The sequence below is a fragment of the Massilia sp. TS11 genome, assembly GCF_022012445.1.
Classification (GTDB): domain Bacteria; phylum Pseudomonadota; class Gammaproteobacteria; order Burkholderiales; family Burkholderiaceae_D; genus Telluria.
In genome coordinates, this window is record NZ_JAKLTS010000002.1 from 282,933 (window position 1) to 504,407 (window position 221,475).

The following is a 221,475-nucleotide window of genomic DNA, read 5'->3' on the forward strand; positions in this document are numbered from 1 at the left end:
CCGCGGCCGTGCGTGCGGCCCATCTGAGCGAGGTGGTGGCCGGCCTGCCGGACGGCCTCGAGACGCGCATCGGCGAAAACGGCATGCGCCTGTCGGGCGGGCAGCGCCAGCGCGTCGCGATTGCGCGCGCCATCTACAAGGATGCGCCGATCCTGATTCTGGATGAAGCCACGTCGGCGCTCGATAACGAATCCGAGCGCGCCGTGCAGGCCGCGCTCGACGAACTGATGGCCGGGCGCACCACCCTGGTCATCGCGCACCGCCTGTCGACGGTGGAGCGGGCCGACCGCATCGTGGTGCTCGATCAGGGCCGCATCGCCGAAATCGGCCGCCACGAGGAACTGCTGGCGCGCGGCGGCATCTACGCCAAGCTGTATCACCTGCAGTTCGCCGACGAGACCCCATGCGCCGCCTCCTGATCATCTCGCCCAACTGGATCGGCGACGCCGTCATGGCCCAGCCGCTGCTGGCGCGTCTGCGCGCGGCCGATCCGGACTGCCTGATCGACGTGCTGGCCCCGCCCGCCGTGGCCCCGGTCTGGCGCGCCGTGGCCGAAGTGGCCGAGGTGCTGACCACGCCGTTCCGCCACGGTCCGCTGCAGCTGCGCGAACGCTGGCGCTACGGGAAGGTGCTGCGCGCGCGCGGCTACGCGGCCGCCTATGTGCTGCCGAATACCCTCAAATATGCCTTGCTGCCCTGGTTCGCCGGGATCCGCCAGCGCGTTGGCTACAAGGGCGAATCGCGCTATGGCCTGATCAATGTGATGCACCACGATGCGGTGCCGCCGCGCCCGATGGTGCCGTTCTACGCGGCCCTGGCCGAGGCGCCCGATGCGCCGCTGGCCGCCAGCCTGCCGCGCCCGCGCCTGGTGGTCGATCCGGTCGCCCAGGCGGCTGCCAAGGCCAAGGCCGGCCTCGCGCCCGGTCAGCCCTATGTGTGCTTCGCGCCGGGCGCGGAATTCGGCGGCGCCAAGCGCTGGCCGCCCGAACACTTCGCCCGCCTGGCCGCCGAGATCCAGGGCCAGGTGCTGCTGCTCGGTTCCCCCAAGGATGCCGATACCTGCGCCCAGATCCAGGGGCCGAATGTGCGCAGCCTGGCCGGCCAGACCACGCTCGATCAGGCCATCGCCCTGATCGCCGGCGCGCGCGCCATGGTCGCCAACGACTCCGGCCTGCTGCACGTGGCCGCCGCCCTGAACCGCCCGGTGCTCGGCCTGTACGGCCCGACCGATCCCGATCATGCGCCGCCGCTGGCCGAGCATGCGCTGGCGCTGTCGCTGCGCCTCGATTGCGCGCCCTGCCGCCAGCGCGAATGCCCGCTCGGCCACCAGAACTGCATGCGCGCGCTGCAGCCGCAGGCTGTGTGGCAGGCGCTCGACCCCTTGCTGCGGCTGGAGCCGCCGCCGCGCCCGTGAGCCGCAGCGGCCGTCTGTTCCAGCTGATGGACGTGCTGCGCGCGCACCGGCGTCCGGTCACGGCCGCCTATCTGGCCGAGCGCATGGGCGTCTCCGAACGCACCATCTACCGCGATCTGCGTATGCTCGCTGAACTGGGTGCGCCCGTCGATGGCGCCGCCGGTGTCGGCTTCCAGCTGCGCGCCGGTCTGTTCCTGCCGCCGCTGATGTTCAACGCCGACGAACTCGAAGCCCTGGTGCTGGGCGCGCGCTGGGTGCGCAAGCAGGGCGACCCGGAACTGGCGCAGGCGGCCGAACAGGTGCTGGCCAAGGTGGCCACGGCCAGCCCGCGCGACCTGCGCGAGCACCTGGCCCAGACCAGCCTGTGGGTGCCGGTGTTCGAGCAGCCGCACAGCGACCCCTTCGTGGCCCCGGCGCGGCGCGCCATCCGCGAGGAGCGCAAGCTGCGCATCGCCTACCGCGACGAGCAGGGACGCAGCAGCGAGCGCACCTTGTGGCCATTCGCACTCGCCTTCTTCCAGGGCAAGCGCCTGCTGGCCGCCTGGTGCGAGCTGCGCCAGGAGCGGCGCTACTTCCGCATCGACCGCATCGAACGCGCCGAGCTGCTGGACGAGCGCTATCCCGAGCGCCGCCAGGCCCTGCTGGCCGCCTGGCGCCAGCAGGAAGGCATCAGCGAAGACTCCTGACAGAATCTGTCGCGCCCGGCCGCGAGAATGGAAGCCTCAACACCGCAAGGAGACTTCCATGAAACTGTACTACCACCCCGGTTCCGCCAATGCCCGCCGCGTACGTCTGGCCGCCCACGCCCTGGGCCTGCCGCTCGAGCTCGAATTCGTCGATCTGATGGACGCCGATGCGCGCCGCCGCCTGCTGGAACTGAACCCCAACAACAAGGTGCCGGTGCTCGCCGACGACGGTTTTCTGCTGACCGAGTCGCACGCCATCATGCTCTACCTGTGCGAGCGCGCCCCGGTCCAGAGCCTGCTGCCGGCTGGCCTGCAAGCGCGCGCCGACGTCACGCGCTGGCTGTTCTGGTCGGCCCAGCACTGGCAGCCGGCCGTCAGCATCCTGACCTGGGAGAACCTGTGGAAGCAGCGCACCGGCCGTGGCCCGGCCGACCTGAATGAACTGGCGCGCGGCGCCGCCCAGTTCAGCCAGTTCGCCCAGGTGCTCGAGCAGCAGCTGACGCGCCAGACCTGGGTCTGCGGCGACAGCCTCGGCCTGGCCGACTATGCGCTGGCGGCGGCCCTGAATGTCTGGCGCGAGGCGCGCATTCCGCTCGAAGACTATCCGCACATCCTGGCCTGGTTCGGCCGGGTGGAAGCCAGCCCGGCCTGGCAGGCGACCGTCTGAGGCAGCCGTTCAGGCGCTGACCAGCGCCAGTTGCGGGCGCGCTGCGGCCGGCGCTGGCGCCGCCGCGGGGGCGCTCAGGCGGAAGCGCTGGACCATCTGGCTGAGCTGATTGGCCTGGTCCTGCAAGGTCGCGGCCGCGGCGGCCGATTGTTCGACCAGGGCCGCGTTCTGCTGGGTCACGCTATCCATCTCGACGACCGCGTGGTTGATCTGGTCGATGCCGGCTTCCTGCTCGCCGCTCGAGCTGGCGATCTCGGCCATGATGGCGGTGACGCGCTGGATGCTGCTGACCACATCGGCCATCGTCGCGCCGGCCTGGTGGACCAGGGCGCTGCCGTCATCGACCTTGGCGACCGAGTCGTCGATCAGGGCCTTGATCTCTTTGGCGGCGGCGGCCGAGCGCTGCGCCAGCGTGCGCACTTCGCCCGCCACGACCGCGAAGCCGCGCCCCTGCTCGCCGGCGCGTGCGGCTTCCACCGCCGCGTTCAGGGCCAGGATATTCGTTTGAAACGCGATCCCGTCGATGACGCTGATGATGTCGACGATGCGGCGCGCCGAGGCCTCGATCGCCGCCATCGTCGTCACCACCTGCGCCACCACCTGGCCGCCGCGCTCGGCGACCGCGCGCGCCGAGGTGGCCAGCGCATCGGCTTCGCGCGCATGGGCCGCGCTCTGTTTGACGGCGGCGGTCAGCTCCTCCATCGAGGACGCCGTCTCTTCCAGCGAGCCGGCCTGGCGTTCGGTGCGCGCCGACAGGTCCATGCTGCCATTGGCGATCTCGCTGGTGCCGGTCAGGATCGACTCGGTACCGCTGCGCACCTGGCTGACGATGGCCGACAGGCCGCCGTTCATGTCCTTCAATGCGGCCAGCAGCTGCGCCGTTTCGTCCTGGCCAACCACCTCGATCGATGCGCTCAGGTCGCCCTGGGCGACGTTTTCGGCGATGCGCACGGCGGCGCGCAGCGGCGGCACGATCGAGCGCACCACGAGCAGCGCGGTGACGACCGACAGCAGCACGGCCAGCGCGCCCAGGCCGATCATCCAGCCGATGGTGGCCGCGCCCAGGGCCTTGGCTTCCTCGCCGAAGCGCACCAGACCATGGGCCTGGCCGTCGGCGAACTTCTCGATCGCCTGCAGGTAGTCGTTCTGGACTGGAATCAGCTCGCTCAGCAGCAGGGCGCTGGCGCCCGCGCTGTCGCCGGCGCGGATCAGGGCCAGCACGCGTTCTTCCTGCTGCAGGAAGCGGCTGCGCGCCGCCTGCATGGCGCGCAGGGCGGCCTTGCCTTCATCGGTGTGGACGCTGGCGTCGAGCTGCTCGAGTGCGCGGGCGATCTGGGGCACGGAGGCCGCGATCTTGTCCAGTTCGGCGCGCACGACGCCTGGATCGGTGGCGATGATGGCCGTGCGCAGGGCCCGGCTCTGACGGTTGACTTCGTTTTCGATCGTATGCGCCGCCGTGACCTTGACGAAGCGGTCGTGCACGATGATGTCGGTGCTGCCATCGATGCTGTGCATGCCGCGCACGCCGATCAGAATGATGATGAGCAGGAGCGCGACCAGGGCGGCGAAGGCCAGGCTCAGACGGCTGCCGATTTTCAAGTTCAGAAGCAATGGCATGATGACCTCACGGTGAATGCTGGTAATGCGCACTGAACAACAGAGCAGAGCGACGGACGCTCGCGGAAAAATCGGCGTCAGTGTAGGATGCTTGTAATTGATTGTAAAGAATTACAACTAGCGTGTCGGTTTGACATCGTTGCAACAGGGCTTGACGCGCCAACCGGGTTTTTGATTACAATGAGGCGCTGTTGGGGCGGTAGCTCAGCTGGGAGAGCGTCGCGTTCGCAATGCGAAGGTCGGGAGTTCGATCCTCCTCCGCTCCACCAAGCCCGGCTAGGCATGCCGCTGAGGCCCGCGTGGCGGGCTGAGTTGGCCGCGCTCTGGATAATTTTTGTAAATGCATGCCGATGAACGCCCCGCCCCCCATTCAGTACGCCGACCTGGTCGACCTCGACAAGCTGCAGGCGCTGATGCAGAGCTTCCATCGGGTGATCGGGATCGCCAATGCGGTCATCGACACGAATGGCGTGGTGCTGGCGCAGGCGGGCTGGCAGCGCGCATGCCAGGACTTCCATCGCAAAAATCCCGAGACCTGTAGCCGCTGCATCGCCAGCGATACGGCGCTGGCCCAGCGCATGACGCGCGGCGAGCCATATGCCGTCTACAACTGCCTGAATGGCCTGGTCGATACGGCCGCTCCGATCATCGTCGACGGCGTGCACGTGGCGAATGTGTTCACCGGCCAGTTCCTGACCCAGCCGCCCGACATGGAGGCCTTCCGCCAGCGCGCCAAGGCCGCTGGGTTCGATGAGGTCCACTACCTGTCCGCCATCGCTGAAGTGCCGGTGGTGCCGGTCGAGCGTGTCGAAGCCGTGACCAGCCTGTACGCGCAGCTGGCCTCGATGTTGGCCGACAATGGCATGGACCGCCTGCGCCAGCAGCAATCGGCCGATCATCTGCGCCGCCTGAACGCGGAGCTGGAAACCCGCATCGCCGCCCGCACCGAAGAACTGGCCAAGAGCGAGCAGCGCCTGCGCGCCAGCATCGAAGCCTCGCCGGTGCCGACCGCGATGTTCACCTTGAGCCAGCGCGTCACCTATCTGAACGCCGCCTTCGTGCGCACCTTCGGCTACACGCTCGAGGATGTGCCCACGCTCGACGCCTGGTGGGGCCGCGCCTACCCCGATCCGGCCTACCGCGCGCAGGTGCGCCAGACCTGGGAGGCGCGCCTGGCCGAATCGGACCGCCTGCAGCACCCGTTCCAGCCGATGCGGGTAAATATCACCTGCAAGGACGGCAGCGTGCGCGTGATCGAGGGCGAAGCGGCCGTCGTCGGCGAGGACAGCAAGCTGCTGCGCCTGGTCGTGTTCCATGACATCACCGAGCTGCTCAAGGCCACCGAGGCCCAGACGCGTTCGGAGTCCAAGCTGCGCGCGCTGTATGAAAGCTCGACCGACGCCATCATGCTGCTCGACGGCGATAACTTCCTCGATTGCAATGGCGCCACCCTGTCGGTGTTTGGACTGCCATCGAAGGAAGCCTTCTGCCGCCTGCATCCGGAGGACTTGTCGGCGCCGGCGCAGCCGGGCGGGGGCGATCCGCAGGCCTTGTCGCGCCAGTACATCGACGAAGCTTTTACCAAGGGCAGCAGCCATTTTGAATGGACGCTGCAGCGCCTCGACGACGGCCGCCACTTCGTCGCCGATGTGAAGCTCAGCCGCCTGGAACTCGACGGCCGCCCGATGTTGCAGGGTATCGTGCGCGATATCACCGAGAAGAAGCGCGCCGAATGGGAAATGGCCTCGCAGAAGGCGCTGCTGCAGACGATCCTTGACAAGAGCCCCGTCAGTGTCGGCATCAGCGTCAACGACACCATGCGCTTTGTGAACCGCAAGTGCGCCGAAACCTTCGGCATCCAGTCCGGCGATGATGCGCGCCAGCTTTTCGTCGATCTGCAGGCGCGCAGCGCGATTCTGGATGTGCTGGCGCGCGAAGGCATCGCGCAGAACCGCGAAATCCGCATGTACGACAAGCAGCGCCAGGTGCGCGACATGCGCGCCACCTATATGCCGATCACCTATGAGGGCGAGACGGGCGTGCTGAGCTGGATCGAGGACATTACCGAACAGAAGGCCAGCGCGCGCCTGATCGCCCAGCAGCAGGAGGCGACCCAGAAGCTGATCGATTCCAGCCCGGTCGGGATGGCCTTCACGACCAATGGCGTGTTCAGCTACGCGAATCCGGCCTTCCGCGCGATGTTCGACATTGCCCCCGGCGACCAGGCTGAGGCCATCTACCTGCGTCCCGAAGACCGCGCCGGCCTGATGGAGCGCATCCGGCGCGATGGCGTCGTCAGCGGTTGCGAGATGCGCCTGCGCGGCGCCGGCGGCGCCGAGCGCGACATGCTGATGACCTATGTGCCGTTTGTGCACGGCGGGGCCGAAGGCCTGATGGGTTGGGCCATCGACATCAGCGAGCGCAAGCAGGCCGAGCGCGCCATCAGCGAATCGAAGGAGCGGCTGGAAGCGGCCGCCTCGGCCGGCATCGTCGGCGTCTGGGACTGGGACATCGTCAGCAACAAGCTGGTCTGGGACAAGGTGATGTACCGCCTGTACGGCATCAACGAACAGGACTTCAGCGGCGCCTACGAAGCCTGGAGCGCGACCGTCCATCCGGACGACCGGCCCCGTCTGGAGCAAGAAATTCAGGCCGCCCTGCGCGGCGAGCGCGACTACTGCGCCGAATTCCGCGTGATCTGGCCGGACGCTTCGCTGCGCTATCTGAAGGCGGTCTCGCACACCAGCTTTGACGCCCACGGCCGGCCGCTGCGCATGGTCGGCGTGAACTATGACCTGACCGAGCAGAAAACCATCCAGCAGCAGCTCGACCAGATGGCCTATTACGACCGTCTGACCAGCCTGCCCAACCGGCGCCTGCTGGAAGACCGCATGGAGCAGGCCATTGGCCGCGCCCAGCGCGAGGCGCGCCGCCTGGCCCTGCTGTTTATCGACCTCGACAAGTTCAAGCAGGTCAATGATGTGCACGGCCACGATGCCGGCGACTGGCTGTTGCGGGACGTGGCCTCCCGCCTGCTGAGCTGCCTGCGCGGTTCGGATACGGCCGCGCGCATCGGCGGCGACGAATTCATCGTGCTGCTGCCGAATGCCGATCTGGTGACCGACGCGCTCCAGGTGGCCGAGCGCATCCGGCAGGCGCTCGAGCGCCCGTTTGTCATGCCAAACGGCACCGTACTCGATATTTCTTCAAGCATTGGCGTCGCGATCTACCCCGATCACGCCGACAATGCGCGCGATCTGCTCAAATATGGCGACGAGGCCATGTACGATGCCAAGCGCGGCGGGCGCAATGCCGTGGTGCTGTTTGCCGGTGCCCAGCAAGTGCCGGGCCTGGTCGCGATCAAAGGCGATTCCCTGGTGCGTCTGCGCTGGACCACGGCCTTTGCAAGCGGGAATCCGAGCATCGACGAAGAACACCAGGAACTGCTGAGCCAGGCGAATTCCCTGCTGAACCTGGCGGCCCATGTCGAGACCAGCCCGCAGGCCTTCAATGCCGCCTTCGGGGCCTTCGTGGCCTTCCTGTCCAAGCATTTCGCCGACGAGGAGGCGCTGCTGGCCTCGCTAGGCTACCGGGGCCAGGCCGAACACGCGGCCCAGCACCATGCCCTGGTCAGCCGCGCGATTGCCCTGCGCGAGGCCAGCGAGGCCGGTTCACTCTCCGTCAGCGCGCTGATCGAATTCCTCGTCACCGAGGTCGTCAGCCGCCACCTGCTTTCCGAAGACAAGAAATTCTTCGACCTGTTCCGCTGAGATCAGTGTTTGAGTTTCGCGGCGACCGGGGCCAGGTACTGGATCAGACCGCGCGTATAGGCCTCATAGCCGGGCGCGCACAGGGCCGTGGCGGCCTTGCTGCCTTTGTTGCGGTGGGCCTCGAGATCGCGCTCCAGCATTTTCGAGACGCCGCCTGACATCTGGTCCGGATAGGGCGTCTGGTAGATGCGGTGCAGTTCGCGCGTATTCGCTTCCAGCAGGCTCAGCATGTCGGTTTCGATCTTGCCCAGGCGCGCCAGGACCTCGTTCTCGGGCATCGGCGCCGACCAGTGGTAGCGCACCGCCTGCATCATCTCGCTGTCGACCTTCTGGCCGATCATCTTGGCATAGGCCTCAGGACTGGCGTAGTTGGCGCGGTTTTCGACCAGGATGCGGGTCAGGATGCGGTCTTGCTCGGCATTGTTCTCGGCCAGTTGCGGCATGCGCGCGCGGCCTTGCGGAACCAGGTTCAGCGCGCGCTCGCAGCTCTCGAGCGTGTTGTTGTCGACGAAGCTGTTGCTGCGTTTCTGCTCGAATTCCGCGCGCAGCGTGTTCAGCGTCTGGTTCCAGCGCGCGAGCATGCGGTCGTGGGCCTCGGCCACATGGGCGATGTAGGCCTGAACTTTCGGAAAGGCCGCCGCGTAGTCGGCCTCGGCCTTGCCCCATTCGCCGCCGCCGCTGGCCTCGGGCGGCGATTCCTGCTTCTGCGATTCGTTCATCTTGGCCATCATCATGTCGATTTCGGCCTTGCCCAGGCGGCTGACCATGGCTTCGAGCTGCGGGCGGACCATGGCGCGCTGCTCGGCCGGCACCTGGGCCAGCATCTTGTTGAGCGCCGCTTGCTGATAGGGCGTCAGGCTGGCCGCCTGGGCGCTGAGGGCGATGCAGAACAGCGCTGCCGCAGCGCCAGGAGAGAATCGGTATGCCATATGCGTGACCAAAAAGCTCGCAGTGTAAATCGCTCTTTGTCCGCAAATTCAGTGAATTTGTATCGAAACGGGCCGGCGCCTACATCAAAATCACGTCGTACTGCTCCTGGTGGTAGGAGTTCTCGACCTGCAGGGAGATCTGCTTGCCGATGAAGTCGCCGAGCATGGCCAGGTGCTGCGACTCCTCCTCGAGGAACAGGTCGATCACCTCCTGCGAGGCGAGGATGCGGAACTCGCGCGGGTTGAACTGCTTGGCTTCGCGCAGCAGCTCGCGCAGGATCTCGTAGCAGATCGTGCGGCTGGTCTTGACCTGGCCCTTGCCCTCGCAGGCGGGGCAGACTTCGCACAGGATATGGGCGAGCGACTCGCGCGTGCGCTTGCGCGTCATCTCCACCAGGCCCAGGGCCGAGAAGCCCGAGACCGAGACCTTGGTGCGGTCGCGCGCCAGCGCCTTCTTCAGCTCGGCGAGGACGGCGTTGCGGTGCTCGAGGTTCTCCATGTCGATGAAGTCGAGGATGATGATGCCGCCCAGATTGCGCAGGCGCAGCTGGCGCGCAATCGCGTGCGCCGCTTCGAGATTGGTCTTGAAGATGGTGTCGGCGAAATTGCGCCCGCCCACGAAGCCGCCGGTGTTGACGTCGATGGTAGTCATGGCCTCGGTCTGGTCGACGATCAGATAGCCGCCCGACTTGAGCTCGACACGGCGCCCGAGCGCGCGCTGGATTTCCTCCTCGACGCCATACAGATCGAACAGCGGCCGCTCGCCCGTGTAGTGCTGCAGCTTGGGCAGCACGGTGGGCGTGTATTCGGTGCCGAATTCCAGCAGCTTCTGGTAGTTCTCGCGCGAGTCGACCTGGATCGTCGCCGTTTCATCATGCACGAAGTCGCGCAGCACGCGCTGGGCCAGGTTCAGGTCCTGGTACAGTAGGCTGGTGGCCGGACGCGTGCGCGCCCCCTCGGTGATGGCCTTCCAGGTCTTCTTCAGGTACTCGACGTCGCCGAGCAGGTCGGCGTCGCTCGCATCCTCGGCCTGGGTACGCACGATGAAGCCGCCTTTTTCACCCGCGGGCAGCAGGCCCTGCAGACGGGCGCGCAGGGCTTCGCGGTCGGCTTCCTTTTCGATTTTCTGCGAAATGCCGATATGCGAATCCTGCGGCAGAAACACCAGCATGCGGCCGGCGATGGAAATCTGGGTGGACAGGCGCGCGCCCTTGGTGCCGATCGGATCCTTGATCACCTGCACCATCAGCACCTGGCCGTCGAACAGGGTCTTTTCAATCGGGGTAGGGGCGGCGTTGGGCGTATCCGGATTGCGTGCCTCCCAGATGTCGGCCACGTGCAGGAAGGCGGCGCGTTCCAGGCCGATGTCGATGAAGGCCGACTGCATGCCAGGCAGCACGCGCACGACTTTGCCCAGGTAGATGTTGCCCGCCAGCCCGCGCGTCAGCGTGCGTTCGATATGCAGCTCCTGCACGGCGCCTTGCACGATCAGGGCCACGCGCGTTTCTTGAGGCGTAATATTGATGAGAATGTCTTCGTTCATACGGCCATGATACACGGGCCTCCGCGTATGTATGCGATTCCGGGAACTTTCCGTGGCGCTCGCTGGAATAGGCGCTTTGATCACAACGAGAGAGAGTCAACAGCATGCGAATTCAAGTCTGGGCGGCCGTGCTGGCGCTGGCGGTCTGCGCTGCGCCGGTGCAAGCGGCCGATGTGCAAGCCATCCTCAAGGAACGCGTCGATACGGCGCGCCGCGGTGTCGGCCTGGTGGTCGGCGAACTCGATGCCCAGGGCGCGCGCATCACAGCCTATGGCAAGACGGCTGCCGATGGCGTGGCCGTCGATGGCGACACCCTGTTCGAAGTCGGTTCGGTCAGCAAGGTCTTCACCGCCACGCTGCTGGCCGACATGGTCCGGCGCGGCGAAGTGCGGCTGGACGAACCGATCAGCGGCCTGCTGCCGGCCGGCGTCAAGGCGCCGAGCCGCAATGGCAAGGAGATCACCCTGGCCGACCTGGCTAGCCACCGCTCCGGCCTGCCGCGCCTGCCCGACAATATGGCGCCCAAGGACCGGCGTAATCCGTATGCCGACTATGGCCCGGAACAGCTGTACGCGTTTCTGAACTCCCACACGCTGGCGCGCGAGCCGGGTGAGAAGTATGAATATTCGAACCTCGGCGCGGGTCTGCTCGGCCATCTGCTGTCTCTGCGTGCGGGCAAGCCCTACGCCCAGCTGCTGAAGGAGCGCATTTTCGATCCGCTCGGCATGCAGGACACGACCGTGGTTTTGAGCCCGGCGCTGGCCGCGCGCATGGCGCGTGGGCACGACCCGATGCTGCGCCCGACCGCGAACTGGGACATGGACGCGCTGGCCGGCGCCGGCGCCGTGCGCTCGACGGTCAAGGACATGCTGAAATTCCTGGCCGCCGAGATGGGCCTGAAACCGGCGCCGGTGTCCCTGGCCGCGGCCATGCAGGACACGCAGGCGGCGCGCGCGGCGGCTGGCAGCGAGGCTATGCAGATCGGCCTCGGCTGGCACATCCTGCAGCGCAATGGCCTGAGTCATGTGTGGCACAACGGCCAGAGCGGCGGCTTCCACAGTTTCATCGGCTTCGACAAGGCCGCGCAGAAGGGCGTGGTGGTGCTGGGGAATGCGGCGAATGATTACGATGATATCGGGCGCCATCTGCTGAGCGAGACCTTCCCGCTGGCGAAGGCGGAGCCGCCGCCGGTGGCGATCACGCTCACGCCGGCCCAGCTGGACGCGTATGTGGGCCGCTATCAGATTGTCGAGAAGGTGTTCATCGAGGTCACGCGCGAGGGCGAGCGCCTGTTCATGCAGGTGACCAATCAGAGCAAGGTGCCCTTGCAGGCCAAGTCCGATGGCGAGTTCTTCCTCGGTAGCGGCGAGGTGAAGTTGGTGTTCGAGAAGGATGCGGGCGGAAAGATCGTGGCCGCCAGCCTGCGCCAGGGCCCGCGCGAGAACAAGGCCAAGCGGGTGGAGTGAGGCGCATCGGGCACGCGGGTCTGAAGACCCGCCCTACATCCACCATCACGCTCGCGGAGTCGTAGCTCGCGGAGTCGTAGGGCGGGTCTTCAGACCCGCGCACCAACGCCGGACAGAGTCGTAGGGCGGGTCTTCAGACCCGCGCACCAACGCCAGATAAAGCCAACGCGGGATGAACGAGGCGTAGGGCGGGTCTTCAGACCCGCGCACCAAAGCCAGATAAAGCCACCGCGGGATGAACGAGGCGTAGGGCGGGTCTTCAGACCCGCGTGCCGACGCCAGATGAAGCCACCGCAGGATGAGCGAGGCGTAGGGCGGGTCTTCAGACCCGCGCCCCAACGCCAGATGAAGCCAACGCGGGATGAACGAGGCGTAGGGCGGGTCTTCAGACCCGCGCACCAAAGCCAGATAAAGCCACCGCGGGATGAACGAGGCGTAGGGCGGGTCTTCAGACCCGCGCACCAACGCCAAATTAAGGCAACACCAACCCCGCCGTGCGCAGCAGCTGCGCCGTTTCAAACAAGGGCAGCCCCATGATGCCCGAGTGGCTGCCCTCGATGTGTTCAATGAACACGGCCGCCAGCCCCTGAATGCCATACGCCCCCGCCTTGTCATACGGCTCGTTCGAAGCGCAATAGGCGCGGATGGCCTCCGGCGTCAGCGTACAGAAGCGCACATTCGACACCTGCGTCACCTGATGCACGACACCCTCATGCCAGACCGCCACCGAGGTCAGCACCTGATGCTCGCGCCCCGAATAGCGCTCGAGCATGTGCACAGCTTCGGCCGTGTCGGCCGGCTTGCCCAGAATCTCGCCATCGATCGTGACCGTCGTATCGGCTGTCAGCAGCGGCCGCTGCGGCAGATGGCGCATGCGCATCACCTTGGCCGCGAACTCCGCCTTCTCGCGCGCCACCCGCGCCACATACACGGCCGCCGGTTCGCCCGCCAGCACGGCTTCGGTCACATCCGGCCCGCGCGGAGCGGCCTCGCGCAGCAGCAGCAATTCGTAATCGACGCCGATCTGGCGCAGCAGCTCGCGCCGGCGCGGACTTTTCGAGGCCAGATAAATCTTGTGATCGACAGGCTTCATCAGACGCGGTGGTAAGGGTGGTTCTGGGTAATGGTCCAGGCGCGGTAAAGCTGTTCAGCCAGCATCACGCGCACCATGCCATGCGGCAGGGTCATGCTCGAGATGCGGACCATGCCCTCGGCGCGCGCCTTCAGCTCCGGGTCGAGGCCATCGGCCCCGCCGATCAGGAAGGCGGTGTCGCGCCCGTCGCGCTGCCAGCTTTCCAGTTGCTGCGACAGGCCGACGCTGGTCAGGTCCTTGCCGCGCTCGTCGAGGGCGATGATGCGCACGCCCTTGGGCAGCACGGCTTCAATGCGTTCACGCTCCTGGGCCATGGCGGCCGCGGGCGTGGTCTTGCTGCCGCTGCGCTCGACCGGCTTCACCTCTTTGAGCACGATGCGCAGCTCAGGCGGCATGCGCTTGACGTACTCGGCAAAGCCGGTCTCGATCCAGGCCGGCATCTTGTGGCCGACCGCAGCAATGATCAGCTGCACGGATTACTCGTCGGCGGCCGGCTTCTTGACGACGCGCTTGACGACTTTCTTGACCGGGGCGCCAGCGGCCGTGGCGGCCACTTTCTTTTCCTTGGCGGCCTTGGCCGAAGCAGTGGCCGTCTTGGTGGCGGCGACTTTCACCTTCTTGCCTTCCGGGACAGCCGACTTGGCTGCGGTTTTCTTCGGCGCGGCGCGCTTGGCCGGGGCCTTCTTCTCGACCACCGGCTCGGCGATCTCGGCCAGCTTGGAGGCGGCCAGATGCTTGGCGCGCTTGGGCTTGGCGTCGTCCATGGCTTTGGCTTCGGCCGAGGACTTGCGCTTGGCAGCGCCCAGCTTGACCGGCTTGTCGCCCCAGATTTCTTCCAGGCGGTAGTACTGGCGGATGGCCGGCTGCATGATGTGGACGATCATGTCGCCCAGATCGACCAGCACCCATTCACCGGTGTCCTCGCCTTCGACGCCGTTGACGCCGCCGCCATTTTCCTTGACCTTTTCCACCACCGAGGCGGCCAGGGCGCGCGTCTGGCGGTTGGAGGTACCCGAGGCGACGCAGATGCGGTCGAACAGGGAGGTCAGGTGGGTCGTGTCGAACAGGACGATTTCCTGGCCCTTCACATCTTCGAGCGCGTCGACGACGACGGCTTGGAGTTTTTTGATATCCATTTAGCTCTTCTTATACAAGTTTTGTTGTTGAATATAGTCTAGCACCACCGGGGCCAGGTGCCGTTTTTCCACATCGCCGCGTTCCAGCCCGGCCCGCACCGCGCTCGAGGCGATTTCCACCGCCAGGTCGGGCGCAAAATACGTGCCGCCCGCCGGCGCCGTACGCAACTGCGCCAGTGTGGCCTGGCGCCGCATGAATTCCTGGTGCACGGCCGGGGCCAGCGTGGCCGCGAAACCGGGGCGCGCACCGACCACGATATGCCCTTCTTCGAACAGGGCGCGCCAGTCCTTCCAGGTGTCGAGCCGCTGCAGCTGGTCCTCGCCCATGGCAAACACCAGGGGCGCCTCCGGGCCCAGTTCTGCGCGCACACTGCGCAGGGTGTCGATCGTGTAGCTCGGCGCCTGGCGCCGGATTTCACGGCAATCGAGCACCACCGGCAGATGGTGGTAGTCGAAGGCCAGTTGCAGCATTGCGCAGCGCTGCTCCGGCGTGGCCACCAGGCTGCCTTTCTGCCACGGCAGACCGGCCGGAATGATGCGCAGCTCGCGCGGTTGCAGCAGTTCGCTGAACAGGCGGGCGAGGGCGATGTGGCCCTCGTGCACCGGGTCGAAACTGCCGCCCAGCAGGAGGGTCGGGCCGCTCACCTCAGTCCTTGAGCCAGTCGCGGTGCGGCAGGAAGTCGGTGTACAGCTTCGCTTCCGGGCTGCCGTCTTCCGGATGCCACTGATAGCGCCATTTGACGATCGGCGGCATCGACATCAGGATGGCCTCGGTCCGGCCGCCCGACTGCAGGCCGAAATGGGTGCCGCGGTCGAACACCAGGTTGAACTCGACATAGCGCCCGCGCCGGTAGGCCTGGAAGTCGCGCTCGCGCTCGCCATACGGCGTGTCCTTGCGCGCTGTCAGGATCGGCAGGTAGGCGTCGAGGAAGGCGTCGCCGACGCGGCGCGTCATGGCGAAGCTGGCTTCGAAGCCGGGGGCGTTGAAGTCATCGAAGAAGATGCCGCCCACGCCGCGCGCTTCCTGGCGGTGCTTCAGATAAAAATACTCGTCGCACCAGGCCTTGAAACGCGGATGCAGCTCGGGGCCGACGGCATCGTGGCAGACGCGGTGGAAATGGCGCGCGTCGTCCAGATTGCCGTAGTAGGGCGTCAGGTCCATGCCGCCGCCGAACCACCAGACCGCTTCTTCGCCTTCGGCCGTGGTGATGAAAAAGCGCACGTTCATGTGCACGGTCGGCGCATACGGGTTACGCGGGTGCAGTACCAGCGACACGCCCATCGCCTCCCACTGGCGCCCGGCCAGCTCGGGGCGGTTGGCCGCGGCCGAGGGCGGCAGCTTGGCGCCCTTCACGTGCGAGAAATTGACCCCGCCGCGTTCGAGCACATTGCCTTCTTCGACCAGACGCGAAATGCCGCCGCCGCCTTCGGCACGGGTCCAGGCATCGCGCAGGAAGGGCTTGCCGTCCACGCCTTCGAGGCCGGCGACGATGCGCTCCTGCAGATCGAGCAGCCAGGCCTTGACCTGGGCGGAATCGGGCGTCGTCATGATCAGTGCTTCAGGCCGCGCCAGCCGATATCGCGGCGGAACTGCATGCCGTCGAAGTGGATCTTGTCGACCGTTTCATAGGCCTGCTTCTGGGCCATGCGTACCGAGTCGCCCAGGCCGACCACGCACAGCACGCGCCCGCCGGACGTCACCAGCGCGCCATTGGCGTCGATCTTGGTGCCGGCATGGAAGCTCACGCATTCCGGCGTGTCGGCCGGGATGCCGTCGATGCGGTCGCCTTTCTTCGGGTCGTCCGGATAACCGGCCGCAGCCATCACGACGCCGACTGCGGTGCGGCGGTCCCAGTCGAGCTCGACCTGATCGAGGGTGCCGTTGACGGCGTGCTCCATCACCGTCACGAGGTCGCTCTTCAGGCGGCTCATGATCGGCTGGGTTTCCGGGTCGCCCATGCGGCAGTTGAATTCCAGCGTGCGCGGGTTGCCCTGGGCGTCGATCATCAGGCCGGCATACAGAAAGCCGGTGAACACGATGCCGTCCTTGGCCATGCCCTGCACGGTCGGGTTGATGATTTCACGCATCACGCGCGCATGCAGCGAGGGCGTGATGATCGGGGCCGGCGAATAGGCGCCCATGCCGCCCGTGTTGGGGCCCTGGTCCTGGTCCTGCAGGCGCTTGTGGTCCTGGCTGGTGGCCAGCGGCAGCACGTGCTTGCCATCGACCATGACGATGAAGGAGGCTTCTTCGCCGGCGAGAAACTCCTCGATCACGATGCGGGCACCGGCATCGCCGAATTTATTATCGGCCAGCATGTGGTCGACTGCGGCGTGGGCTTCTTCCAGGGTCATCGCCACCACCACGCCCTTGCCGGCGGCCAGGCCGTCGGCCTTGATCACGATCGGCGCGCCGTTCGCGTCCACATAGGCGTGGGCGGCGGCGGCCTCGGTAAAGGTCTGGTACTTGGCGGTGGGGATGCCGTGGCGCTGCATGAAGGCCTTGGCGAAATCCTTCGAGCTTTCCAGCTGGGCCGCCTCGCGCGTGGGGCCGAAGATCTTCAGGCCGCGCGCACGGAACAGGTTGACGATGCCGGCCGCCAGCGGCACTTCGGGCCCGACCACGGTCAGGGCGATGTGCTCTTTCTCGACGAAATCGGCCAGGGCGTCGAGCTCGGTGATGGCCACGTTCTGCAGGCGCACGTCGCGCGCCGTCCCGCCATTGCCCGGCGCGACGTAGACCATCTGGACCTTATCCGATTGGGCCAGTTTCCAGGCCAATGCATGTTCACGGCCACCCGAGCCGACGACCAGGATCTTCATGGATTATTCTTCAATGACGGCGTTGGTATAGACCTCTTGCACGTCGTCGAGGTTCTCGATGGCGTCCAGGAGCTTCTGCATTTTCTGTGCGTCTTCGCCGGTGAACACGGTTTCGGTGGCCGGCTTCATGACCACTTCGGCCACTTCGGCTTTCAGGCCGGCCGCTTCCAGCTTTTCCTTCACATTGCTGAACTCGTAGGGATCGCAGATCACCTCGAAGCCGCCTTCCTCGTCGGCGATGACGTCTTCGGCGCCGGCGTCGAGCGCCACTTCCATCAGCTTGTCTTCATCGGTGCCGGGGGCAAAGAAGAACTGGCCGCAATGCTTGAACAGGAAGGCCACCGAGCCTTCGGTACCCATATTGCCGCCGTATTTGTTGAAGGCGTGGCGCACCTCGGCCACCGTGCGCACGCGGTTGTCCGTCATGCAGTCGACGATGATGGCGGCGCCATTGATGCCATAGCCTTCGTAGCGGATCTCTTCGTAGTTGGCGCCTTCCAGGCCGCCCGAGCCGCGCTGGACGGCGCGGTTGACGTTATCCTTGGGCATATTGGCGTCGGCCGCCTTGTCGATGGCAAGGCGCAGACGGGGATTGGCATTCGGGTCGGCACCACCGAGACGGGCGGCGACCGTGATTTCCTTGATCAGGCGCGTCCAGATTTTGCCGCGCTTGGCGTCGGTGGCGGCTTTCTTATGCTTGATATTGGCCCATTTGCTGTGTCCAGCCATGTTGCAATTCCTTCGACAGGTATACAAAGAGTGGCCGATATTCTAGCACAGGGGGGCGGGCCGAAAAACGGGGACGGCCGGCGCGCCGGCGCGGAAACTGCTACATTGAACGGATGACCCGTTCCTCCTACCTGGCCGGGCTGGCCATCGCGCTCGGCGGCGCCATCCTGTTCTCGACCAAGGCGATTGTCGCCAAGCTGCTCTACCGCTACCAGCTCGACGCCGTCACCGTGCTGGCCTTCCGCATGCTGTTTTCGCTGCCCGTGTTCGCCGCCGTGGCGCTGTGGAAGATGCGGCGCGAGGCGCCCTTGTCCACGGCCGACCGCTGGCGCGTGCTCGGGCTGGGCCTGGTCGGCTACTACCTGTCGAGCTTCTTGGACTTTCTGGGCCTGCAATACATCTCGGTCGGGCTCGAGCGCCTGATCCTGTTCCTGACCCCGAGCTTCGTGCTGCTGATGACGGCCTTCCTGCTCAAGCGCCGGGTCAGCCGCACCGAATGGACGGCCCTGGGCCTGTCGTATGCCGGCATTGTGCTGGTGTTCCAGCATGATGTGCGCGGCGGTGGCTGGGGCGCTGTGCTGGGCGCCAGCCTGGTGCTCGGTTCGGCGTTTGCGTATGCGGTCTACCTGCTGCAGTCGGGAGAGCTGGTCAAGCGGCTCGGTTCGCTGCGCCTGGTCGCGTATGCGATGTGCGTGTCGAGCGCGGCCTGCATCGGCCAGTTTCTGCTGCTGCGTCCGGCCGCGCTGCTGGTCCAGCCCCTGCCCGTGTACGGCCTGTCGCTGATCAACGGCGTGTTCTGCACGATTTTCCCGGTCTGGATGACGATGTACGCCGTGCAGCGCATCGGCGCGCCGAGCGCGTCCCAGGCCGGCATGGTGGGGCCGGTCTCGACCCTGCTGCTCGGCTGGGCCCTGCTGGGCGAAGCCGTGACCACGATTCAGCTCGCCGGCACCGCCCTGGTGCTGGGCGGGATCTATCTCCTATCGACCAGGAAGGCCTGAGATGACGCCAAGGATCGCGCTGATCGCGCACGACAAGAAGAAAGACGACATGGTGGCCCTGGCCGGCGAGTTCCGCGCGTTTCTGCAGGGCTGCTGGCTGGTGGCGACCGGCACCACGGGCGCCCGCCTGATCAATGAGCTGGGCCTGACGGTCGAGCGCAAACAGTCCGGCCCCTGGGGCGGCGACCTGCAGATCGGCACCCTGCTGGTCGAAGGCGGGATCGACGCCGTGGTGTTCCTGCGCGACCCGATGACGCCGCAGCCGCACGAGCCCGATATCAATGCCCTGGTGCGCGCCTGCGACGTGCACAACGTGGCCTGCGCCACCAATGTGGCGAGCGCCCGCCTGCTGCTGGCGCAGTTGCGATCGCAACAAAATGTGTAACTTTTAAAACAGGAGACGGCGATGGCCAAGGCAATCCGCATTGCCCGCACCGGCGGGCCCGAGGTGATGGAACTGGTGGACGTGGCGGTGGGCGAACCCGGCCCGGGCGAGGCGCGCGTGCGCAACCACGCCTGCGGCGTCAACTTCATCGACGTGTATTTCCGCACCGGCCTGTACCCGCAGCCGCTGCCGGCCGGGATCGGCATGGAAGGCGCCGGCGTGGTCGAGGCCGTGGGGCCCGGCGTCACCCATGTGCAGCCGGGCGACCGCGTGGCCTATGCGAGCCGGCCAACGGGCGCGTATGCAGACCTGCGCGTGATGCCGGCCGCGATCCTGGTCAAGCTGCCGGACGCGATCGACTTCGAGACGGCCGCCGCCATGATGCTGAAAGGGATGACGGTCGAATACCTGTTCCACCGCACCTATGCGCTCCAGCGCGGCGACACCATCCTGTTCCATGCGGCGGCCGGTGGCGTGGGCCTGATTGCCTGCCAGTGGGCGCGTGCGCTCGGGGTGAAGCTGATCGGCACGGTCGGTTCCGACGCCAAGGGCGCGCTGGCGCTGGCGCACGGGGCCAGCCACGTGATCAACTACAACACCGAGAATTTCGTCGAGCGCGTGAAGGAGATCACGGGCGGCGACAAGGTGGCCGTGGTGTACGACTCGATCGGGCGCGACACCTTCATGGGTTCGCTCGACTGCCTGCGTCCGCGCGGGCTGATGGTCAGCTTCGGCAATGCCACCGGGCCGGTCGACAACGTCAACCTGGCCGACCTGCAGGCGCGCGGCTCGCTGTATGTGACGCGCCCGACCCTGTTCGCCTACGCCGCTCAGCGCAGCGAGCTGGAGGCGATTGCCCAGGGCCTGTTCGACGTGGTGGCGCGCGGCGAGGTCAAGATCGACATCCACCAGCGCTACGCCCTGGCCGACGCCGCCCAGGCCCACCGCGAGCTGGAAGCGCGCCAGACCACCGGCTCCTCGATCTTGCTCCCAGAATAAATGGGGTCAGACCCCGTTTTCCCTTGGGGCTACTTCTTTTCCTCGACGATGTCGATGTTGCGGGTGCCGCCGTTGGGGCCGGGGAAGCCGGTGAAGGCGCTGTGGATCATGGCCGGCAGGATTTCCAGATTGTCGCTGCTCGGGTCTTCATTGCGCACCGTGGCCTCCCACAGGCGGCGGCCGTCGCGCGCATCGACGATGCTCACGTGCAGTTCGCGCTTGTACAGGTGGCGCACGTCGTCGGCAAACGCGCCCATGTAGAACGGCGAGTAGTAGGGACCATAGCGGTAGAACGGCGAGCGCCAGGCCGGATACCAGGGACCGAAGCGGCCCGGATGGTAGAACGGATCGTAGACCAGCTGATAGGCCTGGTCGTACACCTTGATGCCGAGGCTGACGCGCAGATCGGGCGCGCCCGCCATGGCCTCGCTCAGGCCCAGGTGGGCCAGCTCATTGCGCACCATGTTCTGGTAGCCGCGCCATTCGAGCGAGGGACCGTCCTTGCCCGCGGCTTCAAACTGGTAGGTCTTGCCGGCCGGCGCCGCGCTCCATTCGTTGAACGTGGTGACCTTGCTCGAAATGGTCGAGGCGCAGCCACTCAGGAACAGGGCCGCGACCAGAATCAGGCTTCGCATGATGTTCTCCTGTTGGGATATGCATCTAGTCTACGAAGCCGGCCCCTGGTCTGCCAAGCTTTTACAAGTTGTTACGACTGCGACGCGACTTTTTCTCAGCGCGGAGTCCATGCCGGGTTATGGCATCATTGTTAATGTTTGCAATCCGATACGCGGCGAAATCGGCAGGGCCGCTTGGTAAAATAGGGGGCTTGCCCGTTTTTCTGCTTTTTCTGGAGTAGAGCTTCATGCGTCAGCCGACCATTTACCGCAAGGACTACACCGCGCCCGGCTTCTGGGTCGATACGGTGGAACTGGGTTTCGACCTCGACCCCGATCGCACGATCGTGGCCAGCCGCCTGCACATGCGGCGCAATCCGGACAGCCCGGTCAAGACGCTCGACCTGCTCGGCGGCGACATCACCCTGGTGGCGCTGCGCATGAACGGGCGCACGCTCGGCCCGGGCGACTACGCGATCGACAGCGGCGAGCTGCGCATCGCCAACGCCCCCGACGAGGTCGTGCTGGAGATCGAAACCCTGTGCGCGCCGGTGAAGAACACCACGCTCAACGGCCTGTACGTCTCGAACGGCAATTTCTTCACCCAGTGCGAGGCCGAGGGCTTCCGCAACATCACCTGGTACCCCGACCGTCCCGACGTGATGGCGCGCTACACGGTGATGCTGCGCGCCGACAAGGCCGCCTACCCGGTGCTGCTGTCCAACGGGAATCTGGTCGAGCAGGGCGAGCTCGGCGACGGCCGCCACTACGCCAAATGGGAAGACCCGTTCAAGAAGCCGTCCTATCTGTTCGCCCTGGTGGCGGCGCGCCTGGTCTGCCAGGAAGAGCGCATCACCCTGGCGTCTGGGCGCGAGGCCCTGCTGCAGGTGTGGGTGGAGGAGGGCAACCTCGACAAGACCGACTTCGCCATGCAGTCGCTCAAGCACGCGATTCGCTGGGATGAGCAGCGCTATGGCCTGGAACTCGATCTCGACCGCTTCATGATCGTCGCCGTCGGCGACTTCAACATGGGTGCGATGGAGAACAAGGGCCTGAACATTTTCAACACCAAGTTCGTGCTGGCCAATCCGCGCGTGGCCACCGACATCGACTACCAGGGCATCGAGGCGGTGGTCGGCCACGAGTACTTCCACAACTGGACCGGCAACCGCGTGACCTGCCGCGACTGGTTCCAGCTGTCGCTGAAGGAAGGCCTGACCGTGTTCCGCGATCAGGAATTCTCGGCCGATATGATCGGCACCGACAGCGGCCGCGCCGTCACCCGCATCGACCATGTGCGCACGCTGCGCCAGGCCCAGTTCCCCGAGGACGCGGGCCCGATGGCCCACCCCGTGCGGCCCGATTCCTACCAGGAGATCAACAACTTCTACACGGTGACCGTGTATGAAAAAGGCGCCGAGGTCGTGCGCATGTACCAGACCCTGCTCGGCCGCGAGGGCTTCCGCAAGGGCATGGACCTGTACTTCCAGCGCCACGACGGCGCGGCCGTGACCTGCGACGACTTCCGTGCCGCCATGGCCGACGCCAACGGCGCCGACCTCGATCAGTTCGAGCGCTGGTACAGTCAGGCTGGCACGCCGGTCGTGCGCGCCAGCGGCCGCTACGATGCCGGCGCGCGCCGCTATACGCTGCATCTGGCCCAGTCCTGCCCGCCGACGCCGGGCCAGCGCGACAAGCTGCCCTTCCATATTCCGGTGGCGGTCGGCCTGCTCGATGCCGAAGGGCGCGACCTGATCGGCACGCGCGTGCTCGAGCTGCGCGAAGACGCCCAGGACTTCGTGTTCGATGACATCGCGGCCGCCCCCGTGCCTTCGTTGCTGCGCAATTTCTCGGCCCCGGTGATTCTCGAGTATCCGTACACCGATGCCGAGCTGCTGCACCTGTTTGCCCACGACAGCGACCCCGTCAACCGCTGGGAGGCCGGCCAGCGCCTGGCCATGCAGCGCCTGCTGGACCTGACGGCCGCCGCCATCGCCGGCCGTCCGCTGCAGGTGGACGACACCCTGATCGCGGCCATGGGCAAGATGTTGAACGACAGCCGCCTCGATCCGGCCTTCCGCGAGCAGGCCCTGCTGCTGCCGACCGAAACCATGATCGCCGACCGCCTGGCCGAAGTGCATCCTGGCGCCGTCCACACGGCACGCCAGTTCCTGCGTGCCAGCATTGGCGAGCGCCTGCGCAGCGAGCTGCTGGCGGCTGTGGCGGCCAACCAGACGCCCGGCCCCTACAGCCCCGACGCGGGCGCGGCCGGCAAGCGCGGCTTGAAGAATCTGTGCCTGGCCTATCTGGCCTGCGCCGCCGATGGCGAAGTGCACGCACTGGCCCAGCGCCAGTTCGACACGGCCGGCAATATGACCGACCGCGTGGCCGCGCTGCAGGCTCTGATGCAGTCGAACGCACCAGGGGCCGACGAAGCGCTGGCGCGCTTCTACACAGACTTCCACGACGACGCGCTGGTGGTCGACAAGTGGTTCGCGCTGCAGGCCAGCCATCCGGGCACCCACGTGGCCGATGTGCGCCGCCTGCTTCAGCATCCGGCCATGAACATCAAGAACCCGAACCGCGCGCGCAGCCTGATTTTCAATTTCTGCGCCGGCAATCCGGCCCGCTTCCATGCAGACGATGGCAGCGGCTACGCGCTGTGGGCCGAGCTGCTGCTGACGCTGGATGCGATCAATCCGCAGGTGGCGGCGCGCCTGGCGCGCATGCTCGACCGCTGGCGCCGCTATGCGCCCGCGCTGCAGCAGCGCATGCAACGCGCGCTGGCCGGCGTGGCGCGCCGCAAGCGTCTGTCGCGCGATGTGCGCGAAGTGGTCGACAAGGCCCTGGCCAACTAATTCCCAACCATTGCAACCATTGATAAAAGGACTTTCATGAAACGCATCAGCCTCACCCAGTACCTGGTGGAAGAGCAGCGCCTGCACAATTCGATCCCGGCCGAACTGCGCCTGCTGATCGAAGTGGTGGCGCGCGCCTGCAAGACCATTTCGCATGCGGTTGGCAAGGGCGCGCTCGGCGATGTGCTGGGCACGGCCGGCACCGAAAACATCCAGGGCGAGGTGCAGAAAAAGCTCGACGTGCTGTCGAACGAGATTCTGCTGGAAGCGAATGAATGGGGCGGCCATCTGGCGGCCATGGCCTCGGAGGAGATGGAGCATATCCACCTGATTCCGAACCGCTATCCGAAAGGCGAGTACATGCTGGTGTTCGATCCGCTCGACGGCTCCTCGAATATCGACGTCAACGTCTCGATCGGCACCATTTTCTCGGTGCTGAAGGCGCCCGAGGGCATGCACAATCCGACCGAGCAGGACTTCCTGCAGCCGGGCGCGCAGCAGGTGGCGGCCGGCTATGCCGTGTACGGCCCGCAGACCATGCTGGTGCTCACCACCGGCAATGGCGTGAACGCCTTCACGCTCGACCGCGAGATGGGCTCGTGGGTGCTCACCCAGCGCAATATGATGATCCCGGCCGAGACCAAGGAATTCGCCATCAATATGTCGAACATGCGCCACTGGCATCCGCCGGTGAAGCGCTATGTCGACGAGCTGCTGGCCGGGAAGACCGGCCCGCGCGGCAAGGATTTCAATATGCGCTGGATCGCCTCGATGGTGGCCGATGTGCACCGCATTCTGAACCGTGGCGGCATCTTCATGTATCCGGCCGACCTGCGCGATCCTGGCCAGCCGGGCAAGCTGCGCCTGATGTACGAAGCCAATCCGATGGCCTTCATCGTCGAACAGGCCGGCGGCGCCGCCACCGATGGCAAGGGCCGTATCCTCGACATTCAACCGACCAAGCTGCACCAGCGCGTGCCGGTCTTCCTCGGCTCGCGCCAGGAAGTGGAAGTGGTCACTGGCTACCACCAGTAAAAGCGGCCAACTTGACTTGGCAGTTCCGGAAAGACCGGCTATAATGCTGGTCTTCGTGCCGCTGTAGCTCAGTCGGTAGAGCAGCGCATTCGTAATGCGAAGGTCACCAGTTCGATTCCGGTCAGCGGCACCACGAAGACTCTGCAAAGCCCGATTCCCACAGGTCTCGGGCTTTTGCTTTTTGGGCGATCGGCCGCGGAGCGGCAGCGGTACCAATGCCTCAAATTCAGTTGCATCAGGAAGTGCCAGAAAGCCTCGCTTCTCCTACGAGAACCGAGGCTTTTTTGTTTGCAGAAATTGCGCGACGTCTTGCTTCGTCGCGCGGTCATGTGGGTAGAAGGGCGGTGTTAAATCGATGCCCCAAGGTTTGTACCCGCAGCGGCGTGATCAGTGGCTCTGACAGATGTCTTTGTTCGCAATGTCAGACCGAGTGTGTCCAGAGCGGGCGAGCAGTAGGCCGACCGCGGCAGACTTTATCTGCGCGTTATCAGTGCTTCGAAGTACTGGCGCTTCCGATATCGGTTACCTCGGGATGGAGCGGAGCGGCAGTCCCCCGGCCGCAAGATGAAGATGGGTGTCGATCATGTCGTTCCTATCCAATAGATATAAGTATTTGTTTTTAATGGTTTTTCGGTATAAACTCAAAAACTGCGAATTTAAACCGAAATCCGCCTTATATGCTCGAGTTAAACAATGACCAAATGCGCCAGTACATCGACGCTCGGGCCGCCTTTGAGGCGCGCGAGGAGGCGTTGGCGGAAGCTGAGCAGGTGCGAGGCGGTATGTATTGGCACAAAGGACCGCCCTCGGCACCGGATCAAGTCTACCTGGTGCGTACCAGCGCCGGTGGTGGCGAAAAGAGCCTCGGGCCGAAGTCGCCACAGACCGAAGAGATGTTCGCCCGCTTCACCCAGCGCAAACAGTATGCCATCGAACGCTTGAAGGGATTGGATGAAGCGGTACAGCAGCACGAACGCTTGAATAGGGCATATCGCGTTGGCCGCGTCCCTGCGCTTGTCGTCTCCCTGTTGCAACAACTCGAAAAGACGAAGCTGCAGCAGTACTTCCGTGTCGTCGGAACACACTCGCTCTATGCTTATGAATTTGCCGCCGGCGTGCGCTTCGACTCGGGCGCTGTGGCCACGCGCGACATTGACCTCTTGTGGGATGTGCGCAAGCGGGTCCAGTTCGCGACTGCGCTCGCGCGGGTCGACACTTCCATGATCGGTGTTCTGCGGAAGGTCGATAGATCCTTCAAGGTGCGGAGCGGCCAGCAATATACCGCGGTCAACAAGGACAGCTTCGAGGTTGACATCCTTAGACGGGAACAGCTTGGTAGCGACCCGCACCCGCTACGCCTGAGCGAAGACGAAGACGACTTCTGGGTAACCCAGGCGCCGCGCGCGAACGAGTTGCTCGACTCTCCGGGGTTTTCGAGCATCATCGTGGCCACGAACGGCAAAATGGCCAGGATGCACACGCTCTCGCCGACCGTGTTTGTGCGTTTCAAGCGCTGGATGAGTTCCCTCAGTAACCGCGATCCGCTAAAGCGCAATCGAGACCAGTTGCAGGCTGACGCGGTTCAGCACGTGATCGACCACTACCTGCCGCCACAATAGCGGCACAAGAAAGAGGGCGGGCGGCACATCCTGTCAGATCAAGTCGCGACTACTACAGTTAATCGACCCCGGCGTTTGGGCGCGATTTTACGAAGGCCGGCATTTCGACTTTCGCCATGTTGCGCAACGTTTTTTGAAAGGTTTGAGTTTCAAGGCGGCATCTCCCTTTGGCGTAGCTTTCAGCGTTGCTGCGTGTCAAGGCCGACATGCAAAGTCTCAACAAAATAGGAGAGACTTAACCGGGGGAATCTATGGGCGACCTGAACGTTTCCAAAGCGGGCAAAGCGAGATTTCGTCATACGAAGCGTCAAAGCCGTCCGCCGAAGGCGGGGTGGACAGAACGAGATCCTACCTTAGTGCCAGCGACAGTACAGAGCGCTCTCAAGGAGGCTTTGAAGATTGAAAAAGTGTCGATGGGCGAGTATGACGACTTTCTTTGGATAATCGCGCAGGAGTCCTCCGGTGTTGTTGATGCTCGTAACCCAACGTCCACCGCACGTGGGCTATTTCAGTTGCTGCGTGCACAGTACGGCTTGAATCCCAATGGAGAGAGGTCATTCGGAAAAGCTGTTGAGGAATGCCAGGGTGGCATTCACTATGTGCTTGGCCGATATCATTCGGCTGCTGCGGCAAAGCGCTTTTGGTTGGTACACCATTGGTATTGATGGAAGTGAACATGCGCATTCTGGCGTTGATATTGGCCTTGCTAACGACATCCGTTCAGGCCGAGCCAAAGTTTTCTGATTTCCCGGCAGAGCGATTTTCTGGCGCTACAGCAAAAGTGAAGCTGTCAGATCAAAAGAGTCGCCAATATGCCAGCGCCCTTCGCGCTTCAGCCAAGCGCAGGCCAGACTTTGCGGGACACTTTGTATTGGCCACTTGGGGATGCGGCGCATCGTGCGTCATGGGCGCGGCGATTGACGCCAAGACCGGTGCGGTAACTTGGATTCCATTCACCGTTTGCTGCTGGTCGGCTTCTCATTCGTCACCGATCGATTACCAGCGCAACAGCCGACTTCTCGTGGTGCATGGCATGCGCAACGAGACGGGGCTGGAAACGGATGTCGGCTATTTTGTCTTTGACGGAGAAACGTTTGCGGAGCTGAAGCCGACCCCATAGCGCAATCTCGGAACATATGAGGCGCTTGTGGCTAGTACTAGCGGCAAGTCTTGCATTCTTCTGCCTCCGAGCCGGCTAGAATCGCGATCCGATGTGGCATCCGGTTGTGCAACGTGATCGGGCGTGGAAAACTTCGCACGATCCGCTGTGTCTGGCCCTACAATCACGACCGGCCGAACATGGCCTTGGGCGGCATCACCCCGAAACAGAAACTCGCACTCGCCGCTTAGCCTCTACTTCTGGAGTGCATCAAAAAAGGCGGAATTACCCTGGAAGGCCTCCGACACTAAGCTTTAACCTTGTCCTCCGCACGCACGTCGGCGGGCTCGGTGCACATGGCGCCATTGTTGCTGGGATCGAAGTACTTAAAGCACCCCAGCTCGGCCGGGGCATGTGTGTCCACGGCACTGGAGACTCGTGTCATGTGTCTTCAGTGTGAGGCGATCAAGCGCGCGCCGCAGGCTGTTGTGTCCTGATCATAGGCGTAGGGCTTGCCTTCATGCTTAGCCCCGGCACCTCCCGGCGTGATAGGGAAGGTGCCTTTGCATTTTGGGCAGTACGTCATATCGCCAGCCAAAGCCGCTTCGATGCCCAAGACGACCGTCCCGGACGACACCGAAACAACCTCGCCGCCATGGTCAGTCTTGCCGTTCAAACGGATCACGCTACGGCCTTCGTGTTTCACGGCTTCACTCCATTTGATTCACTTTGACTTCGTTTGAACAGTGCCCGCAGGAGCCGCTTCCATTAAATGCCATTGGAGTTCGCTGCTGTCGATGGGCAGCATCCAATCCCGTTTCGGGTCCGGGAAGGGCTGACCTGCAGTCAGCCAGGCCTGTCGCCACGGTTGATTGATCGCCTGCTCAAGAGCATGGCCCGGCGGCACCCAGGGCTGCCATACACCGGTCTGCTTACAAGGCTTAGAACCGAGGCAATCAACGTATGGTTCGGGACGGGCAAGCGTCGTGGATAGATTCATGGCTGTACGCGGTTCTGCGGCGCCACCGTTGTTTCGGACGGTCAGCACGCGCTTCCAAGCCAGTCCTTTAGGGGAGATCCACGTCCTCAAGGTTTCATCGAACCGTTGCGGGACCTCAAATCTCTCTCCTTTCGAATACAGACCGGGTGGTATGGCGGCCAGGAATTCGCGCATCGTTGCGGTTTCACTATCGGCGACCGGTTGCCAGTAGCTCTCGAAGGGGGCATTGGCTTCGCGCGTGGTCTCATTGGTCAGCATTAAGTCGTAGGCAGCATCGAGAAAGTAGCGGCCTTTTCGTTTTGAGGCTTCTGTCGGTTTTGCTGGAGCGGGCGGCGGGACGACTGCCATGGCGGCGCGAAGCAGGCTATCGCGCTTGCCATCCCAAGGTGGCAAGGGCGCAGGCGGCAAAGGCAAGATCTTGTCGAGGTTGGGGAAACGACGATACGGATTGAATTCTAAAGCTTCCGCAAGGACGCTGTATCGCTCACTTCTCGCTTTGTCGATAAATGGAACAAATGTATCCGATGGGTCGGGAGGGGTCATGAATTCGATCATGAGTAAGGCGGCGCAGCCGTTACAGCCTAGCCTGACTCCCTCGTGCAAAAGATGCAGGACCCTGTCATGCGTCTCAGCCGTTGGATGGCCGATGATCGAACCGTCGGGCCTTCGAGGGACTCTATACATGGTATGTAACTCCTCGGCGGCGGGGCCATACCCTTGCGCAAGCGCACACTCCATCATTTTGGTAGCGACAGGAATATTGCCCCAATAGCCGGACACCAGACCATCTGCACCAGCATCCATCTTCTCGCCTAGAAAACTCATCGATTGGGGGCTTCCCATCTCGGCGGCCTTTTGTAAGACCGCATATGCCCCAGCCACGTCGCCTGGAAGTTGGCCGTTCAAGATGTGCGTCCCGAGCCGGTCATATGCGGCCGGTATTCCCAAATTGATCGCTTCATCAATGATTTTGAGCGCAGCGTCTGTCCCATTGGGCTTGTCATGGCCATCCAGGTATAGGTTCGCCAGATTCAACATCGCTTTCCAATGATGCCGCTCGGCCGCCCTTCTGGTGAGGTCCACGATCTTCTTGTAATCTCGTTTTTCCCTGAATATGCTGGGATCTTCAAGCGACCGGGCTTCAAGGAACCAATCATCAGCCTGCGCGTCGATCGGCGGCACCTTGTTGGCTTCGATTTGACACGAAAAGTTCGCGACATGAGGATTGAAGAGCGGCACCAATGCCGTTCCTGCTAAGACGTATTCTGGTTTCATTTTGCACGATGCTCCCAGCGCGGAAAACGTGAGGATGCTAACGATGAAAAGTGTGTTCCAGCTTGGGTGATGCTGATGCGTAGACATAGTTCACCCCAGTCGAATCAAGGATTTTCCAGAATCATCGAGAGGAACTATGAGCCCTTCCATTTTTCTCTCTCGGGGATCCAATGAATTGGCCTGCTGTTTTCTCCGATTTCTCTTCGCCTGCTTTTCCCAATTGGCTAAAGCGTATTTCACTGCGTCATTTGTCAATTCGCTGCAATTAATCTTATCGCTGGTTAGCTGGCCCCAGATATTGACGCGCAACGTCCTCGCGTGATTAGGCCGGGGAACAACTTGTTCTCGTTCGGGAGCTGGCATCGCAATGAAGATGTGCGGAATGTTCCGGGGGCGTGATCGATGCTCATGACGGCGGTTTCGGAGTACATAGACAACCTTGCCTCCATCGCCGGTCTTATCGTTCAAGCGGATCACGCTACGGCCTTCGTGTTTCATGGCTTCACTCCATTTGATTCACTTTGACTTCGCTTGAACGCTGCCCGCAGGAGCAGCTTCCATTAAATGCCATTTGAGTTCGCTGCTGTCGATGGGCAGCATCCAATCCCGTTTCGGGTCGGGGAAGGGCTGACCTGCAGTCAGCCAGGCCTGTCGCCACGGTTGATTGATCGCCTGCTCGAGAGCATGGCCCGGCGGCACCCAGGGCTGCCATACGCCGGTCTGCTTACAAGGCTTAGAACCGAGACAATCAACGTATGGTTCGGGACGGGCAAGCGTCGTGGATAGATTCATGGCTGTACGCGGTTCTGCGGCGCCACCGTTGTTTCGGACGGTCAGCACGCGCTTCCAAGCCAGTCCTTTAGGGGAGATCCACGTCCTCAAGGTTTCATCGAACCGTTGCGGGACCTCAAATCTCTCTCCTTTCGAATACAGACCGGGTGGTATGGCGGCCAGGAATTCGCGCATCGTTGCGGTTTCACTATCGGCGACCGGTTGCCAGTAGCTCTCGAAGGGGGCATTGGCTTCGCGCGTGGTCTCATTGGTCAGCATTAAGTCGTAGGCAGCATCGAGAAAGTAGCGGCCTTTTCGTTTTGAGGCTTCTGTCGGTTTTGCTGGAACAGGCGGCGGGACGACTGCCATGGCGGCGAGAAGCAGGCTATCGCGCGTACCATCCCAAGGTGGCAAGGGGGCAGGCGGCAAAGGCAAGATCTTATCGAGGTTGGGATAGTGGCGGTCTGGATTCGCGCTTATCAGGTCACTCATCATTGAATATCGCTTGCCTCGCGCCTTGTCGATGATAGGGACGAACACTTCATTCGTGTCGCTTCGCCCACCGAATTGCCTCGATAGACTATTGGCACACATATCGCATCCTTGCTTCACGCCCTCGTGCAAGATGCGGGTTGTGCGATCTTTTGTTTCTGGCGTTGGACCGGCCATGTATGAGCCAGCGGCGTCCATGGGGTAAAAATACAGATATTCAAGCTCTGCCGCGGCGGGACCATAACCTTGGGCGAGCGAGCATTTGAGCATCTTGAGTGCGACGGGATAATTGGCCCAGTAGCCGGGCACGAGGTTGTCCGAGCCCGCATACATTCTTCTGCCCAGATAGGTCATCGATTGCGGATTGCCCATGTTTGCTGCGGTTTGCATTAAGGCATAGGCTTTGTTGAGGCCGCCGGGCAAATCGCCGTTGAGCATATGGGCGCCCATTTGATCGTATGCGGCTGGTATTCCAAGTTTGACTGCCTCCCAAAGCAAATCGGCAGCCTCATTTTGGCCTCTCGGGAGGTCGCGTTTTTCAAGATAGAGACTTGCAAGATTGAGCATTGCTTTCCAGTGCCGTCGCGCCGCAGCTTTGCGCGTCAGTTCGACGACGCGCTTGAAGTCGACTTGATCTAGGTCGGGATTCGAATCTTCCAAGGATCTGGATTCTAGGAACTAATCATCGGCTTGTGCATCGATCGGCGGCACTTTGGTCGCTTCCATTTGGCAACTGAATTGTTTGATATGCGGATCAAATGGCTTTATTTCGAGCACGCCCTGTTCGTGCTCGCGAATTTTCATGATTTGTGAGGAACCCAAGGTGAAAACGGCAAGGATGACGATTGCAGCGGTCTTCGGCTTTCGGATTTTCTTTGCGATGTCGAACATGCTTCACCCCAACCGAATAAAGGTTCGCCTGGAATCGTCGAGTGGGACGATGAATCCGTCTACGTGCTTCAGATATCACACATCGGCCCGTTTGAGGACGAATAGCTGAATGATTTCTTACCTGGTTGCTGTGTTCTGGCCAAATGGAAGTGGGGCTTCCATTGTTCGTGATTGTTGGCGTGTATTACGTCATATCGCTGGCAAAAGCCGCTTCGATACCCATGACAGCAGTCCCGGACGACACCGAGACAACGTCGCCGCCAGGGTCAGTCTTGCCGTTCAAGCGAATCACGCTACGGCCTTCGTGTTTCATGGTTTCACGCTATTTGATTCACTTTGACTTCGCTTGAACGCTGCCCCCATCAGGGCCTTCAGCGGAATGCTGGCGTCGTCCGACAGAAGTTCAATCTCGAAGCGAAAGCAACGCGAGATTTCTTCGCGGGCGAGAAGTCGGTTGGGGAGGAGAATCGCGTTCGGCCCATCCTCGCGCGGAAATTCCAGGCGAAGCAAACGGTTGTCTTGAGAGTCGGCACTGAAAACCGACCATGCGGATACGGCGGCATTTGCTTCGTTTCCACTCATACTCCAATCTCCCTGACAGCGGGCCGTGCATCACGCACGGTTTGGTAAATGTGGAGAGTTAAAGTAACTTCCCTTGGGAAATGAAGGCTTGACAGTTGTCAACTGGCGGGACGGAATATGCGGGCGGCTCAAAATGCCGATGTAACGGAAGGAGCTGCAGCAACTGGCGTGCAATTCCAAATTGAAGATGGAACGGTAGGTCCTGGTAACGAGCCGCGCATGACGTGGGTCGCAATTTTTTAATAAACTGCGGCTGTAGAAACGAGAATCAAGCTGGCGCCGGTTCACAATGTGCTGGTACATTAGCGGGCGTAAAATTTTTGAACAATTAGCAAGAGCCCCGCATTGGAATTTCGATCAGCGCAACGCAGACACTCTGCCAGGCCCGACTTTCACAGGTCTCGGGCTTTTGCTTTTTCGGCGATCCGCCGGGGAGGGTAGTGTGCGCAGGATTCTGGTGATTGGCGCCGGCTTCTCCGGTGCGGTGGTGGCAGCGCGCCTGCTGCGCGAGGCCCAGGGGCCGCTCGAGGTTTGCCTGGTCAATGGCAGCGGTCCGGTGGCACGCGGCATGGCCTACGGTACCCAGAGCGCCGACCATTGCCTGAACGTCCCGGCCGGGAACATGAGCGCCTATGACGAGGATCCCGGCCACTTTCTGCGTTACGCCCAGACGCGCCTGCCGCACACCGGCCCCGGCGATTTCGTGCCGCGTGCGCTCTACGGCGACTATCTCGAACATCTGCTGGCTGAAGCCGAACGCAAGGCGTCTCATGCGCGTCTGGAGCGGCGCCTGCGCCAGGTCGAGCGTATCGAGGGCGGGCAGCGCGCTTATTTCAATGATGGCAGCGTCTTCGTGGCCGATCAGATTGTGTTGGCGCTCGGCCACTTCCCCTCGACCGATCCGGCCATCGCCGATCCATCGTTCTACCGCAGCGCGCGCTACCTGCGCGATCCCTGGGATACCACGCAGCTGTCGGCCATCGGAGCGAACGATCCGGTGCTGCTGCTGGGGACGGGACTGACGGCGGTGGACATGAGCCTGAGCCTGCTGGCGCGCAATCCTGCGCGGCCGATCCTGGCCGTGTCGCGGCGCGGCCTGATTCCGCAGGCGCACCGCAGCGCAGCCCACAGCCCGGCGGCCGGTGACGCCCACAGCATCTGGGGCGAGGCCCAGGGCGTGCGCGCGCAGTTGCGCGGCCTGCGCAATTTCTGCCGCGCGCTGGAAGCGGCGGGGCGCGACTGGCGCGAAGCTTTCGCCATCCTGCGGCAGTGCACGGCGCCCTTGTGGGAGGCCTACGATCTGAAGCAAAGGCGGCGTTTTCTGCGTCACGTGCAGCCGTTCTGGGATACCCACCGGCACCGCATCGCGCCGCAGCTGGCGCAGCGCTTCCAGGCGGCGCTGGACGCGGGCGTGATCCAGATTCACGCTGGCCGCCTGCAGCGCATCGACGAGGTCGATGGCATGGTGACGGCCTGGGTGCGCCCGCGCGGGCAGGACGCGCTGCTGCCGCTGCAGGCGCGCTGGGTCATCAATTGCACAGGGCCGAGCGCCGATCCGCGCCAGGCCAGCGGCGGCCTCGTGCAGCAGCTGCTGGCGGAAGGCCGCTTGTGCGCCGATCCGCTTGGCCTTGGCATCAATGTGGCGCCCGACTATGCGCTGCGTGATGCGCAGGGCAATGCTTCGGACAGCCTGTTCTATATCGGACCCTGGCTCAAGGCCGACTTCTGGGAAGCGACGGCGGTGCCCGATCTGCGCCGCATCGCGCGCGAACTCGCCGCCCGGCTGTTGCGCGCCTAAGTGCGCGGCAGCACGATGACCAGCGGCGGCTGGGGTGCCGCCGGACCGTTGCGCGGTGGGGTCGCGTAGTTGAGCACGAAGGTGAGGATGGTGATGGCGCCGGCCGTGATCGCGAGCGCGGTGCCGACGATCCATTTGATGAGCTCGGCTTTCATATCGGCCAGCTCCTGTTTGGTGGCAAACCCATCCAGGCGCGTGTCGATGACCTCGAGACGCGTTTCAATGCGTGCCAGGCGCGGCGTGGTGTCGGCCACAAAACCCTCGAGTTGTTCGATGCGCTTCTCCATAGGCAGATGGTCGCGCCGCGCGCAGCGCCTGTCAAATGGCGGACGCAAACGTGCGGGCGTGTGTTAGGCAGCGCACGGTGAGGCTCGGCGGTTCGTTCTAAGGTGGGGTTGGCTTCCCCATCCCACCAAGGAGTGAACATGGAAAATTCCACCCAACATGGCAATGGCCACGATACCCATCGTCAGGCCGCTACCCCCAGCGCGACCGAAGTGGCCGATCAGGCCGCCAGCATGGCGGAACAGGCGGGCCACGCCCTCAGCGAAAAATCACGCCAGCTCGGCGACGCCTACCAGCGCTTCGCCGAATCGGGGCGTGAATGCGTGCGTTCCAGCCCTGCCACTTCGGTGCTGGTGGCCCTGCTCACGGGCTGGGCCCTGTCGCGTCTCTTCTTCCGCAAGTGAGGCTGCCATGCAAGCTCATACTCTACCTCTCACAGCCAGTGGCGAGGGCGCCAGCTGGGCCGACAGCGTGCGTTCCGGCGTGGCCTGGGGCGCCATTTTTGCCGGTGCGGCGGCGGCCGGCGCCCTGTCCCTGATTCTGTTCATGCTCGGCATCGGCCTCGGCTTGTCGACCGTGTCGCCATTTGCCATCAGCACCCAGCCGATCGGCTGGTCCAGCATCGGCTGGATCGCCCTGACCGAGCTGCTGGCCTCCGGTGTCGGCGGCTATATGGCCGGGCGCCTGCACACGCGCTGGAACAGCACCAGCCGCGACGAGGCCGGCTTTCGCGACATGGCCCACGGCATGCTGGCCTGGGCGGTGGCCTCGCTGATGATGGCGGCGCTGCTGGCCAGTTCGGTGCGCGCCGTGGCCTCGGGTGCGGTCGATATCGCCAGCAACACGGCCGCGAATGCCGGCGCGCCCAACCTCACCGAGTACTACGCCGACATGATGCTGCGCGGCGGGAACCCGGGCGATGCAGCCGGCGCCGGCCTGCGCAATGAAGTCGGGAAAATTCTGCTGGCCAATGCGCGCAGCAACAGCATGGCAGCCGAGGACCGGGCCTATCTGCTGCGCATGGTGATGGCGCGCAGCGGCGCCAATGAGGCCGATGCCGGCGCCCGCGTTGACGCCGTCTACACGCGTTTTGAACGCGCCACGGCCGAGGCCCAGGCGCAGGCGCGCGAGGCGGCCGACCGGGCGCGCCGGGCGGCCGCGTATTCGGCCTTGTGGATGGTGGCGGCCCTGGTGCTGGGCGCGCTGACGGCCAGCGTGTGCGCTGGCCTGGCCGGGCGCGGGCGCGCGCGTGAGCGCACGCCCGAGGATTCCGGCCTGCCCTGAACGTTCAGGCCTGGCTGGCCGCGGCGGCCGGTTTGCGCAGTGCGCGCCCGCGCTTGAGCAGCCATTGGGCCAGGTCGTCCACGTAGGTGAACACGGCCGGGACCACCAGCAGGCTCAGCAGGGTGGACGTGATCAGGCCGCCGATCACGGCCACCGCCATCGGCGAGCGGAAGCTCGGGTCGGCGCCCATGCCCAGGGCCAGCGGCAGCATGCCGGCGCCCATCGCGATGGTCGTCATCACGATCGGGCGCGAGCGCTTGTGGCAGGCGTCGACCAGGGCGTCGAAGCGGCCCATGCCGGCGCGGCGTGCGAGGATGGCGTAATCGACGAGCAGGATCGAGTTCTTGGTCACGATCCCCATCAGCATGATCAGGCCGATCATCGAGGGCATCGACAGCGCTTTGCCGGTCAACAGCATCAGCACGAAGGCGCCGCCGATCGACAGCGGCAGGGCGGCCAGAATCGTCAGCGGTTGCAGGAAGTCGTGGAACAGCAGCACCAGCACGCCGTAGATGCAGAGCACGCCGATCAGCATGGCAATGCCGAAGCTGTCGAACAGGTTCTCCATCTCCTGGGCGTCGCCGAGCTCGGCCACCTGGACGGCGGCCGGCATGTTCTTGAAGGCCGGCAGATTGCGCGCCTCTTCGTTGACTTCGCCGAGGGCGCGCCCGCCGAGTTCGACCGTCATCAGCACATCGCGGCTGCGGTTCAGACGGTCGATCTGGGCCGGACCGCTGTCGAGGCGGATATCGGCCACCTGGCTCAGCATCACCGGGCCGTTTTTGCCTGGCACCAGCAGGCGGCCGATCGCCTCGAGGTCGGCGCGCACCGGATTGGGCAGCTTGACGCGGATTGGCACCTGGCGCTCGGTCATGTTCATCTTGGTCAGGGCCTGGTCGTAGTCGCCGGCGGTGGCGATGCGGACGGTCTCGCCGATGGCGCTGGCGGTCACGCCGAGGTCGGCGGCGCGCGCGAAGTCGGGGCGCACGATGATTTCCGGACGTACCAGGGCTGCGCTCGAGGCGATATTGCCCACGCCTTTCAGCGTGCGCAGTTCCGTTTCGACGCGCTGGGCCGCCGCGTTCAGGGCCACTGGGTCTTCCGAGCGCAGCACCAGTTCCATCTTGGTGCCGGTGTCGGGCGGGCCGACGTTGAAGCGCGCGCCGGGCAGGTTTTCCAGGGCCTTGCGCAGTTTGCCTTCCAGCTCGGGCATGCTTTCCTTGCGGTCGTTGCGGTGCACGGTCGTCAGGGTCAGCACGGCCCGGCGCGCTTCGGCCGCAGCGCCCGGCGCAAACGCATCGCCGCTGGAGCCGCCGCCGACCGAGGAAAACACATGCAGGACGCCGGGCACGCGCATGGCGGCCAGGCGCGCCTGCTCGGCCAGCGCATGGGTTTCCTTCAGCGTCGAGCCCGGCGGCAGCTCGACCGTGATCTGGGTCTGGCCGCGGTCGGCGGCCGGCACAAAGCCGGTCGGCAGCAGGCCGGTCAGGCCAAGCGAGGCGACGAAGAACAGGCCGGCCGCCAGCACCGTGGCCAGGCGGTGGCGCAGGCACCACTGCATCACGCGCATGTAACGCGCCATGACCGGGCCGTCCGCCCCTTCCGTGTGGGTGACGGGTTTGAGCAGGTAGGCGGCCATCATCGGCGTCAGCAGGCGCGCCACCAGCAGCGAGGCCAGAATCGCCAGCACTGCTGTCCAGCCGAACTGCTTGAAGAACTTGCCGGGGATGCCGCCCATGAAGGCGGTCGGCAGGAACACGGCGACCAGGGCGAAGGTCGTGGCGATCACGGCCATGCCGATCTCGTCGGCCGCCTCCATCGCCGCCTCGTAGGGGCTCTTGCCCATGCGCAGGTGGCGGGCGATGTTCTCGATCTCGACGATGGCGTCATCGACCAGCACGCCGACCACCAGGGCCAGCGACAGCAGGGTCACGGTATTGAGCGTGAAGCCGAACCACAGCATGCCGAGGAAGGCCGGCAGCACCGACAGCGGCAGGGCCGCGGCGGCAACCAGGGTGGCGCGCCAGTCGCGCAGGAACCACCAGACCACCAGCACGGCCAGCAATGCCCCTTCGTACAGCAGTTCCATCGAGCCACGGAAGTTCTCCTCGACTGGAGCGGAATTATCGATCACCTCGCGCAGCACGATCCTCGGATTGTCTTTCTGCAGTGCGGCCATGGCGGCGCGCACCCCCTTGGCGACGGCCACCTCGGACGCGCCCTTGGTGCGGAACACCTCGAAGCCGACCACCTTGTGGCCGTCCTGTTCGGCCAGGGCGCGCGGCTCGGCCACGCCGTCGATCACGCGCGCCACCTGGTCCAGACGCACGTGGCGGCCGTCGGGCAGCGGCAGGTCGAGGCGGGCCAGCTCGGCCGCCGTCTGCACGGTGGCGATCGTGCGCACCGACTGCTCGGCTCCGGACACATCGCCGCGCCCGCCCGGCGCCTCGCGCTGCACTTCGCGCAGGCGGTGCGAGACATCGGCGGCCGAGACCTTGAGCGCGGCCATGCGCTCGCTGTCGAGTTCGACGCGCACTTCGCGGTAGACGCCGCCGACCCGCTTGACGGCGCCCACGCCGGGCACGGCCAGCAGGGCCTTGGTCACCTTGTTGTCGACATACCAGCTGAGGTCGGGATCGTCGATCGGCGCGCCCTTGGCCGCCTCGGCCACGAAGGTCTGGACGACGCGGCCGGCGGTGGCGGCCTTGGTCACGGCCGGCTCGCGCAGATCGGCCGGCAGGTCGGCCCGCACGCGCGAAATGGCGTCGCGCACTTCATTGACGGCGTCCGATACATTCTTTTCGAGAATGAATTCGACCGTGATCGTGGCCGTGCCGTCGAGGATATTCGTGTAGATATTCTTCACCCCCTGCAGGGTGGCCACGGCGTCCTCGATCTTGCGCGCCACTTCCGTCTCCAGCTGGGCCGGGGCGGCCCCGTCCAGATTGGCATTGACGGTCACGATCGGCAATTCGATATCGGGAAAGTCCTGCACCGTATTGCCGACATAGGCCAGCCAGCCCGCCAGCGACAGCAGGGCGAACAGCATGATGGCGGGAATCGGGTGCTTGATCGATAAGGCGGAAAAATTCATGGGCCTTCCTTATTTGGCGTTTGCCACGCGCACCAGGTCGCTATCCTTGAGGAAGCCGGCGCCCTGGGCCACCACCTCGGCCTCGGCAGGCAGACCCGACAGGATCTCGATGCGCTCGCCGTGACGGCGGCCGACCTGCACCTTGAGCTGGCTGACCTTCTTGTCGGCATTCACCCGGAACACATAGCTGAAGCCGTCGCGCAGCACGACCGCCTGCTGCGGCACGGTCAGGCCCTCGCTCTCGCCGAGCAGGAACTGGCCGCTGGCGAACATGCCGGGTTTGAAGGCGGGAAAGGCGCGCGCCGGCAGGTCGACATACACGAGGGCATTGCGGGTCTGGGCGTCGATGGTCGGGCCGATCACGCGCAGTTTGCCGCTCGTCTTGCTGCCGTCGGCGGCCGTCACTTCGGCGCTTGTGCCCGCGCTCAGGCGCGCCAGTTCGGCCGCCGTCACCTCGGCCCGCCATTCGAGGCGGCTCTGGCGCACCATGCGGAACAGTTCGCTGCCGGTGGGCAGCACCGCGCCCACGGTGGCCGGGCGCGCCGAGATTATGCCGTCGTCGGGCGCGCGCACGGTCGCCTGCTTCAGGCGCAGTTCGCTCGACGCGACGGCGGCCTTGGCCGCCTCCACGCGCGCGGCGGCGGTTTGCTCGGCCGTCAGCAGCTGATTGAGCTGCTGGGCCGAGAGCGCGCCCGAGCCTTGCAGCTGGCGCGCGCGGGCGCCATTGGCCGCCGCTTCGGCCGCCAGGGCCTGGGCTTCGAGCAGGCTGGCACGCGCCTGCGCCAGTTCGGCCTTGACCACCTCGTCAGCGAACACGGCCAGCACCTGGCCTTTTTTGACGACGTCGCCGACGTTGACCTTGACCTCGGCCAGGCGCAGGCCATTGGCCTCGCTGCCGACGGCCGCTTCCTGCCAGGCCATCACATTGCCGGTCGCGCTCAGGCGCTGCGGCAGGCGCTCGCGCTGCGGGCGCGCCGTGCTGACCGTCAGGGCCGGCCGCTGGCTGGCGGCGGCGGCGTTATCGGCGGCGTGCGAACCACGGCCGGCCAGCACGGCCACGGCCACGGCCACGGCGGCCGCGGCGGCGCCCAGCTGCCAGCGCCGCATCAGGGGAAGGGTATGCAAAGTCATGATGTCGTCTCAGGGTTGGCGCGACCAGCCGCCGCCGGCCGCGCGATACAGGGAAATCCAGGCAGCGCTGCGTTCACGCTGCAAATTCACGAGGGCCGTCTCCGCGCCCAGCTGGGCGCGGCGCGCCTGTTCCAGTTCGAACAGGCTGGCCATGCCGCTGCGGTAGCGCGCTTCGGTGGCGCGAAACGCCGTCTGATAGCCGTCCAGCGCGCGCTGGGCGTCGGCCGCTCGCGCGGCCGTGCCATCGAGCTGGAGCAGGGCTTCTTCGACTTCGCGCACGGCCTGGCGCACCGTCGCCTGGTAGGCGCTGACGGCGGCCGCGTAGGCGGCGCGCGCGGCCTGTTCATTGGCGTAGCGGGTGCCGCCATCGAATACCGGCAGGCTCAGGGCCAGCGGACCGATGCTCCAGGTGTCGCCACGGGTGTCGACGCCGCCGGCGCGGCTGCGCGTGACCGCCACCATGCCCTGCAGGCCCAGACGCGGATACTGGGCCGCCACGGCGGCGCCGGCGTCGGCGCTGGCGGCGGCCACCGCGCGTTCGGCCGCATACACGTCGGGGCGCTGGGCCAGCACCGCGGCCGGCAGGGCGGCCAGGCCGATGCCCCCGAGCTGGGGGCCGCCGAGCGCGCCCTGGGTCAGGCCGGCTTGCTGCAGGCGGGCGCGCAGGGTGGCCGCCTCGACCGCCGTCAGCGCGGCCAGGGCCTGGACACCAGCCGCGCACTGGGTCTGCTGGGCGCGCGCCTGGCCGGCGCCCTCGGCCGCGCTGGCCTCGGCCATGGCCAGATTCGCGGGCGACTCCAGACCGGCCGCGGCCGCCAGGCGCGTCAGGCGCGCGCTTTCGGCGCGGCTGGCCGCATCGGCCTCGGCCACGCGCTGCAGCTGCCAGCAGCGGCGCAGTTCTTCATAGGCATTGGCGGTTTCGGCCGCCAGCGCCACACGGCTGCCATGCCACTGGGCTTCGGCCAGTTCCAGACGGGCCTGGGCGGCGTCGCGGCTGGCGCGGCCGGCGCCGAACAGATCGATCTCCCAGGCCAGGTTCAGGCCAGCCAGGCCGCTGCTCAGATGCGGCGCGCCATTCTGGCCGCGCGTGCGGGTGGCGCTGGCGTCCAGGCTGGCGCTCGGCGCCAGGGCGGCGCCGGCCGCCACCCGCTCGGCGCGTGCCTGGGCGATGCGGGCGCGCGCGCTGGCCAGGTCGGGACTGGCTTCCTGGGCTGCGCGGATCAGCTCGGGCAGCAGCGGCTCACTTTGCTGCTCCCACCAGCTGGCCAGGGCGCCGGCGCTGGCCGGGGGCAGCGTGCTGTGCCAGGCGGCCGGACTGACGGCGGGCAGGGGCGGTGCGGGCGGCAGGCTGGCGGCGCAGGCCGTCAACAGGCCGGGCAGGGCGAGCGCTGCCAGGGGGCGGAATCGGATCATCATGCAGGTCGTTGTCGTTTGCGGGAAGAACGGGGGGCGGCCGCGCGCAGGCTGCGCTCGGCGGCGATCAGGGCCAGACCATACTCGGCGGCGCGCGCCGCCCAGGCCTCGATGGCGGCCGCATCGGCGATCAGGCTGGGGCGCAGGGCTTCGACCACGTCCTGGGCCATCAAGGGATAGACCACCAGGCTGTCGAGGCAGAAGGCCAGGCGCGCCACGCCATCATCGGGCGCATCGAGCCCCAGTTCGCGCGCGATCAGCTGGGCCAGGGCGGCGTGGGCCGGGCGCACGCTGGTGTCGATCTCTTCCAGCCACAGGCCGGTGGGTTCGAGCATTTCGCGGAACACCAGGCGCACGCACAGGCGCGCCGCACTGTCCTCGGTCAGCGGCGCCAGCATGCCGCGGTAGAGCGCGCGCAGGGCGTCAGCCAGCGGCATCTGGGCCAGCCCGGCCGGCACCTGCAGCTCGGGCGCCGGACAGCAGCTGCGGAAGGCGGCGCGGTACAGCCCGGCCTTGTCGCCGAAGTAGTAGGCGATCGCGGCCACATTGGTGCCGGCTGCGAGCGCAATTTCGCGCGTCGAGGTGCGCGCGAAGCCCTGCTCGGCAAACAGGCGCACGGCCGCCTGCAGCAGGCGCTCGCGCGACTTTTCGCCGTCGGCGCGTGCGCGCCGCGCATCGTGGGATGGGGGACTGGTATTCATCGGGTGTTATTACAGCATAAAGTTCAATCGATTGATATAACTAAATCGATCGTTTGATTGAGTGATACAATATTTTACAATTCCCGGCAAAAGCAAGCTCGTGCAGACATATTCGCGGCGTATAAAGAAAGCTCTCGAACAAGGAGTGAATCATGCGTGTGCGTTTGACCTTCGTGATCCTGTTGCTGTGCAGCCCCTGGTCGCAAGCGGCTCCCGCGCCGGAGCAGCAGGCCGCCCATGTACTCAACCGCATGGCCTTCGGGCCGCGCCCGGGCGACATCGAGCGCGTCGTGCAGATGGGCGTGCCGGCCTGGATCAATGCCCAGCTCAATCCCGACAGCCTGCCCGAATCGCCCGAACTGACGGCCCGTCTGGCCAGTCTGGACGCGGCCAACCGTTCGATGGGCGAGGCCACGGCCGTCTATGTCGAGCTGGTGCGCCAGGTCAAGGATGAAACCGAGGAGGCGCGCCAGCAGAAGCGCGCCGAGGGCGCCCGCTACGCGCTGCAGGTGGCCGAGTCGCGCCTGGCGCGCGCCATCGACAGCCCGCGCCAGCTCGAGGAAGTGCTGGTCGATTTCTGGTACAACCACTTCAATGTGTTCTCCGGCAAGGGCCTCGACCGCGCCCTGGTGGCGGCCTACGAGCGCGATGCCATCCGCCCCTATGTGATGGGCAATTTCCGCGACATGCTCGGGGCCACGGCCAAGCATCCGGCCATGCTGTTCTACCTCGATAATTTCCTGTCGGTCGCGCCCGAAGCCAATCTGCCCGTGCGCGCCGGCGCCCCCAAGGCGCGTGCGCGCGGCCTCAACGAAAACTTCGCGCGCGAGCTGATGGAGCTGCACACGCTCGGCGTCGATGGCGGCTACACCCAGCAGGACGTGACCGAACTGGCGCGCATGCTGACTGGCTGGACCTTCGACCAGCGCATGCTGGTGCGCGCCGGCGTCGGTTTCCAGTTCGATCCGCGCCGCCACGACAATGGACGCAAGCAGTGGCTGGGCCGCACGGTCGAGCCGGCCGGCGTCAGCGAAGGCGAAATGGCCCTCGACGTGCTGGCCATGCATCCGGCCACGGCGCGCCATCTGGCCTACCAGCTGGCCCAGTACTTCGTCAACGACGTGCCGCCGCCGGCCCTGGTCGAGCGCATGGCCAAGGCCTATCTCGACAACAAGGCCGAACTCAAGCCCATGCTGCGCGTGATGTTCACCAGTAAGGAATTCATGGACCCGGCGAATATGGGCGCCAAGTTCAAGACGCCCTACCAGTACGTGGTCTCGAGCGTGCGCGCCACCGGTCTGCCGGTGCGCAATGTCGGCCCGCTGGTGGCCACCCTCAACCAGCTCGGCATGCCCCTGTATGGCTGCCAGACGCCGGACGGCTACAAGAACACCCAGGACGCCTGGCTCAATCCGGATGCGCTGAGCCGCCGCATCGCCTTCGCCACCGCTCTGGGCAGCGGCCGGCTCGGTATCGATACGGCCCCGAGCGCGCCCCCGCGCCAGCTCGTGGCCCTGGCCGGCAAGGCGGCCGAGCGCGCCGCCGCCAATATGGACAAGACCGTCAACCAGGCGGCCGCTGCCCTGGCCGACGCGGCCAGCAAGGAGGCGCCGCCGATGATGGCCATGGCGGCGCCGACGCCCGCCCCCGCAGCGGCCCCGGCCACGCCCCCGGCCGCGCTCGACAGCGCGCGTCTGCAGGCGGCCCTCGCGCCGGTGCTGACCGATAACACCCGTCAGGTGCTGGCCAACCAGCCCGAAGCCCTGCGCGCCGCCCTCGTGCTGGGCAGCCCCGAATTCATGCAGCACTGATCAACCGAGGTTCATCATGCAACGTCGTCATTTTCTCGCTTCCCTGGCCGGCGCCGGCCTGATGCTGCCGCTCGGCGCCAGCGCCTGGGCCGCCACCGGCAGCGCCCCGTCGCGCCAGAAACTCATCGTGGTGCTGCTGCGCGGCGCCGCCGATGGTCTGAACATCGTCGCCCCGGTCGGCGACCCGGCCTATGCGGCCCTGCGCCCCGAGATCGGCCTCAAGCCCGAGGACGGCTTCAAGCTCGACAGCCTGTATGTCATGCATCCGGCCCTGGCCCCGCTGCAATCGTGGTGGCAGGCCGGCAAGCTGGCCTTCGTGCATGCCAGCGGTTCGCCCGACATCACACGCTCGCACTTCGATGCCCAGGACTACATGGAGTCGGGCACGCCGGGCGTGAAGACCACCCAGGATGGCTGGCTCAACCGTCTGGCCACGGCCCTGCCGGGCGCCGACACCCCGAACCGCATTCTGTCGGTCGGTCCGGTGATGCCGCGCATCGTGGCCGGCGGCACGCCGGCGATGAATCTGCCGAATGGCGCGGCCGCCACCCGCCCGACCCCGCTCGACCGCCCGGCCATCGGCAATGCCTTCGACGCCCTGTACGCGCAGAACGCGCGCCTGGGCAAGACCTACCGCGATGGCAAGACCGCGCACCAGGAAGTGCTGGCGGCCGCGGCCGGCATGGCCACGGCCGAGATGCAGGCGGCCGACCGTGGCGCCCCGCTGCCGAACGGCTTCCCGGACGACGCCGCCCGTCTGGCCGGCCTGATGCGCCAGGACGCGCGCATCCAGTTTGGCTTCTTCGCGCTGGGCGGCTGGGATACCCACGCCAACCAGGGCGCCGGCACGGGCCAGCTGGCCCAGCGCCTGGCGCCGCTGGCCCAGGGCCTGGATGTGTTGGCGCGCCGCCTCGGCCCGCTGTTCCAGGACACCGCCATCGTCGTCATGTCCGAGTTCGGCCGCACTGCGCGCCAGAACGGCAATGCCGGCACCGACCACGGCCATGGCAATGTGATGTGGCTGCTTGGCGGCGGCATCCAGGGCGGCAAGGTGCACGGCGAGTTCCCCGGCCTGGACAGCAATGCCCTGTACGAAGGGCGCGACCTGGCCGTCACCACCGACTTCCGGCTCGTGCTGGCCCAGCTGGCCAGCCGCCATCTGCAGCTGCCCGATGCCGCGCTGGCGCGCGTATTCCCGCAACTGCCGAGCGGCAATGTTCCGGAAATCTGGCGCAGCGTGTAACTTGCGGTATGGCAACAGTGTCAAAAACTGACACTCTTGGTTGCGATACGTAAAGAATCTCACTAAAATCCACGGTCAAGACAGGGGGTGATGGCCCCTGGCGCGGCAGCCCTGCCGCGCATGACCGGAAGCGCCAAGCCCATGCGCGCCCGTTCCCAGGCGCCCCCGCCATCCGCGCCGCCCAATAAACTTGGCACGCAGCGCGGAGTTCCTCTCCCCCGTCGCTCCCGGCGTGCCCGCCCGTGGAGAATCCGTATGACTGACCGCCAGCCCCCCGCCGGGCTGCGCCAGCGCGCGCTTGCGCTGGCCATCGCCGCGACCCTGTGTGCGCCCGCCTTTGGGGCGAGCAAAGAGGCGCAGAAAGTGGCTGACCTCGAAAAGAAGCTTGAGGCCAGCATGAAAATGATCGAGCAGCTCAATGCCCGCCTCGCGCAGCTGGAGCAGAGCAAGGCCGACGCCCGCAGCGTCGACAGCGCTAGCGCCACGCTCCAGGCCAGCCTGACCAAGGCCAGCGCCGAGGCCAGCGCCGCCGCCGTCGCCGCGGCCGCCGCCGACAGCCGCGCCACCAGTGTCGAAACCAGCCTGGTCCAGATGCAGGACGCCAGCGCGCGCGCCGCCGCCACAGCCGGGGTGCCGCTGCACGGCTTCATGGATGTCGGCTATGTCCAGTCGAACCGCAAGGCCGCCGACGGCCGCAAGAGCGGCTTCACGCTCGGTTCCTTCGACCTGTATCTGACCCCCGAGCTCGGCGGCCGCGTGAAGAGCCTGATCGAACTGAATTTCGAGCACGCCGAGGACGGCAGCCTCGGCACCGACCTCGAACGCCTGCAGTTCGGCTACACCTTCGACAATGAGATGACCCTGTGGCTGGGCCGCTTCCATACGCCCTATGGCTACTGGAACACGGCCTTCCACCACGGCGCCCAGATCCAGAACGCGATCAGCCGCCCGCGCTTCCTGAATTTCGAGGACAACGGCGGCATCCTGCCGGCCCACTCGGTCGGCCTGTGGGCCAGCGGCCAGGTGCGCAGCGGCGACGGCAAGCTCGCCTACGACGCCTATCTGGCCAATGGCTCCTCGGTCAAGGACGGCGAGCTGCGCTTCAACTCCGTGCGCGACGACAACAGCAACAAACTGCTGGGCGCCACCCTCAAGTACAGCTTCGGCGGCGCCGCCGAGGGCCTGAGCCTGGGTGTGCATGGTTTCCAGCAGCAGGTGCCCCTGAACGGCACTGCCCAGGTCAGCCGTGAGCGCATGCTCGGCGGTTTCGCCCTGTTCGACAACGATGACTGGGAAGTGCTGAGCGAGTACTACCACTTCAATAACGCCAATCCGGGCGGCGCGGCCCACAGCAGCTGGGCCGGCTATGCCCAGGCCGGGCGCAGCCTCGATCCGGCCGTGCTGGCCTTTGTGCGCTGGGAGAAAGCCAGCCTGAACGGGCGCGACGCCCTGTTCAGCGCGCTCGACGCCGGCCGCTCCTACACGCGCAGCGCGTTCGGCCTGCGCTACACCATCAATCCCAAGACCGTGCTGAAGTTCGAGCTGAACCGGACCGACGATGCACGCGAGGGGCGCTACAACGAAGCCGCCGTCCAGGCCGCGCTGCGTTTCTGAGGAGGCCGCATGACATTCCCATTCCAGAAACTGAGCGTTGGCCTGATCGCCCTTGGCCTGAGCCTGTCGGCCTGGGCCGGCGAGCTGTATGTGATCACCCACCCGGGCGTGAAGGTCGAGGCGGCCGACGTGCGCGACATCTTCCTCGGCGATAAGCAGATCGCCGGCGGCACCAAGCTGGTCCCGCTCGACAACGCGGCCGCCCAGAAGGACTTCCTGGCCAAGGTGATGAGCCTGGACGCCGGCAAGTACGGCACCATCTGGGCCAAGAAGGGCTTCCGCGAGGGCCTCAATCCGCCGCCGCTCAAGGGCGGCGACGCCGACGTGCTCAATGCGGTCAAGTCGACCCCGGGCGCGGTCGGCTACGTGACGGCCAAGCCGGCCGGCGGCGTGAACGTGGTCCAGAAGTACTGAGCGCGCGGCCATGACGCGGGCGGCGCAGGTGCTGATCGCCGACGACGACGTGCTGGTGCGCCAGCTGCTGGCCATGCTCGTGCGTTCGCTCGGCGCCCAGCCGGTGCTGGTCGAAGACGGCCAGCAGGCGCTCGACTGCCTGGCGCGCAGCCACTACGCGCTGGTGCTGCTCGACCTGATGATGCCGGTGCTCGACGGCGCCGCCACCCTGGCGCGCATCCGCGCACGCTGGGGGGCGGATGTGCTGCCGGTGGTGATGGTCACCGGGCATGACAGTGAGCTGGTCGCGCAGCGCCTGCGCGCGGCCGGCGCCAGCGCCTGTATCGGCAAACCCATCGATCTGCCCAGCACGCGCGCGCTGCTGCGGCCTTTCCTGTCCTGAAACGGAGTGCACTGGTATGCAACACCAATCGAATAGCCCTGAACTGCGCGCCTTGCTGGCTCCGCCGCCGGCCAGCAAGGACGGCCGCACCCTGTACGAGGCGCATGGCGTGTTCGGGCCGGGCGTGCGCCTGATGCGCAATGTCAGTTTCGTCAGCAAGGCGCTGCTGATTTCCGCCCTGTTCGTGCTGACCATCGTCAGCCTGCTCTACCTGTATGTGACGGCTGCGCTCGAAACCCAGCAGGTAGCCAAGGACGAGCGCAAGGGCGTGGTCTACAACCTGGCCCTGTTCGATCTGCTCGAACAGGCGCAGAACCTGCGCCGCGACGCCATCCTGGGCTTGGCCAGCGCACAGCCGCTGAGCGCGGCGGCTCAGCAGGCGCGCATCCAGCCGGCCCTGGCGCGCCTGGCCGACCTCGACAAACAGATCGGCGCCGACCTCGGCACCGAGAAGCTGCTGCCGGCCCTGAAGGACGGGCTCGGCAAGGCCCTGGCCCAGAGCGATGCGCGCGCCGCCTACCGCGCCTACGGCCAGTGGGAGCAGCAAATCCTCGACGGCATCGATCTGGTCACGCGCACCTCGCAGCTGGCCCTCGATCCGGAGGAGACCTCCTACTACCTGATGCTGGCCGCGGCCGACCGCTTCCCCGACATGATCGAACCGGTGGCGCGCATGCTGACCACCGGCGCCAGCGCCATGGGCGGCCAGAAGACGCTCGATCCGATCCAGATGCAGGAGATGAATGCGGCCGAGACGGTCGTGGTGTTCACCGCCAAAAAGCTCGAGACCGACCTGCAGCAGGTCAATGCGCACGGCCGCGTGCTCGACGCCGACAAGATGATCGCCCCGGCCAATCAGGCCATCAAGGCCTTCCTCGCCCTGGCCGACAAGGACGTGATCGACGCCGACGAGCTGCGCCCCGAGCGCCGCGCCGCCTACCTCGAGGCCGGCAAGCGCGCGATGGACGCCAACTTCGCGCTGGCGCGCCAGATGCTTGCCAGCCTCGACGATCTGCTCAAGGCGCGCCTCGAGTCCTCACAGCGGCGCATGCTGGCGCTGGGCGCCGGCGTCGGCCTGATCATCCTGGTCGCCGCCTACTTCTTTGCCTGCTTCTACCGCGCCACCCTGGGCGGTCTGCGCCTCGTTTCCCAGCATCTGCAGGAGATGGCCGAGGGCGACCTGCGCCGCCCGCCGGCCGACCCGCTCGGCAATGACGAACCGGCCTTCGTGATCCGCGACTTGCAGCGCACCTATACGGCCCTGCATGGGCTGATCCGGGTGGTGCGCCACTCGGCCCACGCGCTGTATGGCACCAGCGGCGAGATCACGCGCGCCAGCATGGACCTGTCGGCCCGCACCGAAGCGGCGGCCTCGGCGCTGGAACAGCAGGCGGCCACGATGGAGGAGATCGGCAGCACGGTCGGGAACAACACCGACCAGGTCGAAACGGCGGCCCGCTTCGCGCTCGACAATGAGCACAGCGCCGAAACGGGCGGCCAGATCATCGCCGAAGTCGTCGATTCGATGCGCACCATCCACACCCATTCGGCCAAGATCAGCGACATCATCGGCGTCATCAATGGCATCGCCTTCCAGACCAATATCCTGGCCCTGAATGCGGCCGTGGAGGCGGCGCGCGCCGGCGAGCAGGGACGCGGCTTTGCCGTCGTCGCCAGCGAGGTGCGCAATCTGGCCCAGCGCAGCGCGGCGGCGGCGGCCGAGATCAAGGAGCTGATCTCGAACAGCGTCAGCCAGGTCGGGCTGGGCACCGAGGTGGCCGAGAAGGCCGGTTCGGCCATGCAGGACATCGTCGCCAATGCGCGCAAGATCAAGGACTACCTGGGCGAAGTGGCGGCCACCTCGCGCGAACAGGCGCATGGGGTGCTGCAGGCCGGCGCCGCGATTCAGGAGCTGGACCGCAACACCCAGGCGAATGCGGCCCTGGTCGAGGAAACCGCTTCCGCCTCGGCCATGCTGACCGAGCAGGCCGAGAAGCTGCAGCAGGAAATCGGCAAATTTAAGGTGGCCTGAGGCCGGTGCCGCTCAGGGCAGGCGCAGCGTGAAGGTGCTGCCCTGGCCGAGCGCGCTGTCGAGCGTGATCTGCCCGCCCAGCAGCTGGGCCAGCTGCTGGCACAGGTAGAGGCCAAGGCCGGCCCCTTCGGCATGCCGCGTGGTCGAGCCGTCGACCTGGGAGAAGGCCTGGAACAGGCGCGCCTGATCGGCCGCGGCGATGCCCTGGCCGGTGTCGCTGATGGCCAGGCACAGGCCCGGGCCGGGCGGCGCGAGCTGCACGCGCACGCGCCCCTGCTCGGTAAATTTGAGGCCGTTGCCGACCAGGTTCAGCACGATCTGTGTCAGGGCGCGGCGGTCGGTCTGCACGGTCACCGGGTCGGGCGGCAGATCGAGTTCGAGCGCCAGGCCCTTTTGCGCGGCCAGCGGGCGCAAACTTTCGACGGCTTCCATCAGCAGTGGCTGGCAATGCACGGGCTCCGGATGCAGGCTCATTTTGCCGGCCTCGATCTTGGCCACGTCGAGAATGTCGTTGATCAGCGAGAGCAGGTGGCGCGCCGAGGCGCGGATCGTGTTCAGCTGCTTCTCCTGCTCGCCCGTCAGCGGACCGGGCAGCTTCATCAGCAGGGCGCCGGTGAAGCCGATGATGGCGTTCAGCGGTGTGCGCAGCTCGTGCGACATATTGGCGATGAAGGCCGACTTCATGCGGCTGGCCTCGGCCAGTTCCATGTTCTTGACGGCGATTTCGCGGTTGGTCGCCTCGAGCTCGGCCGCGTGCTGGGCCAGGCGCATATTCAGATCGAGCACCTGGCGCTCGCGCGTCTGCAGCTCGCTGTTGACCTGCACCGCCTGTTCGTAGGTCGAGATCAGCAGGTCGAGAATCTGCTGCGGGGCCGCCTCGATCCGGTATTCCTGCCCGCCCATGGCCAGCGCAATGCCGCGCCCGGCGCCATCCTGCTCGCGCAGGTCCTGGTTGGCCAGCAGCTGGCGGATGCGCGCCAGCAGATAATCGTCGGCATACGGCTTGCGGATGAAGTTGTCGGCGCCCGACTCCAGGCCCTTGATGATGTCCTGGGCGTCGTTCAGGGCCGTCACCAGGATCACCGGCACCTGGCGCAGGGCCGGGTCGGCCTTGATGGCGCGGCACAGCGCATAGCCATCCATCTCGGGCATCACGATGTCGGACAGCACCAGGCGCGGGCGCTGCTCGGCAATGGCGGCCAGTGCGCGCACGCCATTGCCGGCCACGCGGCCGTGCCAGCACTGGGCGTCGATCAGCCGGCGCAGGCGTTCGGCCTGGGTCGGGCTGTCTTCCACGATCAGGATATCGATCTTGTCGTTCTCAGCCATGCGCGCTTCCATCTTGGGGTGAACCGATTCTACCGCGAAGCCGCCAGCCCAGGTCGTACTGACAGCGTCACGCCGGACCCTGGAAGCCGCCGGCGCGGTAGGTCAGCACCAGGGTATCGCGGTAGCCGTCCGGGCCGGTGGCCTGGATCGGCGTCGATTCATGGATCACGCGGCTGTCGTCGAGCAGCAGCAGGGTCCAGGGTTCGAGCATGGTGAAGCGCTGGCCAGCCGGGCCGTCGGCCGCGAACACGCGCGTCTCGCCGCCCTTGATGTGGTGGCGTCCGACCAGCAGCACGGCGACCAGATCGACACCGTCGCGGTGCGCGCCTTCGGGCGTGGGGCGGCCGATGCCGTCGCGCGTATCGATGCGGAACTGGTGCGCCTCGATATACCAGGGCTGTTCGCCGCGCAGGCGCGAAACCGTGTTTCCGAGGGCCGTGAGCAGGCGCGGCCAGGCCGGCAGGGCCAGCGTGGCCGGCTCGACCGGCGCAAACAGGCGCTGCATGCCGCCGTGCAGGGCGTTGTATTCGACCGACTGCCAGTGCGGCCGGTGCGGCTGCAGGGCCAGCTCGGCGCCGCGCTGGATGAAGCAGGCGTGGCGGCGGTGGCGGTAGCGCCCGCCGTCCTTCAGAAAAGCGTCGGCTTCCAGGTGCTGCCAGCTGGGCAGCAGGGCGTCGAGATCGGCGTGGCGCAGGCCAGCCAGCGTGCACAGGTCGTCCGGGTGGACGATCGCGTAGCCCAGCTCGCGCAGATCATGGTCGATGCGGGCCGGATGGGTGTAAGGGGGGCTCGGAGATTTCATGCCCTAAGGCTAACACCTTTGGCTCAGAAGCGTTGGACCAGGGCCAGCCGCAGACTGCGCGGTTCGAGCGGATGGAAGTGAATCCCGTCCACGGCTTGCGCCTCGTTGCGCAGGCGCGACGTGTACACATAGTCGATCGCGCTGTCGCGCCGGTTGGTCAGATTGAAGACCTCGAGTTCCAGCGTGGGGCCGCTGCGCCAGGCATAGGCGAGGCGGGCGTTCACCGTGCTGCTGGCCTGCGAACGCCAGACCCCGTCTTCGCTGAGGGCGCGCGGCCCGAACCAGCGCAGGCGCAGCGCGCCCGACCACGGCCCGCCCGGGGCCAGACGCAGGGCCAGTGCGCCAACCCCGGCCACGGCGCCCGGCAGCTCGCCCCCGTCGCGATAGCTGGCGCGCGCCAGCGCCAGATCGGCATCGAGCTGGATGCCGCGCGCGAGCAGCAGATAGCTCGAAAGTTCAACGCCGCGCCGGCGGCTGGCGCCGCGCGCCTCGGTGCTGCCCTGGTCGCCGAGCCAGACCAGTTCCGAGGCCAGATCGAGCTGGTACAGGGCCGCGCTCAGGCTCCAGCGCGGGCTGAGCGCGGCGCGCCAGCCCAGTTCCGCCGCGTGCGCGCGCACCAGGCCGGGCGCATCGGCGCCAAGCACGGTGCGCGCATCATTGCTGTGAAAGCCGCCGCCCAGATTCAGATACAGCTCGCTGGCCGGGCCGGGCGCATACACGGCCGACAGCGTGGGGCTGGCGATCTGTTCGGCGCGGCTGCCCTGGCCGCGCACGGCGAAGCGGTAGTGGTCCAGGCGCAGGCCGCCGGCCAGCCGCCACGGCCCGTACCAGCGCAGGCTGGCTTCGGCATAGGCGGCCGCGCTCGATTCGCGCAGATGGTCGGCGCGCAGCACGGCCAGGGTCTGGCGCGCCTCGGTACTGCGCAGGCCATTGAAGACATTGTCGTGCTGGCCCTGCAGGCCCAGCGTCAGGTCGAGCCGCCGTCCCTGGTCGTGGGTGTGCCAGGTGTGGGCCGCATCGATGCCACTGGTGACGCGCTGGTCGGGCTGGGCGAACTGGTCGCCATGCACAGGGTCGTTCAGGTAGTAGCTGAAGTTCGAATACAGATCGAGCGTGGCGCGCACGACATAGGCGCTGACGGCGCTGGCGCTGTCGGCATCGCTGCGGCGCCAGCGCCACGACAGGCTGGCGCGCGTGCTGGCGCCGCCATCGCTCGGATCGACCGCGTCGAAGCGCCCCAGCGTCCCGGCCTGCACGGCGCGCAGCGGGATCTGGTCGGTCGCCATCCAGTGCGCCTGCTGCAGCATGGCGCTGAGCGACCAGCCATTGTTGGCAAAGCCCTCGCTGTAGCGCAGCACGGCATTCAGCTTGCGGTAGCCCTCGGGTGTGGTGAACGGGCCGTCCTTGGCCACTGCCTCCAGCGCCGTCAGCAGACTGCCGCCGGCGGCATCCGGGCTGGCCGCCAGCAGCACGCGCCGGTAGCCCTGCTGGCCGGCGCTGGCGCTGAACACGGCCTGGGGCAGGCGGTCGGCATAGCGGATATCGGCGCCGCCGGCCGCGCTGAAGTCGCCAGCGCGCGCGCTGTACGGGCCTTTGCGGTAATCGATGCGCGCCACCAGTTCCGGGATCAGCACGTTCAGATCGGTCCAGCCCTGGCCATGCGCATGGCTGCGCTGATTGAGCGGCATGTCGTCGAGCGTGGTGCGCAGATCGGTGCCGTGGTCGAGATTAAAGCCGCGCAGGTAGAACTGGTTGGCCTTGCCTTCGCCGCTGTGCTGGCTGACCACCATGCCCGGGATCCCTTCGAGCAGTTCGCCGGGCCGGTAGACCGGGCGCGCGGCCAGCTCCTTCTGGGTCAGGCTGCCGGCGCTGGCGGCGTCCAGCACCCCGAGCTGGCTGGCGCGCGCGCCTTCGACCAGCACGCGCTGGACGATCTCGTCGTCGGCGCTGGCGGCACGCGCGAGCAGCAGCAGGAGCCAGGGCCAGCGCATCTCAGGGCAGGGGCAGGGTGGGGCTCTGGCGCGTGAAGGTCAGGCTGCGCACGGCGGCGCCGCTGCCCAGGTTCACGGTATTGACCTGATCGGCCAGGAAGTCGGTGAGGATGGCATTGCGCACGCTGGCGATCTGCTCGAGCCGGGCGCCCGGCAGTTCGAGGTAGACGCGCAGGGCTTCGGTATCGACCTGGATGCCGAGCCAGCGCAGCGGCAGGGCTTTGCCATCGCGCCCGAGCAGGGCGAAGCGCGGTTCCAGGTAGCGCCGCAGCAGGGCTTCATCCTCCGGCTGCGACCAGTCGACCTCGCGCTGGTAGAGGTTGAGCATCAGCTGCTCGAGGTCGTGGGCCATCAGGGTGTGCACCACTTCCAGGCTCTCGCTCCGCGCATTGAAGCTGATGTCGGTGAGGGCCGCATGGAAGCGGTGCGCATGCGCCTGGCCCACGCCCAGCAGCAGGGCGAGGGCCAGAAAACGGCGCCGTGTCAGTCGCTCGATTTCGCTTTCTCCGTTTTCGTGTCCTTGCGCAGCGGGGTTTTCATGTCCTTCATCAGGTCGGGCATGGTGTTGCGCTCGGTCTTGAACAGTTCGACGCGCGACTGCTGGATTTTACGCGGCCAGGCATTGTTCGAGGGGTCGACGTCGGCCGTCTCCATGAACGGGTCCTGGGTGATGCCGACGATCGGTTCGTCCGTGATCAGGAGTTTGGTGATCTTCTTCGGCGAATAGCGCCAGACTTCGGCCGGAATCCGCTCGATGGTCTTTTTCCCGCTCTTGAATTCGATCTCCAGAATCAGCGGCATGACCAGCCCGCCGAGGTTGGAGAAGTCGACCATGTACAGGTGCTTGCCGGTCTTGAGCAGGGCCTTTTCCCAGTCTTCGAGTTCGGCCAGCTGCTCCTGATAGCGGTTGCGGTCCTTGTTGGTGACGGTGAATTCGTCATGCTCGTTGTAGAAGTCCTTCAGCTCCGGCTGGCTGTCCACGCGGCGTGCCATGCTGGCATTGCGCTGGTCGGCGATGGCGATCGGCTCGCCATTGCGCTGGGCGCGCTTGAGGGCTTTTTCGACTTCCGGGTCCTTGGTCGACACCGTGTATTCGGTGATGCCATCGAGGCTGATGTCGACATTGTCGGTGGTGTAGAACCAGCCGCGCCAGAACCAGTCGAGGTCCGTGCCGGAGGCGTCTTCCATCGTGCGGAAGAAATCGGCCGGGGTCGGGCGCTTGAACTTCCAGCGCTGCGCGTACTCGCGGAAGGCGAAGTCAAACAGCTCGCGCCCGAGCACCGTCTCGCGCAGGATATTCAGCGCGGTGGCCGGCTTGGCATAGGCGTTGTTCCCGAACTGGAGCAGGGACTCCGAGTTGGTCATGATCGGCACCTGGTTTTTCGACTTCATGTAGTCGACGATCATGCGCGGATCGCCGCGCCCGCGCGGCCAGTCTTTTTCCCAGGCCTGTTCCGCCAGGTACTGCACGAAGGTGTTGAGGCCTTCATCCATCCAGGTCCACTGGCGCTCGTCCGAGTTGACCACCATTGGGAAGTAGTTGTGGCCGACTTCGTGGATGATCACGCCGATCAGGCCCATCTTGGTGCGCTTCGGATAGGTGATCTCGCCGGTCTTCTTGTCCTTGACCGGACGCGGGCCGTTAAACGAGATCATCGGGTATTCCATGCCGCCCACCGGGCCGTTGACGGAAATCGCCACCGGATACGGATAGTCGAACGTGTATTTGCTGTACTGCTCCACCGTGTGGATGATGGCGGCCGTCGAGTACTGGCCCCACAGCGGATTGCCTTCTTTCGGGTAGTAGGACATGGCCAGCATATTCGTGCCGCCATTCTTGTAGCCCTGCGCATCCCAGATGAATTTGCGGCTCGAGGCCCAGGCGAAGTCGCGCACGTTCTTGGCCTTGAAGTGCCAGGTCTTGGTGCCGCTGGCCTTCTGCTTCTCGGCCGCTTCCGCTTCCTGCTGGGTGACGATCACCACCGGGCGGCTGGCCGTGCGGGCCTTTTCCAGACGCTCGCGCTGGGCGGCGCTGAGCACCTGCTCGGGGTTCTGCAGTTCGCCGGTGGCGGCCACCACGTGGTCGGCCGGGACGGTCAGCTGCACGTCGTAGTCGCCGAATTCGAGCGTGAATTCGCCCGAGCCGAGGAACTGCTTGTGCTGCCAGCCGTAGGTGTCGTAGTAGGCGGCCATGCGCGGGAACCACTGGGCCACTTCGAACAGGTCGTTCTTGTCTTCGCTGAAGTGCTCATAGCCGGAACGGCCGCCGAGCACCTTCTGCTCGGGGATATTGAAGCGCCAGTCGAGCGAGAAGCTGACGCGCGCGCCCGGCTTGAGCGGCTGCGGCAGGTCGATGCGCATCATCGTGCGGTTGATCGTGTAACGCAGCGGCTGGCCGTCGGCGCCCTTCAGATTGGCGATGCTGAAGCCGCCCTCGAAGCTCTGGGCCGTGAACAGGCTGCGCAGGGTGTCGAACTTGACACCGTCTTCGCCGCGCGCGTTCGCCCACGCTTCGCGCGAGGGCAGGGTGGCGCTCTTGCGCGTGTCCGAATCGGCGCGGAACAGGTTCTGGTCGAGCTGCAGCCACAGGTAGTTCAGCGTGTCCGGCGACTTGTTATGGTAGGTGATGGTCTCGCTGCCGCTGATGGCGCGCTTGCTTTCATCGAGACTGGCGCGGATCACGTAGTCGGCACGCTGCTGCCAGTAGGCGTGGCCCGGCGCGCCCGACGCCGCGCGCACGCTGGTCGGAGTCGGGAGCAGCTCGTCGAGCTGGCGGAATTTGTCGTCGAAAGGTTCGGCCGCAAGGGCCGGCAGGGCAAGGAAAAGAAGGGCGGCGAGGCCGGCGTGCGTGCGGATCATCGGTGTCCTTGAGGGTTTGGCGAAGATATGCATTCTACTCAAAGCGGGTTGAAAACCGCCCGGATTTCTCATGCATATGTTGGGCGGTAGGCACACGGGCGCGCTGGGGGTATCATGGGGAGAACGCCGAGAACCGCACAGACGGGAGGAGTGGATGGAAGGACGGGAACGACCGCGGGTGCTGGTAGCCGACGCCGATACCAGTGAGCTCATGCAGATCAATGCGCTGCTGGAGGCGCGCTACGAGGTCAAGCTCGCCAATGGCGGCGCCCAGGCCCTGCGCATGCTGGAGCAGCAGCCCGACGTGTTGCTGCTGGCGGCCGCCATGCCGGAACCCGATGGTCTGCAGCTGTGCGCCCGCGTGTGCGCCGATCCCGCCACGGCGGCGCTGCCGGTGCTGGTGCTGTGTACTGACGCGGCCCAGCGCAGCGCCGCGCTGCAGGCCGGCGCCGCCGACACCCTCGACCTGCCGCTCGACCCCGACAGCCTGCAGCAGCGTGTGGCCACCCAGCTCGAACTGGCGCAGGCGCGCCGGCTGCTGGCCGAGCGCGCGCTGCAGCTCGAGACCCTGGTCGCCGCCCGCACCGAGGAACTGTCGCGCATGCGCGACGCCACCATTCTGGCGCTGGCCAACCTGGCCGAGAGCCGCAACCACGACACCGTCAACCATCTGCGCCGCACCCAGCACTATGTGGTGGCGCTGGCGCGCCATCTGCAGCAGCACCCGCGTTTTGCGCGCGAACTCGATGAAGACACGATCGGTCTGCTGTTCCGCGCGGCGCCGCTGCACGACATCGGCCAGGTCGGCGTGCCGGACGCGATCCTGCTCAAGCCCGGCGCCCTCACGCCCGAGGAATTCGCCCAGATGAAGATGCACACCGTGTACGGGCGCGACGCGATCCGCGAGGTGGAAAGCTGCATGGGCGGCAGCAATGCCTTCCTGCGCCATGCGGCCGATATCGCCTATTCGCACCAGGAGAAATGGGATGGCAGCGGCTATCCGCAGGGCCTGGCCGGTGAGGCGATTCCCCTGTCGGCGCGCCTGATGGCCGTGGCCGACGTCTACGATGCGCTGGTCTCGCGCCGCATCTACCGCCCCGCCTTCACGCACGAAACCGCGGTGGAGATGGTGCGCCAGGGACGCGGCGAGCATTTCGACCCCGATATCGTCGACGCCATGCTGGCCATCGAGGAGACCTTCATGCAGATCGCCGCGCAGTACCGCGATCCCGAGTAAGGCCATGGCCAGCCTGCGCACCCGCGGCATGCTGGCTTTGTTTCTGGGGTGGTTGCTGACCGCCCTGGCAGCCCTGCTCGTCCTCGACAGCCAGGACAGCAATATCCGCGCGGCCTTCCAGCGCGACTCCGACAAGCTGGCGGCCGACACCCAGGCGCGCCTGCAGACCTATTTCGACAGCCTGCTGAGCCTCAAGGGCCTGTTCGCCTCCAACGAAAACACCAGCCGCGTGCAGTTCGCCCGCTTCGTGCGCGAGCTGCAGCTGGAGTCGCGCTATCCGGGCTTCCAGGCGATCCAGTTCGTGCGTGTGGTCCCGCACGACCATCTGGCCGCATATGCCGACAGCGTGCGGCGCGACACCAGCCTGGAGCCGGCCGGCTATCCGCGCTTTGCTATCCATCCGGAGCAGGTCAACGACGAGCACTTCGTCATCGAGTACACCGAACCGCTGCTGGGCAACGAGTCCGCGCTCGGGCTCGACCTGGGGGCGCTGGCTCCGCACCGGCGCGCTGTGCTGCTGGCGCGCGACAGCGGCCAGGTGGTCAGCACCGAACGCATCACCCTGGTGCAGGACGCCGTTCCCCAGAGCGGCTTCGTGGCGCGCGCCGCCGTCTACCGCAAAGGCCTGCCGCTGGCGACGGTGGCGCAGCGCCGCGCGGCCTTTGTCGGGCTGGTGGCGATCGTGTTCCGCGTGCGCACCCTGATGAGCGAGGTGATCGCCCCCGGCGCCGACCGCCATCTGGCCCTGCGCATCCACGATGCCGGCAATGTCAGCGACGGCGCGCGTGCCAGCGCCACCGCTTCCAACCTCATGTACGAGGCCGGCGCCGGCGGGCGCGCCCTGCCGGGGCTGACGCGCGAGGTGCGCATCGCCGTGGCCCAGCGCCAATGGGTGCTGCGCTTCGAGGCGCAGGCCGGCAGCCGCTACGAGCGCGAATACGTGGGCGTGGTGCTGGTCAGCGTCAGCGGCGTCGTGATCAGCGCCCTGATCGCCGCGCTGATGATGAGCGCTGGCCGCAACCGCGGCCTGGCCGCCCGGCTGCGCGCCACGCTCGACGAGCAGCGCGCGATTCAGGATGCGGCCAGCATCGGCATCGTGCTGGTGGAGCACGGCCGCATCGTGCGCTGCACGCGCGGGCTGGAAGACATCCTCGGCTTCTCGGAGGGCGATCTGATCGGCCGTCCGGCCAATAGCCTGCTGGCGCGCCTGGGCGCGACCCTGGCCAGCGGCAGCGGGCGCTGGGAAGGCGAACTGGAACTGCTGCGCAAGGATGGGCGCAGCGTGTGGTGTCTGGTGGCCGGCAAGCCGATACGCGGGCGCCAGCTCGAAGAAGCCAGCGTCTGGGTGGTGCAGGACATCAGCGCGCGCAAACAGGCCGAGGCCGCGCTGCGCCAGGCCCAGAACAACCTGCTGCAGGCCGAGAAAATGGCCTCGCTCGGGGCGCTGGTGGCCGGCGTCGCACACGAACTGAATACTCCGATCGGCAACAGCCTGCTGACGGCCAGCGCCCTGGCCGACCGCTTCCACGAATTCGAGCAGCTGGTCGAAGGGCCGGGTATCACCCGCTCCGCGCTGATGAAGATGGTGCAGGACACGCGCCAGGGCTGTCTGATCGTGGTCGGCTCGCTGCGCCGCGCGGCCGATCTGATCAACTCGTTCAAGCAGGTGGCGGTGGACCAGACCAATGACGTGCGGCGCAGCTTCAATCTGGCCGAGGTGCTGCATGACACCCTGGCCACCCACCACGTGCAGCTGCGCCGCGCCGGCATCCGCACACTGCTGGAGGTGCCGCCCGCGCTGGCGATGGATTCCTATCCCGGCTCGGTCGGCCAGGTGATCAGCAATCTGATCAACAACGCCCTGCTGCACGGCTTCGAGGGGCGCGGCCAGGGCACGATCCGCATCAGCGCGCGCGAGCTGGGCGAGCAGGAGCTGCTGCTCGAATTCGCCGACGATGGCGTCGGCATGAGCCCCAAGACCCTGAGCCAGATCTTCGACCCCTTCTTCACCACCAAGATGGGGCGCGGCGGCTCCGGTCTGGGCATGAACATCGTCTACAACATCGTCACCGGCATCCTCGGCGGCCGGGTCGAAGTCGATTCTTCACCCGGCCAGGGCACGCGCGTGAAGCTGCAGCTGCCGCGCAGCGCGCCCCAGCACGAAGCCGAGGCGGTGCGCTCCGAAGATCAGGCGTAGCGGGCGCGCAGCAGGTCCTTCATCGCCACATTCAGTTCCCAGGCGTCGCTGACCGGCATCTGCGTGTAGGGCAGGGTGCTGGTGTAGGGCGCCGGGCCGAATTCCGGCGTGAAGCTGGCGTAGCTGGCGCCGGCGGCGCGGCGCAGATCCACGATGCGGTCCCACCAGGCCAGGTGCGCCTCGAGCGCGGCGCGCCACTCGGGTGCGCGGAAGTCCGTCACCTGCGGCCCCTCGCTGTGGCCGACGCGCGCATGTACATGGCGCGCGCAGGGCAGCACGGTGTCGAGCGTGTGCGGTTGGTCTTCCAGCAGGGTCTCGCAGGCGCAGCACCAGTGCGACAGGTCGGCCGTCAGCTGCAGCTGCGGACGCGCCGCCAGATAGGGCAGGGTCAGCATCGGGTGGCCGGAAAAGCGGGCGCGATGGATCTCGTGATAGATCGGCACCCCGGTGTCGGCGCTGATGCTGGCGGCCAGGTCGAGCAGTTCCAGGTTCTGCGCCGGCGTGTAGATGTCGCGCCCCGAGTGCGAATTGACGAACAGCGGGCCTGCCGCGCAGGCATTGCGCAGATAACGCGCATAGGCCTCGCGGTGGGATTCGAACTGCGGATGGAAGACCGTCTCCCACTGCTGCGCGATCAGGCGCAGGCCGGCTTGGTCGATCAGCGCGCACCAGTGCGCACGTTCGGCGTCATCCAGCGGCAGCGACATCTCGACGCCGTCGAAGCCCGCGTCCTTGGCGCGCGCGATGAAGTCCTGCGGCGCCAGGTGATTGCTGCCCCAGTGCGGAGCGAAGAGCAGAATCTCCATCAGAGGAAGCCCCGTACCGGGAAGCTGGCGTCGCGCTGAATCCAGTTCAGCGGCGAGTACGCGGTGCGGCCATCGGTCACGTGCAGGGTGAAGGCGTGGCGCGACACCGGCGAGCGGTTCGGCGCGCTGTAGTGCGGCAGCAGGCCATGGAAGACCACCAGATCGCCGGCGCGCGCTTCCAAAGGCACGGCGGTGGCGTCGCCTGGCCAGGGCAGGTCGCTGAGTTTTTCAACGCGGATTTCGTCACCCATGCGCACGAAGCGCTCGCGCAGGGGCGAGCGGTGGCCGCCCGGTTCCACCCACAGACAGCCGTTGTCGCGATTGGCGTCTTCGAGTGCGAACCAGAAGGTGGTCACGCTGATCGGCGTCGTCTCGAAATAGGTCGCATCCTGGTGCCAGCGCACCTCACCGCCGATGCCCGGCTGCTTGAAGATGTACATCGACTGCCACAGCTGCGGCACGGCCAGGCCCACGTCGGTCGCCAGCGCCGCCAGTTCCGGGCCGTGCGAGAAGGCCGAGAACACCGGATCGAGGTCGTGCATGGCGTGGCCGATCTTATTGATCGACAGCGCCTTGGCCTGGCACAGCTCGCCATCCGGGCCGAAGGCCTCCTCCTCGAAGAAGCAGCGGATCGTGTTATCGGAGCGCAGGAAGTAGTCGTCCGTGTGCTTGGCCTGCTCGCGCGTGGTGAAGATGGCGCGCGAGCTGGCTGGATCGAAATCGTTGACAATCTCGGCGGCGCGCTGGCGCAGGGCCGCGATCTCGTCGGCGCGTTTAAAGCCCGGCAGGACCAGGAAACCGTCGCGCGCGTATTGCTGTTGTTGCTCAGGGCTCAGCATGGGAAGGCACTCCAGCGGAAGAAAGGGAAAGCCGCATTGTAGAGACAGCAGACCCCGCCGAAGCGTGCGCAACAGTTGACACATTGTCGCCAAAATGAAGACAATGCAGCGATGGACCAGCTGCATGCGATGGAGATCTTTATCGAAGTGGCGCGCCAGCGCAGCTTTACGGCGGCCGGGCGCCGCCTTGGGCTGTCGCGCGCCACGGTCAGCAAGGCCATCCTGCAGCTCGAAGCGCGGCTCGATGCGCGCCTGCTGCACCGGTCCACGCGCGAGGTCAGCCTGACCGAGGCCGGCCAGGCCTATCTGGGCCCAGCCAGCGCCACCGTCGAACAGGCGCGCGAAGCGGCGCGCGCGATCAGCCGCGGCGGCAGCGAGCTGCATGGCCCCCTGCGGATCCAGGCGCCGGCCAGCTTCGGCAGCGAATGGCTGGCCGACGCGCTGGCCCGCTTCGTGCAGCGCCACCCGCGCCTGACCCCGACCCTGGTGGTGGACGACGCCCTGCTCGACCCGATCCGGCACGGCTTCGACCTGTCGATCCGCGTGGGCGGCATCCCCGACAGCAGTGCCATCGCACTGCGCCGGCTGGCGCCCTGCCGCGGCCTGCTGTGCGCCAGTCCCGCCTATCTGCGCAGCCACGGCACGCCCCAGCATCCCGATGCCCTGGCCGAGCACAAGCTGCTGCATTTTTCGCACCTGACCGATGGCGAGCAGTGGCATTTCACGCGCGGGGGCGAGCGCCGCAGCGTGCCGGTCAAGCCCGCCTTCACGGCCAACAACGGCCTGGTGCTGCAGCAGGCCGCGCTTCGCGGCCTCGGCATCGTGTACAACACCAGTTTTCTGGCGCAGCGCCATCTGCGCGAGGGCAGCCTGGTGCAGGTGCTGAGCGACTGGGAGCTGCCACTCAACTACCTGAGCGCCCTCTACCCCGCCAGCCGCCGCCTGTCGCCCAAGGTACGCGCCCTGATCGACTTCCTCGTCGCCGAATACCAACCCATCCCCCCTTGGGAAAAGTAAAAGAACGGGGTCAGGTCCGGCAATCGGACATCGACGAACTAATTCATCGCCATGTGGTCGCAGCACTCCATCGACAACGGCGGGGCGCGAAAGTTCTTAAATGTCCGATTGCCGGACCTGACCCCGTTTGGTTTCTTTAGATTTGCCAGGCGCCGTCGGCGTAGACGCGGGTGGCGTCGATGTACACGGCTTCGGTCTGGGCGAAGACGTCGATGTGGTAGCGCGCGTCCTTGCGCTTGAAGCCGGGCTTGCTGTACACGCCGTGCTTGCAGCCCAGCGACAGGTGCACGCCGCACATGCGCTCGTAGGTGCCGATGTCGTCCACCAGGCGGCTGGCGCTGAACGCGCGGTTCATGCCGAGGCCGAGCTCGCGCAGCCAGACTTCGCCTTCGTCGCGCCGGATGATGTGCAGCACTTCGTCGAAGGCCGGCGTGCTGCCGATCGCCTCGACCACGCGCCCGCCTTCGACCTTCAGGGTGATTGGCGTGGCGGGCCGGTTCACGCGGTAGCTGGTGTCGCCGAACACGTGCAGCTTGACGCTGCCATGCACGGCTTCGAGATCGCGCGCTTCGGTGAACACTTCGCCCAGAGGGAACTGGCCGCCCATATTCGCCATGCCGCTGTAGTCGCCGATGTTCATCTTGGCCGCTTCGAAGCCGCCTTCGAACACCAGTTCGGCGCCGCCGCCGATCACGCGCACGGTCTGCGCCGCGTCCAGGCGCACCTTCAGCGCATGGCCCACGCCGCGGTAGTAGGCGGGGTCGTAGGCCAGCGAATCGATGTAGTACTGGCCTTGCTCGCCCGGCATGCGCGCCAGGTGCACATGCTCGATCACCTTCAGGCCCAGTTTGAACAGCTCCACCCGCAGGCGGAAGCCGTCGAGGCGGAAGTTGGTCGACTGGACCAGCACCACCAGCGTGCCCGGGGCCTGCGCGGCAAAGCTGGCGCGCACGGCTTCGGGCGTGCTGGTGTCGAAGTCGATGCAGGCGGCCTGGGGCAGGGCAGCGCGGTAGGCGGCCGCCAGCGTGCGCGCGAGCGCGGTCTGGCCGTCGTACACGAGCAGGGCGGGGGCGCCGGCCGGGTGAACAAAGGCGTAGCGGATCAGATCGCGCACATGGGCGCTGGCCTGGGCAAGGGCCGGGTCGGGCAGGAATTCCATCGCGCCATTATACGTATCCAATTTTTTGGCACATCTTGCTAAAACCTACATATAATCGCGACATTATTTTTTTAATAACGGGGATGTGAACATGGCCTTTGCTCAGATCGCGCAAATTTTCTATGAACCGACGGCGGCGTTTAACGCGCTGAAAGAGAAGCCGCGTGCCTGGCTGCCGCTGCTGCTGCTGATCGTGAGCTCGGCCATCATCGTGGCCTGGTACTTTCAGACGGTCGACATGGCCTGGCTGATCGACCGCTCGCTGCCGCCGGACTTCCCGGCCGAACGGCGCGCCACCGCGGCCCAGTTCATGACGCGCAATGGCATGCTGCTGACCGGCCTGGGCGGGGTCGTGGCCGGCATGCCGATCGTGTTCGCCCTGTTTGGCCTGTACTACACGATCGCCGCCAAATTCACGGGCATGGAGATCAGCTTTGGCAAAGGCTTCGCGCTGGCCGCCTGGTCGGCCCTGCCTGGCCTGATCGGCTTTCCGCTGATGGCCCTGCAGATCGCCACCGGCCACGGCCAGATGGCCATGCAGGACGCGAATATGCTGTCGCTGAACTTCCTGCTGGTGCACGCGCGTCCGTTCACGCCCTGGGCCACCTTCGCCGATTCGATCACCGTGGTGACTTTCTGGACCATCGGCCTGTCGGTGCTGGGCCTGCGCGCCTGGAGCGGCAAGTCGATGGCTACCTGCGTGACGGTGGCCGTGCTACCTTACGCCATCTGGTACGGCTGCTGGGCCGCCAAAATCGCCTTTCTGGGTTAATCGCACATGAAACGTAAATTGATCGCAGCGGCTGCCATCGCGGCCGTGATTGGTGTGCCTATCGCCGTCAAATATTCGGGCGCCAAGCCGAAGACGGAGGCGGAACTGGCCAAGGTCGAGAGCCGCGAAATCCATCCCTCGATTCTCGCCTCCGGCAATCTGGTGTTCCGCCAGGAGGTGCAGCTGTCGCCCGAGGTGATCGGCAAGGTCTCGGAAGTGCTGGTCAAGGAAGGCGACAAGGTCGAAAAGGGCCAGGTGCTGCTGCGCCTGGACCCGAGCACCTACAAGGCCGATGTGGCGCAGCAGGAGGCAGGTCTGCGCAACGCCAGCGTGTCGATCGAGCGCGCCCAGATCAATGTCGAGAACCAGCAGCGCAATCTGGACCGCATGCGCAAGCTGGCGGCCGATAAATTCATCGATGTCTCCAAGCTGGACGAGGCCAAACATCAGGCCGACCTGGCCGGCGTGGAGCTGCGCGCCGCGCGCGAGAGCTTCCAGCAGGTGCAGGCCTTGCTGACCCAGGCGCGCGAGCGGCTGGCCAAGACCGAGGTGCGCGCGCCGATTTCGGGCACCGCCACGAATGTCTCGATCAAGGTCGGTGAGACGGCCGTGGCCAGCGCCACCGGCATCGCCGGTTCCAGCCTCGCCACCATCGCCGATGTCAGTTCGATGATCGCTGAAGTCAATGTGGACGAAGGCGATATCGCCCGCGTCGCGCCCGGCCTGACGGCGCGCATCTTCCCCTCGGCCTTCGTCGACAAGCCCCTGAGCGGCACGGTGGAGTCGGTCTCGCTGGCGCCCAAGGCCGCCCAGCTGGGTGCGGCCTCGGGCCAGGGCCGTTCGTATGTGGTGAAGGTGCGCCTGGCCGACAATCAGCTGGCCCTGCGCACCGGCATGACCTGCCGCGTCGAGATCGTGACCGGCAGCGGCGGCGCCAAACCGGTGGTGCCGGTGCAGGCCGTGATGCTGAGCGAAGCCGTGGGCAAGGAAAAGCGCAGCAACTACGTGTTCGTCGTGGCCGATGGTGTGGCCCGCAAGAAGACGGTGGAACTGGGTATCTCGGACGATGCGAATCAGGAGATCACCAAGGGCCTGAACCTGGGCGAGACTGTGGCCGTGGGCCCGGCGCGCGTGCTGCGCGAACTGCGCGATGGCGACACCGTGGTCGCCAAGGCGGAAGCCAAGCCGGCCGCCAAAGCGGGTAGCAAAACGTGATCACCCTGCAGGGCATCACCAAGCAGTACCAGATGGGCGACCAGACCGTGCACGCGCTGCAGGGGATCGATCTGCATATCGGCCGCAACGAGATGGTCGCCTTCATCGGCGCTTCCGGTTCGGGCAAGTCGACGATGATGAATATCGTCGGCTGCCTCGATCGTCCGAGTGCCGGCACCTATCAGCTCAATGGGCGCGACGTCGCCACCATGAGCAGCGACGAACTGGCCCAGGTGCGCAATCTGGAAATCGGCTTCATCTTCCAGAGCTTTCATCTGCTGCCGCGCCACACGGCGCTGGACAATGTGGCCCAGCCGCTGATCTACCGCGGCATCGCCCCGGCCGAACGTAAGCGCCTGGCTCGCCAGGCGCTCGAACACGTGGGCCTGGGCGAGCGCGTGCACCACCGGCCCAACGAACTCTCGGGCGGGCAGCGCCAGCGCGTGGCGATTGCGCGCGCCCTGGTCGGCAAGCCCTCGATTCTGCTGGCCGACGAACCGACCGGGAATCTCGATTCGGCCACCAGCCGCGAGATTCTCGCCCTGATCAAGGAAGTGCACCGCGCCGGCCAGACGGTGGTGATGGTGACGCACGAACCGGAAATCGCCGAGGAGTGCCAGCGCATCGTCCGTCTGCAGGACGGGCGCGTGCTGTCCGATGTGCGGCGCGAAGGGGACGCCTGACATGTATATTTTTCTGGAAGCCGTGCGTTCGGCCATGGCCGCGATCCGCGCCCACCGTCTGCGCTCGTTTCTGACTTCGCTCGGCATCATCATCGGCGTGGCCTCGGTGATCACGGTGATCTCCCTGATCCAGGGCCTGTCCAAGTCGGTCACCAAGCAGTTCGAAGGCCTGGGCGGGAACGCGCTGACCGTGCATGCCAAGAACGACTTCAAGGACGTCATGCGCGGGAAGTTCAACTATCTGCGCTTCGAGGACGTGGAGCAGCTGCGCGGCCACGTCGACAGCATCCGTGAACTGAGTCCGGTGTTCGCGTTCGGCGCCGGCGACGTCCGCTATGGCACGCAGAGCGCGACCACGCGCCAGCAGGTGGCGGTGACGCCGTCCTACATGGCCGTCAATGGCCGCTATCCGCGCCTGGGCCGCTTCATCAGCGAGTCGGACGACCAGGCGGCGCGGCGTGTCTGCGTGATCGGCGAAAAGCTGATCGAAAACCTGCACCTGCCGGAGAACCCGGTCGGCGAGTTCATTCAGTTCTCGGGCGAGTGGTTCAAAATTATCGGCGTGATGGAAAAGCGCGGCGAAGTGTTCGGCATGAGCCAGGACGAATACGTGCTCGTGCCCTTCAAGACCGGCCAGGCCCTGATCGGCAATGCGCGCCTGCCGCAGCTCTCGATCACGGCGGCGGTGGACGATATCGCCCGGGTCGAGGAGACCAAGGCGCGCATCACCACCGTGATGCGCCAGTCGCACCGGCTGCGCGCCGACGACAAGGACGACTTCGAGATCGAGTCTTCGGACTCCTTCGTGAAAAGCTTCGAGACCCTGTCGTCCACGGTCACTCTGGTGATGGCGGGCGTGGTCGGCATCGCCCTGCTGGTGGGCGGCATCGGCATCATGAATATCATGCTGGTGTCGGTCACCGAGCGCACGCGCGAAATCGGCATCTGCAAGGCGATCGGGGCGCGCAGCCGCGACATCCTCATGCAGTTCCTGATCGAGGCCGTCACCTTGTCCGTGCTGGGCGGCTTGATCGGCCTGGCCATCGGCTATGGTCTGGGCATGGGGATCGCCAAGATGATCCCCGACTTCCCCGACGCCTACGTGCCGTGGTGGGCGATTGCCCTGTCCTTCCTGTTCTCAGCCGGGGTCGGCGTGATCTTCGGCGTGTTGCCGGCACGCAAGGCCGCCAATCTCGATCCGATCGAGGCGCTGCGCTACGAATGAAGCCGGGGGCGGTTTTGGGGGTTGGCTTGCCAATCCTCAAAACATTCGACCCCGGATTTTGCGCCTTCATGGCCTGTATCCCGGTACTCGTCGGAATCTTGCGACCCTGATCAAAGCCTTGTCCTACCATGTGGCCGAACTCGATTCGACCTCGGCAGGAGAACATGGCATACGTATGGGACACGCAGGCGAGCCGCTGGCAGGAGCGCGATGGGCGCTTTCAGCTGATCGCCACGCGCGGCGCCACCCTGGCGGCAGCGCCGCCGCTGGCGCGCCAGCCCGACCTCGTGCGCCTGCTGGGCGGCGCGCTGCCCCAGTGCGGCTGCGCGGCCGTCTACCCTGAGGATTTTGCCTTCTGCCCCGAGTGCGGGCGTGCCCTCGGCGCGCGCGCGCAGCGCCGGCCCATGGCGGCGCCCTTGCCGCTGCATGTGCCGGCCGGCCTCCCCGTCAGCAGCGAGGCGCTGGGCGCGCTGGCCCACAAGGGCCGGCCCGATCTCAGTCTGCCGGCGCCGCCCAACGCCCACAGCGTGCTGCGCGCCGGCCACTATGGCTTTGCCGAGGAGCGCCTGCTGGCGCTGGCCCCGGCCCGCAATGTGCTCCAGTATTGGGACCCGCTGGCCGCGGTCTGGCAGATTCTCAGCCCGCGCGGAGGCGCCGCCCCGCTTGGCTTCAGCGCCGCGCGCCACGCCTGGCTCGGTGGCGGCAGCGCCGCCGGCGACGCTGGCCTGATCCCGACCGATCAGGGTCTGCTGCGCCTGTGGATCGACCCGTTTGACGACGCCTACCATACCGAGACCCTGTGCGCGGCCCGCCTGGCCGCCGCACCCGGCATGCTGCAGCGGCATCTGGCCTGTCTGCTGGCCACCGACAGCGGCCTGGCCCTGTGGTGCGACGGCGCCGCCGAGCCGCTCGGACGGCAGCTGCCCGCCAGTGGCTGGAGCCAGCCCTATGCCTATGACGGCCGCCTGTTCTGGCTGCACGCCGCCGGGCAGCTGGTGTGGCAGCCGCAGGCCCGCGCCCAGTGGCTGCCCTGGCCCGCCGGCTGGCAGCCGCGCCTGGAGTTCGGCGGCCCCGCGCAAAGCCGCGATGGCCGTCTGTGGCTGCACGGGCACGAGGCCGGCGGCTACAGCTTCTGCGAATTGGGCAGCGCCGCGCCCGAGCGCCATCCGGTCGATGGGGCGCGCCTCGGCTTCGCCCAGTTCCTGTTCCGGCGCTCCCACGCCGTCGTCGGCGACCCCTGGGAGAGCGAGCAGGTGGTCGACCCGCAGGCGGCCGACAGTGTCCTGCTGCCGCTGCTGCGCGCCTTCCACAGCGATAGCGGCCAGCCGCAGGGCGTGGTGCTGCGCCTGCATCACCCGGATGCGCGCGCCGAGGACCTGCTGCATCCGGCCGCGCCGTTGCGCGCCAGCGTTGAATGGTTCGGCCGCAGCTGCGCCGTGCTGGAGCAGTTGCCGCGCCTGGAATCGCCGCTCGAACTGCGCCCCTTGCTGTATGCGGGCGGCTTCTGGCTGTTCCACCCGCGCTGGCACCAGCTGCGCGGCTGGCGACTGGAGGAGAGCGCATGAAGCGTCTGCTGTTGATCGTGCTGCTGATGGCGGCGTTGCCAGCCTGGGCCGGCTCGCACGTCATCCTCGTGCAGAACTCGGGCTGGATGGAGCCGTTTTACCGCGACCCCGCTTCGCCCTTCAAGCCGCTGCTGAAACAGTTCACGGCCAGCGTCGTCCAGCCGGGCGATGCGCTGCTGCTGGCCAGCTTCAATCAAAGCCTGCCAACGGCGCCGTCGCCGCGCGCGCTGCTGTCGACCAAGGCCGATGACGCCACTGCCGGCCAGCTGGCGCGCGCCATCGATGCGCTGGATGTGGCGCGTAAGCCGGGCGGCGCGGCCCTGGCCGATACCGATCTGGGCGAGGCCCTGGGCGCGGCCCTGGCGCTCAAGCCGGGCCTGATCTGGCTGGTGACGAATAATCGCAACAGCCCGCACAACGACCAGGCCACGGCGGCGCGCAATCGCGAGTTCTATCAGCTGATTCATGGTGGCGCGCAGATCGACACGGCGCTCGCCTGGCCGCTGGCGATGCCGGTGCAGGGCGAGGTCTATCACGCCAATGGGCTGATGATCTATGTGTTCGCCGTGGGCGAGGCCGGACGGCGCCAGCTCGACACCCTGCTGGCCAGCCAGCGCCTGCAGCGCCTGATCACCGAGCCGCCGGCCCGCCTCAAGCCGCTCGACCGCGACACCGTGCGCCTGGTGCCGCGCCGCGTCAGCGAAGCGCCGGGCGTCAGCGTCGAGAGCACGGCCAACGGCCTGGCCGTCGATGTCGCCGCCGGTGCCGCCACGCCCGTCACGCGCATCACCTGGCAGGTGGAGAACAACGCCTACCCGTACACAATTGTGCAAGCCACGGTGCAGGCGCGCGCCCGCGTCGGCGGGCAGGAGCTGCCGGTGCAGCTGGCCGATGGCCGCCTGCGCGAGCTGGCCCCGGGCGCCCACGCCGATCTGTCGGCGCAGCTGGCGCTGCCGGTCGCGCAGATGCCGGCCGCCTGGTCGGCCGCTGCGCTGGCGGCGGCCGGCTCGGCCCAGGTGCTGCCCGGCGCGCTCGAGTTGCGGCTCGAGCAGCAGCAGCTGGCGCTGGCCCCGGCCTTCCGCGCGCGCATGGCGGCGCTGTTCCCGGGCGATCCGCTGCCCGATGTGTTCATCCCGCCGCGCACCGTGCAGGCCTCGCGCACCCAGCTGCCGCTGGAAGTGCGTGCCCATGCCGGCAGCGCGCCGCTGCTGATGCTGGCCGGCGTGCTCGGTGGCGGTCTGCTGCTGAGCGCAGGCGCCGCCCATCTGGCCCTGCGGCCGCGCCGCCTGCGCCTGCTGGTCAACGGCGAGGCGCGCACCATCCAGGCCCGCGTCGGCAGCGTGCAGACCGTGTTTGACCAGAGCGGCGAGCCGGTCGCCCGCCTGCACACGCGGCTGACGGGCGCGCGCCTGATCGACGTGCAGCCCGGCGCTTCCGTGCGCCTGGCCTGAATTCTGAGGAGAGACCATGAGTAATCCCGCTTCCACGCCCGATCCGGGCTTTCAGCTGCCGGCCGCCAGTGCGGCTGCCGCCAGCGTCCCCGCGGCCAGTGCACCCGCCGCGCTCGAAGTGGCGCCGGCCACGCCGGTTGTGCGCGATACCTCGGCGCGCGACCTGGCCCTCGGCAGCACCGTGTTCGTGGTGCTGCTGGTCGTGTACTTCTTCATCCGTAATGCCTTCGCCAATCACCTGGTGGTGCGGCGCGTATCGCCCGCTTCGGCCGGCAGCGCGGCCTGGCTGCTGTTCACCGGTCTGGCCTTCCTGAGCGCGGCGGCGACGCTGGCCGCAATCAACGCCAGCAAATATCTGAGCCTGGCCGTGACCGGCCCACTGGTGCTGGTCGGCGCGGTGGCCCTGGTGGCGGTGTTCTTCGTCGGCCGTCGCTAAGGAGCCAGCATGAATCTGCAAGACGCCAAGACTGAACTCAAAGTCGACCTGCGCCCGACCCTGTTTATCGGGGCCGGCGGCAGCGGCATGGAAGTGCTGATGCGGATCCGCCGCCGCATCCTGTCGGCCGTATGGAACCGCCACGCGCCCGCGCGCGTAGACAGCATCGCCGACTTTCCGGTCGCGCGCTTCCTGCATATCGACCTCGATCACAACGCCGTCATCGACGACGGCAAGTCGCTGCGCAGCGATCCCTGGTACGAACTGGTGAAGCTGAGCGAGGACGAGCGCGTGGTCGAGACCATCGACCTGCCGCAATATCACGAGTCGGACGATGCGCTGGCGCGCTTTCCCCACATCGAGCACTGGATGCCGCTGCGCCCGCAGCGCCTGCGCACGCTCGGCATCGACCCGGCCAAAGGAGCGGGGCAGATCCGCGCGCTGGCGCGCCTCTACCTGTTCGACAAATACCCGAAGATCAAGGGCCGCATCAAGGCGGCGCTGAATGGCCTGGGCGCGAACGCAGGACAGGACCGCAAGGCGGCCTACCAGCGCCTGGGCCTGCAGGTGGACACCAGCAAATACCGCATCGTGGTGGTGGCCTCGTGCGCGGGCGGCACCGGCGCCGGCTGTCTGCTCGATCTAGGCTGGATGGCCAAGGCCATCGCGCGCCAGGAAGTGGCCGACAGCCAGGTCGATCTGATGCTGCTGTCGCCGACCGGTTTTGCGCGTGCCAACAAGGAGCGCACCGAGGCCAATGCCTACGCCACGCTGATGGAGCTGGAGACAGCCATGCGCGACATGGACGCCCAGGTGCGCTGGGCCGATCCGGATAGCGTGACCGGGCGTGGCGCGCCGTTCGACGACGTTTATCTGATCGACACGGCCAATCTCGCCCAGCGCGCCACCGAGGACATCAAGGACGTCTACCAGATGGTGGCCGACAGCCTGTTCGAGGATTTTGCCAGTGCCGATTTCGCCAATCGCAAGCGCTCGGTGGCGGTGAACCAGCAGCAGCACAAACTCGGCCCGCACAATCCGCGCGTGCCGCAGCAGCAGTTCGGCGATATGCGCCTGTCGTATGCGCGCATGTATTCGGCATTCGGCCACAGCGTGCTCGATACCCAGCAAAGCCTGCGCGCCGACATCCGTGCCTATGAGCTGGCCGGGCTGATGGTCAAGGCCTTCTTCGGCGTGATGGGCAGCGACGGCGTGGCCGCGCGCCGCGCCGCCGACCAGGAGCGCGACATCTTCCTGCGCGAGCAGCTGGCCCTGGCCGAACACGCGGTCGACCATTTCCCGGATTTCAAAAAGGGGACGGTCGACGTCACGCCGTTTCAGGAATATGCGCTGGTCGACCGCCTGCTGCAGGACGAGGACGGACGCTCGCTGCTGGAGCGCGTCGACAGCAAGGTGCAGCTGGAAATGGACCGTATCATGGCCAGCTTTGAACTCAAGGCCTGGCGCGAAAAGGTGACCGAACTGCTGCCGCATCTGGAGCGCGACGCGATCCGCGAAGCCGGGGCCACGGCCGAAACCAGCGAAGACCGCATCAAGCGCCGCACCCAGGTGCTGCAACAGCAGCTGGAGCAGGGCGCGCGCACGCGCCTGTATGCGCTGCTGGACGACCGCAAACAGGGCGGGCTGGAATTCGTTCTCAGCCTGCTGGAACAAGTGAAGGCGCGCCTGGCCCAGCGCGATCTGCCCCAGGCCCAGCGCAACGCCAAGCGCTATCGCGATATCCGCGACGCGCTGCGCACGCGCCAGGTGGAGGAGTCGCTCAATCACCTGTCGCAGGCGGCCGGCAAATTCCTCAACCGCGAGGCGCAGTCGCGCGAGGTGATGGCCCACCTGAAGCGCGACCTGGCCGACTACCTGCGCTATCACCTGCTGGCCGTGGCCGCGGCCCAGGCAACGGAGCTGATGCGCGCCATCTCGGTCTGGCTGGGCGATCCGGTCGCGGTCGACGAGCAGGGGCAGGCCCGCTGGTCGGGCATGGCGGGCGAGTTTCAGGAAGGGCGGCGCTGTGTGCAGGCGATGCTCGGCGCGGTCGACCAGCGCATCGCGCAGCTGCGCGCCGATGCGCTGGCCCAGCATGCGACCTGTTTCAAGCTTGAAGACAGCACCGAATCGGAGCCGGTCAGTCTGCAGGGCGATGTCAGCGCCTGGAGCGAGGAAGTGCTGCTGGAGTTTGGCGGCTCGGCGCGGTTGTTCCCGCAACTGGGCGAGGACAAGCTGCGCGCCGATCTGCTGCTCAAGCTGTTCCGCCGCGCCCAGACCCAGCTCGCCATCGATGGCGTCGGCGCGCCCGACACCGATCCGCTGCTGGACCGCCTGCTGGCCATGAGCCCAGCGCAGCGCCAGCGCGTGTTCGCCGACTGGATCGGCAGCGCCACGCCCTGGCTCAATGCCCAGTTCACGGCCGAATACACGCCGCACGCCGACCAGTTCAAGTGCTTTGTCGGCGTGGGTGACAGCTTGGCCTGGCGCAGGCTCGAGGACGAGATCCGCGCCGCGGCGCCGGCCCATGCCTTTCAGGGCGGGCAGGTCACCCTGGTCAACACCGGTGTGCCGGGGCGCGCGGTCTGTTATGTGGAGCTGTCGGGCTTTCCGCTGACGGTGCTGCGCGGCCTGCGCACCTGGCGCGCCTCCTACCAGATCGAAAATACGCGCATCCCGACCCACCTGCATTTCGATAGCACGCGCTTTCGCCATCCGGTGGTGCCAAGCATGGAGGAACTCAAGCAGCTGGCGGCGGACTTCAGTTTGTACCTGCAGGCGATCGCCCTCGGCCTTGTGCGGCGCAAGGCCGACCCGCCGGGCCTGAGTTTTCAGCCGCGCGGCCAGTATGTGTTTGAAGTGGAGCGCGGCAGCGGCGAGTGGCTGCAGATCGGGAATGAATATGCGATCCGCTCGAACGGCCTGCCGCACTGGTATCGCGAGCGCCTCAGTAATGCGGTGCGCGTGCGCGAGGCGGAACTCGACGCGCCGGCCTGTCTGCGGCTGGCCGCGCTGATGCGCGACTACCAGCAGCGCGTGTACGCGCCCAGACTGGAGGTGGACGAGACCGGGGCCGAGTTGCCAACGCCATCGCTACCGCATGTCTGCGCACGCCAACTGGCCGAACACTGGCTGACGCGCGCACGTGCGCTCGACCCCGCGCTCGGCGCGCCGCAGCTGGAGGCGCTGCTGCGCAGCGTCAGCGAGTGGACTGACAGCGTGCCCGGGTCCAGCCAGGATGCCTATCCGTGGGAAGTGCAGGCCCCGGCCGACAAGCGTGTGCTGCGCACGGGCGTGCGCGCCGCCAGCCGCTACAAGCTGTTCAGCGGCGGCCAGCAGCAAGGGCCATTCGGACTCGATGAACTGGCCCAGCGTGTCGGCGATGGCCGTCTCGGTCCGGACATCAAGGTCTGGGACATGGCCTGGGACCCGCGCCGCGACAGCTGGCAGCCTGCGGCGGCGGTACCGGAACTGGCGCCCTTGTTCGGTCCCGCCATCCCCGACCCGAGCGATGATATCCCCAACCCCGAGTGAGGCTGTGTGGCGCTGCGTCGCCAGCGGCTGCGCGCGCAGCCTGCCACGCCGCGTCAATTACTGCCCGTATTGCGGCCGCGCGCAGCAGAGTGCTGCTGCCCCGCCGCCGCCGGCGTCCTTGCGCGCCGTCCCCAGCCCCGCGCCGGCGCCACCGCCGGCGCAGACAGTACGGCGGGCCTACCAGGCGCCGGCACCAAGGCCGGCGCCGGCAGCGGCGCCGGTGGCGCGCGCACCGGCGCCAGCAAAGCCGCGCCGCCGCTACGGCCTGGTGCTGCTGCTGTTGGTGGGCGTGATCTGGCTGCTGGCGCGGCCACCTGTCAAACGCGCGCCCGAGGCCCAGGTTGAGGCGGCGCTGGCGCTGGTCCGCGGCTGCCAGTTCGATGCGGCGCGCGTGGCGCTGGAAGACTTGAAGACAGCCCACGCGAGCCAGGCACAGTTGGACCGGCTGCAGCAGGCGGTGAACAAGGCGGTTCCCGCCTGCGCCGCACATGCACGCGCCAGCCAGCCGGCGCGCAAGCCCGCCGCGCGCACCCAGAGCGCGCCGCCGCCCGATCCTTCCACCCGCCATTTGCTGGCCGAGGCCGAGCGCCATCTGGAGGCGGCCGACTACCGTGCCGCGATCGACAAAATGGAAGTCTGCATCGGCATGCTGGATCCATCGAGCCGTGCATGCGCGGCCCTGAAGCGCAAGGCGGAGGGCCTGCAGGCCAGCATGGAGCGCTGCCTGGCCGGCGGACGCGAATGGATCGGCGGGCGCTGTCAGTCGTAGTCGCGCTGATACAAACTGAAACTTTTCGGCGGATTGCTTCGGCTATGCTGAGGGCTCACGATCTGAATCCGAGGTGACCCATGCCGCTACTGAGTGTCTTGAGCAGTCTTGCCCTCTCCAGTGCCCTGCAGGCGGCACCTGCCGAGGCCTGTGTGGAACCGGTCTTCCCTGTGCGTTCGGTCTCACCCGAAGGGGTGCGCCGGGTGCAGGCGGCCGTGCAGCGCTGGCAGTCCTGCGTCGCCCTGGCGCATGGCGAGGACGGCGCGACCCCGGCCATGCTGGCGCAGCAGGAGCGGGTGGCGCTGGCGGCCCAGGCCTGGGAGCGTGAAACGGCGCGCTACATGCGTGGTCTGCATCAGAGCCGCAGCCTGCAGGCCTATCAAGACCGCGATCGGGCCAGCTATCAGGCCGGCATCCGCGACCAATACCTCTACGGCGCCAGCAACAACGGCCACTAAGGCAGGGCGCGCAGGCTGACCGCAATCCCCGATAAGACCGCATTGCCGGACAGGGGATCGCGCGCCTGCGGGTCGAGCAGGGCGTTGAGATTGGCGCCCGGCCGTTCGGCCGCCACCTGCATGCGCGTCTCGGGCTGATCGTGGCCCCAGCCGTGCGGCAGGCTCACCACACCCGGCATCATCTCCGCACTGACTTCCACCGGCGCCTGCACGCACCCGTGCGCGCTGCGGATTTCGGCCACGCCGCCATCGCGCAGGCCATGACGGGCCGCGTCGACCGGATGGACCAGCAGGGTGCAGCGCACCGGGCCCTTGGCCAGCACCGGCAGATTGTGCATCCAGCTGTTGTTGGAACGGAGCTGACGGCGGCCGATGATCACCAGCTCGGGGGCGGGCGTGGCCAGGTCGGCCTCGATGCGCGCCAGATCGGCCACCAGCAGGGGCGGCGCCAATTCGATCTTCCCGCTTGGTGTGCGCAGCACTTCGGGCAGGCGCGGTGCCAGCGGGCCGAGGTCGATGCCTGACGGCGCGGCCTGCAGGGCGGCCAGCGTCAGGCCGCCGGGGCGCGCGCCGAACTGGTCGCCATACGGGCCGGTGCGCAGGCCCAGGTCCAGCAGACGCTCTGGCCCCTGCAGCGGGTCGAGCGCGGCCAGCAGCTGCGGGGCGGCGGCGCCGGCGCTGCGCTCGAGTTCTTCGAGCAGCATGGCGCGGTCGAGTGCCGCGATATCGGCGTGGGCACCCAGGCCTTTGACGATGGCCACCAGGCGCATGACGCTTTCCCATTCCTCCGGCTGATCCGGCGCGCGCGCCAGCACAGGCGGGCTGTATCGCGCCACATTGCGGCAGGCGAGCTGGGTGAAGCTGACATCGTAGTGCGCATCCTCGAGCGGCGACAGGCCGGGCAGGATCACGTGGGCGTGGCGCGTCGTCTCGTTCTGGTAGATGTCCAGACTGATCATGCAGTCCAGGTCCGCCAGCGCACGCGCCAGCCGCGCGCCATTCGGCGCGGACAGCACGGGGTTGGCCGCCATGCTGATCAGGCCACGCACCTGGCCCGGCCCCGGCGTATCGATTTCCTCGGCCAGGCAGGTGAGCGGCAGTTCGCCCTGCACTTCGGGTGCACCCGAAACGCGCGCGTGGTAGCGCCCCGTCGTCAAGCCCTTGCCGATGCCTGGCTTGCCGCGCGTGTTGGCGGCGAAGGCGGGCGCCTTCGGAAACAGCATGCCGCCTTGCGCATCGAGCCGGCCGCACAGCACATTGATCACATCGATCAGCCAGGAGCTGAGGGTGCCGAAGGACTGGGTACAGGTGCCGATGCGGCCATACAGGGCGGCGCGAGGGGCGCGGGCGAACTCGCGCGCCAGTGTGCGGATGGTCTCCGCGTCGATCGCGCAGCGCGCCGCCATGCGTTCGGGCGGGTAGGGCGCCAGCGCCGTGCGCAGCGCGTCCAGCCCGGCCACATGATCGGCCAGATGGCGCAGGTCGGCCAGGCCTTCGGCAATCAGGGTATGGGCGAAGCCGAGCAGGAAAAAGGCGTCCGCGCCGGGGCGGATCGGATGCCAGGCATCGGCCGCCTGCGCCGTCTCGCTGCGGCGCGGGTCGATCACCACCAGTTTGCCGCCGCGGGCGCGCAGGGCCTTGGCCTTGCCGCGGAAGTCGGGCACCGTCCACAGGCTGCCGTTGGAGACCATCGGATTGGCGCCGATGACCAGCAGGTAGTCGCTGCGCTCGATGTCTGGCACCGGCACCGACAGCCAGGTGCCGTACATCAGGCCCACGGCCAGCATCTTCGGCATCTGGTCGACGCTCGAAGCGGAGTACATCTGGCGGGTGCCGAGCGCGCGCGCCAGGCGCGGGAAGTAGAGTGTCAGCCCCATCTTGTGCGAGACCGGGTTGCCCAGCACGGTGGCCACGGCCTGCGGACCATGCTTGGCCAGCACCGCGCCGAGGCGCTGCTCGGCTTCGTCCCAGGCCTGCTCCCAGCTGACCGGCACCAGCCGCCCGTCCCGGCGCAGCATCGGCTGGCGCAGGCGGTCAGGGTCGTGGTGCAGATCGCCGAGCGCCACCGCCTTGGGGCACAGGAAGCCGTGCGAGAACAGGTCGGCGTCGTGGCCGCGGATGCGCAGCACGCGGCCGCTGTCATGTTCGATCTCGAGGCCGCAGCAGGCCTCGCACAAGGGACAGATACGCTGGCTCAGCGAGGCCATCGGGCCTTAGCTCTTGCCGCCTGCTTCACTGGCGGCCGGAGCGGCCAGCGGCGCCGGCGCGGGGCGCGGCACCGGCTTCGGCTCGGGCCAGCCGCCCAGCACGATCGACAGGTCGACGAAGCCGGCGCGCCAGGCGCGTTCGAGGTCCTGCTCGATATGTTCGAGCGAGGTCTGCTCGAAATTGGCAAAGCCGCGCACACCGTAGGCGCGGTTGCGGCCGTGCGCCTTGGCCAGGTAGAGGGCCATGTCGACCAGGTTCACGGCGCGCTCCCAGGGCAGCGGATGCTGGCCCGGCACCAGCGGGAAGGGGGCGAAGCCGATCGACACGTTCACCGAGATCTTGGCGTCCTGGTAGTCGATCGTATGGGCCGAAATGCCGGTCAGCAGACGGCGCGCGATGTCTTCCACGCCGCTGCGCGGAATCGCCGGCAGGAAGGCCAGGAATTCCTCGCCGCCCCAGCGCACGATCATGTCGGTCTCGCGCAGGATCACGCGCAGGTTCTCGGCGATCATCTTCAGCACGGCGTCGCCGGCCGCGTGGCCATAGGTGTCGTTGACGTGCTTGAAGTGGTCAACGTCGAGCAGGAACAGGGCGCCGACGATTTCCTCGCCCGAGGTACCCGCGCCGCGCTTTTCCACCTGCACGTGGGTACGCATGAATTCCTGGAAGTGGCGCCGGTTGTACAGGCCCGTGAGCGGATCGCGCGAGGACTGCAGCTTCAGCTCCTGGTTCTTCACTTCGAGCGCGGCATTGGTCTGGCGCACCTTGCGGTACAGGAGGCCGACGATCACCGAGGCCAGGGCGAACACGATGGCCAGCAGCCACCAGACGCGCTGCTGGAGCGAGCGGTTGGCGATTTCGGCCGACTTCACCTGGTTCTCGCGCGACAGCAGTTCGATCTGACGCTGCTTCTTTTCGGTGTCGAACTTCTCCTGCAGTTCGAGCACGGCCTTCTGGCGCTGCTTCTCGAACAGCTCATTCGAGATGGTGCGCTCGCGGTGGTAGGCGGCGACGGCGCCTGCCATGTCGCCCGCGTGTTCGAGCGCCGAGCCGTATTCCATCAGCACCGCCTGCAGCTCCGGCTTGTCGCCCGATTTTTCGTAGTAGGCCATGCCGGCTTCGAAGCTGCGCTTGCCGTCGGCGATGCGGCCCATGCCCAGATAGGCTTCGCCGATATTGATGCGCGCCGTGGCTTCGATGGCGCGGTCGTTCAGGCGCTGGGCCGCTTCGATGGCCTGGGTCGCGTAGTTGATGGTGGTCGGGTAGTCGCGCTGCTTCAGGTAGCTGTCGGACAGATTGACCAGGGTGTTGGCGATCATCGCGTTCGCGCCGATCTGGCGTTCCAGCGACAGCGCCGACAGCAGGGCCTTGAGCGCGCGCTGCGGCTGGTTGGTATCGATCGACAGCGCATACTCGGCGATCTTCACCGTGGCCATGCGCCCGGGCGACTTCATTTCTTCGGCCAGCTGGCGCGCCTCATCGAGCGCTTCGAAGCCCTTGTCGAACTCCTTCATCTGGTCATACAGATTGGCCAGCGCCACCAGCGAGGCGGTCAGGTGCAGCGGCACGCGCGCCTGGCGCGCCAAAGCCACGGCGGCCTGCAGACGCGCCAGCGCGAGCGGGAAATTGCCTTCCTCGGCATACGACTGGCCGGCGGTGACGGTGGCCAGCACCTTCAGGTCCTGGTCCTTGGCCGTATTGGCCAGGCGCTCCGCATCCCAGGCCAGCTGGTGCGAGAGCTTCAGTTCATTCATGCGGAAGGTGACGAAGGCCTTGGCCAGCAGGCCCTTGGCGGTGGCCACCGTGTCGTTGCCGCTTTTGCCGAAGGCGATCAGCTCTTCGGCCGTGGCCAGGGCGTCGGCCTGCTGGCCAAGGCCCAACTGGGCGTACGACAGCTGATACAGGAATTCGGCCTTGTGCTGGGGCGGTGCGGTGCGTGCCTGCGACTCGATCTGGCGCAGCGCGACGATGCCCTTGTCAGGGACGAAGCGGACCGTCTCACGCAGCTCGGCCAGCCGGCTCGCCAGATCGGACTGGGCGAAAGCGAGCAGAGGCACAGCCAGCATGGCCGCCACCATCACGCGCAGGCGCTTGAGCCGCCCTGCGTTTGCTCCTCCGGTCCGCATGTTTCCCCTTCTGTCCTTCATCGTCCCTTGCCGGGATTTTTCTAGCGCCAATTATATTCTTGTTGCAAGGTGGAAAGATCATTTTTTATACATATTCGCCAAAAAGGCACACTTTGTCACGTCACGACACATTCCAATCGCCGCCCGCGCCGCGTTTTCTGCATTCTGTCGGAATCCGCGCGCGGCTGGCGCCAGCCTCGCCTAGGCTGCCCTTCATTCAAAAAGAACAGGGAGCCAACACATGCTGGAACTGGAAAACGTCGTCAAACGCTTCGGCCGCGTCACGGCCGTCGATGGGGTCTCGCTGCAGCTGCGCAGCGGCGTGGTCGGCCTGATCGGCCATAACGGAGCCGGCAAGACCACCCTGATGCAGATGATCGCCACCCTGGTGCGCCCGAGCGCGGGCAGCATCCGCTTCCAGGGCCAGGACATCGTGGCCCGGCCCGACGCGATCCGGCGCCGGCTCGGCTACCTGCCGCAGGATTTCGGCGTCTACCCGAACCTGTCGGCGCGCGAATTCATGCAGTACTTTGCCGCCCTCAAGGGCGTGCGCGACCCGGCCCGCATCCGCCATCTGCTCGAACTGGTCAACCTGCACGAGCATGCGGAGCGCCCGGCGGCCGGCTTCTCGGGCGGGATGCGGCGCCGCCTCGGCATCGCCCAGGCCCTGCTGAACGACCCGGACATCCTGGTGGTCGACGAGCCGACCGCCGGCCTCGATCCAGAGGAGCGCGTGCGCTTTCGTAATCTGCTGGCCGAACTGGGGCTGCACAAGCTGGTGATCATGTCGACCCATATCGTGTCCGACGTCGAGAGCATCGCCAGCGAACTGGCGATCATGAAGGGCGGCCGCCTGATCGACTGCGTGCAGCCGGAGACGCTGCTGGCCCAGGCGCGCGGCCAGGTCTGGCAGGCCAGCGTGGACGCGGCCGAGTACGAGGCCCTGCGCGCGCGCGTGCACGTGCTGCAGACCCAGCGCCTGGGCGCGCAGCTGCAGCTGCGCATCGCCCATCCCGAGCAGCCCTGTGCCGGCGCCGCGCCGGCCGAACCGAGCCTGGAGGAAGCGCTGATGGCGCGCCGCTACGCGCTGGCGGAGCAGGCCGCATGAACGGCCACCTGCTTGCCACCCTGGCGCTGACGGAAGTGAAGCTGCGCCTGCGCCGCCGCTCGACCCTGGCCGCCGTGCTGCTGACGGCGATCGTCGCCTGGGCCGTCATCGTCGATCCGGCCAGCGGCCACGCGGTGATGGTGATCGGCGGCCAGCGCGTGCTGTACACGAGCAGCGCGCTGGCCATCAGCAGTGCCCTGCTGGCCGGGATGTTCTTCGGCCTGGGCGGCTTTTACCTGGTGCGCGGGCGCATCGGCGAAGATCTGCGCGCCGGCACCGGCGGCGTGATCGGCGCCAGCCCGGTCGCCAATGCCAGCTTCCTGTGGGGCCGCTGGTGCGGCGCGGTCGCCTATCTGAGCCTGCTGGTGGTCAGCTTCCTCGCGGCGATCCTGGTGCTGCATCTGGTGCGCGGCGAAGGACCGCTCGAGCCGCTCGTCTATCTCGGCACCTATGCCGTGCTGCTGCTGCCGATGGTGGTGTTTGCGGCCAGCTGCGCGATCCTGTTCGACAGCGTGGCCGCCTTGATGGGCAAGGGCGGCGACGTGCTGTACTTCTTCGTCTGGGTACTGCAGGTCAGCCTGGTCGGCGTGCTGGGCAAGGGCGGCGGCAGTCTGCCGCTGCTGTGCGACTTCACCGGCATCCTGGTGGCCGCCAACACCCTGCAGCAGCTGCTGCACACGAACGGCTTCGCGATCGGCGCCAGCCCGTTCGACGCGACGCGGGCGGCGCTGCTGCTGCCGGCCCTGCCGTGGACCGCGTCAGCCGTGCTGCTGCGCGCCGGCGCCACCCTGCTGGCGCTGCTGCCGCTGCTGCCCGCGGCCCTGCTGTTCCACCGCTTCTCGCCGGACCGGGTCAAGGCGCGCGCGGCCCGTCAGCGCCGCAGCCCGCTCGATCTGGCCAATGCCCTGGCGCGGCCCATGGCGCGTCTGGTCCAGCCGCTATTCGGCCTGGCCGCACGCGTGCCCGGCCTGGCAGGCCAGGTGCTGGCCGAACTGGGCCTGCTGGCCGCGGCCGCGCCGTTTTCGCTGCTGGCCCTGGCCTTGGTGCTGGCGGCCAGCGTCGCGCTGCCGGTGAGCAGTCTGGGTCCGCTGGTGGCGGCCGCGGTGGCGCTGTGGGGGATTCTGATTGCCGGCCTGGCCACACGCGACTACGAAGCCGATACCGAAGCCCTGAGCGCCAGCGTGGCCGGCGGCGAAGGCGCGCGCTTCTGGCGTCAGCTGCTGGCCACCTGGAGCAGCGGCCTGCTGTTCACCGGTGTGGCCCTGCTGCGCTGGGCGCCGGCGGCGCCGCTGCGTGCGCTGGCCCTCGCGGTTGGCGTGTTCACGCTGGCCGCGCTGGCCACGGCGCTGGGCCGGGCCGCCCGCACGGCGCGCGCCTTCCTCGGGCCCTTCCTGTTCTTCGTGTACGTGATGCTCAACGCGGCGGCGCTCGACTGGCTCGACCTGGTCGGCGCCAACGGCAGCGTCACACTCCGCGCGATCAGCCTGCACGCCGCCCTCGGCGCCGCCGCCCTCGGCCTTGCCTGGGCCGCCAGCCGCCGCGCCCGCTGAGCCGGAAAATGCGGATAAGAAAAATCGGGGTCAGACCCCATTTATCCGTGCGGAAAAATGGGGTCTGACCCCGATTTGTTTGGGGGCAAGGTCTTGCTTGGGGGCGCGGATAAAAAAACGCCTGCCGGGTTGGGCAGGCGCTGAGAAGGAGGCCTTGGTGTGCACGGGAAGGACACCCCAAGACAGCGGCATTACCTGTGAGCTGCAAAGCCGTTGAATGCACTATATCGGTGCGCCAGTCGCCGCGCACTTGTACTTTGGTGCTATTGGCCGGCGGCGCCGCTCTCAGGCGGCGATCTGTTGGAGCTGGTAAAGGCGCTGGTAAATACCGCCCTCGATCGCCATCAGCGCCGCATGCTCGCCCGCCTCGGCCAGGCGGCCGTGATTGAGCACCACGATGTGGTCGGCCTCGCGGATCGTCGACAGGCGGTGGGCGATGGCCACCACCGTGACCTGGCCACGCAGCGCGTGCAGGGCCGCCTGCACCACCTGCTCGGTGGCCGAGTCGATATGGGCCGTGGCTTCGTCCAGCAGCAGGATGGCGGGCTGGCCGGCCAGCGCGCGGGCGATCGCGATCAGCTGCTTCTGCCCGGTCGACAGGCGCGCGCCGTTTTCGCCCAGGTCGGTGTCGTAGCCTTGTTCGAGCGCGCCGATGAAGTCGTGCGCATGGGCCGCGCGCGCGGCCGCCTCGATCGCCGCCTGGCTCAGACCGCGCCCCATGTCGATGTTCTCGCGCACGCTGGCCGCCAGCAGGAAGGGGTCCTGCGGCACCAGGCCGACGTGGGCGCGGAAGTCCTCGTTGGCGAGGCCGGCCAGCGCGTGTCCGCCGATCTCGATCCGGCCTTCCCACGGCTGGTAATAACGCAGCAGCAGCGACAGCAGCGTGGATTTGCCGCTGCCCGTGTGGCCGACGATGCCGACAAAACTGCCGTGGGCGATGCGCAGGTCGAGCCCGTGCAGGACCGGCTGCCCGTCGACATAGCCGAAGCGCACGCCCTGCATGGCGATGGCTGGGGCGCCCGGCAGCGGCAGCAGGCGCTGGCCGGCGCGGCCGGCCGCATGTTCGGGCGCGCCCGGTTCGTCGAGCAGGTCGGCCACGCGCGCGGCCGATACCACGGCCTGCTGCAGCGAGGAGAACTGCAGGGTGATCTCGGTCAGCGGCTCGATCACGCGGGCGATGTAGTTCAGGAAGGCGTACAGCACGCCGACTTCGATGGCGTCGAGCGGGCGCTGGCCGAAGCTGTAGATGACCACCACCAGCATCGCCATATTCAGCAGGTCGAGCGCGGGACGCAGCAGCCAGGCATTGGCGGCCAGCTCTTTGCGGCGCGACTGGTAGTGCGCCCAGCTGGTGTCGGCGAAGCGCTGGCCGAAGCGGCCGGCCGCATTCGCCGCCTGCAGCACCTGCATGCCGCTGATCGACTCGGCCATCTGGCCATTGATCTCGCTGCGCAGCTGGCGCGAGCGCGCCACCGCCGGTGCCGACAGCTTCTGGTAAAGCCAGACGATGCCCAGCACGGCCGGCACCAGGGTCAGCATCACCAGCATCAGGCGCACATCCAGCCAGGCCATCGCAATCGTGGTCCCGAGCAGCATGATGCCGCTGTTCAGGATGACGAACAGGGCCTGGATGTACAGGCCTTTGACGGCCTCGGTGTCGTTCGTCACACGTGAAATCAGCTGGCCCGTGATGGCGCGGTCGAAGAAGGCCATCGGCAGGCGCAGCACATGGTCGAAGACGCGCTCGCGCAGGCGCTGCACGCTGCGCATGGCGGCGCCGGCCAGACGCACCAGCTGGAAGTAGCGCAGCAGGCTGGCGGCCCAGCCGCTGACGAGGGCGCCGCCGATCAGCGCGGCCATCAGCCAGGCTTCGGGCGCGCGCGGCACCAGATAGCGGTCGATGAGGGCTTTGCCGAGCAGGGGGCCGAGCACGTCGAGCGCGGCCGCGGCCAGCAGCAGCACGAAGGCCAGGCCGACGGCGCGCGCATCGGGACGGGCGGCCGCACGCAGCAGCGCGAAGGCGCGCCCGGCCTGGCGGCGCAGGGTGGGGGAATCAGGCGGCATCGAGGCTGGCCTCCAGTTGTTGGTAGCGCCACTGGCTGGCATACCAGCCCTGGAGCGCAAGCAGTTCGGCGTGGGTGCCGCGTTCGGTCACGCGGCCGTCCTTCAGGACCAGGATCTCATCGGCGTCGGCCACGGCCGACAGGCGATGGCTGGTGATCAGCACGGCCCGCTCGGGCTGGCGCGCGCGCAGTTCGGCCAGATGGCGCAGGATGCGCGTCTCGGTGCCGGTGTCGACCGCTGACAGGGCGTCGTCGAGCAGCAGCAGCGGGCATTCGGCCAGCAGGGCGCGCGCAATCGCCACGCGTTGGCGCTGGCCGCCCGACAGGGTGATGCCGCGCTCGCCGACTTCGGTCTGGTAGCCGTGCGGGAAGCGCAGGATGTCCTCGTGGATGGCGGCCATGCGCGCGGCCGCTTCGATCTGGGCCTGGCTGGCATCGGGCCGGCCCAGCGCGATGTTCTCGGCGATCGGGGCCGAGAACAGGAAGGACTCCTGCGGCACCCAGGCCATGGCTGCGCGCAGGCGCGCCAGCGGGTAGTCGTGCAGGGCGGTGGCGCCCCAGGCCACGCTGCCGGCGCTCGGTTCGAGCTGGCGCAGCAGCAGGCGCACCAGGGTGCTCTTGCCGCAGCCGGTCGGGCCGACCACGCCGATCGTCTGGCCGGGCGCGATCTGCAGGTCGATGTCTTGCAAGGCCGGGGCCTGCTCGGCGCCATAGCGCGCGCAGGCCGCCTGCAGGCGGATGGTGCCGCTGGGCGCCACGTCGTGGCGGCCGTCGTCGCCGATCGCCAGCGGCGCTTCCAGCACCGGCAGCAGGCGCGCCCAGGCGGCCTTGCCGCGTTCGATCAGGGCCAGCACCCAGCCGGCCGCCCACATCGGCCAGATCAGCTGGGCCAGATACATGCCGAAGGAGGTCAGCTGGCCGACCGTCAGTTCGCCCTGCAGCACCAGATAGCTGCCAGCCGCCAGCGTCAGGGCGCTGGAGGCGGCCAGGGTCAGGCCGACCGCCGGTTCGAACGCGGCCTCCCAGCGCTGGGCCTTGGCGCTGGCCGCCGCCGCGGCGCCGGCCAATTGCTGGAACTGGCCGCTCGAGCGTGGCTCCAGCCCGAGCGCGCGCAGGGTGCGCACGCCGGAGACCGACTGCTGCACATGGTCGTTCAACTGGGCGAAGCGCTGCAGCGCCTCGCGCGAGGCGTCGTGGATGCGGCGCGAAATGCGCGCGAAGGCCCAGGCCATGAAGGGGAAGGGCAGCAGGGCCACCAGGGCCAAGCGCCAGTCGACCCCGAACAGCATCGCCCCGAGCACCATCAGCAGGGTCTGGGTGCCGTCGAAGCCGGCCAGCAGGGCGTCGCCGGCGGCGCCCTCGATGGCGTCGATATCATTCGTGGCCAGCGCCATCAGGTCGCCCGTGCGCTGGCGCTGGAAGAAGCCCGGACCCTGCTGGGCCAGACGCTGGTAGAAGCGTTGGCGCAGCTCGACCCCGAGCTGGAAGGCGGCCGCGAACAGCAGCTGGCGCCAGCCTACGCGCAGCAGGTAGATGGCCACACCGGTGGCGGCCAGCAGGCCCAGTTGCTGCAGCAGCGCGGACTGGCCGAGGCTGTGCGTGGCCAGGCCGTCGACCAGGTGGCCGACGCGGCGCGGAATACTCACCGTCAGGACGGCGATGGCCGTCAGCATCAGGGCGGAAATGGCATACGCGCGCCAGTGGCGGCGCACGAAGCCGGCGATCAGGCGGGCAAGGGTCATGCGTATGGGTCAGGGAGCAGGGCCCCGTGAATAAAAGAAGGGGCCGAAGCCCCTTACTTTAACGGATTGGCGCGGCCGCCGCTTACTTGGTTTTGGCGGCCGGGCCTTCGCTGACGGCGACCGGCTTGGGCGGCGCCTGCGGATCGACCGCCTCCGGCTTCACGCGCGGGACGGCCACGCGGCGCGTGGACGGTACCGGGAACGCGGCCGGCTTGGCAGGCGCCGTCGCCCCGCCTTCGAGCACGGCGACGGCCTTGGCCACCGGCTTGGCGCGCGCCTTGGGCACGGTGCTGGTGACGGGCGCGGCCTTGGCGACCAGCGGCTTTTTGCTCGCCTTGGCGGGCTTGACGACGGGCTTGATGGCGGGCTTGCTGGCGGGCTTGCTGGTGGCCGCGCTGGCCACGGCAGGCAGGGCGCGCGGCGCTGCCGGCGCTTGCGGCGTCCGGGGCAGATGGCTGAAGGCGGCCCCGGCGGCACGCAGCAGGGCGGCCTGGGTGCCGCTGGCGATCTCGCTCAGGCCGTGGCCGAGCGCGCTGGCGCGCGCCCAGTCGACCTGGAACAGCGCCGCCGGATCCTGGTCGATCCAGAGCTTGCGCGCCAGTTCCTGGCTGTGCTGCAGTTGCGCGCGGGCCGAGCGCACCTGCAGGGCCGCCAGCTTTTCGGCATTGGCGAAGGCTTCGTGGGCCAGGATGCCAAGGGCATTCAACTGGGCGTGCAGGGCTTCGGGAATGGTCGGCATGGCTCGCTCCTTTTGTGCATTGCGATTAGCCTAGTGTAGTGGCTTTTTTGGCCAATTGCCAGAATTTGCATTGCAATGCAACACGACTGTCACATGCCTATTTGTAGACCCCGGCGCAGAAGATGAAAGCCTGTTCGCGCTCGCAGTAGGTGAGCTTGGGCTCGATCTTCTGGGTGTCCGGATTATTGAACTTGTACTCCTGCCAGAAGCTGCCCTTGCTGCGCGCCAGCTCGACGCGTTCGCGCACGAAGGCCTTGCCGTCGACATCGCGCATGTCGATCAGGCTTTTGCCGACCATGCGCGGATTGGTGCCATGCGCCTTGACCACGCCGTCCATGTCGTAGATCGTCAGGTAGAGATCGCGGTCGCTGAACATGCCGCCTTTGGTATTGGCTTCGCGGAAGGTGGCGTCGGGTCCGTTTTTCTTCAGGTAGGCGATGCCCTTTTTGACCATGGCCTCGGCCTCGGCTTTGGAGGCGCCGCCGCTGGCGGCGTGCAGGGGCAGGGCGGTGGCGAGCAGGCCGGCCACGGCCAGGCTGAATAGCTTGCGCATGGAAGTCTCCCGGTTGTAGTTGTGATGTGGCGTTTTGAGTCTAGCACCGGGTCTGGCGCGCCCTCGCACGATTGGCAGCCCGCGCCAGCTGTGCGAGGATGTGGCCGAGCAAACAAGGAGCCCTATGGACCTCATCCTGCGACACGCCAGCCTGCCTGACGGCCGGCGCGACATCGACATCGGCATCAGCGGCGAGCGCATCGCCGCCGTGGCACCGCGCCTGGCCGCGCAAGGCGCCATCGAGATCGACTGCCAGGGCGACCTGGTCTGCCCGCCCTTTGTCGACGCCCACTTCCATCTCGACGCCACCCTCAGCTATGGCCTGCCGCGCGTGAACGCCTCCGGCACCCTGCTCGAAGGGATCGCTCTGTGGGGCGAACTGAAGCCGCAGCTTACCCAGGACGCCCTGGTGCAACGCGCGCTCGCCTATTGCGACTGGGCGGTGGCGCGCGGCCTGCTGGCCATCCGCAGCCATGTCGACGTGTGCGACCCGCGCCTGCTGGCGGTGGAAGCCCTGCTGCACGTGCGCGAGCGGGTGCGCGATCGGATCGACCTGCAGCTGGTGGCTTTTCCCCAGGATGGCCTGCTGCGCGCGCCGGGTGCGCTCGACAACCTGCGCCGCGCGCTCGACATGGGCGTGGACGTGGTCGGCGGCATCCCGCATGGCGAGCGCACGATGGACGAAGGCGCGCGCGCGGTGCGCATCCTGTGCGAGCTGGCGGCCGCGCGCGGCCTGCGCGTGGACATGCATTGCGACGAGTCGGACGACCCGCTCTCGCGCCACATCGAAACCCTGGCCTTCGAGACGCAGCGCCTTGGCCTGCAGGGCCGCGTGGCCGGTTCGCATCTGACTTCGATGCACTCGATGGACAACTACTACGTCAGCAAGCTGCTGCCGCTGATGCGCGAGGCCGGCGTCGCCGCCATCGCCAACCCGCTGATCAACATCACTCTGCAGGGCCGCCACGACAGCTACCCGAAACGGCGCGGCATGACGCGCGTGCCCGAGCTGCTGGCCGCCGGGATCGAGGTCGCCTTCGGTCACGACTGCGTGCTCGACCCCTGGTACAGCCTCGGGTCGGCCGACATGCTGGAGGTGGCGCACATGGGCCTGCACGTGGCGCAGATGACCAGCCAGGCCGCGATGGCGCAGTGCTTCGCCCTGGTGACGGAAGCGCCGGCGCGCATCCTCGGTCTCGATGGCTATGGCATCGCGCCCGGCTGCTACGCCGACCTGGTGCGCCTGGACGCGCCCAGCCCAATCGACGCGATCCGCCTGCGCGCCGCGCGCCGTCTGGTGCTGCGGCGCGGGCGCGTGCTGGCCGAGGCGGCGCCTGCGCGCGTCACCCTGCACACCGATGGTGGTGTGCGCGATATCGACTTTCGGTTGTCGCCCGGGGCCGGCTGATGCTATGCTGGCCCTGGCTGAATTTAACCGGTTTGAGCGAGGGTCTGCGCATGAATTCTCTGGTGATCCGTCCGGCCCTGCCGGCTGACTTCCCCGCAATGTGGGACATCTTCCGCGACGTGGTCGCCGCCGGCGACACCTACGCCTTTGACGTCGACACCCCGGCCGCCGTGGCCGAGGCCTACTGGTTCGGTCCCGGCATCCTCAGCTGCGTCATCGAGCACAAGGGCGCCGTGGTCGGCATGTACAAGCTTTGTCAGAACGCCGTCGGGCGCGGCAACCACGTGGCCAATGCCTCCTTCATGGTCAGCCCGCGTGCGCGCGGCCTGGGCATCGGGCGCCTGCTCGGCGAGCACTGTCTCGACGCGGCGCGCGAGGCCGGCTACCTCGCCATGCAGTTCAACTACGTGGTAAGCTCGAACGCGCCAGCCGTCGCGCTCTGGGAGTCGCTGGGTTTTCAGGTGGTGGGAACGCTGCCGCTGGCCTTTCGCCATGCGCGCCGCGGCTATGTCGACGCGCTGGTCATGTACCGGACCTTGAGCGACCCGGCCAGCTGGCCGCCGCCCGAACACTAAGGACGCAATGAACATCATTGAGACCGCGCGCCTGCGCCTGCGCACCATCAACCTCGACGACGCTCCCTTCTACCACGAACTGGTCAACGATCCGGCCTGGATCCGCCACATCGGCGACCGCAATATCCACACGCTGGAGGCCGCGCGCGAGGCGATCGCCACCGGTCCCATGGCGGCCCACACCAAGCTCGGTTTCTCGCTCTACGTCTGCGAGCGCAAGGAAGACGGCGCGCCGCTCGGCCTGTGCGGCCTGATCAAGCGCGACACCCTGCCCGACGTCGACATCGGCTATGCCTTCCTGGCCGCCCACCGCGGCCACGGCTACGCGCGCGAAGCCGCCGAGGCGGTGCTGGCCTATGCGCGCGACATCCTGCGCCTGCCGCGCCTGGCCGCGATCACCGGTCCCGATAACACCATCTCCAACGCCATGCTGCGCAGCCTGGGCTTCCAGTTTGTCGGCACCACGCGCCTGACGCCGGAACTGGCGCCGACCAATCTTTACCAATTGACCCTGAGCTGATTACGGTCTTTCCCGAATCCGCTTTTGCATTCCCCGTCGTCGTGCGATAGTTGTCAATACGAACGAGTCATTGATAAATCGCAATGCATATAAAAACGGGAGACTGCGATGGGTTTGTCTGATATGAAGATCGCCACCCGGCTCGGTTTGCTCGGGATGGTGTTTGCCGCCGGGCTCGTGGTGATCGGCGGTACGGCTTACTTCAGCTTGAATAAAATGGCGGCCCAATCGGACGCGGCGGTACAGCGTTCCGAAGCCATGGGCGACCTGATCGATGCTGCGCGCAAGACGCAGGTCGATTTCAAAATCCAGGTCCAGGAGTGGAAGAATATTCTGCTGCGCGGGAATGACCCGGACCAGCTGGCCAAGTACACCAAGGCCTTCAACGAAAAAGGCGGCGAGGTCGCGCGCGAGCTGAAGGCGCTGCAGACGGCGATGGCCAAAGTCGAGATCCAGTCGCCCTTGCCGGGCGAGGCCCTGGCCATGCATGCCGACTTGATGGGCAAGTATCTGGAGGCCGTCAAGCAGTACGACCCGGCCAACAAGGAAAGCTTCACGCTGGTGGACAAGCTGGTCAAGGGCATGGACCGCGCGCCGACCGAAAAGATCGACAAGATCGTCGACTTCATCAACGAGCGCGCCACCGCCCAGGCCAAGGCCGGCGAAACCGAGCGCGCGGCCATGCGCGACGCCGCCATCCAGCGCGGCCTGCTGGCGCTGGTGATCACGGCGGTGCTGGGCGCGCTGATCGTCCGTTCGATCACGCGTTCGATCACGCTGCCGCTGGCCGCCGCGGTCGAAGTGGCGCAGACGGTCGCCGCTGGCGATCTGTCGCAGGAAGTCAGCGTCGACACGCGCGACGAAGTGGGCGAGCTGATGACGGCCCTGAAGCGCATGCACGACGAGCTGGCCGCGATTGTCGGCAAGGTGCGCGCCGGGACCGATGCCATCGCCGTCGCCTCCGAGGAGGTGGCGCGCGGCAGCCAGGACCTGTCGGCCCGCACCGAGGAGCAGGCCAGTTCGCTCGAGGAGACCGCGTCCTCAATGGAGGAACTGACCGCCACCGTGAAACGCAATAGCGACAGCGCCAACGAGGCCAGCACCCTGGCCGGCCAGGCTTCGGTCGTCGCCGAGCGCGGCGGCAAGGCCGTGGCCGAAGTGGTCAGCACGATGGACTCGATCAATGAAGCTTCGCGCAAAATCGTCGACATCATCAGCGTCATCGACGGCATCGCCTTCCAGACCAATATCCTGGCCCTCAACGCGGCGGTGGAAGCCGCGCGCGCCGGCGAGCAGGGGCGCGGTTTTGCCGTGGTGGCGGGCGAGGTGCGCAATTTGGCCCAGCGCAGCGCCGCGGCCGCCAAGGAGATCAAGGCCCTGATCGGCGATTCGGTCGGCCGGGTCGATGCCGGCACCCGTCTGGTCGATCAGGCCGGGGCGACGATGAGCGAAGTGGTCGACAGCGTGCGCCGTGTGACCGCCATCATCAGCGAAATCGCGGACGCTTCGGGCGAGCAGAACGCCGGCATCGAGCAGATCAACAGCGCCGTCGCGGCGATGGATTCGGTCACCCAGCAGAACGCCGCGCTGGTCGAGGAAGCAGCTGCGGCGGCCGAGTCGATGTCGCAGCAGGCGAGTGATCTGCAGCGCGCCGTGGCGGTCTTCAAGATCAGCCAGTCGCACCGGCCGGCGCCGGTGTTGCGCCGTCCGCCCGCCGCACCCGCGCTGCGCCGGCCCCAGCCCGCAGCCAGCACCACGGCCGACAGCGACTGGGAGCAGTTCTAGGCGCTGCGTCCGGCCAGCACGCCCAGTACCGACGGGCGCTGGCGTAGAAAGTCCAGCAGGCGCTGGGCGTAGTCAGGCCCGACCGCCTGCCGCACCGAGGGCCGCGCCGCCAGCGCGGCGCGCCAGGCCTGCACGCGCGCCAGGCCGCTGAACACGCCGACGTCGGCGAGCCTGTCGAACACCTCGAAATAGCGGAAGGCGGGTGCGAAGGCGGCATCGACGATGCTGAAGGCGGCGCCGCCGAAATACGGGCCGGCGTCCAGTTCCTGTTCGAGCCGTTCGAAGCGCTGGCGCAGGGCCGCGCGCTGGGCTGCCAGCGCGCCCGCGTCGGCCGCGTTGTAGAAGGCGCCGATCGTATCGAGCAGCTGGCTCGCATACGCCACCCAGGCGCGGTGGCGCGCGCGTTCGATCAGGTCGCGCGGGTGCAGGGCCGGCGCAAAGGCCTCGTCGAGGTAATCGACAATCGGGGCCGATTCAAACAGCACCGCCGCATCCACCTTCAGCAGCGGCACTTTCCCCAATGGCGACAGGGCGCGGAACCAGTCCGGCTTATCGGCCAAATCGATGGTCGTGCGCGTGAACGGCAGGCCCTTCTCGGCCAGCACGATGGCGGCCCGCTGCACATACGGGCAGAGCGCGTGGCTCACCAGTTCCAGGCGCGGCTGGCTCATGCCGTCTCCGCGCGCAGGGCGGCCTGGCCGTCGCCGGCCAGAATGTGCACGAGCGAGGCCACGGCCAGGAACAGCGGATATTCCCAGCCGCCGCCGCTGGCCGAGAACACCCAGCCGTTCGGCAGATGGACCAGCAGGGCGCCGCCGAGGATGGGCAGCAGCAGCAGCGAGGCCAGGCGCGCATGCCAGCCCAGCACAATGGCGGCGCCGCCGGCCAGTTCGGCCGCAACGACCGGGTAGGCGAGCATGCCGGGCAGGCCGTGGGCATCGAAGAACTGGGCGGTGCCGGGCAGGGTGAACACCAGCACTTTGAGCAGGGCATGGGCGATCCACATCAGGCCGAGCGACAGGCGCAGCAGAGTGTGGGCGGCTTGGGGGTGCAGGGGCAGGGACATGGGGTTCTCCTTAACGAAAAGAAAGTCGTTGCAAGTGCAACGATATCCGCATCGTAGTTGAAGATCGTTGCAAATGCAACTAAAATCGCGATCATGAAGACCGACCCGAAGACGCCAGGCTCCTGGCCCCTGTTCCTGACCGCCCATGCGGTGCTGACCGAGGCGATTGAAAAGCGCCTGGCCGCGGCCGCGCTGCCGCCCCTGAACTGGTACGACGTGCTGTGGGCGCTCGAACGCGCGCCCGGGCAGCGCCTGCGCATGCACGAACTGGCCGATTATGTGGTGTTGTCGCGTCCGAATCTGACGCGCCTGGTGGACCGGCTGGAGACGGCCGGTCTGCTGACGCGCGCGCCCGATCCCGATGACCGGCGCGGCGCCTTTGCGGTGCTGAGTGCGGCCGGCGCGGCCGAGCGCGCGCGCATGTGGCCCGTGTATGCGGAGGCCATCGACAGCCTGTACGACCGCCACGCCAGCGCGGACGAACAGGCGGTGCTGCGGCGCGTGTTCAAGCGCATGCTCGAGCATGCGCGCAGCGGCGCGGCTTAGCGGCGCAGCACGCGCACGCCGAACAGGTCGAAGCGGTTGGCCGGGCCGTCCACGCCGCCGGCATTGGTGAAGCTGGCGTTACTCTGCAGGTAGCTCATGTTGAAGTGCTCGCTCAGGCGCAGCTGATAGCGGCCCGGCGCCAGCTGCACTTCGAGCGGGGTGGAATACACGGGCGGCGTATGCGCCTGCAGCAGCGCGGCATGCGGCAGCTGCACCACCGCCTCGGCCACGCGCCGTCCGCTGGCGTCGAACACGCTCAGGCGCTTGACCCCATTGCTGATCCCCAGATTGATCTGGTTGGCCGCGTTGTGATAGCGGATCTGCAGCGCGTAGCGGCCGCCTTCCGTGATCTGCAGATCGCGCACCGTGAACTGGTCCTCGGGCGCGCCCCAGTCGCGGATCGCGGGCAGGTCGAAGCGGGGCCGCGCTGGCGCGACCGGGCGGCTGCTCTGCACGCGCGGGTCGCCGACATCGATCTCCTGCACGGCGCCGGTGCAGACAGGGCGGCTCGGATGGCTGCTGTTCTCGCCCACGCGCGCCTGCACGCTGTAGCAGGCGCCGGGGCCCGCGCTGCGGTCCTGCCAGCGGCCCGCCTTCAGACCAGCGGCCAGCAGGCGGCCATCGCGGTACACGTCCAGTTGGCCTTCGCCGGCCAGGTCGAGCGACACGCTGCGCCCGTTCCGCTGAAAGCCCTTGATGCGCGGCTCGGGCGGCGCAAACACGGCGGCATCCTCCTGGTAGGGATTGGCCGTCACCCGCCGGATCGCCTGTTCGCCCGCCCGCAAGGCGCCCAGCTGCAGCACGATCTGGTTATCCTCGGCCAGCGCCTCCCAGGCGATGTGCGTGCCGGCCGGCTTGCCGTTCAGCGTGACGGCCTGCAGTGCGTAGTAGCCGGCGCCGGCGGCCGCTGGCGGCAGCTGCACGTGCAAATGGAGGGTTTTGCCGCGCAGGCGCAGGCCGTCCAGAAGGATGCTGTCCTGCTGGGCGAAGCGCTCGCGCCGCAGCTGGGCCGTGATGAAAGGATCGAGGTGCAGGCCATCAGCCTGGACCTGCAGGCCAAAGATATTCTCGATCACCATGCCGGCATAGGCGCCCACCGACCAGAGCTGGCGGCGCGAATTGATCACCGGGCCAATCAGCTCCGGGTGCTGCTCGTCCAGCAGCAGCGGCTGGGCGCTCAGCCACTCGAGGTTTTCCATGTTCGACAGGTTCAGGGCCGCGCTGCGCACCAGGGTCGCATAGGCCGCATCGGCCACGCTGACATTGCGGCCGAGCGCCGCCGCCTTCAAGCCGAACGCGGTCACGAAGGGCCAGATCGCACGGTTGTGGTAGACCGGCACCCCGCGCTGCTGCGGATAGATCACCGGCGCGCCCATCGGCCCGTGCGGATAATGGGCCAGGATGCTGCGCGTTCGGGCCGGATCGGCCACGCCGCTCAGGATCGCCAGCGACTGCCCGAGCCAGTCGAATTTGCGCAGCGGGGCGCCGTCGAAATGGGGACCGGTCAGGCTGGCGTACAGGCCGTCGTCGGCGCGCCAGAAGCGGGTGTTGATGGCGGTCTTCAGGGCTGCGGCCCAGGCGCCGTAGCGGGCCGCGCGCACCGCGTCGCCTTGTTCGTGCGCGAGGCGCGCGGCCAGGCGCAGGGCCTGGTAGTGGGCCACATTGGTCGACAGCGATTTGGCGCTGGCCAGGCTGGCGATGTCCTCCACCACCCAGCTGGCATAGCTTTGTTCGCGCCAGTCGAGGAAGGACTGTTCGCCCGAATACAGGCCAGTGGCGGCGTCGAAGGCGGCGCCGCGGTCAGCCTCGATGGTGTGACTGAGGGCGGCCAGGGCGCGCCGCGCGAAGGCGCCGCGTTCGGCATCGGGCAGGCTGGCCAGCGCGGCTTCCGCACCGAAGGCCCAGCTTACCCGGTCGGTGCTGACCGGCCAGCTGCCGCCGCTGCCGGTGTCCTGCACGATCTGTTCGCCGTCCGGGCCCCAGCCCGTGCGAAAGCCGGACAATTTGAATTCCAGCGAGTTGCGCACGCGCTCGGGGTCGAGCATGGCCAGGCCGAGACGCGCGGCATAGGACAGGTCGCGCGTCCACACGTAATGCCATTTTTCGCCGGTCTCGAAACACGCGCAGTCGATGGCGGCGCCGCCTTTGTAATTGCCATCGCGGATCTGGGCAACGGAATTCTGGCGCATCTCGTGCATGGCCAGCGCGAACAGCGCGTCAAAGGCCAGATCGCCGCTGCGCAGGCGCGGCAGGGCGGCCGTTTCGCTATAGGTGGTGAAGGCGGGACCGGGGTCGCGCAGCGGCGCCGTGCTGCTGTGGGCATAGCTGCGCAGGGCGGCATGCTGGTCGGGCGAGGAAAAGCGCGCCGTCTCGGTCTTGCCATCCCAGGTGGAAAAGCGCAGCTGCGCCATCGCGCCGTGGCCCGCGTGCGGGTCCTCGCTCTGAGTCGGCCCGCTGTCGCGCCGGACCACGCGCAGGCGCGGGGCCTGCGGGTCGCTGACATCGAGCTGAAAGCGGTAGGTGGCCGTGGCCTTGACGAACAGGTAGTCGTGCGGACCGGGCTGCAGGCTCAGACGATAGTCGCGCTCCAGCGCCACGGCCTGGCTCTGCTGCGGATCGAGCACCCACTCGGCGCTCCAGTCGCTGCGTCCGAGCTTGAAGGCGTGGTAGCCGGGCGGGATCACGATATCGGCCTCGTACACGGCGCCGCCCTTGTAGTCGAGGCGGTTGTCGGTGCCCCAGCCATTGAAGGCGCCGCGGATATACATGTCCTGGGCCAGCGGGCCGGCCGCATGGGCCGCGCCCGACAATGCCAGCAGCAGGGCCAGCGTCTTAGTGGTACGCATTCTGTTCGACGATGCCTTTCAGGACGTCGCGCCCGCGCAGCATCGGAAAGTCCTGCGGCCGGTAGGGGCGGGGTGTGAGGAAATCGAGCTTGCCGATGGTGGCCGCATAGCTGGCCTGAACCGGCTGCGCCGTCAGCGCGCGCCCATCGAGCGTGGCGCCGTGCGCGCCCACCTCCAGCACCATGCTGGCGTTGGGGCGGCTGTCGAATTCGACGCGCTGGCGGCTCTGGTCGGGGCCGAGCAGATCGAAGCGCAGACGGTGCGGCTGGCCGCCGCGCTGCAGCAGGGTCCAGCGTTCGCCGTTGGCGCTGCGCGTGTAGTGCACGTCGAGCGCTTCTTTCGCGTACGGCAGCACGGCCTCGAAGAAGCGCCAGTCACGCGGGACGGCCGGGACGAAGTGCAGCGTATTGGTCAGCAGGTCGGGGCGGAAGCCGACATAGTCCTGAAAGCCGTTGCGCGCATATTCGGCCACGCTCCACGACTGGGCGAAGGTGCCCGAGGGTTTGAGTTTGCCGCCCTCGTGCGGCAGGGCGTCGAGCAGCTCGCTCATATTTCCGAGCGTGCCGAGGCCGAGAATCTGTTCGCCCAGATTGCGCGTCAGGCGCCAGGCCAGGTCCTGTTGGCCGAATTTGTTCAGGGCGCTGACGGCGAAACCGGCATTCCAGCCCCACACCGTCCCTTGGTGGTAGGCTGCGTCCTTGTGGTGGAAATCCGGGTTCTCGTGGCGCGGGTGGAAGTAGGGATCGTCCTGGCTCAGCGACGCCAGACCGTAGGGATAGAGCAGGCCCGTGACCGCGTTCTTCAGCACGCGCGCCTGCACGGCGGGCGGCACGAAGTCGTCGAAGGGTATGGTGCTGAGCATCAGCTGGTTCGGACGCAGATGCGTGTCCGGACTGGCATCGGCACGCAGCCGGTCGGCCATGCGCTGGCCGTCCCAGAACAGGGCCAGGAAGCGCGTGCGCGCCTTGTCCGCCGCCTGCGACCAGCGCGCCGCGCTGTCGCTGTCGCCGGCCAGGCGCGCCAGCGTCACGCCGGTTTGCAGGGCCGTGTACCAGAGCGCCTGGATTTCGACGGCGCGCGGTCCGCGGTCCGACCATGGCTGGCGGCCTTCGATGCGGGCGTCCATCCAGGTGTCGGCGCCGTCGTGGGTCAGCAGGCCGTCCGAGTCGACGTAGTGGCGGAAGGCGCCATCGAAATACGGGTAGGCCAGGCGCAGCAGATCGGCCGCATAGGCGCGGTCACCGCTGTAGCGCAGATATTCGAGGCCTTCGCGCAGCATCCACGGTGTGCCGTCGACGGTGTTGTAGATGATGCTGTCGCCGCTGGCCACGCGGTTCGGAATACGCCCGTACTCGGGGCCGTCCTTCAGGTTCTGGTAGCGCGCAAAATTATCGAGCACGGCGCGGGCGTCGCCGAAGCGGCCGTTGACCAGCAGGGTGCCGGGCAGGGCGATGAAGGTGTCGCGCCCCCAGTTGTCGCGGAACCAGGGCAGGCCGGCCCAGATGCCCTTGCCGAATTCTTCGACCACGAACAGCTGCGCAGCAGCGCGCGCCCACAGCAGGGCCTTGTTATAGGCCGGGTCGCTGGTACGCAGCCAGGCGCGCGTCAGGCGCTGGTAGTGCAGGCGACGTTCTGCTTCGATCGGCTGGCGTCCGGCCAGGCGGCGCGCGCCGGCCAGCGCCTCGGCGCGGCTGGCGCCGAACTGCAGCACCACGGTCAGGCTGCTGGCCGCGCCGCGCGTGCTGAAGCGGCCCGCGTCGTCGCGCTGCGCTGCCTGGTCGGTGGCGATCGCCAGCCACTGCTCGGGCGCCAGGCGCACGACCCAGCTGCGCGCGTCGAGCGCCTCCAGCTTGGCGCCAGCGGGCAGGTCCAGCCGCGGCTCCAGCGCCAGCGCCATCGGGCGTAGGCTGCGCACGCGCAGGGCCAGTGCCTGGCGTCCGGACAGCAGGGCCAGGTCGGTCTGGGTGCCGTCGGCGTAGCGCACCTGGTGGCCCCAGGGGAGCACGGCTTCGTCGGCGCCGGCGCGGGCCAGCGCGCGGCCGCCGGCATAGGCGCGGTAATTGCGGAACCAGGTGCCGCTGCGCAGGACGTAGCCGGCGCCCTTGTCCTCGCTCTGGGTGTAGCCCTCGAAGTAGCCGGCCACGTTATCGCCGGCCACGAACTGCGCCTGCTGGCCGGGCTTCACGTGGATGGCCATCTCCTTGAACAGGGTGTCGATGGCGGGCAGCTGCGCCGCCTCGGCGGGCAGGATCAGGGCGAGCGCCAGGGCGGCGGCGGTGCGCTTCATTTTTCGGCCTTGTCCAGTTCCAGAATCAGGGCGCTGGTGGCGGGCGCCTTCAGTTTGCCGGCCAGGTTCACGCGCTCGCCGCTGATCACATCGACACCGGCGCGGCTGCCGCGCAGGATCTCCTGGAAGCGCGCCGTATCCAGTTCGGCCGCCTTGTCCGACTTGTTCAGCACGACCATCACGCGTTTGCGCTCGTCGTAGCGGAAGTAGACGTAGACGCCGTTCTCGGCGCCGAAGTGCATGGTCTTCCCGCTGTGGATCACGGGATTGGCCTTGCGCCAGTTGGCCAGGCGGCGCACGTAGGCCTGGGCCTCGGTCTGGCGCGGCGTGAGGCCGGCGCCGGTAAAGGCATTGACCTTGTCGCCTTCCCAGCCGCCCGGCATGTCGTGGCGGTAGCTGGCGTCGTCGCGGCCCTTGACGGTACTGGTCATCAAGACCTCGGTCCCGTAGTAGAACTGCGGTATGCGCGGGAGCGTGAACAGCGCGGCCAGGGCGATCTTCCAGCGCCCCAGATCTTCACCGACCACCGAATACAGGCGCGCCATATCGTGGTTCCCCTCGAACATCACGAGCTTGCTCGGATCGGGGTAGAGCTGGTCCATCGCCAGCATTTCGTAGACGTCCTTCAGGCTATTCGCATCGGCCGCCGGAGCCAGCGCCTCGCGCAGGGTCTCCGACATCGGGAAGTCCATCATGCTCGGCATGTAGCTGCGGTAGCCGTCGAAATTCTGCTTCCCGGTCTGCCAATGCGAGACGAACACCGGATTGCGCGACCATTCCTCGCCGACCATGGTCAGGTTCGGATATTCGTCCATCACGCGCTTGGTGTACTGGGTGAGGAAGGCGGAATCCGAGTAGCCGAAGGTATCCAGGCGCAGGCCGGACAGGCCCGCATACTCGATCCACCACAGGCTATTTTGAATCTGGTAGGTGGCCACGAAGGGGTTCGACTGGTTCATGTCTGGCATGGTCTCGACGAACCAGCCGCGCGTGAAGTTGTCGTAGTCGGCCTGCGCGCGGTACGGGTCCTGGTTGGCGGCGCGGTGGTGGGCCGTGGGCGTGAACTTGTTCGGGTTATTCAGCCAGTCGGGCATCGGCAGGTCCTTCAGCCACCAGTGCTGGCTGCCCAGGTGCGACAGCACGATATCCTGAATCAGGCCGATGCCGCGCGCCCGCGCCTCCTTCGACAGGCGCACATAGTCCTCGTTACTGCCGAAGCGGGGGTCCATCTTGTAGAAGTCCGTCGCCGCATAGCCGTGGTAGGAATAGGCCGGCATATTATTTTCGGCGAACGGGGTCGGCCACAGCTGGGTGAAGCCCATGCCGGCCAGGTAGTCCAGATGCTGGATGATGCCGGCGATGTCGCCGCCGTGGCGGCCGTCGCGGTTCGCGCGGTTGGCCTTCTCCAGCATGCCGGGCAGGTCGTCGTTCTTCGTGTCGCCGTTGGCAAAGCGGTCCGGCATCAGGTTGTAGATGACGTCCGCCTGGCCAAAGCCCTTGCGCTGGGCCGAACCCGGTTCGCGCGCGCGCAGGCTGTACGCGTAGCTGCTGCTCTTGCCGTCGCGCGTGAAGCGCAGATCGAGGGTGCCCGGCTTGGCGCCATCGTCGATCACCAGATTGACGAACAGGTAGTTCTTGTTCGGCGTGCGCGTCACCGAAGCGATGCGCACACCCGGATAGTCGAGCGAAGGCGTGGCCTCGCCGATGGCGGGACCGTGCACCATCAGCTGCAGGTTCTTGTCCTTGAAGCCGGTCCACCAGAACGGCGGCTCCATGCGGTCGATGTTCTGGGCGAAGGCCGGCAGGGCCAGGGACAGCAGCAGGGCGAGGGCGGTGCGTTTCATGCGGGTTCCTTATCGCAGGCGTTGTTCGGTGGCGGGGTCAAACAGCACGGCCTTGGCCGCGTCGAAGCACAGGCGCAGGGTCTGGCCTGGCGCGGCGCCGGCGCGCGGGTGGGTGCGGCAGGTCAGGCGGCTGCCATTACACTGCGTGAACGCGAGGGTGTCGGGCCCGGTCGGTTCGGTCATCTCGATCAGGCAGTCGACTTCGGTGCCGCTGTGGGCGCTGATCGTATCGGTGATGTGCTCGGGCCGCAGGCCGAGGATCACCTCGCGCCCGACGTGGCTGGACGGGCAGTGCGCCAGCGGCAGCAGGGTCTGGATGCCGGCGTGGTCGAGCACGAAGCCATCCGCGCGCAGGGTCCCGCGCAGGAAGTTCATCGACGGCGAGCCAATGAAACCGGCCACGAACAGATTGTCCGGCTCATCGTAGATCTGCTGCGGCGTGCCGAACTGCTGGACCACGCCGTCCTTCATCACGGCGATCTTGTCGCCCAGGGTCATGGCCTCGATCTGGTCGTGGGTCACATACACGATGGTCGACTTCAGGCGCTGATGCAGCAGCTTGATCTCGGCGCGCATTTCGACCCGCAGTTTGGTGTCCAGATTGGACAGTGGTTCGTCGAACAGAAACAGGGCCGGATTGCGCGCAATCGCCCGGCCCATGGCCACGCGCTGGCGCTGGCCCCCCGACAGCATGGCCGGTTTGCGCTCGAGCAGATGGTCGATCTGCAGGGTCTCGGCCACGCGCGCCACGATCGCATCCTGCTCCGCCTTGGGGACCTTGCGGATGCCCAGGCCAAAGGCGATGTTCTCGCGTACCGTCATGGTCGGATACAGCGCATACGACTGGAACACCATCGCGATATCGCGGTCCTTGGGCGGCATGTCGTTGACGACACGCTCGCCGATGCGGATCTCGCCTTGGCTGACCGGCTCGAGGCCGGCAATCATATTCAGCAGCGTCGATTTGCCGCAGCCCGAGCCGCCGACCAGGATCAGGAATTCGCCGTCGGCGATGTCGATGTCGATGCCCTTCAGGACCTCGGCCCCGTTCGGGTAGACCTTGCGCACCTGGCGGATCGAGAGTGAAGCCATGCTTATCCTTTCACGGCGCCGGCCGTCAGCCCGCGCACGAAGTACTTGCCCGCCACCAGATACAGGGCCAGGGTGGGCAGGGCGGCGATGATCGCGGCCGCCATGTCGACGTTGTATTCCTTGACCCCGGTGGAGGTGTTCACCAGATTATTCAGCGCCACCGTCACCGGCATCGCATCGGCGCCACCGAACACCACGCCGAACAGGAAGTCATTCCAGATCTGGGTGAACTGCCAGATGATGCAGACCATGAAGATCGGCAGCGAGAGCGGGAAGATGATGCGCCGGTAGATCAGGAAGAAGCCGGCGCCGTCGATGCGCGCGGCCTTGACCAGTTCCTCCGGCACTGTCACGTAGAAATTACGGAAGAACATGGTGGTGAAGGCGAGGCCGTAGACCACGTGGACGAATACCAGGCCGCTCGTGGTATTGGCCATCTCGGCCAGGCCAAGCAGGCGCGCCATCGGCAGGATCACCACCTGGAAGGGGATGAAGCAGCCGACCATCAGGCCGGTGAACAGCAGGTCGGCGCCGCGAAAGCGCCACAGCGACAGCACATAGCCGTTCAGGGAGCCGATCAGGGTCGAGATCAGCACCGCCGGCAGCACCATACGCACCGAGTTCCAGAAGAACGGCGCCAGGCCCTCGCACTGCACGCCGGTGCAGGCGCCGCTCCAGGCCTTGAGCCAGGCCGCCGCCGTCGGCGCCTGGGGCAGGGCCAGCAGGCTGCCATCGCGGATCTCGTCGAGCGGCTTGAAGGCCGTGGCCAGCATCACGTACAGCGGCAGCAGGTAGTAGACGGCCACCAGCAGCAGGGCATACAGAGCCAGGCGGCCGAGGCGTGGCTTAGCGGCCATGGCGCGCTCCCTTCGTCTCCAGATACATGAGCGGCACCAGCACCGCCACCACGGTGGCCAGCATCATCATGCTGGAAGCGGCGCCCAGGCCGAGCTGACCGCGCGAGAACGCATACTGGTACATGAAGACGGCCGGCACGGTGGATGCGGTGCCGGGCCCGCCCGCCGTCAGGGCCATGACCAGGTCGAAGCTCTTGATGGCGATGTGGGCCAGGATCAGCAGGGCGCTGAAGAACACCGGCCGCAGCGAGGGGATCACGATGCGCCGGTAGATCGTGGCCAGGCTGGCCCCGTCCACCTGGGCGGCCTGGATGATGCTCGGGTCGACCCCGCGCAGGCCGGCCAGGAACAGGGCCATCACAAAGCCGGACGACTGCCAGACGCCGGCGATGACCACCGTGTAGATCGCCATGTCGGGGTCGACCAGCCAGTCGAAGCTGAAACCGGGGAAGCCCCAGCCCTGTACCAGCTTCTCGAGTCCCAGGCCGGGATTGAGGATCCACTTCCAGGCGGCGCCGGTGACGATGAAGGACAGGGCCATCGGGTACAGATAGATGGCGCGCAGCGCGCCCTCGGCGCGGATTTTCTGGTCGAGCAGCACGGCCAGCAGCAAGCCCAGTATCAGGCAGATGCCGATGAAGGGCAGGCCAAAGCGGGCCAGATTGGCGGCCGCGGTCCACCAGCGCTCGAGGTCGAACAGCTCGGCGTAGCGCTCGATCCCGGCGAAATCGAAGTTCGGCATCAGGCGCGACTCGCTCAGCGACAGATAGCCGGTCAGGCCGATGAAGCCATAGATGAACACCAGCGCCGCCAGCACGGTCGGCGCCAGCACCAGTTTGGGCAGCCAGCGGTCGGCCAGCCGGGACAGGCGCGTCATCGGCTTAGCGCGTGCGCGCGGCCTTGGCCAGCGCGGCCACCGCATCCTTGGGCGCCAGATTGGTGCTCATGAAGCGGGCGATCACGTCCATCATGGCGCCCTGGGTGGCCGAGCCGACCGCCATATTGTGGGCCAGGCTGGGCACGAAGCTGCCGCCTTTGCTGGCCGCTTCCATGTCCAGCATGGACTGCAGGGCGCAGGCGTCAAAGCGCGTCTTCGGCACGCCGGCGCGCACCGGGATCGAGCCCTTGTTCAGATTGAACTGCTCCTGGAACTCCGGGCTCATCAGGCTGGAGGCCAGCACCTGCTGGGATTTGGCGTCCTTCACCTTGAACATCAGCAGCGAGTCGACATTGAAGCTGAACGCCTTGTCCGTCCCGGGCGCGGGCAGGCACAGGAAGTCGGCGCCCGGCTTCTTGCCGGCGGCCGTGAACTCGCCCTTGGCCCAGTCGCCCATGAACTGCATGCCGGCCTTGCCATTGATGACCATGGCCGTGGCCAGGTTCCAGTCGCGCCCCGGGGCGTCGCGGTCGATGTAGGTCTTGATCCGGCCCAGGGTCTCGAAGGTCTTCAGCATCTGCGGTCCGCTCAGGGCGGCCGGGTCGAGCTGGACCAGGGCCTTTTTATAGAACTCGGGGCCGCCGATGCCGAGCGCGACCGACTCGAACAGGGTCGCGTCCTGCCACGGCTGGCCGCCATGGGCCACGGCCACCAGGCCGGCCGCCTTGATCTTGTCGGCGGCGGCGAAGAACTCGTCGAAATTGGCGGGCGCCTTGGCGCCGACCTTCTTCAGCACGGCCGGATTGACCCACAGCCAGTTGACGCGGTGAACATTGATCGGGGCGGCCACATAGCTGCCCTTGTATTTCATGATGCTGGCGATGGCCGGCGGCAGCAGGCTGTCCCATTTCTCGGCCTGGGCCACGGCATCGATATTGGCCAGCACGCCTTCGCGCCCCCATTCCTGGATGGCCGGTCCCTTGACCTGGGCCGCCGTCGGCGGATTGCCGGCGATGACGCGCGCCTTGAGGGCGGTGGCGGCGTTTTCGCCGGCCCCGCCGGCCACGGCGAAGTCCTTCCAGTTGACGCCCTTGGCCTGCAGGGTCTTCTTCAGCTCGGCCGCCGAGCGCGCTTCGCCGCCCGAGGTCCAGTAGTGCAGCACTTCGACGTCGGCCGCCCAAGTGGTATTCGCGGCAAGCAGCAGCAGGGCGAGGCCCCGGCGCAGAGGGATGGACATGCTGGTCTCCTGTTTGTTGGCGACTACAAAAGTAGTTCCGCTACAGCTCATGCTGTGTGTTTTGCCGCTGAGCATACTATGAAAGCGGGTCCGGCTCAATTGTTCCGCGACGACAAGCAATCTAGTTTAGGTACAGACGATCGCTTGGCGCCGAAAATTCGCACCAAACCGGTGCAAACTGCCCGACTTCGGGGCAAATTGGTGGAAATGTAGTCGTACTACAGCGTACGGATTTCGTTGGTGTAGCCGGAATACAACGAAAAACGGGCGCAAACAGGGGCTTGTGTCGCAAAAACACCGTTTTCCGTAGTGGCGGTGAACTCTCGTTGACAGTGCATCTAGTTTTAGTACAGAATCCCCGATGAAACGTGAAAAGCGTTTGCTTTTGGGGAACCGGCGCAGTTGACGGTCGGTGCAAATAAAGTGGTTTGTTAAACGAGGGGACACATGAATATGACCGCCAAGAAGCGCGACGAGCTCGCAGCACGCCAGCGCCTTGCCTTCCAACTGAATCCGGTGGCCGCTGGCTGCGCCGTGCTGCTGGCCGCGCTGGCTGGCTCGGCCTTCGCGCAGGAAGCGCCGGCCGCTGCACCGGCTGCGACCCAGAAAGCCGACGACAAGAAGGACGAGGCCAAGAAAGACGACGACAAGGTCCAGACCGTGGTCGTGTCGGGTATCCGCCGCGGTATCGAAGCGGCCATTTCGATCAAGAAGAATTCGAGCTCGATCGTCGAAGCCATCTCGGCTGAAGACATCGGCAAACTGCCGGACCAGAGCGTGGCCGAGTCGGTCTCCCGTCTGCCCGGCGTGACCACCCAGCGTAGCCGCTCCTCGGGCAAGGCGTCGGACGTGTCGGTGCGCGGCCTGTCGCCGAGCTTCAACGGTACCCTGCTGAACGGCCGCGAAATGGCCTCGACCGGCAACGCCCGCAGCCCCGAGTTCGACCTGTTCCCCGCCGAGCTGATGGGCTCGGTCGTGATCTATAAGACCCCGGACGCCAGCGTGGTCGGCCAGGGCCTGGCCGCGACCATCGACCTGCGCACCGTCAACCCGCTCGACTTCGGCAAGCGCGTGTTCGCCGCCAACTACAAGAAGAGCCGCATCGGTATCGGCTCGGGTCTGCCGGAAGGCAAGGGCGAGCGCTACTCGCTGTCCTACATCGACCAGTTCGCTGACCGCACGGTCGGTCTGGCCATCGGCCTGACCAAGTACGACGAAAACGGCGGCGCCCAGCGCAAGTTCAACTCCTGGGGCGGCTGGACCCCGACCATGCCGTATCAGGGCAAGGACGTGATCACCCCGGGCGGCTTCGGTGCCGACACCGAGACCGGCGAAAACAACCGCGAAGGCATGTTCGCCTCGCTGCAATACCGCCCGAACCGCAACTTCCGTTCGACCCTGGACCTGTTCTACTCCTCGGGCTACACCTCGCTCAAGAAGACCGGTCTGGAAGGCGCCGTGGGCGGCAACAGCGCCGGCGGCTATGACCCGAACGGTGTGCTGACCAATGCCACCATCGTCAACGGCGTCGCCACGGCCGGTACGATCACCAACTACAAAGGCGTGATCCGTAACCACCTGGAATCGGCCGATGACGATCTGAAGACCGTCGGCTGGAAGAACGAATTCAAGGTCGCCGATTGGGACATGGTCACCGACCTGACCTGGTCGAAGGCCTCGAAGCTGAGCTCGCGCTACGAGACCACCGCTGGTCTGCCGGGCAATGCCACCACCCTGGACACCATCTCCTGGACCGGCTTCAACGGCGGTAACTTCACCGACGTCAAATACTCCACCGGCCTCAACTACGCAGACCGCAACGTCGTCAAGCTGACCGACGTGATGGGCTGGTCGGGCGGCGTCTCCTCGCCCCAGGCCGGCTATCTGGCCCAGCCGAAGATCGACGATGAAGTCAAAGCCCTGCGCCTGAACGGCAAGACCGCCCTCGAGTGGGGCCCGATGCAGAGCGGCACCGTCGGCCTGAACTACACCCAGCGCGACAAGTCGCGCACCGGCCAGGAAGGCCGTCTGGTGGTCAAGGGCGGCAACCCCTACGGTGTGGCCGGCATCCCGGGCAGCGCCGTCGAAACCGCCGGCACCACCAGCATCCAGGTGGCCAAGTTCGATCCGACCGGTTCGCTCGGCACCATCTATGATCTGGCCGACAAAGTCGACGCCGACATCCTGAACAAGCTGTGGAACGTGAAGGAAAAGGTCACCAGCCTGTACGCCATGGGCGATCTGGACGGCCAGATGTTCGGCCTGAGCTACCGCGGCAACGTGGGTGCCCAGCTGATCCACACCAAGCAGACCGGCGCCGGTTACGTCGTCGATCAGGCCAAGTGCACCGGCAACACCGCCGCCACCTGCCCGGCCAAGTATGTGGAACAAGGCGCCGACTACTGGGACGTGCTGCCGAGCGCCAACCTGTCGTATGACCTGGGCAGCGAGCAGGTCATGCGCGTCGGCGTGGCCAAGGTGCTCTCGCGCGCCAACCTGGACGACATGCGCGCCTCGAACAACTTCAACCTGAGCACCTCGGGTCCGTACCCGATCCTGACCGGCTCGGCCGGTAACCCGGGTCTGAAGCCGTTCAAGGCCAAGTCCTTCGACCTGTCCTACGAGAAGTATTTCGGCAACAAGGGCTACATCTCGCTGGCCGGCTTCTACAAGAAGCTCGACACCTACATCCTGCGCGTGCCGCGTCCGTTCGACTTCGGTCCCTACGTGACCCCGACCACGCCGCTGCCCGCGACCGGCCCCTACGCTGGCAAGACCACCGGTCTGCTGACCCAGCCGATCAACGGCGACGGCGGCAGCATCCACGGCTTCGAACTGGCGATCAACGTGCCGTTCTCGATGCTGACCCCGATGCTGGACGGCTTCGGCGTGATGGTCAACCATTCGGACACCGACTCGGGCGTGGAACTGCCGACCGCTGGCTTCCCGAACGTCAACACCTCCTCGGTGAAGATCCCGCTGCCGGGCCTGTCGCGCAAAGTGACCAACCTGCGTCTGTACTATGAGAAGTATGGCTTCCAGGTGGCCGCCGCCGCACGCAAGCGTTCGAACTTCCTCGGTACCGTGTCGGACTTCCAGGACAACCAGCAGCTCACCTTCATCAAGGGCGAGACCATCGTCGACCTGCAGGCCTCCTACGAAATCCCGAGCGGCTGGCTGAAGGGCGTGTCCCTGTATGCCCAGGCAACCAACTGGAACAAGGCACCGTTCCAGGAATACACGGTTGATCCGAACCAGGTCACCAACAAAGTGGAATACGGCCGGACCTACCACTTTGGCGTGAACTACAAGTTCTAAGTTACACTCCCAGACAACCCCTGCAGGCCGATGCCTCAGGGGTTGTTTTCATTTGTGGGTAAGGAAAAGAGCGATGCAAGCAGCGATCAAAACGATTGTGATTGTCGGCGGCGGCACGGCCGGCTGGATGACGGCCAGCGCGCTGGCCACGGTGATGGGCGGACGCTACCAGATCCGCCTGGTCGAGTCCGACGAGATCGGCATTGTCGGCGTCGGCGAGGCGACCATCCCGATGGTCAAGCGCTTCAACCAGGTGGTCGGCATCGACGAGGTCGAGTTCCTGCGCGCCACCTATGGCACTTTCAAACTCGGCATCGAATTCGTCAACTGGGGCCGCCAGGGCGAGCGCTACATGCACGGCTTCGGCAGCATCGGCCAGGACCTGGCCACCGTGCGCTTCGACCAGTACTGGCAGAAGATGCGCCGGCTCGGCAAGGCCGCCCCGCTGGAGGCGTATTCGATTGCGCGCATGGCCTCGAAGGCGAATAAATTCATGCCGCCGACCACCGAGGCCGGCAATTCGCCGCTGGCCGAAATCACCTACGCCTACCATTTCGACGCCAGCCTGTATGCGCGCTTCCTGCGCGGCCTGGCCGAGCAGCGCGGCGTCCAGCGCATCGAGGGCAAGATCAGCCAGGTGCGCCAGCGCGCCAGCGACGGCTTCATCGAGGCCGTGGTGCTGGAAAACGGCACCGAACTGGCGGGCGAACTGTTCATCGATTGTTCGGGCTTCCGCGGCCTGCTGATCGAGCAGACCCTGCAGACCGGCTTCGAAGACTGGACCCACTGGCTGCCGTGCGACCGCGCGCTGGCCGTGCCGTGCGCCTCGGCGCCGGTGCTCACGCCCTACACGCGCTCGACCGCACACCGCGCCGGCTGGCAGTGGCGCATTCCGCTCCAGCACCGCACCGGCAACGGCCATGTGTTCTGCAGCCAGTTCATCAGCGAAGACGAGGCCGCGGCCACCCTGCTGGCCAATCTCGACGGCGAAGCCCTGGCCGATCCGCGCCTGATCAAGTTCACCACCGGCCGCCGCAAGCTGGGCTGGAACAAGAACGTGGTCGCGGTCGGCCTGGCCAGCGGCTTCCTCGAGCCGCTCGAGTCGACCTCGATCCACATGATCCAGTCGGCCATCGCGCGCCTGATCGAACTGTTCCCGGACAGCGGCTTCGACCCGGTCGTCACGGCCGAATACAACCGCCAGTCGGCCTTCGAGTACGAGCGCATCCGCGACTTCATCATCCTGCACTACCACATGAACCAGCGCACCGATTCCGAGTTCTGGCAGGCCTGCGCCCACATGGCCATTCCGGATACGCTGCGCCAGAAGATCGCGCTATATCGCAGCAGCGGGCGCGTGGTGCGCATCGACAACGAGCTGTTCTCGGAAGTCGGCTGGGTGCAGGTGCTGGAAGGGCAGAACGCGCCGATCGACGGCTACCATCCGCTGGTCGACGTGCAGGACGAGCGCGAGATCGCCGACTACCTGCACAGCGTGCAGGACGTGATCGCCAAGTGCGTCAATGTGATGCCCGAGCACGGCGCCTTCATCGCGCGCCACTGCGCGGCGCCGCGCGCTTAAGGACGGCGGCCGGGCCTCAGTGCCCGGCCTGGTCGAGCGCCGCCAGGGCGCTGGCGTAATCGAAGCCGGCGATCGCCTGTTCGACCGTGTCGGCGGCGGCGCCGAGCGCGGCGCGCAGGCCCGCGCGCTGTTCGGCGAACATGGCTTCGGCGCGGCTGTCGTCGGCCACCAGCAGGGCGCGCAGGGCGGCCAGCTGGTCGGCGCTGGCCGGCGCCGCATCGGCGTCGTCGCTGGCGGCCGGCAGCGCCGCTTCGATCGCCGCCAGCAGGCGCGCCAGCTGCCCGGCATAGGCGGCCAGCAGGCCGGCCCCGGCCTGGCCCGCCTGTTCAATGGCGCCCGCCACGGCCGCCAGTTCCAATGCGCCCACATTCGCGGCCACGCCCTTGGCCGCATGCGCGGCCGCGCGCAGCGCAGCCAGGTCGCCGCCGCTGGCCAGGGCCTGCAGACGCGCGCCGCTGTCGGCCTGGGTAGCGGCGAATTCGCGCAGCAGACGCCAGTAGCGGTCCGGCTGCTTGCCGGCGCGGCGTAGGCCGGCCTCGACATCCAGACCGGCGATCGGCGGGAAGCCGGGCTGCGCCGCTTCCGGCGCAGCCGGCGTGGGCCGCGCCAGGATATGGCGCGCCCCCCAGCGCGCCAGCGCCGCATACAGGGTGGGCGGATCGATCGGCTTGGCGATATGGTCGTTCATGCCTTCCTGCAGACAGCGCTCGCGTTCTTCCGGCAGGGCGTGCGCGGTCAGCGCGATGATCGGCAGACGCTTGGCGTCGAGGCGGGCGCGGATCGCGCGCGTGGCCGCATAGCCGTCCAGCTCCGGCATCTGCAGGTCCATCAGCACCAGGTGGTAGTCGCTTTCGGCCACCATGCGCACGGCCTCGGCGCCGCTGGCCGCCACCGCCACGCTGGCGCCGGCGTCCTCCAGCAGTTCGGTGGCGATCAGCTGGTTCACGCTATTGTCCTCGGCCAGCAGCACGCGCAGGCCGTCCAGCCGCAGCGGCAGCGGCGCCGGCGCCGGCGTCGGCGCGCTGGCCTGGTCGCCGGCCAGCTGGGCCAGGGCGGCCGCCAGCGCGCTGGCGCCGACCGGCTTGACCAGCACCCCTTCCAGATTCATGCCGGCGGCGGCGCCGCGCAGGCTGTCGTCGTCGCGCCCCGACACCAGCAGCATCGGCGGCGGGGCCGGGCGCGCCAGCAGCGCATGGGCCAGGAACAGGCCGTCCATGCCCGGCATGTCGACGTCGATCAGGGCCAGACCGAAGGGCAGGGCAGCGTTGTCCACCAGCTCCAGCGCCTGCTGGCCCGACTCGGCCAGAACGATCGCGGGCTGGGGCAGACCGAGGCTATGCAGCTGGTGCGCGAGGGCGCGCCGTGCGGCCGCGTTGTCGTCCACCACCAGCACGCGCAGGCCGGCCAGGGCGTCGGGCAGGCGCGGGCGGCGCGGCTGCTCGGCCAGACCGAGCCAGAGATTGAAGCGGAAGCTGGAACCGGCGCCGGGCGCGCTCTCGACGCTGATGGCGCCGTCCATCAGTTCGACCAGGCGGCGCGAAATCGTCAGGCCCAGGCCGGTGCCGCCGTATTTGCGCGTGGTCGAGCCGTCGGCCTGGGTGAAGGCCTCGAACAGGTGGGCGCACTGCTGGGCGCTCATGCCGATTCCGCTGTCGGCCACTTCGACCAGCAGTTCGACCTGGTCGCGGCGCCGCTCGCCGCAGGCGATGCGCACCACGATCTGGCCATGTTCGGTGAATTTGACGGCATTGCCGACCAGGTTGATCAGAATCTGGCCGCAGCGCAGCGCGTCGCCATTGACCGCGTACGGCACCTCGGGTTCGATGTCGAACACCAGCTCCAGGCCCTTTTCCTCGACGCGGTGGCCGACGATGGTGTCGACGCTGTCGATCAGGCGCTCGATGCTGAAGTCGGCGTGCTCGAGATCGAGCTTGCCCGCTTCGATCTTGGAGAAATCGAGGATGTCGTTGACGATCCCGAGCAGGCTGCTGCCGGCCGCGTGGATCTTGGCCAGGTAGTCGTGCTGCTGGCGGTCGAGCGCCGTTTTCAGCGCCAGGTGGGCCAGGCCGATGATGGCATTCATCGGCGTGCGGATTTCGTGGCTCATATTCGCCAGGAACATCGACTTCGAGCGCGTCGCGTCCTCGGCCGCCTGCTTGGCGCGCGACAGGGCCTGGGCCGCCTCCTGCACGGTGGTGATGTCGGCCAGATAGCCGTTCCAGACGATGGCCCCATGCTCGCGCTGCGGGGCCGAGGTCCATTCGGCCCAGCGCGTCTGGCCGCTGAGCGGATGGGTGTAGCGCAGCTGCAGGCTGACGCGCTCCTGGCGCGCGGCCGCCTGCTGCAGGCGCGCCAGCAGGTTGACGCTGCCGTCCGGGTCGAGCAGGTGCAGCAGCGCGCGCGCGTCGAGCAGGGCCTGGGCCGGATCGAGCCCGGTGATCTCCTGCAGGGCCGGGCTGATGAAGACGAAGCGCAGCTGCTCGTCGTCGAAGCGGTACTGGTAGACGGCCACCGGCAGGTGATTGGTGATCTGGCGCAGGCGGCGCGCGTTCTCGTTGCGCAGGCGCTGGGCGGTGCCGAAGGCGCGCTGGCGCGCCGTCGCGGCCAGGCCGAGCAGCAGCACGGCGCCGCCGGCCCCGCCGCCCCAGAGCAGGAAGTCCCACCATGGCTCCCAGTTGGCGGTATCGTCCAGCACCGCCACGCGCCACAGGCCGGCGTCGTCCTGCCAGTCGAGGAAGGCGGTGGCCAGCAGATGGCGGCGGCCGTCGACGTGGACCCAGGCCTGGTCGAGCGTGAACGGCAGGCGCGCCGGGGCGCCGCCGTCGAACAGGGCGCCGAACTGGCGCTCCTGGGCCAGGGCTGCGCGCCGGTAGGGCGGCAGCGGGGCGGCCAGTTTGAGCACCCAGTCGCGCCGGTTGGCGGCGAACACCAGACCATCGGGCGAGACCACCAGGGCCGGCTGGGTCATCTGGGCCAGCAGGCGGTCGATCGGCGTGGCCGGCACCTGCAGCGCATACACGCCGGTGACTGGCCACTTGCGCGAGGCGCCCGAGCGCACCGGCGCCGCCACGTACAAGGCGCGCTCGCCCTGGGGGCCGCTGACGCTCGGGTAGACATTCGGCTGGCCGTCGCGCGCGCGCCGCCAGTAGGGGCGCTCGCTCAGATTGGCGCCCAGGCCGGGCTGCTCGCCATTGCGGTCCAGGCTCGCCACCAGGCGGCCGTCGCCCGTGGCCAGCTGCACGCCGAGCGCATTGAACTGGTTGATCAGACCGGCAAAATCGCCCATCAGGGCGGGCGGGGCCTCGGTATTTCCGGCCACGCTCTGCTTGACGCTCTCGCCCACCAGGCCCATCAGGATGGCGGCGCCCATCACCGTGCCCTCATTGCTCTCGCTGGCGATGCGGCGCGCCAGCACGCGGGTGTCTTCGCTCAGGCTGGCGTTGTGGGCGCCGACCACGTATTCGTGGCGCGCATACACGGTGACGCCGGCCACCGCCATGGCGAGCACGGCCCAGCGCACGGCCAGCAGCCGCCAGGGACGGAAGGGCCGGCGCGCGAACATCATGCGGGCGGCGCCACCTTGGGCAGGCGCAGCTGCACGCGGGTCTGGTTGCCGTCCGCGCTGGCGTTGACGCTGCCGCCCTGGAGTTCGGCCATCAGGCGCGCCGCATACAGCGACAGGGCCGCCTCACCGAGATTGCCGGCCAGCGAGGGGCGCTCCGTCAGGGCGGCGCGCACGGCCGGCGGCATCCCGCCCGTCCATTCGAGCAGGAAGCCGGCGAACTGGGCGTCGACCGGCACCGACACCTGCAGCGGCGTGTCCGGCATGGCGAAACCGAGCGCCAGCTGCAGCAGCTGGTCGATGGCGGCACGCGCCAGAATCAGGTCGCCCTGGGCGCGCAGCGGGGTCTTCGGCATCTCCAGGCGCGCCAGCACGCCGGCGTGGCGCGCACAGGCTTCGAGCAGCTGTTCGAGCGCGATCGGTTCGGCGGCCGGATCGTAGCGGCCCTGTTCGAGCCGGTGCAGGTCGACCCCGTGGGTGGCGCGCCGCAGCAGCACATGGCCGTGCTGGCCGAGCGTGTCCAGGGTGCTGCGCAGGGCCTCGCTGGCGGCCGGATCGGCCTGCAGCCGTTCGACCGCGTCGAGCATGCCGGCCACCAGCGGCGCCAGCTCATGCCGGGTCAGGCGGTCGACATCGTCGCGCAGCTGGGCATTGGCGGCCGCCAGCGCGCTCTTGCGCTTGAGATCGGCCAGGGTGGCGGCCAGACGCAGCTGGGTGCGCAGGCGCGCGCGCAGCACCGAGGATTCGACCGGCTTGGTCACATAATCGGCCGCCCCCAGGGCCAGGCCGCCGACCACGTCGTCGGCGCCGTCGCGCGAGGACAGGAAGATCACCGGGATGTCGCGCGTGTCGGGATCGGCCTTGAGCCGCTTGCACAGCTCGAAACCGCTCATCTCGGGCATCACGATATCGAGCAGGATCAGGTCCGGCTGGGCGCTCTGGGCCAGTTCCAGGGCCTTGCGCGCGCTGATCGCCACCTTCACGTTGTAGCCGTCGTCGGTCAGCATGCCGGCGATCACCTTGATATTCGTGGCCATGTCGTCGACCACCAGGATGGTGGCCTTGCGGATCCTTTCCTCGACCGGGGTGTCCTCGCCGATCAGGGCGCGCGGGCTGCCGCTGCGGGCGGCCGCCACGGCGGCGCGCCGGGCCGGGCGCAGCAGGGCTTCGAGCTTCTGCTGGAAGTGGTCGTAGGTGAAGGGCTTGACCAGGTAGTCGGAGGCGCCGGCCGCCAGCAGGGCCTGGACCGCGCCCGGATCGGTTTCCTCGCCCAGCAGCAGGAAGGGGCGGTCGGCCCAGCGCGGCTGCTCGCGCATCCACTGCATGAAGGCCAGGCCGCCCATGCCGGGCAGGGACTGGTCGCAGATGACGGCGCCGACCGGACGCTCGCCGAAGATGCGCATGGCTTCTTCGGCGCTGGCGGCCGCGTGCACGGTACGGAAACCGAGGTCGTTGAGGATGCTGCGGATCGCCGAGCGGATCTGCAGGTTGTCGTCGACCAGCAGCAGGGGAACGGAGGTGTCGATGGTCATGGGCGGCGTGAACTCGGCTAGACCACAATATTACGGGTTTGTCCGCTCCCGTGCTACCTCTGCGGTGGCTGAACCGCTACACTATCGGTATGCCTCGCAGTGTGCGAGTCCCTCCTGTGAGAGCCCCCCATGGAAATTCAACGTTTTGCCGACCTTGCCCTCCCGCCCGCCCTGCTGCAGGCGATCGACGCCATCGGCTATGAGACCCCGTCGCCGATCCAGGCCGCCACCATCCCGCTGCTGCTGCAGGGGCGCGATGTGCTTGGCCAAGCCCAGACCGGCACCGGCAAGACCGCCGCCTTCGCCCTGCCGACCCTGGCCCGCATCGACGTGCGCAGCGCCCGGCCCCAGGCCCTGGTGCTGGCGCCCACGCGCGAGCTGGCCATCCAGGTGGCCGAAGCCTTCCAGAAGTACGCGGCCCAGCTGCCCGGCTTCCATGTGCTGCCGATCTACGGCGGCCAGGGCTATGGCCCGCAGCTGTCGGCCCTGCGCCGCGGCGTGCACGTGGTGGTCGGCACCCCGGGCCGCGTGATCGACCACCTGGAAAAGGGCGCGCTCGACCTGTCCGCCCTGAAGACCCTGGTGCTCGACGAAGCCGACGAAATGCTGCGCATGGGCTTTATCGACGACGTCGAAACCATCCTCCAGCGCACCCCGGCCACGCGCCAGACGGCCCTGTTCTCGGCCACCATGCCGGCCCCGATCCGGCGCATCGCCAAAACCTATCTGCGCGAGCCCGAGGAAATCACCGTGGCCGCCAAGACCACGACGGCCGACAACATCCGCCAGCGCTACTGGCTGGTCTCGGGCATGCAGAAGCTCGACGCCCTGACCCGCATCCTCGAGGCCGAGCCCTTCGACGGCATGATCATCTTCAGCCGCACCAAACTGGGGACCGAGGAGCTGGCCGAAAAACTGTGCGCGCGCGGCTTCTCGGCCGCCGCCATCAACGGCGACATGGCCCAGCAGGCGCGTGAGCGCACCATCGGCCTGCTCAAGGAAGGCCGCATCGACATTCTGGTGGCGACCGACGTGGCCGCGCGCGGCCTCGACGTCGAGCGCATCAGCCACGTGGTCAACTACGACGTGCCGTATGACGTCGAGAGCTACACCCACCGCATCGGCCGCACCGGGCGCGCCGGCCGCACCGGCGACGCCATCCTGTTCATCACCCCGCGCGAGCGCAATCTGCTGCGCATGATCGAGCGCCACACGCGCCAGCCGGTGTCGCCCCTGACCCTGCCCACGGTGCGCGAAGTCAATGACGCCCGCATCGCCCGCTTCAAGGAGCAGATCAGCGCCACGCTCGAAGCGGGCGGGCTCGATGTGTTCCAGCGCCTGTGCGAGGAATACGAGCGCGAGCACAATGTCCCGGCCATCGAAATCGCCGCCGCCCTGGCCAAGATCGCGCGCGGCGACGAGCCCCTGCTGCTGGACAAGAACCAGGAGCGGCGCCAGGCCGAAGAGCGCGCGCCCGACCCGCGCGAGCACATCGATCAGCGCTTGCTGGGCGGCGACGCGCGCCCCTCGCGCGCCGATTTTGCCGCCCTCAAGAAGGAACGCATGGCGCGCCCGCCCGAGCCGGGCATGGCCACCTACCGCATCGCGGTCGGCTACGTGCATGGGGTCAAGCCCGGCAATATCGTCGGCGCCATGGCCAACGAGGGCGGCATTGACGCCAAGCGCATCGGCCGCATCGAAATCTTCGACGACCACACCCTGCTCGATCTGCCGGCCGATCTGGACGCCGCCACCCTGGCCGCGCTGGCCGAGGTGAGCACGGCCGGCCGCCGCCTGCGCATCGTGCGCGACGGCGAGACGCCGCCGCCGGCGGACACGGCCGCTTCGCCGATGCAGCTGGACAAATTCATGGCCCCGCTGCCAGACGCGCCGGCACCGGCTGCTGCGGCGGCACCGGCGCCGGCACCGAAGAAAAAGAAGGACAAGCCGGCCGCGCGCCACGATTTCCCCATGGTCTGCTACCGCATCGAGGTGGGCAAGGCGCATGCCAAGCCGGCCAATATCATCGGCGCCATCGCCAATGAGGCCGGGCTCGAGGCCGCCCACATCGGCCGTCTCGAGATGTACGAGGACTACAGCACCGTGGAACTGCCGGACGGCATGCCCAAGGGCCTGCTCGAACATATGCGCAAGGTCTGGGTCGGCGGGCGACAGTTGAAGATGCGCCTGGACGGCGAACCTCTGCCGGCGCCGAAAAAGAAGAAGGAAAAGCACGCATGAGCCGCTTGATTTACGGCTGCATGGGCCTCGGCGGCGGCTGGAACCACGAACCGGTGCAGGGCAAGGACATCGCCCACGCGCGCGCCGCCCTCGACGCGGCGCTCGAGATCGGCATCACCCGTTTCGACCATGCTGACATCTACACGCATGGCAAGGCCGAGCAGGTGTTCGGCGAGCTGTTCAAGGCCGAACCGGCGCTGCGTGAACGGATTGTGCTGCAGACCAAGTGCGGCATCCGCTTCGGCGACGCGCACGGGCCCGGCCGCTACGACCTGTCGCGTGCCTACATCATCGCCGCCGTCGAGGCCAGCCTGGCACGCCTGCACACCGATTACATCGACGTGCTGCTGCTGCACCGTCCCGATCCGCTGATGGAGCCGGACGAAATCAACGAGGCCTGGCACACGCTGTACACGGCCGGCAAGGTGCGCGCGCTCGGCGTGTCGAACATGCACGCCGGCCAGCTGCGACTGCTGACGGCCGCGCTCGACACGTCCTTGGTGGCCAACCAGCTCGAGATGAGCCTGGCGCGGCGCGACTGGCTCGAGGCCGAGACCTGCTTCAACGACGCCCAGGGCGCGGGCGGCCTGGTGTGGGCCGACACGCTCGCCTATTGCCAGCGCAAACAGATCGGCCTGCAAGCCTGGGGGGCGCTGGCCAAGGGCTGGTACAGCGGCGGTGCCGCCTACGACGCCCCGCCCGTGGTGAACAATACCGCCCAGCTCGTGCGCGAGCTGGCCCATCAGCACCAGGTGGCGCCCGAGAGCATCGTGCTGGCCTGGCTGCTGCGCCATCCGGCCGGCATTGCGCCGGTGATCGGCACCTCCCATCCCGAGCGCATCCGCGCCTGCCGCGACGCCGAGCGCATCCAGCTCAGCCGCGAGGAGTGGTATCGCCTCTACGTCACCGCGCGCGGCCACGCGCTGCCCTGAACGGAACTTGGCAGGCAGAGCTGACCTCCAAGTAGCAGCGATGGAGGTCAGCATGAGTTACTACCGGCGCGTCTGGCAACCAGGCGCCCACTATTTCTTTACCGTTGTTACCGAGCGCCGCCAACCGGCCCTGGCCTCGCTGGCGGTGCGTCGCGCCTTGCGCTGCGCGATTGAGGCAGTGCGGCGCGGCCGGCCTTTCGACATCACGGCCTGGGTCATGATGCCTGATCACATCCACACGATCTGGAAGTTGCCGGAGGACGATGCCGACTTCGCCACGCGCTGGCGCTTGATCAAGTCACAGGTCACGCTCAGCTGTGGTGAGGATTGGTACCGCGCCCAATGGCAGAGCCCAGGGCGCAAGCGGAAACGCTGCGGCACGCTCTGGCAGGCGCGTTATTGGGAGCATCTGATACGTGACGAAGACGACCTGGGGCGGCACATCGACTATATCCATTGGAATCCCGTCAAACATGGCTTGGTGAGCCAGGTGCGGGATTGGCCGTGGTCATCGTTTCATCGTTACGTTCGGCATGGAATTTATGCGCCGGATTGGGGGACCGGGGATGGGGGAGCGCTTGGGTTTGCCAAGCGGGTTGACATCGGTGATTGACACGGCGCGCGGGTCTGAAGACCCGCCCTACGACGCCACGTACGCTGCAACGCGGTCAAACATGGCTTGGTAAGCCGTGGTCATCGTTTCATCGTTACGTTCGGAATGGAATCTATGCGCCGGATTTGGTGGCGGGGGCGTGCTTGGGTTTGTCGAACGGCTTGACAACGGTGATTGAAACGATGCGCGGGTCTGAAGACCCGCCCTACGACCGCATCGAATGTCGTACGTCGGGTCCAATTCACCGGCCGCATGTACCAGCGCCAGGTCGTAGGGCGGGTCTTTAGACCCGCGTAAATCCATCGCCCGCATTCACCGGCGCAAATCGTAGGGAGGGTCGTAGGACGGGTCGTAGGGCGGGTCGTAGGGCGGGTCTTCAGACCCGCGTTAATCCACCACCCGCAACCACCATCACCCTCTCAATCACCGCCCAGCCGCATCCGTGATACCCGCAAACCACTGCGCCAGCTCCGGCGTCAGCTGTTCCTCACGATAGCGCCAGGCCCAGTTCCCGCCCATCTTGCCGGGGAAGTTCATGCGTGCTTCCTCGCCCAGATTCAGGGCATCCTGCATCGGCGCCAGCACCGTGTTGGCGGGCGACTGCCACAGCGCCTCGATCATCACCGGCGTGATCTCATCCTCATTAAAGCCGCGCCCGAAGTAATGGCAGACATGGTCGCGCTCGTGCTGGGGAATCGTCTTAAACCAGCCGCGCGTGGTGTTATTGTCATGCGTGCCCGTGTAGGCGATGCTGTGCGGGATGTAGTTGCGGGCCAGGAAGGACGGATTGTTCTCGCTGAAACCGAACTGGAAAATCTTCATGCCGGGGAAACCGGCCCCATCACGCAGCGCATTGACTTCCTCGGTGATCACGCCCAGGTCCTCAACCACGATCGGAATCTCGCCGAACTCGGCCTTGATCGCATTGAACAGGTCGATGCCCGGCCCCTTGACCCAGCGCCCATGCACGGCCGTCGGCTCGCTGGCCGGAATCTCCCAGTAGGCCTCGAAACCGCGGAAGTGGTCGATGCGGATGATGTCGACCTGGGCCAGCAGGGCGCGGATGCGGTCCTTCCACCAGGCATAGCCATTGGCCTGCATCACGTCCCAGCGGTAGAGCGGATTGCCCCAGCGCTGGCCGGTGGCGCTGAAATAGTCGGGCGGCACGCCAGCCACGACACTCGGATTGCCGTCGGCATTCAGATAGAACTCATCCTGGTGCGACCAGGTATCGGCGCTGTCGAAGGCGACGAAGATCGGGATATCACCCATCACCTCGACGCCCTTGGCGTTCGCATAGCGCTTGAGCTGGCCCCACTGGCTGAAGAACACGAATTGCAGCCAGCGGTGCAGATCGATCGCGCTCCCGTGCGCGGCGGCCCAGTCGTTCAGCTGCGGCTGGCAGCGGGCGCGCAGCTCGGGCGTCCACTCGGTCCAGGCGCGCCCATCGTGCGCATCCTTGATCGCGCAGAAGCGCGCATAGTCTTCGAGCCAGTAGTCCTGCCGCTTGCAGAAGGCCTCGTAGGCGCTCTTCTGACCGGGCGTGGCCTTGGCCACGAAGGCGCCGTGGGCCTTGGCCAGCAGGGCCTTCTTCCACGGGATCACCCAGCCGTAGTCGACCGCCTCGGTGGGGAAGGGCGGCACCTCGGCCAGATCGGCGCTGTCGAGGAAGCCCTGCTCCTGCAGGTGGTCGAGCGAGATCAGCAGGGTATTCCCGGCCATCGAAGACAGGCACTGGTAGGGCGAATCGCCATACGAGGTCGGGCCCAGCGGCAGCAGCTGCCAGATCTTCTGGTGGCCGGCGGCCAGCCAGTCGACAAAGCGGTAGGCGGCCGCACCCAGGTCGCCAATGCCATAGCGGCCGGGGAGGGAAGTCGGGTGCAGGACAATGCCCGAGGCGCGTTTCATTCTGATCTCCTTATGCGTTCTGATTACAGCTGGACCGGGGCGGCGCGCCAGATGCTGTCGGCGTACTCGCCGATCGTGCGGTCGGACGAGAAGGCGCCCATGCCGGCTACGTTGAGGATGGCCTTGCGCGTCCATTCGTCGCCGTCCTGGTAGAGGGCGTCGACGGCTTCCTGGGTCGTCACATAGCTGGCGAAGTCGGCCAGCAGCTGGTAATTATCGCCCCAGTTGACGAGGGTGTCGAAAATCGCCTGGAAGCGGTCCGGCTGCTCGGGCGAGAACACGCCGTCGCGGATATTGTCGAGCACCTGGCGCAGTTCGGCATTCGCCTCGTAGTAGGCGCGCGGGTGGTAGCCCTGGTTGCGCAGGGCCTCGACCTGATCGGCCGTGTTACCGAAGATGAAGATGTTGTCGGCGCCGACCTGCTCGCGCATTTCGACGTTGGCGCCATCGAGGGTGCCGATGGTCAGTGCGCCGTTCAGGCCGAACTTCATATTGCCGGTGCCCGAGGCTTCGGTGCCGGCCGTCGAAATCTGCTCGGACAGATCGGCCGCCGGAATGATGATCTCGGCCAAGCTGACGCTGTAGTTGGGGATGAACACCACCTTCAGCAGGCCCTTGATGCGGGCGTCGTTGTTGATGGTGGCGGCGACGTCGTTGATCAGCTTGATGACGTTCTTGGCCATCACATAGGCCGAGGCGGCCTTGCCCGCGAAGATCACGGTGCGCGGCTGCCAGTTGGCGTCCGGATTGGCGAGGATGCGGTTATAGCGCGCGATCACATGCAGCACGTTCAGCAGCTGGCGCTTGTACTCGTGGATGCGCTTGACCTGGATGTCGAACAGCGTGGTCGGATCGACCGTGATGCCGAGGTTGGTCTGAATCCAGTCGGCCAGGCGCTCCTTGTTCTTCAGCTTGGCGGCGCGGAAGCTCTTCTGGAAGGGCTTGTTATCGGCCAGCTTCTTCAGGCCCGAGAGCTCGTCCAGATGACGGCGCCAGCTGGTGCCGATCTTCTTGTCGATGGCGGCCGACAGCCAGGGATTGGCCTGCGACAGCCAGCGGCGCGGGGTCACGCCATTGGTCTTGTTGTTGAAGCGTTCCGGGAAGATGCGCGCGAAATCGGCGAAGATCGACTGTGTCATCAGGTCCGAGTGCAGGGCCGAGACGCCATTGATCTTGTGGCTGGCCACGACGGCCAGATAGCCCATGCGCACGCGCCGTTCGCCGCTTTCATCGATCAGGGAAATGCGGCGCATCAGCATATTGTCCTGGCCGAAGCGCTCGGCCACGGCATGCAGGAAATGGGCATTGATTTCGAAGATGATCTGCAGGTGGCGCGGCAGCACGCGCGCCAGCATTTCCACCGGCCAGGTCTCGAGCGCCTCGGCCATCAGCGTGTGGTTGGTGTAGCTGAAGATCTGCTGCGACAGGGCCCAGGCGCGGTCCCAGGCCAGGCCGTGCTCGTCGATCAGCAGGCGCATCAGTTCGGGGATGGCCAGCACCGGGTGGGTGTCGTTCAGGTGGATCGAGACTTTGTCGGCCAGCTTGTCGAAGTTCTCGTGGGTCGACAGGTAGCGGCGGATCAGATCCTGCAGCGAGGCCGAGCAGAAGAAGTATTCCTGGCGCAGGCGCAGCTCGCGTCCGGACAGGGTCGAATCGTCGGGATACAGCACCCGGCTGACGTTCTCGGAGTGGTTCTTTTCCTCGACGGCGTCCATGTAGCGGCCGGTGTTAAAGGCCGACAGGTTGATTTCGGCCGAGGCCTTGGCGCTCCACAGGCGCAGGGTATTGGTGGCCTTGGTTGCGTAGCCGGGGATGATGGTGTCATAGGCCATGGCCAGCACGTCCTGGGTGTCGACCCAGCGCACGCCGTCCGGACCCTGTTCGGTGTGGCCGCCGAAGCGCACGCGGTAGGTCACCTCGGGGCGCGGGAATTCCCACGGATTGCCGCCCTTGAGCCAGTAGTCGGGCGTTTCGACCTGGCGGCCGTCGACGATGGTCTGGCGGAACATGCCGTAGTCATAGCGGATGCCATAGCCGAAGCCGGCGATGCCGAGCGTGGCCATCGAATCGAGGAAGCAGGCGGCCAGGCGGCCCAGGCCGCCATTGCCGAGGGCGGCGTCCGGTTCCAGGTTGGCGATCTGATCGAAGTCCACACCCAGCTTGGCCAGCGCCTCCTTGACTTCCTCGTACACGCCCAGGGCCAGCAGGGCATTGGTGAAGGTGCGCCCGATCAGGAATTCCATCGACAGGTAGTACACGCGCTTGACGTCCTGCGCGTACTGGGCGCGCGTGGTTTCCATCCAGCGTTCGACCAGGCGGTCGCGCACGGTCAGGGCGGTCGCGTTGAGCCAGTCCTCGGGCTGGGCGGCGGCCGGGTCCTTGCCGATGGCGTACACCAGCTTGTTGGCGATGGCGCGCTGGAGCGAGCCGGCGTCATTGGACAGGTGGTCGAATTCGAATTTGGCTTTTTTCATCAGTCTTTCCTGATCGGGTGGTTCTGTTCAGCTCAGCTTGAGCATCACGGTGGCCAGCGGCGGCAGCGTCAGGGCCAGCGAGTCGGCCTGCCCGTGGGCGCCGATGGCCTCCGTGTGCAGGTCGCCATTGCCGACCCCGCTGCCGCCATAGATGCTGGCATCGGTGTTGATGATTTCGCGGTAGCGGCCGGCGGCCGGCACCCCGATGCGGTAGCCGTGGCGGACCACGGGCGTGAAGTTACAGACGACGATGACGAAGTCGCCTTGCTCGTCGTAGCGCACGAAGGACAGCACCGAATTGGCGCGGTCGTCATGCGCGATCCAGGCGAAGCCGCGCGGATCGCAATCGCGTGCATGCAGGGCCGGGTAGGCGGTGTAGACCGCGTTCAGGTCTTTCACTAGGCGCTGCACGCCCTGGTGCTGGGGATCGCCCAGCAGCTGCCAGTCCAGGCTGCGGTCATGGTTCCATTCGGCGAACTGCGCGAATTCGCCGCCCATGAACAGCAGCTTCTTACCCGGATGGCCCCACATGAAGCCGTAATAAGCGCGCAGGTTGGCAAAGCGCTGCCAGGTGTCGCCTGGCATCTTGCCGATCAGGCTGCCTTTGCCGTGCACGACTTCGTCATGCGACAGGGGCAGCACAAAATTCTCACTGAAGGCGTAGACCAGGCCGAAGGTCATCTGGTCGTGGTGGTGGGCACGGTAGAGCGGGTCCTTCTTCATGTACTCGAGCGTGTCGTGCATCCAGCCCATATTCCACTTGTAGCCGAAGCCGAGCCCGCCATCATGGACGGGGCGCGACACTTGCGGGAAGGAGGTCGATTCCTCGGCCATCGTCACGGCCTGCGGGCGTTCGGCGCCGAGCACCGTGTTCACCCGGCGCAGGAAGGCGATGGCCTCCAGGTTCTCGCGCCCGCCGTGGATGTTCGGCACCCATTCGCCTTCCTTGCGGCTGTAGTCGCGGTAGAGCATAGAGGCGACCGCGTCCACGCGCAGGGCGTCGATGCCATAGCGCTCGGTCCAGAACAGGGCATTGCCGACCAGGAAATTGGCCACCTCGCGCCGGCCGTAGTTGTAGATCAGGGTGTTCCAGTCCTGATGGAAGCCTTCGCGCGGGTCGGCGTGTTCGAACAGACAGGTGCCGTCGAAGCGGCCAAGGCCAAAGGCGTCGGTCGGAAAGTGGCCGGGCACCCAGTCGAGAATCACGCCGAGGCCAGCCGCATGGCAGGCATCGATGAAGGCGCGGAAGTCCTCGGGCGTGCCGAAACGCGCGGTCGGCGCGTACATGCCGGTCGGCTGGTAGCCCCAGGAGCCGTCGAACGGGTGCTCGTTCACCGGCATCAGTTCGAGGTGGGTGAAGCCCATCTCCTTCGCATAGGGAATCAGCTGTTCGCCCAGTTCGCGGTAGCTGAGCCAGCGGCCGTCGGCATGGCGGCGCCAGGAGCCCAGGTGCACTTCATAGATGCTGACGGCGGCGCCCGTGCCGATGGCGGCCTGGCGCGCGGCGCTGGCCGGGGCCGCGGGCGGCAGCGTGGCCACGACCGAGGCGGTGTCCGGGCGCAGTTGGGCGCGCAGGGCGAAGGGGTCGGCCTTGAGCAGCACTTCGCCGCTGGCGGCGAGGATCTCGAATTTATACAGGTCGCCGGCCTGCACCTGGGGCACGAACATCTCCCACACGCCGCACTCGCGGCGCAGGCGCATCACATGGCGGCGCCCGTCCCACTGGTTGAAGTCGCCGACCACCGACACCCGATGTGCGGTCGGCGCCCAGACGGCAAAGGCGGTGCCTGGCACGCCTTCCATGCTGGCCGGGTGGGCGCCCATCTTTTCGAACGGGCGGTTGTGCGTGCCTTCGGACAGCAGCCAGACATCGAGCTCGCCCAGCACCGGGCCGAAGCGATAGGGGTCGTGCAGGGCCTGCTCGCCCTGGCCCCAGTCGACCAGCAGATGGTAGGGGAAAGGATGCTTGCGGCGCGCGAGCACGCCTTCAAACAGATCGGTGCCGCCAATGCGGGCCAGGCTGGCCACCGTTTTGCCGCTGTTCTCGTCGACCACCTTGACGGTCGCCGCGCCCGGCAGCAGGGCACGCACACACAGCTTGCCGTCCACGCTGTGCATGCCGAGCACGGCGAACGGGTCGCCATGCTGGCCGGCCTGCAGGGCCTGAAGTGTCGATGCGTCGAGCATGGAGCCTCCTCAGTGCGCCGCCGCCGGTGCCGCCGTGGCCGCGGCCGGCGACGCGTTGTCCTTCACCAGCAGCCAGAGTACGGCGGAAGCGGCCAGGCAGGCGCCGCACAATTCGAACACCACGGCCTTGTCCTGGGCGGCGGCGATCACGCGGCCGAGCACCAGGCTGGCAAACAGCTGGGGCAGCACCACCGACAGATTGAAGATGCCCATGAAGAAGCCCATGCGGCTGCGGTCGACCTTCTCGCTCATGATGGCAAACGGCAGCGAGACGATGGCCGCCCAGCCGACCCCGACCATGGCCATCAGCGCATACATCTGGCCGGCCGTGCGCGCCGTGAAGGCGATCAGGAAATAGGCGGCGGCCATGATGGCCAGGCTCAGCACCTGCACGCGGACGCGCCCGATCTTCAGGGCCAGCGGGCCGAACACGAAGGCCGGCAGCAGGAAGCCGACCGTGCTCATGATGGCGAAGGAATTGCCGATGATCTGGCCGGCCTGGGCCGAGGCGAGCTCTTTGGCCGCATCGGCCGCGATCAGATGCTGCTGGATGAAGGCGATGATGTAGACGAACATGCTCTGGGCGCCGACCCATGACAGGCCGTGCGCCACATAGATGCGCCACAGCTGGCCCCAGTCGGTGGCGCTCTTGGCGGCGCTGACTTCGGCTTCGAGCTGGCGCGGCTCCTCGATGAAGAACATCGGCAGCACCGAGAACAGGAACACCAGCACGATGCCGACATTGATCAGCATGTAGTTGTCGAGCTGGCCGCCGATCACATACGCGGCCACGCCCCAGAAGCCGGAGATGGTCTGCATCCAGGTATAGCCCTTGAGGCGCGGCGGGCCGTCGGGCGTGACATCGGCGATGATGGCGCGGGTCGGGTTGAAGCTGATATTGATGGCCAGGTCGAGCGTGACGGCGATGATCACCGCCACCACCAGAATATTGCCGATGCCCAGCAGGTTGGACACCACATCGATGCGCGGCAGCAGGAACAGCATCAGCGAGGCCAGCACCCCGCCGATCAGGATGAAGGGCCGGCGCCGGCCGCCCCAGAACCAGGCCTTGTCGGAAATAATGCCGATCAGGACCTGGCCAAGAATGCCAGCCAGCGGGCCCGAGGCCCAGACGATGCCGATCTCGTCGATCTTCAGATTGTATTTGGTGGACAGCAGCCAGCTCAGCGCGGAGATCTGGATGCACAGGGCAAAGCCCATCGCCGTCGAAGGCAGGCTGATGAGGGCGTAGAAAGCCGGGCTCAGTCTCTTTTGCATCTCAAGCATGGGTGTCCCCTGATTGTTGTCGTACTGCGTATTGTGCCTCAAAAGTCTGTTGTTTGACTACAAAAATGATTCCCTGAAATCCCTGCGCCCCGCATGGTCCCTATGAAAATGCCTGGTTTGACAGGGGTGTTTGCGCGTGTTATTTTGCTACATCGACTATTCCTGGCAGGAAGATTACAGTCCCATCATGCACAAAAAAGCGGCAAGTCTGGCCTTGGGCCTGGTGTTTTCTTCCTGGCTGCTGACGGCCGCAGCGGCGCCGGGCCCGGTGCTGCCGGTCGGCGCCGTACAGGCCGTCAGTATTCAGGGCCAGCAACTGCGCCTGCGCACCGAGCATGCCCAGGTCGAGATCACGCCCTACAGCCCGACCGTGCTGCGCGTGCGCATCGCCAGGCAGGCGCTCGGTCCCGACCATTCGTATGCGGTGGTGGCCAAGCCGCAGGCGGCCGGCGCCAGCATCAGCCAGGATGCGCAGGAAATCGTGATCCGCACGAGCGGCTACACGGCGCGCATCGCGCGCCAGCCGTTTGCGGTGGCCGTCTACAGCCCCGATGGCAAGCTGATCAACCGGGACGAGCCCGGCCTGGGCAGCAGCTGGATCGGCGAGGAAGTGGCCACCTACAAGAGCCTGCAGGAAGGCGAGCGTTTCCTCGGCCTGGGCGAGAAGGGGGGCAGCCTCGACCGGCGCGGCAGCGCCTACAGCAACTGGAATACCGACGCCTTCCGCTACACCAACGAGACCGACCCGCTGTACGCCACCATCCCCTTCTATATTGGTGTGCACCACGGGCTCGCCTACGGCCTGTTCTTCGATAACAGCTACCGCAGCGACTTCAATTTCGGCGCCTCCAACCGCCGCTTCGCGTCCTTCTCGGCCCAGGGCGGCGAGATGGACTACTACCTGATCACCGATCCCGACGTGGCCGGCATCCTGCGCAGCTACACCTGGCTGACCGGGCGCATGCCGCTGCCGCCCTTGTGGAGCCTGGGCTACCAGCAGAACCGCTACAGCTATATGAGCGAGACGGACGTCATGCGCGTCGCCCACACGCTGCGCGAGAAGCGTATCCCGGCCGATGGCATCACGCTCGACATCCACTACATGGACCAGTACAAGGTCTTCACCTGGGACCGCCAACGCTTCCCCGATCCGGCCGGAATGGCACAGCGCCTCGCGGCCCTCGGCCTGAAGCTGACCGTGATCGTCGATCCCGGCGTCAAGCAGGAAAGCGGCTACGCAAGCTTCGAGCGCGGCCTGGCCAAGGACGTGTATGTGAAATACCCGGACGGCAGTCCGTACAGCGGCGAAGTCTGGCCCGGCTGGTGCTTCTTCCCCGACTTCACGGCGGCCAAGGGGCGCGCCTGGTGGGCCAATGAGGTCGGCGCCTATGCGCGCGCCGGTGTCGCCGGCCTGTGGAACGACATGAACGAGATTTCCACATGGGGCCAGGCGATGCCGAACAATCTGCTGTTCGATTTCGACGGCCAGCCGACCACCCACCGCCAGGCGCGCAATGTCTATGCGCTGAATATGACGCGCGCCAGCTACGAGGGCATGAAGGCGGCGACCGGCCAGCGCCCGTTCCTGCTGACGCGCTCCGGTTTCGCCGGCACCCAGCGCTATTCGGCCCTGTGGACCGGCGATAACACGGCCAGCGACAGCCATATGCTGCTCGGCGTGCGCCTGCTCAATAGCCTGGGCCTGTCGGGCCTGGCCTTCACCGGGATGGACATCGGCGGCTTCATCGGCTCGCCCAGTCAGGGCCTGTACGCGCGCTGGATGCAGCTGGGCGCTTTCACGCCTTACTTCCGCAACCACTCGGGCTATGACACCAAGGCCGCCGAGCCCTGGACCTTCGGCGAGGATGTGCTGAACAATGTGCGCAGCTATATCAACCTGCGCTACCGCCTGCTGCCCTACCTGTACGCGGCCTTCCACGAGGCCAGCAGCAGCGGCCTGCCGGTCATGCGCTCGCTGGCGATCGACTACACGCACGACGCCCACGTGTATGCGCGCGACTTCGAGAACCAGTATCTGTTCGGTCCCAGCCTGCTGGTCGCGCCCTTCGAGAGTACGGCCCGTTTCGGCAAGCTGTATCTGCCGGCCGGGGCCTGGTACGACTTCTACACCGATGCCGCGCACGCCGGCGGCCGCGAGCAGCTGCTGGAACTGGCGCCGACCCGTCTGCCCGTCTTCGTCAAGGCCGGCGCCATCATTCCGATGCAGTCGCAGATTCAGAGCACGGCCGAGCAGCCCGCGCCGACCCTGGTGCTGCACCTGTACCGCGGCGAGCAGGCGTCCAGCTTCCGCTATTATGAAGACGACGGCAGCAGCTTCGCCTACGAGCAGGGCGGCTACTACGCGCGCAGTATCGGCATGGACCCGGCGCGCCGCCAGATCAGCTTCGGCGCCGTGGAGGGCCGCTACGACAGCCGCTTCACGCGCGTCGAACTGGTACTGCACGGCTTTGGCGCGGCGCCCCGTCTGCAGCGCGACGGGCAGGAGCTGGCCGTGACGGCCGGCAGCGCCGCCATGCTGGGTGAGGATCAGCCCGAGCGCGCGGCGGTCGCGCGCGTGGTGATCGACCATCCGCGCACGGCATTCAGCATCACTTATTAAGCACAAGGGCGCTCCAGCGCCCGACCCACCGGAGACACGCAATGCAGAATCAGTTCATCAAACCGCGCCTCACATTCTGGCAAATCTGGAATATGAGTGTCGGCTTCTTCGGCATCCAGTTCGGCTTCGCGCTGCAGAACTCGAATACCAGCCGCATCTTCAGCACCCTGGGCGCCAATCCCGACGATCTGGCCTTCTTCTGGCTGGCCGCGCCGGTGACCGGCCTGCTGGTGCAGCCGATCATCGGCTACCTGTCCGACAACACCTGGCACCCGCGCTGGGGCCGCCGCCGCCCCTTCTTCTTCATCGGCGCGCTGCTGGCCTCGCTGGCCCTGGTGCTGATGCCGAATTCGGCCTCGCTGTGGATGGCCGTGGCTGTGCTGTGGATGATGGACGCCTCGATCAATGTCTCGATGGAGCCGTTCCGCGCCTTCGTCGGCGACAAGCTCAATAGCAGCCAGCAGACGGCCGGCTTCGCCATGCAGACCTTCATGATCGGCTGCGGCGCCGTGATCGCCTCGCTGCTGCCCTCGCTGTTCGATGCGCTCGGCTATTCGAATGTGCCGGTCAACGGCGGCATCCCCGAGACTGTGCGCTACGCCTTCTATGCGGGCGCGCTGGCCTATTTCAGCGCCGTCATGTGGACCGTGTGGAGCAGCGACGAAACCCCGCCCGCCGATCCGGCCGCCCTGGCGGCCCAGCGCGGCGGCCTGGGCCACGCGATCGGCGAGATCCTGCAGGGCTTCACGCGCATGCCCAAGACCATGGTGCAGCTGGCCGTGGTGCAGTTCTTCAGCTGGATCGCCCTGTTCGCCATGTGGATCTACACGACCTCGGGCATCGCCGACAATGTCTGGCATACGACCGATGCGCAGTCGGCCGCTTTCCAGGATGCCGGCAACTGGGTCGGCACCATGTTCGCCGTCTACAACGGCGTGTCGGCCCTGGCCGCCTTCCTGCTGCCGCTGGCGGCCCAGCGCATCAGCCGGCGTGGCGTGCACATGGCCTGCCTCGTGATCGGCGGCCTCAGCCTGGTCAGCATCTTCTTCATCGCCAGCAAGCAGATGCTGCTGCTGCCGATGGTCGGCGTCGGCCTGGCCTGGGCCAGCATCCTGACCATGCCGTATGCCATCCTGGTGGGCGCGCTGCCGGCCAATAAGATGGGCTACTACATGGGCGTGTTTAACTTCTTCATCGTGATTCCCCAGATCGTCAGCGGCCTGCTGCTCGGCTGGTTCACCAAGCACCTGTTCGGCGGCCATACTGTGCTGACCTTGGTGCTGGGCGGCTGTTCGATGATCCTCGCTGGCGTGCTCTGCCTGCTGGTGCAGGACCGCGTGGCCGACACGGCCGAGGCGCCGGCTGGCGCGGTGGCGGGCTGAGATGGGCAAGCGGCCTGCCGCAGCGCTGGCAGTCACAGGCGTGCAGGCCTATCCACTGGGGGCGCTGCCCGCTGCCGGCGGCGTCAACTTCGCGCTGGTGGCGCCACATGCCGAACGGGTGGACCTCTGCCTGTTCGACGGCGATCAGGAAACGCGCCTGACGCTGCCTTGCTGCAGCAACGGCGTCTGGCATGGCCATGTGGCCGGCATCGGTCCGGGCCAGCTGTATGGCTACCGCGTGCATGGCCCGTTCGCGCCGCAGCGCGGCCTGCGCTTCAATCCCAATAAACTGCTGCTCGACCCGTATGCGCGCGAGGTGGTAGGCCGTTATCTGGGGCAGGAGAGTTTTCGTGCCCACCTGGCCAGCGACCCCGATCAGCCCGACCCGGTCGACAATGGCCGCGAGGCCCTCAAGGGCAGGGTGGTGGCCGAGGACTTCGACTGGGGCGATGACCGCCCGCCGCGCATCCCGATCGAACGCAGCGTGCTGTACGAAGTGCACCTGAAGGGCCTGAGCGCGCGCCACCCGCAGCTCGCGCCGGCCGTGCGCGGCAGCTATGCGGCCCTGGCCGAAGCGCCCGTGCTCGACCACCTGCAGGCGCTTGGCGTCACGGCCGTGTCGCTGCTGCCGCTGCATGCGCGCGCGGACGAGCCGCGCCTGCTCGAATTGGGGCTGTCCAACTACTGGGGCTACAACACGGTCGGTTTCTTCGCGCCCGAGCCGCGCTACTGGTCGGGCCGGCCCGGCACCAGCGCCGCCAGCGAGCTGAAGTCGGCGATCCGCGCCCTGCATGCGCGCGGCATCGAGGTGCTGCTCGACGTCGTCTACAACCACACGGCCGAGGGCGACGAGCGCGGCCCGACCTTCAGCCTGCGCGGCATCGACAATGCGCTCTACTATCACCTCAAGCCCTGCGCGCCGGCCTATTACGAAAACTGGACCGGCTGCGGCAATACCCTGAATCTCGAGCAGCCGCGCGTGCTGCAGCTGGTGCTGGATTCGCTGCGCTACTGGGTCGAGCACTACCATGTGGATGGTTTCCGTTTCGATCTGGCGCCGGCCCTGGCACGCACCAGTGCCGGCTTCCAGCGCCACGGCGCCTTCCTGTCGGCCGTGGCCCAGGACCCGGTGTTGGCGCGCGTCAAGCTGATCGCCGAGCCCTGGGACATCGGCCCGGGCGGCTACCAGGTCGGCAATTTCCAGCCCGGCTGGTGCGAATGGAACGACCAGTACCGCGACACCATGCGCGCCTTCTGGCTCGGGCATCCGAGTTCGCTTGGCGAATTCGCGCGCCGCTTCTCGGCCTCCAGCGATCTGTTCCGGCGCGACGGGCGCGCGCCCTCGGCCAGCGTGAACTTCATCAGCGCCCACGACGGTTTCACGCTGCGCGATCTGGTCAGCTACAACGAGAAGCACAATCTGCCCAATGGCGAGGACAACCGCGACGGCCACAACCACAACCGCTCGAACAACTGCGGCGTGGAAGGCCCGAGCACCGACCTGCATGTGCTGCGCCTGCGCGCTCGCCTGCAGCGCGCCCTGCTGGCCACGCTGATCTTCTCGCAGGGGACGCCGATGCTGCTGGGCGGGGACGAACTCGGCCACACGCAGAACGGCAATAACAACGCCTACTGCCAGGACAATGTGACGACCTGGCTTGATTGGGAGCAAGCGGATCGGGGTCTGCTCGCCTTTGTGGCATCCTTGATCACACTGCGCCAGCGCTACCCGGCCCTGCGCCACACACTGTGGTTCACCGGCGCGGCCGGCTGCGCGCGCGATGCCGACATCGTCTGGCTCGGCGAACAGGCCCAGCCACTGACCGAACACGACTGGCAGCATGGCCGGCGCCGCATCGCCATCCGGCTGGGCGGGGCCGAGCCCTGCCTGCTGCTGATTAACGCGGAGGCGGCCGATACCCGCTTTAGCCTGCCGCCGGGGCAGTGGACGGCCCTGCTCGACACGAGCGACCCGCATGCCGGTGCGCGCGGGCTGGGGGCCGAGGCCGATGTGCCCGCCCATGCGCTGGTGCTGGCCGTCCAGCACGAAAGGAAGGATTCATGAGCATCGTCACCGTCGCCACCCAGCCCTATGCGGGACAGAAGCCCGGCACCTCGGGCCTGCGCAAAAAGGTCGGCATTTTTCAGCAGCCGAATTATCTCGAGAACTTCGTCCAGGCGATCTTCCATGCGATCGGCCCGGCCGCTGGCGCCACCCTGGTGCTCGGCGGCGATGGCCGCTACCACAACCGCCATGCCGTGCAGACGATTTTGCGGATGGCGGCCGCGCATGGCTTCGGGCATGTGCTGCTGGGGCGCGGTGGCCTGCTGTCGACCCCGGCCGCGAGCTGCCTGATCCGCAAATACGGCGCCTTCGGTGGCATCATCCTGTCGGCCAGCCACAACCCGGGCGGCCCGGATGGCGACTTCGGTATCAAGTACAACACCGGCAACGGTGGCCCGGCGCCCGAGGCCCTGACCGATACCATCTACCGCTACACCCAGGGCATCGACCACTACCGCATCAGCGACCATGCGCCGATCGATATCGACGCCATCGGCGACACCGAAATCGACGGCATGCGCGTGCAGGTGATCGACCCGGTCGAGGACTATGCAGCGCTGATGAGCGAGCTGTTCGACTTCGACGCCATCCGCGCCCTGTTCCGCAGTGGCTTTCGCATGTGCTTCGACGCCATGCATGCCGTGTCCGGCCCCTACGCCCAGGCGATTTTCGAAGGCCATCTGGGCGCACCGGCCGGCAGTGTGATCCATGCCGTGCCGCTCGAAGACTTTGGCGGCGGCCACCCCGATCCCAACCCCGTCAACGCGGCCGAGCTGATCGCGCGCATGGACGCGGCCGATGCACCCGACTTCGGCGCCGCCTCGGACGGTGACGCCGACCGCAATCTGATCCTCGGCCAGGGCTTCGATGTCAGCCCGTCCGACAGTCTGGCCGTGCTGGCCGCCCAGGCCCATCTGGTACCCGGCTACCGTGCCGGCCTGCGCGGCGTGGCCCGTTCGATGCCGACCTCGTGCGCGGTGGACCGCGTCGCCAAGGCCCTTGGCCTGCCGTGCTACGAAACGCCGACCGGCTGGAAGTTCTTCGGCAATCTGCTCGACGCCGGCATGGTCAGCCTGTGCGGCGAGGAGAGCTATGGCACCAGTTCCAGCCATATGCGCGAAAAGGACGGCGTCTGGGCCGTGCTGTTCTGGCTGAACCTGCTGGCCGTGAGCGGCAAGTCGGTCAAGCAGCTCGTGCATGAACACTGGGCGCGCTTTGGCCGCAACTACTATTCGCGCCACGATTACGAGGGCATCGACAGCGCCGCCGCCCAGTCCCTGATGGCGGCCCTGCGCGAACGCTGCGCCAGCCTCGCCGGGCAGAAGCTGGGCGACTACACGGTCGCCTTCGCCGACGATTTCCGCTACGAGGACCCGGTCGACCAGTCGGTGTCCGAACAGCAGGGCGTGCGCATCGTGATGGCCGATGGGGCGCGCATCGTGCTGCGCCTGTCGGGCACGGGCACCGAGGGCGCCACCCTGCGGCTCTACCTCGAACGTTTCGAGGCCGATCCGGCCCAGCACTTCCTGCCGACCCAGCAGGCGCTGGCCGGCCTGATCGCCATTGCCGAGGGCCTGGCCGGCATCCGCATCCACACCGGCCGCCTGCATCCGACTGTCATCACCTGAGGAGACGCATCATGGACGCCACCCTGACCGACGCGGCACTGGCGCGCCAGCTGCCCAAGCGCACGGTGGCCCTGGTGCTGGCGGGCGGACGCGGTTCGCGCCTGGGCCCGCTGACCGCCAGCCGTGCCAAACCGGCCGTCTACTTTGGCGGCAAATTCCGCATCATCGATTTCGTGCTGTCCAACTGCCTCAATTCCGGCATCCGCCGCATTGGCGTGGTCACCCAGTACAAATCGCATTCGCTGCTGCGCCACCTGCAGCGCGGCTGGAGCTTCCTGCGCGGGGAGCTGAACGAATTCATGGACCTGCTGCCGGCCCAGCAGCGCGTGGACGAGGAGCACTGGTACCGCGGCACGGCCGATGCGGTTTACCAGAACCTCGACATTCTGCGCTCCTACAAGCCCGATTATGTGCTCGTGCTGGCCGGCGACCATATCTACAAGATGGACTATTCGCTGATGCTGCTCGACCATTACCGGCGCGGGGCGCGCTGCACGGTCGGCGCCATCGACGTGCCGCTCGAGCAGGCTGCGGCGTTCGGTGTGATGGGCGTCGATGCGCAGATGCGCATCACCAGCTTTGTTGAAAAGCCGGCCGCGCCGGTGCCCAATCCCGAGCGGCCGGACAGCTGTCTGGCGTCGATGGGCATCTATGTCTTCAATGCCGATTACCTGTACCAACTGCTCGAGGACGATATCGCCAATCCCCAGTCGTCCCACGATTTTGGCAAGGACATCATCCCGCGCGTGGTCGGGGAGGGCGCGGCCGCGGCCCATGCGTTCGGCCTGTCCTGCGTGCCGCCGGCGCCGGGAGCGAGCGGCTATTGGCGCGATGTCGGCACGGTGGACGCGTTCTGGGCCGCCAATATGGACCTGGCCACGATCTCGCCCGAACTCAATCTGTACGACCGCGACTGGCCGATCTGGACCTACCAGTCGCAGCTGCCGCCGGCCAAATTCATTTTCGACGAACACGGCCAGCACGGGGTGACGGTCAACACCCTGGTCTCGGGCGGCTGCATCGTGCAGGGCTCGACGGTGGCCAACTCGGTCCTGTTTTATAACGTGCGCGTGGCCTCGTTCTGCCAGCTCGATCAGGTGGTGCTGCTGCCTTCCTGCGAAGTCAAGCCGCACTGCCGCCTGCGCAAGGTGGTGGTCGACCGCAGCGTCACCATCCCCGAAGGCATGGTCATCGGCGAGGATCCCGAGCTCGATGCGCGCCGCTTCTACCGCACGGCCGATGGCGTGGTGCTGGTCACGGCAGCCATGATGGCGCGCCTATGAGCGATCCGCGCCTGCCCGTCCTGCACGTCTGCACCGAGGTCTATCCGCTGCTGAAGACGGGCGGCCTGGCCGATGTGACGGGCGCTTTGCCGCGCGCCCAGCTTGGCCAGTGCGACGCGCGCCTGCTGCTGCCCGGCCTGCCCGCGATTCTCGCCGGCGTGCACGCGCTGATGCCGGTGGCCGTGCTGCCGCCGCGCTTTGGCGTGCGCGATGCGCGCCTGCTGCGCGGGCAGCTGGCCGATGGCCTGACGGCCTATGTGATCGCCGCGCCCGCCCTGTACGAACGGCCCGGCAATCCGTATGCGGACGCGAACGGCCTGCCCTATGCCGACAACGCGCTGCGCTTTGCCCTGCTGGGCTGGGTGGCGGCGCGCCTGTGCCAGGGCCTGGACCCGCACTGGCAGCCCTGCGTCCTGCACTGCCACGACTGGCACGCCGGCCTGGCGCCGGCTTATGTGGCGGCCGCGCGCCGCGCCACCGGGCGCGCACTGGCCGGCACCGTCTTCACCGTGCACAACCTCGCGTATCAGGGCAGCTTTGCCGAGGAGGTGTTCGGCCAGCTTGGCCTGCCCGGCGATTTCTACGGCATCGAGGGCCTGGAGTTCTACGGCCAGGTGTCCTTCCTGAAGGCCGGCCTGTATTACGCCGACAAGCTCACTACCGTCAGCCCCAGCTATGGGCGCGAGATCGCCACGCCCGAGCAGGGCTGCGGCCTCGATGGCCTGCTGCGCGCGCGTGCGCGCGACCTGCACGGCATCCTCAATGGCATCGACGGCGTGGTCTGGGACCCGGCCAGCGATGCGCGCATCGCCGCCAATTACAATCCGCTCGACCGGCGCGGCAAGGGCGCCTGCAAACGCGCGCTGCAGCAGGAGTGCGGCCTGCAGGTGCGGGACGGCGCGCCGCTGTTCGTGATGGTCAGCCGACTGACCGAGCAGAAGGGCGTGCAACTGCTGCTGGGCGCCTTGCCCGAGATCGTCGCCAGCGGCAGCCAGCTGCTGGTGCTGGGCAGCGGCGAGGCCCGCTACGAGCACGCGCTGCGCGCCGCCGCCAACACCCATGCGGGCCAGGTCGCTGTGCGCATCGGCTATGACGAGGACCTGGCCCACCGCATGTTCGCCGGCGGCGACGTCTGCCTGGTCCCGTCGCGCTACGAGCCCTGCGGCCTGACCCAGTTGTACGGCCTGCGCTACGGCGCGCTGCCGCTGGTGCGGCGCGTCGGTGGCCTGGCCGATACCGTGGTCGACGCCACGCTCGAAGACCTGGATACGCGCAGCACCGGTTTTTGTTTCGACGCCTTCACGCAGGCCGCCCTGGGCGCGGCGCTGCGGCGCGTGCAGGCCCTGTGGCGGCGTTCCGCCGACTGGGCGCACGTGCAGGAGCGCGCCATGCGCCAGCCGGTTGGCTGGGATGACGCCGCTGCCCACTACCTCCGCCTTTATCAGGACATCACTCCCTAAACAATGAAGACCACCGCACTTGCCCTTGCCCTCAGCCTCGCCTTCGTCAGCGCCGTCGCCGCGCCGGCCCAGCCCTTCCGCTGGGAGAACGCCACCGTCTACTTCATGCTGACCGACCGCTTCGCCAACGGCGACCCGGCCAACGACCTGGCTTACGGACGCCAGCGCAATGCGGCGCCGGCGCGTGGTTATGAGGGCGGTGACTTCAAGGGCATCACGGCCAAGATCAAGGCGGGCTACTTCACCGAACTCGGTGTCGACGCCTTGTGGATCACGCCGCCGTCGGAGCAGATCCATGGCGCCACCGACGAGGGAACCGGCCGCTCCTACGGCTTTCATGGCTATTGGCCGCGCGACTTCACCGCCATCGACGCCAATCTGGGCAGCGCGGCCGATCTGCACGAACTGGTCGACACCGCCCACGCCCACGGCCTGCGCGTGCTGCTCGACGTGGTGATGAACCACACCGGCCCCGTCACCGAGCAGGACCCGGTGTGGCCGGCCGGCTGGGTGCGCACCAGTCCCGTTTGCGATTTCAAGGACGTGCCGGGCACGGTGCGCTGCACGCTGGTGAAGAACCTGCCCGACATCCGGACCGAGTCCGATGGTCCGGTGGAGGTGCCGCCCTTCCTGGCCGCCAAATGGCGTGCCGAGGGCCGCTACGAACGTGAAATGCAGTCGCTCGACGCCTTCTTCGCCCGCACCGGCCTGGCGCGCGCGCCGCGCAATTACCTGATCAAATGGCATGCCGACTGGGTGCGCACTTTTGGCTTCGACGGCTTCCGCGCCGACACCGTCAAGCACGTGGAGCCCGAAGTCTGGCTGGCCCTCAAGCAGGAGGCCAGCCGCGCCTATGAGGACTGGAAGCGCGCCAATCCCGGCAAGGCGCCCGGCGATCTGCCCTTTTACATGACGGCCGAAGTCTATAACTACGGCATCCGCGATGGTCTGGCCTTCGCCATCGGCGCGCAGAAGATCAACTACCGCGCCGTTGGTTTCGACAGCATGATCAACTTCACGCTCAAGACCGACGCCCAGGCCGACTACGAGACCCTGTTCTCGAGCTATGCGCGTGAACTGCACACGCCCGGGCGTGGCCTGTGGGTGCTCAATTATCTGAGTTCACACGACGATGGCGCGCCGTTTGACGCCCTGCGCCGCAAGCCCTATGAATCGGCCAACAAGCTGCTGCTCGCGCCGGGCGCGGCCCAGATCTACTACGGCGACGAAACGGCGCGCGTGCTGCAGGTGGCCGGCGCCCAGGGTGACGCCCATCTGCGCTCCTTCATGAACTGGGATGCGCTGGCGCGCGACCCGGAAGTGCAGGCCGTGCGCGCGCACTGGTCCAAGCTGGGCCGCTTCCGCCAGGCCCACCCGGCCATTGGCGCCGGCAGCCACCAGCGCCTGGCGCAGGCGCCCTATACCTTCGCCCGCAAGCTCGGCGCGGATCAGGTGGTGGTCGCGCTCGACACCGTGCCGGGCCAAGCCGTGCAGCTGCCGGTGGCAGGCGTATTCGCCGAGGGCCAGCTGCTGCGTGACCACTACAGCGGCGAGCAGCTGCGCGTGCAGGACGGGCAGGTGCGCCTGAGCCGGCCGGGCCGCGCCGTGCTGCTGGCGGCGGATTGAACTTGCGGCAATTTTGCAACAGTCGGCACGGGCGCGCCTAGTCCTTTTGGCCTAGATGGCGGCAAAAGTGGTCTGATGCCATCAGATTCTTCTTGGCAAAGTGGTCTAACCACTTTAGCATTTGGTTTTACCAAATGAAAATAAGCGATCGAACCAATCCGGTCGCCAGAAAACCAAGAGGAGATAGCATGACTTCGACGCGCAAGCCGCAATTGCAGCGTGCCGCCATGGCCTCGGCCGTGGCAGTGGCCCTGCTCCAGATGGCCGCCCAGGCCGCCGCTCAAAGCACCGCTGGTGAAACCGCCACCCCGTCCGTGGTGGTGACCGGCTCGCTGATCCGCCGTGCCGCCGACGAAGGCGCGACGCCGCTGATGACCATCAAGGCGACCGAGCTGGAGCAGCGCGGTAACACCGAACTCAAGGATCTGGTGCTGGAAATGCCGCAGTCGCTCTCGCTCGGCACCAACTCCGGCGCGGCCGGCCCGATCACCAACCTGCGCGGCCTCGGCCCGATGCGCACCCTGACCCTGCTGAACGGCCGCCGCCTGGCGAATGAGCCGCTGCAGGACCAGTACGTGTCGGTCAATGTCATCCCGCGCATGGCGCTCGACCGCGTCGAAACCCTGAACGGCGGCGCCTCCTCGATCTACGGCGCCGACGCCATCGGCGGCGTGCAGAACTTCTGGACCAAGCGCGGCTACGTGGGCGCGGCCGCCAAGGTCGAATACGCGACGCCGGAGCTGCATGGCGGCGGCGACACCGAAAGCGTGGGCGCCATCTTCGGCATGGGCAGCCTGCAGAAGGACGGCTGGAACGCCTACATCGCGGTTGACCAGCAGACCAAGTCGGCGCTGTTCCAGAAGGACCGCCCGCAGCAGTTCGACCCGGCCATCCAGCAGGGCCTGGGCCTGGGCCTGACGCCGGACGCGCGCAATGCCAACCCCTTGGCCAACTTCGGCTTCAGCCGTTCGTCGAACACCAACTACAACCCGGCCTTCGCCAGCGGCTGCCAGAGCCCGTATTCCTACGCCACGCTCGGCAATCTGAGCACGGCCGCCACCCCGACCTATGCGCCGGGCTGCGCCCGCAACCCGATGTTCTGGACCGCCGTCACCGACGGCAGCAAGATCACCACGGTCAGCGCACGCGCCAGCATGAATCTGGCGGGCGGCCACAAGATCGACCTCGACATCCTGCATAGCGACTTCATCGTGCAGAAGTACCGCGGCATGCAGGTGCCCGGTTCGGCCAACCCGTTCACCACCTACTCGCTGGCGCCGACCAGCCGCTTCTACCCGGGCGCGGGCCTGACCCCGGCCGTGCAGGTCGTGGGCAGCAACACCGGCAGCAATACGCCGACCATGTACATCGACGCCACCAAGACGCCGGGCACGGTCAGCAACCTGAACATGAACAACCGCACCATCTACTTCCAGTGGGGCCCCGGAGAACTCGGCCCGGCCTACCGGAACGATGAGCAGAACAATGACCGCCTGGTGCTGTCGATGGAAGGCGAGCTGGCCGGCTGGGACTACCGCGTGGGCTGGAACTACGGCCAGTCCGAGCGCGATACCCGCGCCGGCGCCGGCTACATCCTCTACACCAAGGCGCAGGAAGGCTTCGACAAGGGCATCCTCAATCCCTTCGGCGCCCAGGATGCGGCCGGTCTGGCCTACCTGAAGAGCATCGAAGCACGCGACTACACCTATCGCCTGAACAAAGCCTACAACCAGAGCATCGACGCCACCGTGTCGCGCCCGGTGTGGAAGCTCGCGGGCGGCGATATGATCCTGGCCGTATCCGGTGAGCTGCGGCGCGATTCGGCGCGCACCTTCAATGCGCCGCTCGACTACGTGCTGAAGAAGGCCGATGGCAGCTATAACATCGACGCCTCGGGCAATGTGGTGCAGACCGATCTGGTGGGCGAAACCCCGCAGGGCGTGGCCAAGAAGCTGCATCGCGATATCAGCTCGCTGGTGCTGGAAGTGGACGCGCCGATCACCGATAAATTCCTGCTCAATGGTGCCGTGCGCGCCGACCATTATCAGGATCTGAAGACCACCACCGTCAATCCGAAGCTGGCCGCGCGCTGGCAGCCGATGCAGAATCTGGTGCTGCGTTCCTCGCTGTCTTCGGGCTTCCGCGCCCCGTCGATCATGGACATCCAGAACCCGACGCCGGAGGTGCGTACCCAGGTGATGGACGATCCGGTCCTGTGCCCGAGCAGCCAGCCGACCGTGGCCGGCACCGGCAACCCGGTGGCAGGCTATACGCGCGACCAGGTGTGTAATGTGCTGACCACCTATTGGACCAAGTCGCCGAACAACGATTTCCTGAAGCCGGAAAAATCGCGCGGCTTCTCGTTCGGCTTCGCCTACGAGCCGGTGAAGAACCTGTCGATCACGGTCGATTATTGGGGCCTGCTGCTGAAGGACGTGCTGGGCGCCGTCGCCATCGCCGAGATTCAGCAGAATCCGGCCAAGTACGCCTCGACCTTCGTGCGCGGCTCGAATGGCCTGATCGATCACATCGTGGCCAGCCAGGCCAACCGCGGCCAGACCCGCATCCGCGGCGCCGACCTGTCGGCCGCCTACACCTTCCCGAAAACGAGCTTCGGCGGCTTTGATCTGAAGCTCGATGGCAGCTGGTACCACAAGTACGAGTTCCAGGCCGAGAAGGATGGCGTGTGGCTGTCGAACGTGGGCATCATCACCAACGACGGCCGCTTCGGCGGCGCCGGTCCGAACTCGGGCCTGGCCGGCATGCCGCAGCTGAACCCGCGCTGGAAGCACACGCTGGCCTTCAGCTACAACTACGGCGACTGGCGCGCGACCCTGTCGCAGCGCTTTAACACCGGCTTCACCGATCAGACGCCGCGTGCCGGTTCGACGATGACCAAGGTCGACTCGTTCAGCCAGTACAACCTGAATACGCGCTACACCGGCATCAAGAACACGACCATCCAGCTGGGGGTGAACAACATCTTCCGCAAGTGGCCGCCGCTGACCGCCGACACCATCTACAGCACCGGCTATATCACCAGCCTGGCCGACATGATGGGCCGCGTCTACCGGATGTCGGTGGAATACAAGTTCTGATCGATTCCTAGGTATGGGCGGGCAGCGCGAGCGGTCCGCCCTTTTTTTTCTTCTGCGATGCTGATCCGCTTCGTCTGCGCTGCTCTGGGCGGCCTGCTGGCCACGGCCCATGCGGCCGAACCGATCGACCGTCAGGCCCTGGTGGCGCGCCATGCGCCGCAGCTGCATGCGGTTGACACCATGGCGCCGCTCAGTCTGGGCAATGGGCGCTTTGCCTTTACGGCCGATGTCACGGGCCTGCAAAGCCTGGCCGACCAGTACTGGCAAACCGGCACGCCGACCGAAACCCAGGCGCGCTGGTCCTGGCATCAGAACGCCAACCCGGCCGGCTACACGCTGGCCGATGCCAACCGCGCCTTTACCGCGCATGGCCGCACGCTCGGCTACCCGACCAATCAGAATACGCCGGCCGGCCAGTGGCTGCGTGAGAATCCGCATGCGCAGCCGCTGCCGCGCGTGGCGCTCGTCCATGCCGACGGCAGTGCGCTGGTCGGCGCGGAGCTGAGCGCCATCGACCAGCGCCTGGATCTGTGGCGCGGCTGGCTGCAAAGTCGCTTTCAGTTGGCCGGGCAGGGCGTACAGGTGGACAGCGCAGTCAGCCCGCACAGCGACACGCTGGCGCTGCGTCTGTCCTCGCCGCTCCTGGCGCAGGGCGCGCTGGCCGTGCGCATCGCCCTGCCGTTCGGCTATGACTTCAAGGTGCGGCATAATCCGCCGCTCGATTTCGGCCATGCGGACGAACACAGTACGCGCCTGCTGTCTGCCAGCGCCCAGCGCATCGTGCTGGAGCACCAGCGCGACGGCGCGCGCTACCGCATGACGATTGCCAGCGCCGGTCCGCTGCGCCTGCAGCGCCAGAGCGCCCATGTCTTTGACCTGCAGTCCGCCGCCGGCGAGACGCTGGAACTGAGCCTGACGTTTGCGCAGGAAGATGAAGCAGCGGCGCCGCCGGTGGCGCAGGTGTTTGCCGATAGCGCCCGCCATTGGGAGGCCTTCTGGCGCAGCGGCGCGGCCGTGGACTTCAGCGGCAGCAGCGATCCGCGCGCCCTCGAGCTGGAACGGCGTGTGGTGCTGTCGCAGTATCTGACGGCGATTCAGCTTGGCGATACGCTACCGGCCCAGGAAAGCGGCCTGACGACAGCCACCTGGTACGGCAAACACCATACCGAGATGGTGTGGTGGCACACGGCCCATTTCGCCTTGTGGGGGCGGCCGCAGTTCACGGCGCGCACGCTGTCCTGGTTCCAGCGCACTTTGCCTGCCGCGCGTGCGGTGGCAGCGGAACGCGGTCTGCGCGGCGCGCGCTGGATGAAGATGACAGGGCCGGAAGGGCGCGAAAGCCCGGGCGGCAATCCGCTGATCGCCTGGAACCAGCCACACCCGATCCATCTGGCCGAGCTGCTGTATCGCGCCGATCCGACGCCTGCCACGCTGGCACGCTACCGCGAGCTGGTGTTCGAGACGGCCGATGCGATGGCCGCCATGCTGCACTGGGACGCGGCCGGACAGCGCTATGTTCTGGGCCCGCCGCTGTGGATCGCCCAGGAGATCTACGATCAGGCCAGCAGCATGAACCCCACCTACGAATTGAGCTACTGGGCACGTGGTCTGGAGATTGCGCAGCAGTGGCGCGAGCGCCTGGGTATGGCCCGCGACGCGGACTGGGAGCACAAGCGCACGCATTTGTCGGCCCTGCCGCAGAAGGATGGCAAATACGTGGCGCTCGAAAGCCATCCCGACACCTGGGACAACATCGACAGCCGCCACGATCACCCATCCTTCCTCATGGCCCTGGGCCAGTTGCCGGGCGACGGCGTGGACAAGGCCGTCATGCGGCGCACGCTCGACGCGGTGCTGGGCCATTGGGACTGGGCTACCAAGATCTGGGGCTGGGATTATCCGATGATCGCCATGACGGCCGCGCGCCTGGGCGCCACCGAGCAGGCGGTCGACGTGCTGCTGAAGTCCGATGGGCCGAATAATGGCTACACGGCCGCCGGTCACAATCCGAATAAAGGTCTGCCGGTCTACCTGCCGGGGAATGGCGCTTTGCTGGCGGCAGTGGCCATGATGGCTGGCGGCTGGGATGGCGCTCCGGCGGTCGATGCGCCCGGCTTTCCGAAAAATGGACGCTGGGTGGTGCGGGCCGAAGGCTTTCAGCGCCTGCCTTGAAAAGAGATGCAATGAAATCGATCCTCTGTTTGTTGGCCCTGCTGCTGCACCACGCGGCCTTCGCAACTTGCCCCGGGGGCGCCGACTGGTGCCAGGACTTCGAGTCCGTTTCTGCTGCGGTGGCGGAGCAGGGGCGACCCGCCAACCGGGTCTTGCGGCTGGATGGGAGTGGCCCGGCGTGGCTGGCGGCCCATGCGGGCGAGGACAAGCCGCATTTTGTCGAGGCGCGTCTGCGCGCGCACGATGGCGCCGGCCAGGCCTATGTCATGGCGCGCTACGTGGATGCGCGCAACTGGCTCGGCTTCGGTCTCGAGTTCCATCCGGCGCAGGGGCGCACGGTGGCCGCGCTGGTGCGCATGGAGGACGGAAAGCTCAAGCGCCTGAAGCAGGTCGGCATGGCGCCGCTGCTGCCGGGCGTGTTCTCCACGCTGCGCCTGGATGTCGAGGGCAGGACCCTGACGCTCTACCTGAACGGCGCGCGTCTGATCGGCGGCGACGAAGACCTGCCGGCGGCGGGGTCCGTTGGTCTTTTCGCCGAGGGTGGCGCCTTCGAGTTTGACGATCTGCGCACCGGTCCGCTCTCGGTGCCGCCGGCCAGTATCGGCCTGGCCCAGCACTCGCGCGAGCTGCATCTGCAGGCCGGCGACGGTGTGCAGGCCTACCCGGTGCGCACGTTGACGCGGCGCGAGGTCGCCATGCGCGCCTTTGTCGCCGGCAGCAGCCAGCCGGATACAGTCGGCGTCCGTGTGGATGGCGACCGCCTGCTGGTGACGCCGCTACGCGCCGGTGAAGCCGTGGTCAGCGTGATGGCGGCCGACGACAATAACCTGGCTGCCCAGGTGCTGGTCAAGGTGGACGCCCCGTTTGAAGCGGGCGGGCCGCTGGCGCTACAGGGCAGGGCGGCGCCGCTGGCGGAAGTGGTGCCAGTCGATACGCGCCTGCGGCTGGAATTCGACATGCCGCCGCAGCTTGGCAAGGGCAGCCTGCGCATCGTGCGCGCCGCCGACGGCCGCGTGGCCGATGTGCTGCATGCCGCTGGCGAGGTCAATGTGCTCGGCGCCAGCGCCGATGGCGTGCGCCGCGTGGTGCGCTACCAGGCGATTCGTGTGAACGGCAACAGCGCCATCATCCAGCTGCATGATGCCCGGCTCGAATACGATACCGAGTATCTGGTGCTGGTCGATGCGCAGCTGTTCCCGGGTGCGCGCCTGGGTGGGCAGGCATTTAGCGGCATTGGCGCCAACAGCGGTTGGCGCTTTCGTACCGGCGCACGGCCCGCAGCAGGCCCGCAGCTGCGCGTGGCCGCAACCGGCGCGGCTGACTTCCGAACGGTGCAAGGCGCTTTCGATTATGTGATGCGCTACGCCGAACGCACGCTGCCGGTGACGATCTCCGTGGCCGACGGCGAGTACGACGAACTGCTTTACCTGCGCGGCAAAGACAATGTGACGCTGCGTGGCGACAGCCGCGCTGGCACCCGCATCGCTGCGGAGAACAACGACGGCGCCAACCCCGGTGTCGGCTTTGGCCAGGCCGCGCTGGCGCCGGGTGCCAGCGGTGGGCGTTCGGTGCTGCTGATTGAAGACGCCGACATGGTGCGCCTCGACCGCCTGAGTCTCGTGAACACGAGCTGGATCAGCAAGACAGTGGGCAGCCAGGCCGAGGCTCTGAATTTTTCGGGCGAGGGCAGGCTGATGGCGACCGATGCCAATTTCGTCAGCGAGCAGGACACGATTTTCGTGCGCGGCTACAGCTGGTTCTATCGCAGCCTGATCGCGGGGAATGTCGATTTCATCTGGGGGAATAACCACGCCGCCCTGTTCGAGGAATCGGAGATCCGCTCGCTCGGCATCAGTGCGCCGGGGCGTGGCGGTGGCTACCTGGTGCAGGCGCGTACCCTGCATCGCGAGGACCCCGGCTTCGTCTTTCTGCGCAGCCGCCTCACGCACGGCCCCGGCCCCGCAGGTAATGACATCGCGCCCGGCACCACCTGGCTGGCCCGGCCCGGACCCTCGAGCAGCTGGGACAAGGTCAGCTTCATTGACTGCCGCATGGACGTCCACATCGCGCCGGCTGGCTGGTTCGGCCAGCCGCGCGAGGGCGAAGGCTGGACCGAATCCGGCAGCATGGATCTGGAGGGGCATCCGCTCGACCTGTCGCAGCGCCGCGCCGGGCGCGTGCTGACCACCACCGAAGCCGACGCGTTGCGCCCGCGTGCGCGCGTGTTCACCCGCTTTAACCAAGGCCAGGGCTGGCAGCCGCAAGCCACTGACCACTGAACCACGGAAGACCCATGTCGACATCCTCCTCGCCTTCTTTGCTGCGCCGCCGTCTGCTTCAGAGCGCGGGTGCGCTCGCCACCATCGGCTGGCCCGCCCTCGGCCGCGCCGCCGCCGATCCCTGGGTCCATGCCCAGAGCATCATCGACCAATTCGCCAAGCCCTTGGCTTTCCCGCCGCGTGATTTTGTGATCACCGATTTCGGCGCGCGCCCGTGTACGCTGGTGAAGGTGATGGGTGATGTCGAAATCAAGTATAAGGGCGAGATCGACACGCCGGCGCCGGGCAGTGCGGACGCCTGCCCCGCCATCCGTGCCGCGATCGAGGCGGCCAGTAAGGCTGGTGGCGGGCGCGTGCTGATCCCCAAGGGGAACTGGTACTGCAAGGGACCGATCGTGCTGCGCTCGCACGTGCATGTGCATCTGGCCGCCGGGGCCGAGATCTTCTTCAGCGCGAATCCGCGCGACTTCGCCCGCGACGGCGAGTTTGACTGCGGCCCGAATGGCAAGCTGGTGCTGTCGCGCTGGCAGGGGAACGACTGCCTGAATTTTTCGTCGATGGTGTATGCGCGCGGGCAGAAGCATATCGCCCTGACCGGCGAAGACTGGACCAGTGTGCTGAACGGCCAGGCCGGCGTGCCGTTCGAAGACGGCAGCGCGCCGGGCTGGTGGAGCATGAATCCGAAAGGCGCGCTGCCGGGTGCGCTGCATCAGGGTGTGCCCAATCCGGCCAATGCGGCCACGATCAGCGCCGTGGCGCCGGGGCTGGACGCGGCCACGGTGGCGCGCATCCAGGGCGAGGGCGCCAGGTGGCGCAGCGATGAGCGCTACCTGCCCGCACTGTCCGAGGCGGGTGTACCGGTGGCGCAGCGCGTGTTCGGCCTGGGCCATTATCTGCGCCCCTCGCTGATCGAGTTTGTCGATTGCGAGGACGTGCTCCTGCAGGGCTATCTGGCCAAGGCTTCGCCATTCTGGATACACCATCCGGTGCAGTCGCGCCGCGTGCACCTGTCGCGCGTGCGCATGGACAGCATCGGCCCCAATTCGGACGGCTTCGATCCGGAGTCCTGCGATACGCTGCTGGTTGACGGCTGCCTGTTTAACACCGGCGATGACTGCATCGCCATCAAGTCCGGTAAAAACCGCGATACCCAGTATGGCCCGACGCGCAATATGGTCATCCAGAACTGCGTGATGAATAGTGGCCACGGCGGTGTCACCCTCGGTAGCGAAATGGCGGCGGGGATCGAGCATGTCTACGCGCAGAACATCGAATTCCGCAACGCCTTCTGGGCCAGCAATCCGCTCTGGACCGCGATCCGCCTGAAGACGAATATGAACCGCGGCGGCTATCTGCGCCACTTCTATGCGCGCCAGCTTACCCTGCCCAATGGCGTGGATACGCGCGCCCACCCCTACAAACCGGGGGCGAATTCCTCGGTCACGGGCAAACCGGGTTCGATCGGCGGCGGCGCTGTGATCACCTTCGACTGCGACTACGCGCAGACCGACGACAGCGTGCGCACGCGGGTGCCGGCGGTGTCCGACGTCCATATCGCCCAGGTGAAGGTGGCGAATGTGAAGACGCCCGACGGCGAGTTCTCCTGCTATCAGGCGATTGCGATCATGGGGCCGGTGGCCAGCAGCTTCAATGGGCCGGCCGGCACCGCGGTGCCGCCGGTGACGAACGTGAGCATCAGCGATTCCGACTTCGGCCAGCCGCGCAATGCGGCCGAACCGGTCTATCTGCACAACGTCAAAGGGCTGGTGCTGCGTAATGTGCGCATCGGCGGCAAAGTCGTCAACGCCGAGCTGCAAGGCTAAGGAGGCCGTATGCGCCGCACGCTGCTGGTTCTGCTGTCGTCGCTGCTGTTGCTGGGCGCCGCGCCCCTGGCGCTGGCCCAGACCGAGGTCGAACGCTGGGGGACGGCCGAATTCACGCTCGCCGGTCCCGCTGCGGGCAGCCCCTTCATGGAGGTGCAGCTGCGGGCCGTTTTCCGCCAGGGCGCGCGCAGTCTGCAGGTGGAGGGCTTCTACGACGGCGACGGCCAGTACAAGCTGCGCTTCATGCCCGATACCGAGGGCGTATGGGAGTACGAGACCGAGAGTAATCGGCCCGAGCTCCATGGCCGGCGCGGCAGCCTGCGCGTGCGTGCCGCCAGCGCGGGCAACCATGGGCCGGTCGGCGTGCGCAATACCTACCACTTCGCCTATGCGGACGGCACGCCCTTCTGGCAGGTGGGTACCACCAGCTATGCCTGGACCCACCAGAGCGCGGCGCTGGAGGCGCAGACCCTGCAGACGCTCGCGCAATCGCCCTTCAACAAGCTGCGCATGGCGGTCTTCCCGAACCGCGACGACAAGGGCGGGCCGCCGCGCTTTCCCTTCGCCGGGCAGCCGCCCAAAGCCTGGGATCTGACGCGCTTTAATCCCGACTTCTTCCGCCACCTGGAACAGCGCGTGGCCGACCTGCGCGCGCTCGGCATCGAGGCCGATCTGATTCTGTTCCACCCTTACGACAAGGGCGAGTGGGGTTTCGACCGCCTGCCGCCCGAGGTCAACGAACGCTATCTGCGTTACGTGGTGGCGCGCCTGGCCGCCTACCGCAATGTGTGGTGGTCGATGGCGAACGAATTCGACTTCATGAAAGAGAAGACGATGCCGGAGTGGGACCGCTACTTCCAGATCGTGCAGGCCAGTGACCCTTACCAGCATCTGCGGTCGATCCACAATGGCCTGGCCTTCTACAATCACACCAAGCCCTGGGTCACGCATGTGAGTGTGCAAAGCGGCGCGATCGCCGCCGACTTCGAGCGCGCCGTGCTGCTGCGCGACGTGTACAACAAGCCGGTGGTGTATGACGAAGTCAAATACGAGGGCAACTTCACGCGCCGCTGGGGTCAGCTCAAGCCCGAGGAGATGGTGCTCCGCTTCTGGGAGGGCGCCATCGCCGGCACCTATGTCGGCCACAGCGAAACCTATCAGGACCCGGACGGTCTGGTGTGGCTGGCCAAGGGGGGCACGCTGCGCGGCGCCAGCCCGCCGCGCCTGGCCTTCTTCCGCCAGATTCTGAGCCAAAGCCCGGCGGAAGGGCTGGAGCCGATCGACAAATGGCAGGAGCATCCGTTCGCCGGAAAGCACGGCGAGTACTACCTTGGCTACTTCGGCACCCAGACACCCACGCGATGGCCGTTCGTGCTGTTCCGCGCCGGGCTGAAGGAGGGCATGCGCTTCCGCGCCGAGGTGATCGACACCTGGAATATGCGTATCACGCCGGTCGACGGCGTGTTCGAGCTCACCCGCCGCGACGACTATACCTTCGCCGACAAGGACGGTCGCGCCATCGCCTTGCCCGGCCGTCCCTACATGGCCATTCGTATTCAAAGGATTCCCTGATATGCGCCGTCTTCTGATCGCCGCCCTGTTGGCTGCCAGCCTCGATGCCGGCGCCGCCGTCATTGGGTACATGACGCCGCCCGAGCCTTTGACGGCAGCCCGCATCGCGCAGCTGCCCGCAGCCGAGCAGCAAGCGTGGCAGGTCTATCTGGCCCGCTCGCAGGCACGCATGGCTGCGGACAAGGCGGCGCTGGCTGCGGAGCGCGGCGCTGCGGAAGCTGTGCCGCCGCCGCCGGCGGGCCGCCCCGGCGAGGCCAGCATGCCGCTGCGCCGCCCCGCCAACTGGTATGCGTCGGCCGCGGCGCGCCACATCGCCGATAACATCGTCAGCTTCCAGACGCCGTCCGGCGGCTGGGGCAAGAATGTCGACCGCAGCGGCCCGCTGCGCCTGCCCGGCCAGCCCTATGTGTCGGCCGACAGCCTGCCGGCCGGTGTGGCTGGCCCCAAGCCCGAGGCCTGGTCCTTCGTCGGCACCATCGATAACGACGCCACGCTGACCGAGCTGCGCTTCCTGGCGCGCGTGCAGGCACAGGCGCCGGGCGCGGACGGCAATGCCTATCGCGCCAGCTTCGAGAAGGGCATGCGCTATCTGTTCGAGGCCCAGTATCCGAATGGCGGCTTCCCTCAGGTCTATCCGCTGCAGGGCGGCTACCACGATGCTATCACCTTCAATGACAATGCCATCGGCGGCGTGCTCGAACTGCTGTTGCTGGTGGCGCAGCGCAGCGGCGATTACGCCTTTGTGCCGCCGGCGCTGGCCGAGCAGGCGCGCAGCGCGGCCGAACGCACCCTGGCCATGGTGGTGGCGACCCAGATCCGGGTGGGCGGTGTGGCCACCGGCTGGTGCCAGCAGCACGACGCCCTGAGCCTGGCTCCGGTCGGCGCGCGTAACTTCGAGCCGCCCGCCATCGCCAGTCTGGAAAGCGCGGAACTGCTGTCCACGCTGATGCAGCTGCACGCGCCGTCGCCCGCCGTTGTCGCGGCCGTGCATGCGGGCGTGGCCTGGCTGCGCCAGGCAGCGCTGCGTGACATTGCCTGGGGCGCGGTGTCGGCGGAAGAGGGGCGCCAGATGCGCGCGGCCCCGGGCGCCGGCCCCTTGTGGGCGCGCCTGTATGCGATCGGCGATCTGCGCCCCGTGTTCGGCGACCGTGACCGCAGCATCCACGATCAGGTCAACGAGATCAGCCGCGAGCGCCGCAATGGCTACGGCTGGTATGGCACGGGCCCGGCGCGCACGCTGGAAGCCTATGCGCTGTGGGCGCCGCTGCATCCCTGATTTTGGTGTAAATCCTACAATCGGTTATCCTTACGCTCTTCCGATCAGCCGAACCTTCAGCGATGACCGACGCCACCGATTCCGAGATCAAAGCCAGCCGCTCCGCCTATGCCGATGGTCCGCGTCTGCTGGCCGATATCGGCGCCACCCACGCCCGCTTCGCGCTCGAAGTCGCGCCGAGTGTGCTGCGTGCCGTGCGCGTGCTCAAGTGCGACGAATTCGACGGCATCGTGTCCCTGCTGCGCGCCTACCTCGGCGACCATGGCGGCCTGCGTCTGAACCATGCGGCCTTCGCCCTGGCCAATCCGATCAGCGGCGACTACATCCGCATGACCAACCGCGCCTGGGAGTTTTCCACCGACGCGGTGCGGCGCGAGTTTGGTCTCAGCACCCTGCTGATCGTGAACGACTTTACGGCCCTGGCCATGTCGCTGCCGGCCCTGGGGCCGGACGATCTGATGCAGGTCGGCGGCGGCAGCGCCCAGCCGAACGCGGTGGTCGGCGTGCTCGGCCCGGGTACGGGCCTGGGCGTGTCCGGCCTGATTCCGACGGCCGATGGTTTCGTCACCCTCGGTTCGGAGGGCGGCCACACCAATTTCGGTCCCTGCGACGAGCGCGAATACGCGATCCTGCAGTACGCCTGGAAGCGCTACAACCACGTGTCGACCGAGCGCATCGTGTCCGGTCCCGGCATGGAGCTGGTCTACCTGGCCCTGGCCGAACGCAATGGCGTGCAGGTCAAGCCGCGCACGGCGCAGGAGATCGTCGAAGGCGGCCTGCAGGCCAAAGACCCGCTCTGCCTCGAAGTGCTCGAATGCTTCTGCGGCATGCTCGGTTCGGCCGCGGCCAATCTGGCCGTGACTCTGGGCGCCGTTGGCGGCATCTACATCGGCGCGGGCATCGTGCCGCGCATGGGCGAGTGGTTCCGCAGCTCGCCCTTCCGCGAGCGCTTTGAAGCCAAAGGCCGGTTCCATGACTACGTGGCCCAGATTCCGACCTTTGTGATTACCACGCCGAACCCCGCCTTTATCGGCGTGGCGGCCATCCTGTCCGAACACCTGCGCGGACGGACCGGATCGAACACCCTGATGGAGCGCGTGCGCCAGATTCAGAGCGAACTGTCGCCGGCCGAACTGCGCGTGGCGACCCTGGTGCTCGAACATCCGCGCAAGGTGCTCAACGAGCCGATCGCCGAAATCGCCCGCCTGGCCGACGTGTCGCAGCCGACCGTCATCCGCTTCTGCCGTTCGCTCGGCTTCTCGGGCCTGGCCGACTTCAAGCTCAAATTCGCCTCCAGCCTGACCGGCACCATCCCGGTGCGCCACAGCCAGGTGCGGGTATCGGACAGCACCCACGATCTGTCGGCCAAGGTGATCGACAATACCGTGTCGGCCATTCTGAAATTCCGCGACCAGCTCGATGTGAATGCGATCGACCGCGCCATCGGCCTGCTGCGCCGGGCCAAACGCATCGAGTTCTACGCGATGGGGAATTCGCGCGTGGTGGCGCTGGACGGCCAGCACAAGTTCTTCCGCTTCCGGATTCCGACCTCGTCCTACGGCGACTCGCACCTGTTCAAGCTGGCCGCCGAGCTGCTGCACGAAGGGGACGTGGTGATCGCCATTTCGACCTCGGGCCAGCTGCCCGATCTGCTCAATGCCGTCGACGCCGCGCGCGCAGCGGGCGCCGATGTCATCGCCATCACCAGCAGCAAATCACCGCTGGCGAAAAAGGCCACGGTCTGCCTGGCCGTTGATCACGCCGAGGACAGCACCACCTTCCTGTCGATGATTTCGCGGATTCTGCAGCTGCTCCTGATCGACATCATGGCGGTCGGCATCTCGGTCGACAGCCAGGGCGGCGACGCCCTGGGCGAGCGCGAGACCGAGGCGCGCCGCATGCTGATCTCGCACCTCGATATCTGAACCTCAGTCGCCGATGGCGGGCATGGCGCGCGGGATCGTATAGAGCTGCTGCTGGCGCCCGCCGATGAAGCGCGTGGCGCTGCCATCGAAGTAGGCATCTTCTTCCAGCATGATGCGGATCGCCTTGCCCCAGTCAGGCACCTGCGACTGCGCATTCAACTCGATCGAATAGGCCGTATGCGGGCGCATGGCGTAGTCGCCGCTGCCCGGCACGCCCTGCTGCATATCCCACATGCCGATCGTCGGTCCGGCCGCGTGGCCGTGGTAGCCGATCGGGTGGGTGTAGATGGTGGCACCGATGCCTTCGCTGCGCGCCTGCTGCAGGGCGGCCGACAGAATCTGGTTGCCGCTGCGGCCCGTACCGAACTGCCCGCGCAAAATGTCCTGCAGGCGGTTGGCCGCGCCAAAGGCCTTGACCAGGGATTCCGGCGCGCGCGTTTCGCCCGGCCGCAGCACGTAGGCATGCTGCTGCACGTCGGTGTTCAGGCGCAGATAGCTGATGCCGATGTCCACGTGCAGCAGGTCGCCCGGCTGGATCACATTGGCCTTGGGCCGGTTGGAGAAGGCCGTCAGGTGGTCGAATTGGGCCTTGTCGTCGCGCTGGACCGACACGGTCGGATGGAACCAGGTGTCATAGCCGCGCGCGCGGATGGTCTCGCGGAACCACCATTCGACGTCCTCGGTCGTGGTCACGCCCGGGGTGATCACCTGCTCGGAAAAGCCTTGCTCGATAATCTTGTGGGTGGCGTTGACCATCTGCGCGAAGATCGCCATCTCGCGCGCGGTGCGCGTTTCGAGCCAGCCCACGGCCAGCGGCTCGGCCGAGACGACGCGCTTGCGCGCCTCGGCGGGCAGGGCGCGCAGCAGTTCTTCGTGGTCGGTGTGGTCCAGGCCATCGGCATGGGCAAAGTCGCGCGAGACATTGATGCCGATCTTACGCGGCTGGCGCGCGGCCACGATGCTGGCCAGGGCCTGCCACTGGTCGGGCTGTTTTTCCGGGTCCCACGCGGCCTGAATCGCCGTGCCGACGTTGTAACGGGCGACCGCCATGCGCTCCATCTTGCCGCTGGCCGGATCGCGATAGAACACCAGGATCGTGCGGCGCCGCGCGCTGAGCCACTCGGCCGGCAGCATGGTGCGCAGCACCGGATCCTCGTTGTACTCGCGCGAGACGAGGATCCACATATCGATACCGCTGCGTTCCATCAGGCCGGGCAGCACGGTCTCCATGCGTTCGGCCAGCACTTCATTGATCACGCGCGCCTGTTCGCGCAGCGGCAGGACCTGGGCACTGGCGCTGGCGCCAAAGGCCAGCAGCACAGCAAGGGCAAGGGCTTTCATGTCGGGCTCCGGTTACTCGACGAAGACGACGGCGGTGCGCGCCGGGATCGTGAAGCGGCCCGTGGCTTGCTCGTAGCGCGCCTGACGTACGCGCGCATCGGCGCGCTGGGCTGGATGCAGGCGGTAGGCTTTGCCGGCCAGTTCGCCAATCTCCAGCGTGTGCGCCGTCTTGTCGACGTTAATGAAATAGCTGATGCGCGCATAGTGTGCACCAGGATAGCCCCGGCCGTCGAGCGTGGCGGCGATGACCGTGGCTTCCTGTTGCGGCCCGGTGTTATGAAAGCGCAGGCGCCGGGTGATCTCGTCGGCCGTGCGCAGGCGGAACAGGGTGCTGCTGGCGCGGATCGCCAGCAGGTCGCGGAAGACGTCGCGCGCAAAGGCGATATCGGCCGGCGCGGGCCGGATCTGCGCCTGCGTCAGCAGGGGACGCAGCAGCGGCCAGTCCTTGCCGTTGTCGTCGTGCTGGGGCAGGCCGCTGCCGAAGTAATTCGTACGGTAGCTCCAGTCGATGCGGTTGAACCAGTCGCCCGAGTTGAAGCTGTTGCGGTCGAGGGACTTGGAGCGCAGCGTGTCGATCCCGGCATGGAAGTAGGCCACGCCCTGGCTGAAGGCATTGATGGCCATGCCCAGCGCCTGCACGCGCGCGCGCTCGCTGGCCGGGGTGGCCAGCGGCAGCTTGATGGCGTTGATGTCGTACAGGGTCTGGTTGTCGTGGTTTTCGACGTAGTTGACGGCTTCGCCCGGGGCGCTGGCAAAGCCGGCCGGCTGGCCCGCGTAGTCGATCTGCTCGAGCCGTTTGGCGGCGCCCGTGTAGGTCGTCAGCGGGTAGCTGCGCACGGTGCCGGCCAGGCCCACGCGCACCAGATCGGCCGCCTGCAGCAGGGCCGCGCGCCCGGCCTGGCTGTAGCCATTGGGGTCGTAGCCGAGGCCATTGATATAGCCCTGGCGCTCGAACATGCTGCGGCCGCTGTCGCCAGCGCCGCCGCCGCGCACGGCATCGCGTGCGCGGTCGCTGAAGCTGCCGATGCCGGAGCCGTTCAGGCTCAGTTGGGAGGCCTGCTCGAAGCGGCGGCCGTCGGCCACTTCGCCGAAATTCCAGCCTTCGCCAATCAGCTGCACCGGCCGCCCGGCGGCCTGGTTGACGCGCGCCTGCAGGGCCTCCATCGCCGCACGCGGCTGGTGGCCCATCAGGTCGAAGCGGAAGGAGTCGATGCGGTAGGCCTTGGCCCAAAGCGCCACCGAGTCGATCATCAGGCGCGCCATCATGCGGTTTTCGGTGGCGGTGTTGTCGCAGCAGGTCGAGCGCTCGATGGCGCCGGCCGCGTTCAGACGGTGGTAGTAGCCGGGAACGATGCGGTCGAGGATGGATTTGGGATCCTGCCCGGCGATGAAGGTGTGGTTGTAGACCACGTCCATCCCCACGCGCAGGCCGGCCTGGTGCAGGGCCTGGACCATGGCGCGCAGTTCACGGATGCGGCGCGCGCCGTCCATCGGGTCGCTCGCATAGCTGCCCTCGGGGGCCGAGTAGAGCACCGGGTCGTAGCCCCAGTTGAAGCAATCGCGCTCGCGCACCAGCTGGCTGATGGCCTGCTGCTGTTCGCCGTCGGCCGGGCCGTGCGGAGTTGGCGTCACGCAGCGCGCTTCGGGCACACTGCCGAAGTCGAAGATCGGCAGCAGGTGGATGTCGGTCAGGCCGGCCTGGCGCAGGGCGCGCAGGTGGCGCATGCCGTTCGAGGCGGTGTCCGTGAAGGCCAGGTATTTGCCGCGGTGCGCTTCTGGTACGCTCGGATCGTTGATCGAGAAGTCGCGCACGTGCAGCTCGTAGATGGCCATGTCGGTGTTGTGGTGCACGCTATCCGGCGCGCGCTGCTGGTCCCAGCCGGCCGGTTTGAGCGCCGGCGCGTCCAGATCGGCGATGTAGGCGCGCGCCGAATCGGCGCTGGCGCTGACGGCATACGGGTCCGGCACCAGATTGCGCACCAGGCCCACGCCGTCGACCACCACCTCCACCTGGTACAGGTAGTACTTGCCGCTCAGGTTATGTCGGGACTCGGCCTGCCACACGCCGCTGGCACTGTCGCGCACCATCGGCAGGCGCGCGCTGGCCGCGCTGCTGCCGCTGTCGTACACGCACAGGTGCACGGCGCGCGCGGTCGGCGCCCACACGGCGAAGCGGGTGCCGTTCGGGCCGGGCTGGGCGCCGAGCGGGGCATCGGTGGCGAACAGGGCGTCGAGCGCCCCGGCCGCCTGGATGCGGGTGGCGGCGGCCACCTTGCCGTCCACCTCCTGCACCAGCACCAGCTGGCCGCGGTGCAGGCTGCGCATGTCGGCGTCGGCCGGCACGGCGTACACGGGGCCCGCTTCCAGATAGCGCCAGCGTGCATTGGTGTCCGCTTGGGCCGGCTGCAGGACGATGCGGCCAGCCGCACCACTGACGCTGCCGCCCGGCGGCGCCTGGATGCCGCCCTCGGGCGCGTAGTACAGCGCGACCTGGCCGCGGCCGTCGAGGCCTGGCCACTGCAGATGCTGGCCATCGCGCCAGACCGCGCGAGCCGCCATCGCGCCGGGGGCGGCGCGCAGCACCGTCTCGAACGGGGCATCGCAGCTGCTGGTGTCCTGCGCCGCGCAGGTCAGGGGCGCCGCGAAGGCGCAGGCAAGGGCAAGGGCGGAACGCAGGACAACAGGCATGGACGGTTTTTCCTCAGGGTGTGGCAGCGTCGCCGCTGCGGTAGTTGTCCACCATCGGGTACTTGCGCGCGTACAGGGCGAAGGCCAGCGCGGCCAGCAGGGCGAAGGCGGCGAAGAAGTACATCTGGAAGGCCATCACGCCGTAGCCGCTGGCCTTGATGGTGTTGATGACGGTGTCGTTCTTGACGCTGGCGTTCACCACCAGCACCCACAGGCCGCCGACCGTCACAGTCAGGTTAAAGAAGGACATGATGGCGCCCTTCATCGAGGCGGGCGCCTGCGAGTAGGCGAATTCCAGACCGGTGGCGGAGACCAGCACTTCGCCGAAGGTCAGGATCACATAGGGCAGGATCTGCCAGGCCATCGACACCGGCACGCCGCTGTCCATCTCGACCTGGATGGTACCGACCACAATCCACGACAGGCCGGTGAAGGCGATGCCCGCGCCCATGCGCCGCAGCGGCGTCGGTTCGATGCCGATGCGGCGCAGGAAGGGGAACAGCACCAGATTATTAAACGGGATGATCAGCATGACCAGGGCCGGATTCAGGGCCTGCATCTGGGCCGGCAGGAAGGTATAGGTCTCGCCCAGCCACTGGAAGGAGAAGGGCACCATCGCATTGGCCTGCACGATCCAGGTCGAGGCCTTCTGGTCGAACAGGGACCAGAAGGGCGTGACCAGGGCGAAGATGATCAGGGTGCGCAGCACGGCGCGCACGCCGTCGACCGCCTCGTCCGGATGCTGGCCGCGCGCGCGTTCGAGCTGCATGGCCGCACCGGTACCGCCAAAGGCCAGCACCAGCACCAGCGCACCGCAGGCGCCGATCACGAAGTCGGTGCGCAGTCCCTGGATGAAGGAGGCCAGGGCCAGTACGGCGCCGGTCACGGCCACCGCCAGACCGGGACGGCCCTGGCCCGGCGCGCGCGCCAGCAGGGCGGTGCGCACCACGCGCGTGAACGAATCGGGATTGGACGCGGCCGGCGGCACGTGCACGTATTTTTTACGGCCCATCCAGAAGAACAGGGTCGCCATGCCCATCAGGATGCCGGGGATGGCGAAGGCCACACCGGCCCCGTAGTTCTTGAGGAAGACCGGCATCAGCAGCGAGGCGAAGAAGGAGCCGAAGTTGATCGTCCAGTAGAAGCTGTCGTAGACCGCGTTGGCGCGGTGCTTGTTGGTCTGGTCGAACTGGTCGCCCATGAAGGAGGCGACCAGGGGCTTGATGCCGCCGGAGCCGAGCGCAATCAGAAACAGGCCGAAGTAGAAGCCCTGCAGCTGGTTCTCGAAGATGGCCAGACAGGCGTGGCCGATGCAGTAGATGACGCTGAACCAGAGCACGGTCCGGTATTTGCCGAAGAAGCGGTCGGCCAGCCAGCCGCCCAGCAGCGGGAAGAAGTAGACCCCGATCACAAAGGTGTGGAAGGTGTGCTTGGCCTCGCCCACGCGCTCGGATTCGGGCAGGAACAGCAGCAGGGTGCTGATCAGGAAAGGCGTGAGGATGTTGCGCATGCCGTAAAAGCTGAAACGCTCGCAGGCTTCGTTGGCAATGATGAAGGGAATCTGGCGCGGGAGCTTGCCTTGGGTGCTGCTGTGGTCGGACATCGTTTACCCCTGTTTTTCGTTGTGTCGCGATGCTAAGGCTTCATGCAGCAAGTGGCAAACGGCAATGTTTATTCCGAACAGGATGGGCATCCTGCCACAAGTCGCCGAAAATGTGTAGTTTGCCTACGTAAAGCGCTGCGCCTTGCGCCGTGTATTACTTGTAAGTATTTGATTTTTAGAAGAATCACGCGCTTGCGTATTCGTCGGTGCACCATTGTCAGCGGCGCCCAGTCCCTGTATATTCTCTACAAAAATCAAAAGAGGGAGACGCATGAACGCATCGGCCACCACCGCCTTTGCAGACGGGCCACGCCTGTTGGCCGACATCGGGGCGACCCATGCCCGCTTTGCCCTGCAGACCGCGCCCGGCAAATTTGAGGACGTGCGCGTGCTCAAATGCGACGACTTCGATGGCATCGTCTCCCTGCTCAAGCACTACCTGGCCGGCCATCGCGACCAGAAGCTGCACCACGCGGCCCTGGCCCTGGCCAATCCGATCCAGGGCGACGAGGTGCGCATGACCAATCGCGCCTGGGCCTTCTCCACCGACGCCGTGCGGCGTGAACTGGGCCTGCATACCCTGTTGATCGTGAATGACTTCACGGCGCTGGCGATGGCCCTGCCGCTCCTGAAACCCGAAGATGTGGTGCAGGTCGGCGCCGGCGCGCCGCAGCCGCAGGCGGTGATCGGCGTGCTCGGTCCCGGCACCGGGCTCGGTGTGTCGGGCGTGATTCCGACGGCCGATGGCTTTGTGACTCTCGGCTCCGAGGGCGGGCATATCAATTTCGGCCCGGCCGACGAGCGCGAATTCGCCATTCTCGAATACGCGTGGCGCCAGTGGTCGCACGTGTCCTACGAACGGCTGGTGTCCGGCCCGGGCATGGAGATCATCTACCGCGCCCTGGCCGAACGCGCGGGCCAGCAGGCGCCGGAGCGCGATTCGCCGGCCATCATCCAGGCGGCGCTGCAGGATGGCGATGCGCTCTGTCTGGAGGTACTCGAATGCTTTTGCGGGATGCTGGGCAGCGCGGCCGCGAATGTGGCCGTGACCCTGGGCGCGATGGGCGGCATTTTCATCGGCGGCGGCATCGTGCCGCGCATGGGCGAGTGGTTCGCGCGCTCGCCATTCCGCGCGCGCTTCGAGGCCAAGGGCCGCTTCTCGGACTATCTGGCGCAGATTCCCACCTATGTGATCACGACGCCGAATCCGGCTTTCTATGGCGTGGCCTCGATCCTGTCCGAACATCTGCGCGGGCGCAGCGGCGGTAACACGCTGATGGAGCGCATCACCCAGCTGCGCGCCGAACTGACCCCGGCCGAACAGCGCGTGGCCGCCCTGGTGCTCGAGCAGCCGCGCCTCGTGCTGAATGAACCGATCGCCGATATCGCGCGCCTGGCCGATGTGTCGCAGCCGACCGTGATCCGCTTCTGCCGCTCGCTCGGTTTCCAGGGCCTGGCCGACTTCAAGCTGAAGTTCGCGTCCAGCCTGACCGGTGCGATCCCGGTGCGTCACAGCCAGGTGCGCGTGTCGGACAGCACCCACGACCTGTCGGCCAAGGTGATCGACAACACGGTGTCGGCCATTCTGCAGTTCCGCGACCAGCTCGATGTGCGCGCCCTCGATCAGGCGATCCACCTGATCACCCATGCGCGCCGGGTGGAGTTCTACGCGATGGGGAACTCGCGCGTGGTGGCGCTGGACGGCCAGCACAAGTTCTTCCGCTTCCGGATTCCCACGTCTTCGTATGGCGACTCGCACCTGTTCGCGCTGGCGGCCGAACTGCTCAAGCCGGGCGATGTGGTGATCGCGATTTCGAATTCCGGCCGTCTGCCGGAGCTGCTCGAGGCGGTCGATGCGGCGCGCGCGGCCGGCGCCGACGTCATCGCCATCACCTCCAGCCACTCGCCGCTGGCGAAGAAGGCGAACGTGGTGCTGACCGTCGACCATGCCGAGGACAGTACCAGCTTCCTGTCGATGATTTCACGGATTCTGCAGCTGCTGCTGATCGATATTCTGGCGGTCGGCATCTCGGTCGAAAGCCTGAACGAGCAGCGCAGCGGGGCGCAGGCGGCCGATGGCGACGACTCGCGCCGCATGCTGATCTCCCACCTCGATTCCTGAAGCGTTCAGCCGCCGGTGGCGCGGTTGCTGGTCTGCTCGCCCGGTTTGCGCTCCTTGCGCCATTGGGCCAGCGTGAGCGGCTTCTCGGTGGCGAAGTCCATCACCAGGATGCTGCCGTCCTCGACGTCGACGAGGAAGTCCTCGAGCCGGCGCGCGGCGTCCGGCCCGTTCTCGGCAAAACTCAATTGATAGTAGCTGCGCCCGTCGATGCTGGTCGGCTTGGGGTCGAACTCGATGACGGCGCCGTGCAGGCGGCCGCCCGATTCCTTCTCGATGCGGTCGGCCCAGGCCTTGAGCTCGGGCAGGGCGCTGACCGCGGCGATGGCCTGGGCGCGCGTCGGCCGCGCCGCCAGCGCCGCGCTGGCGCGCGTGCTGGCGCTGGGTGGCGCCGAGGCGGGCGGCGTGGCCGCCGGCTGGCAGGCGGCCAGCAGGGCCGCCAGGGACATCGTCAGACCTGCGCGCTTCATGTTCGCCTCCCTATGGACTGAGCCAGATGGTAAGCCAAGCGCGCCCACAAATGAAGGCCTCAGTGGTGTTCGCGGTAATTGGTCTGCGCGCCCTTGGGCATGTAGTGGTAGGTGCGCACCTTGTATTCGACCGTGATGGCCGGGTTGGTCAGCAGGCGGATCATCTCGGCGCCGGCCAGCAGCGTGGGGCCGTAGCCGTGCAGGGCGTGCACGCTGGTCGGGCGATTGTAGTAGTAGGTCTGGTCGCTGGCGAAGGTGGTGCCGACGCAGGTGCCTTCCACCTGGCCCTGGGCGTTGATGCGCGCCGACAGGCCGTTCCAGCCCGCCTGGGCGATGGCGCCATAGGTGGTCGGACTGATCCAGCCCTCGTTGATGGCGTGCGCGATCACATAGGTGAACATCGCGCTGGCCGAGGTTTCGAGGTAGGAGTCGCTGCGGTCGATCATCTGGTGCCACAGGCCGGCGCCGGACTGGCGCTCGGCGATGCCCTTGATCGCCTTTTTCAGCTGGGCGAGCACCAGCGGGTAGCCGGGGTGCTCCTTGGGCAGCACGTCGAGCAGGTCGGACATGGCCAGCACCGCCCAGCCGTTCGAGCGCGCCCAGTAGAAGCGCGGCGCGTCCGGATGGTTGGCGTTCCAGCCGTGGGTGTAGAGGCCAAGCTGCTCGTTGAACAGATAGCGCGACAGGTTCAGCGCGTTCTTCACGGCGTCGTCGAAGTAGCGCTTGTCGCCGGTGGCGCGGCCGGTTTCGGCCAGCGCCGGGATGCCCATGTAGAAGTCGTCGCCCCACAGTGACCAGGCCTGCGGGCGGTTGCGCGCCAGCGTCCCGTCGGGCAGGCGCACCTGCTTGTTGGCCACCCAGTCCTGACAGGTGGCGATGATCGGCGCGAGGTCGGGGCCGATCTGCTGCAGACGCGCGCGCATCATGGCCGCGCACATGGAGCCGGCGTCGTCGAGCGAGCGCGGGTCGAGGAAGCGCGAGAAGCTGTTATTCCGTTCGAGCTTGAACTGCTGCTCCTGGCGCTGGAAGTAGGGGTACATCTGGCCGAAGAAATGGAGGTGGCGCTCGGTCATGGCCGTGAAGCTGGCCTGGCCGGTCACCTGGCGTGCCTTCATCAGACCCGCATGGACGACGCCCATTTCGTAGACCATGATGCCGAAGTCGCCCTTGGCCGGCTCGATGATGGCGTCCGCCACCGGGGTGCGCAGGTCGGTGATGGGCTGGCCGCTCTTCTTGCTGATGACGCGGGTCGGTGTCACGCTGTCCAGATAGGCGCGGATGCGCTCGAGCGAGGCCGTGATCTCGGCCACCTGGGGCAGCTTGTAGGGAATCGGATAGCTGCCTTCGCCCGCGTCATTGCTGCTCTTGTTGTCCGGGTTGCGGTAGGGCCCCTCGGCCCAGGTGCTGGCAGTGGTCAGGGCCAGCAGCGCGGCCAGCGAGAAGGTGAGTACGGGTTTCAAGGCAATCCTTTGCGGCGTGGTCGGAGCAGAGTGAAAAATTGGTAGACCAGATACTAAAGTGGTTAGACCACTTTATCAAGCTGCTTTGCAGCATCCGCATCAATGGAAGCCTGAAAAAAACAAAGCCCGCAAGGCCGGAGCCTTGCGGGCTGTTGCGGCTGGCCCCAAGCGGGGCCTGGGGCGCAGCGCAATTACATCATGCCGTCCATGCCACCCATGCCGCCCATACCGCCCATGCCACCCATACCGGCGGCCGGCTTGTCTTCGGCGATCTCGGAGACCATGCAGTCGGTGGTCAGCATCAGACCAGCGATCGAGGCGGCGTTCTGCAGAGCCGAACGGGTCACCTTGGCCGGGTCCAGCACGCCCATTTCCACCATGTCGCCATAGGTGTCGTTGGCGGCGTTGTAGCCGAAGTTGACGGAGTCGCCAGCCAGCACCTTGGCCACCACCACCGAGGGCTCGCCGCCGGCGTTGGAGACGATCATGCGCAGCGGCTCTTCCATGGCGCGCAGCACGATCTTGATGCCGGCGTCCTGGTCGGGGTTGTCACCCTTCAGGCTCAGCTTCGAGCGGGCGCGCAGCAGGGCCACGCCACCACCCGGGACGATGCCTTCTTCCACGGCAGCGCGGGTTGCGTGCAGGGCGTCTTCTACACGGGCTTTCTTCTCTTTCATTTCGACTTCGGTCGCAGCGCCGACCTTGATCACGGCCACACCGCCGGCCAGCTTGGCCACGCGTTCCTGCAGCTTTTCACGGTCGTAGTCCGAGGTCGCTTCTTCGATCTGCACGCGGATGTGCTTGACGCGGCCTTCGATGTCAGCGGCTTTGCCAGCACCGTCGATGATGATGGTGTTCTCTTTGCCCACTTCCACGCGCTTGGCTTGGCCCAGTTCAGCCAGGGTGACTTTTTCCAGGGTCAGGCCGACTTCTTCAGCGATCACGGCACCGCCGGTCAGGATGGCGATGTCTTCCAGCATGGCTTTGCGACGGTCGCCAAAGCCCGGGGCTTTCACGGCCACGGTCTTCAGGATGCCGCGGATGTTGTTGACCACCAGGGTGGCCAGGGCTTCGCCTTCGATGTCTTCAGCGATGATCAGCAGCGGGCGGCCGGCTTTGGCCACTTGCTCCAGCACCGGCAGCAGATCGCGGATGTTCGAGATCTTCTTGTCGCACAGCAGCACGAACGGGTTCTCGTGCACGGCCACTTGCTTGTCCGGGTTGTTGATGAAGTAGGGCGACAGGTAGCCGCGGTCGAACTGCATGCCTTCCACGATGTCCAGCTCGTCCTGCAGGGACTTGCCGTCTTCCACGGTGATCACGCCTTCCTTGCCGACCTTGTCCATGGCTTCAGCGATGCGCTCGCCGATCGAGGCGTCGCTGTTGGCCGAGATGGCGCCGACCTGGGCGATCTCTTTCGAGGTCGTGCAGGGCTTGGCGATCTTCTTCAGCTCTTCCACGGTGGCGGCCACGGCCTTGTCGATGCCGCGCTTCAGGTCCATCGGGTTCATGCCGGCGGCCACGAATTTCATGCCTTCGCGCACGATGGCCTGGGCCAGCACAGTGGCGGTGGTGGTGCCGTCGCCGGCGTTGTCGCTGGTTTTGGAAGCGACTTCTTTCACCATCTGGGCGCCCATGTTCATGAGCTTGTCTTTGAGTTCGATTTCTTTAGCGACCGAGACACCATCCTTGGTGACGGTCGGGGCGCCGAACGAGCGCTCCAGCACGACGTTGCGGCCTTTCGGGCCCAGGGTCACTTTCACTGCATTGGCGAGGATGTTCACGCCTTCAACCATCTTGGCGCGCGCTGCGTCGCCGAACACTACGTCTTTTGCTGCCATCTTGATGTTCTCCTAGTGGGGAATTCGATTACTGGGCCACCACGGCCATGATGTCTTCTTCGCGCATGACGAGCAGTTCCTCGCCATTGACCTTGACGGCCTGACCCGAATATTTACCGAACAGCACGCGGTCGCCGACTTTCACTTCCAGCGGACGCACGCTGCCGTTTTCCAGGATTTTGCCGTTGCCAACAGCCAGTACCTGACCCTGGTCCGGCTTCTCGGCGGCGGCATCGGGGATGATCAGGCCGGAGGCGGTTTTGGTTTCCTGGTCGAGGCGCTTCACGATCACGCGGTCGTGCAGGGGGCGAAGGTTCATACAAAACTCCTTGTCAATCAATGATTTGTGATTAGTTGGCAATATGTTGTTAGCACTCTCGCCTAACGAGTGCTAATTATAGGGACGGGTTCCGCGCTTTTCAAGGCATGCCGTTTGCGCGAGCGCAGGATCGGGGCCGGCCGGGTATGTTTAGGGGCATTACTCAGTCAATTGCGCACCGGACATGCTTCACAAGTGTTACAAATTGTGGGTTTTTGTGTGCATACACAAATTTATTTGTTCTAATAAGAACCTTACTGAGCAAAGGGGATGTTCATGCCGTGTGTTGTCTCCCGCATCTTTCTGGCTGGCGCCATGCTGGCCGGCCTCAGCGCTCCGGCGCTGGCCCTGCAGCCGGGCGCCGCGGCGCCGAATCTGGAGCTGGCGGCCGACAGCGGCCCGTTTCAGCTCGAGGCTTACCGCGGCAAGCTTGTGTATCTGGATTTCTGGGCCTCGTGGTGCGGCCCCTGCAAGCAGTCCTTCCCCTGGATGAATGCGATGCAGGCCAAGTACGCCGACAAGGGCCTGGTGGTGGTGGCCGTGAATGTCGACACGGCGCGCGCCGATGCGGAGCGCTTTCTGAAGGCGGTGCCGGCGCAATTCAAGATCGCCTACGATCCCAAGGGCCAGGCGGCCCAGCAATATGCGATCAAGGGCATGCCCAGTTCGATCCTGATCGGCCGCGACGGCAAGGTGCTGTCCGTGCATGCCGGTTTCAATCCCGGCGCGCGCGAGCAGCTCGAACGCGCGCTCGAAGCGGCACTCGGAGGCCAGCCATGAATCTGAAACGCACCCCGCTGGTCCTGGCCTTGGGCGCGGCCCTGGCCGGCTGCGGCACGCTGGAACCGGTCCAGCCCTGGCAGAAGGGCATCCTGTCCAAGCCCGAGATGCGCTTCGCCGGCGACCGTCTCGAGCAGACCTTCAATGAACACATCTACGCCAGCCGCGAGGGCGCCTCGGGCGGCAACGGCGCCAATGGCGGCGGCTGCGGCTGTTATTAAGGAGACGCGCGCATGAGCACAGCCACGCGCCTGATGGCCGCCGCCCTGGCCCTGTCGGCCCCCGTCCTGGCCCAGGCCGAAGCGGCGCCGGAGTCGGCCAGCATCGGCATCAAATACCTGAACTACCAGGACCGCCAGCCCGGGGTCGACCGCATCAAGGTCACCGCGCCCGCGGTCGACCTGCTGCTGCCGTTTGCCGGTAACTGGAGCTTCAATGCCTCGCACGTGGTCGACACGATTTCGGGCGCGTCGCCGGCCTACCATACCGAGGCCCTGAGCAAGCTCGAAGACAAGCGCCACGGCACCGACATCGGCCTGGCGCGCTACAGCGACAATGCCACCCTCAATCTCGGGCTGTCCTACTCGCAGGAGCACGACTACGTCTCGCGCGGCCTCTCGGCCGGCATCGCGCTCGAATCCGAGGACAAGAACACCACCTGGACCTACGGCGTCAACTACCTGCGCGACACCATCGATCCCTCGAACCACGTTGTCATCGGCGAGCGCAAACGCACGGTCGACCTGGCCGCCGGCGTGACCCAGGTGCTGACCCAGGCCGACATCGCCCAGGTGGTGCTCGGCTACTCGCGCGGACGCGGCTACTACTCCGATCCGTACAAGGTGTTCGACGAACGCCCGCAGGAGCGCGACCACTTCACCGTGCTGCTGCGCTGGAATCACCATATCAGCAGCCTGGGCGCCACCAGCCGCCTGGCCTACCGCTTCTATCGCGACACCTTCGGCATCCAGGCCCATACCGTCACGGCCGAATGGGTGCAGCCCTTCGGCGAAGGCTGGACCCTGACGCCGAGCGTGCGCCTGTACACCCAGACGGCGGCCGACTTCTACGTCGAGCACGACACGCGCATGGACCCGTTCCCGACCAATCCGCCGCCCGGAGCGCGCTACTACACGGAGGAGCAGCGCCTGTCGGCCTATGGCGGACGCACCTTCGGCTTCAAGCTGGCCAAGCAGGTGGGCGCCTGGACGCTCGACCTCAAGCTCGAGGACTACCGCCAGCGCGCCGCCTGGACCTGGTTCGGCAGCGGCAGCCGGAATCTGGCCCCGTTCAGCGCGCGCATGCTGCAGGCCGGCGCCAGCTACCAGTTCTAGGACCGCCGCGATGCAGGTCTACCGCCTTCCGTTTCGCGCCATGGGCAGCGTGTGCGAAGTCGTGCTGGCGGCCGCGGATGAAGCCAGCGCCAATGCGCACGGCGGGGCCGCCATCGCCGAAGTGCAGCGCATCGAAGCCAAGTACTCGCGCTACCGCGACGACAGCATCATCGCGCGCCTGAACGCGGGCGCGGGCGGCGCGCCGATCAGCTGCGACGCCGAGACCCTGGCCCTGCTCGATTTCGCCCAGCAGCTGTACCGCGAAAGCGGCGGCCTGTTCGACATCACCTCGGGCGTGCTGCGCAAGGCCTGGGACTTTCGCCAGCGGTGCGTGCCCGCGCCCGGCGCCCTGGCCGCCTGCGTGGCCGCCATCGGCTGGGCGCGGGTGGAGCGCGACGGCGCCCAGGTGCGCCTGCCGCAGGCCGGCATGGAGCTCGACTTCGGCGGCTTCGGCAAAGAGTACGCGGCCGACCGCGGCGGCGAACAGCTGCTGGCGCAGGGTGTGCGCCACGGGTATGTGAATCTGGCGGGCGATATCCGCGTGATCGGCCCCAAGCCCGATGGCAGCCCCTGGACCATCGGCATCCAGCATCCGCGCCGGCAGGACGCCATGCTGGCCGCCATCCCGTTGCTGCAGGGCGCGCTCGCCACCAGCGGCGACTACGAACGATTCATCGAAGTCGGCGGCCAGCGCCATTGCCACATCCTCGATCCGCGCACGGGCCACAGCGTGCGTTACTGGCGCTCGGTGAGCGTGCTGGCGCCGCAGGCGATTGTGGCCGGCGCGGTCAGTACCATCGCCATGCTGCAGCAGGAATCCGGCCTGGACTTCCTGCGCGCCAGCGGTTTCGATTTTCTCGCCATGGACCATAGCGGCGCCCTGTACCGGGCCGGGCCCGCGCCGTCCCAGACCCACCCAGCCTAGCAGGAGCTTCATATGGCCATCGCCACCTACACCGGTACCTCCGGCAACGATTCCTGGACCGTGGTCCAGGGCGGCAGCTTCATTCTCGATGGCGGCGACGGCGTCGACACACTGAGCCTCGGCACCTCGCTGCGCTCGCAGTACACGATCAAGCTCAATGCCGACGGCACGATCAGCCTCGATACCGTGTCCGGTGCCAGCCAGGCCCTGCACGCGACGCTGAAGAACATGGAGATCCTGACCTTCAACAGCGGGCGCGATGTGCTCGACCTGCGCACCTATTTTGGCGACACCACGCCGCCGACCCTGAGCGGTAGCACGCCCGCCAGCGGCGGCTTGAACGTGGCGCTGGGCGCGAATCTGACCCTGAGCTTCAGCGAGGCGATTGTGCTGGGCAGCGGCAGCATCGTGCTGAAGAACGCGGCCGGCCAGACCATCGAGAGCTACACGATCGGCAGCAGCGCCAATCTGAGCGTCAGCGGCAGCACCCTGACCGTGAATCCGAGCGCCGATCTGCAGCCCGGCACCAGCTACACCCTGAGCTGGTCGAGCGGGGCGGTGAAGGACGCCGCCGGCAATGCGCTCGCCAGCGGCAGCAGCATCAGCTTCAGCACCATCCCGGCCGACCATGCGCCGACCGGCAGCGTGAGCATCGCCGGCCAGGCCTATGTGGGCCAGACGCTGACGGCCTCGAATACGCTGGCCGATGTCGATGGCCTGGGCGCGATCAGCTACCAGTGGCTGTCCGACGGCCAGGCCATCAGCGGCGCCACCGGCGCCACGCTGGTGCTGGGCGCGGCCCAGGCCAACCACGCCATCAGCGTCGTCGCCAGCTATACCGACGCACTGGGCTACAAGGACAGCATGAGCAGCAGCGCCACCGCCCTGGTGGTCGCCGCCCTGGTGCCCGATGCGGCCAATAGCACGCTGCAGGGCACGAGCGGGAACGACGTGATGCTCGGCGACGCGCGCAACAACAGCTTCGCCGGCAGCGCCGGCAAGGACAGCATCGACGGCGGGGCCGGTGTCGATACCCTGATTCTGCCGAACCCGCGCGCCAGCTACACAGTGAGCCAGAGCGCGGCAGGCCTGAGCATCAGCGATGCGGCGGGCAACCTGACCACGGCCACGAATATCGAGCGCATCAAGTTCGCCGATGTGAGCGTGGCCTACGACATCAGCGGCAATGGCGGCGAGGTGTACCGCCTGTACCAGGCCGCCTTCAACCGCACGCCCGATGCCGGCGGCCTTGGCTACTGGATGAGCGCCCTCGACAAAGGCGCGGCCCTGGTCGATATCGCCGCCGGTTTTGTGAGTTCGGCCGAATTCCAGTCGATGTACGGGGTGAATGCCACGAACACCAGCATCGTGACCACGATGTACACGAATGTGCTGCACCGCGCGCCCGATGCGGGCGGCCTGGCTTTCTGGGTCAACGTGCTGGACTCGCACAACGGCACCGTGCCACAAGTGCTGGCGGCCTTCAGCGAAAGCCCCGAAAACCAGAGCGCCGTCGCCCTCGTGATCGGCAACGGCTTCCCCTACACTCCTTTTGCCTGACAGATAAATCGGGGTCAGACCCCATTTTTCTCGGCGGATAAATGGGGTCTGACCCCGATTTATCTGGGAAGAAAAAAAGGGCGGCACCGTGGTGCCGCCCCCCAAAGTGCGGGCCTTGCGGCCCGCGTGCCATGATCAGGCGGACAGGCTGGCGTCCATGCGCTGTCCGGAAATCCGTACGTTGTCGAGCTTGAGCCCCTGCACGTTGTACAGGTAGAGCGGCTGCTTGTCGTTGACCGGGTGGCCGAAGTCGCAGTCCTTGATCGTCACGCGCCGCACCGGCAGGACGGCCGGCATCGGCTGCGCGCCGTTGTAGTCGGATGCGACCGGGCCGAGGATGACCACGGCCTGGTAGCACGAGCCGCGCTTGCCGCCCTGGCTGACATCGCCCACCGTTACCTGCGAGATGTGCACGTCCGAGACTTCGGGCGGACGTGTGCGCACGGTGTCGGCCGTGGGCGTGTAGTCGCAGTCGAAGGTGACGACCGCACCGGCCGCCGTGGCCACCGTGCGCGAGGCGATCGGCGAACCTGGCAGCGAGGCGTAGAACGAGGGGCTGAGCTGCACGCCATTCGGGATGCGCACGTTCTTCACGTAGAAGTGGCGCAGGTAGCCGCCGCGGTTCATATTCGTCTTCAGACGGATGGCGGTGTTGAGCGGATTGCTGGCCCAGTTCTTGTTCTCGAAGACGAGATCGCGCGCGAACACGTTTTCGATCCCGCCCGCCATCTCGGAGCCAAGCGTCACCGCGCCGTGCCCGCTCTGCATCGTGCAGCCCTGGATCACGATGTTCTGCGAGGGGCCGTACTGGGTGTCGCGGTTCTTGCCGGCCTTGATGGCGATGCAGTCGTCGCCGGTGTCGAACATGCAGTCCTCGACCAGCACGTGGTCGCAGGCCTCGGGGTCGAAGCCGTCGCTGTTCGGGCCCAGGCTCTCGGCATGCACTTTGCGGATCACCAGATTGCGGCAGTGGACCGGGTGGTGCTGCCAGAACGGGGTGTTGATCACATGGTAGCCCTCGAGCAGGACATTGGTGCAGCCGATCAGGTGGATCATCGGCGGGCGCAGATAGTGGCCCAGTCCGAACGCGCGCTGGTGCAGCGGCACGCCGGCTTCAGACAGGGCCGGCAGGTACTGCTCGTCGTGACTCCACTTGCTGCCTTCGCCGGCGATCTGGCGGCGCTCGTCTTCGCTCAGCCAGGGCGCCACTTTTTCGAGCGGCGCGTTGAGCGGATTCGGCGCGATCTGCGAGAGCTGGCCTGGCCGGTAGTTGGGCGTGTTCGCCTGCGACACCGGATTGATCGTGCGGTTCTTGCCTTTCCAGGTCCACCAGCAGTCGCCCGCGGCGTTGAAGGGCACGCCGCCCTGGCCATCGAGCACGGCGCTCCAGTCTTCGCCGGTGAGGGCGATATTGTCCTCATTGAAGGCGTAGATCATCGGCGAGTAATTGAGGCAGTCGTTACTCTGCCAGCGCGACAGGGTCAGCTTGCCGCGCGCGCCGCAGTCGTAGTCGCCATGGCGCGCATAGTCTTCCGGCTTCTGCGAAAAATAGACGTGGGCGCCGGCCTGCAGATGCAGGTGCACGTGCGAGCGCAGCACGATCGGGCCGGCGCAGAACCAGTTCCCCTTGGGGATGATCACGCGCCCGCCGCCGGCCGCGGCGCAGGCTTCGATGGCGGCTTTGAAGGCGGCGTAGCAGTCGTGCGCGCCCTCGTCCGGGGTGGCCAGCATGTCCTGCTCGTCGTGCGAGACCCAGGCCTTGATCTGGCGCGTGGCGCAGGGCGCGGCGCCGTAGGCCGTCACCAGGAAGTCGCGCGCCGGGAAGCGCGGCGTGCGACGCAGGCGCTTCACGATGGCGTCGGCCACCAGCCACGGATCGCCCGAGACGCCGGCCTGCGCGGGCAGGGCGGCGGCGGCGCTGCCGGCGGCCGCCAGTTTCAGCAGCTCGCGGCGGGAGAGATTGGTCACTTGCATGGCGAAACCTTATTCGTTGGCGTTGTTGAATTCGACGAGGAAGGGCTGGGCCGGCACTGGCTGGCCAGCATAGCCGAGGTCTTTGAGCGGGTCGATCCCGGCCGCGCGCAGATTGGCGAAATAGTCGTCGCTATTGAATTGGGCGGGACGGTAGGCGAGGGTGCCGGCCTTGTTCCAGTCCGACCAGGGCGCGCTGCGCTGGATGTGGCGGCCGATCACGGAATTGACCACCATGACTTTGCCGACCGTCTCCAGCGTGGTGCGGTTGACCGTGCCCTTGGGCGCGTTCCAGACATTCACTTCGCCCAGCGTGCAGCTGTAGCCGGGCACCCCGACGGGCGCGTAGGGCGAGCATTTCTGGTTGTGGAACCACTGGCGCGCGAGGAAGAACTTCCCGGCCAGCGAGTAGCCGCGTTCGTCGCTGGTGAAGCGGCAGGCGTCGAACACGAAGCCATACGGCGTGCGCAGATGGGTGCTCGGCGCCGCCACATACGACACTTCGCGGTCGCCGAGCGAGCGGATTTCGCACTGGTGGAAGTAGGCCGTGCTGTCGCCGAAGATGAAGTCGACATCGCCTTCCACATAGCTGCGGTTGAAGAAGCTGCGGGTGGTCGTGCCGGGGCGCGGCGCCTTCAGGTACAGGGTGTCCTGATAGCCGATCAGGCGGATGTGCTCGAACTGGGCCTTGTCGGCGCCGTCGACCTGCAGGGCCAGGGCCTGGTGGTGGACGCGGTTCATCTGGCCGTAGATGCCCTGATCGCCGCAGGTCTGGGGCGTGCAGTCGGCGCGCGCATTGCCGGTGTCTTTGTTGTAGGCGTTCTCGAAGCTGATGTCGCGCGCCTGGAAGCCGTCGCTCTGCACCCACACGGTCATCGAACCGAAGGTGCCGATGCTGGCGCGTTCGCGCACGCTCTGGTGCATCGCCATGATGCGCGCGTCCAGGTCCTTGAACTGGGCGCCGTGGCGGCGCGCGTATTCCTCGCCGCTGACGGCGGCGTCGAGCGCGGCCACGATGCGGGTGCGCTGCGGGTCTTCGCCGTACATGGTGATCGGCGGGGCGGCGCGCGGCACGTAGACCAGTTCGCGATAGACGCCGGGCTTGACCAGCAGGTAGACGCGGCGCGTCAGGCCGCTGCGCACGATGGCGTCGACGGCCTGCTGCACGCTGTGGAAGCGGGTCTTGCCGTCAGCGGCGGCGCTGGTGTCCACCACCATGTCGGGCGTGAAGCGGGCGCCGCTCGCGAGCGGATCGGCCAGCGGGTCCCAGGGATCGACGCGCTCGGCGCCGGCCGTGCCGACATATTTGAGCACCTCGGCGGGCGCGATCTTCTTGCCGGCGCCGACCGACAGCTGGGGGCGCAGGCTGCGCGGCGCGGCCGTGAAGCGACCGGCGCAGGCGCCCTGGTCGCTGCTGCCGATGCTGCCGCTGACATTGGCGTGCACGATATCCTGTTCGGGCGTGCCGGCCACGCTCACGTCCTGGAGCGTCAGCTGCAGCGGATGGGCCGCGTCGGCGCCCTGCATCAGCACCTTGCCCGGCGTGAGCGCATGCACGCGCTCGAAGCGGATGCCCACATACTGGGGAATCAGATCGCCGCGCGCCTGCGGGTTGTAGCGGGTCGCCAGGTCGATCGGCGCGGCCACATTGCGCATGCAGACGTCCTGGTAGCGCACGTCGCGCACCAGGCCGCCGCGCGAGACGTCGCTCTTGATGCGCAGGCCGGAACTGGTCCCGTCCAGCAGCAGGTCTTGCACCAGCACGCGCGCCACGCCGCCATTGGTCTCCGAGCCGATCGACATGCCATGCCCGTCATAGAAGCGGTTATGCAGGATCGAGACATCGGTGGTCGGGCCGTTGCTGCCGCCCTTGATGGCGACATTGTCGTCGCCCGTGCGCAGCGTGGAATAGGCGATCGTGATGTTTTTGGAGCCGCTTGGGTCGATGCCGTCGGTATTGCGGGCCGAGGCCGGCGTGTCGAGCGTGACGCCCCAGGCGGTGAAGCCGTCGGTGCGGTTCACCGTCACATGGAAATTCGGGGAATTGCGGAAGGTGGTGCGGTATAGCGTGATATTGCGCGCATTGCTGATCTCGACCAGGCGCGGCACATTGTGCTCGAGGTTTTCCTTCTGGGCGCGGCGCGCCATCTGCCACCACGACTCCTGGCCGCCGCTGACCACCTCGCCGCCCTGGCCGTCGATCACGCCGTCACCCATGATGCCGCTGCCCTCGGCGTCGGCGATGGTGATGAAGGGCTTGCACTGGCGGCCCTTGCGCTGCACTTTGCCGCAGGCGCCCGTGCCCTTGTCGTACTGGCGCGGATCGCGGCTGGCGAACAGGGTCACATCGCCGTCGATCAGCAGGGTCACGCCGCTTTTGATGACGAGCGGGCCGGCGTGGTACTGGTTCAGGTCCTTGCTGCCTGACAGGCGCACGCCCTGGCCGGCCGGGCAGGCGTCGATGGCCTGCTGGATGCGCGCCGTGTCGTCCGGCGCAGCGGCTGCCTGCAGCACCGTGCAGGCCGGCGGCAGCACCGGTTCGCGCACCTGGCGCGTATCCTGCGCCTGGGCGGCGTGGGCGGCCAGCAGGGCCAGGGTGAGGATGCCGAGGCGGCCCATCATTTGGCCTCGCGCGGGAGGTAGGCGGCCAGCTTCGGGGTCGCCTGACGCAGCGCGTCGGCCACCATGCCGGAGAACAGGCGCGCGCCCTTGTCGCCCAGGTGGGTGCGGTCGAACAGGGGCTTGGGCGTGCCTTGCGGCTCCACCTTGTTGGGATCGGCCGGCGCGCTGGCGGCGACCGGTTTTGGGCCGGCGGCCAGGGTGTCGGCTTCGTCCTGGCCCATGGCCTGCACGGCCGCATAGCTGCTGGCGTTCAGGTCGAGCAGCACGGCCCGGGTCTGGCCGGCCACGCTGCGGGTGGCGGCGGCCCAGGGCGCCAGGTCGTTCTGCAGATTCGGACCCTTGAAGCTGCGCCGGGTCAGCGGCGTCACCAGCACGGGGATGCCGCCCAGGGCCTGCACTTCCTGGGCATAGCGCGCCATATTGGCGGGGAATTCGGTGACCAGATCGGTCGAGCGGCCGGGCTTGCCCGGCTGGTCGTTGTGGCCGAACTGGATCAGTACATAGGTCGGGGTGGCGGGAGCGGCGCGCAACAGCTGCTGCACCTGGTCCCACAGGCCCTCGGCCCGGAATGACGCAGAAGAGCGGCCGCCACGGGCCAGGTTGATGCACTCGACCTGGGGCGTGAAACGGGCGCACAGGGCGTCGCCATAGCCGCTTTTGCTGGCCATGGTCGAATCGCCGACGAGGATGACGCGCGCCTCGCTGGCGGCGGCGGAAGCGGCCAGGCCCAGGCTGAACAGGGCGGCTGCGAACAGACGAATCTTCATGCTTGCCTCGCTACATGCGACCAGGGCGGGCCGTGGCGCCGCCCTGGTCTGAACTTGCGTGATCCGGTCCGCCGCGGCGGACCGGTGCCGGACTTAGAAGCTATAGGTCGCGCGCAGGTTGAAGGAACGGCCGATCGGGCTGGCCGCCGAGCTCAGATAGCCGTAGGTGTAGCCACTGTGGTTGGTCTGCGGCGGGGCAGCGTCGAACAGATTGGTCACACCGCCCACCAGGTCCAGACCCTTGATGCCGCGGTAGCTCAGGGTCAGGTTGTACACCTTGTAGGACTTGATGTCGCGCCAGTATTGCTGGGCCACCAGGTTCTGGTCGGTGTAGGACGAGTTGTAGTTCTGGGTCAGCTGGGCATTCCAGGCGCCATACGCCCAGTTCAGGCGGCTGGTGGCCTTGGTGCGGAAGGTGATGATCGGCAGGCTCGAGGTGGTGCCGTTCGAGGCCAGGCCGAAGCGGCCGATGTTCGAGACAAAGGCCGAATCCTTCTCGAGCTGGTTGTCGAACTGGTCGAGCCAGGTGCCGTCAACCGAGAACTTGAAGCTGCCGAAGCTGGTCTTCGGGAACTGGTAGGCGGCCGAGAAATCGACGCCCGCGGCCTTCTGGCCACCCAGGTTCATGATCACGTTCTTGATGTAGGCGATAGTGCCGTCGGCATTGCGCACGAAATAGGACTTGTACTTCTCCGGATACAGGAAGTAGACCTGCTCGGGCAGATTGGCCAGCATGTCCGTCATGCGGATGTTCCAGTAATCGAGCGAGACGGTCAGGTTGTTGACCGGCTCGAACACGGTGCCGAGGCTCCAGCCGCGCGATTTTTCCGGCACCACGTCCGGATTGGAACCGGTCTGCTTGGGCAGGGCGGCATTACACACGGCCGAGGCCACATAGCCCGGCAGGGCCTTGCCGGTGCCGGCCACGCCCGGCGTACCGCCCGGGCACAGCACCGGATCGTCCCACTTGGCGCTGGTGTTGCCGGTCGCGCCCGGCAGGCGGTAGCCATAGCGGTCGAACAGGGTCGGCGCGCGGAAGCCGGTATTGGCCGAGCCGCGGAACATCAGGGTCTTCATCGGCTCCCAACGGAAGCTGGCCTTGGGATTGAAGGTGTTGCCGAAGTCGCTGAAATGGTCGTCGCGCGCGGCCAGGTTCAGGGTCAGGGTCTTGGTCACCGGCATGTCCAGCTCGGCATACAGGGCGGCCACATTGCGCGCGCCTTCGCCGTGGGCGGCGCTGCCGTTCAGGTAGGTCACTTCGTTCTGGATGGCCAGCTTGTCGTCACGCGTGGTGTCGCGGTGCAGGTCCAGGCCCACGGCCAGGCCCATCTTGCCGCCGGCCAGATCCATCAGCGTGCGGCTGGCGGTCGCGTCCAGACCGGTGAAGGTCGATTCCGAATCGCGGTTCTTCTGGCCGTCGACCGAGATCGACTTCAGGTAGGCGAGGCCGTCGGCGTCCTGCAGGCCGAAGGGATTGAGCTTGCCGTTCTTCAGACCGTCGAGCAGGCCCTGGCCTTTGACGAAGCCCGAATCATAGTAGTTGAAGCGCTTGGACTTGCCGATCACCAGACCGAGCTTGGTGTCCCATTCGCCATAGCGGTTCTCGTCCGAGATGGCGAAGCGCATGTTCTGCTGCTCGTCCTTCTGGGTGCCCAGACCGAGGTCGGCCACCGACCAGGTGAGGATCAGGGGTTCGCCCTTGAGGCCGGCCACGGCCGGCACGCCGCCGCTGTTACCCGGATACCATTTCGAGGTCGCGGGCAGCTGGGCCGTGACACCGGCCACGGCCACCGACTGGGTCGGATTGCGGGTCTGGTAGATGTGTTCGATACCGTAGGACAGGTCGACCACCAGCTGGTGGTCCTCGCTGAACTTCTTGGTGCCGCGGCCGTAGAAGGTGGTCTGGTCGTTCTGGTACAGGGCCATGCCGTATTCGGTGGTGTTCAGAATACAGGTGCTCTTCGCGCCCTGGATCGAATACGGCTGGGCGCAGCCATTCGTGTACAGCGGGTTCTGGGCCGTCTTATTGGTGGCCGTGGTGAAGTTGGCCGGCATCGCGTAGCCGCCCGAGCCGAGCGCGGGGGCGCGGCCGAGGTTGGTCAGAATCTCGGTGGTCGAGTATTCGGCGCGGTCGCGCGCCAGCAGCGGCGAGCGCTTGTGGGCGTCGATGGTGCCGTACAGATTCCAGCCATCGCTGGCCAGGTTGCCCTTGCCGAAGGTCAGGCCGAGGCGCTGCTCGTCGGCGCCGCCCTTGCGTTCCGGCTGGACCCACTGGGCCGTCACCTGGCCGCCTTCGACACTGTTCTTGGTGATGAAGTTGATCACGCCGCCGATCGCATCCGAGCCGTAGATCGAGGAGGCGCCATCGCGCAGCACTTCGACGCGGGCGATGGCCGACATCGGAATCACGTCGAGGTTGGCGTAGCCGTCGGCGATGGCCTCATTGGCCAGGCGGCGGCCATTGAGCAGCACCAGCGTGCGGTTCACGCCCAGGCCGCGCAGGTTGACGTTGGTGCCGGAGCCGGCGTTCGAGGGCGCCAGCGAGGCCGACTGGGGCAGGGCCATCATGAAGTCGGCCAGGGTGGTCATGCCGCGCGCGACCAGTTCTTCGGCCTTCATCGTGGTGACTGGCAGGGCCGCTTCGGAGGCCAGGCGCTTGATGCTCGAGCCCGTCACTTCGACGCGCTGCATGGTTTCTTCGGCCTGCTGGGCCAGGGCCTGCTGGGTGAGGGCGCCCAGAGCCAGGGCGATGGCGGTGCAGAGCACGCGCGGTTGCGTGCGGGTGATACGCGAGGTCATAAAAACGTGTCTCCGTCGTGTTTTCAAATGGTGGTGCGCTCGTTGGCGCGTGGAGTACCTCGCGTACTCCGTGCCGGTCTAGACGAGGGCTCGCGGGGGAGCCGAGGTCGCACGGTCAGGCTTGGGTCTTGCTGTAACTCTTTGCGTGTCAGCCGCGCGAGAAGGTGCGCGTCACCCTTTCCAGGTGGGCGCGCATGGCCTTCTTGGCCGCGGCGGGGTCGTGGTTGGCAATCGCCTGGAAAATCTGGCGGTGGTCGCTCAGGGTTTCCTTGCGCAGTTCTTCCGTCTGGAAGTGTTCCTTCAGCTTGTGCCACAGACGGCCGCGCTGGTCCCACAGATAGGTCATCACCCCGACCATGGCGCTGTTGCCGGTCGCGGCCGCAATCGCCAGGTGGAAATTGCGGTCCAGGTGTTCATTCGTGGCGTAGTTGTCGTGGTGGCGCTCCATGTCTTCCACCGCGCGCAAAATGGCGTCGATCGCACTGTCGGTGGCCACCCGCGCCGCCATCGCGGCCACGTCGGCTTCGATCATGCGCCGGGCCGACAGCACTTCAAACGGGCCCGGGCCGGCCTCGGGCACGGCGCGCGTCGCTTCCGGGCGCGCGCAGACGTACACGCCGGAACCGCCGCGCACTTCGATCACGCCCGACAGCTCGAGCGCGATCAGGGCTTCGCGCAGCGAGGCGCGGCTGACTTCGAGCTTGGCCGACAGGTCGCGTTCCGAGGGCAGGCGGGCGCCCGCGCCCAGGCCATCGGCGGCGATCAGGGCCTGGATCTTGTCCGCCACCTGGCGGTAGAGCCGGCTTTCGGGAGCCACCAGGTCGGGCAGTTTCTTGCTGGGCGCGTTCATTCGGGGACGTTAAAAATGCTCATTGGAGTGAGTACATTCTAAAGTGGTCAGACCAAATAAGCAATCCGGACTAGCCAAAATGTTTTTTTTGCGCCATACTGGATTTAAGAAAATGCGTCATGGCGGCCCCGCATTTGCCGATATGTATCGCGAAAAACTCACTATAAATCAACCACTTGGGAGCTGAAATCGGCGCTCCCCGTGGGTCGATAAGGATTACAGCATGACTTCCGCCGCACCCCGTATTATCCAGATGCACGAGAATGACAACGTCGCGATCGTGGCAAATGACGGTGGTCTGACCAGTGGCACGGTGTTGCCGAGCGGCCTGGTCCTGAAAGACGGCGTTCCCCAGGGGCACAAGGTGGCCCTCAGCGATTTCCGGGAAAACGACCCGATCCGCCGTTACAACGTGACCATCGGCTATGCGGCCCAGGCGATTCCGGCCGGCAGCTGGATTTCCGAGGCCCTGGTGAAGCTGCCCGAGGCGCGCGCGCTCGACAATCTGCCGATCGCCACCCGCCCGGCCCCGGCCATGGAGCCGCTCGCGGGTTTTACGTTCGAGGGCTACCGTAATCCCGACGGCAGCGTCGGCACGCGCAATCTGCTGGCCATCACCACCACCGTGCAGTGCGTGGCCGGGGTGGTCGAGCACGCGGTCAAGCGCATCCGCGCCGAGCTGCTGCCCAAGTATCCGCATGTCGAGGACGTGGTCGGCATCGAGCACACCTATGGCTGCGGCGTGGCGATCGACGCGCCGGACGGCATCATCCCGATCCGCACGCTGCGCAATATCAGCCTGAATCCGAATTTCGGCGGGCAGGCGATGATCGTCAGCCTCGGCTGCGAGAAGCTGCAGCCGCAGCGTCTGATGCCGCGCGGGATCATCCCCATCAATGGCAATCCGGACGCCGAGGTGCCGGTCGTCTGTCTGCAGGACGCCGCCCACGTCGGTTTCGGCGCGATGATCGACGCCATCCTGGCCCAGGCCGAGGAACGCCTGCAGGTGCTGAACCAGCGCCGCCGCGAGACTGTGCCCGCCAGCGAGCTGGTGGTCGGCGTGCAGTGCGGCGGTTCGGATGCCTTCTCGGGCGTGACGGCCAATCCGGCGGTCGGCTATGCGACCGATCTGCTGGTGCGCGCGGGCGCCACCGTGATGTTCTCCGAAGTGACCGAAGTGCGCGACGGCATCGACCAGCTGACCTCGCGCGCGGCCACGCCCGAAGTGGCCGAGGCCATGATCCGCGAGATGGCCTGGTACGACGCCTACCTCAAGCGCGGCGGGGTCGACCGCAGCGCCAACACCACGCCCGGCAACAAGAAGGGCGGGCTGTCGAACATCGTCGAGAAAGCAATGGGCTCGATCGTGAAATCCGGCTCGGCCCCGATCACGGGCGTGCTGGCGCCGGGCGAAAAGCTCAAGCAGCGCGGCCTGATCTATGCGGCCACGCCGGCTTCGGACTTCATCTGCGGCACCCTGCAAGTGGCGGCCGGCATGAATCTGCACGTGTTCACGACCGGGCGCGGCACGCCCTATGGCCTGGCCCCGGTGCCGGTGATCAAGGTGGCCACGCGCGACGATCTGGCGCGCCGCTGGCACGACCTGATGGACGTGAACGCCGGCCGCATCGCCAGTGGCGAAGCGACGATTGCCGACGTCGGCTGGGAGCTGTTCCGCCTGATGCTCGACGTCGCCAGCGGCAAAAAAACCTGGGCCGAGCAGCACCGCCTGCACAATGCCCTTGTGCTATTCAACCCGGCCCCAGTGACCTGAAGAAAAATCGGGGTCAGACCCCATTTTTCTTCGACGAAAAATGGGGTCTGACCCCGATTTTTCTGTGACGAAAAAAATGGGGCGGAGCCCCGCTTGATGATGTGAGATCGCTATGACGAAACCGTTTAAACGTTTGCTGCTGACCGGCGCCGCCGGCGGCCTGGGCAAGGTGCTGCGCGAGCGCCTCAAGGCCTTTACCGAGGTGCTGCGCCTGTCCGATATCGCGGATCTGGGCGCGGCCGCCGAGGGTGAGGAAATCTTTCAGCTGAACCTGGCCGACAAGGCCGCCGTGCTCAAGGCAGTCGAGGGCTGCGACGCCATCCTGCACTTCGGCGGCATCTCGACCGAATACCCGTTCGAGGACATCATGTTCGCGAACATCCAGGGCACCTATAACATATACGAGGCGGCCCACCGCCTGGGCGTCAAGCGCATCGTGTTCGCCAGCTCGAACCATGCGATCGGCTTCTACAAGCAGACCGAGGTCATCGACGCCGATGCGCGCATGCGCCCGGACTCGATGTACGGCCTGTCCAAGTGCTATGGCGAACTGCTGGGCCAGTATTATTTCGAGCGCGCCGGCATCGAGACCGTGGCCCTGCGCATCGGCTCCTCTTTCCCGGAACCCAAGAACCCGCGCATGATGCGCACCTGGTTCAGCTATGACGATCTGGTCGAGGCCCTGCGTTGCAGCCTGGTCACGCCGCGCGTCGGCTTTACCGTGCTGTATGGCATGTCGGATAATCCGGCCGTGTTCTGGGATAACCGAAAGGCGGCTCACCTCGGTTTCCGCCCGAAGGACAGCTCGGCCCAGTTCGCCCATCTGTTCCCGGATACCGGCGTCTATCCGGCCGAGGACGACGCCAATGCCACCTACCACGGCGGCGGCTTCATCTTCGACGGTCCGAAGTACAAATAAGGCTTGCGTCATCAGACATCGTATGACATGATGGGCGCTCCCTGTATGATTCCAGACACCATGTTCCTGACGCCGTCCCGCCGCAAGCCGCGCAACCTCGCCGATGGCCTGGTGGCGAGCTTTACCGACAGCATCGAGAAGGGCGTGCTCAAACCCGGCGACAAGCTGCCGACCGAGACCGCCATCATGGAATTGCACGGGGTCAGCCGCACCGTGGTGCGCGAGGCCATGTCCAAGCTGCAGGCGGCCGGCTGGGTGGAAACCCGGCACGGCATCGGCACCTTCGTCATCGAGCGCGCGCCCCAGGGGCTGGCGTTCCCGCCGGATCAGATCCGCACGGTGCGCGATGTGCTCGACATTCTCGAGCTGCGCATCAGTCTGGAAACGGAAGCGGCCTGGCTGGCCGCCACGCGCCGCAGCGCGGACCAGGTGGCCGAACTGCGCAGCGTGCTCGAAGAAATGCAGTCGGCCACCACGCGCAACAGCCGCTCGGTCGAACTCGACAAACGCTTTCACTACCTGATCGCCGCTGCCACCGGCAACCCCTATTTCGTGGACATCCTGGGCCAGCTCGGCCAGGCCATCATCCCGCGTGCCCGCCTGAACACCGCCCAGCTGAGCCAGGACGATCCTGTGCGCTACCTGGAACGCGTGCAGCGCGAGCACGCCGCCATCTTCCAGGCCATCCTGGCCCAGGACGCTGACGCGGCGCGCGCCGCCATGCGCACCCACCTGTCCAACAGCCGCGAGCGGCTGCGCCAGGCCCAGGACCGGCTCGAAGCCTCCCTGCAGTAGGCGAGGGTCCCCCTCCCTCACACGACGCCCTTGCCACCTGCATAGTTGTACGACGACATACCACTTAACCTGCACCCTGGAGACTCCCATGCAACCACAAGACCTGAAACAGATTCTGTCCGCCGGCCTGCTGTCCTTCCCGATCACGGACTTCGACGAGCAAGGCAACTTCAACGCCAAGTCCTATGCCGAGCGTCTCGAATGGCTGGCTCCCTACGGCGCCAGCGCCCTGTTCGCCGCGGGCGGCACCGGTGAGTTCTTCTCGCTGACCCCGAGCGAGTACTCGGACGTGATCAAGACCGCCGTCGACACCTGCCGCGGCAAGGTGCCGATCCTGGCTGGCGCCGGCGGCCCGACCCGCTCGGCCATCGCCTTTGCCCAGGAAGCCGAGCGCCTCGGCGCGCACGGCATTCTGCTGCTGCCGCACTACCTGACCGAAGCCTCGCAGGACGGCCTGATCCGCCACGTCGAAGAAGTCTGTAACTCGGTCGATTTCGGCGTGGTCGTCTACAACCGCGCCCAGTGCCGCCTGACCGCCGACTCGCTCGAGATCCTGGCCGCGCGCTGCCCGAACCTGATCGGCTTCAAGGACGGCATCGGCGAAATCGAACTGATGGTGCAGATCTGGCGCCGCATGGGCGACCGCTTCAGCTACCTGGGCGGTCTGCCGACGGCCGAAGTATATGCCGCCGCCTACAAGGCGCTCGGCGTGCCGGTCTATTCCTCGGCCGTGTTCAACTTTGTGCCGCAACTGGCGATGGACTTCTACCACGCCGTGGCCAAGGACGACCATGCGACCGTCAACCGCCTGCTCGACGATTTCTTCCTGCCCTACCTGAAAATCCGTAACCGCAAGGCCGGCTATGCGGTCTCGATCGTCAAGGCCGGCGCCCGCCTGGTCGGCCACAGCGGCGGCCCGGTGCGCGCTCCGCTGACCGACCTGACCGCCGAAGAAGACGCCATGCTGCTCGACCTCATCAAGAAGTCGGGCGCCAAGTAATTCAAGGACTGACACACTCATGATCACTGGACATATGTTCATCGGCCAGCGCGCCCTGCAGGGCGATGCTGGCAGCATCCGCGCCACCAACCCGGCCACCGGCGAGAAGCTGGAACCGGCCTTTGGCCTGGCCAATGAAAGCGTGGTGGCCGAGGCCTGCGCCCTGGCCGCCGCCGCCTTCGACAGCTACCGCGAAACGGCGCCCGAGGCGCGTGCGCGCTTCCTGGAAACCATCGCCGACAACATCATGGCGCTCGGCAGCGAACTGATCGAACGCGCCATGCTGGAAACCGGTCTGCCCCAGGCCCGCCTCGAAGGCGAGCGGGGCCGCACCTGCAACCAGCTGCGCATGTTCGCCCAGGTCGTGCGCGACGGCCACTACCTGTCGGCCACGCTCGACTCGGCCCTGCCGAACCGCGTACCGCCGCGGCCCGATCTGCGCCTGCGCCGCGTGGCGATCGGCCCGGTGGCCGTGTTTGGCGCGTCCAATTTCCCGCTGGCCTTCTCGGTCGCGGGCGGCGACACCGCCTCGGCCCTGGCCGCCGGCTGCCCTGTCATCGTCAAGGCCCACAGCGCCCACCCGGGCACCTCGGAACTGGTCGGGCGCGCCGTGCAGAAGGCTGTGGCCGACTGCGCCCTGCCGGAAGGAACCTTCTCGATGCTGTTCGGCGGCGGCAATCTGATCGGCCAGGCCCTGGTTGGCCATCCGGCCATCAAGGCGGTCGGCTTTACCGGCTCGCGCAATGGCGGTGTGGCCCTGATGAAGACGGCGGCCGCGCGCAAGGAACCGATCCCCGTCTACGCGGAGATGAGCTCGATTAACCCGGTGTTCCTGCTGCCCGGCGCGATCTCGGGCGACGTCGGCGCCTTTGCCCAGGCCTATGTCGATTCGCTGACGCTCGGCGCCGGCCAGTTCTGCACCAACCCCGGTCTGGTGCTGGCGCTCGCAGGTCCGGCCCTGGACGCCTTCCTGCAGGCCGCCGGCGCCAGCCTGAACACGCGCGCTGCCGCCACCATGCTCTCGCCCGGCATCCACAGCGCCTACAACGAAGGTGTGGCCGCCTACGCCAGCGTGCCCGGCGTGCAATGCGTGGCACGCGGCCAGAGCGGCAGCCAGGCCTGCCCGGCCCAGGCCGCGCTGTTCGTCACCGATGTCGCCACCTACCAGGCCAATCACGCGCTCGAAGCCGAAGTGTTCGGCCCGGCCGCGCTGGTGGTCAAATGCAAGGACGAGGCCGAAATGCTGGCCTTCGCCGAGCAGCTCGAAGGCCAGCTGACGGCCACCGTGCACGCCCTGCCCGAAGACTATGCCCTGGCCGCGCGCCTGGTGCCGATCCTCGAACGCAAGGCCGGCCGCATCCTGTTCAACGGCTTCCCGACCGGCGTCGAAGTCTGCCATGCGATGGTGCACGGCGGTCCGTACCCGTCGACCTCGGACGGCCGCTCGACGTCGGTCGGCGCCCAGGCCATCGAGCGCTTCCTGCGTTCGGTCTGCTATCAGAACTTCCCGGGCAGCCTGCTGCCGGCGGCCATTGCCGATGGCAATCCGCTCAAGCTGGTACGCTTGCAGGACGGTAAGCTGCAGGCCGCCGATTAAGGCCCGCGGGCCAGGAGACACCCGCCATGACGCAAGCGACCACGATAACTAAAGACACCATGCAAGCACAAGCGATCGGCAAGTACCGCTGGACCATCTGTGGTCTGCTGTTTTTCGCCACCACCGTCAACTACCTGGACCGACAGGTGCTCAGCCTGCTGGCACCGGCCCTGTCCAAGGAATTTGGCTGGACCAATACGGACTACGCCAATATCACGGCCGTGTTCCAGTTCGTGTATGCGCTGGCGATGCTGTTCGCCGGCCGCTTCATCGACCGCATCGGCACCAAGCGCGCCTATCTGCTGGCCATCTTCGTGTGGTCGATCGGCGCGGTGTTGCATGCGCTGGCGGTGCCGATGGGCGAGGGCTTCTCGCATCTGCTGAGCAGCCTGGGCTTCGGCCTGATTCCGGCCTCGATTGCCGGTTTCATGCTGGGCCGGGCCGTGCTGGCCGTCGGCGAGGCGGGCAACTTCCCGGTGGCGATCAAGGCCACCGCCGAGTACTTCCCGAAGCGTGAGCGGGCGCTCGCCACCGGCATCTTCAATTCCGGGGCGAACGTGGGCGCGATCCTGGCCCCGGCCACGGTGCCCCTGATCGCCGAACTGTGGGGCTGGCAGGCGGCTTTCGTGATCATCGGCGCCGTCGGTTTCGCCTGGATGGGTTTCTGGATCGTCTATTACGACAAGCCGGAACAGCAGAAGCGCCTCTCGCGCGCCGAGCTCGACTACATCCACAGCGACAGCAGCGCCCCGGCGCCGGCTGCCACGGCGCCGCGCGTGTCGTGGTGGCGTCTGCTGGCCTACCGCCAGACCTGGGCCTTTGCCATCGGTAAGTTCATGACCGACGGCGTCTGGTGGTTCTACCTGTTCTGGCTGCCGAAGTATCTGGCGGTGCAGTTCGGTATCACCGGCACGGCCATCGTGCTGCCGCTGGCGGTGCTGTACAGCATTACGATGGTCGGCTCGATCGGCGGCGGCTGGCTGCCGCTGCGCTTCATCAATGCCGGCTACACGCCTTACGACGGGCGCATGAAGGCGATGCTGCTGATCGCCGTGTTCCCGCTGATCGTGCTGCTGGCCCAGCCCATGGGCGGGCTCGGCATGTGGGCGCCGGTGCTCTTGATCGGCGTCGGCGCGGCGGCCCACCAGGCCTGGTCGGCGAATATCTTCACGACGGTGTCTGATATGTTCCCCAAGCATACGGTGGCCTCGGTCGTCGGTCTCGGCGGCATGGCCGGTGGCATGGGCGGCGTCGCGCTGTCCAAGCTCGGCGGCTGGCTGTTCGACTATTACGACAAGCTCGGCCATATCCAGACCGGCTACATGATCATGTTCTCGATCTGTGCGCTTGTGTATCTGGCGGCCTGGGTGGTGATGAAGGCCCTGGTGCCGCAGTACAAGGAAATTCAGGACCTGTGATGGGCAAGCTGGAAAGGATCGGCAACATCCGCGGCCAGGTGGGCGAAGGCCCCGTGTGGTCGGCCGCCGAGGCCTGCTGGTACTGGGTCGATATCCCGGCGCGCCTGATCTGGCGCCTGGATGCGGCCAGCGGCGCCACCCGCTGCTGGCAGACGGCGGAAATGCCGGCCTGCCTGGCGCCGCGTGCCGGCGGCGGTCTGATCGCCGGCATGCAGAGCGGCCTGTTTCATCTGCAGTTGCGCGAAGACGGGCAGGTGCAGGCGGCGCGTCTGGCCTGTCCGCCCGAACTGGGGGAGGGCATGCGCTTCAATGACGGGCGCACCGACCGCCAGGGCCGTTTCTGGGCCGGCACCATGTTCATGGACATGGCCGCCGCGCGCGCCGTCGGCGGTTTGTACCGCTGGGACGGCAGCCTGTCGGCCCCGCTCGTATCCGGCCTGCTGACCCAGAACGGCCTGGCCTTCTCACCCGATGGGCGCACGCTCTACCTGTCCGACTCGCACCCGCTGCGCCAGCTGGTGTGGGCGTTCGACCTGGATCCGGCCAGCGGGGCGCTGTCGCGCCAGCGCGTGCTGGTCGATATGAAACCGCTGCCGGGCCGTCCCGATGGCGCCGCCATGGACGTCGATGGCTGCTACTGGGTGTGCGGCAATGATGGCGGCATGATCCTGCGCTTTTCGCCCGAGGGCCGGCTGGTCGGCCAGATCGCGGTGCCGATGGCCAAGCCCTCGATGTGCGCGTTCGGCGGCGCGCGCATGGACCAGCTGCTGGTGACCTCGATCGCCGCCGGCCAGCCCGAGGACGATCCCTGGGCCGGCGCCGTGCTGCTGATCGAGGCCGGCGTGCAGGGGATGGCCGATGTGCCCTGCGCCTTCTGACGGCGGCAGCGCCTTCGTGCTCGAGAACGGGCAGGGCATGCGCTTTGCCTGCATCGGCCATGGCGCCACCATCACCGAACTGCGCGTGCCGGACCGGCTTGGCCAACGCCGCAATGTGCTGCTGAGTCTGCCCGATCTGGCCGCCTACCAGCGCACGCGCCGCCGCTTCGCCGCCATGATGGGGCGCTACGCCGGCCGCATCGCAGGCGCCAGCTTCATGCTCGACGGCGCGCGCGTGCAACTGCCCGCCAATGCCGACGGCCTGCACCTGCATGGCGACCCCGATGGTTTCGACAAGCGTGTCTGGCAGGGCCGCTATGCCGAGCGGCCCGATGCGCGCGGCGTGCTGCTGCGCCTCGTCAGCCCGGACGGCGATGGTGGCTTCCCCGGCGAGCTCGAGGTCGAGGTCGGCTACTGGCTGCTGCACGCCGAGAACACCCTGCATCTGGAGATCACGGCGCGCACCACGCGCCCGACGGTGCTGAACCTGACCAACCACGCTTTCTTCAATCTGGCTGGCGCCGGCACGCGCGGGCTCGACACCCATGTGCTGCAGATCGAAGCGGCCCAGGTGGCCGTCACCGATGCGCGCAACTGCCCGACCGGGGCGCTGGCGATGGTCGACGGCAGCCCGCTCGATTTTCGCCGCCCGGCGCGCCTGGGCTGGCGCATCGCCGCCATCGGCGAACCCGGTTTCGACCACAGCTATGTCTTCAACAAGCCGGATGGCGTGCTGGCCCCGGTGGCCCTCGTGCACGAGCGTGTGAGCGGGCGCTGCCTGCAGATCCTGACGACCGAACCGGCCGCTCAGTTCTTCAGCGGGAATGGCTTCGACGGCAGCGAGATCGGCAGCGAAGGGCTGGCCTACCAGCGCCACGATGGTTTCGCCTTCGAGACCCAGCACCTGCCCGATTCGCCCAACCACGCGCATTTTCCCAGCACCGTGCTGCGCCCGGGCCAGACCTATACGAGTCTGACCGTGTGGCGCTTCTGCACGCTCTAGATCCCGCTGGCGGGGGCTTCGCAGAGCTGGAAGGGGAAGCTGCAGTCCTCGCGGAATTCGCCGGCCAGTTCGGCCCCGCGCGGATTGCTCGGATCGAGATACCAGTCGACGCGCACATCGTGGCCGGCCAGCCAGGCGTCTTCGAGCGCGTCGAGCACGTCCATCAGCACCTTCACGCTGCTGGTATTCAGGTATTTGAGGTAGAGCTGCAGGCGCAGCGGCCCGGGCGGGTCGCGCAGATAGGCGTCCAGCCAGTCGAGCATGGGCGCGTAGTATTCAAACGAATTCTCCGGATACGAGTCGCCGCTCAGGCGCAGCTCGCCGCGCTCCCAGTCGGCGTCGATGCGCGGAGCCGAGGCGCTGCCCGGCAGTTGTAGTTTCATGTGCCGCTCCCAGTGCTGCTCTGGCTGAAGCGGAAGGCCAAGACGGTGATGTCGTCGCGTTGCGGATGCTCGCCGCGGTAGGCGCGCAGGGCCTCGCCGAAGCGCATGGCCTGCTCCGGCATCGGCAGTTCGGCATGGCGCAGCAGCAGTTCGTGCAGGCGCTGCGAGCCGAAGCCGAAGCCATGTTCGCCGCCGGCCTGATCGAGCACGCCGTCGGTGACGAGGTAATAGGTGTGGCCCGGCTGGGCCGTGATGGTGATGTCTTCGTATTCGCCCACGCGGCGGTCGCCGAGCGCGCGCCGGTTGCCCTTGATTTCTTCGATCACGCGCCCGTCGCTCCAGTACAGCGAGACCTTGGCGCCGGCAAAGCGCAGCAGGCCGCGTTCGCGGTCCAGGTAGCACAGGCCGGCGTCCATGCTGGTGGCGAGGGCGCGCCGCATGTCGCCGGCGCGCAGCATGCCGCGCACGCTCTGGTCGGCCGCGCGCATGACGGCGGCCGGCGAGGTCGGATCGGTGGCGCTGATGGCCTGTTCGATGGCGGCGCCGCCCAGCATGGTCATGAGGGCGCCGGCCACGCCATGGCCGGCGCAGTCGACCACGCCGAGCAGGCAGTTCTCGCCGTCGCGCCGGAACACATAGAAGTCGCCGCCGACGACATCGCGCGGCCACCACAGCACGAAATGGTCGGGCCCGAGCGCATGCGCGAGCTCGCGCTCGGGCAGCACGGCGCGCTGAATCAGGCTGGCGTAGTTGATCGAATCGTCGATCGTCTTGTGGGCCGCCTGCATGCGCAGATTGGCTTCCTCAAGGGCGGCGGTGCGCTCCTGCACGCGCCGCTCCAGGTCCTCGGTTTGGTGCGCGACCTTCTGCGCCATGCGGTCGAAGGCGCGCGCCAGTTCGCCCAGTTCGTCCTGGCCGGCCGTGGGCAGGCTCAAACTGTAATTGCCGTCGGCGACCGCCTGGGCGGACGAGCGCAGCGCGCGGATCGGCTGCAGCAGCAGGCGCTCGGTCAGGTAGAGGAAGCCGGCCACCATCGCCAGCAGCAGCACCAGCACGGTGGCGCCAAGCGCCCACAGCCAGACCGGCTGGATCAGCTGGACCGCATGCGGGTCGACCACCGACACCTGGTGCCAGCGCAGCTCGGGCAGGTAGCTGATGGCCAGGATCTGCGGACGGCCGTGGAAGTTCAGGTGCAGCACGGCCGGTTCGTTCGGCTGGCGCTGGGCGCGCTCGAGCGCGTCGCGCAGGGCGGCTGCGTCGGCCGGGCTGCCAGCGAGCTTGAAGATCGTGCTGTCGTTCGCCTGCACGCCCTGGGTGGCGGTGTTCAGCGCGATCAGGCGCGCGTCCGGGTGCATCTGGATCGCGCCCTGCGCGTCGGTGATCATCTGCACCAGGCCGGCCTCGTCGCGCTTGACGAATTCCTTCAGCAGGCGGGTCAGATCGAGGCCGGTGCCGGCCACCCCGAGTTTGCTGGCGCCGTCGTAGATGACGACATTGATCCAGACCTTGGTCAGGTCGAGGAAGCGGTCATGGCTGGTGTTCAGGTTGAACTGGGCCGTGCCCTGCATGGTGTTGAAGAACCAGGCGATCTCCTTGTCGTCGCGGCTGGTGTCGGCGCGCGGCGCGGCCACCACCGGCAGATTATCGGCATTGAAGTAGCGGTGGCGCCAGCTGACGATGAAGTAGGAATGGTCCTGGAAATCGGCGCGGAAGCTCTCGGCCTCGCGGAAGAAGGTCTCGCGCTTGGCCGGATTGTCCTCGTCCAGCAGCCAGGCGCGCATGACTTCGGACTTGGCCAGGCGCTGCGACAGGGCCAGCTCGCGCGTGACGCGCGCGAACACGGCTTCCTTGAACAGCTTGACGGTGGAACTGGCATACGCCGCGCCATAGTAGTCGCGGATCGCGTCGACCATGCGCCAGGCCAGCAGCCCGGCCGGCACCAGGGCCAGACAGCAGGACAGCAGCAGGGCAATAATGGATTTGCTTCGTAATCCCAGGGCGCGCATCAGCGTTTCCGATCAGGCGAGGACGAATTCAGGGTCGAGGCCCGTATTATGCCTGCTCTCCGGCCGATATGTTGCATGGGCAAAACTTTTTATTTTGTCAACTGAAGAAAATTTTAAGGTCGGTTTAGCCAACTCTTAAGAACGCGCCCGCGCGGCCTTCCCTAAGATGCGGGGCATGCGGCCAGGGCATCCCGCACCTGGCTGCCTTTTGCAAAAAAGGATAGCCCCATGACCACCACTTCCGCACAGCGCCTGGCGCTGTTCGAGCGCATGCTGCTGATCCGCGCCTACGAAGAGCGCGCGGTGCGCCTGGCGAAGGACCATTCCTTCCCCGGCATCTGTTCCTCGCTGGGCCAGGAGGCGGCCGCCGTCGGCGTCGTCGCCGCCCTCGGACCGGACGACAAGATCCTGACCAACCACCGTTCGGTCGGCCACCTGCTGGCGCGCGGCGCCGATCCGGGCCGCATCATGGCCGAATCGATGGGCCGCAGCACCGGCTACTGCAAGGGCAAGAGCGGCTTTCTGCACGTCTCGGCCAAGGAGCTTGGCGTGGTGCTGACCTCGACCATCGTCGGCGGCGAGCTGTCGATGGCGCCGGGCGTGGCCCTGGCCAAGCAGCAGCTGGGCGAGCCGGGCATCGTGGCCTGCTTCTTCGGCGACGGCGCCGCCTGCGAAGGCATCTTCCACGAGGCCCTGAACCTGGCCGCCGTCTGGAAACTGCCGCTGCTGTTCGTGTGCGAAAACAACCAGTGGCAGGCCTATGTGCACCGCAAGGAGACCATGGTCGGCGACTTCATCGCGCCATGGGCGGCCAGCTATGGCATGGGCAGCGAGACGGTCGACGGCAACGACGTCGAAGCCGTGTATGCGGCCGCCTGCGATGCGGTCGACAACATCCGCCGCACCGGCATGCCGTATCTGCTCGAACTGAACACCTTCCGCCAGCGCCCGCACCTGGAGCCGGACGAGCCGCCCCAGCACGATCTGGACGAACGCGCCTACTGGATGGGACGCGACCCGATCGCACGCATGGAAACGCGCATGCTCAATGCGGACGATCTGGACCGCACCCGCATCGCGGCCCTGCGCAGCGCCGCCGAGGCGCGCATCGACGCCGCCCTCCAATTTGCCAAGGACTCGCCGTTCCCGGACGTCGCCGAGCTGACCACCGAAGTCTACGCGGACTGAATCTGAAGGAAACCCATTATGTCGACTTTGACGATCAACCAGGGCGTCGCCGCAGCGATGGCCGAAGAAATGCAGCGCGACGGCACCGTGATTTATTTCGGTGAGGGCGTCGCCACCAAGAACCCCGAACTGGTCGAACAGTTCGGCAAGAGCCGCGTGCGCAATACGCCGCTGGCCGAAGCCATCATCGCCGGCACCGCCGTCGGCGCCGCCGCCTCCGGCCTGCGGCCCGTGATCGACCTGCTGTTCACGCCCTTCCTCACCTATGCGATGGACGCCATCGTCAACAGCGCGGGCAAGCTGCGCTATATGTCGGGCGGACAGTTCAGCTTCCCGCTGGTGGTGCTGGCGCGCTCCGGCGCCGGCTGGACTCTGGGCGCCCAGCACAACCACAATCTCGAGGCCTGGTTCCTGCACAGCCCCGGCCTGAAAGTGGTGATGCCGTCCAATCCGGCCGATACCAAGGGCCTGCTGAAGTCCGCCATCCGCGATAACAACCCGGTGCTGTTCTTCACCGATATCACGGTCAGCGACATGCCGGCCGAGATCGACGGCGAGATCGGCGCGATTCCGCTCGGCCAGGCCCATGTGGCGCGCGCCGGCAGCGATGTCACCCTGATCAGCTACTCGAAAGCCGTGGCCACCTGTCTCGATGCGGCCACCCAGCTGGCGGCCCAGGGCGTGTCGGCCGAGGTGCTCGACCTGCGTACCATCAAGCCGCTCGACGAGGCCGCGATTCTGGCCAGCGCGCGCAAGACCGGCCGCGTGATCGTCGTGCACGAAGCCGGCCGTCTGGGCGGGGTCGGCGCCGAAGTGGCCGCGCTGATCCACGAGCAGGCCTTCGGCGCGCTCAAGGCCCCGGTGCAGCGCATCGGCGCGCCCGACGTGCCGCCGCCGTCGAGCTATATGCTGGAACAGGCGTATATGCCGCAGGCCAGCACCATCATCGACAGCGCCCTGCGTCTGCTCGGGCGCTAAGGAGCGGGCATGCGCATCACGGCGACACTCCATTATCTGCTGGCCTGCGGCGTGGCGCTGCTGGCCTGCTGGATGGTGGCCGCGTCGGCCGTGGCGGCGCCGCTGCCGCCGACCCTGTCGGCCACCGGTTTTCCGCTGGCCGGGCAGGGCGGGGCGGCGCGCCTGATCGCCTACCGCCCGCAATATCCGCTGTGGACCGACGGCGCCGACAAGCAGCGCTGGCTGGCCCTGCCCAAGGGCGGCTTCATCGACGCGCGCCAGATCGATGCCTGGTCCTTCCCGGCCGGCACCCGCCTGTGGAAGCAGTTCAGCTTCGAGGGCAAGCCGGTCGAGACCCGCTTCATGCGCAAGGGCGCGGACGGGCGCTGGCAGTTTGCCACCTATGTCTGGCGCGACGATGGCACGGACGCCGTGCTGGCGCCCGAACGCGGCCTCACCCTGAACGTCCCGAGTATCCGCGGCGGCCGCTATGTGGTGCCGGGCCGCGCCGACTGCCTGGTCTGCCACGGCAGCGCGGCCCAGCCGGTGCTCGGCCTGACGGCCCTGCAGCTGTCGTCCGCGCGCGATCCGCTGGCGCCGAACGGCGAGCCGCTGCGCCCCGGCGAAACCGATCTGGCCGGGCTGGTGGCGGCCGGCTGGGTGCGCCGCCTGTCGGCCCTGGCCCTGGCCCAGCCACCCCAGGTGGCCGGCGCCGATCCGCTCGAACGGGCCGCGCTCGGCTACCTGCACGGCAATTGCGCGCACTGCCACAACACCTCGCCCAACAAGGCCCCGCTCGACCTGACCCTGGCCCAGCGCGCGGGCGACCCCGCCGCCGCGCGCGCCGAAGTGCTGGCCAGCCTGATCGGGCAGCGCCCGCGCTCAAGCGCGGACGCGGCCATCGTCACCCCCGGGCAGCCGCAGCACAGTCTGCTGCTGCACAGGATGCAGTCGCGTCAGGCGCTGACCCAGATGCCACCGCTCGGCACCCAGATGCCAGACCCCGCGGCGCTCGATCTCATCACGCGATGGATCGCCGCACTTAACCCCTCGAAGGAGAAATGATGTACTTTGCACCGACCCGCCTGCGCCTCGCCCTCGCGCTGGGCGCGGGCCTGCTGGCCCTGAACGCCAGCGCCGCCGACACCGCCAAGCCTGCCAACGCCAAGATCCAGCGCGGCCACTACCTCGTGGTCACGGCCGGCTGCATGGACTGCCACACGCCGCTGAAGATGGGCCCGAACGGTCCCGAGCCTGACCTGAGCCGCAATCTGTCGGGCCATCCGGAAGGCATGCAGATGCCGCCGGCCCCGGCCGCCAGCGGTCCGTGGATGATCGGCGCGGCCGGCACCCTGACCGCCTGGTACGGTCCCTGGGGCACCAGCTTCACGGCCAACCTGACCCCGGACATGGAGACCGGTATCGGCAAATGGACGCTGGACGACTTCAAGGCCACGCTGCGCAGCGGCCGCCACCTGGGCAAAGGCCGCCCGGTGCTGCCGCCGATGCCGATCGGCGCCACCAGCAAGATGACGGACGCCGACCTCGAGGCCATCTTCGCCTACCTGCGCAGCATCCCGGCGGTGAAGAACCGGGTGCCGGACGCGCGCCCGCCGCTGGCAGCACAGTAAGCGCCCACTGGCGCCGTGGCCGACCACGGCGCCAGCAGGGGCACCCTCGGGAATACCTCAGCAATGCGGGATAAGTGCCTGAAATTGTTGACGGAAATTCCTTCCCGGCCCTATAGTGTCGAGATGCTTTCCGAATTCCTAGACCTGTCCGATAAGATCGACCGCCTGGCGGCGCTGGCCGCCCAGCTGCGGCGCGAGAACGCCGACCTGCGCCAGACGAATGCGATGCTGGACGCGGAAAACGGCATGTGCAAACAGAAGCTGGCCGAAGCCCAGCGCCGCGTCGAGGCGCTGCTCGAACAGCTGCCGGATCTCGAACAAGGGGAAGCCTGATGGTCCATCTCGATGTCACGATCATGGGCCAGCCCTATCGCCTGGCCTGCAAGGAAGGCGAGGAAAAGACCCTGCAGGAAGCCGTCCACTACCTGGACAGCAAGATGTGCGCGCTGCGCGACGCCGGCAAGGTCAAGGGCACCGACCGGATCGCCGTGATGGCGGCGCTGTCGGTGGCGGCCGAATTCCTGACGGTGAAGACGCCGAACGGGCCGTTCTCCGATATGTCGATGCTGGAAGTGAAACAGAAGCTGGGCGCCATGCACAGCGTGCTCGATGCGGCCCTCACACCGCAGGAAAACCTGTTCTGATCTCCGCATTTTTGCTACACTATGCCTCACCCTGCAGTGTTCGCGAGTGTTTTATATTCCTTGAACCATTCTTCAGCATCGGTCACTGAATTTGTTCGACGGGCGTGAGCGTCGCTCGTCCGATGAACCCGAAGTTGAACTAAGGTGACCACTCTTGAGCCGTCAGGTTCGGGATGCCGGCACAGCGGCACAGGCGGGGCTTCATTCACAGGCGGTTGCATGCATCAGCGCGCAGCCGCTTTTTTATGCGCGCGAGCTGGCCATGGCCTACTGGTTGATGAAATCCGAACCCGATGAAGTGAGCTTCGAGGACGTGATGGCCGCGCCGGCGCAGACCACCAGCTGGTTCGGCGTGCGCAACTACCAGGCGCGCAATTTCATGCGCGACGCCATGCGCATTGGCGACGGCGTGCTGTTCTACCATTCGTCCTGCCCGGAGCCGGGCGTGGCCGGCATCGCGCGCATCGCCAGCACGCCGTATCCGGACCAGAGCCAGTTCGATCCCGCCAGTCCTTACTTCGACCCCAAGGCCACGCCCGAGCAGCCGCGCTGGATCGGCATCGACGTGCAGGGCGTGGCGCGCATGCCGCTGCTGGCCCTGGCCGCGATGCGTACTTATCCCGAACTGGCCGAGATGGTGGTGCTGCAGAAGGGCAGCCGCCTGTCGATCACCCCGGTGACGCCGGCCGAATGGCGCGCCGTGCTGCGCATCGCCGGCCTCAAGGACTGCTGATGGACCTTGGCCTGATCCTCGAACTGCTGCTGATGGGGGCCTTCGGTGGTTTCGCCGCCGGCATGCTGGGCATCGGCGGCGGCATGATCCTGGTCCCCTTCATCACCATGATTTTTTCGGCGCGCGGTTTTCCGCCCGCGCTGACGGTGAAGATGGCGATCGCCACCTCGCTCGCCACCATCGCCTTCACCTCGCTGTCCTCGATGCGCGCCCACCACAAGCATGGCGCGGTGCGTTGGGACCTGGTCAAGCTGCTGGTACCCGGGATCGTGGTCGGCGCCTGGATCGGCCCGGCCCTGGCCAAGCAGATGGATGCGCGCGTGCTGGCGCTGGTGTTCGCCGCGTTTGTCGGCTTCTCGGCCACGCAGATGGTGCGCGCCCGTCCCGCCACGCAGCAGGACAAACCGCTGCCGGGCCGCCTGGGCCTGTTCGGCGCGGGCGGCGTGATCGGGGTGGTGTCCGGCATCGTGGGGGCGGGCGGTGGCTTTATCTCGGTGCCCTTCATGACCCACCGCGGCGTGCGCATCCACAATGCCGTGGCGACCAGTGCGGCCCTCGGTTTTCCGATCGCCCTGTTTGGCACGCTGTCGAACATCTACTTCGGCTGGGGCACGCCCGATCTGCCCGCGTATTCGGCCGGCTTTGTGTACCTGCCGGCGCTGGCCGTGATCGTCGCCGCCAGCATGTTCATGGCACCCGTCGGCGCCCGTGTCGCGCACCGCACGCCGGTGGCGCGCATGAAGCGCATCTTCGGCGTGGTGCTGTATTCGCTGGCCGCCTACATGCTGTGGCGCGGCCTGCGCGGCTGATTCAGTCGAGCGCGATGGCCAGCATGGCGGCGCGCGCCGCCGCCGGCAGCGTGGCCAGTTCGCGGTGGGCCGGGCGGCCCTGGGCCAGGAACACCATCATCCCATGCAGCTGGGCGACCACCAGGGCGGCGCGCAGTTCAAGCGCGTCCGGCGCCAGGCCGGGCTTCAGTTCGATGATCAGCTTGCGCATGGTGCGGCGCGCGCGTGTCATCATCTGGTCGTAGACGCGCGCGGCAAACGGGTCGCGCGTGGCCAGTGCGGCGATTTCGAGCAGCAGGCCGCTCGACGCCGGGGTGCGCAGATCATCGAGAAAATAATCGATCACGGCGAGGAAGCGCGCCTTGGCGGCCGTCGGCGCCGCCTGCAGGCGGGCGTCGATCGCGGCCTGGTAGTTGTCGAAGGTGGCCGTCAAAACGGCCGCCATCAAATCATCTTTACTCGGAAAATAGTGCTGCAGCGTCGACAGGCTGCAGCCGACCTGCTGGGCCACGCCGCGCATCGAGAGGGCGGCGAAACCCTGCTCGGCCAGCATGGCGCGCGCCGCCGCCAGAATCGCGCCGGCCCGTTCGTAACCCTTGTCCGTCGTCTGCGAGGCCTTGTTGAGCGTGTGCTTGTGCATGGCGCGGATTATGGCCGTCCTTTGACAAACCGGTCAAGTGACCGATAGAATCGAAGCGATAAACCGGTCACTTGACCGAAAGATAAGAGGAGACCCGCCATGCTGCCCCGCACCCTATTCACCGAAGAACACGAGATGCTGCGCGAAGCCACGCGCCGCTTCATGGAACAGGAAGTGATCGCCCACCTCGACCGCTGGGAAGAGCAGGGCTATGTCGACCGCAGCCTGTGGGAGAAGGCCGGTGCGGCCGGCTTCCTGTGCGCCAGCATGCCCGAAGCCTATGGCGGCGCCGGCGCCGACCGCCTGGCCAGCGTGGTGCTGATGGAGGAACTGGCGTATGCGAATGCGACCGGCCCCGGATTCGGCCTGCACTCTGAGATCGTGGCGCCCTACATCCTCCACTACGGCAGCGAGTATCTGAAGACGACCTATCTGCCGCCGATGGCGCGCGGGACCATGATCGGCGCGATCGCCATGACCGAGCCGGGCGCCGGCTCCGACCTGCAGGGCGTGCAGACCACGGCCGTGCGCGATGGCGACCACTATGTGCTGAACGGGGCCAAGACCTTCATCACCAATGGCTGGCACGCCGACCTGGTGATCGTGGTGGCCAAGACCGATCCGGGCGCGGGCGCCAAGGGCATCAGCCTGTTCGTGGTGGACACCGGCATGGCCGGCTTCACCAAGGGCCGCCGCCTGAAGAAGGCGGGCATGAAGGCGCAGGACACCTGCGAGCTCTTTTTCGACAATGTGCGCGTGCCGGCCGCGAATCTATTGGGCGAGGAGGGCAAGGGCTTTGCCTACCTGATGCGCGAGCTGCCGTGGGAGCGCATGCAGATCGCCGTCACCGCCGTCGCCAGTGCCGAAGCAGCGCTGCGCTGGACCATCGACTACACGCGCGACCGCAAGGCCTTCAAGCGCGCCGTGATCGAGTTCCAGACCGTGGCCCATGCGCTGGCCGAAATCAAGACCGAAGTGCAGGTGGCGCGCGTGTTCGTCGACCGCTGCCTGGAAGCCCTGATGCGCGATGAACTCGACGCGGCCGAAGCCTCGATGGCCAAGTACTGGGCCACCGAAATGCAGTTCAAGGTGCTCGACCGCTGCGTGCAGCTGCATGGCGGCTACGGCTATATGTGGGAATACCCGGTCACACGTGCCTGGGCCGACGCCCGCGTGCAGCGCGTCTACGGCGGCACCAACGAAATCATGAAAGAGCTGATCAGCCGCAGCCTGTAAGGAGGGCGCATGGACGCGTATATCTTCGACGCCGTGCGCACCCCGCGCGGCAAGGGCAAGGCCGATGGCGCCCTGCACGGCTGCACGCCGGTGTACCTGGCCGAGAGCGTGCTGCGCGCGCTGGCCGCGCGCAACCAGCTCGATACCGCGCTGGTGGACGATGTGGTGATGGGCTGCGTGGAGCCGGTCGGCGAGCAGGGCGCCTGCATCGGCCGCATCGCCGTGCTGGCGGCCGACTATGCCGAGAGCGTGGCCGGCGTGCAGATCAACCGCTTCTGCGCCTCCGGCCTGGAGGCCGTGAACATGGCGGCCGCCCAGGTGATGGCCGGCCAGTCCGACTTCTGCATCGGCGCCGGCGTGGAGTCGATGTCGCGCGTGCCGATGGGCTCCTCGGGCTGGGCCTGGCCGACCGATCCGGCGCTGGCGCTGAAGACCTATTTCGTCCCGCAGGGGATTTCGGCCGATGCCATTGCCACCCTGTGGCGCTACAGCCGCCACGATCTGGACAGCTATGCCACCAGCAGCCACCAGCGCGCGGCCGCCGCCTGGGAGCGCGGCGCCTTTGCGCGCAGCGTGGTGCCGGTCAACGACCGCAATGGCCTGCCGCTGCTGACGCGCGATGAGGTGGTGCGTCCGGCCACCACGGCCGAGAGCCTGGGCGCGCTCAAGCCCAGCTTCGCCGCCATCGGCGCCCAGCCCGGCTTCGATGCCGTGATCCGCCAGCGCTATCCGCAGCTGGAGCGGGTCGAGCACGTCCACCATGCGGGCAACAGCTCGGCCATCGTCGACGGCGCCGCCGCGGTCCTGATCGGCACGCGCGAGGCCGGCCTGAAAGCCGGGCTGCGTCCGCGTGCGCGCATCCGCAGCTTCGCCTCGATCGGCTCGGAGCCGTCAATCATGCTGACGGGGCCCAGCTACGCGGCCGAAAAGGCCCTGCGCCGCGCCGGCATGCAGGCGCGCGACATCGGCCTGTGGGAGCTGAACGAAGCCTTTGCCGCCGTGGTGCTGCGCTTCATGGAGGCGCTCGACGTGCCGCATGCGGCGATCAATGTCAATGGCGGCGCCATCGCCATGGGCCATCCGCTCGGCGCGACCGGAGCCATGATCCTCGGTACCCTGCTGGACGAAATGGAAGCGCGCGGCGCCGCCACGGGTCTGGCGACGCTGTGTGTGGGAGCCGGCATGGGCACGGCCACCATCATCGAACTGGTGTAAGGAGAGCGCATGATCACCGCGACCATCGATGCCGACGGCATCGCCACGCTGGCCTGGGACGCGCCCGGGCACAGCCAGAATCTGCTCGACCAGCACAGCTGCGCCGCCCTGTACGGCGCGCTCGACGCCAGTCTGGCCGACCCCGCCGTGAAAGGCATTTTGCTCACCTCCGACAAGACCGATTTCATCGCCGGCGCCGACCTGCGCTGGCTGGCCGAGGCGCGCGACGCAGCCGCCCTGTTCGAGCAGACGATGCGCTGGCAGCGCGCCCTGCGCACGCTGGAGACGAGCGGCAAACCGGTGGCCGTGGCCATGCCCGGCAGCGCGCTCGGCGGCGGGCTGGAACTGGCCCTGGCCTGCCACTACCGGGTCGCGGCCGAGCAGCCGCGCGCGCGCTTCGGTCTGCCCGAGGTCACCCTCGGCCTGCTGCCCGGCGGCGGCGGCACCCAGCGCCTGGCGCGCCTGATCGGCGTGGCGCGCGCGCTGCCCCTGCTGCTCGAGGGCAAACGCCTCGACGCCCACAGCGCGCGCGAGGCGGGCATCCTCGATGCCGTGGTCCCGGCCGGGACCGAACGCGCCGAAGCGCGCGCCTGGCTGCTGGAGGCCATCGCCGCAGGCGGCGCCAGCCAGCCTTGGGACCGCAAGGGCTACAAGATGCCGGGCGGCGCCATGGCCAGCCCCGCCGTGCAGCAGCTCTTCGTGGGCGCGAACGCCATGCTGCGCGCGCGCACCTATGGCAATTACCCGGCGCCGCAGGCCATCCTGTCCTGCCTGTACGAAGGCCTGGGCTGCGACATCGACACCGGCCTGCAGGTCGAAGCGCGCCATTTCGTGCACACCGTGCTGACGCCGGCCGCCAAGCAGATGGTGCGCACCCTGTTCTTCAGCATGAACGCCGCACGCCGCCTGGCTGCGCGGCCGCAGCACGTGGCGCCGCGCACTGTCAGCCGGATCGGCGTGCTGGGCGCCGGCATGATGGGCGCCGGGATCGCCTATGTGGCCGCCAAGGCCGGGCTGCATGTGGTTCTGCTCGACACCAGCGAGGAACGCGCGAACGCCGGCAAAGACTACGCGCGCAAGCAGGCCGCGCGCCTGACACCGGAGCAGGGCACGGCCCTGCTGGAACGGATCACGGCCAGCGCCGATTACGGCGTCCTCACTGGCTGCGAGCTGGTGATCGAAGCCGTGTTCGAAGAGCGCGCGCTCAAGGCCAGCGTGACGCGCCAGGCCGAAGCCCTGCTCGGCGAAGACGCCGTATTCGCCTCGAATACCTCGACCCTGCCGATCAGCGGCCTGGCCGAGGCCAGCGCGCGCCCGGCCAATTTCATCGGCCTGCACTTCTTCTCGCCGGTGGAGCGCATGCCCCTGGTCGAAGTGATCGTCGGTGCGCAGACCAGCGAAGCGACACTGGCGCACGCGCTCGACTTCGTGCGCCAGCTCGGCATGACCCCGATCGTCGTGCGCGACGGGCGCGGCTTCTACACGAGCCGCGTGTTCTCCACCTATGTGCTGGAAGGGATGGCGATGCTGGCCGAGGGCGTGCATCCGGCCCTGATCGAAAACGCCGGGCAGATGGCCGGCATGCCGGTCGGCCCGCTGGCGCTGACCGACGAAGTCTCGTCCGAACTGATCGACCGCATCGACCGCCAGAGCGCGCAGGATCTGGGCGCGGCCTACCAGCGCACGCCGGGCCACGCGGTGGCCACGCAGATGGTGGCGCTGGGCCGGCCGGGACGCAAGGCCGGACAGGGCTTCTACGACTATCCGGCCGAAGGCGGCAAGCGCCTGTGGTCCGGCCTGGGCGAACACTATCCGCCGGCGGCCACGCAGCCGACGGCGGCGCAGCTGATCGAGCGCTTCATCACCATCCAGTCGCTTGAAGCCGCGCGCTGCATGGAGGAAGGCGTGCTGCGTTCGGCCGCCGATGCCGACGTCGGCGCCGTGCTGGGCTGGGGCTACCCGGCCTTCCGCGGTGGCCCGCTGGCCTGGATCGACCAGCAGGGCGCCGCCGCCTTCGCCGCCACCTGCACGCGGCTGGCCGCACAACACGGCGCGCGCTATGCGCCGAATCCGGCCCTGCAGCGCCTGGCCGAGCAGCATGGCCACTACTACGGAGACTGAGATGGGACCACTGGCGGGAGTGCGCATCATCGAACTGGCGGCCCTCGGCCCCGCGCCGTTCTGCGGCATGCTGCTGGCCGATCTCGGCGCCGAAGTGATTTTGATCGAACGCCCGGGCGAAGGCGATGGCCTGAGCGCCGGCATCCTGCGGCGCGGGAAGCGCTCGGTCACGCTCGATCTGAAGAACGCCGAGGACATCGCCCTGCTCAAGCGCATGGCGGCCGATGCCGACGCCCTGATCGAAGGCATGCGCCCCGGCGTGCTCGAACGCCTCGGCCTGGGGCCGCAGGTACTGCATGCGCTCAATCCGCGCCTTGTGATCGGGCGCATGACCGGCTGGGGCCAGAGCGGCCCGCTGGCGCACACCGCCGGACACGATAACAACTACATCGCCCGCAGCGGCGCGCTGTGGTACGCGGGCGCCGAAGACCAGCCGCCGCAGGCCCCGCCGACCCTGGTCGGCGACCTCGGCGGCGGCGCCATGTACCTCGCCGTCGGCCTGCTGGCCGCGCTCCACCATGCGCGTGCGAGCGGGCAGGGGCAGGTGGTCGACGCCGCGATTGTTGACGGCAGCGCCCATCTGATGAACCTTCTGCTCGATATGAATGCGGCCGGCAGCGGCCAGGAAGCGCGCGGCCAGTCGCTGCTCGACGGCCCGCACTGGTATGCGAGCTACCGCTGCGCCGACGGGCGCGACCTGACCGTGGGCGCGCTCGAAGCCAAGTTCTACCGCGAGCTGCTGACGCGCCTCGGCCTGGCCGACGACCCCGACTTCGCCAGCCAGCACGCGCGCGCGCACTGGCCGGCGCAAAAGGCCAAGCTCGCGCAGCTATTCGCCAGCCAGCCGCGCGCGCACTGGCAGGCCCTGCTCGATGGCAGCGACGCCTGCGCCGCCCCGATCCACAGCCCGAGCGAAGCCGCACGCGACCCCCACCTGGCCGCGCGCGCCGCCTATTTCGAGCGCGACGGCCATCTCGAAGGCGCACCCGCCCCGCGTTTCAGCGCCACCCCAGGCGCCGCCGGCCCCATCCCCCAACCCGGCCAGGACAGCGCCCACTACCGCCACAAATACGCCTAAGAAAAATCGGGGTCAGACCCCATTTCTCCGTACGGAAAAATGGGGTCTGACCCCGATTTGTTTGGGCGGAATTATTTTGCTTGGCGGTAGGACCAGGCGAGCATCAGCAGGCCGGCAATGATCATCGGGGTCGAGAGCATCTGGCCGGAACTGATGGTGATGGCGCCCAGCTGCACTTCGTAGTCGGGTACGCGGAAATACTCGGTTGTGAAACGGGCCAGTCCGTACAGCGTGACGTACAGGGCGCCCACCGCCAGGCGCGGCCTGGCCTTGCGCGCAAACGGCCAGACGATGCAGAACACCAGCACGCCGTCGATCAGCATCTGGTACAGCGGCGACGGATGGCGCGGGCCGTCTAGCATCACGGGCAAGGGCTGCAGCGGGTAGCGGTTGTCGGGCCACATCATGGCCCAGGGCAGGCTGGGATCGGCCAGGCGCCCGGGCAGCTCGGCATTGATGAAATTGCCGAGGCGGCCAGCCGCGTAGCCGAGCGGCACCATCGGCGCGATGAAGTCGTACACGTCGAGCAGATTGCGCCCGCGCTTGCGCGCCCACAGGGCCGTGGCGATCAGCACGCCAAGGAAGCCGCCGTGGTAGGACATGCCGCCATGCCAGACCTGCAGGATCTCGAGCGGATTGGCGAAGAAGAAGGCGGGCCGGTAGAAGAACACTTCGCCCAGGCGGCCGCCGATCACCACCCCGAGCATGCCGTAGAACAGCAGGTCGTCGATGTCCTCGCGCGTCCAGCCCTGGGCCGCGATATGCGGCTGGCGCAGGCGCAGGCGCCCCAGCAGCACGAACTGGAAGAAGGCGGCCACATACATGAGGCCGTACCAGTGGATGTGCACGGGCCCGATCGAGAAGGCGACGGGATCGGGCATCGGATGAATCAGCATACGGTGTTCTTTCTGAGTAAATCGAGGAAGCCTCGCAGCACGGGCGATACATTGTCGCGCCGCCAGGCCAGGCCCGTTTCGACCAGCGGGGTGGGTTCCACCAAAGCTCGGTATTCTACGCCGGGCCGCTGCAGATTGGACACCGACGCCGGCACCAGGGCCATGCCCATGCCGGCCGACACCAGCGAGACGATGGTCTGCATCTGGATCGCCTGCTGGCCGATCTCGGGCGTGCGCCCGGCGTCGTGCAGCAGGCCGAGGATGGCGTCGTACAGGGCCGGCGCGATCGGACGCGGAAAGATCACCAGCGGCAGGCGCGGCAGATCGGCCAGGTGCAGCGGTCCGGGTGCCAGCAGGCCGGCCGGGGCCGCCACCACGAGCGGCTCGCGCAGCACGCTCAGGTAGTCGAGCTGGCCGGCGGCGCGCTCGGGCAGGGGCGGAATCACCAGCCCGCAGTCGAGCCGCCCAGCCAGCAGTTCGTCGAACTGGACGTCGGAGGTGGCCTCCTGCAGCTGGATGTCGACGGCCGGGTAGGCGGCGCGGTACTGGCGCAGAAACGGCGGCAGCACGCTGTAGTCGGCCGAGGTCACGAAGGCCAGGCTCAGGCGCCCGCTTTCGCCCTGGGCGGCGCACCGGGCGATCGCGGGCAGGGCGGCCGCTTCGTCGAGCAGGCGGCGCGCCTCGGGCAGCAGGGCAGCGCCGGCCGGGGTCAGGCTGACGCCGCGCCGGTTGCGCAGGAACAGGGCGGCGCCGAGCTGGGCTTCGAGCCCCTGGATGGCCTGCGACAAGGGCGGCTGGCTGATGTGCAGGCGCTCGGCCGCGCGGCCGAAATGCAGGCTGTCGGCCACGGCCACGAAGTAGCGGAGCTGGCGTAGTTCGATATGATTCACTGTTGTTTACTGTTTCTGTGATATGTGGAAGATATCACAGGCGCGCGCCATTTGTATTTGACCGCGAGCCCGCCGGCGGGCAAGCTTGTGGTATCTGACAAGAGGAGTAGCCGCATGGCCGACCAACCGAAATACAACCGCCGCTCGCGCAATGTGACCGAGGGCGTGAGCCGCAGCCCGAACCGTTCGATGTACTACGCGATGGGCTATCAGAAGGAAGACTTCGACAAGCCGATGATCGGCGTGGCCAACGGCCATTCGACGATCACGCCGTGTAACTCGGGCCTGCAGAAGCTGGCCGACATCGCCGTCAAGACCATCAAGGACGCCGGCGCCAATCCGCAGATCTTCGGCACGCCGACCATTTCCGACGGCATGTCGATGGGTACCGAGGGCATGAAGTTCTCGCTGATCTCGCGCGAAGTGATCGCCGACTGTATCGAAACCTGCGTCAACGGCCAGTGGATGGATGGCGTGCTGGTGGTCGGTGGCTGCGACAAGAACATGCCGGGCGGGATGATCGCACTGGCGCGCACGAATGTGCCGGGCATCTATGTCTACGGCGGCACGATCAAGCCGGGCAAGTGGAAGGGCACCGACCTGACCATCGTCTCGGCCTTCGAGGCCGTGGGCGAATTCACGGCCGGCCGCATGTCGCAGGAGGATTTCGAGGGCATCGAGCGCAATGCCTGCCCGTCCACCGGTTCCTGCGGCGGCATGTACACGGCCAACACCATGAGCTCGTCCTTCGAGGCGCTCGGCATGGCCCTGCTGTACTCGTCGACGATGGCCAATCCGGACGATGAAAAAGTCGGCTCGGCCGCACAGTCGGCCCGCGTGCTGGTCGAGGCCGTCAAGCGCGACCTCAAGCCGCGCGACATCATCACCCGCAAGTCGATCGAGAACGCGGTCGCCGTGATCATGGCCACGGGCGGCTCCACCAATGCGGTGCTGCACTACCTGGCGATTGCCCATGCGGCCGATGTGGAATGGACGATCGACGACTTCGAGCGCGTGCGCCGCAAGGTGCCGGTGCTGTGCAACCTGAAACCCTCGGGTAAGTACGTGGCGACCGATCTGCACCGGGCCGGCGGCATTCCGCAGGTCATGAAGATTCTGCTCAACGCTGGCCTGCTGCACGGCGACTGCATCACCATCACGGGCAAGACCCTGGCCGAGGAACTGGCCGCCGTGCCCGATCTGCCGGACGCGAATCAGGACGTGATCATGCCGATCGAGAAGGCGCTGTATGCCCAGGGCCACCTGGCCATCCTCAAGGGCAATCTGTCGACCGAGGGTTGCGTGGCCAAGATCACCGGCCTCAAGAACCCGGTCATCACCGGCCCGGCACGCGTGTTCGACGACGAATACTCGGCCATGGATGCGATCCTGGCCGACAAGATCCAGCCGGGCGATGTGCTGGTGCTGCGCTACCTGGGACCGAAGGGTGGGCCGGGCATGCCGGAAATGCTCGCGCCGACCTCGGCCATCATCGGCAAGGGCCTGGGCGAATCCGTTGGTCTGATCACCGATGGCCGTTTCTCGGGCGGCACCTGGGGCATGGTGGTGGGCCACGTGGCGCCGGAAGCGGCCGTGGGCGGCACCATCGCGCTCGTGCATGAAGGCGATTCGATCACCATCGACGCGACCCAACAGCTGATCCAGCTGAACGTGGCCGACGAGGAAATCGCGCGCCGCCGCGCCGCCTGGCAGCCGCCCAAGCCGCGCTACACGCGCGGGGTGCTGGCCAAGTTCGCGGCCCTGGCCTCGACCGCCAGCAAGGGCGCCGTCACCGGCTGAGTGCAGGCGGGGCGGCGGCCCCGCTTCATTTCTTGGTGAAGCTGTTCTTCACCCGGTCTTTACGCCGCTTCTCGTCTTCGTTGTGGGCCTGGCGCTTGTCCAGGCCCAGCATCTTTTCGATGAACTCGAACCAGATGAAGGCGGCGACCATCGCGCCCACGACCCACCACCAGGACAGTTCGGCAAAACGCCAGACTTCGAAATATTTCAGGCCGATCAGGGCGGCGATAAGCAGTATCAGAGGCATGGGCTGGGCTCCTTGTTTGCCACATCTTACAAAGTTTTCGAGAAAAACCACAGTGCCCGTCAACGCTCTCCATTGCCGGGACGTTGAGGGTACAATAGCTTGTCTTAACCTGGAGAAACGCATGAAACAAGTGATGCTCGTCGCAGTCGTCGCCGCCGCCTTCGTGTCCGGCAGCGCCATGGCCAACGAAAAACTGGCCAAAGAGAAGAACTGCCTGGCTTGCCACCAGGTGGCAACCAAGGTGGTCGGCCCGGCCTATAAGGACGTGGCTGCCAAGTACGCTGGCCAGAAGGATGCCGAAGCCAAGCTGGTCCAGAAAGTCATGAAGGGCGGCTCGGGTTCCTGGGGCGCGGTGCCGATGCCCGCCAACCCGCAAGTGAACGAAGCCGAAGCCAAGACCCTGGTCAAGTGGATCCTGTCGCTGAAGTAAGCTTCACGCGCACAGCATAAAAAAAGGGACGGCATGCCGTCCCTTTTGTTTTGCCTGTTCCGCTTCAGGACGAGGCTTTTTTCTCTTCCGGCTTGACGGCCTGCTTGCTGCCGCCTTCCTTTTCGCAGGTGCCTGCGGGCACGAACTTCCATTCGGCCTTGTCCATGTCGGCCTTGGCCTGGCCGGCACACGAGTGCTTGGCGGTGGCGCAGTCGTTCTGGCCGGCCTTGGCCACGCCATAGCATTTTTCCTTCTTGCCGTCGGCGGCCTGGGCGGCCGTGGCGCTCACGGCGCACAGGCTGGCCAGGGCGGCGGCCACGATCACTTGACGTTGTTTCATACGGTCTCCTGGTTGCCGCTGGAGTCAGGCGGCACGGTCGGCGGCTTCGCCCGTGCCGTGCAGCCGTTTAGCGGACGACTTCGAGCTTGGTCTTCTTGCCGCCCTTGTAGGTGTACAGGGTCAGGGCGCCATCCTTGATGTCGCCGAAGTTGTCAAACGCGATGGCGCCGGTCACGCCCTGGTACTTGATCTTGGCCAGCTCGGGCAGGTACTTGGCCGGCTCGGCCGAATTGGCCTTCTGCATGGCGGTCGCCATGGTCATCACGGCGTCGTAGACATACGGTGCGTACAGCAGCTGGTCCTGACCGAATTTCTTCTTGTAGCGCGCGTTGAAGTCGGCCATGACTTTTTCGCCTTCGCCCGTCACACCGCCAGCTTCGGCGCAGTAGACATTGCCTTCGCCCAGGCCGTCGCCAGCCAGCTTCGGCAGCGATTCGGTGCAGACGCCGTCGCCGCCCATGAACTTGGCCTGGATGCCGAGTGCCTTGAGCTGCTTGAGCATCGGGCCGCCGACTGCGTCCATGCCGCCGAAGAAGACCAGGTCGGGCTTCTTGGCCTTGATCTGGGTGAGGATGGCGGTGAAGTCGGTGGCCTTGTCGGTCGTGTACTGCTTGGACACGATCTCGGCGCCGCCGGCCTTTGCGCCCTTGACGAATTCATCGGCCACACCCTGGCCGTAGGCGGTGCGGTCGTCGATCACGGCGACTTTCTTGGCGCCCAGCTTCTTGACGGCGTAGCTGCCCAGGGTGCCGCCCAGCTTGTTGTCATTGGCCACCACGCGGAAGGCCGATTTGAAGCCCTGCTTCGTGTATTGCGGCGTGGTCGAGGACGGCGAAATCTGGGGAATCCCGGCATCGTGGTAGATCTTCGAGGCCGGCACCGTGGTGCCCGAATTCAGGTGGCCGATCACGCCCTTGACCTTGGCGTCAACCAGCTTCTGCGCCACGGCCGTCCCCTGTTTCGGGTCGGACGCATCGTCTTCCAGCTGCAGCACGAATTTGGCTTTGTTCCCGCCGATCATGATGCCCTTGGCATTGAGTTCTTCCACGGCCAGTTTGGCGCCGTTCTCATTGTCTTTACCGAGGTGGGCATTGGGGCCCGAGATCGGGGCCACGTGGCCGATCTTGATCTCGACGTCGGCCGCATAGGCGCTTCCGCCAAAGGCCAGCGCGATGGCCAGCGGAATCAGTTTGCTCTTCACGGACATGCATATTCTCCAGTTGAAAATACGAACCGCGCTCGTGGCGCGGGGGCAGTTTTTATGTAGCCGACAAATTACAGGAAATCGCCGCAAAGGAAAAGCCGAACCCGAGGCGGGCGCAGGGTCATCTGCACCGCGCTGGGGCCTTGCCCCTTAACGGAGCACGTCGACGCGCGTTTTCTTCCCGTCTTTGTACGTGAACAGGGTCATCGCGCCATCTTTCAGGTCACCGTTGGCATCAAACGCGATGCGGCCGGTGATGCCCTCGTACTGGATGCTGGCCAGCGCCGGCAGGTATTTGGCCGGATCGGCCGACTGCGCCTTCTGCATGGCGGCGGCCATGACCATGACGGCGTCGTAAATCTGCGGGCCATACACCTGGACCGGAATCTTGTAGCGCGCCACGTAGCGCGCGCGGTAGGCGGCGATCTTCGGTTCCTGCTCGCCCTTGACGCCGCCGGCCTCGATGCACAGCACGCCAGCGGCGGGCAGCTTGCCGCCGGCCAGCTGGGCGAGGTTCTCGCTGCACAGGCCGTCGCCGCCGAGGAAGGCGCTCTGCAGGCCCAGGCTCTGCACCTGCTTGAGCATGGGGCCGCCGACGGCGTCCATGCCGCCGAAGAAGATGGCGTCCGGCTTCTTGCTGCGGATCTTGGTCAGGATGGCCGTGAAGTCGCTCGCCTTGTCGCTGGTGAACTCGCGCGCGACGATCTCGACGCCGTTAGCCTTGGCGCCTTTGACAAATTCATCGGCCAGGCCTTGGCCATAGGCGGTGCGGTCGTCGATCACGGCGATGCGCTTGTAGCCGGCCGTGGTCGCTGCATACTTGCCGAGCGTGCCGCCCAGGCGCGCATCATTGGCGATCACGCGGAAGGCCGTCTTGAAGCCCTGGCGCGTGTACTGCGCGGCCGAGGACGAGCCCGAAATCTGCGGGATGCCGGCGTCGTGGTAGATCTTGGAGGCGGGGATGGTCACGCCCGAATTCAGGTGGCCGATCACGCCATTGACCTTGGCGTCGACCAGCTTCTGGGCGACCGCCGTGCCCTGCTTGGGGTCGCCGCCATCGTCTTCGGTCAGCAGCACCAGCTTGACCTTCTTGCCGCCGAGCGTGAAGCCCTTGGCATTGAGTTCTTCGACGGCCATGCGCGCCGCGTTTTCATTGTCTTTGCCGAAATGGGAGGACGGCCCCGAGGTGGGGGCCACGTGGCCGATCTTGACGACGTCGTCGGCCAGGGCCGGCGTCAGCGCGCCGAGCAGCAGCAGGGGGAGCAGGGACTTCAAGGGGTTCAGGCTTTCTGGGCTTGTAAATGGGCGATCTCGGCGGCCACCGCGCGTGCGACGGCCTGGGCCAGGGTCTCGTGCAGGCCGGACTTGATCTCGGCCGTCAGCGGGCCGAGGGCCTGGCGCACGATCTCGCCGAGGCTGTCGCGCAGGCGCTGTTCGAGCACGAAATCGATGCGGCCCTGCAGCTGGCGCAGCACGCGTTCTTCGAGCCGGCGTTCAAAGTCGGCCCATTCGTGCGCGCTCCAGTCGGGCAGGGCGCCCTGGCTGGCGCTGGCCGGCGCGGCGGGCACTGGCTGCGGCGCCGGCGCGGGCGGCTCGGCGTCCTGGAAGACTTCGGTCAGCACGGGGATGCTGGCATCAAATTCGGTTTGCTCGCTCATGACTGGCCTACCACGAGATGGGAGGGTTGGTAAGACTGCTTTTTATACGCGATGAAGCGCTGGCGTCCGGCCTGCACGTCGTCCGGATCGGTCGAGACGACCTCGACCACGCGCTGGTAGGCGGCCACGTTGTCGGGCTGCTGGTGGCTGAGGTTGACCAGCACCGTGGCCGGCGGCAGCGCGCGCGCCAGGTCGGGCGTGATGACGACCGGCGTCTGGTCCGCCAGCGCATGGCCGGCCTGCACATGGGGCAGGAAATCGGTGGCCGAAAACGACCACAGGGCGGCGTCGAGCGCGGCCGGGTCGGCCGTCAGCACGATGATCCGGTGTCCGCCCGCATAGGCCTTGCGCACCAGCCGGCAGCAGTAGGCCAGCTTGTCGGGCACGCTCGTATGGAAGTCGACCTGGGTCATCAGAATACAAAGCCCGGTGGTGCGTTTTTCGGCGGCGGCGGCGCCTTGGCGCGTTCGGCCGCCGCTTTCTCCGCCGCGGCCTTGTCGGCCGCCAGCTTCTGCGCGATCTGGTCGGTTTCCGACAGGCGCGGCGGCGCAGCCGGTTCGGCTGCCGGGGCCTTGTAGCCGGCCGGCAGCAGGCGCGAACTCGGGTAGTTGGCGTTGCTCAGGGCCTCGTTCCAGGCATTCGCCTCGAAGCCGACCAGGCGGGCGCGGCCGACCAGCAGCAGGGGCAGCTGGCCCTCGCTGCCGGCCTGTTTGAGCTTTTCGATGTCCTCGTTATTGCTGACCGTCTTTTCGCTGAACGGAATCCCGCGCTCATTCAGCAGACGGCGCCCGTCGTCGCAGGCCTGGCATTTGCTGGTCGTGTACAGGGTCACGGGCGAGGAACGCATGGCCTCGGCCACGGCATACGGCAGTTCGACGCCGCTGCCGCTGCCGTCGAGGTTTTTGATCTCGACCTTCTTGACGCTGGACGGCGGCGGCATGTCGCTGTAATGCGTGACGCCTTTTTCGTCCTTCCATTTGTAGACCTGGGCGCTCGCCATGGCGGCGCCCAGCAGCAGCGTCACAGCCAGGGCCGCGCGTTTCATCCGGCGCTCCCCATGCCCGAGTGGCGCAGCAGGGCGTCGATGCTGGGCTCGCGGCCGCGGAAGGCCTTGAAGGACTCGAGCGCCGGACGGGCGCCGCCGGCGGCCAGAATCTCGCGCTGGAAGCGCTTGCCGGTGGCGTCGAGTGCGTCCGCGCCGGCCGCCGTCGCTTCTTCAAAGGCCGCATAGGCGTCGGCCGACAGCACCTCGGCCCACTTGTAGCTGTAGTAGCCGGCCGCGTAACCGCCCGCGAAGATATGGCTGAACGAATGCAGGAAGCGGTTGAAGGCCGGCGGCGTGATGACGGCGAACTCGGCGCGCACGGCCTCGAGCACCTGCTGCGGCGTGGCCGCGCTGGTCGGGTCGAAGTCGAAATGCAGGTGCATGTCGGCCAGCGAGAACTCGACCTGGCGCAGGGTCTGCAGACCCGACTGGAAATTCTTGGCCGCGATCATCTTGTCGTAGAGGGCGCGCGGCAGCGGCGCGCCGGTCTTCACGTGGGCCGTCATGTGGGACAGCACGTCCCATTCCCAGCAGAAGTTTTCCATGAACTGGGAGGGCAGCTCGACCGCATCCCATTCCACCCCCGAGATGCCAGACACGCCCAGTTCATCGACCTGGGTCAGCATGTGGTGCAGGCCGTGGCCGAACTCGTGGAACAGGGTGGTCACTTCGTCGTGCGTGAACAGCGAAGGCTGGTCGCCGATCGGCGGCGTGAAATTGCAGACCAGGTAGGCCACCGGGGTCTGGACCTTGCCGTCGGCATGCACGCGGCGGCCGCGCGCATCGTCCATCCAGGCGCCGCCGGCCTTGCCCGCGCGCGCATACAGGTCGAGGTAGAACTGGCCGACCAGCTGGCCGTCGCGTTCGATACGGAAGAAGCGCACGTCCGGATGCCAGACCGGGGCCGTGTCCGGCCCGATGGTGACGCCGAACAGGCGCTGCACGAGGCGGAACAGGCCGTCGATGACCTTGGGCTCGGGGAAGTATTCCTTGACCTCCTGGTCCGAGAACGCATAGCGCTTTTCGCGCAGCTTTTCCGAGGCGTAGGGAATGTCCCAGGCTTCCAGCGTGGCCAGGCCCAGCTCGTCGCGGGCGAAGGCGCGCAGTTCGGCCAGATCGCGCTCGGCATACGGACGCGCCTTGCGCGCCAGGTCTTCGAGGAACGCGATCACATGGGCCGGCGATTCGGCCATCTTGGGCACCAGCGAGACCTCGGCGAAGTTGCCGAAGTCGAGCAGCTGGGCCTCTTCGTGGCGCAGCTGCAGCAGGCGCGTGATGTTGGCGCTGTTGTCCCACTTGGCCGCGTCCGAGAACAGGCTGCCCTGGTCGGAGGCCTTGGTGACATTGGCGCGGTAGATGGTTTCGCGCAGCGCGCGATTGTCGCAGAACTGCAGCAGCGGAAAATACGAGGGGAAGTGCAGCGTGAACACAAAGCCCGGCTTGCCGGCCTTCTCGGCGGCGGCCGCGGCGGCCTGCTTGGCGTCCTCGGGCAGGCCGGCCAGATCGGCCGCGTTGCTCACGTGGAGCTGGTAGTCATTGGTGGCGTCGAGCACGTTTTCCGAGAAGCGCGTCGAGATCGCCGCCTGTTCTTCCTGGATGGCGGCAAAGCGCGCTTTTTTGTCCTCGGGCAGTTCGGCGCCGCCCAGACGGAAATCGCGGATGGCGTTGTCGATGATCTTGCGGCGGGCCAGCGACAGGCGCTCGAAGTCGGGACTGGCACGCAGGGCCTTGTACTTGGCGAACAGGGCCTCGTTCTGGCCGAGGCTGGTCCAGAACTCGGTGACCTTGGGCTGGTTCTCGTTGTAGGTGGCGCGCAGGGCCGGGCTGTCCATCACATGGTTGAGGTGGCCGACGATGCCCCAGGCGCGGCCCAGGCGCTCGGTGGCCTCCTCGAGCGGCTGGACAAAATTTTCCCAGGTGACGCTGGCGGCCGGCGCTTCAAGCGTGCTGACGACGGCGCGCGCGGCGCCGATCAGCTGGTCGATGGCGGGGGTGACGTGCTCGGGCTGGAACAGGTCAAAGCGCGGCAGGTCGGTGAAATCCAACAGGGAATTAATGTCCATTGCTTCCTTTTACTTCGTACGTTCTGCCGATTCGATGGTGTTCATCAGCAGCATGGTAATTGTCATCGGGCCGACGCCGCCCGGCACGGGCGTGATGTAGCCGGCCACCTCTTTGACGGCAGCGAAATCGACGTCGCCACACAGCTTGCCGTTCTCATCGCGGTTGATGCCGACGTCGATCACCACCGCACCGGGTTTGACCATGTCGGCCGTCAGCGTGTTCCGGCGGCCGGTGGCGGCGACGACCACATCGGCCTGGCGCGTGTGGTAGCCGAGGTCCGGGGTGCCGCTATGGCAGATGGTGACGGTGGCATTGGCTTGCAAGAGCAGCAGGCCCATCGGCTTGCCGACCGTGTTCGAGCGGCCGATCACGACCGCGTGCTTGCCGCGCAGGTCAAAGCCGGTCGATTCGATCAGCTTCATGCAGCCATACGGGGTGCAGGGGCGGAAGCCCGCGAGGCCCGTCATCAGCTCGCCGGCCGACAGCACCGAGTAGCCGTCCACGTCCTTGGTGGTGGCGATCGCCTCGATCACCTTGTGCGGATTGATGTGCTTGGGCAGGGGCATCTGCACGAGGATGCCGTGGATGGCCGGATCGGCGTTGAGGGCGGCGATGCGCTCGAGCAGGGCCGCTTCCGACAGGTCGGCTTCGTATTTCTCCAGCACCGAGTGGATGCCGACATCGCCGCAGGCCTTGACCTTGTTGCGGACGTAGACATGGCTGGCCGGGTCTTCGCCGACCAGGATCACCGCCAGGCCGGGCTGCTTGCCGGCAGCCGTGAGGGCCGCGGCGCGCTCGCGGATCTGGGCACGCAGTTGTTGGGAGAGAAGGACACCGTCGATCAGTTGTGCGGACATGGTTGTGGCAGCTTGGATGGGAAAGCCACGATTTTACATCGGCCCCGCCGGCGCCGCCCTTTGTCCAATTGGAAAAATGGGGTCTGACCCCATTTTTCCTAGCGGCGACGGTTGAGGGCGGCGTCCATGTGGCGGAAGCGCTCGGCCAGGCTGCCGCAGACCAGGTCGCACAGGGCGTCGACGACCGGGTCGGCAATCTTGTAATAGACGCTATTGCCACGCCCCTCGCGCTGGACCAGGCCGTGCTGGGCCAGCAGGGTCAGGTGGCGCGAGGTGTTGGCCACGCTCGAGCCGATCCGCTCGGCCAGTTCGCCGACGGAAAACTCGCCTTCGCGCAGCAGATTCAATAGCTGCAGGCGCACCGGCTCGGACAGGGCCCGGAAATAGGCGGCCACATGGGGCAGCACCTCGGGCGGCAGGGTGTTCTCTTTGGGCATAGGGCAAATCATCGGGGACGACCGTCTATTTTATCCGATTCGGTAAGTTCATATTTACGCTTTAAACTATTTGCGTATATGCGCAAATATAGACTATACTGCGCTTAAGATCAATCCCGGAGGATGTTATGTTGCGATCCAGCCTGTTCATGTTGCTTGCGGCCTTGGCCGCGCCGCTGCTGGCCGCCCCCTTGCCGTATGTGCAGGTGGCGCCGGCCGATGCGGCCGCCATGGGCAGTTTCGAAGCCCAGGTCGAGGCCGTGCGCCAGACCCAGCTCGCGTCCCAGGTGGCCGGCGCCGTCGTCAAGCGCCTGGTCAATGCCGGTGACCGGGTGGCGGCCGGCCAGGTGCTGTTTCAGATCGATGCGCGTACCGCCAATGAGAGCGTGACGGCGAGCGCGGCCCAGGTGGCGGCGGCCAAGGCCAATCTGGCCACCGCCGCGGCCGAACTGGAACGCAAGCGCCAGCTGTTCGCGCGCAATTTCGTGGCCCGTTCGGTGCTCGAGCAGGCCGAAGCCGCGCACGACGCCGCGCGCGCCCAGCTGGCCGCGGTGTCGGCCCAGGCCAACGTCTCGCGCACGGAAAGCGGCTATTACGTGGTGCGCGCGCCGTATGCGGGCCTGGTCGCCGCCGTCCATATCGAGCAGGGTGACATGGCCCAGCCGGGCCGCCCGCTGGCCACCGTGTACGACCCGGCGGCCCTGCGTGTGACGGGCGCGGTGCCGGCCAGCGCGATCGGCGCGGCCAGCACGGCCAATGTGCACATTCTGCTGCAGGGCCAGGAGATCAACCCGGCCGCCGTGCAGCTGCTGCCGACGGTCGACCCGCAGTCGATGACGCGCCAGCTGCGCGCCGATCTGCCCAAGAGCGTGCAGGGCGCCGTGCCCGGCATGTTCGCGCGCCTGCGCCTGCCGCTGGCGCGTGGCCAGGGCGTGGCCAGCCTGCGCGTGCCGGCCGTGGCCGTGGTGCGCCGCGGCGAGCTCGATGCCGTGTATGTGCTCGACGCCAAGGACCGCCCGCTGCTGCGCCAGGTGCGCCTGGGCGCGCCCAGCGGCCATGAGGTCGACGTCCTGTCCGGCCTCGACGCCGGCGAGCGCGTGCTGACCGACCCCCAGGCCGCGCTGCGCGCTGCCAAATAAGGAGGACACATGTACGCGCCGCACAAGCAGGGCATCGCCGGCCGCATCGCGGCCTTCTTCCTGCATTCCCACCTGACGCCGCTGCTGGCCCTGCTGGCCCTGCTGCTGGGCGCCTTCGCCGTCGGCGTCACGCCGCGCGAGGAGGAGCCGCAGATCGACGTCACCATGGCCAATGTGCTCGTGCCTTTCCCCGGCGCCGGTGTGCGCGAGGTGGAGAGCATGGTGGCCGAACCGGCCGAACATGTGCTGTCCCAGATGAGCGGCGTCGAGCACGTGATGTCGGTCGCCCGGCCGGGCCTGGCCGTGCTGACCGTGCAGTTCAAGGTCGGCGTCAAGCGCAGCGAAGCGCTGGTGCGCCTGTATGACACGGTGCACAGCCATAATGACTGGCTGCCGGCCGGCCTGGGCGCCTTGCCCCCGGTGGTCAAGCCGAAGGGCATCGACGATGTGCCGATCGTGGTGCTGACCCTGCACAGCGCGCGCAATGAGGCCAGCGGCGCCAGCCTGGAACAGGTGGCGCACAGCATGGAGGCCGACCTGAAACGGGTGGCCGGCACGCGCGAAGTGACGACCATCGGCGGCCCCGGCCGCGCGGTGAATGTGGAAATCGATCCGGCCCGCCTGGCCGCCTCGGGCGTGACCATCCTCGACGTCGGTCAGGCCCTGCGCAGCGCCAATAGCGGCGCCCCGGTGGGCGAGCTGCTGGCCGCCAACCGCAGCGTCAGTATCGAAGTCGGCAGCTTCCTGCAGAATGCGCGCGACGTCGCCGAACTGGTGGTCGGCAGCCATGCCGGCAAGCCGGTCTTCCTGCGCGAAGTGGCCAATGTGCGCGATGGCGCGCCGCCGGCCGAACGCTATGTCTGGCATGGCAGCAAAGAGGGCGAGCAGGCCGCCGTGATGCTGGCCGTGACCAAGAAGCCGGGCGAGAACGCGATCGACGTGGCCGAGGCCGTGCAGGCGCGCGTCGAGCAGCTGAAAAACGCTGTGATTCCGGCCGATGTGCAGGTCAGCGTGACGCGCAACTACGGCGTGACCGCGAACGACAAGGCCACCAAGCTGATGCAAAAGCTGCTGTTCGCGACCCTGTCGGTGGTGGCCCTGGTCGGCGTCGCCCTCGGCAAGCGCGAGGCCGCCATCGTCGGCGTGGCCGTGGTGCTGACCCTGGCCGCGACCCTGTTCGCCTCCTGGGCCTGGGGCTTCACCCTGAACCGGGTATCGCTGTTCGCGCTGATTTTCTCGATCGGTATCCTGGTCGACGATGCGATCGTGGTGGTGGAGAACATCCACCGCCACCAGCAGCTGTTCCCCAACAAGACCCTGGCCGAACTGATCCCCGGCGCCGTCGATGAAGTCGGCGGCCCGACCATCCTGGCCACGCTGACCGTGATCGCGGCCCTGCTGCCGATGGCCTTCGTGTCCGGCCTGATGGGCCCTTACATGGCGCCGATTCCGATCAATGCCTCGATGGGCATGCTGTTGTCGCTGGCGATCGCGTTTGTGATCACGCCCTGGCTGGCGCGCGTCTGGATGCGCCAGCACGCCCACCTCGGCGGCGACAAGCTGGCGGCCCGTCTCGGCCCGCTGTTCGAACGCGTGTTCCGCCCGCTGCTGGACGTGCGAAGCGGCGGCCGTGCGCGCCGTCTGCTGGCGCTCGGCGTGGCCGGCCTGCTGGCGCTGGCCGTGCTGCTGCCGGTCGGCGGCCTGGTGGTGCTGAAGATGCTCCCCTTCGATAACAAGTCCGAGTTCCAGGTGGTGGTCGACATGCCGCCCGGGACGCCGGTCGAGAAGACCGCGGCCGTGCTGCGCGCCATGGGCGCCCACCTGGCCGGCGTGCCCGAAGTGGTCGACTATGTGGCCAGCGCCGGCACGGCCGCGCCGATCAACTTCAATGGCCTGGTACGCCAGTACTACCTGCGCGCCGGCGGCGAGGTCGGCGACATCCAGGTGCAGCTGGTCGACAAGCATGCGCGCGCCGAAAAGAGCCATGCGATCGCCACGCGCGTGCGCCCGGCCCTGGTGGAGATCGGCCAGCGCTTCGGCGCCCGCGTGAAAGTGGTGGAAGTGCCGCCCGGCCCGCCGGTGCTGTCGCCGATCGTGGCCGAAGTGTATGGGCACGACGAAGCCGGCCGGCGTGCGCTGGCGCGCCAGGTGCGCGACATCTTCCGCAAGACGCCGGGCGTGGTCGACGTCGACACCACGGCCCTCGATGTGGCGCCGCGCACCGAACTGCTGGTCGACCGCCGCAAGGCCGCCCAGCTGGGCGTGAGCCAGGAAAGCGTGACCGCGACCCTGCAGGCCGCCCTCGGCGGCAGCGATGTCAGCTACCTGCATGACGGCAGCCGCTATGCGGTGCCGACCCGCATCCAGCTCGGCCCGCAGTGGCACGGCAGTCTGGACGCGCTGCTGCAGATGGGCGTGCGCGCCCAGAACGGCGCCCTGGTGCCGGTGCGCGAACTGGTCACCGTCAGCGACAGCCAGCGCGAGCAGCCGATCTACCACAAGGACCTGCTGCCGGTCAGCTTCGTCATGGGTGACATGGCGGGCAAGCTCGATAGCCCGCTGTACGGCATGTTCGGCATGCGCGGCGAGATCGCCAAACTGAAGGCCCCCGATGGCGGCGCCGTCGCCGAGTACTTCATCCACCAGCCGAGCGACGCCTGGCGCGGCTACGCCCTCAAGTGGGACGGCGAATGGCAGATCACCTACGAGACCTTCCGCGACATGGGCGCCGCCTATGCGGTCGGGCTGGTGCTGATTTATCTGCTGGTGGTGGCGCAGTTCGGCTCCTACCTGACGCCGCTGATCATCATGGCGCCGATTCCGCTGACGGCCATCGGCGTGATGCCCGGCCACGCGCTGCTGGGCGCCCAGTTCACGGCCACCAGCATGATCGGCATGATCGCCCTGGCCGGCATCATCGTGCGCAACTCGATCCTGCTGGTCGACTTCATCCAGCTCGAACTGGCGCAGGGCAGGGCGCTGGCCGAGGCCATCGTGCGCTCGGCCGCCGCGCGCGCCCAGCCGATTCTGCTGACCGGCCTGGCCGCCATGATCGGCGCGCTGTTCATTCTCGACGACCCGATTTTCAATGGCCTGGCGATTGCCCTCATCTTCGGCATTCTGGTGTCGACGGTGCTGACCCTGGTCGTAATCCCGATGCTGTACTACGTGGCCTATCGGAATAGGCCCGCCCAACCCTGACCACAGAGGAGACATCGCATGGCCCACATCCTGATCATCGGCGCCGGCATCGCCGGCATGCCGGCCGCCTATGAACTGCGCGAGACGCTCGGCAAGGAGCACCGCATCACCATGGTGAATGCGACCGAGCACTTCCAGTTCGTGCCGTCCAATCCCTGGATCGCCGTCGGCTGGCGCGACCGCATCGACACCACGATGGCGATCGGTCCGGCGCTGGCGCGCAAGGACATCGGCTTCATCGCCCAGCCGGTCAAGCGCATCGAGGCCGAGGCGAATCGGGTCGAACTGGCCGACGGCCAGGTGCTCGACTATGACTACCTGGTGATCACCACCGGCCCGCGCCTGGCGTTCGAAGAGGTCGAAGGTTCCGGGCCGCAGGGCCACACCCACTCGGTCTGCACGCTCGAGCATGCCGAGCAGTTCTGGGCCGACTACCAGCGTTTTCTCGAGAACCCCGGCCCGATCGTGATCGGCGCCATGCCGGGCGCCAGCTGTTTCGGCCCGGCCTACGAGTTCGTGCTGATCGTCGCGGCCGACCTGCGCAAGCGCAAGCTGCGCCACAAGGTGCCGATCACCTTCGTCACCAGCGAGCCGTATATCGGCCACCTGGGCCTGGCCGGCGTGGGCGACAGCAAGAGCCTGATGGAGAGCGAGCTGCGCAGCAAGGACATCAAGTGGATCTGCAATGCGCGCACGCACAAGGTGGAGCCGGGCCTGATGCGCGTGTCCGAGCTCAACGACAAGGGCGAGGTGCACAAGGAGCACGAGCTGCCGTTCAAGCTGGCCATGATGCTGCCTGCCTTCAAAGGCGTGGACGCGGTGGCGGCTGTGCCCAATCTGTGCAATCCGCGCGGCTTCGTGCTGATTGACGAGCACCAGCGCAGCAAGGCCTACAAGAACATCTTCTCGGCCGGCGTGTGCGTGGCCATCCCGCCGGTGGAAGTGACGCCGGTGGCGACCGGCGCGCCCAAGACCGGCTACATGATCGAAACCATGGTCAGCGCGATTGCCCACAACATCGCCGCCGAGCTCAAAGGCGAGCCGGCCACGGCCAGCGGTACCTGGAGCGCGCTGTGCATTGCCGACCTGGGCGACTCGGGCGCCGCCTTTGTGGCCGTGCCCCAAATGCCGCCGCGAAATACCAACTGGTTCGCCAAGGGCAAGATGGTGCGCATGGCCAAGGTCGCCTTCGAAAAATACTTCCTGCACAAGATGAAGAGCGGGAATTCCGAACCGATTTACGAAAAGTATGTGCTCAAAGCCCTGGGCATCATGCGTCTGAACGATCACCACTGAAAGGAGAAATCATGACCACCTGGCGTATTGTGCGTGTTGTTGCCGGTACCTTCATTCTGCTGTCGCTGCTGCTGGGCGTGCAGGGCAGTCCGCTTTACCACAGCAGCAACTGGCTGTGGTTCACGGCCTTTGTCGGCGCCAATCTGCTGCAGAGCGGCGTGACCGACTGGTGCCTGATGGAGGTGATCCTCGCCAAGCTCGGCATCCAGCGCGCCGGCAGCTGCTGCTGAGTTTGTGTTTACGTGCGCGGTCGCTGGCATTGACGACTGGTGGCTGCGCGCCTAGGATGCGCAGCAACAGATGTACACCACCAAAGGACATGCCATGACCCCGCACGGACCCTTGAGCGACCACGATCTCGAAAAGATCATCGACGCTGCCACGATCTACCTGTGCGCCTGCCCCGCCCAGGTCGCCGAGCAGATCCTGCGCCTGCGCCAGCTGCTGCGCTACCAGCAGAACTGCCTGCAGCAGAAAGACACCGACACCGAAGTCCACCAGACCATCGGCCGCGCGACCGAGCGCGCGCTGGCCATCATGGACGAATGCATCGACCAGGTGCTGAGCCTGGAAAAATGGGACCGCAATACCCTGACGATGCCCGAAGGCCTGCGCGCCCGCCGCGACGCCCAGCTGCCCACCTGATCCCGTCAAACTTGCCCGCCAAACAAATCGGGGTCAGACCCCATTTATCGCGCGGGCAATTTGGGGTCTGACCCCATTTTTCTGGTGGTGCCGATGTCGTTTCCTGTTCCCCTTTATTTAGCGCGGCTCGGGCTGGCGGAGATGCCGGAGCCCGATCTCGCCGGCCTGCAGCGTCTGATGCAGGCCCAGCTGCGCGCCATCGCGTTTGAGAATTTCGATGTGCTGGCCGGGCGTCCCATCTCGCGCGAGCCGCAAGCCTTGTTCGACAAGCTGCTGGCGCAGGGCCGGGGTGGCTACTGCTTTGAACTCAATGGCCTGCTGGCTTTGGCGCTGGAGGCGGCGGGCTTCGCCGTCACGCGCCGCATCGGGCGCGTCTGCTATGGCCGGCCGGGCCCGGGGCCGCAGTCGCATAAGCTGATCAGCGTGGCGCTTGTGGGATGCGACTGGCTGGTCGATGCGGGCTTTGGCGGGCCGGGCCTGCTGGCGCCGCTGCCGTGCGCACCGCATGCCACGGCCGATCAGGACGGCGCGCGGGTGCGCCTGCTGCCCCTGGCCGACGGCGACCTGCTGCTGCAGCGCCTGATCGATGGCGCCTGGGTCGACATCTTTCAGATCCTGCGCCAGCCGCCGCAGGACATCGATTACGATGTGGCCAACCACTTCTGCGCCACCTATCCGCGCTCGCCGTTCCGTCAGCGCGTGCTGGCCCAGCTGCACGTGGCGGACGGCACCTGGGAGGCCGACGGCGCTGGCCTGGTGCTGCGCGACGCCCAGCGGCAGGCGCTGCGCCGGGTGGACTGGGATGGCCCGGACGCCGTGCAAGCCAGCTGCGCCGAGCTGCTGCGCCTGGACTTGCCGCCCGCGGTCGCACAAGCGGTCTGGGACCGGCTGCCGCCTTGACTGCTGCGCCGCAGCGCGCGCGCCATCCGCAAAAGGCCGGCATCGCCCGGCCTTTTTTT

Annotated in this window: 174 protein-coding genes, 2 tRNA genes, 1 other RNA gene and 1 pseudogene (1 of these 178 cut by a window edge); 100 read left to right on the forward strand and 78 right to left on the reverse strand. The window is 66.9% G+C overall.

Features of this window, described 5'->3' with window-relative positions; genetic code table 11:
• The 4 genes in view from msbA to LZ005_RS04710 are tightly spaced (at most 58 nt apart) and all read left to right on the forward strand, a layout consistent with a single transcriptional unit that may run on beyond the window.
• On the forward strand, positions 1–419 hold the 3' end of the coding sequence (gene msbA / locus LZ005_RS04695; RefSeq protein ID WP_373889302.1) for a lipid A export permease/ATP-binding protein MsbA. It extends 1,324 nt beyond the left edge of the window; 419 of the gene's 1,743 nt are visible here — the last part of the coding sequence; the start codon falls outside the window, past its left edge; it ends in the stop codon at positions 417–419.
• Positions 404–1,414, forward strand: a complete 1,011-nt coding sequence (gene waaF, locus LZ005_RS04700; protein ID WP_237805184.1) for a lipopolysaccharide heptosyltransferase II — start codon at positions 404–406, stop codon at positions 1,412–1,414. Before msbA ends, waaF begins: the two co-directional genes overlap by 16 nt.
• A complete protein-coding gene (locus tag LZ005_RS04705) occupies positions 1,411–2,100 on the forward strand; it encodes a YafY family protein (RefSeq protein ID WP_237805186.1) in 690 nt (229 codons plus the stop codon). Before waaF ends, LZ005_RS04705 begins: the two co-directional genes overlap by 4 nt.
• Before the next feature lie 58 nt (positions 2,101–2,158).
• The gene (locus LZ005_RS04710; protein ID WP_237805188.1) at positions 2,159–2,767 is read left to right on the forward strand and encodes a glutathione S-transferase family protein; all 609 of its coding nucleotides are present in this window, start codon (positions 2,159–2,161) and stop codon (positions 2,765–2,767) included.
• A gap of 9 nt (positions 2,768–2,776) precedes the next feature.
• On the opposite strand, the gene LZ005_RS21745 is transcribed toward LZ005_RS04710, so the two are convergent.
• Complete coding sequence (locus LZ005_RS21745; protein ID WP_307727772.1) at positions 2,777–4,384, reverse strand: methyl-accepting chemotaxis protein; 1,608 nt, start codon at positions 4,382–4,384, stop codon at positions 2,777–2,779.
• 193 nt (positions 4,385–4,577) lie between these two features.
• On the opposite strand from LZ005_RS21745, the gene LZ005_RS04725 reads away from it, so the two are divergent.
• Together LZ005_RS04725 and LZ005_RS04730 are read left to right on the forward strand one after the other, a co-directional pair.
• Positions 4,578–4,653, forward strand: a tRNA-Ala gene (locus tag LZ005_RS04725).
• Positions 4,654–4,734: 81 nt separating this feature from the next.
• Positions 4,735–8,154 (forward strand): PocR ligand-binding domain-containing protein, encoded by a 3,420-nt coding sequence (locus LZ005_RS04730; protein WP_237805190.1) that lies wholly within the window; start codon positions 4,735–4,737, stop codon positions 8,152–8,154.
• 2 nt (positions 8,155–8,156) lie between these two features.
• Here the strand turns inward: LZ005_RS04730 and LZ005_RS04735 are convergent, their stop codons facing one another.
• Entirely contained in the window at positions 8,157–9,083 is a 927-nt protein-coding gene (locus LZ005_RS04735) for a hypothetical protein (protein ID WP_237805192.1), read from the reverse strand.
• 79 nt (positions 9,084–9,162) lie between these two features.
• Positions 9,163–10,626 carry a ribonuclease G gene (rng, locus tag LZ005_RS04740; RefSeq protein WP_237805194.1) on the reverse strand — a complete coding sequence of 488 codons (1,464 nt, stop codon included), beginning with the start codon at positions 10,624–10,626 and terminating at the stop codon, positions 9,163–9,165.
• Positions 10,627–10,730: 104 nt separating this feature from the next.
• Here rng and LZ005_RS04745 point away from each other — a divergent pair, with 104 nt between their 5' ends.
• Entirely contained in the window at positions 10,731–12,092 is a 1,362-nt protein-coding gene (locus tag LZ005_RS04745) for a serine hydrolase (RefSeq protein WP_237805196.1), read from the forward strand.
• A gap of 472 nt (positions 12,093–12,564) precedes the next feature.
• On the opposite strand, the gene LZ005_RS04750 is transcribed toward LZ005_RS04745, so the two are convergent.
• From LZ005_RS04750 to LZ005_RS04780, 7 genes are read right to left on the reverse strand one after another with little or no spacing between them, the layout of a single operon-like run.
• The gene (locus LZ005_RS04750; RefSeq protein ID WP_237805198.1) at positions 12,565–13,185 is read right to left on the reverse strand and encodes a nucleoside triphosphate pyrophosphatase; all 621 of its coding nucleotides are present in this window, start codon (positions 13,183–13,185) and stop codon (positions 12,565–12,567) included.
• On the reverse strand, positions 13,185–13,658 hold the full coding sequence (rlmH, locus tag LZ005_RS04755; RefSeq protein WP_237805200.1) for a 23S rRNA (pseudouridine(1915)-N(3))-methyltransferase RlmH: 474 nt from the start codon (positions 13,656–13,658) through the stop codon (positions 13,185–13,187). Before rlmH ends, LZ005_RS04750 begins: the two co-directional genes overlap by 1 nt.
• Before the next feature lie 3 nt (positions 13,659–13,661).
• On the reverse strand, positions 13,662–14,321 hold the full coding sequence (rsfS, locus tag LZ005_RS04760; protein WP_237805202.1) for a ribosome silencing factor: 660 nt from the start codon (positions 14,319–14,321) through the stop codon (positions 13,662–13,664).
• A complete protein-coding gene (gene nadD / locus LZ005_RS04765) occupies positions 14,322–14,966 on the reverse strand; it encodes a nicotinate-nucleotide adenylyltransferase (RefSeq protein WP_237805204.1) in 645 nt (214 codons plus the stop codon).
• A 1-nt stretch (position 14,967) separates the two neighbouring features.
• Positions 14,968–15,870, reverse strand: coding sequence for an oxygen-dependent coproporphyrinogen oxidase (hemF, locus tag LZ005_RS04770; RefSeq protein ID WP_237805206.1), 903 nt, complete (start codon positions 15,868–15,870; stop codon positions 14,968–14,970).
• 2 nt (positions 15,871–15,872) lie between these two features.
• Complete coding sequence (gene purD, locus LZ005_RS04775; RefSeq protein WP_237805208.1) at positions 15,873–17,144, reverse strand: phosphoribosylamine--glycine ligase; 1,272 nt, start codon at positions 17,142–17,144, stop codon at positions 15,873–15,875.
• A 3-nt stretch (positions 17,145–17,147) separates the two neighbouring features.
• Positions 17,148–17,873, reverse strand: a complete 726-nt coding sequence (locus LZ005_RS04780) for a YebC/PmpR family DNA-binding transcriptional regulator (protein ID WP_237805210.1) — start codon at positions 17,871–17,873, stop codon at positions 17,148–17,150.
• 113 nt (positions 17,874–17,986) lie between these two features.
• Here LZ005_RS04780 and LZ005_RS04785 point away from each other — a divergent pair, with 113 nt between their 5' ends.
• The 3 genes from LZ005_RS04785 to LZ005_RS04795 are packed head-to-tail and all read left to right on the forward strand — an operon-like array spanning position 17,987 to position 20,258.
• Positions 17,987–18,874 (forward strand): DMT family transporter, encoded by an 888-nt coding sequence (locus tag LZ005_RS04785; protein WP_237805213.1) that lies wholly within the window; start codon positions 17,987–17,989, stop codon positions 18,872–18,874.
• A gap of 1 nt (position 18,875) precedes the next feature.
• Positions 18,876–19,259 carry a methylglyoxal synthase gene (locus tag LZ005_RS04790; protein WP_237805214.1) on the forward strand — a complete coding sequence of 128 codons (384 nt, stop codon included), beginning with the start codon at positions 18,876–18,878 and terminating at the stop codon, positions 19,257–19,259.
• Between the two features lie 21 nt (positions 19,260–19,280).
• Positions 19,281–20,258 (forward strand): quinone oxidoreductase, encoded by a 978-nt coding sequence (locus LZ005_RS04795; protein WP_237805216.1) that lies wholly within the window; start codon positions 19,281–19,283, stop codon positions 20,256–20,258.
• 29 nt (positions 20,259–20,287) lie between these two features.
• Here LZ005_RS04795 and LZ005_RS04800 read toward each other — a convergent pair whose 3' ends face one another.
• Entirely contained in the window at positions 20,288–20,893 is a 606-nt protein-coding gene (locus LZ005_RS04800; protein WP_237805218.1) for a DUF4136 domain-containing protein, read from the reverse strand.
• Positions 20,894–21,120: 227 nt separating this feature from the next.
• Here LZ005_RS04800 and pepN point away from each other — a divergent pair, with 227 nt between their 5' ends.
• From pepN to LZ005_RS04830, 7 genes and pseudogenes are all read left to right on the forward strand, one after another.
• Positions 21,121–23,730: an aminopeptidase N gene (gene pepN, locus LZ005_RS04805; protein WP_237805220.1), complete on the forward strand. Its 2,610-nt coding sequence runs from the start codon at positions 21,121–21,123 to the stop codon at positions 23,728–23,730.
• A 36-nt stretch (positions 23,731–23,766) separates the two neighbouring features.
• Entirely contained in the window at positions 23,767–24,765 is a 999-nt protein-coding gene (locus tag LZ005_RS04810) for a class 1 fructose-bisphosphatase (RefSeq protein WP_237805222.1), read from the forward strand.
• Between the two features lie 57 nt (positions 24,766–24,822).
• A tRNA-Thr gene (locus LZ005_RS04815) sits at positions 24,823–24,898 on the forward strand.
• A gap of 335 nt (positions 24,899–25,233) precedes the next feature.
• Positions 25,234–25,368 (forward strand): annotated as a pseudogene (locus LZ005_RS21870) (hypothetical protein); the annotation flags it as partial.
• A 98-nt stretch (positions 25,369–25,466) separates the two neighbouring features.
• On the forward strand, positions 25,467–26,384 hold the full coding sequence (locus tag LZ005_RS04820) for a GSU2403 family nucleotidyltransferase fold protein (RefSeq protein ID WP_237805224.1): 918 nt from the start codon (positions 25,467–25,469) through the stop codon (positions 26,382–26,384).
• 251 nt (positions 26,385–26,635) lie between these two features.
• Entirely contained in the window at positions 26,636–27,049 is a 414-nt protein-coding gene (locus LZ005_RS04825) for a hypothetical protein (RefSeq protein WP_237805225.1), read from the forward strand.
• An 11-nt stretch (positions 27,050–27,060) separates the two neighbouring features.
• Entirely contained in the window at positions 27,061–27,504 is a 444-nt protein-coding gene (locus tag LZ005_RS04830; protein WP_237805227.1) for a hypothetical protein, read from the forward strand.
• 430 nt (positions 27,505–27,934) lie between these two features.
• Here LZ005_RS04830 and LZ005_RS04835 read toward each other — a convergent pair whose 3' ends face one another.
• The 6 genes from LZ005_RS04835 to LZ005_RS04860 form a co-directional block, all read right to left on the reverse strand.
• The gene (locus LZ005_RS04835) at positions 27,935–28,189 is read right to left on the reverse strand and encodes a PAAR domain-containing protein (RefSeq protein WP_237805229.1); all 255 of its coding nucleotides are present in this window, start codon (positions 28,187–28,189) and stop codon (positions 27,935–27,937) included.
• A gap of 18 nt (positions 28,190–28,207) precedes the next feature.
• Positions 28,208–29,845: a tetratricopeptide repeat protein gene (locus LZ005_RS04840; RefSeq protein ID WP_237805231.1), complete on the reverse strand. Its 1,638-nt coding sequence runs from the start codon at positions 29,843–29,845 to the stop codon at positions 28,208–28,210.
• 3 nt (positions 29,846–29,848) lie between these two features.
• Positions 29,849–30,256 (reverse strand): hypothetical protein, encoded by a 408-nt coding sequence (locus LZ005_RS04845; protein WP_237805233.1) that lies wholly within the window; start codon positions 30,254–30,256, stop codon positions 29,849–29,851.
• An 18-nt stretch (positions 30,257–30,274) separates the two neighbouring features.
• On the reverse strand, positions 30,275–31,681 hold the full coding sequence (locus LZ005_RS04850; RefSeq protein ID WP_237805235.1) for a tetratricopeptide repeat protein: 1,407 nt from the start codon (positions 31,679–31,681) through the stop codon (positions 30,275–30,277).
• 18 nt (positions 31,682–31,699) lie between these two features.
• On the reverse strand, positions 31,700–31,912 hold the full coding sequence (locus LZ005_RS04855; protein ID WP_237805237.1) for a hypothetical protein: 213 nt from the start codon (positions 31,910–31,912) through the stop codon (positions 31,700–31,702).
• 309 nt (positions 31,913–32,221) lie between these two features.
• Positions 32,222–32,494: a phage late control D family protein gene (locus LZ005_RS04860; RefSeq protein WP_237805239.1), complete on the reverse strand. Its 273-nt coding sequence runs from the start codon at positions 32,492–32,494 to the stop codon at positions 32,222–32,224.
• A 442-nt stretch (positions 32,495–32,936) separates the two neighbouring features.
• On the opposite strand from LZ005_RS04860, the gene LZ005_RS04865 reads away from it, so the two are divergent.
• Positions 32,937–34,292: an FAD/NAD(P)-binding protein gene (locus LZ005_RS04865; protein WP_237805241.1), complete on the forward strand. Its 1,356-nt coding sequence runs from the start codon at positions 32,937–32,939 to the stop codon at positions 34,290–34,292.
• Here LZ005_RS04865 and LZ005_RS04870 read toward each other — a convergent pair.
• The gene (locus LZ005_RS04870; RefSeq protein ID WP_237805242.1) at positions 34,289–34,579 is read right to left on the reverse strand and encodes a hypothetical protein; all 291 of its coding nucleotides are present in this window, start codon (positions 34,577–34,579) and stop codon (positions 34,289–34,291) included. The two genes, LZ005_RS04865 and LZ005_RS04870, sit on opposite strands and share 4 nt — an antisense overlap.
• A 138-nt stretch (positions 34,580–34,717) precedes the next feature.
• On the opposite strand from LZ005_RS04870, the gene LZ005_RS04875 reads away from it, so the two are divergent.
• Positions 34,718–34,981, forward strand: a complete 264-nt coding sequence (locus tag LZ005_RS04875; RefSeq protein ID WP_237805244.1) for a hypothetical protein — start codon at positions 34,718–34,720, stop codon at positions 34,979–34,981.
• 7 nt (positions 34,982–34,988) lie between these two features.
• Positions 34,989–35,861 carry a hypothetical protein gene (locus tag LZ005_RS04880; protein WP_237805246.1) on the forward strand — a complete coding sequence of 291 codons (873 nt, stop codon included), beginning with the start codon at positions 34,989–34,991 and terminating at the stop codon, positions 35,859–35,861.
• A 4-nt stretch (positions 35,862–35,865) separates the two neighbouring features.
• On the opposite strand, the gene LZ005_RS04885 is transcribed toward LZ005_RS04880, so the two are convergent.
• From LZ005_RS04885 to LZ005_RS04900, 4 genes are read right to left on the reverse strand one after another with little or no spacing between them, the layout of a single operon-like run.
• Positions 35,866–38,955 carry an efflux RND transporter permease subunit gene (locus LZ005_RS04885; RefSeq protein ID WP_237805249.1) on the reverse strand — a complete coding sequence of 1,030 codons (3,090 nt, stop codon included), beginning with the start codon at positions 38,953–38,955 and terminating at the stop codon, positions 35,866–35,868.
• A gap of 9 nt (positions 38,956–38,964) precedes the next feature.
• Positions 38,965–40,086: an efflux RND transporter periplasmic adaptor subunit gene (locus LZ005_RS04890; protein ID WP_237805251.1), complete on the reverse strand. Its 1,122-nt coding sequence runs from the start codon at positions 40,084–40,086 to the stop codon at positions 38,965–38,967.
• A gap of 9 nt (positions 40,087–40,095) precedes the next feature.
• On the reverse strand, positions 40,096–41,502 hold the full coding sequence (locus LZ005_RS04895; protein ID WP_307727773.1) for an efflux transporter outer membrane subunit: 1,407 nt from the start codon (positions 41,500–41,502) through the stop codon (positions 40,096–40,098).
• A complete protein-coding gene (locus LZ005_RS04900; protein ID WP_237805253.1) occupies positions 41,499–42,200 on the reverse strand; it encodes a CerR family C-terminal domain-containing protein in 702 nt (233 codons plus the stop codon). The genes LZ005_RS04895 and LZ005_RS04900 overlap by 4 nt, the downstream gene beginning before the upstream one ends.
• A 152-nt stretch (positions 42,201–42,352) precedes the next feature.
• Between LZ005_RS04900 and LZ005_RS04905 the strand changes: the two genes are divergently transcribed.
• The 6 genes from LZ005_RS04905 (at position 42,353) to LZ005_RS04930 (ending at position 49,696) form a co-directional block, all read left to right on the forward strand.
• A complete protein-coding gene (locus LZ005_RS04905; RefSeq protein ID WP_237805255.1) occupies positions 42,353–44,011 on the forward strand; it encodes a DUF1800 domain-containing protein in 1,659 nt (552 codons plus the stop codon).
• Between the two features lie 16 nt (positions 44,012–44,027).
• Positions 44,028–45,254 carry a DUF1501 domain-containing protein gene (locus LZ005_RS04910; RefSeq protein ID WP_237805257.1) on the forward strand — a complete coding sequence of 409 codons (1,227 nt, stop codon included), beginning with the start codon at positions 44,028–44,030 and terminating at the stop codon, positions 45,252–45,254.
• Positions 45,255–45,509: 255 nt separating this feature from the next.
• The gene (locus LZ005_RS04915) at positions 45,510–46,868 is read left to right on the forward strand and encodes a porin (RefSeq protein ID WP_237805259.1); all 1,359 of its coding nucleotides are present in this window, start codon (positions 45,510–45,512) and stop codon (positions 46,866–46,868) included.
• 9 nt (positions 46,869–46,877) lie between these two features.
• Entirely contained in the window at positions 46,878–47,282 is a 405-nt protein-coding gene (locus LZ005_RS04920; RefSeq protein WP_237805261.1) for a hypothetical protein, read from the forward strand.
• A gap of 10 nt (positions 47,283–47,292) precedes the next feature.
• On the forward strand, positions 47,293–47,664 hold the full coding sequence (locus LZ005_RS04925; RefSeq protein WP_237805263.1) for a response regulator: 372 nt from the start codon (positions 47,293–47,295) through the stop codon (positions 47,662–47,664).
• 16 nt (positions 47,665–47,680) lie between these two features.
• On the forward strand, positions 47,681–49,696 hold the full coding sequence (locus LZ005_RS04930; protein WP_237805265.1) for a methyl-accepting chemotaxis protein: 2,016 nt from the start codon (positions 47,681–47,683) through the stop codon (positions 49,694–49,696).
• Between the two features lie 12 nt (positions 49,697–49,708).
• On the opposite strand, the gene LZ005_RS04935 is transcribed toward LZ005_RS04930, so the two are convergent.
• The 5 genes from LZ005_RS04935 to LZ005_RS04955 all read right to left on the reverse strand — a co-directional run bounded on the left by LZ005_RS04935 (position 49,709) and on the right by LZ005_RS04955 (position 56,677).
• Positions 49,709–51,025: a hybrid sensor histidine kinase/response regulator gene (locus LZ005_RS04935; RefSeq protein ID WP_237805267.1), complete on the reverse strand. Its 1,317-nt coding sequence runs from the start codon at positions 51,023–51,025 to the stop codon at positions 49,709–49,711.
• Between the two features lie 67 nt (positions 51,026–51,092).
• Complete coding sequence (locus LZ005_RS04940; protein ID WP_237805269.1) at positions 51,093–51,827, reverse strand: 2OG-Fe dioxygenase family protein; 735 nt, start codon at positions 51,825–51,827, stop codon at positions 51,093–51,095.
• A gap of 23 nt (positions 51,828–51,850) precedes the next feature.
• Positions 51,851–53,818, reverse strand: coding sequence for a TonB-dependent receptor (locus tag LZ005_RS04945; protein WP_237805271.1), 1,968 nt, complete (start codon positions 53,816–53,818; stop codon positions 51,851–51,853).
• Between the two features lies 1 nt (position 53,819).
• Positions 53,820–54,263, reverse strand: a complete 444-nt coding sequence (locus LZ005_RS04950; protein ID WP_237805273.1) for a DUF6702 family protein — start codon at positions 54,261–54,263, stop codon at positions 53,820–53,822.
• Positions 54,264–54,301: 38 nt separating this feature from the next.
• The gene (locus tag LZ005_RS04955; protein ID WP_237805275.1) at positions 54,302–56,677 is read right to left on the reverse strand and encodes a M1 family metallopeptidase; all 2,376 of its coding nucleotides are present in this window, start codon (positions 56,675–56,677) and stop codon (positions 54,302–54,304) included.
• A 178-nt stretch (positions 56,678–56,855) separates the two neighbouring features.
• On the opposite strand from LZ005_RS04955, the gene LZ005_RS04960 reads away from it, so the two are divergent.
• Together LZ005_RS04960 and LZ005_RS04965 are read left to right on the forward strand one after the other, a co-directional pair.
• Complete coding sequence (locus LZ005_RS04960) at positions 56,856–57,914, forward strand: HD domain-containing phosphohydrolase (protein ID WP_237805278.1); 1,059 nt, start codon at positions 56,856–56,858, stop codon at positions 57,912–57,914.
• A gap of 4 nt (positions 57,915–57,918) precedes the next feature.
• Complete coding sequence (locus LZ005_RS04965) at positions 57,919–60,111, forward strand: CHASE domain-containing protein (RefSeq protein WP_237805280.1); 2,193 nt, start codon at positions 57,919–57,921, stop codon at positions 60,109–60,111.
• On the opposite strand, the gene LZ005_RS04970 is transcribed toward LZ005_RS04965, so the two are convergent.
• Together LZ005_RS04970 and LZ005_RS04975 are read right to left on the reverse strand one after the other, a co-directional pair.
• A complete protein-coding gene (locus LZ005_RS04970) occupies positions 60,102–60,917 on the reverse strand; it encodes a sugar phosphate isomerase/epimerase (RefSeq protein WP_237805281.1) in 816 nt (271 codons plus the stop codon). The genes LZ005_RS04965 and LZ005_RS04970 overlap by 10 nt on opposite strands.
• Positions 60,917–61,756: a phytanoyl-CoA dioxygenase family protein gene (locus tag LZ005_RS04975; protein ID WP_237805283.1), complete on the reverse strand. Its 840-nt coding sequence runs from the start codon at positions 61,754–61,756 to the stop codon at positions 60,917–60,919. Before LZ005_RS04975 ends, LZ005_RS04970 begins: the two co-directional genes overlap by 1 nt.
• A 111-nt stretch (positions 61,757–61,867) precedes the next feature.
• On the opposite strand from LZ005_RS04975, the gene LZ005_RS04980 reads away from it, so the two are divergent.
• Positions 61,868–62,773 (forward strand): LysR family transcriptional regulator, encoded by a 906-nt coding sequence (locus tag LZ005_RS04980; protein WP_237805285.1) that lies wholly within the window; start codon positions 61,868–61,870, stop codon positions 62,771–62,773.
• A gap of 136 nt (positions 62,774–62,909) precedes the next feature.
• Here the strand turns inward: LZ005_RS04980 and LZ005_RS04985 are convergent, their stop codons facing one another.
• The gene (locus LZ005_RS04985; RefSeq protein WP_237805287.1) at positions 62,910–63,932 is read right to left on the reverse strand and encodes a hypothetical protein; all 1,023 of its coding nucleotides are present in this window, start codon (positions 63,930–63,932) and stop codon (positions 62,910–62,912) included.
• Positions 63,933–64,023: 91 nt separating this feature from the next.
• Here LZ005_RS04985 and LZ005_RS04990 point away from each other — a divergent pair, with 91 nt between their 5' ends.
• From LZ005_RS04990 to LZ005_RS05035, 10 genes are all read left to right on the forward strand, one after another.
• Entirely contained in the window at positions 64,024–64,704 is a 681-nt protein-coding gene (locus LZ005_RS04990) for a YIP1 family protein (RefSeq protein WP_237805289.1), read from the forward strand.
• 6 nt (positions 64,705–64,710) lie between these two features.
• Positions 64,711–65,919, forward strand: coding sequence for an efflux RND transporter periplasmic adaptor subunit (locus tag LZ005_RS04995; RefSeq protein ID WP_237805291.1), 1,209 nt, complete (start codon positions 64,711–64,713; stop codon positions 65,917–65,919).
• The gene (locus tag LZ005_RS05000) at positions 65,916–66,602 is read left to right on the forward strand and encodes an ABC transporter ATP-binding protein (protein WP_237805293.1); all 687 of its coding nucleotides are present in this window, start codon (positions 65,916–65,918) and stop codon (positions 66,600–66,602) included. Before LZ005_RS04995 ends, LZ005_RS05000 begins: the two co-directional genes overlap by 4 nt.
• A 1-nt stretch (position 66,603) precedes the next feature.
• Complete coding sequence (locus LZ005_RS05005; RefSeq protein ID WP_237805295.1) at positions 66,604–67,827, forward strand: ABC transporter permease; 1,224 nt, start codon at positions 66,604–66,606, stop codon at positions 67,825–67,827.
• A 164-nt stretch (positions 67,828–67,991) separates the two neighbouring features.
• The gene (locus LZ005_RS05010; RefSeq protein ID WP_237805297.1) at positions 67,992–69,392 is read left to right on the forward strand and encodes a hypothetical protein; all 1,401 of its coding nucleotides are present in this window, start codon (positions 67,992–67,994) and stop codon (positions 69,390–69,392) included.
• Positions 69,389–70,843, forward strand: a complete 1,455-nt coding sequence (locus tag LZ005_RS05015; protein ID WP_237805299.1) for a hypothetical protein — start codon at positions 69,389–69,391, stop codon at positions 70,841–70,843. The genes LZ005_RS05010 and LZ005_RS05015 overlap by 4 nt, the downstream gene beginning before the upstream one ends.
• A gap of 16 nt (positions 70,844–70,859) precedes the next feature.
• Positions 70,860–71,279: a hypothetical protein gene (locus LZ005_RS05020; protein ID WP_237805301.1), complete on the forward strand. Its 420-nt coding sequence runs from the start codon at positions 70,860–70,862 to the stop codon at positions 71,277–71,279.
• A gap of 9 nt (positions 71,280–71,288) precedes the next feature.
• Positions 71,289–74,813 carry a tubulin-like doman-containing protein gene (locus LZ005_RS05025; protein WP_237805303.1) on the forward strand — a complete coding sequence of 1,175 codons (3,525 nt, stop codon included), beginning with the start codon at positions 71,289–71,291 and terminating at the stop codon, positions 74,811–74,813.
• Complete coding sequence (locus LZ005_RS05030) at positions 74,791–75,582, forward strand: hypothetical protein (protein ID WP_237805305.1); 792 nt, start codon at positions 74,791–74,793, stop codon at positions 75,580–75,582. Before LZ005_RS05025 ends, LZ005_RS05030 begins: the two co-directional genes overlap by 23 nt.
• A 98-nt stretch (positions 75,583–75,680) precedes the next feature.
• Complete coding sequence (locus LZ005_RS05035) at positions 75,681–76,040, forward strand: hypothetical protein (RefSeq protein ID WP_237805307.1); 360 nt, start codon at positions 75,681–75,683, stop codon at positions 76,038–76,040.
• Here the strand turns inward: LZ005_RS05035 and LZ005_RS05040 are convergent.
• Together LZ005_RS05040 and LZ005_RS05045 are read right to left on the reverse strand one after the other, a co-directional pair.
• Positions 76,037–78,247, reverse strand: coding sequence for a molybdopterin-dependent oxidoreductase (locus LZ005_RS05040; RefSeq protein WP_237805309.1), 2,211 nt, complete (start codon positions 78,245–78,247; stop codon positions 76,037–76,039). The genes LZ005_RS05035 and LZ005_RS05040 overlap by 4 nt on opposite strands.
• Before the next feature lie 6 nt (positions 78,248–78,253).
• On the reverse strand, positions 78,254–80,326 hold the full coding sequence (locus LZ005_RS05045) for a diguanylate cyclase (protein ID WP_373889306.1): 2,073 nt from the start codon (positions 80,324–80,326) through the stop codon (positions 78,254–78,256).
• A 289-nt stretch (positions 80,327–80,615) separates the two neighbouring features.
• On the opposite strand from LZ005_RS05045, the gene LZ005_RS05050 reads away from it, so the two are divergent.
• A complete protein-coding gene (locus LZ005_RS05050; protein ID WP_237805313.1) occupies positions 80,616–81,482 on the forward strand; it encodes an ABC transporter ATP-binding protein in 867 nt (288 codons plus the stop codon).
• Positions 81,479–83,032, forward strand: coding sequence for a hypothetical protein (locus LZ005_RS05055; protein WP_237805315.1), 1,554 nt, complete (start codon positions 81,479–81,481; stop codon positions 83,030–83,032). Before LZ005_RS05050 ends, LZ005_RS05055 begins: the two co-directional genes overlap by 4 nt.
• A 285-nt stretch (positions 83,033–83,317) precedes the next feature.
• On the opposite strand, the gene LZ005_RS05060 is transcribed toward LZ005_RS05055, so the two are convergent.
• From LZ005_RS05060 to LZ005_RS05075, 4 genes are all read right to left on the reverse strand, one after another.
• Positions 83,318–85,096 carry an ABC transporter ATP-binding protein gene (locus tag LZ005_RS05060; protein ID WP_237805317.1) on the reverse strand — a complete coding sequence of 593 codons (1,779 nt, stop codon included), beginning with the start codon at positions 85,094–85,096 and terminating at the stop codon, positions 83,318–83,320.
• Positions 85,086–86,837: an ABC transporter transmembrane domain-containing protein gene (locus LZ005_RS05065; RefSeq protein ID WP_237805319.1), complete on the reverse strand. Its 1,752-nt coding sequence runs from the start codon at positions 86,835–86,837 to the stop codon at positions 85,086–85,088. Before LZ005_RS05065 ends, LZ005_RS05060 begins: the two co-directional genes overlap by 11 nt.
• An 82-nt stretch (positions 86,838–86,919) precedes the next feature.
• Positions 86,920–87,576, reverse strand: coding sequence for a hypothetical protein (locus LZ005_RS05070; protein ID WP_237805321.1), 657 nt, complete (start codon positions 87,574–87,576; stop codon positions 86,920–86,922).
• A gap of 97 nt (positions 87,577–87,673) precedes the next feature.
• The gene (locus tag LZ005_RS05075) at positions 87,674–88,129 is read right to left on the reverse strand and encodes a cache domain-containing protein (RefSeq protein ID WP_237805323.1); all 456 of its coding nucleotides are present in this window, start codon (positions 88,127–88,129) and stop codon (positions 87,674–87,676) included.
• Positions 88,130–88,253: 124 nt separating this feature from the next.
• Between LZ005_RS05075 and LZ005_RS05080 the strand changes: the two genes are divergently transcribed.
• The 4 genes from LZ005_RS05080 (at position 88,254) to LZ005_RS05095 (ending at position 92,417) form a co-directional block, all read left to right on the forward strand.
• A complete protein-coding gene (locus tag LZ005_RS05080) occupies positions 88,254–89,537 on the forward strand; it encodes an amidohydrolase family protein (RefSeq protein ID WP_237805325.1) in 1,284 nt (427 codons plus the stop codon).
• A 50-nt stretch (positions 89,538–89,587) separates the two neighbouring features.
• Positions 89,588–90,112 (forward strand): GNAT family N-acetyltransferase, encoded by a 525-nt coding sequence (locus LZ005_RS05085; protein ID WP_237805327.1) that lies wholly within the window; start codon positions 89,588–89,590, stop codon positions 90,110–90,112.
• 7 nt (positions 90,113–90,119) lie between these two features.
• Entirely contained in the window at positions 90,120–90,632 is a 513-nt protein-coding gene (locus LZ005_RS05090) for a GNAT family N-acetyltransferase (RefSeq protein WP_237805328.1), read from the forward strand.
• Positions 90,633–90,740: 108 nt separating this feature from the next.
• Positions 90,741–92,417 carry a methyl-accepting chemotaxis protein gene (locus LZ005_RS05095; protein WP_237805330.1) on the forward strand — a complete coding sequence of 559 codons (1,677 nt, stop codon included), beginning with the start codon at positions 90,741–90,743 and terminating at the stop codon, positions 92,415–92,417.
• Here LZ005_RS05095 and LZ005_RS05100 read toward each other — a convergent pair.
• Positions 92,414–93,088, reverse strand: a complete 675-nt coding sequence (locus LZ005_RS05100; RefSeq protein ID WP_237805332.1) for a glutathione S-transferase family protein — start codon at positions 93,086–93,088, stop codon at positions 92,414–92,416. The two genes, LZ005_RS05095 and LZ005_RS05100, sit on opposite strands and share 4 nt — an antisense overlap.
• Positions 93,085–93,483 (reverse strand): DoxX family protein, encoded by a 399-nt coding sequence (locus LZ005_RS05105; protein ID WP_237805334.1) that lies wholly within the window; start codon positions 93,481–93,483, stop codon positions 93,085–93,087. Before LZ005_RS05105 ends, LZ005_RS05100 begins: the two co-directional genes overlap by 4 nt.
• 93 nt (positions 93,484–93,576) lie before the next feature.
• Here LZ005_RS05105 and LZ005_RS05110 point away from each other — a divergent pair, with 93 nt between their 5' ends.
• Positions 93,577–94,029 (forward strand): MarR family winged helix-turn-helix transcriptional regulator, encoded by a 453-nt coding sequence (locus LZ005_RS05110; protein ID WP_237805336.1) that lies wholly within the window; start codon positions 93,577–93,579, stop codon positions 94,027–94,029.
• Here the strand turns inward: LZ005_RS05110 and LZ005_RS05115 are convergent.
• The 7 genes from LZ005_RS05115 to LZ005_RS05145 are packed head-to-tail and all read right to left on the reverse strand — an operon-like array spanning position 94,026 to position 105,069.
• The gene (locus LZ005_RS05115; RefSeq protein WP_237805338.1) at positions 94,026–96,875 is read right to left on the reverse strand and encodes an esterase; all 2,850 of its coding nucleotides are present in this window, start codon (positions 96,873–96,875) and stop codon (positions 94,026–94,028) included. The two genes, LZ005_RS05110 and LZ005_RS05115, sit on opposite strands and share 4 nt — an antisense overlap.
• Positions 96,862–99,162 carry an amylo-alpha-1,6-glucosidase gene (locus tag LZ005_RS05120; protein ID WP_237805340.1) on the reverse strand — a complete coding sequence of 767 codons (2,301 nt, stop codon included), beginning with the start codon at positions 99,160–99,162 and terminating at the stop codon, positions 96,862–96,864. Before LZ005_RS05120 ends, LZ005_RS05115 begins: the two co-directional genes overlap by 14 nt.
• Positions 99,159–101,006 carry a glycoside hydrolase family 13 protein gene (locus LZ005_RS05125; RefSeq protein WP_237805342.1) on the reverse strand — a complete coding sequence of 616 codons (1,848 nt, stop codon included), beginning with the start codon at positions 101,004–101,006 and terminating at the stop codon, positions 99,159–99,161. The genes LZ005_RS05120 and LZ005_RS05125 overlap by 4 nt, the downstream gene beginning before the upstream one ends.
• A gap of 9 nt (positions 101,007–101,015) precedes the next feature.
• Positions 101,016–102,098: an ABC transporter ATP-binding protein gene (locus tag LZ005_RS05130; RefSeq protein WP_237805344.1), complete on the reverse strand. Its 1,083-nt coding sequence runs from the start codon at positions 102,096–102,098 to the stop codon at positions 101,016–101,018.
• Between the two features lie 2 nt (positions 102,099–102,100).
• Positions 102,101–102,955, reverse strand: coding sequence for a carbohydrate ABC transporter permease (locus LZ005_RS05135; protein ID WP_237805346.1), 855 nt, complete (start codon positions 102,953–102,955; stop codon positions 102,101–102,103).
• A complete protein-coding gene (locus LZ005_RS05140; RefSeq protein WP_237805348.1) occupies positions 102,945–103,832 on the reverse strand; it encodes a carbohydrate ABC transporter permease in 888 nt (295 codons plus the stop codon). The genes LZ005_RS05135 and LZ005_RS05140 overlap by 11 nt, the downstream gene beginning before the upstream one ends.
• Positions 103,833–103,836: 4 nt before the next feature.
• The gene (locus LZ005_RS05145; protein WP_237805349.1) at positions 103,837–105,069 is read right to left on the reverse strand and encodes an ABC transporter substrate-binding protein; all 1,233 of its coding nucleotides are present in this window, start codon (positions 105,067–105,069) and stop codon (positions 103,837–103,839) included.
• Positions 105,070–105,516: 447 nt separating this feature from the next.
• Here LZ005_RS05145 and LZ005_RS05150 point away from each other — a divergent pair, with 447 nt between their 5' ends.
• Together LZ005_RS05150 and LZ005_RS05155 are read left to right on the forward strand one after the other, a co-directional pair.
• Positions 105,517–108,387, forward strand: coding sequence for a TonB-dependent receptor (locus LZ005_RS05150; RefSeq protein ID WP_237805351.1), 2,871 nt, complete (start codon positions 105,517–105,519; stop codon positions 108,385–108,387).
• 73 nt (positions 108,388–108,460) lie between these two features.
• Positions 108,461–109,969: a tryptophan halogenase family protein gene (locus LZ005_RS05155; RefSeq protein ID WP_237805354.1), complete on the forward strand. Its 1,509-nt coding sequence runs from the start codon at positions 108,461–108,463 to the stop codon at positions 109,967–109,969.
• A gap of 16 nt (positions 109,970–109,985) precedes the next feature.
• Here the strand turns inward: LZ005_RS05155 and LZ005_RS05160 are convergent, their stop codons facing one another.
• Positions 109,986–113,534, reverse strand: coding sequence for a response regulator (locus LZ005_RS05160; RefSeq protein WP_237805356.1), 3,549 nt, complete (start codon positions 113,532–113,534; stop codon positions 109,986–109,988).
• Positions 113,531–115,063, reverse strand: a complete 1,533-nt coding sequence (locus tag LZ005_RS05165; RefSeq protein WP_237805358.1) for a response regulator — start codon at positions 115,061–115,063, stop codon at positions 113,531–113,533. Before LZ005_RS05165 ends, LZ005_RS05160 begins: the two co-directional genes overlap by 4 nt.
• A 129-nt stretch (positions 115,064–115,192) precedes the next feature.
• Here LZ005_RS05165 and LZ005_RS05170 point away from each other — a divergent pair, with 129 nt between their 5' ends.
• The 3 genes from LZ005_RS05170 to LZ005_RS05180 are packed head-to-tail and all read left to right on the forward strand — an operon-like array spanning position 115,193 to position 118,849.
• Positions 115,193–117,304, forward strand: coding sequence for a DEAD/DEAH box helicase (locus LZ005_RS05170; protein ID WP_237805360.1), 2,112 nt, complete (start codon positions 115,193–115,195; stop codon positions 117,302–117,304).
• Positions 117,301–118,236: an aldo/keto reductase family oxidoreductase gene (locus LZ005_RS05175; RefSeq protein WP_237805362.1), complete on the forward strand. Its 936-nt coding sequence runs from the start codon at positions 117,301–117,303 to the stop codon at positions 118,234–118,236. Before LZ005_RS05170 ends, LZ005_RS05175 begins: the two co-directional genes overlap by 4 nt.
• A 52-nt stretch (positions 118,237–118,288) precedes the next feature.
• The gene (locus tag LZ005_RS05180) at positions 118,289–118,849 is read left to right on the forward strand and encodes a transposase (RefSeq protein WP_237805364.1); all 561 of its coding nucleotides are present in this window, start codon (positions 118,289–118,291) and stop codon (positions 118,847–118,849) included.
• 423 nt (positions 118,850–119,272) lie between these two features.
• On the opposite strand, the gene malQ is transcribed toward LZ005_RS05180, so the two are convergent.
• From malQ to LZ005_RS05200, 4 genes are read right to left on the reverse strand one after another with little or no spacing between them, the layout of a single operon-like run.
• Positions 119,273–120,757, reverse strand: coding sequence for a 4-alpha-glucanotransferase (gene malQ / locus LZ005_RS05185; RefSeq protein WP_237805365.1), 1,485 nt, complete (start codon positions 120,755–120,757; stop codon positions 119,273–119,275).
• A gap of 23 nt (positions 120,758–120,780) precedes the next feature.
• Positions 120,781–123,231: a glycogen/starch/alpha-glucan phosphorylase gene (locus LZ005_RS05190; protein ID WP_237805367.1), complete on the reverse strand. Its 2,451-nt coding sequence runs from the start codon at positions 123,229–123,231 to the stop codon at positions 120,781–120,783.
• 27 nt (positions 123,232–123,258) lie between these two features.
• Positions 123,259–125,418, reverse strand: a complete 2,160-nt coding sequence (glgB, locus tag LZ005_RS05195; RefSeq protein WP_237805369.1) for a 1,4-alpha-glucan branching protein GlgB — start codon at positions 125,416–125,418, stop codon at positions 123,259–123,261.
• A gap of 9 nt (positions 125,419–125,427) precedes the next feature.
• Entirely contained in the window at positions 125,428–126,705 is a 1,278-nt protein-coding gene (locus tag LZ005_RS05200) for an MFS transporter (RefSeq protein WP_237805371.1), read from the reverse strand.
• A gap of 187 nt (positions 126,706–126,892) precedes the next feature.
• Between LZ005_RS05200 and LZ005_RS05205 the strand changes: the two genes are divergently transcribed.
• From LZ005_RS05205 to LZ005_RS05270, 14 genes are all read left to right on the forward strand, one after another.
• Positions 126,893–129,325 carry a glycoside hydrolase family 31 protein gene (locus LZ005_RS05205; RefSeq protein WP_237805373.1) on the forward strand — a complete coding sequence of 811 codons (2,433 nt, stop codon included), beginning with the start codon at positions 126,893–126,895 and terminating at the stop codon, positions 129,323–129,325.
• 41 nt (positions 129,326–129,366) lie between these two features.
• The gene (locus tag LZ005_RS05210; protein ID WP_237805375.1) at positions 129,367–130,707 is read left to right on the forward strand and encodes an MFS transporter; all 1,341 of its coding nucleotides are present in this window, start codon (positions 129,367–129,369) and stop codon (positions 130,705–130,707) included.
• 1 nt (position 130,708) lies between these two features.
• Positions 130,709–132,772 (forward strand): glycogen debranching protein GlgX, encoded by a 2,064-nt coding sequence (glgX, locus tag LZ005_RS05215; RefSeq protein WP_237805377.1) that lies wholly within the window; start codon positions 130,709–130,711, stop codon positions 132,770–132,772.
• A complete protein-coding gene (locus LZ005_RS05220; RefSeq protein WP_237805379.1) occupies positions 132,769–134,400 on the forward strand; it encodes an alpha-D-glucose phosphate-specific phosphoglucomutase in 1,632 nt (543 codons plus the stop codon). The genes glgX and LZ005_RS05220 overlap by 4 nt, the downstream gene beginning before the upstream one ends.
• Before the next feature lie 11 nt (positions 134,401–134,411).
• Positions 134,412–135,683: a glucose-1-phosphate adenylyltransferase gene (gene glgC, locus LZ005_RS05225; protein WP_237805381.1), complete on the forward strand. Its 1,272-nt coding sequence runs from the start codon at positions 134,412–134,414 to the stop codon at positions 135,681–135,683.
• A gap of 11 nt (positions 135,684–135,694) precedes the next feature.
• Positions 135,695–137,143, forward strand: coding sequence for a glycogen synthase GlgA (gene glgA / locus LZ005_RS05230; protein ID WP_237805536.1), 1,449 nt, complete (start codon positions 135,695–135,697; stop codon positions 137,141–137,143).
• 3 nt (positions 137,144–137,146) lie between these two features.
• Positions 137,147–138,769, forward strand: coding sequence for an alpha-amylase family glycosyl hydrolase (locus LZ005_RS05235; RefSeq protein ID WP_237805383.1), 1,623 nt, complete (start codon positions 137,147–137,149; stop codon positions 138,767–138,769).
• Positions 138,770–138,957: 188 nt separating this feature from the next.
• Positions 138,958–141,867 carry a TonB-dependent receptor domain-containing protein gene (locus LZ005_RS05240; protein WP_237805386.1) on the forward strand — a complete coding sequence of 970 codons (2,910 nt, stop codon included), beginning with the start codon at positions 138,958–138,960 and terminating at the stop codon, positions 141,865–141,867.
• 57 nt (positions 141,868–141,924) lie between these two features.
• Positions 141,925–144,039 (forward strand): hypothetical protein, encoded by a 2,115-nt coding sequence (locus LZ005_RS05245; protein ID WP_237805388.1) that lies wholly within the window; start codon positions 141,925–141,927, stop codon positions 144,037–144,039.
• Positions 144,040–144,050: 11 nt separating this feature from the next.
• Positions 144,051–146,318, forward strand: coding sequence for a pectinesterase family protein (locus tag LZ005_RS05250; RefSeq protein WP_237805389.1), 2,268 nt, complete (start codon positions 144,051–144,053; stop codon positions 146,316–146,318).
• Positions 146,319–146,332: 14 nt separating this feature from the next.
• A complete protein-coding gene (locus tag LZ005_RS05255; RefSeq protein WP_237805391.1) occupies positions 146,333–148,141 on the forward strand; it encodes a glycoside hydrolase family 28 protein in 1,809 nt (602 codons plus the stop codon).
• A gap of 9 nt (positions 148,142–148,150) precedes the next feature.
• A complete protein-coding gene (locus LZ005_RS05260) occupies positions 148,151–149,713 on the forward strand; it encodes a DUF5060 domain-containing protein (protein WP_237805392.1) in 1,563 nt (520 codons plus the stop codon).
• Position 149,714: 1 nt separating this feature from the next.
• Positions 149,715–150,989: a pectate lyase gene (pelA, locus tag LZ005_RS05265; RefSeq protein ID WP_237805393.1), complete on the forward strand. Its 1,275-nt coding sequence runs from the start codon at positions 149,715–149,717 to the stop codon at positions 150,987–150,989.
• Positions 150,990–151,051: 62 nt separating this feature from the next.
• Complete coding sequence (locus tag LZ005_RS05270) at positions 151,052–152,914, forward strand: glucokinase (RefSeq protein WP_237805394.1); 1,863 nt, start codon at positions 151,052–151,054, stop codon at positions 152,912–152,914.
• 3 nt (positions 152,915–152,917) lie between these two features.
• On the opposite strand, the gene LZ005_RS05275 is transcribed toward LZ005_RS05270, so the two are convergent.
• The 3 genes from LZ005_RS05275 to LZ005_RS05285 are packed head-to-tail and all read right to left on the reverse strand — an operon-like array spanning position 152,918 to position 158,546.
• The gene (locus LZ005_RS05275) at positions 152,918–154,255 is read right to left on the reverse strand and encodes a M24 family metallopeptidase (protein ID WP_237805395.1); all 1,338 of its coding nucleotides are present in this window, start codon (positions 154,253–154,255) and stop codon (positions 152,918–152,920) included.
• A gap of 12 nt (positions 154,256–154,267) precedes the next feature.
• Complete coding sequence (locus tag LZ005_RS05280) at positions 154,268–156,943, reverse strand: alpha-1,6-glucosidase domain-containing protein (RefSeq protein ID WP_237805396.1); 2,676 nt, start codon at positions 156,941–156,943, stop codon at positions 154,268–154,270.
• A gap of 13 nt (positions 156,944–156,956) precedes the next feature.
• Complete coding sequence (locus LZ005_RS05285; RefSeq protein ID WP_237805397.1) at positions 156,957–158,546, reverse strand: oligopeptide:H+ symporter; 1,590 nt, start codon at positions 158,544–158,546, stop codon at positions 156,957–156,959.
• Positions 158,547–158,817: 271 nt separating this feature from the next.
• Here LZ005_RS05285 and LZ005_RS05290 point away from each other — a divergent pair, with 271 nt between their 5' ends.
• On the forward strand, positions 158,818–160,668 hold the full coding sequence (locus LZ005_RS05290) for a glucokinase (protein WP_237805399.1): 1,851 nt from the start codon (positions 158,818–158,820) through the stop codon (positions 160,666–160,668).
• A gap of 5 nt (positions 160,669–160,673) precedes the next feature.
• On the opposite strand, the gene LZ005_RS05295 is transcribed toward LZ005_RS05290, so the two are convergent.
• From LZ005_RS05295 to groES, 4 genes are all read right to left on the reverse strand, one after another.
• Positions 160,674–161,135 (reverse strand): hypothetical protein, encoded by a 462-nt coding sequence (locus tag LZ005_RS05295; protein ID WP_237805401.1) that lies wholly within the window; start codon positions 161,133–161,135, stop codon positions 160,674–160,676.
• 59 nt (positions 161,136–161,194) lie between these two features.
• The gene (locus LZ005_RS05300; RefSeq protein WP_237805403.1) at positions 161,195–162,595 is read right to left on the reverse strand and encodes a glycoside hydrolase family 105 protein; all 1,401 of its coding nucleotides are present in this window, start codon (positions 162,593–162,595) and stop codon (positions 161,195–161,197) included.
• 191 nt (positions 162,596–162,786) lie between these two features.
• Positions 162,787–164,436: a chaperonin GroEL gene (gene groL / locus LZ005_RS05305; protein ID WP_237805405.1), complete on the reverse strand. Its 1,650-nt coding sequence runs from the start codon at positions 164,434–164,436 to the stop codon at positions 162,787–162,789.
• A gap of 28 nt (positions 164,437–164,464) precedes the next feature.
• Positions 164,465–164,755: a co-chaperone GroES gene (gene groES / locus LZ005_RS05310; protein WP_237805407.1), complete on the reverse strand. Its 291-nt coding sequence runs from the start codon at positions 164,753–164,755 to the stop codon at positions 164,465–164,467.
• Between the two features lie 276 nt (positions 164,756–165,031).
• On the opposite strand from groES, the gene LZ005_RS05315 reads away from it, so the two are divergent.
• From LZ005_RS05315 to LZ005_RS05335, 5 genes are read left to right on the forward strand one after another with little or no spacing between them, the layout of a single operon-like run.
• Entirely contained in the window at positions 165,032–165,535 is a 504-nt protein-coding gene (locus tag LZ005_RS05315) for a TlpA disulfide reductase family protein (RefSeq protein WP_237805409.1), read from the forward strand.
• Complete coding sequence (locus tag LZ005_RS05320) at positions 165,532–165,756, forward strand: DUF4266 domain-containing protein (RefSeq protein WP_237805411.1); 225 nt, start codon at positions 165,532–165,534, stop codon at positions 165,754–165,756. Before LZ005_RS05315 ends, LZ005_RS05320 begins: the two co-directional genes overlap by 4 nt.
• Positions 165,757–165,768: 12 nt before the next feature.
• Positions 165,769–166,869 (forward strand): DUF3570 domain-containing protein, encoded by a 1,101-nt coding sequence (locus LZ005_RS05325; protein ID WP_237805413.1) that lies wholly within the window; start codon positions 165,769–165,771, stop codon positions 166,867–166,869.
• 10 nt (positions 166,870–166,879) lie between these two features.
• Positions 166,880–167,794: an FAD:protein FMN transferase gene (locus tag LZ005_RS05330; RefSeq protein ID WP_237805415.1), complete on the forward strand. Its 915-nt coding sequence runs from the start codon at positions 166,880–166,882 to the stop codon at positions 167,792–167,794.
• A 12-nt stretch (positions 167,795–167,806) separates the two neighbouring features.
• Entirely contained in the window at positions 167,807–169,354 is a 1,548-nt protein-coding gene (locus LZ005_RS05335) for a DUF4214 domain-containing protein (RefSeq protein ID WP_237805417.1), read from the forward strand.
• A gap of 135 nt (positions 169,355–169,489) precedes the next feature.
• Here the strand turns inward: LZ005_RS05335 and LZ005_RS05340 are convergent, their stop codons facing one another.
• From LZ005_RS05340 to LZ005_RS05360, 5 genes are all read right to left on the reverse strand, one after another.
• A complete protein-coding gene (locus tag LZ005_RS05340; RefSeq protein ID WP_237805419.1) occupies positions 169,490–171,328 on the reverse strand; it encodes a glycoside hydrolase family 28 protein in 1,839 nt (612 codons plus the stop codon).
• 9 nt (positions 171,329–171,337) lie between these two features.
• Positions 171,338–173,947 (reverse strand): pectinesterase family protein, encoded by a 2,610-nt coding sequence (locus tag LZ005_RS05345; protein ID WP_237805421.1) that lies wholly within the window; start codon positions 173,945–173,947, stop codon positions 171,338–171,340.
• A complete protein-coding gene (locus LZ005_RS05350; protein ID WP_237805424.1) occupies positions 173,944–174,714 on the reverse strand; it encodes a rhamnogalacturonan acetylesterase in 771 nt (256 codons plus the stop codon). Before LZ005_RS05350 ends, LZ005_RS05345 begins: the two co-directional genes overlap by 4 nt.
• 93 nt (positions 174,715–174,807) lie before the next feature.
• Positions 174,808–177,513 carry a TonB-dependent siderophore receptor gene (locus LZ005_RS05355; RefSeq protein WP_237805426.1) on the reverse strand — a complete coding sequence of 902 codons (2,706 nt, stop codon included), beginning with the start codon at positions 177,511–177,513 and terminating at the stop codon, positions 174,808–174,810.
• A 148-nt stretch (positions 177,514–177,661) separates the two neighbouring features.
• Complete coding sequence (locus LZ005_RS05360; protein WP_237805428.1) at positions 177,662–178,363, reverse strand: FadR/GntR family transcriptional regulator; 702 nt, start codon at positions 178,361–178,363, stop codon at positions 177,662–177,664.
• A gap of 223 nt (positions 178,364–178,586) precedes the next feature.
• Between LZ005_RS05360 and garD the strand changes: the two genes are divergently transcribed.
• The 8 genes from garD (at position 178,587) to LZ005_RS05400 (ending at position 187,747) form a co-directional block, all read left to right on the forward strand.
• A complete protein-coding gene (gene garD / locus LZ005_RS05365; protein ID WP_237805430.1) occupies positions 178,587–180,137 on the forward strand; it encodes a galactarate dehydratase in 1,551 nt (516 codons plus the stop codon).
• Between the two features lie 112 nt (positions 180,138–180,249).
• On the forward strand, positions 180,250–181,056 hold the full coding sequence (locus LZ005_RS05370) for an NAD(P)-dependent oxidoreductase (protein WP_237805432.1): 807 nt from the start codon (positions 180,250–180,252) through the stop codon (positions 181,054–181,056).
• 45 nt (positions 181,057–181,101) lie between these two features.
• The gene (locus tag LZ005_RS05375; RefSeq protein ID WP_237805434.1) at positions 181,102–181,851 is read left to right on the forward strand and encodes a FadR/GntR family transcriptional regulator; all 750 of its coding nucleotides are present in this window, start codon (positions 181,102–181,104) and stop codon (positions 181,849–181,851) included.
• Positions 181,852–181,939: 88 nt separating this feature from the next.
• Positions 181,940–182,851, forward strand: a complete 912-nt coding sequence (gene kdgD, locus LZ005_RS05380; RefSeq protein ID WP_237805436.1) for a 5-dehydro-4-deoxyglucarate dehydratase — start codon at positions 181,940–181,942, stop codon at positions 182,849–182,851.
• Positions 182,852–182,870: 19 nt separating this feature from the next.
• Complete coding sequence (locus LZ005_RS05385; protein WP_237805438.1) at positions 182,871–184,448, forward strand: aldehyde dehydrogenase (NADP(+)); 1,578 nt, start codon at positions 182,871–182,873, stop codon at positions 184,446–184,448.
• Between the two features lie 26 nt (positions 184,449–184,474).
• Positions 184,475–185,866, forward strand: coding sequence for an MFS transporter (locus LZ005_RS05390; RefSeq protein WP_237805440.1), 1,392 nt, complete (start codon positions 184,475–184,477; stop codon positions 185,864–185,866).
• A complete protein-coding gene (locus LZ005_RS05395) occupies positions 185,866–186,744 on the forward strand; it encodes an SMP-30/gluconolactonase/LRE family protein (protein WP_373889303.1) in 879 nt (292 codons plus the stop codon). The genes LZ005_RS05390 and LZ005_RS05395 overlap by 1 nt, the downstream gene beginning before the upstream one ends.
• Complete coding sequence (locus tag LZ005_RS05400) at positions 186,725–187,747, forward strand: aldose epimerase family protein (protein ID WP_237805442.1); 1,023 nt, start codon at positions 186,725–186,727, stop codon at positions 187,745–187,747. Before LZ005_RS05395 ends, LZ005_RS05400 begins: the two co-directional genes overlap by 20 nt.
• Here the strand turns inward: LZ005_RS05400 and siaC are convergent.
• Both siaC and siaA read right to left on the reverse strand, forming a co-directional pair.
• Entirely contained in the window at positions 187,744–188,130 is a 387-nt protein-coding gene (gene siaC, locus LZ005_RS05405; RefSeq protein WP_237805444.1) for a biofilm regulation phosphoprotein SiaC, read from the reverse strand. The genes LZ005_RS05400 and siaC overlap by 4 nt on opposite strands.
• Positions 188,127–190,136, reverse strand: coding sequence for a biofilm regulation protein phosphatase SiaA (gene siaA, locus LZ005_RS05410; RefSeq protein ID WP_237805446.1), 2,010 nt, complete (start codon positions 190,134–190,136; stop codon positions 188,127–188,129). Before siaA ends, siaC begins: the two co-directional genes overlap by 4 nt.
• A gap of 228 nt (positions 190,137–190,364) precedes the next feature.
• Between siaA and LZ005_RS05415 the strand changes: the two genes are divergently transcribed.
• The 9 genes from LZ005_RS05415 to LZ005_RS05455 all read left to right on the forward strand — a co-directional run bounded on the left by LZ005_RS05415 (position 190,365) and on the right by LZ005_RS05455 (position 196,098).
• On the forward strand, positions 190,365–191,324 hold the full coding sequence (locus tag LZ005_RS05415; RefSeq protein ID WP_237805448.1) for a thiamine pyrophosphate-dependent dehydrogenase E1 component subunit alpha: 960 nt from the start codon (positions 190,365–190,367) through the stop codon (positions 191,322–191,324).
• A gap of 18 nt (positions 191,325–191,342) precedes the next feature.
• Positions 191,343–192,302, forward strand: coding sequence for an alpha-ketoacid dehydrogenase subunit beta (locus LZ005_RS05420; protein WP_237805450.1), 960 nt, complete (start codon positions 191,343–191,345; stop codon positions 192,300–192,302).
• Between the two features lie 9 nt (positions 192,303–192,311).
• Complete coding sequence (locus tag LZ005_RS05425; protein ID WP_237805452.1) at positions 192,312–193,346, forward strand: hypothetical protein; 1,035 nt, start codon at positions 192,312–192,314, stop codon at positions 193,344–193,346.
• Positions 193,343–193,912, forward strand: a complete 570-nt coding sequence (locus LZ005_RS05430; RefSeq protein ID WP_237805454.1) for a c-type cytochrome — start codon at positions 193,343–193,345, stop codon at positions 193,910–193,912. Before LZ005_RS05425 ends, LZ005_RS05430 begins: the two co-directional genes overlap by 4 nt.
• Before the next feature lie 123 nt (positions 193,913–194,035).
• On the forward strand, positions 194,036–194,245 hold the full coding sequence (locus LZ005_RS05435) for a DUF904 domain-containing protein (protein ID WP_237805456.1): 210 nt from the start codon (positions 194,036–194,038) through the stop codon (positions 194,243–194,245).
• Complete coding sequence (locus LZ005_RS05440) at positions 194,245–194,556, forward strand: cell division protein ZapA (RefSeq protein ID WP_237805458.1); 312 nt, start codon at positions 194,245–194,247, stop codon at positions 194,554–194,556. Before LZ005_RS05435 ends, LZ005_RS05440 begins: the two co-directional genes overlap by 1 nt.
• Before the next feature lie 25 nt (positions 194,557–194,581).
• A non-coding RNA gene (gene ssrS / locus LZ005_RS05445) (6S RNA) lies at positions 194,582–194,760 on the forward strand.
• Between the two features lie 58 nt (positions 194,761–194,818).
• Positions 194,819–195,289 carry an EVE domain-containing protein gene (locus tag LZ005_RS05450; RefSeq protein ID WP_237805460.1) on the forward strand — a complete coding sequence of 157 codons (471 nt, stop codon included), beginning with the start codon at positions 194,819–194,821 and terminating at the stop codon, positions 195,287–195,289.
• Positions 195,289–196,098, forward strand: a complete 810-nt coding sequence (locus tag LZ005_RS05455; protein WP_237805462.1) for a sulfite exporter TauE/SafE family protein — start codon at positions 195,289–195,291, stop codon at positions 196,096–196,098. The genes LZ005_RS05450 and LZ005_RS05455 overlap by 1 nt, the downstream gene beginning before the upstream one ends.
• Position 196,099: 1 nt before the next feature.
• On the opposite strand, the gene LZ005_RS05460 is transcribed toward LZ005_RS05455, so the two are convergent.
• Complete coding sequence (locus LZ005_RS05460) at positions 196,100–196,717, reverse strand: TetR/AcrR family transcriptional regulator (RefSeq protein WP_237805464.1); 618 nt, start codon at positions 196,715–196,717, stop codon at positions 196,100–196,102.
• 99 nt (positions 196,718–196,816) lie between these two features.
• Here LZ005_RS05460 and LZ005_RS05465 point away from each other — a divergent pair, with 99 nt between their 5' ends.
• From LZ005_RS05465 to LZ005_RS05480, 4 genes are read left to right on the forward strand one after another with little or no spacing between them, the layout of a single operon-like run.
• Entirely contained in the window at positions 196,817–197,953 is a 1,137-nt protein-coding gene (locus tag LZ005_RS05465; protein WP_237805466.1) for an acyl-CoA dehydrogenase family protein, read from the forward strand.
• A gap of 9 nt (positions 197,954–197,962) precedes the next feature.
• Entirely contained in the window at positions 197,963–199,168 is a 1,206-nt protein-coding gene (locus LZ005_RS05470) for an acetyl-CoA C-acetyltransferase (RefSeq protein WP_237805468.1), read from the forward strand.
• 9 nt (positions 199,169–199,177) lie between these two features.
• Positions 199,178–201,289, forward strand: a complete 2,112-nt coding sequence (locus LZ005_RS05475) for a 3-hydroxyacyl-CoA dehydrogenase NAD-binding domain-containing protein (protein WP_237805470.1) — start codon at positions 199,178–199,180, stop codon at positions 201,287–201,289.
• Position 201,290: 1 nt separating this feature from the next.
• Positions 201,291–202,367, forward strand: a complete 1,077-nt coding sequence (locus tag LZ005_RS05480; RefSeq protein ID WP_237805472.1) for a CaiB/BaiF CoA-transferase family protein — start codon at positions 201,291–201,293, stop codon at positions 202,365–202,367.
• 71 nt (positions 202,368–202,438) lie between these two features.
• Here the strand turns inward: LZ005_RS05480 and lgt are convergent, their stop codons facing one another.
• Together lgt and LZ005_RS05490 are read right to left on the reverse strand one after the other, a co-directional pair.
• The gene (gene lgt / locus LZ005_RS05485; protein ID WP_237805474.1) at positions 202,439–203,263 is read right to left on the reverse strand and encodes a prolipoprotein diacylglyceryl transferase; all 825 of its coding nucleotides are present in this window, start codon (positions 203,261–203,263) and stop codon (positions 202,439–202,441) included.
• Positions 203,257–204,153: a LysR family transcriptional regulator gene (locus LZ005_RS05490; protein ID WP_237805476.1), complete on the reverse strand. Its 897-nt coding sequence runs from the start codon at positions 204,151–204,153 to the stop codon at positions 203,257–203,259. Before LZ005_RS05490 ends, lgt begins: the two co-directional genes overlap by 7 nt.
• Positions 204,154–204,267: 114 nt before the next feature.
• On the opposite strand from LZ005_RS05490, the gene ilvD reads away from it, so the two are divergent.
• On the forward strand, positions 204,268–205,953 hold the full coding sequence (gene ilvD / locus LZ005_RS05495; RefSeq protein WP_237805478.1) for a dihydroxy-acid dehydratase: 1,686 nt from the start codon (positions 204,268–204,270) through the stop codon (positions 205,951–205,953).
• Between the two features lie 25 nt (positions 205,954–205,978).
• Here the strand turns inward: ilvD and LZ005_RS05500 are convergent, their stop codons facing one another.
• Positions 205,979–206,200 (reverse strand): TIGR04438 family Trp-rich protein, encoded by a 222-nt coding sequence (locus LZ005_RS05500; protein ID WP_237805480.1) that lies wholly within the window; start codon positions 206,198–206,200, stop codon positions 205,979–205,981.
• A 121-nt stretch (positions 206,201–206,321) separates the two neighbouring features.
• Between LZ005_RS05500 and LZ005_RS05505 the strand changes: the two genes are divergently transcribed.
• The gene (locus tag LZ005_RS05505; protein WP_237805481.1) at positions 206,322–206,630 is read left to right on the forward strand and encodes a c-type cytochrome; all 309 of its coding nucleotides are present in this window, start codon (positions 206,322–206,324) and stop codon (positions 206,628–206,630) included.
• A gap of 64 nt (positions 206,631–206,694) precedes the next feature.
• Here the strand turns inward: LZ005_RS05505 and LZ005_RS05510 are convergent, their stop codons facing one another.
• The 9 genes from LZ005_RS05510 to LZ005_RS05550 form a co-directional block, all read right to left on the reverse strand.
• Positions 206,695–206,970: a DUF2282 domain-containing protein gene (locus LZ005_RS05510; RefSeq protein ID WP_237805483.1), complete on the reverse strand. Its 276-nt coding sequence runs from the start codon at positions 206,968–206,970 to the stop codon at positions 206,695–206,697.
• Positions 206,971–207,037: 67 nt separating this feature from the next.
• Positions 207,038–208,177 carry a branched-chain amino acid ABC transporter substrate-binding protein gene (locus tag LZ005_RS05515; protein WP_237805485.1) on the reverse strand — a complete coding sequence of 380 codons (1,140 nt, stop codon included), beginning with the start codon at positions 208,175–208,177 and terminating at the stop codon, positions 207,038–207,040.
• 147 nt (positions 208,178–208,324) lie between these two features.
• On the reverse strand, positions 208,325–209,449 hold the full coding sequence (locus LZ005_RS05520) for a branched-chain amino acid ABC transporter substrate-binding protein (protein ID WP_237805487.1): 1,125 nt from the start codon (positions 209,447–209,449) through the stop codon (positions 208,325–208,327).
• Between the two features lie 5 nt (positions 209,450–209,454).
• Complete coding sequence (locus LZ005_RS05525; RefSeq protein ID WP_237805489.1) at positions 209,455–209,832, reverse strand: hypothetical protein; 378 nt, start codon at positions 209,830–209,832, stop codon at positions 209,455–209,457.
• On the reverse strand, positions 209,829–210,245 hold the full coding sequence (locus LZ005_RS05530) for a DNA polymerase III subunit chi (RefSeq protein ID WP_237805491.1): 417 nt from the start codon (positions 210,243–210,245) through the stop codon (positions 209,829–209,831). The genes LZ005_RS05525 and LZ005_RS05530 overlap by 4 nt, the downstream gene beginning before the upstream one ends.
• Positions 210,245–210,877 carry a glutaredoxin family protein gene (locus LZ005_RS05535; RefSeq protein WP_237805493.1) on the reverse strand — a complete coding sequence of 211 codons (633 nt, stop codon included), beginning with the start codon at positions 210,875–210,877 and terminating at the stop codon, positions 210,245–210,247. The genes LZ005_RS05530 and LZ005_RS05535 overlap by 1 nt, the downstream gene beginning before the upstream one ends.
• Positions 210,874–212,940 carry a M3 family metallopeptidase gene (locus LZ005_RS05540; RefSeq protein WP_237805495.1) on the reverse strand — a complete coding sequence of 689 codons (2,067 nt, stop codon included), beginning with the start codon at positions 212,938–212,940 and terminating at the stop codon, positions 210,874–210,876. The genes LZ005_RS05535 and LZ005_RS05540 overlap by 4 nt, the downstream gene beginning before the upstream one ends.
• A gap of 9 nt (positions 212,941–212,949) precedes the next feature.
• Entirely contained in the window at positions 212,950–213,798 is an 849-nt protein-coding gene (gene folD / locus LZ005_RS05545; RefSeq protein ID WP_237805498.1) for a bifunctional methylenetetrahydrofolate dehydrogenase/methenyltetrahydrofolate cyclohydrolase FolD, read from the reverse strand.
• A gap of 98 nt (positions 213,799–213,896) precedes the next feature.
• A complete protein-coding gene (locus LZ005_RS05550) occupies positions 213,897–214,235 on the reverse strand; it encodes a metalloregulator ArsR/SmtB family transcription factor (RefSeq protein ID WP_237805500.1) in 339 nt (112 codons plus the stop codon).
• Between the two features lie 128 nt (positions 214,236–214,363).
• Between LZ005_RS05550 and LZ005_RS05555 the strand changes: the two genes are divergently transcribed.
• The 6 genes from LZ005_RS05555 to LZ005_RS05580 all read left to right on the forward strand — a co-directional run bounded on the left by LZ005_RS05555 (position 214,364) and on the right by LZ005_RS05580 (position 221,416).
• Positions 214,364–215,374 (forward strand): efflux RND transporter periplasmic adaptor subunit, encoded by a 1,011-nt coding sequence (locus tag LZ005_RS05555; protein WP_237805503.1) that lies wholly within the window; start codon positions 214,364–214,366, stop codon positions 215,372–215,374.
• A 9-nt stretch (positions 215,375–215,383) separates the two neighbouring features.
• Positions 215,384–218,575, forward strand: coding sequence for an efflux RND transporter permease subunit (locus LZ005_RS05560; RefSeq protein ID WP_237805505.1), 3,192 nt, complete (start codon positions 215,384–215,386; stop codon positions 218,573–218,575).
• Positions 218,576–218,593: 18 nt separating this feature from the next.
• The gene (locus LZ005_RS05565; protein WP_237805507.1) at positions 218,594–219,871 is read left to right on the forward strand and encodes an NAD(P)/FAD-dependent oxidoreductase; all 1,278 of its coding nucleotides are present in this window, start codon (positions 218,594–218,596) and stop codon (positions 219,869–219,871) included.
• Between the two features lie 11 nt (positions 219,872–219,882).
• Complete coding sequence (locus LZ005_RS05570) at positions 219,883–220,101, forward strand: DUF2892 domain-containing protein (RefSeq protein ID WP_237805509.1); 219 nt, start codon at positions 219,883–219,885, stop codon at positions 220,099–220,101.
• Positions 220,102–220,195: 94 nt separating this feature from the next.
• The gene (locus LZ005_RS05575) at positions 220,196–220,516 is read left to right on the forward strand and encodes a hypothetical protein (protein ID WP_237805511.1); all 321 of its coding nucleotides are present in this window, start codon (positions 220,196–220,198) and stop codon (positions 220,514–220,516) included.
• A gap of 141 nt (positions 220,517–220,657) precedes the next feature.
• Positions 220,658–221,416 (forward strand): arylamine N-acetyltransferase, encoded by a 759-nt coding sequence (locus LZ005_RS05580; RefSeq protein WP_237805513.1) that lies wholly within the window; start codon positions 220,658–220,660, stop codon positions 221,414–221,416.
• Positions 221,417–221,475: the final 59 nt, after the last annotated feature.

Excerpts from the sequence above, each read along its gene's own strand:
- LZ005_RS05030 (WP_237805305.1), top strand. The coding sequence starts at position 74,791 with ATGATATCCCCAACCCCGAGTGAGGCTGTGTGGCGCTGCGTCGCCAGC.
- LZ005_RS04985 (WP_237805287.1), bottom strand. The coding sequence starts at position 63,932 with ATGGAATTCCTGCCCGACCCGGCCCTTGCCCAGGCCAGCGCCCATGTG.
- LZ005_RS04860 (WP_237805239.1), bottom strand. The coding sequence starts at position 32,494 with ATGAGTGGAAACGAAGCAAATGCCGCCGTATCCGCATGGTCGGTTTTC.
- LZ005_RS04830 (WP_237805227.1), top strand. The coding sequence starts at position 27,061 with ATGCGCATTCTGGCGTTGATATTGGCCTTGCTAACGACATCCGTTCAG.
- siaC (WP_237805444.1), bottom strand. The coding sequence starts at position 188,130 with ATGAAACTACAACTGCCGGGCAGCGCCTCGGCTCCGCGCATCGACGCC.
- LZ005_RS04875 (WP_237805244.1), top strand. The coding sequence starts at position 34,718 with ATGGAAAATTCCACCCAACATGGCAATGGCCACGATACCCATCGTCAG.
- LZ005_RS05165 (WP_237805358.1), bottom strand. The coding sequence starts at position 115,063 with ATGACCATCGACACCTCCGTTCCCCTGCTGCTGGTCGACGACAACCTG.
- LZ005_RS05040 (WP_237805309.1), bottom strand. The coding sequence starts at position 78,247 with ATGGCCTCGCTGAGCCAGCGTATCTGTCCCTTGTGCGAGGCCTGCTGC.
- LZ005_RS05095 (WP_237805330.1), top strand. The coding sequence starts at position 90,741 with ATGGGTTTGTCTGATATGAAGATCGCCACCCGGCTCGGTTTGCTCGGG.
- LZ005_RS05505 (WP_237805481.1), top strand. The coding sequence starts at position 206,322 with ATGAAACAAGTGATGCTCGTCGCAGTCGTCGCCGCCGCCTTCGTGTCC.
- LZ005_RS05510 (WP_237805483.1), bottom strand. The coding sequence starts at position 206,970 with ATGAAACAACGTCAAGTGATCGTGGCCGCCGCCCTGGCCAGCCTGTGC.
- LZ005_RS05355 (WP_237805426.1), bottom strand. The coding sequence starts at position 177,513 with ATGACCTCGCGTATCACCCGCACGCAACCGCGCGTGCTCTGCACCGCC.
- kdgD (WP_237805436.1), top strand. The coding sequence starts at position 181,940 with ATGCAACCACAAGACCTGAAACAGATTCTGTCCGCCGGCCTGCTGTCC.
- LZ005_RS05015 (WP_237805299.1), top strand. The coding sequence starts at position 69,389 with ATGAAGCGTCTGCTGTTGATCGTGCTGCTGATGGCGGCGTTGCCAGCC.
- garD (WP_237805430.1), top strand. The coding sequence starts at position 178,587 with ATGACTTCCGCCGCACCCCGTATTATCCAGATGCACGAGAATGACAAC.
- LZ005_RS05200 (WP_237805371.1), bottom strand. The coding sequence starts at position 126,705 with ATGCTTGAGATGCAAAAGAGACTGAGCCCGGCTTTCTACGCCCTCATC.
- groES (WP_237805407.1), bottom strand. The coding sequence starts at position 164,755 with ATGAACCTTCGCCCCCTGCACGACCGCGTGATCGTGAAGCGCCTCGAC.
- LZ005_RS04855 (WP_237805237.1), bottom strand. The coding sequence starts at position 31,912 with ATGTTCGACATCGCAAAGAAAATCCGAAAGCCGAAGACCGCTGCAATC.
- LZ005_RS05155 (WP_237805354.1), top strand. The coding sequence starts at position 108,461 with ATGCAAGCAGCGATCAAAACGATTGTGATTGTCGGCGGCGGCACGGCC.
- LZ005_RS05360 (WP_237805428.1), bottom strand. The coding sequence starts at position 178,363 with ATGAACGCGCCCAGCAAGAAACTGCCCGACCTGGTGGCTCCCGAAAGC.
- LZ005_RS05515 (WP_237805485.1), bottom strand. The coding sequence starts at position 208,177 with ATGTCCGTGAAGAGCAAACTGATTCCGCTGGCCATCGCGCTGGCCTTT.
- LZ005_RS04930 (WP_237805265.1), top strand. The coding sequence starts at position 47,681 with ATGCAACACCAATCGAATAGCCCTGAACTGCGCGCCTTGCTGGCTCCG.
- LZ005_RS05525 (WP_237805489.1), bottom strand. The coding sequence starts at position 209,832 with ATGAGCGAGCAAACCGAATTTGATGCCAGCATCCCCGTGCTGACCGAA.
- LZ005_RS04840 (WP_237805231.1), bottom strand. The coding sequence starts at position 29,845 with ATGTCTACGCATCAGCATCACCCAAGCTGGAACACACTTTTCATCGTT.
- LZ005_RS05115 (WP_237805338.1), bottom strand. The coding sequence starts at position 96,875 with ATGCGTACCACTAAGACGCTGGCCCTGCTGCTGGCATTGTCGGGCGCG.
- LZ005_RS05005 (WP_237805295.1), top strand. The coding sequence starts at position 66,604 with ATGTATATTTTTCTGGAAGCCGTGCGTTCGGCCATGGCCGCGATCCGC.
- LZ005_RS05530 (WP_237805491.1), bottom strand. The coding sequence starts at position 210,245 with ATGACCCAGGTCGACTTCCATACGAGCGTGCCCGACAAGCTGGCCTAC.
- LZ005_RS05065 (WP_237805319.1), bottom strand. The coding sequence starts at position 86,837 with ATGACCCTTGCCCGCCTGATCGCCGGCTTCGTGCGCCGCCACTGGCGC.
- LZ005_RS05275 (WP_237805395.1), bottom strand. The coding sequence starts at position 154,255 with ATGAAAGCCCTTGCCCTTGCTGTGCTGCTGGCCTTTGGCGCCAGCGCC.
- LZ005_RS05080 (WP_237805325.1), top strand. The coding sequence starts at position 88,254 with ATGGACCTCATCCTGCGACACGCCAGCCTGCCTGACGGCCGGCGCGAC.
- LZ005_RS04955 (WP_237805275.1), bottom strand. The coding sequence starts at position 56,677 with ATGATCCGCACGCACGCCGGCCTCGCCGCCCTTCTTTTCCTTGCCCTG.
- LZ005_RS05285 (WP_237805397.1), bottom strand. The coding sequence starts at position 158,546 with ATGTCCGACCACAGCAGCACCCAAGGCAAGCTCCCGCGCCAGATTCCC.
- LZ005_RS05475 (WP_237805470.1), top strand. The coding sequence starts at position 199,178 with ATGATCACCGCGACCATCGATGCCGACGGCATCGCCACGCTGGCCTGG.
- LZ005_RS05370 (WP_237805432.1), top strand. The coding sequence starts at position 180,250 with ATGACGAAACCGTTTAAACGTTTGCTGCTGACCGGCGCCGCCGGCGGC.
- LZ005_RS05175 (WP_237805362.1), top strand. The coding sequence starts at position 117,301 with ATGAGCCGCTTGATTTACGGCTGCATGGGCCTCGGCGGCGGCTGGAAC.
- LZ005_RS04965 (WP_237805280.1), top strand. The coding sequence starts at position 57,919 with ATGGCCAGCCTGCGCACCCGCGGCATGCTGGCTTTGTTTCTGGGGTGG.
- LZ005_RS04800 (WP_237805218.1), bottom strand. The coding sequence starts at position 20,893 with ATGCGAAGCCTGATTCTGGTCGCGGCCCTGTTCCTGAGTGGCTGCGCC.
- LZ005_RS05340 (WP_237805419.1), bottom strand. The coding sequence starts at position 171,328 with ATGCAAGTGACCAATCTCTCCCGCCGCGAGCTGCTGAAACTGGCGGCC.
- waaF (WP_237805184.1), top strand. The coding sequence starts at position 404 with ATGCGCCGCCTCCTGATCATCTCGCCCAACTGGATCGGCGACGCCGTC.
- LZ005_RS04915 (WP_237805259.1), top strand. The coding sequence starts at position 45,510 with ATGACTGACCGCCAGCCCCCCGCCGGGCTGCGCCAGCGCGCGCTTGCG.
- LZ005_RS05010 (WP_237805297.1), top strand. The coding sequence starts at position 67,992 with ATGGCATACGTATGGGACACGCAGGCGAGCCGCTGGCAGGAGCGCGAT.
- LZ005_RS05135 (WP_237805346.1), bottom strand. The coding sequence starts at position 102,955 with ATGGCCGCTAAGCCACGCCTCGGCCGCCTGGCTCTGTATGCCCTGCTG.
- LZ005_RS05350 (WP_237805424.1), bottom strand. The coding sequence starts at position 174,714 with ATGAAGATTCGTCTGTTCGCAGCCGCCCTGTTCAGCCTGGGCCTGGCC.
- LZ005_RS05435 (WP_237805456.1), top strand. The coding sequence starts at position 194,036 with ATGCTTTCCGAATTCCTAGACCTGTCCGATAAGATCGACCGCCTGGCG.
- LZ005_RS05145 (WP_237805349.1), bottom strand. The coding sequence starts at position 105,069 with ATGTCCATCCCTCTGCGCCGGGGCCTCGCCCTGCTGCTGCTTGCCGCG.
- LZ005_RS05555 (WP_237805503.1), top strand. The coding sequence starts at position 214,364 with ATGTTGCGATCCAGCCTGTTCATGTTGCTTGCGGCCTTGGCCGCGCCG.
- LZ005_RS04895 (WP_307727773.1), bottom strand. The coding sequence starts at position 41,502 with ATGATGATCCGATTCCGCCCCCTGGCAGCGCTCGCCCTGCCCGGCCTG.
- LZ005_RS04845 (WP_237805233.1), bottom strand. The coding sequence starts at position 30,256 with ATGAAACACGAAGGCCGTAGCGTGATCCGCTTGAACGATAAGACCGGC.
- LZ005_RS05255 (WP_237805391.1), top strand. The coding sequence starts at position 146,333 with ATGTCGACATCCTCCTCGCCTTCTTTGCTGCGCCGCCGTCTGCTTCAG.
- ilvD (WP_237805478.1), top strand. The coding sequence starts at position 204,268 with ATGGCCGACCAACCGAAATACAACCGCCGCTCGCGCAATGTGACCGAG.
- LZ005_RS04870 (WP_237805242.1), bottom strand. The coding sequence starts at position 34,579 with ATGGAGAAGCGCATCGAACAACTCGAGGGTTTTGTGGCCGACACCACG.
- LZ005_RS04910 (WP_237805257.1), top strand. The coding sequence starts at position 44,028 with ATGCAACGTCGTCATTTTCTCGCTTCCCTGGCCGGCGCCGGCCTGATG.
- LZ005_RS04905 (WP_237805255.1), top strand. The coding sequence starts at position 42,353 with ATGCGTGTGCGTTTGACCTTCGTGATCCTGTTGCTGTGCAGCCCCTGG.
- LZ005_RS05290 (WP_237805399.1), top strand. The coding sequence starts at position 158,818 with ATGAACGCATCGGCCACCACCGCCTTTGCAGACGGGCCACGCCTGTTG.
- LZ005_RS04820 (WP_237805224.1), top strand. The coding sequence starts at position 25,467 with ATGCGCCAGTACATCGACGCTCGGGCCGCCTTTGAGGCGCGCGAGGAG.
- rsfS (WP_237805202.1), bottom strand. The coding sequence starts at position 14,321 with ATGGATATCAAAAAACTCCAAGCCGTCGTCGTCGACGCGCTCGAAGAT.
- LZ005_RS05295 (WP_237805401.1), bottom strand. The coding sequence starts at position 161,135 with ATGAAGCGCGCAGGTCTGACGATGTCCCTGGCGGCCCTGCTGGCCGCC.
- LZ005_RS05150 (WP_237805351.1), top strand. The coding sequence starts at position 105,517 with ATGAATATGACCGCCAAGAAGCGCGACGAGCTCGCAGCACGCCAGCGC.
- LZ005_RS04980 (WP_237805285.1), top strand. The coding sequence starts at position 61,868 with ATGGACCAGCTGCATGCGATGGAGATCTTTATCGAAGTGGCGCGCCAG.
- LZ005_RS04920 (WP_237805261.1), top strand. The coding sequence starts at position 46,878 with ATGACATTCCCATTCCAGAAACTGAGCGTTGGCCTGATCGCCCTTGGC.
- LZ005_RS05190 (WP_237805367.1), bottom strand. The coding sequence starts at position 123,231 with ATGAAAAAAGCCAAATTCGAATTCGACCACCTGTCCAATGACGCCGGC.
- LZ005_RS04750 (WP_237805198.1), bottom strand. The coding sequence starts at position 13,185 with ATGAAGCCTGTCGATCACAAGATTTATCTGGCCTCGAAAAGTCCGCGC.
- LZ005_RS05100 (WP_237805332.1), bottom strand. The coding sequence starts at position 93,088 with ATGAGCCAGCCGCGCCTGGAACTGGTGAGCCACGCGCTCTGCCCGTAT.
- LZ005_RS05105 (WP_237805334.1), bottom strand. The coding sequence starts at position 93,483 with ATGTCCCTGCCCCTGCACCCCCAAGCCGCCCACACTCTGCTGCGCCTG.
- lgt (WP_237805474.1), bottom strand. The coding sequence starts at position 203,263 with ATGCTGATTCATCCGATGCCCGATCCCGTCGCCTTCTCGATCGGGCCC.
- LZ005_RS05375 (WP_237805434.1), top strand. The coding sequence starts at position 181,102 with ATGATTCCAGACACCATGTTCCTGACGCCGTCCCGCCGCAAGCCGCGC.
- LZ005_RS05260 (WP_237805392.1), top strand. The coding sequence starts at position 148,151 with ATGCGCCGCACGCTGCTGGTTCTGCTGTCGTCGCTGCTGTTGCTGGGC.
- LZ005_RS05210 (WP_237805375.1), top strand. The coding sequence starts at position 129,367 with ATGCAGAATCAGTTCATCAAACCGCGCCTCACATTCTGGCAAATCTGG.
- LZ005_RS04975 (WP_237805283.1), bottom strand. The coding sequence starts at position 61,756 with ATGCTGAGCCCTGAGCAACAACAGCAATACGCGCGCGACGGTTTCCTG.
- LZ005_RS05460 (WP_237805464.1), bottom strand. The coding sequence starts at position 196,717 with ATGCACAAGCACACGCTCAACAAGGCCTCGCAGACGACGGACAAGGGT.
- LZ005_RS04940 (WP_237805269.1), bottom strand. The coding sequence starts at position 51,827 with ATGAAATCTCCGAGCCCCCCTTACACCCATCCGGCCCGCATCGACCAT.
- glgB (WP_237805369.1), bottom strand. The coding sequence starts at position 125,418 with ATGCTCGACGCATCGACACTTCAGGCCCTGCAGGCCGGCCAGCATGGC.
- LZ005_RS04745 (WP_237805196.1), top strand. The coding sequence starts at position 10,731 with ATGCGAATTCAAGTCTGGGCGGCCGTGCTGGCGCTGGCGGTCTGCGCT.
- LZ005_RS05170 (WP_237805360.1), top strand. The coding sequence starts at position 115,193 with ATGGAAATTCAACGTTTTGCCGACCTTGCCCTCCCGCCCGCCCTGCTG.
- LZ005_RS05335 (WP_237805417.1), top strand. The coding sequence starts at position 167,807 with ATGGCCATCGCCACCTACACCGGTACCTCCGGCAACGATTCCTGGACC.
- LZ005_RS04810 (WP_237805222.1), top strand. The coding sequence starts at position 23,767 with ATGAAACGCATCAGCCTCACCCAGTACCTGGTGGAAGAGCAGCGCCTG.
- LZ005_RS05395 (WP_373889303.1), top strand. The coding sequence starts at position 185,866 with ATGGGCAAGCTGGAAAGGATCGGCAACATCCGCGGCCAGGTGGGCGAA.
- LZ005_RS05120 (WP_237805340.1), bottom strand. The coding sequence starts at position 99,162 with ATGAAGCGCACCGCCGCCGCCCTGGCGCTCGCCCTGATCCTGCCCGCC.
- LZ005_RS05085 (WP_237805327.1), top strand. The coding sequence starts at position 89,588 with ATGAATTCTCTGGTGATCCGTCCGGCCCTGCCGGCTGACTTCCCCGCA.
- LZ005_RS05390 (WP_237805440.1), top strand. The coding sequence starts at position 184,475 with ATGACGCAAGCGACCACGATAACTAAAGACACCATGCAAGCACAAGCG.
- LZ005_RS05550 (WP_237805500.1), bottom strand. The coding sequence starts at position 214,235 with ATGCCCAAAGAGAACACCCTGCCGCCCGAGGTGCTGCCCCATGTGGCC.
- glgX (WP_237805377.1), top strand. The coding sequence starts at position 130,709 with ATGGGCAAGCGGCCTGCCGCAGCGCTGGCAGTCACAGGCGTGCAGGCC.
- LZ005_RS21745 (WP_307727772.1), bottom strand. The coding sequence starts at position 4,384 with ATGCCATTGCTTCTGAACTTGAAAATCGGCAGCCGTCTGAGCCTGGCC.
- LZ005_RS05245 (WP_237805388.1), top strand. The coding sequence starts at position 141,925 with ATGCTGATCCGCTTCGTCTGCGCTGCTCTGGGCGGCCTGCTGGCCACG.
- LZ005_RS05045 (WP_373889306.1), bottom strand. The coding sequence starts at position 80,326 with ATGGTGGCGGCCATGCTGGCTGTGCCTCTGCTCGCTTTCGCCCAGTCC.
- LZ005_RS05565 (WP_237805507.1), top strand. The coding sequence starts at position 218,594 with ATGGCCCACATCCTGATCATCGGCGCCGGCATCGCCGGCATGCCGGCC.
- LZ005_RS05125 (WP_237805342.1), bottom strand. The coding sequence starts at position 101,006 with ATGAAACGCACCGCCCTCGCCCTGCTGCTGTCCCTGGCCCTGCCGGCC.
- LZ005_RS05450 (WP_237805460.1), top strand. The coding sequence starts at position 194,819 with ATGGCCTACTGGTTGATGAAATCCGAACCCGATGAAGTGAGCTTCGAG.
- LZ005_RS05560 (WP_237805505.1), top strand. The coding sequence starts at position 215,384 with ATGTACGCGCCGCACAAGCAGGGCATCGCCGGCCGCATCGCGGCCTTC.
- LZ005_RS05575 (WP_237805511.1), top strand. The coding sequence starts at position 220,196 with ATGACCCCGCACGGACCCTTGAGCGACCACGATCTCGAAAAGATCATC.
- purD (WP_237805208.1), bottom strand. The coding sequence starts at position 17,144 with ATGAAGATCCTGGTCGTCGGCTCGGGTGGCCGTGAACATGCATTGGCC.
- LZ005_RS05280 (WP_237805396.1), bottom strand. The coding sequence starts at position 156,943 with ATGCCTGTTGTCCTGCGTTCCGCCCTTGCCCTTGCCTGCGCCTTCGCG.
- LZ005_RS05235 (WP_237805383.1), top strand. The coding sequence starts at position 137,147 with ATGAAGACCACCGCACTTGCCCTTGCCCTCAGCCTCGCCTTCGTCAGC.
- LZ005_RS05070 (WP_237805321.1), bottom strand. The coding sequence starts at position 87,576 with ATGCCGACCATTCCCGAAGCCCTGCACGCCCAGTTGAATGCCCTTGGC.
- LZ005_RS05420 (WP_237805450.1), top strand. The coding sequence starts at position 191,343 with ATGTCGACTTTGACGATCAACCAGGGCGTCGCCGCAGCGATGGCCGAA.
- rng (WP_237805194.1), bottom strand. The coding sequence starts at position 10,626 with ATGAACGAAGACATTCTCATCAATATTACGCCTCAAGAAACGCGCGTG.
- LZ005_RS05250 (WP_237805389.1), top strand. The coding sequence starts at position 144,051 with ATGAAATCGATCCTCTGTTTGTTGGCCCTGCTGCTGCACCACGCGGCC.
- hemF (WP_237805206.1), bottom strand. The coding sequence starts at position 15,870 with ATGACGACGCCCGATTCCGCCCAGGTCAAGGCCTGGCTGCTCGATCTG.
- LZ005_RS05220 (WP_237805379.1), top strand. The coding sequence starts at position 132,769 with ATGAGCATCGTCACCGTCGCCACCCAGCCCTATGCGGGACAGAAGCCC.
- LZ005_RS05455 (WP_237805462.1), top strand. The coding sequence starts at position 195,289 with ATGGACCTTGGCCTGATCCTCGAACTGCTGCTGATGGGGGCCTTCGGT.
- pelA (WP_237805393.1), top strand. The coding sequence starts at position 149,715 with ATGCGCCGTCTTCTGATCGCCGCCCTGTTGGCTGCCAGCCTCGATGCC.
- LZ005_RS05205 (WP_237805373.1), top strand. The coding sequence starts at position 126,893 with ATGCACAAAAAAGCGGCAAGTCTGGCCTTGGGCCTGGTGTTTTCTTCC.
- LZ005_RS05180 (WP_237805364.1), top strand. The coding sequence starts at position 118,289 with ATGAGTTACTACCGGCGCGTCTGGCAACCAGGCGCCCACTATTTCTTT.
- LZ005_RS05055 (WP_237805315.1), top strand. The coding sequence starts at position 81,479 with ATGAACGGCCACCTGCTTGCCACCCTGGCGCTGACGGAAGTGAAGCTG.
- LZ005_RS05315 (WP_237805409.1), top strand. The coding sequence starts at position 165,032 with ATGCCGTGTGTTGTCTCCCGCATCTTTCTGGCTGGCGCCATGCTGGCC.
- LZ005_RS05270 (WP_237805394.1), top strand. The coding sequence starts at position 151,052 with ATGACCGACGCCACCGATTCCGAGATCAAAGCCAGCCGCTCCGCCTAT.
- glgC (WP_237805381.1), top strand. The coding sequence starts at position 134,412 with ATGGACGCCACCCTGACCGACGCGGCACTGGCGCGCCAGCTGCCCAAG.
- LZ005_RS04780 (WP_237805210.1), bottom strand. The coding sequence starts at position 17,873 with ATGGCTGGACACAGCAAATGGGCCAATATCAAGCATAAGAAAGCCGCC.
- LZ005_RS05535 (WP_237805493.1), bottom strand. The coding sequence starts at position 210,877 with ATGAAACGCGCGGCCCTGGCTGTGACGCTGCTGCTGGGCGCCGCCATG.
- LZ005_RS04825 (WP_237805225.1), top strand. The coding sequence starts at position 26,636 with ATGGGCGACCTGAACGTTTCCAAAGCGGGCAAAGCGAGATTTCGTCAT.
- pepN (WP_237805220.1), top strand. The coding sequence starts at position 21,121 with ATGCGTCAGCCGACCATTTACCGCAAGGACTACACCGCGCCCGGCTTC.
- LZ005_RS05430 (WP_237805454.1), top strand. The coding sequence starts at position 193,343 with ATGATGTACTTTGCACCGACCCGCCTGCGCCTCGCCCTCGCGCTGGGC.
- LZ005_RS05425 (WP_237805452.1), top strand. The coding sequence starts at position 192,312 with ATGCGCATCACGGCGACACTCCATTATCTGCTGGCCTGCGGCGTGGCG.
- LZ005_RS04785 (WP_237805213.1), top strand. The coding sequence starts at position 17,987 with ATGACCCGTTCCTCCTACCTGGCCGGGCTGGCCATCGCGCTCGGCGGC.
- LZ005_RS05540 (WP_237805495.1), bottom strand. The coding sequence starts at position 212,940 with ATGGACATTAATTCCCTGTTGGATTTCACCGACCTGCCGCGCTTTGAC.
- LZ005_RS04790 (WP_237805214.1), top strand. The coding sequence starts at position 18,876 with ATGACGCCAAGGATCGCGCTGATCGCGCACGACAAGAAGAAAGACGAC.
- LZ005_RS04735 (WP_237805192.1), bottom strand. The coding sequence starts at position 9,083 with ATGGCATACCGATTCTCTCCTGGCGCTGCGGCAGCGCTGTTCTGCATC.
- LZ005_RS05320 (WP_237805411.1), top strand. The coding sequence starts at position 165,532 with ATGAATCTGAAACGCACCCCGCTGGTCCTGGCCTTGGGCGCGGCCCTG.
- LZ005_RS05240 (WP_237805386.1), top strand. The coding sequence starts at position 138,958 with ATGACTTCGACGCGCAAGCCGCAATTGCAGCGTGCCGCCATGGCCTCG.
- folD (WP_237805498.1), bottom strand. The coding sequence starts at position 213,798 with ATGTCCGCACAACTGATCGACGGTGTCCTTCTCTCCCAACAACTGCGT.
- LZ005_RS04945 (WP_237805271.1), bottom strand. The coding sequence starts at position 53,818 with ATGCGCTGGCCCTGGCTCCTGCTGCTGCTCGCGCGTGCCGCCAGCGCC.
- LZ005_RS05325 (WP_237805413.1), top strand. The coding sequence starts at position 165,769 with ATGAGCACAGCCACGCGCCTGATGGCCGCCGCCCTGGCCCTGTCGGCC.
- LZ005_RS04795 (WP_237805216.1), top strand. The coding sequence starts at position 19,281 with ATGGCCAAGGCAATCCGCATTGCCCGCACCGGCGGGCCCGAGGTGATG.
- LZ005_RS04990 (WP_237805289.1), top strand. The coding sequence starts at position 64,024 with ATGGCCTTTGCTCAGATCGCGCAAATTTTCTATGAACCGACGGCGGCG.
- LZ005_RS04710 (WP_237805188.1), top strand. The coding sequence starts at position 2,159 with ATGAAACTGTACTACCACCCCGGTTCCGCCAATGCCCGCCGCGTACGT.
- LZ005_RS05050 (WP_237805313.1), top strand. The coding sequence starts at position 80,616 with ATGCTGGAACTGGAAAACGTCGTCAAACGCTTCGGCCGCGTCACGGCC.
- LZ005_RS05140 (WP_237805348.1), bottom strand. The coding sequence starts at position 103,832 with ATGACGCGCCTGTCCCGGCTGGCCGACCGCTGGCTGCCCAAACTGGTG.
- LZ005_RS04890 (WP_237805251.1), bottom strand. The coding sequence starts at position 40,086 with ATGACTTTGCATACCCTTCCCCTGATGCGGCGCTGGCAGCTGGGCGCC.
- LZ005_RS05570 (WP_237805509.1), top strand. The coding sequence starts at position 219,883 with ATGACCACCTGGCGTATTGTGCGTGTTGTTGCCGGTACCTTCATTCTG.
- LZ005_RS05400 (WP_237805442.1), top strand. The coding sequence starts at position 186,725 with ATGTGCCCTGCGCCTTCTGACGGCGGCAGCGCCTTCGTGCTCGAGAAC.
- LZ005_RS05440 (WP_237805458.1), top strand. The coding sequence starts at position 194,245 with ATGGTCCATCTCGATGTCACGATCATGGGCCAGCCCTATCGCCTGGCC.
- LZ005_RS04900 (WP_237805253.1), bottom strand. The coding sequence starts at position 42,200 with ATGAATACCAGTCCCCCATCCCACGATGCGCGGCGCGCACGCGCCGAC.
- malQ (WP_237805365.1), bottom strand. The coding sequence starts at position 120,757 with ATGAAACGCGCCTCGGGCATTGTCCTGCACCCGACTTCCCTCCCCGGC.
- LZ005_RS05060 (WP_237805317.1), bottom strand. The coding sequence starts at position 85,096 with ATGCCGCCTGATTCCCCCACCCTGCGCCGCCAGGCCGGGCGCGCCTTC.
- LZ005_RS05480 (WP_237805472.1), top strand. The coding sequence starts at position 201,291 with ATGGGACCACTGGCGGGAGTGCGCATCATCGAACTGGCGGCCCTCGGC.
- LZ005_RS04885 (WP_237805249.1), bottom strand. The coding sequence starts at position 38,955 with ATGAATTTTTCCGCCTTATCGATCAAGCACCCGATTCCCGCCATCATG.
- LZ005_RS05020 (WP_237805301.1), top strand. The coding sequence starts at position 70,860 with ATGAGTAATCCCGCTTCCACGCCCGATCCGGGCTTTCAGCTGCCGGCC.
- siaA (WP_237805446.1), bottom strand. The coding sequence starts at position 190,136 with ATGCGCGCCCTGGGATTACGAAGCAAATCCATTATTGCCCTGCTGCTG.
- LZ005_RS05090 (WP_237805328.1), top strand. The coding sequence starts at position 90,120 with ATGAACATCATTGAGACCGCGCGCCTGCGCCTGCGCACCATCAACCTC.
- groL (WP_237805405.1), bottom strand. The coding sequence starts at position 164,436 with ATGGCAGCAAAAGACGTAGTGTTCGGCGACGCAGCGCGCGCCAAGATG.
- LZ005_RS05415 (WP_237805448.1), top strand. The coding sequence starts at position 190,365 with ATGACCACCACTTCCGCACAGCGCCTGGCGCTGTTCGAGCGCATGCTG.
- LZ005_RS05330 (WP_237805415.1), top strand. The coding sequence starts at position 166,880 with ATGCAGGTCTACCGCCTTCCGTTTCGCGCCATGGGCAGCGTGTGCGAA.
- LZ005_RS05075 (WP_237805323.1), bottom strand. The coding sequence starts at position 88,129 with ATGCGCAAGCTATTCAGCCTGGCCGTGGCCGGCCTGCTCGCCACCGCC.
- LZ005_RS05110 (WP_237805336.1), top strand. The coding sequence starts at position 93,577 with ATGAAGACCGACCCGAAGACGCCAGGCTCCTGGCCCCTGTTCCTGACC.
- LZ005_RS05385 (WP_237805438.1), top strand. The coding sequence starts at position 182,871 with ATGATCACTGGACATATGTTCATCGGCCAGCGCGCCCTGCAGGGCGAT.
- LZ005_RS04925 (WP_237805263.1), top strand. The coding sequence starts at position 47,293 with ATGACGCGGGCGGCGCAGGTGCTGATCGCCGACGACGACGTGCTGGTG.
- LZ005_RS05025 (WP_237805303.1), top strand. The coding sequence starts at position 71,289 with ATGAATCTGCAAGACGCCAAGACTGAACTCAAAGTCGACCTGCGCCCG.
- LZ005_RS05500 (WP_237805480.1), bottom strand. The coding sequence starts at position 206,200 with ATGCCTCTGATACTGCTTATCGCCGCCCTGATCGGCCTGAAATATTTC.
- LZ005_RS04995 (WP_237805291.1), top strand. The coding sequence starts at position 64,711 with ATGAAACGTAAATTGATCGCAGCGGCTGCCATCGCGGCCGTGATTGGT.
- LZ005_RS05580 (WP_237805513.1), top strand. The coding sequence starts at position 220,658 with ATGCCGGAGCCCGATCTCGCCGGCCTGCAGCGTCTGATGCAGGCCCAG.
- LZ005_RS05470 (WP_237805468.1), top strand. The coding sequence starts at position 197,963 with ATGGACGCGTATATCTTCGACGCCGTGCGCACCCCGCGCGGCAAGGGC.
- LZ005_RS05345 (WP_237805421.1), bottom strand. The coding sequence starts at position 173,947 with ATGATGGGCCGCCTCGGCATCCTCACCCTGGCCCTGCTGGCCGCCCAC.
- LZ005_RS04880 (WP_237805246.1), top strand. The coding sequence starts at position 34,989 with ATGCAAGCTCATACTCTACCTCTCACAGCCAGTGGCGAGGGCGCCAGC.
- LZ005_RS04935 (WP_237805267.1), bottom strand. The coding sequence starts at position 51,025 with ATGGCTGAGAACGACAAGATCGATATCCTGATCGTGGAAGACAGCCCG.
- LZ005_RS04730 (WP_237805190.1), top strand. The coding sequence starts at position 4,735 with ATGAACGCCCCGCCCCCCATTCAGTACGCCGACCTGGTCGACCTCGAC.
- LZ005_RS05160 (WP_237805356.1), bottom strand. The coding sequence starts at position 113,534 with ATGATGTTCGCGCGCCGGCCCTTCCGTCCCTGGCGGCTGCTGGCCGTG.
- LZ005_RS05130 (WP_237805344.1), bottom strand. The coding sequence starts at position 102,098 with ATGGCTTCACTCTCGATCCGCCAGGTGCGCAAGGTCTACCCGAACGGG.
- LZ005_RS04970 (WP_237805281.1), bottom strand. The coding sequence starts at position 60,917 with ATGGAGATTCTGCTCTTCGCTCCGCACTGGGGCAGCAATCACCTGGCG.
- LZ005_RS05465 (WP_237805466.1), top strand. The coding sequence starts at position 196,817 with ATGCTGCCCCGCACCCTATTCACCGAAGAACACGAGATGCTGCGCGAA.